The organism is Haloferax marinisediminis (assembly GCF_009674585.1).
In the GTDB taxonomy this organism is placed as follows: Archaea; Halobacteriota; Halobacteria; order Halobacteriales; family Haloferacaceae; genus Haloferax; species Haloferax marinisediminis.
Window position 1 is genome coordinate 2,395,977 of record NZ_WKJP01000001.1, and the last position, 223,260, is coordinate 2,619,236.

General features: G+C 62.4%; 233 protein-coding genes, 2 tRNA genes, 1 other RNA gene and 1 pseudogene. 127 read left to right on the forward strand and 110 right to left on the reverse strand.

What is annotated here, in order from left to right:
- Positions 1 to 32: 32 nt before the first annotated feature.
- From GJR98_RS12440 to GJR98_RS12450, 3 genes are all read left to right on the forward strand, one after another.
- Positions 33 to 1,370 carry an adenylosuccinate synthase gene (locus GJR98_RS12440; protein WP_151138942.1) on the forward strand — a complete coding sequence of 446 codons (1,338 nt, stop codon included), beginning with the start codon at positions 33 to 35 and terminating at the stop codon, positions 1,368 to 1,370.
- A gap of 117 nt (positions 1,371 to 1,487) precedes the next feature.
- Positions 1,488 to 1,673 (forward strand): methytransferase partner Trm112, encoded by a 186-nt coding sequence (locus GJR98_RS12445; RefSeq protein WP_151138944.1) that lies wholly within the window; start codon positions 1,488 to 1,490, stop codon positions 1,671 to 1,673.
- A 43-nt stretch (positions 1,674 to 1,716) separates the two neighbouring features.
- Positions 1,717 to 2,298, forward strand: coding sequence for a DUF7524 family protein (locus tag GJR98_RS12450; protein ID WP_151138946.1), 582 nt, complete (start codon positions 1,717 to 1,719; stop codon positions 2,296 to 2,298).
- Between the two features lie 35 nt (positions 2,299 to 2,333).
- On the opposite strand, the gene GJR98_RS12455 is transcribed toward GJR98_RS12450, so the two are convergent.
- Positions 2,334 to 3,422: a DR2241 family protein gene (locus GJR98_RS12455; protein ID WP_151138948.1), complete on the reverse strand. Its 1,089-nt coding sequence runs from the start codon at positions 3,420 to 3,422 to the stop codon at positions 2,334 to 2,336.
- 2 nt (positions 3,423 to 3,424) lie between these two features.
- The gene (locus tag GJR98_RS12460) at positions 3,425 to 4,303 is read right to left on the reverse strand and encodes a CbiX/SirB N-terminal domain-containing protein (protein WP_151138950.1); all 879 of its coding nucleotides are present in this window, start codon (positions 4,301 to 4,303) and stop codon (positions 3,425 to 3,427) included.
- 141 nt (positions 4,304 to 4,444) lie between these two features.
- On the opposite strand from GJR98_RS12460, the gene GJR98_RS12465 reads away from it, so the two are divergent.
- The 3 genes from GJR98_RS12465 to cysS all read left to right on the forward strand — a co-directional run bounded on the left by GJR98_RS12465 (position 4,445) and on the right by cysS (position 7,093).
- On the forward strand, positions 4,445 to 4,939 hold the full coding sequence (locus tag GJR98_RS12465) for a DUF7523 family protein (RefSeq protein ID WP_151138952.1): 495 nt from the start codon (positions 4,445 to 4,447) through the stop codon (positions 4,937 to 4,939).
- Positions 4,940 to 4,988: 49 nt separating this feature from the next.
- Positions 4,989 to 5,531, forward strand: a complete 543-nt coding sequence (locus GJR98_RS12470; protein WP_151138954.1) for a dihydrofolate reductase family protein — start codon at positions 4,989 to 4,991, stop codon at positions 5,529 to 5,531.
- Between the two features lie 74 nt (positions 5,532 to 5,605).
- On the forward strand, positions 5,606 to 7,093 hold the full coding sequence (gene cysS, locus GJR98_RS12475; protein WP_151138956.1) for a cysteine--tRNA ligase: 1,488 nt from the start codon (positions 5,606 to 5,608) through the stop codon (positions 7,091 to 7,093).
- A gap of 95 nt (positions 7,094 to 7,188) precedes the next feature.
- Here the strand turns inward: cysS and GJR98_RS12480 are convergent, their stop codons facing one another.
- Together GJR98_RS12480 and GJR98_RS12485 are read right to left on the reverse strand one after the other, a co-directional pair.
- Complete coding sequence (locus GJR98_RS12480; protein WP_225316400.1) at positions 7,189 to 7,671, reverse strand: hypothetical protein; 483 nt, start codon at positions 7,669 to 7,671, stop codon at positions 7,189 to 7,191.
- A 41-nt stretch (positions 7,672 to 7,712) separates the two neighbouring features.
- A complete protein-coding gene (locus GJR98_RS12485; protein WP_151138958.1) occupies positions 7,713 to 7,997 on the reverse strand; it encodes a DUF357 domain-containing protein in 285 nt (94 codons plus the stop codon).
- A gap of 156 nt (positions 7,998 to 8,153) precedes the next feature.
- Here GJR98_RS12485 and GJR98_RS12490 point away from each other — a divergent pair, with 156 nt between their 5' ends.
- Together GJR98_RS12490 and GJR98_RS12495 are read left to right on the forward strand one after the other, a co-directional pair.
- Complete coding sequence (locus tag GJR98_RS12490) at positions 8,154 to 9,200, forward strand: NAD(P)/FAD-dependent oxidoreductase (RefSeq protein ID WP_151138960.1); 1,047 nt, start codon at positions 8,154 to 8,156, stop codon at positions 9,198 to 9,200.
- Positions 9,201 to 9,538: 338 nt separating this feature from the next.
- Positions 9,539 to 10,789 carry a cation:proton antiporter gene (locus GJR98_RS12495; protein WP_151138962.1) on the forward strand — a complete coding sequence of 417 codons (1,251 nt, stop codon included), beginning with the start codon at positions 9,539 to 9,541 and terminating at the stop codon, positions 10,787 to 10,789.
- Positions 10,790 to 11,051: 262 nt separating this feature from the next.
- Here the strand turns inward: GJR98_RS12495 and GJR98_RS12500 are convergent, their stop codons facing one another.
- Both GJR98_RS12500 and GJR98_RS12505 read right to left on the reverse strand, forming a co-directional pair.
- Positions 11,052 to 12,248, reverse strand: a complete 1,197-nt coding sequence (locus tag GJR98_RS12500; protein ID WP_151138964.1) for a TIGR04347 family pseudo-SAM/SPASM protein — start codon at positions 12,246 to 12,248, stop codon at positions 11,052 to 11,054.
- Positions 12,245 to 12,532: an Htur_1727 family rSAM-partnered candidate RiPP gene (locus GJR98_RS12505; RefSeq protein WP_151138966.1), complete on the reverse strand. Its 288-nt coding sequence runs from the start codon at positions 12,530 to 12,532 to the stop codon at positions 12,245 to 12,247. Before GJR98_RS12505 ends, GJR98_RS12500 begins: the two co-directional genes overlap by 4 nt.
- Before the next feature lie 100 nt (positions 12,533 to 12,632).
- Between GJR98_RS12505 and GJR98_RS12510 the strand changes: the two genes are divergently transcribed.
- Positions 12,633 to 13,136: a halocyanin domain-containing protein gene (locus GJR98_RS12510; RefSeq protein WP_151138968.1), complete on the forward strand. Its 504-nt coding sequence runs from the start codon at positions 12,633 to 12,635 to the stop codon at positions 13,134 to 13,136.
- A 67-nt stretch (positions 13,137 to 13,203) separates the two neighbouring features.
- Here GJR98_RS12510 and GJR98_RS17855 read toward each other — a convergent pair whose 3' ends face one another.
- Together GJR98_RS17855 and GJR98_RS12515 are read right to left on the reverse strand one after the other, a co-directional pair.
- Positions 13,204 to 13,338, reverse strand: a complete 135-nt coding sequence (locus GJR98_RS17855) for a DUF7560 family zinc ribbon protein (RefSeq protein WP_255518437.1) — start codon at positions 13,336 to 13,338, stop codon at positions 13,204 to 13,206.
- A 72-nt stretch (positions 13,339 to 13,410) separates the two neighbouring features.
- Entirely contained in the window at positions 13,411 to 14,052 is a 642-nt protein-coding gene (locus tag GJR98_RS12515) for a helix-turn-helix domain-containing protein (RefSeq protein ID WP_151138970.1), read from the reverse strand.
- A gap of 183 nt (positions 14,053 to 14,235) precedes the next feature.
- On the opposite strand from GJR98_RS12515, the gene GJR98_RS12520 reads away from it, so the two are divergent.
- Together GJR98_RS12520 and GJR98_RS12525 are read left to right on the forward strand one after the other, a co-directional pair.
- Positions 14,236 to 14,583 (forward strand): winged helix-turn-helix domain-containing protein, encoded by a 348-nt coding sequence (locus GJR98_RS12520; RefSeq protein ID WP_151139449.1) that lies wholly within the window; start codon positions 14,236 to 14,238, stop codon positions 14,581 to 14,583.
- The gene (locus GJR98_RS12525) at positions 14,583 to 14,783 is read left to right on the forward strand and encodes a DUF7511 domain-containing protein (RefSeq protein ID WP_151138972.1); all 201 of its coding nucleotides are present in this window, start codon (positions 14,583 to 14,585) and stop codon (positions 14,781 to 14,783) included. Before GJR98_RS12520 ends, GJR98_RS12525 begins: the two co-directional genes overlap by 1 nt.
- Before the next feature lie 47 nt (positions 14,784 to 14,830).
- Here the strand turns inward: GJR98_RS12525 and GJR98_RS12530 are convergent, their stop codons facing one another.
- From GJR98_RS12530 to btuC, 4 genes are all read right to left on the reverse strand, one after another.
- The gene (locus tag GJR98_RS12530; protein ID WP_151138974.1) at positions 14,831 to 15,508 is read right to left on the reverse strand and encodes an RNA ligase partner protein; all 678 of its coding nucleotides are present in this window, start codon (positions 15,506 to 15,508) and stop codon (positions 14,831 to 14,833) included.
- A 93-nt stretch (positions 15,509 to 15,601) separates the two neighbouring features.
- Positions 15,602 to 16,771: a tubulin/FtsZ family protein gene (locus tag GJR98_RS12535; protein WP_151138976.1), complete on the reverse strand. Its 1,170-nt coding sequence runs from the start codon at positions 16,769 to 16,771 to the stop codon at positions 15,602 to 15,604.
- A 153-nt stretch (positions 16,772 to 16,924) separates the two neighbouring features.
- Entirely contained in the window at positions 16,925 to 18,232 is a 1,308-nt protein-coding gene (locus tag GJR98_RS12540; protein ID WP_151138978.1) for a heme ABC transporter ATP-binding protein, read from the reverse strand.
- A complete protein-coding gene (gene btuC, locus GJR98_RS12545) occupies positions 18,229 to 19,323 on the reverse strand; it encodes a vitamin B12 ABC transporter permease BtuC (RefSeq protein WP_151138980.1) in 1,095 nt (364 codons plus the stop codon). The genes GJR98_RS12540 and btuC overlap by 4 nt, the downstream gene beginning before the upstream one ends.
- Positions 19,324 to 19,383: 60 nt before the next feature.
- Here btuC and GJR98_RS12550 point away from each other — a divergent pair, with 60 nt between their 5' ends.
- The 4 genes from GJR98_RS12550 (at position 19,384) to GJR98_RS12565 (ending at position 22,208) form a co-directional block, all read left to right on the forward strand.
- On the forward strand, positions 19,384 to 20,484 hold the full coding sequence (locus GJR98_RS12550; RefSeq protein WP_151138982.1) for a PGF-CTERM-anchored ABC transporter substrate-binding protein: 1,101 nt from the start codon (positions 19,384 to 19,386) through the stop codon (positions 20,482 to 20,484).
- Between the two features lie 149 nt (positions 20,485 to 20,633).
- Positions 20,634 to 20,912, forward strand: coding sequence for a signal recognition particle subunit SRP19 (gene srp19, locus GJR98_RS12555; protein ID WP_151138984.1), 279 nt, complete (start codon positions 20,634 to 20,636; stop codon positions 20,910 to 20,912).
- Complete coding sequence (locus GJR98_RS12560; protein ID WP_151138986.1) at positions 20,912 to 21,139, forward strand: Gar1/Naf1 family protein; 228 nt, start codon at positions 20,912 to 20,914, stop codon at positions 21,137 to 21,139. Before srp19 ends, GJR98_RS12560 begins: the two co-directional genes overlap by 1 nt.
- A gap of 49 nt (positions 21,140 to 21,188) precedes the next feature.
- Entirely contained in the window at positions 21,189 to 22,208 is a 1,020-nt protein-coding gene (locus GJR98_RS12565) for a presenilin family intramembrane aspartyl protease PSH (RefSeq protein WP_151138988.1), read from the forward strand.
- 32 nt (positions 22,209 to 22,240) lie between these two features.
- Here the strand turns inward: GJR98_RS12565 and GJR98_RS12570 are convergent, their stop codons facing one another.
- Positions 22,241 to 22,723 carry a PUA domain-containing protein gene (locus GJR98_RS12570; protein WP_151138990.1) on the reverse strand — a complete coding sequence of 161 codons (483 nt, stop codon included), beginning with the start codon at positions 22,721 to 22,723 and terminating at the stop codon, positions 22,241 to 22,243.
- A 119-nt stretch (positions 22,724 to 22,842) separates the two neighbouring features.
- Here GJR98_RS12570 and GJR98_RS17525 point away from each other — a divergent pair, with 119 nt between their 5' ends.
- Together GJR98_RS17525 and GJR98_RS12575 are read left to right on the forward strand one after the other, a co-directional pair.
- On the forward strand, positions 22,843 to 23,010 hold the full coding sequence (locus GJR98_RS17525) for a hypothetical protein (RefSeq protein ID WP_191965463.1): 168 nt from the start codon (positions 22,843 to 22,845) through the stop codon (positions 23,008 to 23,010).
- A gap of 51 nt (positions 23,011 to 23,061) precedes the next feature.
- On the forward strand, positions 23,062 to 23,964 hold the full coding sequence (locus GJR98_RS12575) for a DUF7847 domain-containing protein (RefSeq protein WP_151138993.1): 903 nt from the start codon (positions 23,062 to 23,064) through the stop codon (positions 23,962 to 23,964).
- On the opposite strand, the gene GJR98_RS12580 is transcribed toward GJR98_RS12575, so the two are convergent.
- A complete protein-coding gene (locus GJR98_RS12580; protein ID WP_151138995.1) occupies positions 23,965 to 24,462 on the reverse strand; it encodes a LabA-like NYN domain-containing protein in 498 nt (165 codons plus the stop codon).
- Positions 24,463 to 24,811: 349 nt separating this feature from the next.
- On the opposite strand from GJR98_RS12580, the gene dapA reads away from it, so the two are divergent.
- The 11 genes from dapA to psmA all read left to right on the forward strand — a co-directional run bounded on the left by dapA (position 24,812) and on the right by psmA (position 33,861).
- Positions 24,812 to 25,729: a 4-hydroxy-tetrahydrodipicolinate synthase gene (gene dapA / locus GJR98_RS12585; RefSeq protein ID WP_151138996.1), complete on the forward strand. Its 918-nt coding sequence runs from the start codon at positions 24,812 to 24,814 to the stop codon at positions 25,727 to 25,729.
- Positions 25,726 to 26,487: a 4-hydroxy-tetrahydrodipicolinate reductase gene (gene dapB, locus GJR98_RS12590; protein WP_151138997.1), complete on the forward strand. Its 762-nt coding sequence runs from the start codon at positions 25,726 to 25,728 to the stop codon at positions 26,485 to 26,487. The genes dapA and dapB overlap by 4 nt, the downstream gene beginning before the upstream one ends.
- Positions 26,484 to 27,326 carry a 2,3,4,5-tetrahydropyridine-2,6-dicarboxylate N-succinyltransferase gene (locus tag GJR98_RS12595; protein ID WP_151138998.1) on the forward strand — a complete coding sequence of 281 codons (843 nt, stop codon included), beginning with the start codon at positions 26,484 to 26,486 and terminating at the stop codon, positions 27,324 to 27,326. The genes dapB and GJR98_RS12595 overlap by 4 nt, the downstream gene beginning before the upstream one ends.
- On the forward strand, positions 27,323 to 28,570 hold the full coding sequence (gene lysA / locus GJR98_RS12600; RefSeq protein ID WP_151138999.1) for a diaminopimelate decarboxylase: 1,248 nt from the start codon (positions 27,323 to 27,325) through the stop codon (positions 28,568 to 28,570). Before GJR98_RS12595 ends, lysA begins: the two co-directional genes overlap by 4 nt.
- A gap of 21 nt (positions 28,571 to 28,591) precedes the next feature.
- Positions 28,592 to 29,458 carry a diaminopimelate epimerase gene (gene dapF, locus GJR98_RS12605; protein ID WP_151139000.1) on the forward strand — a complete coding sequence of 289 codons (867 nt, stop codon included), beginning with the start codon at positions 28,592 to 28,594 and terminating at the stop codon, positions 29,456 to 29,458.
- Entirely contained in the window at positions 29,455 to 30,546 is a 1,092-nt protein-coding gene (locus GJR98_RS12610; RefSeq protein WP_151139001.1) for a M20 family metallopeptidase, read from the forward strand. Before dapF ends, GJR98_RS12610 begins: the two co-directional genes overlap by 4 nt.
- A gap of 50 nt (positions 30,547 to 30,596) precedes the next feature.
- Positions 30,597 to 31,157, forward strand: coding sequence for a BGTF surface domain-containing protein (locus tag GJR98_RS12615; protein WP_151139002.1), 561 nt, complete (start codon positions 30,597 to 30,599; stop codon positions 31,155 to 31,157).
- Between the two features lie 148 nt (positions 31,158 to 31,305).
- Complete coding sequence (locus GJR98_RS12620) at positions 31,306 to 32,001, forward strand: RNase P subunit p30 family protein (protein WP_151139003.1); 696 nt, start codon at positions 31,306 to 31,308, stop codon at positions 31,999 to 32,001.
- Positions 31,985 to 32,620, forward strand: a complete 636-nt coding sequence (locus GJR98_RS12625) for a class I SAM-dependent methyltransferase (protein WP_151139004.1) — start codon at positions 31,985 to 31,987, stop codon at positions 32,618 to 32,620. The genes GJR98_RS12620 and GJR98_RS12625 overlap by 17 nt, the downstream gene beginning before the upstream one ends.
- Positions 32,617 to 33,096, forward strand: coding sequence for an Rpp14/Pop5 family protein (locus tag GJR98_RS12630; protein WP_151139005.1), 480 nt, complete (start codon positions 32,617 to 32,619; stop codon positions 33,094 to 33,096). Before GJR98_RS12625 ends, GJR98_RS12630 begins: the two co-directional genes overlap by 4 nt.
- 6 nt (positions 33,097 to 33,102) lie before the next feature.
- Entirely contained in the window at positions 33,103 to 33,861 is a 759-nt protein-coding gene (gene psmA, locus GJR98_RS12635) for an archaeal proteasome endopeptidase complex subunit alpha (RefSeq protein WP_151139006.1), read from the forward strand.
- Positions 33,862 to 34,003: 142 nt separating this feature from the next.
- Here the strand turns inward: psmA and GJR98_RS12640 are convergent, their stop codons facing one another.
- From GJR98_RS12640 to purH, 6 genes are all read right to left on the reverse strand, one after another.
- Complete coding sequence (locus tag GJR98_RS12640) at positions 34,004 to 34,357, reverse strand: helix-turn-helix transcriptional regulator (RefSeq protein ID WP_151139007.1); 354 nt, start codon at positions 34,355 to 34,357, stop codon at positions 34,004 to 34,006.
- 25 nt (positions 34,358 to 34,382) lie between these two features.
- Positions 34,383 to 35,135, reverse strand: coding sequence for an NRDE family protein (locus tag GJR98_RS12645; protein WP_151139008.1), 753 nt, complete (start codon positions 35,133 to 35,135; stop codon positions 34,383 to 34,385).
- Positions 35,136 to 35,198: 63 nt separating this feature from the next.
- The gene (locus tag GJR98_RS12650) at positions 35,199 to 35,696 is read right to left on the reverse strand and encodes a hypothetical protein (RefSeq protein ID WP_151139009.1); all 498 of its coding nucleotides are present in this window, start codon (positions 35,694 to 35,696) and stop codon (positions 35,199 to 35,201) included.
- A 42-nt stretch (positions 35,697 to 35,738) separates the two neighbouring features.
- A complete protein-coding gene (folP, locus tag GJR98_RS12655; RefSeq protein ID WP_151139010.1) occupies positions 35,739 to 38,186 on the reverse strand; it encodes a dihydropteroate synthase in 2,448 nt (815 codons plus the stop codon).
- A gap of 62 nt (positions 38,187 to 38,248) precedes the next feature.
- Entirely contained in the window at positions 38,249 to 38,677 is a 429-nt protein-coding gene (locus GJR98_RS12660) for a universal stress protein (RefSeq protein ID WP_151139011.1), read from the reverse strand.
- Between the two features lie 222 nt (positions 38,678 to 38,899).
- Positions 38,900 to 40,477, reverse strand: coding sequence for a bifunctional phosphoribosylaminoimidazolecarboxamide formyltransferase/IMP cyclohydrolase (gene purH, locus GJR98_RS12665; protein WP_151139012.1), 1,578 nt, complete (start codon positions 40,475 to 40,477; stop codon positions 38,900 to 38,902).
- A gap of 190 nt (positions 40,478 to 40,667) precedes the next feature.
- Here purH and purB point away from each other — a divergent pair, with 190 nt between their 5' ends.
- From purB to GJR98_RS12710, 9 genes are all read left to right on the forward strand, one after another.
- Positions 40,668 to 42,056, forward strand: a complete 1,389-nt coding sequence (gene purB, locus GJR98_RS12670) for an adenylosuccinate lyase (RefSeq protein WP_151139013.1) — start codon at positions 40,668 to 40,670, stop codon at positions 42,054 to 42,056.
- Positions 42,057 to 42,377: 321 nt separating this feature from the next.
- The gene (locus GJR98_RS12675; protein WP_151139014.1) at positions 42,378 to 43,451 is read left to right on the forward strand and encodes a glucose 1-dehydrogenase; all 1,074 of its coding nucleotides are present in this window, start codon (positions 42,378 to 42,380) and stop codon (positions 43,449 to 43,451) included.
- Positions 43,448 to 44,080, forward strand: a complete 633-nt coding sequence (gene gfcR / locus GJR98_RS12680; RefSeq protein ID WP_151139015.1) for a transcriptional regulator GfcR — start codon at positions 43,448 to 43,450, stop codon at positions 44,078 to 44,080. The genes GJR98_RS12675 and gfcR overlap by 4 nt, the downstream gene beginning before the upstream one ends.
- Before the next feature lie 96 nt (positions 44,081 to 44,176).
- Positions 44,177 to 44,521, forward strand: a complete 345-nt coding sequence (locus tag GJR98_RS12685) for a glutaredoxin family protein (RefSeq protein ID WP_151139016.1) — start codon at positions 44,177 to 44,179, stop codon at positions 44,519 to 44,521.
- A 145-nt stretch (positions 44,522 to 44,666) separates the two neighbouring features.
- The gene (locus GJR98_RS12690) at positions 44,667 to 45,233 is read left to right on the forward strand and encodes a DUF7110 family protein (RefSeq protein WP_151139017.1); all 567 of its coding nucleotides are present in this window, start codon (positions 44,667 to 44,669) and stop codon (positions 45,231 to 45,233) included.
- A 135-nt stretch (positions 45,234 to 45,368) separates the two neighbouring features.
- Positions 45,369 to 46,340 (forward strand): phosphoadenosine phosphosulfate reductase family protein, encoded by a 972-nt coding sequence (locus tag GJR98_RS12695; RefSeq protein WP_151139018.1) that lies wholly within the window; start codon positions 45,369 to 45,371, stop codon positions 46,338 to 46,340.
- 120 nt (positions 46,341 to 46,460) lie between these two features.
- Positions 46,461 to 47,414, forward strand: a complete 954-nt coding sequence (locus tag GJR98_RS12700; protein ID WP_151139019.1) for a phosphoadenosine phosphosulfate reductase family protein — start codon at positions 46,461 to 46,463, stop codon at positions 47,412 to 47,414.
- Positions 47,415 to 47,576: 162 nt separating this feature from the next.
- Positions 47,577 to 48,941, forward strand: a complete 1,365-nt coding sequence (locus tag GJR98_RS12705; protein WP_151139020.1) for an acyl-CoA thioester hydrolase/BAAT C-terminal domain-containing protein — start codon at positions 47,577 to 47,579, stop codon at positions 48,939 to 48,941.
- A gap of 114 nt (positions 48,942 to 49,055) precedes the next feature.
- The gene (locus GJR98_RS12710) at positions 49,056 to 49,766 is read left to right on the forward strand and encodes a diphthine--ammonia ligase (RefSeq protein ID WP_151139021.1); all 711 of its coding nucleotides are present in this window, start codon (positions 49,056 to 49,058) and stop codon (positions 49,764 to 49,766) included.
- 79 nt (positions 49,767 to 49,845) lie between these two features.
- Here the strand turns inward: GJR98_RS12710 and GJR98_RS12715 are convergent, their stop codons facing one another.
- A complete protein-coding gene (locus GJR98_RS12715; RefSeq protein WP_151139022.1) occupies positions 49,846 to 50,808 on the reverse strand; it encodes a sugar phosphate nucleotidyltransferase in 963 nt (320 codons plus the stop codon).
- A gap of 115 nt (positions 50,809 to 50,923) precedes the next feature.
- On the opposite strand from GJR98_RS12715, the gene GJR98_RS12720 reads away from it, so the two are divergent.
- Positions 50,924 to 51,223 (forward strand): transcriptional regulator, encoded by a 300-nt coding sequence (locus GJR98_RS12720; protein WP_151139023.1) that lies wholly within the window; start codon positions 50,924 to 50,926, stop codon positions 51,221 to 51,223.
- Between the two features lie 29 nt (positions 51,224 to 51,252).
- On the opposite strand, the gene GJR98_RS12725 is transcribed toward GJR98_RS12720, so the two are convergent.
- The 9 genes from GJR98_RS12725 to GJR98_RS12765 all read right to left on the reverse strand — a co-directional run bounded on the left by GJR98_RS12725 (position 51,253) and on the right by GJR98_RS12765 (position 60,430).
- Entirely contained in the window at positions 51,253 to 51,936 is a 684-nt protein-coding gene (locus tag GJR98_RS12725; protein ID WP_151139024.1) for a type 1 glutamine amidotransferase domain-containing protein, read from the reverse strand.
- Between the two features lie 136 nt (positions 51,937 to 52,072).
- Positions 52,073 to 53,377, reverse strand: coding sequence for an ABC transporter ATP-binding protein (locus GJR98_RS12730; RefSeq protein WP_151139025.1), 1,305 nt, complete (start codon positions 53,375 to 53,377; stop codon positions 52,073 to 52,075).
- Positions 53,374 to 54,456 (reverse strand): ABC transporter ATP-binding protein, encoded by a 1,083-nt coding sequence (locus GJR98_RS12735; protein ID WP_151139026.1) that lies wholly within the window; start codon positions 54,454 to 54,456, stop codon positions 53,374 to 53,376. The genes GJR98_RS12730 and GJR98_RS12735 overlap by 4 nt, the downstream gene beginning before the upstream one ends.
- Positions 54,453 to 55,610: an ABC transporter permease gene (locus GJR98_RS12740; protein WP_151139027.1), complete on the reverse strand. Its 1,158-nt coding sequence runs from the start codon at positions 55,608 to 55,610 to the stop codon at positions 54,453 to 54,455. The genes GJR98_RS12735 and GJR98_RS12740 overlap by 4 nt, the downstream gene beginning before the upstream one ends.
- Positions 55,610 to 56,584 carry an ABC transporter permease gene (locus GJR98_RS12745; protein WP_151139028.1) on the reverse strand — a complete coding sequence of 325 codons (975 nt, stop codon included), beginning with the start codon at positions 56,582 to 56,584 and terminating at the stop codon, positions 55,610 to 55,612. The genes GJR98_RS12740 and GJR98_RS12745 overlap by 1 nt, the downstream gene beginning before the upstream one ends.
- A gap of 15 nt (positions 56,585 to 56,599) precedes the next feature.
- Complete coding sequence (locus GJR98_RS12750; RefSeq protein WP_151139029.1) at positions 56,600 to 58,471, reverse strand: ABC transporter substrate-binding protein; 1,872 nt, start codon at positions 58,469 to 58,471, stop codon at positions 56,600 to 56,602.
- Positions 58,472 to 58,628: 157 nt separating this feature from the next.
- Entirely contained in the window at positions 58,629 to 59,195 is a 567-nt protein-coding gene (gene hpt / locus GJR98_RS12755; RefSeq protein ID WP_151139030.1) for a hypoxanthine/guanine phosphoribosyltransferase, read from the reverse strand.
- 180 nt (positions 59,196 to 59,375) lie between these two features.
- Positions 59,376 to 59,777 (reverse strand): hypothetical protein, encoded by a 402-nt coding sequence (locus GJR98_RS12760; protein ID WP_151139450.1) that lies wholly within the window; start codon positions 59,775 to 59,777, stop codon positions 59,376 to 59,378.
- 287 nt (positions 59,778 to 60,064) lie between these two features.
- On the reverse strand, positions 60,065 to 60,430 hold the full coding sequence (locus tag GJR98_RS12765; protein ID WP_151139031.1) for a winged helix-turn-helix domain-containing protein: 366 nt from the start codon (positions 60,428 to 60,430) through the stop codon (positions 60,065 to 60,067).
- Between the two features lie 597 nt (positions 60,431 to 61,027).
- Between GJR98_RS12765 and mbhE the strand changes: the two genes are divergently transcribed.
- The 7 genes from mbhE to mnhG are packed head-to-tail and all read left to right on the forward strand — an operon-like array spanning position 61,028 to position 67,209.
- Positions 61,028 to 63,433 (forward strand): hydrogen gas-evolving membrane-bound hydrogenase subunit E, encoded by a 2,406-nt coding sequence (gene mbhE, locus GJR98_RS12770; RefSeq protein ID WP_151139032.1) that lies wholly within the window; start codon positions 61,028 to 61,030, stop codon positions 63,431 to 63,433.
- A complete protein-coding gene (locus GJR98_RS12775) occupies positions 63,430 to 63,903 on the forward strand; it encodes an MnhB domain-containing protein (RefSeq protein WP_151139033.1) in 474 nt (157 codons plus the stop codon). Before mbhE ends, GJR98_RS12775 begins: the two co-directional genes overlap by 4 nt.
- Entirely contained in the window at positions 63,900 to 64,241 is a 342-nt protein-coding gene (locus GJR98_RS12780) for a sodium:proton antiporter (protein ID WP_151139034.1), read from the forward strand. Before GJR98_RS12775 ends, GJR98_RS12780 begins: the two co-directional genes overlap by 4 nt.
- Positions 64,238 to 65,941, forward strand: a complete 1,704-nt coding sequence (locus GJR98_RS12785) for a complex I subunit 5 family protein (RefSeq protein ID WP_151139035.1) — start codon at positions 64,238 to 64,240, stop codon at positions 65,939 to 65,941. The genes GJR98_RS12780 and GJR98_RS12785 overlap by 4 nt, the downstream gene beginning before the upstream one ends.
- Positions 65,938 to 66,534 carry a Na+/H+ antiporter subunit E gene (locus GJR98_RS12790; RefSeq protein WP_151139036.1) on the forward strand — a complete coding sequence of 199 codons (597 nt, stop codon included), beginning with the start codon at positions 65,938 to 65,940 and terminating at the stop codon, positions 66,532 to 66,534. The genes GJR98_RS12785 and GJR98_RS12790 overlap by 4 nt, the downstream gene beginning before the upstream one ends.
- A complete protein-coding gene (locus tag GJR98_RS12795) occupies positions 66,527 to 66,820 on the forward strand; it encodes a monovalent cation/H+ antiporter complex subunit F (protein WP_151139037.1) in 294 nt (97 codons plus the stop codon). Before GJR98_RS12790 ends, GJR98_RS12795 begins: the two co-directional genes overlap by 8 nt.
- Positions 66,817 to 67,209 carry a monovalent cation/H(+) antiporter subunit G gene (mnhG, locus tag GJR98_RS12800; RefSeq protein WP_151139038.1) on the forward strand — a complete coding sequence of 131 codons (393 nt, stop codon included), beginning with the start codon at positions 66,817 to 66,819 and terminating at the stop codon, positions 67,207 to 67,209. Before GJR98_RS12795 ends, mnhG begins: the two co-directional genes overlap by 4 nt.
- A gap of 15 nt (positions 67,210 to 67,224) precedes the next feature.
- Here mnhG and coaBC read toward each other — a convergent pair whose 3' ends face one another.
- From coaBC to GJR98_RS12815, 3 genes are all read right to left on the reverse strand, one after another.
- The gene (gene coaBC, locus GJR98_RS12805) at positions 67,225 to 68,376 is read right to left on the reverse strand and encodes a bifunctional phosphopantothenoylcysteine decarboxylase/phosphopantothenate--cysteine ligase CoaBC (RefSeq protein ID WP_151139039.1); all 1,152 of its coding nucleotides are present in this window, start codon (positions 68,374 to 68,376) and stop codon (positions 67,225 to 67,227) included.
- Positions 68,377 to 68,437: 61 nt separating this feature from the next.
- The gene (locus GJR98_RS12810; RefSeq protein WP_151139040.1) at positions 68,438 to 69,217 is read right to left on the reverse strand and encodes an FAD-dependent oxidoreductase; all 780 of its coding nucleotides are present in this window, start codon (positions 69,215 to 69,217) and stop codon (positions 68,438 to 68,440) included.
- A 140-nt stretch (positions 69,218 to 69,357) separates the two neighbouring features.
- A complete protein-coding gene (locus GJR98_RS12815) occupies positions 69,358 to 70,275 on the reverse strand; it encodes a DUF7551 domain-containing protein (RefSeq protein ID WP_151139041.1) in 918 nt (305 codons plus the stop codon).
- Between the two features lie 115 nt (positions 70,276 to 70,390).
- Between GJR98_RS12815 and GJR98_RS12820 the strand changes: the two genes are divergently transcribed.
- The 4 genes from GJR98_RS12820 to GJR98_RS12835 all read left to right on the forward strand — a co-directional run bounded on the left by GJR98_RS12820 (position 70,391) and on the right by GJR98_RS12835 (position 74,850).
- A complete protein-coding gene (locus GJR98_RS12820; protein WP_151139042.1) occupies positions 70,391 to 70,927 on the forward strand; it encodes an SRPBCC family protein in 537 nt (178 codons plus the stop codon).
- Between the two features lie 106 nt (positions 70,928 to 71,033).
- Positions 71,034 to 72,371: a Trk system potassium transporter TrkA gene (gene trkA, locus GJR98_RS12825; protein WP_151139043.1), complete on the forward strand. Its 1,338-nt coding sequence runs from the start codon at positions 71,034 to 71,036 to the stop codon at positions 72,369 to 72,371.
- A gap of 122 nt (positions 72,372 to 72,493) precedes the next feature.
- A complete protein-coding gene (locus GJR98_RS12830) occupies positions 72,494 to 74,098 on the forward strand; it encodes a TrkH family potassium uptake protein (protein WP_151139044.1) in 1,605 nt (534 codons plus the stop codon).
- Positions 74,099 to 74,346: 248 nt separating this feature from the next.
- On the forward strand, positions 74,347 to 74,850 hold the full coding sequence (locus GJR98_RS12835) for a hypothetical protein (protein WP_151139045.1): 504 nt from the start codon (positions 74,347 to 74,349) through the stop codon (positions 74,848 to 74,850).
- A 208-nt stretch (positions 74,851 to 75,058) separates the two neighbouring features.
- Here the strand turns inward: GJR98_RS12835 and GJR98_RS12840 are convergent, their stop codons facing one another.
- Positions 75,059 to 75,196: a hypothetical protein gene (locus tag GJR98_RS12840; protein ID WP_191965465.1), complete on the reverse strand. Its 138-nt coding sequence runs from the start codon at positions 75,194 to 75,196 to the stop codon at positions 75,059 to 75,061.
- Positions 75,197 to 75,318: 122 nt separating this feature from the next.
- Between GJR98_RS12840 and trkA (GJR98_RS12845) the strand changes: the two genes are divergently transcribed.
- Positions 75,319 to 76,656, forward strand: a complete 1,338-nt coding sequence (trkA, locus tag GJR98_RS12845; RefSeq protein ID WP_151139046.1) for a Trk system potassium transporter TrkA — start codon at positions 75,319 to 75,321, stop codon at positions 76,654 to 76,656.
- 36 nt (positions 76,657 to 76,692) lie between these two features.
- Here trkA (GJR98_RS12845) and GJR98_RS12850 read toward each other — a convergent pair whose 3' ends face one another.
- A complete protein-coding gene (locus GJR98_RS12850) occupies positions 76,693 to 78,234 on the reverse strand; it encodes a TrkH family potassium uptake protein (RefSeq protein ID WP_151139047.1) in 1,542 nt (513 codons plus the stop codon).
- 225 nt (positions 78,235 to 78,459) lie between these two features.
- On the opposite strand from GJR98_RS12850, the gene GJR98_RS12855 reads away from it, so the two are divergent.
- The 3 genes from GJR98_RS12855 (at position 78,460) to GJR98_RS12865 (ending at position 81,508) form a co-directional block, all read left to right on the forward strand.
- Positions 78,460 to 79,815 carry an APC family permease gene (locus tag GJR98_RS12855; protein ID WP_225316402.1) on the forward strand — a complete coding sequence of 452 codons (1,356 nt, stop codon included), beginning with the start codon at positions 78,460 to 78,462 and terminating at the stop codon, positions 79,813 to 79,815.
- 93 nt (positions 79,816 to 79,908) lie between these two features.
- A complete protein-coding gene (locus tag GJR98_RS12860; RefSeq protein WP_151139049.1) occupies positions 79,909 to 80,571 on the forward strand; it encodes a potassium channel family protein in 663 nt (220 codons plus the stop codon).
- 64 nt (positions 80,572 to 80,635) lie between these two features.
- Positions 80,636 to 81,508, forward strand: coding sequence for a hypothetical protein (locus GJR98_RS12865; RefSeq protein WP_151139050.1), 873 nt, complete (start codon positions 80,636 to 80,638; stop codon positions 81,506 to 81,508).
- Positions 81,509 to 81,531: 23 nt separating this feature from the next.
- Here the strand turns inward: GJR98_RS12865 and gatA are convergent, their stop codons facing one another.
- The gene (gene gatA, locus GJR98_RS12870) at positions 81,532 to 82,803 is read right to left on the reverse strand and encodes an Asp-tRNA(Asn)/Glu-tRNA(Gln) amidotransferase subunit GatA (RefSeq protein WP_151139051.1); all 1,272 of its coding nucleotides are present in this window, start codon (positions 82,801 to 82,803) and stop codon (positions 81,532 to 81,534) included.
- Positions 82,803 to 83,081 (reverse strand): Asp-tRNA(Asn)/Glu-tRNA(Gln) amidotransferase subunit GatC, encoded by a 279-nt coding sequence (gene gatC / locus GJR98_RS12875; protein WP_151139052.1) that lies wholly within the window; start codon positions 83,079 to 83,081, stop codon positions 82,803 to 82,805. Before gatC ends, gatA begins: the two co-directional genes overlap by 1 nt.
- 209 nt (positions 83,082 to 83,290) lie before the next feature.
- Between gatC and GJR98_RS12880 the strand changes: the two genes are divergently transcribed.
- A complete protein-coding gene (locus tag GJR98_RS12880; protein ID WP_151139053.1) occupies positions 83,291 to 84,280 on the forward strand; it encodes a transcription initiation factor IIB in 990 nt (329 codons plus the stop codon).
- 72 nt (positions 84,281 to 84,352) lie between these two features.
- Positions 84,353 to 84,826, forward strand: a complete 474-nt coding sequence (locus tag GJR98_RS12885; protein WP_151139054.1) for an NUDIX hydrolase — start codon at positions 84,353 to 84,355, stop codon at positions 84,824 to 84,826.
- 22 nt (positions 84,827 to 84,848) lie between these two features.
- Here the strand turns inward: GJR98_RS12885 and GJR98_RS12890 are convergent, their stop codons facing one another.
- Both GJR98_RS12890 and GJR98_RS12895 read right to left on the reverse strand, forming a co-directional pair.
- Positions 84,849 to 85,958 (reverse strand): asparagine synthase-related protein, encoded by a 1,110-nt coding sequence (locus tag GJR98_RS12890; RefSeq protein ID WP_154269741.1) that lies wholly within the window; start codon positions 85,956 to 85,958, stop codon positions 84,849 to 84,851.
- On the reverse strand, positions 85,958 to 86,641 hold the full coding sequence (locus GJR98_RS12895) for a PHP domain-containing protein (RefSeq protein WP_151139055.1): 684 nt from the start codon (positions 86,639 to 86,641) through the stop codon (positions 85,958 to 85,960). Before GJR98_RS12895 ends, GJR98_RS12890 begins: the two co-directional genes overlap by 1 nt.
- 237 nt (positions 86,642 to 86,878) lie before the next feature.
- On the opposite strand from GJR98_RS12895, the gene GJR98_RS12900 reads away from it, so the two are divergent.
- Both GJR98_RS12900 and purL read left to right on the forward strand, forming a co-directional pair.
- Complete coding sequence (locus tag GJR98_RS12900) at positions 86,879 to 87,313, forward strand: CBS domain-containing protein (protein WP_151139056.1); 435 nt, start codon at positions 86,879 to 86,881, stop codon at positions 87,311 to 87,313.
- Positions 87,314 to 87,411: 98 nt separating this feature from the next.
- Complete coding sequence (gene purL, locus GJR98_RS12905; protein ID WP_151139057.1) at positions 87,412 to 89,520, forward strand: phosphoribosylformylglycinamidine synthase subunit PurL; 2,109 nt, start codon at positions 87,412 to 87,414, stop codon at positions 89,518 to 89,520.
- A gap of 27 nt (positions 89,521 to 89,547) precedes the next feature.
- On the opposite strand, the gene GJR98_RS12910 is transcribed toward purL, so the two are convergent.
- Both GJR98_RS12910 and GJR98_RS17530 read right to left on the reverse strand, forming a co-directional pair.
- Positions 89,548 to 90,519: a quinone oxidoreductase family protein gene (locus GJR98_RS12910; RefSeq protein ID WP_151139058.1), complete on the reverse strand. Its 972-nt coding sequence runs from the start codon at positions 90,517 to 90,519 to the stop codon at positions 89,548 to 89,550.
- Between the two features lie 66 nt (positions 90,520 to 90,585).
- Positions 90,586 to 90,753, reverse strand: coding sequence for a DUF7550 family protein (locus tag GJR98_RS17530; protein ID WP_191965466.1), 168 nt, complete (start codon positions 90,751 to 90,753; stop codon positions 90,586 to 90,588).
- Positions 90,754 to 90,863: 110 nt separating this feature from the next.
- Here GJR98_RS17530 and GJR98_RS12915 point away from each other — a divergent pair, with 110 nt between their 5' ends.
- Together GJR98_RS12915 and GJR98_RS12920 are read left to right on the forward strand one after the other, a co-directional pair.
- The gene (locus GJR98_RS12915) at positions 90,864 to 92,630 is read left to right on the forward strand and encodes a glycoside hydrolase family 13 protein (RefSeq protein WP_151139059.1); all 1,767 of its coding nucleotides are present in this window, start codon (positions 90,864 to 90,866) and stop codon (positions 92,628 to 92,630) included.
- Between the two features lie 93 nt (positions 92,631 to 92,723).
- Positions 92,724 to 94,472: an alpha-glucosidase gene (locus GJR98_RS12920; RefSeq protein ID WP_151139060.1), complete on the forward strand. Its 1,749-nt coding sequence runs from the start codon at positions 92,724 to 92,726 to the stop codon at positions 94,470 to 94,472.
- A gap of 47 nt (positions 94,473 to 94,519) precedes the next feature.
- On the opposite strand, the gene GJR98_RS12925 is transcribed toward GJR98_RS12920, so the two are convergent.
- Entirely contained in the window at positions 94,520 to 95,131 is a 612-nt protein-coding gene (locus GJR98_RS12925; RefSeq protein WP_151139061.1) for a hypothetical protein, read from the reverse strand.
- A gap of 127 nt (positions 95,132 to 95,258) precedes the next feature.
- On the opposite strand from GJR98_RS12925, the gene hisF reads away from it, so the two are divergent.
- Positions 95,259 to 96,071, forward strand: a complete 813-nt coding sequence (gene hisF / locus GJR98_RS12930) for an imidazole glycerol phosphate synthase subunit HisF (RefSeq protein WP_151139062.1) — start codon at positions 95,259 to 95,261, stop codon at positions 96,069 to 96,071.
- 86 nt (positions 96,072 to 96,157) lie between these two features.
- Positions 96,158 to 96,751 carry a DUF1684 domain-containing protein gene (locus GJR98_RS12935; RefSeq protein WP_151139063.1) on the forward strand — a complete coding sequence of 198 codons (594 nt, stop codon included), beginning with the start codon at positions 96,158 to 96,160 and terminating at the stop codon, positions 96,749 to 96,751.
- A gap of 78 nt (positions 96,752 to 96,829) precedes the next feature.
- Here GJR98_RS12935 and GJR98_RS12940 read toward each other — a convergent pair whose 3' ends face one another.
- Positions 96,830 to 97,120: a DNA-directed RNA polymerase subunit L gene (locus GJR98_RS12940; protein WP_151139064.1), complete on the reverse strand. Its 291-nt coding sequence runs from the start codon at positions 97,118 to 97,120 to the stop codon at positions 96,830 to 96,832.
- 26 nt (positions 97,121 to 97,146) lie between these two features.
- Entirely contained in the window at positions 97,147 to 98,133 is a 987-nt protein-coding gene (locus GJR98_RS12945; protein ID WP_151139065.1) for an MBL fold metallo-hydrolase, read from the reverse strand.
- A 117-nt stretch (positions 98,134 to 98,250) separates the two neighbouring features.
- Here GJR98_RS12945 and GJR98_RS17985 point away from each other — a divergent pair.
- Positions 98,251 to 98,385, forward strand: a pseudogene (locus tag GJR98_RS17985) (DnaJ domain-containing protein); the annotation flags it as partial.
- Positions 98,386 to 98,462: 77 nt separating this feature from the next.
- Here GJR98_RS17985 and GJR98_RS17990 read toward each other — a convergent pair.
- Positions 98,463 to 99,089 (reverse strand): hypothetical protein, encoded by a 627-nt coding sequence (locus GJR98_RS17990; RefSeq protein WP_323849384.1) that lies wholly within the window; start codon positions 99,087 to 99,089, stop codon positions 98,463 to 98,465.
- On the opposite strand from GJR98_RS17990, the gene GJR98_RS17995 reads away from it, so the two are divergent.
- From GJR98_RS17995 to GJR98_RS12960, 3 genes are all read left to right on the forward strand, one after another.
- Positions 99,064 to 99,450, forward strand: coding sequence for a molecular chaperone DnaJ (locus GJR98_RS17995; protein WP_323849385.1), 387 nt, complete (start codon positions 99,064 to 99,066; stop codon positions 99,448 to 99,450). The genes GJR98_RS17990 and GJR98_RS17995 overlap by 26 nt on opposite strands.
- Before the next feature lie 68 nt (positions 99,451 to 99,518).
- Entirely contained in the window at positions 99,519 to 100,193 is a 675-nt protein-coding gene (locus GJR98_RS12955; protein WP_151139066.1) for an MBL fold metallo-hydrolase, read from the forward strand.
- A gap of 48 nt (positions 100,194 to 100,241) precedes the next feature.
- Positions 100,242 to 101,054 carry a DUF4097 family beta strand repeat-containing protein gene (locus GJR98_RS12960; protein WP_151139067.1) on the forward strand — a complete coding sequence of 271 codons (813 nt, stop codon included), beginning with the start codon at positions 100,242 to 100,244 and terminating at the stop codon, positions 101,052 to 101,054.
- A gap of 332 nt (positions 101,055 to 101,386) precedes the next feature.
- Here GJR98_RS12960 and GJR98_RS12965 read toward each other — a convergent pair whose 3' ends face one another.
- Both GJR98_RS12965 and GJR98_RS12970 read right to left on the reverse strand, forming a co-directional pair.
- On the reverse strand, positions 101,387 to 102,013 hold the full coding sequence (locus tag GJR98_RS12965; protein ID WP_191965467.1) for a uracil-DNA glycosylase family protein: 627 nt from the start codon (positions 102,011 to 102,013) through the stop codon (positions 101,387 to 101,389).
- A gap of 88 nt (positions 102,014 to 102,101) precedes the next feature.
- Positions 102,102 to 102,575 carry a DUF5793 family protein gene (locus GJR98_RS12970; RefSeq protein WP_151139068.1) on the reverse strand — a complete coding sequence of 158 codons (474 nt, stop codon included), beginning with the start codon at positions 102,573 to 102,575 and terminating at the stop codon, positions 102,102 to 102,104.
- A gap of 140 nt (positions 102,576 to 102,715) precedes the next feature.
- Here GJR98_RS12970 and GJR98_RS12975 point away from each other — a divergent pair, with 140 nt between their 5' ends.
- The 11 genes from GJR98_RS12975 (at position 102,716) to GJR98_RS13020 (ending at position 114,050) form a co-directional block, all read left to right on the forward strand.
- Complete coding sequence (locus GJR98_RS12975; RefSeq protein WP_151139069.1) at positions 102,716 to 103,213, forward strand: DUF7549 family protein; 498 nt, start codon at positions 102,716 to 102,718, stop codon at positions 103,211 to 103,213.
- A gap of 65 nt (positions 103,214 to 103,278) precedes the next feature.
- Positions 103,279 to 104,973, forward strand: a complete 1,695-nt coding sequence (locus tag GJR98_RS12980; RefSeq protein WP_151139070.1) for a type II/IV secretion system ATPase subunit — start codon at positions 103,279 to 103,281, stop codon at positions 104,971 to 104,973.
- 1 nt (position 104,974) lies between these two features.
- Entirely contained in the window at positions 104,975 to 107,161 is a 2,187-nt protein-coding gene (locus tag GJR98_RS12985) for a type II secretion system F family protein (RefSeq protein ID WP_151139071.1), read from the forward strand.
- Positions 107,162 to 107,242: 81 nt separating this feature from the next.
- A complete protein-coding gene (locus tag GJR98_RS12990; RefSeq protein WP_151139072.1) occupies positions 107,243 to 107,890 on the forward strand; it encodes a class I SAM-dependent methyltransferase in 648 nt (215 codons plus the stop codon).
- A gap of 80 nt (positions 107,891 to 107,970) precedes the next feature.
- Positions 107,971 to 108,999, forward strand: coding sequence for an NAD(P)/FAD-dependent oxidoreductase (locus tag GJR98_RS12995; RefSeq protein WP_151139073.1), 1,029 nt, complete (start codon positions 107,971 to 107,973; stop codon positions 108,997 to 108,999).
- A gap of 84 nt (positions 109,000 to 109,083) precedes the next feature.
- Positions 109,084 to 110,391 (forward strand): DUF4382 domain-containing protein, encoded by a 1,308-nt coding sequence (locus tag GJR98_RS13000; protein WP_225316403.1) that lies wholly within the window; start codon positions 109,084 to 109,086, stop codon positions 110,389 to 110,391.
- A gap of 124 nt (positions 110,392 to 110,515) precedes the next feature.
- Positions 110,516 to 110,586, forward strand: a tRNA-Gly gene (locus GJR98_RS13005).
- Positions 110,587 to 110,792: 206 nt separating this feature from the next.
- Positions 110,793 to 112,316, forward strand: a complete 1,524-nt coding sequence (locus GJR98_RS13010) for a GMC family oxidoreductase (RefSeq protein WP_154269743.1) — start codon at positions 110,793 to 110,795, stop codon at positions 112,314 to 112,316.
- Between the two features lie 97 nt (positions 112,317 to 112,413).
- Positions 112,414 to 112,569 carry a hypothetical protein gene (locus tag GJR98_RS17535; RefSeq protein WP_191965468.1) on the forward strand — a complete coding sequence of 52 codons (156 nt, stop codon included), beginning with the start codon at positions 112,414 to 112,416 and terminating at the stop codon, positions 112,567 to 112,569.
- A gap of 111 nt (positions 112,570 to 112,680) precedes the next feature.
- The gene (locus GJR98_RS13015; protein WP_151139074.1) at positions 112,681 to 113,448 is read left to right on the forward strand and encodes an SDR family oxidoreductase; all 768 of its coding nucleotides are present in this window, start codon (positions 112,681 to 112,683) and stop codon (positions 113,446 to 113,448) included.
- A 317-nt stretch (positions 113,449 to 113,765) separates the two neighbouring features.
- A complete protein-coding gene (locus GJR98_RS13020; protein WP_151139075.1) occupies positions 113,766 to 114,050 on the forward strand; it encodes a Sec-independent protein translocase subunit TatA/TatB in 285 nt (94 codons plus the stop codon).
- A gap of 184 nt (positions 114,051 to 114,234) precedes the next feature.
- Here GJR98_RS13020 and ffs read toward each other — a convergent pair.
- Together ffs and GJR98_RS13030 are read right to left on the reverse strand one after the other, a co-directional pair.
- Positions 114,235 to 114,546, reverse strand: an RNA gene (gene ffs, locus GJR98_RS13025) — signal recognition particle sRNA.
- 112 nt (positions 114,547 to 114,658) lie between these two features.
- The gene (locus GJR98_RS13030; protein ID WP_151139076.1) at positions 114,659 to 115,072 is read right to left on the reverse strand and encodes a DUF7548 family protein; all 414 of its coding nucleotides are present in this window, start codon (positions 115,070 to 115,072) and stop codon (positions 114,659 to 114,661) included.
- A gap of 93 nt (positions 115,073 to 115,165) precedes the next feature.
- On the opposite strand from GJR98_RS13030, the gene GJR98_RS13035 reads away from it, so the two are divergent.
- The 3 genes from GJR98_RS13035 to GJR98_RS13045 all read left to right on the forward strand — a co-directional run bounded on the left by GJR98_RS13035 (position 115,166) and on the right by GJR98_RS13045 (position 117,252).
- A complete protein-coding gene (locus GJR98_RS13035; protein ID WP_151139077.1) occupies positions 115,166 to 116,317 on the forward strand; it encodes a thiolase family protein in 1,152 nt (383 codons plus the stop codon).
- Entirely contained in the window at positions 116,317 to 116,694 is a 378-nt protein-coding gene (locus tag GJR98_RS13040; protein ID WP_151139078.1) for a Zn-ribbon domain-containing OB-fold protein, read from the forward strand. Before GJR98_RS13035 ends, GJR98_RS13040 begins: the two co-directional genes overlap by 1 nt.
- 90 nt (positions 116,695 to 116,784) lie before the next feature.
- On the forward strand, positions 116,785 to 117,252 hold the full coding sequence (locus tag GJR98_RS13045; RefSeq protein WP_151139079.1) for a hypothetical protein: 468 nt from the start codon (positions 116,785 to 116,787) through the stop codon (positions 117,250 to 117,252).
- Between the two features lie 5 nt (positions 117,253 to 117,257).
- On the opposite strand, the gene GJR98_RS13050 is transcribed toward GJR98_RS13045, so the two are convergent.
- The 3 genes from GJR98_RS13050 to GJR98_RS13060 form a co-directional block, all read right to left on the reverse strand.
- On the reverse strand, positions 117,258 to 117,983 hold the full coding sequence (locus GJR98_RS13050) for a DUF7547 family protein (RefSeq protein WP_151139080.1): 726 nt from the start codon (positions 117,981 to 117,983) through the stop codon (positions 117,258 to 117,260).
- Between the two features lie 51 nt (positions 117,984 to 118,034).
- Complete coding sequence (locus GJR98_RS13055; RefSeq protein ID WP_151139081.1) at positions 118,035 to 119,123, reverse strand: NADH:flavin oxidoreductase/NADH oxidase; 1,089 nt, start codon at positions 119,121 to 119,123, stop codon at positions 118,035 to 118,037.
- Between the two features lie 64 nt (positions 119,124 to 119,187).
- Positions 119,188 to 119,949 (reverse strand): carbon-nitrogen hydrolase family protein, encoded by a 762-nt coding sequence (locus tag GJR98_RS13060; protein WP_151139082.1) that lies wholly within the window; start codon positions 119,947 to 119,949, stop codon positions 119,188 to 119,190.
- Positions 119,950 to 120,075: 126 nt separating this feature from the next.
- On the opposite strand from GJR98_RS13060, the gene GJR98_RS13065 reads away from it, so the two are divergent.
- The 4 genes from GJR98_RS13065 to GJR98_RS13080 all read left to right on the forward strand — a co-directional run bounded on the left by GJR98_RS13065 (position 120,076) and on the right by GJR98_RS13080 (position 126,235).
- Positions 120,076 to 121,335, forward strand: a complete 1,260-nt coding sequence (locus tag GJR98_RS13065; protein WP_151139083.1) for a HEAT repeat domain-containing protein — start codon at positions 120,076 to 120,078, stop codon at positions 121,333 to 121,335.
- A 286-nt stretch (positions 121,336 to 121,621) separates the two neighbouring features.
- The gene (locus tag GJR98_RS13070; protein ID WP_151139084.1) at positions 121,622 to 123,082 is read left to right on the forward strand and encodes an SMP-30/gluconolactonase/LRE family protein; all 1,461 of its coding nucleotides are present in this window, start codon (positions 121,622 to 121,624) and stop codon (positions 123,080 to 123,082) included.
- Between the two features lie 263 nt (positions 123,083 to 123,345).
- On the forward strand, positions 123,346 to 124,578 hold the full coding sequence (locus tag GJR98_RS13075) for an SMP-30/gluconolactonase/LRE family protein (protein WP_151139085.1): 1,233 nt from the start codon (positions 123,346 to 123,348) through the stop codon (positions 124,576 to 124,578).
- A 73-nt stretch (positions 124,579 to 124,651) separates the two neighbouring features.
- Positions 124,652 to 126,235, forward strand: a complete 1,584-nt coding sequence (locus tag GJR98_RS13080; protein ID WP_151139086.1) for a phospholipase D-like domain-containing protein — start codon at positions 124,652 to 124,654, stop codon at positions 126,233 to 126,235.
- Positions 126,236 to 126,271: 36 nt separating this feature from the next.
- On the opposite strand, the gene GJR98_RS13085 is transcribed toward GJR98_RS13080, so the two are convergent.
- Together GJR98_RS13085 and GJR98_RS13090 are read right to left on the reverse strand one after the other, a co-directional pair.
- Positions 126,272 to 128,173, reverse strand: coding sequence for a DHH family phosphoesterase (locus tag GJR98_RS13085; protein WP_151139087.1), 1,902 nt, complete (start codon positions 128,171 to 128,173; stop codon positions 126,272 to 126,274).
- 81 nt (positions 128,174 to 128,254) lie between these two features.
- Positions 128,255 to 129,109, reverse strand: a complete 855-nt coding sequence (locus GJR98_RS13090; protein WP_151139088.1) for a fructosamine kinase family protein — start codon at positions 129,107 to 129,109, stop codon at positions 128,255 to 128,257.
- A gap of 104 nt (positions 129,110 to 129,213) precedes the next feature.
- Here GJR98_RS13090 and GJR98_RS13095 point away from each other — a divergent pair, with 104 nt between their 5' ends.
- Together GJR98_RS13095 and GJR98_RS13100 are read left to right on the forward strand one after the other, a co-directional pair.
- A complete protein-coding gene (locus GJR98_RS13095; protein ID WP_151139089.1) occupies positions 129,214 to 129,699 on the forward strand; it encodes a Mov34/MPN/PAD-1 family protein in 486 nt (161 codons plus the stop codon).
- Positions 129,696 to 130,124, forward strand: coding sequence for an adenylyltransferase/cytidyltransferase family protein (locus GJR98_RS13100; protein WP_151139090.1), 429 nt, complete (start codon positions 129,696 to 129,698; stop codon positions 130,122 to 130,124). The genes GJR98_RS13095 and GJR98_RS13100 overlap by 4 nt, the downstream gene beginning before the upstream one ends.
- 116 nt (positions 130,125 to 130,240) lie before the next feature.
- Here the strand turns inward: GJR98_RS13100 and coxB are convergent, their stop codons facing one another.
- Positions 130,241 to 130,951, reverse strand: coding sequence for a cytochrome c oxidase subunit II (gene coxB / locus GJR98_RS13105; protein WP_151139091.1), 711 nt, complete (start codon positions 130,949 to 130,951; stop codon positions 130,241 to 130,243).
- 163 nt (positions 130,952 to 131,114) lie between these two features.
- Between coxB and cyoE the strand changes: the two genes are divergently transcribed.
- From cyoE to GJR98_RS13125, 4 genes are all read left to right on the forward strand, one after another.
- A complete protein-coding gene (gene cyoE / locus GJR98_RS13110) occupies positions 131,115 to 132,521 on the forward strand; it encodes a heme o synthase (protein ID WP_151139092.1) in 1,407 nt (468 codons plus the stop codon).
- 2 nt (positions 132,522 to 132,523) lie between these two features.
- On the forward strand, positions 132,524 to 133,180 hold the full coding sequence (locus GJR98_RS13115) for a DUF7546 family protein (RefSeq protein WP_151139093.1): 657 nt from the start codon (positions 132,524 to 132,526) through the stop codon (positions 133,178 to 133,180).
- Positions 133,181 to 133,246: 66 nt separating this feature from the next.
- Positions 133,247 to 133,483, forward strand: a complete 237-nt coding sequence (locus GJR98_RS13120; protein ID WP_151139094.1) for a SelT/SelW/SelH family protein — start codon at positions 133,247 to 133,249, stop codon at positions 133,481 to 133,483.
- Positions 133,484 to 133,496: 13 nt separating this feature from the next.
- Complete coding sequence (locus tag GJR98_RS13125) at positions 133,497 to 133,901, forward strand: hypothetical protein (protein WP_151139095.1); 405 nt, start codon at positions 133,497 to 133,499, stop codon at positions 133,899 to 133,901.
- A 24-nt stretch (positions 133,902 to 133,925) separates the two neighbouring features.
- Here the strand turns inward: GJR98_RS13125 and GJR98_RS13130 are convergent, their stop codons facing one another.
- Positions 133,926 to 134,948, reverse strand: a complete 1,023-nt coding sequence (locus GJR98_RS13130; protein ID WP_151139096.1) for an aldo/keto reductase — start codon at positions 134,946 to 134,948, stop codon at positions 133,926 to 133,928.
- Positions 134,949 to 135,097: 149 nt separating this feature from the next.
- On the opposite strand from GJR98_RS13130, the gene GJR98_RS13135 reads away from it, so the two are divergent.
- A complete protein-coding gene (locus GJR98_RS13135) occupies positions 135,098 to 136,096 on the forward strand; it encodes a Gfo/Idh/MocA family protein (protein WP_151139097.1) in 999 nt (332 codons plus the stop codon).
- Between the two features lie 18 nt (positions 136,097 to 136,114).
- Here the strand turns inward: GJR98_RS13135 and GJR98_RS13140 are convergent, their stop codons facing one another.
- Positions 136,115 to 137,512 carry a PQQ-dependent sugar dehydrogenase gene (locus tag GJR98_RS13140; protein ID WP_151139098.1) on the reverse strand — a complete coding sequence of 466 codons (1,398 nt, stop codon included), beginning with the start codon at positions 137,510 to 137,512 and terminating at the stop codon, positions 136,115 to 136,117.
- A gap of 119 nt (positions 137,513 to 137,631) precedes the next feature.
- Here GJR98_RS13140 and GJR98_RS13145 point away from each other — a divergent pair, with 119 nt between their 5' ends.
- The 3 genes from GJR98_RS13145 to GJR98_RS13155 all read left to right on the forward strand — a co-directional run bounded on the left by GJR98_RS13145 (position 137,632) and on the right by GJR98_RS13155 (position 139,713).
- Complete coding sequence (locus GJR98_RS13145) at positions 137,632 to 138,573, forward strand: ABC transporter ATP-binding protein (RefSeq protein ID WP_151139099.1); 942 nt, start codon at positions 137,632 to 137,634, stop codon at positions 138,571 to 138,573.
- The gene (locus GJR98_RS13150; RefSeq protein ID WP_151139100.1) at positions 138,570 to 139,325 is read left to right on the forward strand and encodes an ABC transporter permease; all 756 of its coding nucleotides are present in this window, start codon (positions 138,570 to 138,572) and stop codon (positions 139,323 to 139,325) included. Before GJR98_RS13145 ends, GJR98_RS13150 begins: the two co-directional genes overlap by 4 nt.
- 103 nt (positions 139,326 to 139,428) lie before the next feature.
- The gene (locus GJR98_RS13155) at positions 139,429 to 139,713 is read left to right on the forward strand and encodes a DUF7545 family protein (RefSeq protein ID WP_151139101.1); all 285 of its coding nucleotides are present in this window, start codon (positions 139,429 to 139,431) and stop codon (positions 139,711 to 139,713) included.
- Between the two features lie 195 nt (positions 139,714 to 139,908).
- Here the strand turns inward: GJR98_RS13155 and GJR98_RS13160 are convergent, their stop codons facing one another.
- The 3 genes from GJR98_RS13160 to GJR98_RS13170 form a co-directional block, all read right to left on the reverse strand.
- Positions 139,909 to 140,706, reverse strand: coding sequence for a ZIP family metal transporter (locus GJR98_RS13160; RefSeq protein WP_151139102.1), 798 nt, complete (start codon positions 140,704 to 140,706; stop codon positions 139,909 to 139,911).
- A 257-nt stretch (positions 140,707 to 140,963) separates the two neighbouring features.
- Positions 140,964 to 141,716, reverse strand: a complete 753-nt coding sequence (locus tag GJR98_RS13165; protein WP_151139103.1) for a mechanosensitive ion channel family protein — start codon at positions 141,714 to 141,716, stop codon at positions 140,964 to 140,966.
- A gap of 246 nt (positions 141,717 to 141,962) precedes the next feature.
- A complete protein-coding gene (locus GJR98_RS13170; RefSeq protein ID WP_151139104.1) occupies positions 141,963 to 142,223 on the reverse strand; it encodes a hypothetical protein in 261 nt (86 codons plus the stop codon).
- A gap of 209 nt (positions 142,224 to 142,432) precedes the next feature.
- Here GJR98_RS13170 and acs point away from each other — a divergent pair, with 209 nt between their 5' ends.
- From acs to GJR98_RS13185, 3 genes are all read left to right on the forward strand, one after another.
- Complete coding sequence (gene acs / locus GJR98_RS13175) at positions 142,433 to 144,526, forward strand: acetate--CoA ligase alpha subunit (RefSeq protein WP_151139105.1); 2,094 nt, start codon at positions 142,433 to 142,435, stop codon at positions 144,524 to 144,526.
- 26 nt (positions 144,527 to 144,552) lie between these two features.
- Positions 144,553 to 145,650 (forward strand): phosphotransacetylase family protein, encoded by a 1,098-nt coding sequence (locus GJR98_RS13180; RefSeq protein WP_151139106.1) that lies wholly within the window; start codon positions 144,553 to 144,555, stop codon positions 145,648 to 145,650.
- Positions 145,651 to 145,785: 135 nt separating this feature from the next.
- On the forward strand, positions 145,786 to 147,483 hold the full coding sequence (locus GJR98_RS13185) for a histidine kinase N-terminal 7TM domain-containing protein (protein WP_151139107.1): 1,698 nt from the start codon (positions 145,786 to 145,788) through the stop codon (positions 147,481 to 147,483).
- 31 nt (positions 147,484 to 147,514) lie between these two features.
- Here the strand turns inward: GJR98_RS13185 and GJR98_RS13190 are convergent, their stop codons facing one another.
- Positions 147,515 to 148,621 carry a M24 family metallopeptidase gene (locus tag GJR98_RS13190; protein ID WP_151139108.1) on the reverse strand — a complete coding sequence of 369 codons (1,107 nt, stop codon included), beginning with the start codon at positions 148,619 to 148,621 and terminating at the stop codon, positions 147,515 to 147,517.
- Between the two features lie 69 nt (positions 148,622 to 148,690).
- Positions 148,691 to 149,779, reverse strand: a complete 1,089-nt coding sequence (locus tag GJR98_RS13195; RefSeq protein ID WP_151139109.1) for a CNNM domain-containing protein — start codon at positions 149,777 to 149,779, stop codon at positions 148,691 to 148,693.
- A 292-nt stretch (positions 149,780 to 150,071) separates the two neighbouring features.
- Here GJR98_RS13195 and GJR98_RS13200 point away from each other — a divergent pair, with 292 nt between their 5' ends.
- Positions 150,072 to 151,124 carry a DUF7544 domain-containing protein gene (locus GJR98_RS13200; protein WP_151139110.1) on the forward strand — a complete coding sequence of 351 codons (1,053 nt, stop codon included), beginning with the start codon at positions 150,072 to 150,074 and terminating at the stop codon, positions 151,122 to 151,124.
- 30 nt (positions 151,125 to 151,154) lie between these two features.
- Here GJR98_RS13200 and GJR98_RS13205 read toward each other — a convergent pair whose 3' ends face one another.
- A complete protein-coding gene (locus tag GJR98_RS13205) occupies positions 151,155 to 152,462 on the reverse strand; it encodes an MFS transporter (protein ID WP_151139111.1) in 1,308 nt (435 codons plus the stop codon).
- Positions 152,463 to 152,596: 134 nt separating this feature from the next.
- Here GJR98_RS13205 and GJR98_RS17540 point away from each other — a divergent pair, with 134 nt between their 5' ends.
- Both GJR98_RS17540 and GJR98_RS13210 read left to right on the forward strand, forming a co-directional pair.
- Positions 152,597 to 152,770 (forward strand): hypothetical protein, encoded by a 174-nt coding sequence (locus GJR98_RS17540; RefSeq protein WP_191965469.1) that lies wholly within the window; start codon positions 152,597 to 152,599, stop codon positions 152,768 to 152,770.
- 27 nt (positions 152,771 to 152,797) lie between these two features.
- Entirely contained in the window at positions 152,798 to 153,028 is a 231-nt protein-coding gene (locus tag GJR98_RS13210; RefSeq protein WP_151139112.1) for a DUF7543 family protein, read from the forward strand.
- A gap of 66 nt (positions 153,029 to 153,094) precedes the next feature.
- Here GJR98_RS13210 and GJR98_RS13215 read toward each other — a convergent pair whose 3' ends face one another.
- The 4 genes from GJR98_RS13215 to GJR98_RS13230 form a co-directional block, all read right to left on the reverse strand.
- On the reverse strand, positions 153,095 to 153,886 hold the full coding sequence (locus GJR98_RS13215) for an ABC transporter permease (RefSeq protein WP_151139113.1): 792 nt from the start codon (positions 153,884 to 153,886) through the stop codon (positions 153,095 to 153,097).
- On the reverse strand, positions 153,883 to 154,920 hold the full coding sequence (locus tag GJR98_RS13220; protein ID WP_151139114.1) for an ABC transporter ATP-binding protein: 1,038 nt from the start codon (positions 154,918 to 154,920) through the stop codon (positions 153,883 to 153,885). The genes GJR98_RS13215 and GJR98_RS13220 overlap by 4 nt, the downstream gene beginning before the upstream one ends.
- Positions 154,917 to 155,699: a CBS domain-containing protein gene (locus GJR98_RS13225; RefSeq protein WP_151139115.1), complete on the reverse strand. Its 783-nt coding sequence runs from the start codon at positions 155,697 to 155,699 to the stop codon at positions 154,917 to 154,919. Before GJR98_RS13225 ends, GJR98_RS13220 begins: the two co-directional genes overlap by 4 nt.
- 90 nt (positions 155,700 to 155,789) lie before the next feature.
- Positions 155,790 to 157,247 (reverse strand): DHH family phosphoesterase, encoded by a 1,458-nt coding sequence (locus GJR98_RS13230; RefSeq protein WP_151139116.1) that lies wholly within the window; start codon positions 157,245 to 157,247, stop codon positions 155,790 to 155,792.
- 90 nt (positions 157,248 to 157,337) lie between these two features.
- On the opposite strand from GJR98_RS13230, the gene GJR98_RS13235 reads away from it, so the two are divergent.
- Entirely contained in the window at positions 157,338 to 157,721 is a 384-nt protein-coding gene (locus tag GJR98_RS13235) for a DUF7522 family protein (protein WP_151139117.1), read from the forward strand.
- A gap of 35 nt (positions 157,722 to 157,756) precedes the next feature.
- On the opposite strand, the gene GJR98_RS13240 is transcribed toward GJR98_RS13235, so the two are convergent.
- From GJR98_RS13240 to GJR98_RS13305, 14 genes are all read right to left on the reverse strand, one after another.
- Positions 157,757 to 159,277, reverse strand: a complete 1,521-nt coding sequence (locus GJR98_RS13240; protein WP_151139118.1) for an NADH-quinone oxidoreductase subunit N — start codon at positions 159,275 to 159,277, stop codon at positions 157,757 to 157,759.
- A complete protein-coding gene (locus GJR98_RS13245; protein ID WP_151139119.1) occupies positions 159,278 to 160,807 on the reverse strand; it encodes a complex I subunit 4 family protein in 1,530 nt (509 codons plus the stop codon).
- Positions 160,804 to 162,825: an NADH-quinone oxidoreductase subunit L gene (nuoL, locus tag GJR98_RS13250; protein WP_151139120.1), complete on the reverse strand. Its 2,022-nt coding sequence runs from the start codon at positions 162,823 to 162,825 to the stop codon at positions 160,804 to 160,806. Before nuoL ends, GJR98_RS13245 begins: the two co-directional genes overlap by 4 nt.
- 4 nt (positions 162,826 to 162,829) lie before the next feature.
- Positions 162,830 to 163,132, reverse strand: a complete 303-nt coding sequence (gene nuoK, locus GJR98_RS13255) for an NADH-quinone oxidoreductase subunit NuoK (protein WP_151139121.1) — start codon at positions 163,130 to 163,132, stop codon at positions 162,830 to 162,832.
- On the reverse strand, positions 163,132 to 163,503 hold the full coding sequence (locus GJR98_RS13260) for an NADH-quinone oxidoreductase subunit J family protein (protein WP_151139122.1): 372 nt from the start codon (positions 163,501 to 163,503) through the stop codon (positions 163,132 to 163,134). The genes nuoK and GJR98_RS13260 overlap by 1 nt, the downstream gene beginning before the upstream one ends.
- Positions 163,500 to 163,760 carry an NADH-quinone oxidoreductase subunit J gene (locus GJR98_RS13265; RefSeq protein WP_151139123.1) on the reverse strand — a complete coding sequence of 87 codons (261 nt, stop codon included), beginning with the start codon at positions 163,758 to 163,760 and terminating at the stop codon, positions 163,500 to 163,502. Before GJR98_RS13265 ends, GJR98_RS13260 begins: the two co-directional genes overlap by 4 nt.
- A 105-nt stretch (positions 163,761 to 163,865) precedes the next feature.
- Positions 163,866 to 164,327 (reverse strand): NuoI/complex I 23 kDa subunit family protein, encoded by a 462-nt coding sequence (locus tag GJR98_RS13270; protein ID WP_151139124.1) that lies wholly within the window; start codon positions 164,325 to 164,327, stop codon positions 163,866 to 163,868.
- Positions 164,324 to 165,382 carry a complex I subunit 1/NuoH family protein gene (locus GJR98_RS13275; RefSeq protein WP_151139125.1) on the reverse strand — a complete coding sequence of 353 codons (1,059 nt, stop codon included), beginning with the start codon at positions 165,380 to 165,382 and terminating at the stop codon, positions 164,324 to 164,326. The genes GJR98_RS13270 and GJR98_RS13275 overlap by 4 nt, the downstream gene beginning before the upstream one ends.
- On the reverse strand, positions 165,382 to 167,049 hold the full coding sequence (locus GJR98_RS13280) for an NADH-quinone oxidoreductase subunit D (protein ID WP_151139126.1): 1,668 nt from the start codon (positions 167,047 to 167,049) through the stop codon (positions 165,382 to 165,384). Before GJR98_RS13280 ends, GJR98_RS13275 begins: the two co-directional genes overlap by 1 nt.
- Positions 167,046 to 167,747 (reverse strand): NADH-quinone oxidoreductase subunit B, encoded by a 702-nt coding sequence (locus GJR98_RS13285; protein ID WP_151139127.1) that lies wholly within the window; start codon positions 167,745 to 167,747, stop codon positions 167,046 to 167,048. The genes GJR98_RS13280 and GJR98_RS13285 overlap by 4 nt, the downstream gene beginning before the upstream one ends.
- Positions 167,744 to 168,160 carry an NADH-quinone oxidoreductase subunit A gene (locus tag GJR98_RS13290; protein ID WP_151139128.1) on the reverse strand — a complete coding sequence of 139 codons (417 nt, stop codon included), beginning with the start codon at positions 168,158 to 168,160 and terminating at the stop codon, positions 167,744 to 167,746. The genes GJR98_RS13285 and GJR98_RS13290 overlap by 4 nt, the downstream gene beginning before the upstream one ends.
- Before the next feature lie 191 nt (positions 168,161 to 168,351).
- Positions 168,352 to 168,966, reverse strand: a complete 615-nt coding sequence (purE, locus tag GJR98_RS13295) for a 5-(carboxyamino)imidazole ribonucleotide mutase (RefSeq protein WP_151139129.1) — start codon at positions 168,964 to 168,966, stop codon at positions 168,352 to 168,354.
- A 90-nt stretch (positions 168,967 to 169,056) separates the two neighbouring features.
- A complete protein-coding gene (locus GJR98_RS13300; protein WP_151139130.1) occupies positions 169,057 to 170,256 on the reverse strand; it encodes a 5-(carboxyamino)imidazole ribonucleotide synthase in 1,200 nt (399 codons plus the stop codon).
- Between the two features lie 138 nt (positions 170,257 to 170,394).
- Positions 170,395 to 172,143 (reverse strand): flippase activity-associated protein Agl23, encoded by a 1,749-nt coding sequence (locus GJR98_RS13305; RefSeq protein WP_151139131.1) that lies wholly within the window; start codon positions 172,141 to 172,143, stop codon positions 170,395 to 170,397.
- A 110-nt stretch (positions 172,144 to 172,253) separates the two neighbouring features.
- On the opposite strand from GJR98_RS13305, the gene ribH reads away from it, so the two are divergent.
- Positions 172,254 to 172,658, forward strand: a complete 405-nt coding sequence (gene ribH / locus GJR98_RS13310) for a 6,7-dimethyl-8-ribityllumazine synthase (protein WP_151139132.1) — start codon at positions 172,254 to 172,256, stop codon at positions 172,656 to 172,658.
- Positions 172,655 to 173,809, forward strand: a complete 1,155-nt coding sequence (locus GJR98_RS13315; protein WP_151139133.1) for a pyridoxal phosphate-dependent aminotransferase — start codon at positions 172,655 to 172,657, stop codon at positions 173,807 to 173,809. Before ribH ends, GJR98_RS13315 begins: the two co-directional genes overlap by 4 nt.
- 63 nt (positions 173,810 to 173,872) lie before the next feature.
- On the opposite strand, the gene GJR98_RS13320 is transcribed toward GJR98_RS13315, so the two are convergent.
- Genes GJR98_RS13320 through GJR98_RS13330 form a run of 3 tightly spaced genes read right to left on the reverse strand, consistent with a single transcriptional unit; the run spans position 173,873 to position 177,126 of the window.
- A complete protein-coding gene (locus tag GJR98_RS13320) occupies positions 173,873 to 175,018 on the reverse strand; it encodes an ABC transporter permease (RefSeq protein ID WP_151139134.1) in 1,146 nt (381 codons plus the stop codon).
- Complete coding sequence (locus GJR98_RS13325; RefSeq protein ID WP_151139135.1) at positions 175,015 to 175,680, reverse strand: ABC transporter ATP-binding protein; 666 nt, start codon at positions 175,678 to 175,680, stop codon at positions 175,015 to 175,017. The genes GJR98_RS13320 and GJR98_RS13325 overlap by 4 nt, the downstream gene beginning before the upstream one ends.
- A gap of 6 nt (positions 175,681 to 175,686) precedes the next feature.
- Complete coding sequence (locus tag GJR98_RS13330; RefSeq protein WP_151139136.1) at positions 175,687 to 177,126, reverse strand: CARDB domain-containing protein; 1,440 nt, start codon at positions 177,124 to 177,126, stop codon at positions 175,687 to 175,689.
- A gap of 159 nt (positions 177,127 to 177,285) precedes the next feature.
- Between GJR98_RS13330 and GJR98_RS13335 the strand changes: the two genes are divergently transcribed.
- The 3 genes from GJR98_RS13335 (at position 177,286) to rbcL (ending at position 181,554) form a co-directional block, all read left to right on the forward strand.
- A complete protein-coding gene (locus tag GJR98_RS13335) occupies positions 177,286 to 179,205 on the forward strand; it encodes a DEAD/DEAH box helicase (RefSeq protein WP_151139137.1) in 1,920 nt (639 codons plus the stop codon).
- A 72-nt stretch (positions 179,206 to 179,277) separates the two neighbouring features.
- Positions 179,278 to 180,195 carry a sodium:calcium antiporter gene (locus GJR98_RS13340; RefSeq protein ID WP_151139138.1) on the forward strand — a complete coding sequence of 306 codons (918 nt, stop codon included), beginning with the start codon at positions 179,278 to 179,280 and terminating at the stop codon, positions 180,193 to 180,195.
- A 114-nt stretch (positions 180,196 to 180,309) separates the two neighbouring features.
- Positions 180,310 to 181,554: a type III ribulose-bisphosphate carboxylase gene (gene rbcL, locus GJR98_RS13345; protein ID WP_151139139.1), complete on the forward strand. Its 1,245-nt coding sequence runs from the start codon at positions 180,310 to 180,312 to the stop codon at positions 181,552 to 181,554.
- A 24-nt stretch (positions 181,555 to 181,578) separates the two neighbouring features.
- Here rbcL and GJR98_RS13350 read toward each other — a convergent pair whose 3' ends face one another.
- On the reverse strand, positions 181,579 to 182,532 hold the full coding sequence (locus GJR98_RS13350; protein WP_151139140.1) for a ribose 1,5-bisphosphate isomerase: 954 nt from the start codon (positions 182,530 to 182,532) through the stop codon (positions 181,579 to 181,581).
- 75 nt (positions 182,533 to 182,607) lie between these two features.
- Positions 182,608 to 184,086, reverse strand: a complete 1,479-nt coding sequence (locus GJR98_RS13355; RefSeq protein ID WP_151139141.1) for an AMP phosphorylase — start codon at positions 184,084 to 184,086, stop codon at positions 182,608 to 182,610.
- A gap of 130 nt (positions 184,087 to 184,216) precedes the next feature.
- Between GJR98_RS13355 and GJR98_RS13360 the strand changes: the two genes are divergently transcribed.
- Positions 184,217 to 184,762, forward strand: a complete 546-nt coding sequence (locus GJR98_RS13360; RefSeq protein WP_394349870.1) for a DoxX family protein — start codon at positions 184,217 to 184,219, stop codon at positions 184,760 to 184,762.
- 215 nt (positions 184,763 to 184,977) lie between these two features.
- Here GJR98_RS13360 and trxA read toward each other — a convergent pair whose 3' ends face one another.
- The 3 genes from trxA to GJR98_RS13375 all read right to left on the reverse strand — a co-directional run bounded on the left by trxA (position 184,978) and on the right by GJR98_RS13375 (position 186,226).
- Positions 184,978 to 185,403: a thioredoxin gene (gene trxA / locus GJR98_RS13365; RefSeq protein ID WP_151139143.1), complete on the reverse strand. Its 426-nt coding sequence runs from the start codon at positions 185,401 to 185,403 to the stop codon at positions 184,978 to 184,980.
- Between the two features lie 153 nt (positions 185,404 to 185,556).
- A complete protein-coding gene (locus GJR98_RS13370; protein WP_151139144.1) occupies positions 185,557 to 185,850 on the reverse strand; it encodes a DUF7521 family protein in 294 nt (97 codons plus the stop codon).
- Between the two features lies 1 nt (position 185,851).
- On the reverse strand, positions 185,852 to 186,226 hold the full coding sequence (locus GJR98_RS13375) for a winged helix-turn-helix domain-containing protein (RefSeq protein ID WP_151139145.1): 375 nt from the start codon (positions 186,224 to 186,226) through the stop codon (positions 185,852 to 185,854).
- 196 nt (positions 186,227 to 186,422) lie between these two features.
- On the opposite strand from GJR98_RS13375, the gene GJR98_RS13380 reads away from it, so the two are divergent.
- On the forward strand, positions 186,423 to 187,451 hold the full coding sequence (locus GJR98_RS13380) for a succinylglutamate desuccinylase/aspartoacylase family protein (protein ID WP_151139146.1): 1,029 nt from the start codon (positions 186,423 to 186,425) through the stop codon (positions 187,449 to 187,451).
- On the opposite strand, the gene GJR98_RS13385 is transcribed toward GJR98_RS13380, so the two are convergent.
- Genes GJR98_RS13385 through GJR98_RS13395 form a run of 3 tightly spaced genes read right to left on the reverse strand, consistent with a single transcriptional unit; the run spans position 187,429 to position 189,052 of the window.
- Positions 187,429 to 187,704, reverse strand: a complete 276-nt coding sequence (locus GJR98_RS13385; RefSeq protein WP_225316421.1) for a hypothetical protein — start codon at positions 187,702 to 187,704, stop codon at positions 187,429 to 187,431. The two genes, GJR98_RS13380 and GJR98_RS13385, sit on opposite strands and share 23 nt — an antisense overlap.
- A complete protein-coding gene (locus tag GJR98_RS13390; protein WP_151139148.1) occupies positions 187,701 to 188,204 on the reverse strand; it encodes a macro domain-containing protein in 504 nt (167 codons plus the stop codon). Before GJR98_RS13390 ends, GJR98_RS13385 begins: the two co-directional genes overlap by 4 nt.
- Before the next feature lie 2 nt (positions 188,205 to 188,206).
- On the reverse strand, positions 188,207 to 189,052 hold the full coding sequence (locus GJR98_RS13395) for an aldo/keto reductase (RefSeq protein WP_151139149.1): 846 nt from the start codon (positions 189,050 to 189,052) through the stop codon (positions 188,207 to 188,209).
- 103 nt (positions 189,053 to 189,155) lie between these two features.
- Between GJR98_RS13395 and GJR98_RS13400 the strand changes: the two genes are divergently transcribed.
- The 4 genes from GJR98_RS13400 to GJR98_RS13415 all read left to right on the forward strand — a co-directional run bounded on the left by GJR98_RS13400 (position 189,156) and on the right by GJR98_RS13415 (position 192,833).
- Entirely contained in the window at positions 189,156 to 189,842 is a 687-nt protein-coding gene (locus GJR98_RS13400; RefSeq protein ID WP_151139150.1) for a YqjF family protein, read from the forward strand.
- A 76-nt stretch (positions 189,843 to 189,918) separates the two neighbouring features.
- Positions 189,919 to 190,365, forward strand: coding sequence for a transporter (locus GJR98_RS13405; protein ID WP_151139151.1), 447 nt, complete (start codon positions 189,919 to 189,921; stop codon positions 190,363 to 190,365).
- 129 nt (positions 190,366 to 190,494) lie between these two features.
- On the forward strand, positions 190,495 to 190,959 hold the full coding sequence (locus GJR98_RS13410; RefSeq protein WP_151139152.1) for a PH domain-containing protein: 465 nt from the start codon (positions 190,495 to 190,497) through the stop codon (positions 190,957 to 190,959).
- Positions 190,956 to 192,833: a PH domain-containing protein gene (locus tag GJR98_RS13415; protein ID WP_151139153.1), complete on the forward strand. Its 1,878-nt coding sequence runs from the start codon at positions 190,956 to 190,958 to the stop codon at positions 192,831 to 192,833. The genes GJR98_RS13410 and GJR98_RS13415 overlap by 4 nt, the downstream gene beginning before the upstream one ends.
- Here GJR98_RS13415 and GJR98_RS13420 read toward each other — a convergent pair.
- Positions 192,830 to 193,165: a VOC family protein gene (locus GJR98_RS13420; protein WP_151139154.1), complete on the reverse strand. Its 336-nt coding sequence runs from the start codon at positions 193,163 to 193,165 to the stop codon at positions 192,830 to 192,832. The genes GJR98_RS13415 and GJR98_RS13420 overlap by 4 nt on opposite strands.
- A 182-nt stretch (positions 193,166 to 193,347) precedes the next feature.
- On the opposite strand from GJR98_RS13420, the gene GJR98_RS13425 reads away from it, so the two are divergent.
- The 4 genes from GJR98_RS13425 to GJR98_RS13440 all read left to right on the forward strand — a co-directional run bounded on the left by GJR98_RS13425 (position 193,348) and on the right by GJR98_RS13440 (position 198,960).
- Positions 193,348 to 193,830, forward strand: coding sequence for an Lrp/AsnC family transcriptional regulator (locus tag GJR98_RS13425; protein WP_151139155.1), 483 nt, complete (start codon positions 193,348 to 193,350; stop codon positions 193,828 to 193,830).
- Between the two features lie 375 nt (positions 193,831 to 194,205).
- Positions 194,206 to 195,693: a proton-conducting transporter transmembrane domain-containing protein gene (locus GJR98_RS13430; protein ID WP_151139156.1), complete on the forward strand. Its 1,488-nt coding sequence runs from the start codon at positions 194,206 to 194,208 to the stop codon at positions 195,691 to 195,693.
- Positions 195,683 to 198,169, forward strand: coding sequence for a DUF2309 domain-containing protein (locus tag GJR98_RS13435; protein ID WP_151139157.1), 2,487 nt, complete (start codon positions 195,683 to 195,685; stop codon positions 198,167 to 198,169). Before GJR98_RS13430 ends, GJR98_RS13435 begins: the two co-directional genes overlap by 11 nt.
- 95 nt (positions 198,170 to 198,264) lie before the next feature.
- The gene (locus tag GJR98_RS13440) at positions 198,265 to 198,960 is read left to right on the forward strand and encodes a carbonic anhydrase (RefSeq protein ID WP_151139158.1); all 696 of its coding nucleotides are present in this window, start codon (positions 198,265 to 198,267) and stop codon (positions 198,958 to 198,960) included.
- A gap of 33 nt (positions 198,961 to 198,993) precedes the next feature.
- On the opposite strand, the gene GJR98_RS13445 is transcribed toward GJR98_RS13440, so the two are convergent.
- Positions 198,994 to 199,653: a bifunctional 4-hydroxy-2-oxoglutarate aldolase/2-dehydro-3-deoxy-phosphogluconate aldolase gene (locus GJR98_RS13445; RefSeq protein ID WP_151139159.1), complete on the reverse strand. Its 660-nt coding sequence runs from the start codon at positions 199,651 to 199,653 to the stop codon at positions 198,994 to 198,996.
- A 168-nt stretch (positions 199,654 to 199,821) separates the two neighbouring features.
- Between GJR98_RS13445 and GJR98_RS13450 the strand changes: the two genes are divergently transcribed.
- On the forward strand, positions 199,822 to 200,847 hold the full coding sequence (locus GJR98_RS13450) for a S1C family serine protease (RefSeq protein WP_151139456.1): 1,026 nt from the start codon (positions 199,822 to 199,824) through the stop codon (positions 200,845 to 200,847).
- Here the strand turns inward: GJR98_RS13450 and GJR98_RS13455 are convergent, their stop codons facing one another.
- The 6 genes from GJR98_RS13455 to GJR98_RS13480 form a co-directional block, all read right to left on the reverse strand.
- On the reverse strand, positions 200,848 to 201,279 hold the full coding sequence (locus GJR98_RS13455) for a universal stress protein (RefSeq protein ID WP_151139160.1): 432 nt from the start codon (positions 201,277 to 201,279) through the stop codon (positions 200,848 to 200,850).
- A gap of 119 nt (positions 201,280 to 201,398) precedes the next feature.
- Positions 201,399 to 201,620, reverse strand: a complete 222-nt coding sequence (locus GJR98_RS13460; RefSeq protein ID WP_151139161.1) for a hypothetical protein — start codon at positions 201,618 to 201,620, stop codon at positions 201,399 to 201,401.
- Between the two features lie 194 nt (positions 201,621 to 201,814).
- Positions 201,815 to 202,009, reverse strand: a complete 195-nt coding sequence (locus tag GJR98_RS13465) for a CbaC protein (protein WP_151139162.1) — start codon at positions 202,007 to 202,009, stop codon at positions 201,815 to 201,817.
- 55 nt (positions 202,010 to 202,064) lie between these two features.
- On the reverse strand, positions 202,065 to 203,837 hold the full coding sequence (locus tag GJR98_RS13470) for a b(o/a)3-type cytochrome-c oxidase subunit 1 (protein WP_151139163.1): 1,773 nt from the start codon (positions 203,835 to 203,837) through the stop codon (positions 202,065 to 202,067).
- Positions 203,837 to 204,370, reverse strand: a complete 534-nt coding sequence (locus GJR98_RS13475; RefSeq protein WP_151139164.1) for a cytochrome c oxidase subunit II — start codon at positions 204,368 to 204,370, stop codon at positions 203,837 to 203,839. Before GJR98_RS13475 ends, GJR98_RS13470 begins: the two co-directional genes overlap by 1 nt.
- Before the next feature lies 1 nt (position 204,371).
- Complete coding sequence (locus GJR98_RS13480; protein WP_151139457.1) at positions 204,372 to 204,593, reverse strand: hypothetical protein; 222 nt, start codon at positions 204,591 to 204,593, stop codon at positions 204,372 to 204,374.
- A gap of 168 nt (positions 204,594 to 204,761) precedes the next feature.
- Between GJR98_RS13480 and GJR98_RS13485 the strand changes: the two genes are divergently transcribed.
- The 6 genes from GJR98_RS13485 (at position 204,762) to mobA (ending at position 209,724) form a co-directional block, all read left to right on the forward strand.
- The gene (locus GJR98_RS13485; protein ID WP_151139165.1) at positions 204,762 to 204,974 is read left to right on the forward strand and encodes a hypothetical protein; all 213 of its coding nucleotides are present in this window, start codon (positions 204,762 to 204,764) and stop codon (positions 204,972 to 204,974) included.
- Position 204,975: 1 nt separating this feature from the next.
- Positions 204,976 to 205,770 (forward strand): sulfite exporter TauE/SafE family protein, encoded by a 795-nt coding sequence (locus GJR98_RS13490; protein ID WP_151139166.1) that lies wholly within the window; start codon positions 204,976 to 204,978, stop codon positions 205,768 to 205,770.
- A gap of 2 nt (positions 205,771 to 205,772) precedes the next feature.
- A complete protein-coding gene (locus GJR98_RS13495) occupies positions 205,773 to 208,163 on the forward strand; it encodes a heavy metal translocating P-type ATPase (protein WP_151139167.1) in 2,391 nt (796 codons plus the stop codon).
- A gap of 99 nt (positions 208,164 to 208,262) precedes the next feature.
- The gene (locus GJR98_RS13500) at positions 208,263 to 208,586 is read left to right on the forward strand and encodes a hypothetical protein (RefSeq protein WP_151139168.1); all 324 of its coding nucleotides are present in this window, start codon (positions 208,263 to 208,265) and stop codon (positions 208,584 to 208,586) included.
- Positions 208,587 to 208,651: 65 nt separating this feature from the next.
- Positions 208,652 to 209,092: a pyridoxamine 5'-phosphate oxidase family protein gene (locus tag GJR98_RS13505; RefSeq protein WP_151139169.1), complete on the forward strand. Its 441-nt coding sequence runs from the start codon at positions 208,652 to 208,654 to the stop codon at positions 209,090 to 209,092.
- Complete coding sequence (mobA, locus tag GJR98_RS13510; protein WP_151139170.1) at positions 209,089 to 209,724, forward strand: molybdenum cofactor guanylyltransferase; 636 nt, start codon at positions 209,089 to 209,091, stop codon at positions 209,722 to 209,724. The genes GJR98_RS13505 and mobA overlap by 4 nt, the downstream gene beginning before the upstream one ends.
- Positions 209,725 to 209,759: 35 nt before the next feature.
- Here the strand turns inward: mobA and yqeC are convergent, their stop codons facing one another.
- The 3 genes from yqeC to GJR98_RS13525 form a co-directional block, all read right to left on the reverse strand.
- Positions 209,760 to 210,503 (reverse strand): selenium cofactor biosynthesis protein YqeC, encoded by a 744-nt coding sequence (gene yqeC, locus GJR98_RS13515; RefSeq protein WP_151139171.1) that lies wholly within the window; start codon positions 210,501 to 210,503, stop codon positions 209,760 to 209,762.
- Positions 210,496 to 212,532 (reverse strand): formate dehydrogenase subunit alpha, encoded by a 2,037-nt coding sequence (fdhF, locus tag GJR98_RS13520; RefSeq protein WP_151139458.1) that lies wholly within the window; start codon positions 212,530 to 212,532, stop codon positions 210,496 to 210,498. The genes yqeC and fdhF overlap by 8 nt, the downstream gene beginning before the upstream one ends.
- A 135-nt stretch (positions 212,533 to 212,667) precedes the next feature.
- A complete protein-coding gene (locus GJR98_RS13525) occupies positions 212,668 to 213,360 on the reverse strand; it encodes a TVP38/TMEM64 family protein (protein WP_151139172.1) in 693 nt (230 codons plus the stop codon).
- A gap of 76 nt (positions 213,361 to 213,436) precedes the next feature.
- Here GJR98_RS13525 and GJR98_RS13530 point away from each other — a divergent pair, with 76 nt between their 5' ends.
- Positions 213,437 to 213,880, forward strand: coding sequence for a universal stress protein (locus GJR98_RS13530; protein ID WP_151139173.1), 444 nt, complete (start codon positions 213,437 to 213,439; stop codon positions 213,878 to 213,880).
- A 51-nt stretch (positions 213,881 to 213,931) separates the two neighbouring features.
- Here the strand turns inward: GJR98_RS13530 and GJR98_RS13535 are convergent, their stop codons facing one another.
- Positions 213,932 to 214,360 carry a universal stress protein gene (locus GJR98_RS13535; RefSeq protein ID WP_151139174.1) on the reverse strand — a complete coding sequence of 143 codons (429 nt, stop codon included), beginning with the start codon at positions 214,358 to 214,360 and terminating at the stop codon, positions 213,932 to 213,934.
- 143 nt (positions 214,361 to 214,503) lie between these two features.
- Between GJR98_RS13535 and GJR98_RS13540 the strand changes: the two genes are divergently transcribed.
- On the forward strand, positions 214,504 to 214,974 hold the full coding sequence (locus tag GJR98_RS13540; RefSeq protein WP_151139175.1) for an HTH domain-containing protein: 471 nt from the start codon (positions 214,504 to 214,506) through the stop codon (positions 214,972 to 214,974).
- 3 nt (positions 214,975 to 214,977) lie between these two features.
- Here GJR98_RS13540 and GJR98_RS13545 read toward each other — a convergent pair whose 3' ends face one another.
- A complete protein-coding gene (locus GJR98_RS13545) occupies positions 214,978 to 215,640 on the reverse strand; it encodes a helix-turn-helix domain-containing protein (protein WP_151139176.1) in 663 nt (220 codons plus the stop codon).
- A gap of 242 nt (positions 215,641 to 215,882) precedes the next feature.
- Here GJR98_RS13545 and GJR98_RS13550 point away from each other — a divergent pair, with 242 nt between their 5' ends.
- A complete protein-coding gene (locus tag GJR98_RS13550) occupies positions 215,883 to 216,869 on the forward strand; it encodes a class I SAM-dependent methyltransferase (RefSeq protein WP_151139177.1) in 987 nt (328 codons plus the stop codon).
- 93 nt (positions 216,870 to 216,962) lie between these two features.
- A tRNA-Thr gene (locus GJR98_RS13555) sits at positions 216,963 to 217,035 on the forward strand.
- A 165-nt stretch (positions 217,036 to 217,200) separates the two neighbouring features.
- Here GJR98_RS13555 and GJR98_RS13560 read toward each other — a convergent pair.
- The 3 genes from GJR98_RS13560 to GJR98_RS13570 all read right to left on the reverse strand — a co-directional run bounded on the left by GJR98_RS13560 (position 217,201) and on the right by GJR98_RS13570 (position 218,504).
- Positions 217,201 to 217,431, reverse strand: a complete 231-nt coding sequence (locus GJR98_RS13560; RefSeq protein WP_151139178.1) for an Lrp/AsnC ligand binding domain-containing protein — start codon at positions 217,429 to 217,431, stop codon at positions 217,201 to 217,203.
- A gap of 102 nt (positions 217,432 to 217,533) precedes the next feature.
- Positions 217,534 to 217,734 (reverse strand): DUF7542 family protein, encoded by a 201-nt coding sequence (locus GJR98_RS13565; RefSeq protein WP_151139179.1) that lies wholly within the window; start codon positions 217,732 to 217,734, stop codon positions 217,534 to 217,536.
- Positions 217,735 to 217,928: 194 nt separating this feature from the next.
- Positions 217,929 to 218,504, reverse strand: coding sequence for a DoxX family protein (locus GJR98_RS13570; protein WP_151139180.1), 576 nt, complete (start codon positions 218,502 to 218,504; stop codon positions 217,929 to 217,931).
- A gap of 107 nt (positions 218,505 to 218,611) precedes the next feature.
- On the opposite strand from GJR98_RS13570, the gene dph5 reads away from it, so the two are divergent.
- Entirely contained in the window at positions 218,612 to 219,424 is an 813-nt protein-coding gene (gene dph5, locus GJR98_RS13575; RefSeq protein ID WP_151139181.1) for a diphthine synthase, read from the forward strand.
- 70 nt (positions 219,425 to 219,494) lie between these two features.
- Here dph5 and artA read toward each other — a convergent pair whose 3' ends face one another.
- Both artA and GJR98_RS13585 read right to left on the reverse strand, forming a co-directional pair.
- Positions 219,495 to 220,427: an archaeosortase A gene (gene artA, locus GJR98_RS13580; protein WP_151139182.1), complete on the reverse strand. Its 933-nt coding sequence runs from the start codon at positions 220,425 to 220,427 to the stop codon at positions 219,495 to 219,497.
- A 178-nt stretch (positions 220,428 to 220,605) separates the two neighbouring features.
- Positions 220,606 to 223,236 (reverse strand): ArtA-dependent S-layer glycoprotein, encoded by a 2,631-nt coding sequence (locus tag GJR98_RS13585; RefSeq protein WP_151139183.1) that lies wholly within the window; start codon positions 223,234 to 223,236, stop codon positions 220,606 to 220,608.
- Between the last annotated feature and the right edge of the window lie 24 nt (positions 223,237 to 223,260).

Here is a 223,260-nt window from a genome sequence, read left to right on the forward strand (position 1 = left end):
CTGTTTAGTGCGTGGCGGGGAACGGCCGACGTATGACTGTTACCATCGTCGGTTCGCAACTCGGCGACGAGGGCAAAGGTGCGCTCGTCGACCTGTGGGGTGGCGACGCTGACATCGTCGTCCGCTATCAAGGCGGCGACAACGCTGGCCACACCGTCGTCGAAGACGGCCAAGAGTACAAGCTATCGCTCGTCCCGAGCGGGGCCGTCCGCGACAAAGTGGGCGTGCTCGGAAACGGGTGTGTCATCAATCCGCGGACGCTCTTCTCCGAGATCGACGACCTGCGCGAGCGCGGACTCGAACCCGACGTGCGTCTGGCGAAGCGCGCGCACGTCATCATGCCGTACCACCGCCGCCTCGACAACATCGAGGAAGAAGCGAAGGCCGACTCCGACGAAGACCTCGTCGTCGGCACGACTGGCCGTGGCATCGGCCCGACCTACGAGGACAAAGCAGGCCGTCGCGGTATCCGCGTTGGCGACCTCCTGGACCCAGACGTGCTTCGCCAGCGCCTCGAATACGTCGTTCCGCAGAAGAAGGCACTCATCGAGGACGTGTACGGTCTCGAAGCAGGTGAGGAGTGCGACGTCGAAGCCCTCGTCGAGGAGTACACCGAGTTCGGCCGTCGACTCCGCAAAGACGACATGGCCGTCAACTGTGGCGACTTCCTCGCAGAACGGCGCGAAGCAGGCGAGAACGTGATGTTCGAGGGCGCACAGGGGACGCTCATCGACATCGACCACGGAAGCTACCCGTACGTGACCTCCTCGAACCCGACTGCTGGCGGCGCTGCCACGGGTTCGGGTGTCGGACCGACCGTCGTCGGACAGGGCGAAGTCGTCGGCATCGTCAAAGCGTACCTCTCGCGTGTCGGTGAGGGACCGATGCCGACCGAACTGAAGAACGACGAGCGTGACGAAGAACTCGCAGACTTCATCCGCGAGAAGGGCGGCGAGTTCGGGACCGTCACCGGTCGCCCACGTCGTATCGGATGGCTCGACATGCCGATGCTCCGCCACGCCGCACGCGTGAGCGGGTTCACCGGCATCGCCGTCAACCACCTCGACGTGCTCGCCGGCCTCGACGAAATCAAGGTCGGACACGCATACGAACTCGAAGGCGAAGAGCGTCTCACCATGCCCGCGACGACCGAGCGCTGGGCAGAGTGCGAACCCGTCCTCAAGGAGTTCGAGACCTGGCCGGAAGTCGACTGGACCGAAGTCGCCGAGGAAGGCGCCGACGCCATCCCGGACGCCGCACAGGACTATCTCGACTACATCTCGGACGAACTCGGTGTCCCGATTTACGCCGTCGGTGTCGGCCCAGACCGCGCCCAGACGGTCCACCTCGCGAACCCGTTCGACCAATAATCCCGTCGAACCTGCGCCCGTCCACCGAGGTCTACAGCGAACGACTCCCAACCTGAGGGAGGTCCGGACGGCGCCGAACCCGTACGCTTTTACTGCACGGAATCCACCGTCACGACAATGAAAGAATCCCTGTTGGACATCCTCTGTGACCCCCTCGACAAGAGTGAACTCGAGCTGGAAGTCGACGAGCGAGACGGCGACGAAATCATCGAAGGTCGACTCATCGGGACGGTCACGGGTGAAGTCTACCCCATCGAGGACGGCATTCCGAACCTCCTGCCGCCGGATATGCGAGACGACTGACCGGACCTGAACGTTTTTCTATTTCCGAATCAACGGTGAAATCGTGTCGAACGCGCCGCTCACCGTCTCGTTGAACGAAGAGCGCCCTCACGACCTCTCAGTTGCACCGTCGTTCACGACGACCGGCACGTTCACGGTCGAACTCGAAAACCTCGGGCAGGCCGTCCACGTCCACCTCAACATCGACGACGAACTCTCGCGAGTGGTGACGCTCACGAATGGAAACCACTTCGTCAACGGCGGTCAGACGAAGACGGTGACGCTGTCTGTCACTCCACCCTCGGAACCGGTGACTGGAAAGCTCAAAATCGTCTCCGGATACGGGTCGCAGACGGCGTACGTGGACGTAACCGTCACCCCCGGAACGGGTGGCAAGCCCCCGGTCGAGATCGACGACACGCTCTCGAAACCCGCGCGGGCCGAACCCGACCAGGGTCTCGTGGGCGTCTTCGAAGACGTGTTTCCGGACGTCGACCCCCGAGCGGCCCCGCTCTTGGTTCTCGCCGGCGTCGCACTGGTCCTCGCATTCGTCGTCGCGTCGGTGTTCGACAGCACCGCCATCACGCTCAGCGCTGTCGTCGTCGTGGGCGGTGTCTTCGCTGCGCTGGTGCTGGCGGTGTGGTGAGGAGACGCCGCAGCTAAAAATCGAGTGTTAGTCGGCTACTCGTCTTCAGTCGGGACGCCGCAGAGGTTTCCGTCCTCGTCGAACAGTTTCGCGCGGAGGAACCGCGTCCGGTAGCGGTTGGAACCTTCGTACACGTCTGCCTCGCGAATCTCGTCGATACGGTCGTCTGCGACGGCCTCGATGATGTCTTCGACCTGCTGTTTCTCCGACGGCGTGAGTTCGAACTCGTACGTCTTCGTCTCTTCACCTTCGAGACGCGTCCACTTGCGGGACGCCGCGATGACGAGCGAGCAGGGTTCGCGGCAGGGGAAGACACCGTCGCCGCCATCGACGTCGAGGTCGGTCTCGTCGTCGTACTCCCACTCGCGGCGCTTGACACACTGCGAGTCGTCACAGCAGGCCTCGGCGACCCAGTTGACGTGTTCGTGGCCGTCACCGCGATTCCACGTGTCGATGACGCTGTACATGCCAGTCTGTCGGCCGATGGTGTCTTCCCAGTGTTCGACGTCGAGCGTTCCTTCGCGCTCGCGGAACCAGTTCGGAACTGACGCAGGGTAGAACGTCTCGACCGTCTCGACGAGGTCGCGGCCGTCGAGGTCGGGGAACACCCATCCACCGGCGAGGTTCGCACCGGTCTTCAGCGGTCGGTAGCGCCCCTTCTCGTCGTACGTCGCCAGTTGTCGCGCTGCGAGTGGTTCGTGGTACGGGTCGAGGTCGTCGACGTCGATGTCGGCGTCGTCGACGTGGCGGAGGTCGTACGACCGCTCGCCGTGGCCGTCGATGGTTGCCGTGATGCGAAGTTGGCCCCACTCGTGGTGAATTCCGTCTCGAAGCGCATCGTAGCGTTCCGGAACCGCGTACTTGCCTGCACCTTCGACCCACCGGAGGAAGGCCCGACGCTGCGGGCTCGACTCACCGACGACGGTGCTCCAGACGTACCAGTTCGTGGCGTAGTCGTCGTAGTCGCCCAGTGCGTCGCGGAGTGCGTCTTCTGAGAGACCGGCGTGGTGTGAGTCTGGTGTCTCCAGCGTGTATCCGTCGTCGCTCTGCGTCACCTCCAGGCCGTCGAGGCGAACGTCGTCATCGGCGGCGGCGGCAACGAGGGCGTCGATGTGGTGTCCCATCGTTAGTCACCCGCCTGTGGCGTTGCCCGCGTCCGTTCACGCACGAGTTCGAGTGCGTCGCCAATCTCTGCTCCGGCGTCGGCGGCGCGTTCGAGCACCACGTCGGCCATCAGTCCCTCGGTTCCGACTGCGCCCGCGTACCAGATACGGTGGCCGTCCACCTCGGTGGGGATATCGTAGCCGTCTCTGTAGTCGTCGGTGAGGCCCATGTCTTCGGGGATGTCTTCCTGCGTGTGGAAGCCGTCCGCGATGAACAGCGGAACGACGACGATGTCTTCGGATTCGAAGTAGTCCGTCACGTCGTCGACTTCCGGGTCTTCGTCCATGTAGAGCGCCTGCACTTCGTCGAACCGGTCCATGTCCCGGATGCGGTTTGCGTGGTACTCGATTGCCTTCGCGGAGTTCTCGTTGCGCTCGGTTCCGTGTCCGACGACGGCGAGGCCGAATCCCTCTCCGACGTTCGGGTCACCGGTGACAGACTCCGCACGGCGGACGATGACGTCGGTCATCGCTTCGTGCGTCCCAACCGGTCCACAGTAGTGAACCGTCTTCTCGGGTACGTCGTCGGCCGTGAGCGTGACGTGCGACGCCGAGAGACCATCGGAGTCCCAGTCGGCCACGTCCCATCCGTCGAGACGGAGTTCGCGTGGGATGACCTGCTCTGTGAAGTAGCCCTCGCTGATGAACAGCGGGACGACGTACACTTCGTCGGCCTCCACGGTTCGGAGGACTTCACGAATCGACGGCTCTTCTTTCCAGAAGCCGGTTCTGACCTCGTCGAACGCGCCAACCTCGCGGATGGTGTCCGCGTGGTCGTACGTTGGCGTGCTCGAATCCGGGTTCAGGTGCGACCCGTGCGCCACGATGACCAGCGCTTGCATGTCCGGGGGTTACGACGGGACTGTCTTATTGACTTCGCATCTCGAAAAGGAATCTTGGCGTTCGGCTAACTCGCGTTCGCCACCCGTTCAGGTACAGGTCGCGGCGGCGGTTTTTTGCGCTCGGCCACCGACCCATCGAGCATGTCTCTCGCCGCCGACGCACGCGATGCCGTTCGCGAACGACCGTTTCTCCTCGCCGCGCTCCGAGCGGGCGTCGTCAACTACGCCGCCGCCGCTTCCTTCCTCGACCTCGGCGACGACGACGCAGTCGCAGCAGCGCTCCGTCGGTTCGCCGAAGACCTCCCCGAACTCGAAACAGAATCCCGCGACGTGACGGTCACGATGCGAAGCGGGGTCGGCCTCGTCGGCACAGATATCGACGAGGCAGACGACGACCCGATTCTCTCCGTCGCCGGTGTCGAACTCGCAGGGGGCGGTCCGCTCACCGCGATAATCGCAGAGGGTGATGTAGACCCGGCGCTCCTCCAGACAGTCATCGCCCGACTGGACGCCGAGTCCGTCGTCGTCGATGCAGCGGGTGTCGCAGGAGACGCCTTGGCCGTCGTCGTCCCGAGACGGCAGGGAGCAGCAACCCTGCGAATCGTCGAAGCGGCTAGCGGTACGATATACACTTGAGTCGCAGCCGTGACGGGTGTTATTAGCTCATCCGAGCGCAAGTAGTGCTATGAGTGCAAGCCAAATCACCCTCTACATCGCAGCGAGTGTCGACGGCTTCATCGCCGACGACGAGGGGGGAGTCGAGTGGCTCGACGAGTTCGAACAAGACGGGGAGAACGACGACATCGTGGCAGATTACGAGGAGTTCTTCGCGGATATCGACTGTCTCGTCATGGGGGCGACGACGTACGAACAGATACTCACGTTCGGCGAGTGGCCGTACGGTGAGACGCCGACGTACGTCCTCACACACAGAGACCTCTCACGGGCCACTGATACGGTCACGTTCGTCGACGGCGCGGTCGATTCCTTGGCCACCGAACTCGAAGGCGAGTACGAGCACATCTGGTTAGTCGGCGGGGCACAACTCGCCCGCGACTTCTTGCAGCAGAATCTCGTCGACGAACTTCGGCTCTCGGTCATTCCTGTCCTTCTCGGGAGCGGAATCTCACTCTTTGGCGCGGACGGTGAGACGCATCGACTACAGCACGTCGAGACGACGACGTACGACGCGGGAATCGTCGAACTCCGCTACGAGGTTGCCACGTGATAGTCGGATTCCGACGCGCGTCGAAGCGACGGGTTCCGACGGGTTGAAAACCGTCCCACGAGTAGCCGAGAGCAATGACGCTGTCCGTGACCAACACCCTGACGGGAGAACGCGAGGACTTCGAGTCGCAAGCCGACGACGACGTGTTGCTCTACGTCTGTGGACTCACGGTCTCGGACGACGCCCACCTCGGTCACGCCCGCCTGTGGATGCACTCGGACATCATGCACCGATGGCTCGAATACGAGGGGTACGACGTCCACCACGTCGAGAACTTCACCGACGTGAACGAGAAAATCGCCGCCCGCATCGGTGAAGACGACCTCGGAGCGGACGAATCGACCGTCGCCGAACACTTCGTCGGCGACGTCATTCGCGACATGCGCGGCCTCAACCTGAAGCGAGCAGAGGTCTACCCGCGCGTCACCGAACACATCCCCGAAATCATCGACCTCATCGAGACGCTCGTCGAACGCGGCCACGCCTACGAGTCGAACGGGTCGGTCTACTTCGACGTCACCACCTTCGACGACTACGGCAAACTGTCGAACCAGAAACTGGACGAACTCCAGTCGCAGGCCGAGGGAGACGAGCAATCCGAGAAGCGAAACGCCGCAGACTTCGCCCTCTGGAAAGCCGGCGCGGTGACGCCCGAAGAGGCGGCCGAACACCGCAACCCTGACCTCGACCCAATCACGGAACCGTGCGGAGAGACGTGGGACTCGCCGTGGGGTGAGGGCCGACCGGGATGGCACATCGAGTGCTCGGCGATGTCGATGACGCATCTCGACGAGACCATCGATATCCACGTCGGTGGCCGTGACCTCGTGTTCCCGCACCACGAGAACGAAATCGCCCAGTCGGAGGCCGCGACCGGCAACCAGTTTGCCCGATACTGGCTTCACGTCGGCCTCTTGCAGACCGATGGCGACAAGATGAGTTCCAGCCTCGGGAACTACTTCTACGTGGCCGATGCCCTCGACGAGTTCGGCGTCGACGTGATTCGCACGTTCTACCTCTCGACGGCCTACGGGTCCGAACAGACGTACTCCGAAGAGACGATTGCAGAGGCAGAAGAACGCTGGGACCGTCTCGAACGCGCCTACGAGGGCGCTGTCGCCGCCTGCGACAGTCCCGACGCGCGGACCAAGGTCGAAGCCACCGACCTCCGTGAGACCGTCGAATCGGTCCGTGAAAACTTCCGTTCGGCCATGAACGACGACTTCAACGTTCGTGAGGCGATGGCCGAACTCCTCGGACTGGCGACCGCCGTCAACCGCCACCTCGACGCTGGCGACACGTACGATTATCGTGCGCTCCGCGAAGCAATCGAGACGTTCGAAGACCTCGGTGGCGAGGTGTTCGGACTCTCGTTCGGCGAGGCAGCGGACGACGGTGACGTCTCCATCGCGGCAGACCTCGTCCAACTCGTCTTGGACGTTCGCGAAGCAGAGCGCGAGGCAGGGAACTACGAGCGTGCCGATGACCTCCGAGACGACCTGACAGCGCTCGGCGTCGACGTCGAAGACGGCGCTGACGGCGCGACGTTCCGCTTCGAGTAATCAGTCAGGGGCCGTCACGTCCACCGCGAGGTGAATGCGCCTCGTCGGCGGCGACTCTCGTCCGTTATCCAATCGTCTACGACGACTCTCGTCCGTTATCCGAGTGAGAACCGAACGACTGCTAGTGCCTTCCGCGCGTCGTCGAGTTCGGCGGCCCGGTTCGACTGGTCGCCCGAGAACCCGAGTCCACGTGCCATTAGTCGATGTGCCGAGACGTAATTGTCGAGCAATCGTGTGGCCGTCTCACCCGTAACCACCTCGCCAATCACCGTTCGGCGGTCACCACGGTACCAGACGTAACACATCATCGGCGTGCGGAAGTTCTTCCACCAGTTGCTGTCGGCTTTCGGTGTGACGACCACGAGGTCCTCGCCCGCCGTGGCGTAGGCGACTGGGAACGTGTACCGTCGACCACTCCGTTTTCCGACGTACGAGACGAGGAGGAACCATCGACTCACGAGGGGATGGAGTGGTGATTGGAGTAGTCGGCGCAAGGCCGGATTTGCGAACCGCTGTTCGAGCGTTCGCTGGAACTCGGTGACTCGTGGTTCTGTCGCGGAAAGCACGGAAGAATTCATGCTGAACGTACGCAGAACGGCGAAATAAATCCGAGTCGTCGTCACATCGTAAACAGATGCGAGTCGTCGGGAATATCGAACAGACCCATTCGAACGCCGGCATCCAGCCACCCGTACCCGTAAGAGAACGAAGCGAGCGCGTTCACCCAGTCGTCACCGTCCTTGAAGTGGCGGCCATCGTCGAGGTACGACTCGGCCATCTCCAGACAGTCCGCCGCGGCGTTCCCGAGGTGTGTCTCTGCTGGAACGGCTTGGACTGCTTCGTCGAGCGCGTCGGCGAGCATCTGCTCGTATCGATTCGTCTTCTCTCGGAGGTCGGCGGACATAGCGCACTCTGTGTCGGCCACCGATACTGGTCTTTCGCTCCGGACCGGGATGAGGGTGGGCTGGTTTCACTCGTGGTATGCAACCACGTAGCGGTGTTGTACTGCTGCTCGCAATACAGCGCAAGCTTAAGGCACCGGTATAGCGAACAACGAGACATGACAGAAGACGCCGATTCCTTCGTCGAACACAGGAAGCTCATCATCGCCGGTTCGGGCATCTCCGGTCTCTCTGCGGCAATCTACGCGGCCCGTTCCAACAACGAACCACTCGTCCTCGAAGGCGACGAGCCGGGTGGGCAACTCACCCTCACCACGGAAGTCGACAACTATCCGGGCTTCCCCGAGGGCATCTCCGGGCCAGAGCTCATCAACAACATGAAACAGCAGGCCGAGCGCTTCGGCACCGAGATTCGCCACGGCATCATCGTGGACGTAGACGCCTCCGAGCGACCCTTCACGGTCACGCTGAAGAACGGCGACGTCTACACCGCCGACGCCATCATCTCCGCCTCCGGTGCCTCTGCTCGCACGCTCGGCATCCCCGGCGAAGAGAACCTCATGGGCTACGGTCTCTCGACGTGTGCGACCTGTGACGGCGCGTTCTTCCGCGACGAGAAGATTATGGTCATCGGTGGCGGTGACGCCGCCGTCGAGGAGGCTAACTTCCTCACGAAGTTCGCGTCGAAGGTCTACCTCGTCCACCGCCGCGAAGAGTTCCGCGCCGAGGACTACTGGATCGACCGCCTGATGGAGAAGGTTGACGAGGACGAAATCGAGCTCATGCTCAACACCGAGGCGACGGAACTCCACGGGTCGCCCGAAGCAGGCGTCGAACACGTCACACTCGTCCGCAACCCCGAGGGCCACCCGACGGACAAACTCGACGACCCCGAAACGGAAGAGTTCGACTTCGACGTTGGCGCGGTGTTCTACGCCATCGGCCACACGCCGAACGCCGACTACCTCGAAGGTACGGCCGTCCAGCGTGACGAAGACGGCTACATCGTCGCGAAGGGTGGGTCCGGCGCCAATCAGACGGCGACTGACGAACCCGGCATCTTCGCCGCGGGCGACGTCGTCGACTACCACTACCAGCAGGCCGCCACCGCCGGCGGCATGGGCGTGAAAGCAGCACTCGACGCCGATGACTACCTCGAAGAACTCGAACGCGAAGAGAAGAAGGCCGCAACGCCGGCAGAGTAAGCGTCTCGGCGCCGTTCGACTGACACTGTTTTTTGACCGCTCTGCCGCAGTTGTGCGCCACCTTCCGACCCCGCCGTCGCAGTCCGCTTCCTGACCGTCGACACGCCGGTCAGTTGTCTACTCGGTGGTCGGACGCTTGGGGACCGAGTCTCTAGTTTGTCGTCGAACGTGATTCAGTAGCCGGGGTCACTGACCAGATGGCTACGTCTCGCTGGTCAGTCGAAGACTGTTCGGGTGTATTTTGATGACTTTTACTGACGATGGGTACGAAGACTTTCGAGTGACGATAGTAATGAAGACGAATCGTACGTTGCAGACCCACGGAGTGTGAATTTACCATGGCCGTCGAGTCGGGTGGGTTACTCACGTTTCTCGCCGGACTGACCCTCGTCTTGGCCGCTGCACATACGCTTGGGACGGTCGCCGACAGACTGGGGTTCGCACCGGTTGTCGGTGAACTCCTCACCGGATTGGTTTTGGGTCCGTCGGTACTCGGGTTCGTCGCCCCGAACGTCACGGCTATCGTCGTCCCGGTCCCCGACCAGTTGGCAGCCCTCGCGTCGCTCGGACTCGTCCTCCTTCTCGTCATGGCTGGAACTGAAGTCGACGTTCAGACGGTCCGTCGCTACATCCAACCGACGATAGCCCTCGCTACCGGGGCCTCGGTCGTGCCGTTTCTTCTGGGGTTCGTCCTGGGATGGTCGCTCCCCGTACGATACCTCGTCACGCCCGAACAGCGACTCCCATTTGCGCTGTTCCTTGCAACAGCCCTGAGCATCTCGGCGGTTCCAGTCGCCGTTCGTGTGCTGGTCGACCTCGACGCGATGGACCGAACGGTGGGACAACTCACTCTCACTGTCGCCGTCGTCATCGATGCGGCGGGGTGGGTCGCGCTCACAGTCGTGTCCGACATCGCAAGAGCGGGCCAGACGAATCCGTTAGCAGTTGGTCGAACGCTCGGTGTCCTCGCCGTGTTCGTTATCGTCGTCGCCGTGCTCGGCCCGCGAATCGTCGAGACACTCTTCGGTATCACCTCCTACGTTCGGTCGCCCGCGTTAACCGGATTTTCAATCGTCGTCGTCGTCGGGCTTGGGACGGCGGTTGCCTCGCTCGCACTCGGACTGGAGGCTGTTCTCGGCGCGTTCCTGGCAGGTGTCTTGGTCAGGAATCCACTCGATAACGAGACAGAACGGGTGTTTCAGATGGTGACCCTCGGGCTGTTCGCGCCCATCTTTTTTGCGACGGCCGGATTACGGGTCGATCTGAGTGGACTGTTCACGCTGGATACGCTGTTGGTGTTCGGGATTACACTCGTCGTTGCCGTGCTTGGGAAGGCCCTCGGGGTGGTGCTCGGCGCGACGTTGACGGACCTCACACGAGAAGAGACCATCTGCCTCGCCATCGGTCTCAACGCTCGCGGGGCGATGGAACTCGTCGTGGCGGCGTTTGGGTTGGCGATAGGGGTTCTCACGCCCACGGTCTATGCCGTCATCGTGCTCGTCGCCATCGTCACCTCTGTAATAACGCCGCCACTGCTCCGTCGTGCCCTCTCACACCTTCCGGACGATAGGGTATCCGGGACGGCGTGACTTCCCGTGGTCGCTTCGGAAGTGACCAATCGATTACTCGAAATTGGTCAGTGACTGACTACGGCGACGCCCAAACCTACGACTTGGCTGCCCCGGAGGCGTCTTCACCTCACACGAGTGGTACGCAGTATCCAGACGCCCACCGATTTTACCCTCTATACGCACAATTCACCAGTCCTCTGTGGAGAACGCTCTGCTGCATGCGTCCTCTGTCTTGACGTTCCGGCATCCAGCAATCGAGTGAAAACGACAGGATGTCGCCTCAGTCCGCTGGTTCTGCCGTCTCACCGCGCTCTTCGGGCGTGAGGTAACACTGCGGGTCTGGACCAAACAGGTCACCAGAGCCAGCGAGGGCGCGAAGCCGCGACGACCCACGACAGACGTCCTGATACTGGCACGTCGCACACTTGCCCGTGAGGTGTTCTTCGCGTTCCCGCAGACGGGCGAGAAGCGGGTTCGACTCGTCGTCCCAGATGTCGCCGAACGGTCGGTCACGGACGTTGCCGAGACTGTAACTCTGCCAGAACTGCGTGAGGTGGACGTCGCCGCGGTAGTCCACGTCGGCGACGCGTTCGCCGGTCGGGTCGCCGCCGTTGACGCGAAGGTACTCGTGAATCTCGTCTGCGTGGTCGCTGCCGAGTTCTTGGTCGGCGTACTCGACCACGTACGCGGAGTCAGCGTAGTTGCCGACGAGGAGCGTCTCTATCTCTTCGCCCTCGGCGTGGTACTCGCGGGTCATGTCGAAGAGGCGGTTGACGGCGCGGCGCTGTGCCTCGTCGTCCAAGTCGGCGTCGGCGATGTCGCCGCCGCGCCCGCCGTAGTCGAGGTGGTAGAAACAGAAGCGGTCGACGCCCACGTCGTACAGCATGTCGACCACGTCTTCCATGTCGGCGGCGTTGTGTTCGGTGATGGTGTACCGGAGGCCGGTCTTGAGTCCGACAGACAGGGAGTTTTTGATGCCCCTGACGGCGGCGTCGAACGCGCCGTCTTTGCCTCTGAATCGGTCGTTACGCTCGCGGAGTCCATCCACGGAGACGCCCGCGTACGAGAGACCAGCGTCTTTGAGCGCCTGTGCTTTCTCCTTGGTGATGAGCGTCCCATTGGTCGAGAGGACCGCCCGAACGCCCTGGTCGGTACAGTAATCGACGAGTTCGACGAGGTCGTCGCGGACGAGCGGTTCGCCGCCCGAGAACAGCAGCACAGGGACGTTGTAGTCGGCTAAATCGTCGATGAGGCCCTTCGCTTCGTCTGTCGAGAGTTCACCCTGTGCGGGGTCGAGGTCGGCGCCCGCATAGCAGTGTTCGCAGTAGAGGTTACACCGGCGAGTCGTGTTCCAGACGACGACGGGGCGCTTCTGTTTTTCTTCGCGAATCTGCTCGATGGAGGCGTCGGGGTCGTCGTATCGGAGGCCGTCGCCCTCGGCGGTCTGCCCACACAACAACTTGCTGATGGAAATCATCCGTGCGTCACCTCGCTATCGGTGTCGTCGGCAGAGTTCGTTCGACCCTTCGCGGCGAGGTCGTTCCCGCCGAGGCGACGGATTTCGTCCGCCGGACAGAGCCACAACGCTGACGCCGCGAAGTCGAAGAGGGTCCGCGCCTGTTCGGTCGCGAGGTCGGGAGATGGTGCGGTCACGCTCCCGACGTGTCGCATCGGGTCGGCGTCGTTCTCACGGAAGAATACCTCCCACTGGCGGCTTCCGTCGATTCGTGGTTTGCTCCGCGGGTCGTCGTCCGTGGGCATGGGAGCGTCTTTGGAACCGATGGATACGCCCGTTTCGCCTGTTTTCATCCACTGGGAATCGAAGCATTAGACTTCTTTGGGAACCCAGTACAGTCGACCAATGACAGAACGGTTCTCCCGGCGGACCTTCCTGCGTGCGACTGCAGGCGCTTCTGGAATCGCGCTCCTTGCTGGCTGTACTGGTGCATCGGCAGGAAGTGACGACGAAACTGGTGGTGACACAGACGGAAGCGAGTCGCCGGCACCCGACCGAGAGATGCCCGACTTCGACGGGTGGTTCGACCGAACCAGAAACTACGATGGCGTCCACGACAAGACGGGCGAGAGCGAGGTAACAGTCGCCGTCGGCGCCGACGGAAACGGCGGTGGGTTCGCGTTCGGCCCCGCCGCTATCAAGGTCTCACCCGGAACGACAGTCGTCTGGGAGTGGACGGGGAACGGAGGGACGCACAACGTCCTCCACCGCGAAGGAGAATTCGAGTCCGAACTCACCGCCTTGGAGGGTACCACGTTCGAACACACGTTCGAGGAGACTGGTGAGTATCGGTACGTGTGCGTTCCACACGAGACACTCGGAATGGTCGGTATCGTCGTCGTCGAATAGTCGGTACGGACAGTCACCTGACTGTCGTCGAATAGCTGTTCTTCCGCAATCGTCGAACGAGTCGTCGTTACGCAGTCATCTGACTGTCGGGTATCGGTGCCGTGCACATGACGCAACCGGTCTCCCGAAGCGTCTGCAACATCGGTTCGTTGACCGTGTACTCCTGCCCGCACTCCGAGCAGGTTACGTCGAATTCGCGCATCGTAGGCTCACCACGTGATGATATGTTTTCAAGACACGAGGGCGTACCCCCTCAATTCGCCGGGGCCTCACGTTAGTCTTGAAGAATGGCACCCATGAGCTTCTTCTGTGCCATCGCGAGGTGTTCGGAGAACGTCGAGGTCGTGATGCCGAGTTCGGTCGCAACCTCGCCTTTGTTCGCACGGCGCGGGTGGTCGAAGTAGCCCATCTCGTGTGCTTTCTCGAGGACCTCGCGCTGCCGGTCGGTGAGTTGGCCGCGTTCGACCAACACGAGGTCACGCGACTCGTCCGACGAGGACTGAAGGAGTCGGCGAACGTCGACAGATCCTGACGACTCCCGAAGCGAGGCGACAACGTCTCGAAGCGTCTCGACATCCGGTGCGTGGAACGTCAAGAACAGTGCGCCATCGCGCGTCTGCACGTCGACGACGGGACAGTCGAACGTCTCGATCTGTTCGCACGGACAGCCGATTCCTCCTTCGCGTGCGAATCGGTAGACGCTCCCATCTCCGTAGTCGAACAGTCGTTCCATCTCCTCGGAGACGCCATCCTCGCTGTCGAAGACGAACTCCTCCGTGACTGCGCCGTCTTGGTTCGGTGCCATGCTTCGCGACAACGCGTATCCGGAGCTCTCGTTTTCGGATACAGATGCGACGGGACAGCCCGATGGCCCTGTCACTTTCAACTCTGCTCTGATGCCCGCTGCGCTCGTCATGTATCTAGCCAGAGGCTCCACCACCTGATATAAACACCCTCGATATCTCGGGCCTTTATATCGTGGGGCACCCCCAGTCCGGGACGACACCCTGTTCGTGCTACTGACTGACATGCAGGATAAAGCCCCCGACATATGCGGGGTACGATTCGACGGGTGAGGGGCCCGAATCGCAAGATGAGCATGCAGACCGGCCTCAGACGCAATCCACTCGGACCGACTCGTACCGAGGCGCACGCCGAACAGGTCCTCGACGCGCTCTCGGACCGGGCCTGCCGTCGGATACTCACCACCGTCCAAGGGAGGAGTGAGCCGATGACTGCGCAAGAACTCTCCGTAGCGTGTGACATCCCCCTGTCGACGACCTACCGGAAACTCGAACGTCTCTCAGACGCTCGACTCCTCGAAGAGACACTCCAGTTACGCATGAACGGAACGCACACCCATCAGTACCGGTCGGATGTGGAGTCGGTCACCGTCTCGTTGGACGAAGAAACGGGCCTCGAAGTCGACATTCCAGGAGGGCACTAATGGGAACCGAATCGGCACACACGCCGGACAAGGATTCCGAGGTTCCGGTCCGTCCGCCGCTCACGTCGCGTATCGTCACCGGAACCGATGGCCGAGAAGAGTGTACGATTCACCCGAAAGACGCGACGCCGGAAGAACTCCTCACGAAGTGGGTGAGTGCGACCGGTGACTCGTTCGTCGACCTCGACGAGATGCGATAACGTCGCATCCGTCGGGTCATCTCGCGTTTTAGTCCGCTCCGTCGAGGCTACCACTCGCCTCTTCGTTGTGGGTGTGGCTCGTCGAGCGCCATGAGGTACTCTTCGAGGAGCGTCGGAAAGGCACGTCCGCGGAGGTTCCGGAGGCCGAAGTCCGCGGCCCAACTGATGATTCCCGTGTCCTCGGTGACGACGCCAGCGTTCAGTTCTCGTGCGAGGATGAGTAAGTCGAAGTCCTCGCGGGAGTCGAGGACGCCCTGTCTGAGTGCCCCTCGGTAATCCTCTCGGAGGTCGGAGATGACTTTGTCCACGTCGGACATCTTCGACGCGCCGTCCGACTTGAGTCTGGTTTCTTCTGCCTTTCGAACCGCTTTTTCGGAGACGCGAAGGCCTCTGTTGACCCGGTCAGACATCTCGTCGATGAATCGATAGACGATTTCGGCGGGGATGTACACCTCGTAGCGGTCGGGGTGTTTCTTGATGACCCACGTGTCGAGTTTGCCGAGGAGTTCCTCTGAGACACCGCGTTCCCGAAGGATGTGCTCCAGTTCCGAAGCGATGGACGGCGGCATGTAACACGAGATGTTCAAATCGAGACGAGCGGCGGCAATCGTGTCGAGCAGTCGCTCGACTGCCTCTTCGAACGTCTCGTCTTCGCCGCGAATCTCCTCCGAGAGAAAAAGGGAGGTATCGAGCACGAACCGTTGTTTCAGCGGGTACTCGGCCATTGGTCGACCCTTCGCACTCACAGACTATGACCCTTCCCCGTGTTTTCACCCCGTTAGCGAGGCGCTACTAGGCAACCTGCTGTCTCGTCTGCCTCAGAACAACGGTTCGAGTCCGTCGTCTCCTGAATCGACGAGTTCTTCGAGCGACGCCGCACTCGATTGCCGCTTGGCGAGCATATCTCGTTGGGTCTCGATAGCGACTGCCTGGAGTTCCTTCACACGCGGGACGTTGTAGACGCCCGAGAGGAGTGTCACTGCGGCCACGAAGTTCGACTCGACAGGGTAGTCTCCACCGCGAATCTCCATCGTGCCCGTCTCTTCTTCGAGCCACGTCCGTGCCCGTTCGATGCCGCGACGCGAGAGCACGTCCGGTGGGCCAGCGACGACGACGAGTCCGCGTTCGGTTCCGGCGATTTCACACGGCAGGGTGAGGCGTCCGAGGGCGGCGCGTCGGACGAGACTCGTGATACGGTTCATCGACTCGCCGTTGTCGGCTTCTCGAGAAGGCCCACCAGCAAGCCGGGAGAAAAGCCCCTGTTTCGGCCTGTCGAGTTCGACCGACGCGTACCCAATCGTGGAGATGCCTCCGGATGCGAGTGTGTTGATTATCTCGGAGGCGTCGACGACCGACTCGGCGACGGCGTTCGAGCCGTCGGTCTCGCCGGCGCTGAAGAGGATTCCCAGTCGTCGGGCGAGTTCGGTGTTAATCTCGCTGTAGCCCGATTCGAGCGACTCACCAGACCGACGCCACGCCTCGTTGTCGAACAAGATGAGGTTGTCGACCTCACCGACGAACGTCTGGAGAGACCGCGCCGCGTTGAGCGTGTAGATTCCGCCTTCGTTTCGCGCCGGGAGGATACCGAGGCCGTACACTGGTTCGGTGTAGATGTGCTTGAGCTCTCGTGCGATGACCGGTGCGCCACCGGACCCGGTTCCACCGCCGAGACCGGCCACGATGAGGAACGCATCTATCTCGTGGACCGGGAGGTCGTCGACTTTCGAGAGAATGTCACCAACGTCCTCTGCGGTGACCTCTGCCCCGAGTTCGTTGTCTGCGCCGACGCCGTGGCCTTTCACCCGTGACGTTCCCACGAGAACCTGGTGTGCCTCGGGGACGAACCGTAACCCCATCAGGTCTGCACGTGCAGTGTTGACCGCAATCGTATCGACGATGTAGTCACTCTTCGTCCGCCGGTCGTAATCGATGAGGGCGTCGACGACCTTTCCACCGGCCTGGCCGACCCCAATGAGTGCGAGTTTCATATCCCTTTCCTCTCAGAAATCGAACTAGTAAACGTGCGCTCACGTCTTGAATATGTGGTGTGTAGCGAGAATCAGTCAGTCACTAATTCGTGCGAATTCGATGCCTTCAGCTGTCGAATCCGGTGTTCTGGGGAATCGTGATACTGTGCCGAGTTAGTCACTGAACGATTCGCACGCCAACTCACCGACGACAGACAGTAACTCGGCGGGTTCGACGACGTGTCCACGTTCGCGGAGGCGTTCGTAGACGGCACACCCGGCGTCACCGGCGAAGTTCCGCTCCGAAAAGGGGCGCTCTTCGACGAGGACCAGATAGTCTGCGGACGCCGCCGCTTCGAGGTTCGCGAGGTTCCCCTCACCGACTTCGACGTCGGCCACGACGGTCACGTCTGCGTCCTCGACACGCGATTCGACGGCCGCCCGTGCAGCGTCGTCGACTGGTGCATACGGTGGTACCGTCACGAGGTCAGCGCCGACTCGCCGTGCGGCTTCGGCGTCAGTGTCGCCCTCGTTGAGCGCACCGGCAGAGAGCGCGTATCCCGCCGCCGAGAGAACGTGAAGTGGTCTCGCGGCGGTCCCACCGCCTCCCACGACGTGGACACGCCCAGTCGCGTCGGCCGAGGTGGACGAAGACGGAAGTGCGGTTACGTAGACAGACCCGGTGACGGGATGCCGCGAGACCACCGCTTCGGCGTCGAAGGCGTCTCTGAGGTTCGATTCGGAGAGAACCGTCGCCGGGTCTCCGGCCGAGAGGATTCGACCGTCTGCCAAGAGAATCAGCACGTCGCAGTAGTGGGCGGCGAGGTTCAGGTCGTGAATCGCGGCGACTGCAGTCGTCCCGTCGCCGACGAGGTCGTCGACGAGTTCGAGCGTCCGGACCTGATGATTGATGTCGAGACTGGCGGTTGGTTCGTCGAGGAGGAGCGTCGGTGTCTCCTGTGCCAGCGCCCGGGCGATGAGGACTCGCTGTCGTTCTCCACCGCTTATCTCCGTGACCGGTCGGTCTGCGAGGGCCGCGACCGACGTTCGGCGCATCGCCGCGTCGACAGCGTCCTCGTCCGCCGCCGACCACCCGTCGAATCGGCCACGGTGTGGCGTCCGTCCCATCTTCACGACTTCACGAACGGGGAAGTCGAAGGTGACGCTCGTCGTCTGCGGCACCGTCGCCACGAGTCGACTCGCTGCTTTCGAAGACAGCGCGTGGATGTTCTCGCCCGCGACGTGTACGGTTCCCGAGTCAGGTGCGAGCGCCCCGTTGAGCGTCCGGAGAAGCGTCGTCTTCCCTGCGCCGTTCGGGCCGATGAGACCGACGAACGTGCCGTCGCCGATGTCTGCCGAAATTCCGTCGAGGATAGTCTGTCCACCGAGGGAGACTGAGACTTCGTCGAGCTTGATCGCCGGTTCAGCGGCGGAGAACGGGTCCGATGGCTCTGCGGACGAATCGGGGTGCTGTTCACTCATGGCGAGCGCACCTCCCGAGTACGGAGGAGGTACAGGAAGAAGGGCGCGCCGAGCGCCGCAGTCACGACACCAACAGGAACCTCTGCCGCGCCAGACCGGGCGATGGTGTCGGTGAGCACGAGGAACGACGCCCCCGCCAGTGCCGACGCCGGCAGGAGGAGTCGGTGGTCCGGCCCCACGACGAGGCGGAGCATGTGGGGGACGACGAGGCCGACGAATCCGATGACGCCGGAGACGGCCACTGCCGCCGCAGTGACGATACTCGCCGTGACGAGGAGGAGTTGTTTCGTTCGCTCGACTTCGATACCGAGCGCGTGGGCGTCTTCTTCGCCGAGGAGGAGGACGTTCAGGTCGCGAGTGTGGGCGAGCAAGACAGCGAACGGAAGCGGGAGGACGAGCGTCAGCAACACCACTTCGTCCCACGTCGCACCCGAGAGGTGACCCATCAACCAGAAGACGACCTGTCTGAGACTCTCGCCGCTCTGGAGGAGGAGAAACGAAATGACCGCACCGAGGAACGTCTGGACCGCGACGCCCGCGAGGAGGAGCGTCGCAACGGGCGTGCGACCGTTTTCGGTCGCGAGCAGGTAGACGACGAACGCAGTGACGATTGCCGACCCGAAGGCGGCCCCTTGGAGACCGAATGGGACCGAAAGCGACAGTGCAATCGTGGCGACGGCACCGACGGCCGCCCCCGACGAGACGCCGATAATCGACGGGTCGGCCATCGGGTTTCGGAAGAACCCCTGCATGACGACGCCCGCAGTGGCGAGTGCGAACCCGACGAGCGCAGCGAGAAGGATACGAGGCAGACGCACGGAGACGACGATAATCTGTGCAGTCCGTGGCACCGCCGTCGAAAACGGCGTGACGAATTCGACAGACGGGAGTGGGACTGACCCGACGAGCGGGAGGATAACCGCACCGCTCAGCGAGACGCCCACCGGGACTGGAATCGCGTCGAGGAGGATGAGCGCGACGGTCCGCGGGGGAATCGTGACGTGGCCGATACCGGCGCTGACGACCACGACGAGCGCCAACAAGGCAGTCAAACCGAGTGCCCACGTGGTCGCTCGTGTTCGAACGTTCATCGAACACAACCGCGCTTTCATTAGGTAAATATTTATTGAACTATCCACGAGGCGACTAGCGTGAACCACCGATTCGCCGCCGCACTACTGGTACTCGTAACCGTGTTCGCCGGGGTACCGGCACCGGTTGCGGCCGCAGACCAGACAGCACAGTGTTCGTTCCCGATGACGGTCACAGACGCCACGGGAACTGAAGTGACCATCTCGGAGGACCCAGAACGCATCGTCACGACCAACCCGAGCGCCGCCCAGACGATGTGGGAGATTGGCGCGAAAGACGAAGTCGTCGGCCTCTCGCAGTACGCCGCGTACCTCGACGGTGCGAGTGAGAAGACGAACGTCTCGGGTGCGGAGGGTCTCAACGTCGAGGTCGTCATCGGCCTCGAACCCGACGTCGTCCTCGTCCCGAACACGACGTACACGTCCGAACCCGACCGGGTGAACCAACTTCGGTCGGCCGGTCTCACCGTCGTCGTCTTCGAGAGTGGCGACTCACTCGGCGCTGTCGCAGACAAAGTCGAACGAGTCGGCCGCATCACCGGCAACTGTGAGGCAGGTGCCGAACGCGCTGACGAGATGCGAACCTCCGTCGAGAACATGGAACGCGCACTCGAAGACGTCGACCAACCGGTCGGGCTCAACGCCTTCTTCGGCTACACCTCGGGGAGCGGGACGTTCATCTCCGAGATTATGACCTCCGCAGGCCTCCGCAACGGGGCCGCCGAGGCCAACATCACAGGCTGGGGTCAAGTCAACGAGGAACTCGTCGTGGAGATGAACCCCGAGTACATCGTCATTCCCTCACATGCGCCCGTTCCGAGTGGTCCAGCCTACAACAGCACGACTGCCATCCAAGAGGGTAACGTCGTCGTCGTGGACGCGAACAACCTCCAGCAACCTGCACCGCGCGCCATCGACGCAAGTGAGACGATTATGAAGGCAGTCCACCCCGAGGCCTTCGAGCGGTATCAGGAACTGCAGAACCAGTCGGAGACGACGCAGACTGAGACGACCAACACGCCCGAATCCACGTCCGGTGAACAGGACGCGACTGCCACTGCTGACGAACCACAGTCCACCGAAACCAGCGCACCCGGCTTTTCGGCAGTCGCGGCAGTCGTCGCGCTCGTCTTGACGACGCTCGTCGGTCGGCGTCGATAACTGACGACGCGCTCCGACGCACCCGTACGTTTTCATACGATACCGGGACCACTCCGGCCTACACTCCCACGGCCACAGCGTACAGCAGTGTCGCGGGATTCGCTCCGAGAGACCACAACCGTATTACCGTCGGGTGGCCGAAACAGAGTATGGTCGAGAACGTCATCTACCCCGCCTACCTCGACGCCTCTCTCTCGCGGAGTGAGGGTCGGCGGGTCGCCGAGTCGGCCGCGGTCGAAGAACCGACCGTGGACGAGATTGCGAAAGCGGTTCAGCAAGTCGGCTACGACGCCGTCATCGAACGAGGCAAACGCTATCCGCGAGAGTTCGAGACGCGCGGCCGCGTCCTCGTGAACAACGCCGACGACGCGACGAAAAACGACATCGTCCAGGCTGTCGCCGCCTACGTCGGCATCCTCCGCGACTGATGCGGCGAATCGGCACCGTCTCTCGAACGGCGCAGGGACTCGCAATCGTCCGCCTCGACGACGACGACGACCAACCCGACATCGGCACGATGGTCCTCGACGAGTCGCTCTCGACAGTCGGGCGCATCGTCGACGTGTTCGGCCCGGTCGACCGACCGTACGTGGCAATCACGGCTGACGACGACAATCCCGCACGGCTCGTCGGGAGCAAACTCTACGCGCGATAAGCGCGGACAGAGCGCAACCCCCAAACCCTTCGGGTGGGAACGCCCGGTCATGCCACGCCGCGCCTATCGAGGTGTCGCCCTCGCCGCCCTCATCTTCCTCGTCGTGCAGGTGGGTGCGCTCGCACTCGTCCCGACGTTCTTCGAACAGGGCTATCAGACAGTCGAAGACCCGTCAGACCCGACGAACAGTCTCCTCTACGTCGGCGCCATCATCGGGATGACGGCGTTCATGCTCGTCGCGTTCAAGTACGACCTCGACCAGCTGATTCGGGGCATCATCGTGTTCACGAGCGGACTGCTGTCGTGGTACGTCTTCGCTGCCATCCTCCCCAGTAGCCTCCTCGCAATCGGTCTCTCCGGCGCCGTCGCTATCGCACTCCTCGTCTACCCCGAGTGGTACGTCATCGACACCGCCGGCGCACTCATGGGCGCCGGTGCCGCCGGCCTGTTCGGCATCAGTTTCGGCCTCTTGCCGGCGCTTGTTCTTCTATCCGTTCTCGCCGTCTACGACGCCATCAGCGTCTACAAGACCAAACACATGCTCGACCTCGCTGAGGGTGTGATGGACCTCCGCATTCCGGTCGTCCTCGTCATTCCGACGACGTGGTCGTACTCGCTTCTCGACGAAGACTTCGCGCGCGACGCGAACGACGTGGGTGAGAATGCAGCGGAGAACACAGGCGCGGACAGCAACGACACTGACGATGACAGCGCCGCCACCGACGATGGCAGCGACGTCGACGACGGCCGCGACCCCGCCGACCGTGACGCGTTCTTCATCGGCCTCGGTGACGCCGTCATGCCAACGGTGATGGTCGCGTCGGCCGCGTTCTTCTCTGAGGCACCGTCGCTCGGAATCGCGACGCTCCCGGCGCTCAATCTCCCGGCGCTCCTCGCGATGGTCGGGACGTTCGTCGGCTTTGCCGGCCTCATGTGGGCCGTGATGAAAGGGCGTGCCCACGCGGGCCTGCCACTCCTGAACGGCGGTGCGATTGGCGGCTATCTGCTCGGGTCGGTCGCCGCAGGTGTCCCACTCGTCTCCGCACTCGGTCTCGCGCCGTATCTGTAGAAGTCGTCCGTCGGTCGAACTGCGTTCGCTGGTTACTCTTCGCTTCCGGTGCCCTCGCGGACACGGACAGCCATTCCCGTCTCGAAGTCGAGCATCGCGTCGGCAGAGAGTTCTGCACGACCGACGCCGAGCAGTTCACCGTCGGGACCGACGACACACACTTCGTCACCCGAACGGACTGCAGGGTCCACGTCAGTCACGAACTTCGCGAAGGCGTTCTTGCCGTCGCGGACGAACGGAATCGACTCGTCGCCAACGCTGACAGTGTATGCCGATTCACCGAGTGCCGAGCGAAGTCGTCGACCACCGGCCACACCGAGGGTGAACCGGCCGTCTGTTCCGTACGAGGTGACTCGGTCTCCCTCGACGTACACCTGTCGGGGGCGACCGCTTCGAGAACGGGACAGTTCGATGGCCTCGTCGGCGGGGAACAGCGCGTCGCCCGCGCCGGCCCCGAACTGGTAGTCAGCGACGACTCGGAGGTCTGCCAAGTCGGTCGCGTCGTCTTCGGTCATACCCAGTCGTTCACCCCGCCGGCTAAAGTGGGTCGCGGTCCCGACTGGGCGTGTGTCAAATTGCAACACAGCCGAGATAGACAAAAAGTCCTAAGTACTGGAACGACTGCCGTCGGAGTATGTCAGTGGATATTCGACTCGCTGGGGTAGGGACCGTGTTACTCCTCGCGAGTAGCGCCCTCCTCATGCAGACGTCCATCGATGGCCGTCTGTCTGCCCTTCTCGCCGCCACCGCCACCGTCGGCGCTTTTGCAACCGTTCTGCGCGCGTCGTCGCCGACGGCGTAGTCCGGTTTCGACCCGCTACTTTACGTATTAGCGCTTCGACACGTCGGACGTATGGCAGCTATCAGTTCTCTCAAGACTGCCCTCCAGAGTATCGGAAAGAATCCGGTGTTGTTTCTCGGGGGACTCGCACTCGGTCTCGTTACGCTCCCACAACTCGCCACGCAGTTGGCACAGATTCCCTTCGTCCCAACCATCCTGCAGGTCGTAACGTTCTTCGTCACGCCGTTCATCGCCGCTGGAATCTACGGCATGGCGGACGAAGCAGTCGAACACGCCGAGGGGCGAACGTCGCTGTCGACCCTGACCACCGTCGGCCGTGAGAAGTACGTCCCGTTGTTGCTGGCCAACATCGTCGAACTCGGCATCGTCATCGCGTTCGGTATCGTGTTCGCCATCATCGCGGCGATTATCGCCATCAGTCTGGGCGTTGGGTCGCTCGCCGGTGGCGGCGACCTCGCAATCGGTGGTGGGTTCCTCGTCGGTGTCGTCGTACTCGGACTCCTCTTCGTGGTGTTCCTCGTCGTCAACTTCCTCATCCAGTTCTTCCCGGTCGCCGTCGTCGTCAGCGACACGGGCGCAATCGAGTCGTTCGGTGAGAGCTATCGACTCGTCCGGGCGAACATCGTCTCGACACTCGGCTACTCGGTCATCCAGCTCGTCGTCGGTCTCCTCGTCTCGATTCCCGTCTCTGGATTCATCTTCTTCCGGACGTTCCAGAACTTCCAGGCCATCCAGAGCGCGGGCGGTGCGACGCCGGGCGCAGTCCCCGCAGGACTCGGCTTTTCGACGACAGAAATCGTCGCGATTGCAGCGATATCGCTGGCGATGCAGATGCTCTTGACGACGTTCCAGTACACGTACGCCGTCGCGTTCTTCGAAGCACACGAGTCGGAGAAACCCGGTCCAACTGGACCCGACATCGACGGCGACTCGGTGATTCCGAACTTCGAGTGATTACAGCAGGAACGTCTCTTGCCGCTCTGAGAGGTCGATGAAGGTGTCTGCGGCGTCGATGAGTTCGTCTGCGGTCGACTCTTTGAACGACATCACTTCGACGCGGACGCCCTCGTGTCGGAGGTGCGAACAGAGGCGTTCGAAGTCGCCGTCGCCAGAACAGAGGACGATGGTGTCGACGTGGTTGGCGAGGCTGACGGCGTCGAGAGCCATCCCGAGGTCCCAGTCGGCCTTCTTCGACCCGTCGCCGAACGTCTTGATGTCCTTGATTTTCGTCTCAAAACCGATGTCGATGAGTGCATCAAAAAACCGTTCTTCGTCCGGCGAATCCGCGCGGATAACGTAGGCAATCGCACGAGTGAGCGCGCGGTCTGCGGTCGCTTTGTCTAAGAGCGACGAATAATCGATATTTCGTGAGTACAGACTCTGTGCCGTATGGTACAGATTCTGCGCGTCGGCTAAGATAGCGACGCGTTGGTCTGGGTGAATCTCTGTCATTCGTCAGTGGGTTGCACTCCCCGGGCTAATAACCGTCCGGGAGTGTCCCCGAAAAGAGAGAACCGTCCGGGAACCCGGAGAGTAGGCCGATGGCAGGTCATGCACAGTGCGCAAATTATAATAGCCCTCCAGTTCCTCCATCCGATGTGAACCACTCCACGCGACCTTCCACGACCGCCACACGGTCGACAGCGTCGCGTGCAGATTTCTTTTCGAAAAAACGCGCGTACTGAATCGCTCGTTGCGGGAGTAGCGACCCCGTCTCGGGCGAACCCCTGACGACGCGCACTCGGTTTCACGACCGTTTCCCACACATCACCACATCCGTCCAAACACCACACACTGACACATGACAACACTTGACCTTCGCGGCGTCTACCCCGCGATGACCACCCCGTTCAACGAAGACGGGAGTATCGACTTCGAACAACTGCAGTCCGACACCCGTCGCCTCGAAGACGCAGGCGTCGATGGCCTCGTCCCGGTCGGGTCGACCGGTGAGTCGGCGACGCTGACCCACGACGAACACGTCGAAGTGGTCGAAGCAGTCGTCGAGGCAGTCGAGGACGTGCCCGTCATCGCCGGGTCAGGGTCCAACTCGACCCGAGAGGCACTCGAACTCTCTCGACGCTCTGCCGAGGCCGGTGCCGACGCACTCCTCCTCATCTCGCCGTACTACAACAAGCCCGAACAGTCCGGACTCGTCGAACACTACCAAACTCTCGCCGACGAGGTGGACCTCCCGCAAATCGTCTACAACGTCCCCGGACGCACGGGAAGCAACATCCTGCCCGAGACGGCCGCGACACTCGCCGAACACCCGAACATCGTCGGCTACAAGGCTGCCAGCGGTGACCTCGGCCAGATTTCGCAGGTCGTCGAGTACACCCAAGACGAGGACTTCGCGGTCCTCTCTGGCGACGACGGCCTGACGCTCCCGGTTCTCTCGGTCGGGGGCGTCGGTACCATCTCCGTCGTGGCGAACATCGAACCGGCGCGAACCGGCGCACTGGTCCACTCGGCACTGCAGGGCGATTACGAACGAGCGCGTGAGATTCACCACGAACTCGGCCCACTCTGCCGCCACCTGTTCGTCGAGACGAACCCCATTCCGGTCAAGGAAGCGATGGAGATTCGCGGCTACGGTCCGGCGCGCCTGCGCCCACCGCTGACTCGCCTCACCGAACCAAACGTCGAAGAGATGCGTCGCATCCTCGACGACCTCGCCGCCGAGCAGGCGGTCTCTGACGGGGGGAGCGCCGAGTGACGGTACGCGTCGCCGTCACCGGTGCGACTGGCCGAATGGGTGCGGAAGTCCTCGCCGCCGCAGCAGACCGTGAGGACCTCGAGGTCGCCTTCGCGGTCAGTCGCTCCGCGGGTGGTGAAGTCGAAGGTGTCGCCGTCGAAGACGCCGCTGACCTCCCCGAACTGCTCGCCGCACACGACCCGGACGTCCTCGTCGACTTCACCGGACCGGACTCCTGCGTCGAGTACGCGGCCGCCTGCGCCGAAGCAGGTGTCGCCGTCGTCTCGGGAACGACCGGTCTGAGCGAGGGTGGATTCGACGCCCTCCGCGAGACGGCCGAAACGGTTCCGGTACTCTACGCGTCGAACTTCTCGCGTGGTATCGCGGCACTCCGCCGGGCGGTCCGCGAGGCCATCCCTGCACTGGATGGCTACGACATCGAACTCACCGAGACGCACCACAACGCCAAGCGCGACGCCCCGAGCGGAACGGCGCTGACGATTTTAGACGATATCGACGACGTCAGAGGCGACTCCCCCCGCGTACACGGCCGCGAGGGCGAAGCACCCCGAACTGAGGGTGAAATCGGTGTCCACGCTCGCCGGGCGGGGGATATTGCCGGTGAGCACGAAGTATTACTGGCTGGAAATCACGAGTCACTCTCACTCACACACCGCGCGGGGTCGCGTGGAGTCTTCGCCGCTGGCGCACTCGACGCCGCGGTGTGGCTCTCGGGCCGCGACGCCGGGTGGTACGACTTCACCGAGGTACTCGAATGAGCCTAGAATCCGACGTACGAAACCTGTGGCAGCGATATAACGACGGCGACGTAGACGCCTCCTCGGCGACCGTCGACGAACTCGACACACTCGATGCGTTCCTCGCCGCCCTCGAAGCGGGCGAGGTGCGCGCAGCAGAGAAGACGGGGTCCCACGTGACCTCGTGGGAAGCAAACGAGTGGGTCAAGCGAGGAATCCTCCTCAACTTCGGCCTGCGCGAGACGCTCACCCGCGAGTACGGCGACGTTCGCTACCACGACGTGCTGCCGCTGCGCGACACCGAAGACCTCAACGACCGAGGCACGCGAAACACGCCGGACGGAACCGTCATTCGCCGCGGTGCGTACCTCGGCTCCGACTGTATCATGATGAGCCCTTCGTTCGTGAACATCGGCGCGTACGTGGACGACGGAACGCTCGTCGACTCGTGTGACACCGTCGGCTCGTGCGCCCAGATTGGCGCGAACGTCAAGCTCGGTGCGAACACCCTCATCGGTGGCGTCCTCGAACCCGTCGAAGACGCGCCGGTCGTCGTCGAAGACGGTGCCGCGCTCGGTGCTGGCTGTCGCGTCACCTCCGGCTTCGTCGTCGGCGAGAACTCCATCGTCGGCGAGAACACGCTTCTCACGCCGCGTATCCCCGTCTACGACCTCGTGGACGAGGAGATTCACTACGGCCACCTGCCGGCGAACCGCCGGGCGTTCACCCGATTCGTCGAGTCCTCGCTCGGCGACCACGACCTGTTCGCCGGCGGCGCCTACAAACCGGCCGTCGTCGCGCTGGACATCGAAGACGACACCCTCGACGCGACCCGTCGAGAGGAGGCACTCCGCGAATGAGCGAGGGAGGTCCGGCCGTCCGGCGACTGTCCGACTGGGACCGCGAGCAACTCCTGTCGCTCGCCGACGAGTTCGGGTCGCCGCTGTACGTGACCGACCTCCAGCGCGTCCGCGAGAACTGCGTCCGCCTCAGCGAGGCGTTCCCCGAGGCACACATCAGCTACGCAGTCAAGGCCCACACGGGGCAGGCAGTTCTCGAAACCGTCCGCGACGCAGGGCTCGACGCCGAGTGTGCCTCCGCAGGCGAAGTCGAACGCGCCCTCGAAGCGGGATTCCCCGGCGAACACATCCGATACACGGCGGTCAACCCGCCGGCCGCCGACCTCGACCACGTCGTCGACCGCTGGGAGGCGAACCCCGAGATGACCATCACGGTCGGCGCCGAGGACACCATCGACCGCCTCGCCGACCGGGGATTCGACGGGCGTCTCTGTCTCCGGGCGAACCCCGGTGTCGGCGCGGGCCACCACGAGAAGGTCACCACCGGTGGCCACGCGAAGTTCGGCATCCCAATCGACCGCGTGCCGAAACTCGCTGAGAACGTCCGTGACGACTTCGACCTCGTCGGCGTCCATGCCCACGCAGGCAGTGGCATTTCCGGCGACGACCTCTCGGCGCACCGGGAACTCGTCCGCCGGATGGGCGACCTCGCGCGCTCCATCGACGGCCTCGAATTCGTCGACATCGGCGGCGGATTCGGTGTCCCGTACCGCGACGACGAACCCCCACTCGACCTCGCTGCAGTCGCCGACGCGACCCGCGAGGCACTCGGCGACACCGACGCCCAACTCGCTATCGAACCCGGGCGGTACGTCGTCGCCGACGCTGGCGTCCTCCTCTCAGCGGTGAACACCATCAAGGAGGTCCCAGAAACGACCGTCGTCGGCATCGACGCTGGTATGACGACGTTGCTCCGACCGGCGATGTACGACGCGTACCACGAAATTTCGAACCTCTCTCGCCCGGACGCCGAACCGGTCTCGACCATCGTCGCGGGACCGGTCTGTGAGACGAGCGACGTCTTCGCAGAAGACCGACCGCTCGCCCGCCCAGAGCGCGGCGACGTCATCGCAATCGGCAACGCGGGGGCATACGGCTACGAGATGGCAAGCACCTACAACTCGCGGCCGCGACCCCCAGAAGTCGTCCTCGACGCCAACGGACCCCGTGTGGCCCGTCGTCGTGAGACGCTCGACGACATCACCACCCTCGAACGAACCGTATCCGAGCAACTCCCCAACTGACCAAGCACACCACCCAGAATCATGAGCGTACTAAACACCGTACCATTCGAAAAGTTCCACGGCACCGGAAACGACTTCTTCGTCGTCGATGCCGAAGACCCAGTCCCAGACCGACCCGCGTTCGCACGAACGCACTGCGACAGACAGGGCGGCATCGCCCTCGCAGACAGCGACCGACGTGGCGCAGATGGCGTCCTGTTTCTCGCACTCGAGTCTCGATACGACCCACCCCGCGTCGTCATGACTCTCGTCCAACCAGACGGCTCTGTCGCCGCGATGTGCGGCAACGGTGCCCGCGTGGCCGCCGCGTGGGCGGCCGAACGAACCGGGTCGGACCAGATTATGATCGACACGCCAGCTGGCACCCGACGAGCAACGCTCGACGGTGGCAACGTGACCGTCGAGATGGGTGTCCCCTCGTTCGACCCGCGAGACGTTCCACTCGCCAGTGACGAGGAACTCGTCGAAGCAGACGTCGAGGGCCTCACCGTCACGGCAGTCGACACGGGCGTCCCCCACGCCGTCGCGTTCGTCGACGACATCGACGACATCGACCTCGAAGCGATCGCCCCGTCGATTCGACACGCACCGCTGTTCCCCGACGGAACGAACGTCACGCTCGCCTCACCGGGCGGAGAAGGTGGCTTCCGCCAACGAACCTTCGAACGCGGCGTCGAGGGCGAAACGCAGTCCTGCGGAACCGGCGCAGTCGCCGTTGTCGCCGTCGCAAAGCGACTCGGACTCGTCTCCGGTGACGACCCTGTCAGCGTCTCTCCACCGGGTGGGACGCTTTCGGTGACGGTCCCCGACGAGGGGCCTGCACTCCTCGGTGGCCCGGCCGTTCACGAAGGTGACGGCGAAGCCGATATCGTCTTCCGCGAACGATGACCGGCGGCGGGTTCGACCCCGTCGCGTTCCTCGAACAGGCGGTTCCTGTCGCCTCGAACGAGGACGTTGACGAGATGCGAGACCTGCTCGTCGCCACACTCGACGAATACGGCGCTGACCCCGTCGTAGACGACGCCGGTAATACGATTGCCGCCAAGGGTGCGTCCGACCCCGAAACGCACGTCGTCCTCAACACCCACATCGACACCGTCTCACCCCACGTTCCGTACGACCGCGAAGACGGCATCATCCACGGGCGAGGGTCGTGTGACGCAAAAGGGCCGCTCGCGGCGCTCCTCTCCGCGTTCTTCGCTGTCGACCCTGCACCGGATGCCCGGGTGACGCTGGCTATCACTCCAGACGAGGAACTCCTCTCGACGGGTGCGGCCGCACTCGACCTCGATGGCGACATGTACATCGTCGGCGAACCGACGGGACTCGACGTGTGTACGGCGGCCAAGGGCCGGTTCGAAGGGACGGTCTCACTCAGCGGTGTGGCCGCACACGCAGCGGAACCTGACTCCGGTTCGAACGCCATCGACGCGCTCGCGTCCGTCCTCGACGCACTTCGGGCGTTCGACGCCGAGAGGGAGACACACCCCGACCTCGGTGAAGCGACGTTGACGCCGACGATGGTCGACGGTGGTGAGAACTCGAATCAAGTGCCGGCCGACTGCCGACTCGTGGTCGACCGACGGAGCGTTCCGCCAGAGACCGCAGATGGGTTCCGCTCGGAACTCACGTCGACACTCCAGTCGGTCGTTCCCGAGGGAGTCGGTGTCGACTTCCAACTCACCGAGCGCCCGACACCGTTCCTCGAAGCGTTCGCGACCGACCCCGACCACGAACTCGTGACGACACTCGCGAGTGCCTCACGGGACGCAGGCGGACGAGGCGACGTTCGGCCGTTTACCGCTGCCACCGAGGCGTCGTACTTTTCACCTGCCCCGGTGGTCGTCTTCGGACCCGGTGTGCTCGCAGACGACGAGGGTGCAGTGGCCCACGCCGAACGTGAGTACGTGACGACCGCCGACGTACGAACTGCTGCTGCGGCGCTCGAAGACGCACTGGCGACACTCGTGGATTAGCTGTCAACCAATCACAACGTTCTTATTCGACCGCGGGGTCGTTTGAAACGATGCGCCCTCCACATACGCGCATCGTCTTTTTCGGTGTCCTCCTACTGGTGGCACCCGCGAGCATCGTCGCTAGCGATGGCGGGACCGCCATCGACCACCAAGGTGACGAAATCATCATCGGCGCCGCCACCGACCAACGTATCGAAGGGACGACGCCGTTCGAGTCGGGGACTATCATCGGTGTCCGTGTCAAGTCAGTCGGAGAGACACATCCGTTCCTCGTGTCGAAGGCCGTCAAGGTCGGAGAGAACGGGTCGTTCGACGTCGTCTTCGACCTGTCCGAGTTAGCGCCGTTACAGGGTGGCCCGATTCACGTCGAAGTCCGCCACAACGAGTCCACGATTCACGAACTCGACGGCGTCCTCGTGACGAAGAACATGCCTGCGGAGTCGACACTCACCTACGCGCCACCGACTGACGGGACCACGTCGCCACCGTCGACGACGACGGCGACCACCACTACACCCGACGATTCTTCCTCGGGAATCGACGTGCCAGGGTTCGGTATCGTCGCTGGTCTCGTCGCACTCGGCAGTGTGATACTCCTCACACGTCGGTGACCACGAGAGACGACCACTCGCGAACTCGATTCGACCGACTACGCCAGAACTAGCACGGCCGACCATTCACAGAATCCAGACGACCGACCACGCCCGCGCTCCGCGACGGAACGCAACGCCCTTTTTCCACCCCGCCTATCGTCGGCGTATGTACGAGGCGGTCTACGCACATCCGGACGGCGAGAGCACGGCAAGTCGCGTCGCACTCGCCGCCGCGAGGTACGGGTACGACGGTGTCGTCGTTCGCGGCATCGACGCGAACCCAGACTACGACCGCCTCCGTGAGGAACTCGACGTCGACCTCGTCGAAGCGGTCGAAATCGACGCTCCCGGCCCGGAACACGCGAGCGGTGCAGTCGGCAACTACCGACCACAGTGCGAACTCGTCATCATCCGTGGAGGGACGAACGCGCTCAATCGGTTCGCCGTCGAACAAGACCGAGTGGACGTGCTCGCGCGCCCGATGGACGGCCGAGGCAACTTCAACCACGTGTTGGCGAAAGCGGCCCGGGACAACGGCGTTCGCGTCGAATTCGACTTCGGCCCGGTCCTCCGAACCGACGGGGGAACGCGCGTGCAGGCGCTCTCTGACCTCCGAAAACTCCGCGAACTCGTCGAGTATTACGACGTTCCGTACGTCGTCTCTGGCGGCCCACACTCACACCTCGAACTCCGTGCGCCGCGCGAGTTAGCCGGACTCGGCGAAGTCATCGGGTTCGACCGCGAACAGGTTCTGGATGGCCTCCGCGAGTGGGGCCGTCTCGCCGAGCGAAACCGCGAGCGGATGTCCGAGTCGTTCATTGCCCCGGGCGTCAAACGAGGCCGATATGAAGAAGACGATTGAGGAGCACGCCGCCCGGTTTTCTGAAGTCGCCCCCGAGTACGACGAAAGCCAGGATAGCGAAGAGTACCGTGCGTGTGTCTCACTCGTCGTCCACTACGCTGACCCGTCGCCGGACGACGTCGTCCTCGATTTGGGCACGGGAACCGGCGCAATCGCCCTCGCCCTCGCACCGGACGCGAAGCACGTCGTCGGGCGTGATATCAGCGAGGGAATGCTCGAACAGGCACGGACCAAAGCCGCAGAAGTCGGCATCGAGAACGTCGATTTCGACATCGGACGGTTTCGTGAGCCAAACGTGCCAGCAGACCGTGAGATAGACGTGGTCGTCTCCAACTTCGCCATGCACCACCTCTCGGACGACGAAAAACGCGAGGCAATCCAGGTCATCGCCGACCTCGAACCCCGACGGTTCGTCCTCGGTGACGTGATGTTCTTCGGCGAACCCGACCCAGACGAACCCTTCTACACACCCGAAGTCGACGACCCGTCGACCGTCGGCTTCCTCGCCGACGCACTCACTGACGCTGGATTCGTCCTGACCGCCGTCGAATCGGTACACGAACAGGTCGGCGTGCTCGTTGCCGAGCGCGCCCCACTCGGGGGCGAGGAGACGCAATGAAACACCTCCCGAAACACCTCCGACCGCGGTGGCGATATCTCGCCGTCGAGATAGAGACGTGGCCCGACGCGAACCTCAGTCGCGGCACGTTCCAGCGCGAACTGTGGTACGCCGCACAGAACCTCTTCGGCGACGCTGGGAGCGCGGACGCCGACTTGACCGTCCTCGGATTCGACTTCGCCGACAGCATCGCCGAGACGATAATTCGGGTCCGACGAGGGTACGTCGACGACGGACGTGCTGCACTCGCCTGTATCGACACGATTGGAGACGACCCTGTCGGGGTGAGAGTGCGAGGCGTCTCCGGGACGGTACGTGCCTGTTCGGAAAGGTATTTACACGGCCGGGCCGGAATTTCTGAGGAGAGAGACGTCGTGTTCGAGAACGAATCCCGGACTGCCGTCGTCCGCAACTCCCTCTTGGACGTTCGCGGTCCGGACGGGTTCACGGGCGCGACGCAACTCGATTTCGAGTGATACTCTATGCAGGGACAAGCGCAACAACAGGCGTACGACCGCGGGATTACTATCTTCTCGCCGGATGGTCGACTCTATCAGGTCGAATACGCTCGTGAGGCCGTCAAGCGCGGCACCGCGAGCATCGGTGTGCGAACGTCCGAGGGCGTCGTCCTCGCGGCGGACAAGCGTTCTCGCTCGCCACTGATGGAACCGACGAGCGTCGAGAAGATTCACAAGGCGGACGACCACATCGGTATCGCGAGCGCCGGCCACGTCGCCGACGCCCGCCAACTCATCGACTTCGCCCGCCGCCAGTCGCAGGTCAACCGCCTCCGCTACGGCGAACCGATCGGTATCGAGACGCTGACCAAGGAAGTCACCGACCACATCCAGCAGTACACGCAGGTCGGCGGTGCCCGTCCGTTCGGTGTGGCCCTCCTCATCGGCGGCGTCGAAAACGGCACCCCGCGCCTCTACGAGACGGACCCCTCGGGGACGCCCTACGAGTGGAAGGCCGTCGCAATCGGTGCCGACCGCGGCGACCACCAAGAACATCTCGAAGAGAACTACCGCGACGACCTGACCCTCGAAGAGGGAATCGCGCTGGCGCTCGAAGCCATCGCCTCCACCAACGAGGAAGGAACCTCGCCCGACGGCGTCGACGTGGCGACCATCTCGGCTGAGACCGAACGCTTCGTCGAGCTGTCGAACGAGGAGATCGAAGAACACCTCGCCGCCAACGACCTGCTGGCGTCCGAGGACGACGAAACGTCCGAAGAGTAGACCGCATCCCGCGGTTTCGCGTATTCTTCTTCGAACCGACACCACCGTCGTCACTGGCGAGTCTACACAGAGATACGTCGGCAAAAGTCCCGAATCCGACAGTTGGTCGGGTCAGCGGTCGAATCTCGGTCGGGCTGGGTGGTTAGTATTCCTCGTAGGCGAGGTTCATCAGCCACTGCGAGAAGGCGTTACTGTTCGCGTTTATCTCTTCTTCGCCGATGAACGGCGAGAGCATGTCGCCGGCCATGAGCATCGAGAACTGCAGGTCGCGGGCGGCGGGTTCGAGATAGTAGGTGGTGTGACCGTTGTAGACGGCCTGACTCCGCTTGATGAGTTCGAGAGACTCCAGAACTTCCGCGATACGGCTTCCCTTGCGGGAGGAGATGTCGAGTTCTTTCCAGAAGTCACTCTGATGGATGCCGCCCGACTCGCGGATGAGTTCGAGTCCCGCGCGCTCATCGGAAGAAAGGTCGGCTTCGGCTTCGCTCGCGCTCATACAACCTACACGTCGGGCGAGTGGTTTAACGGTGACGTTCGACCCGTTCGAAGCCAGTCTGACACGGCGAACCCTCAGCAAATTCGTACGAAGTCTCTTCGGTTCCAACGGTGATGAGCGACGACGAACGGGTGCCGAACCGACCCTCTGGGTCGTGGACACAGACGCCGAAGTCGTGGTCGCCGAGGGCGTCGGCCGCCCGTTTTCTCCACGCTACCATCGACTCGCTCGGCTCAGGTTGGAGTGCTTCCCAGAGACGGCGGGCGTTGTCGGCCTGCTGTTCGCCTCGCTCGGGACGCATCGCCGGGACGAACCACGAGTCGTGCGTGCCGACGTTCACGACGACGTGGACGCCGGGGTCGAAGTTCCGAACCGAGAGGCTCCCGTCCCACTCGAAGTACAGCGCCGCGTTCTCGTCGGCGATGACGAGGTTGAACCCGTCGTAGGTGTGGTCGTCCACCGAGTGTTCGACGAACCGAGCGGCGTCTTCGGCCGTCTCGTGGCGCAAGGCATCGCGGACGAGGTGACCGCGCGAGCGCTCGCCGCCGCCATCGACCTCGACCCACCGATTGGTGATGCCGACGAAGACGCCAGCGTCGTTGTAGCCGACCCACGTGCCACCCGCCTCAGAGTCGCGCGGGGCGACTATCGCCGGGCCGTCGCCGTTCTCCCATCGCTGTGGGGGTTCGGCAGGCCTGTCGAGGAGTTCGTCGCGGTTGGCGGCGACGACGACGGGTGCAGCTTCGAACACCTGCCACGCGAGGATGAGTGTGCACACGAGTGTGGATAGGAATCCCCTGGGCAAAAATGCGTGTCTCGGTAGTGGTGTGCTGCGCGCAGTTCAGACCTCGGTTTCGTCGAATTCGATTGCATCGTCCGAGATGATGATGGTGAGTCCGTTACTGTCCGGTTGCGGTCCGAACGACTGCGATGCCGATGGCCCATCCACGACACACACCGACACGCGGTGTTCCAAGTCCATCGTCGGAACATCTTCGAACACTGCTCCCGACTCGGGGTTCTCCGGTGAGTACGGTTTCACACGCGGCCCGAGTTCGAGTCGTCTCCCGAACACAGGAGTTTGCTCGTCCGATGGCGTCACGACCACGTCTACTATGATTGCCTCTTCGCGGTGATTGAGGACAGTCAGGTCGTTCGCGACCCACAGGCCCAACTCCGGAGCCTCTGTGGATTCCGCAGTCGTCTTCTCTTCGCTGGTGGGTGACGCTGTCGTCGGGGACACATTGGTCTGGGACCGCTGTTCCGCACACCCTGCGATGGTGCCAACTGAGAGGGCACCTGCTCGTTTGATGAACCATCGACGAGGGTGACGTGGCATATGCGCGATGACTCGCTATCGTGTCAAAAGAATAGCTGCTGACTACTCGTCGTCTTCGAACCGACCCGGGTCGCGCGACGCCAGCGCGACGTTCACGGCGGCGACGTTCTCCGGCACGTCGTGGACGCGGACGATATCTGCGCCGCGGTCCGCAGCGATAGTCGTCCCGGCGATGGTCGCCGCGAGGTTGTCACCGGTCTGCTCGCCGACGAGCGAGAACATCGACTTGTGCGAGTGCCCGACGAGGATGGGACAGCCAAGCGCGCTGAGCTCGTCGATGCGACCGAGGAGTTCGAAGTTCTCCGCTTTCGACTTGCCGAAGCCGAGGCCGGGGTCGACGATGATGTTGTGTCGCGGGATACCCGCTTTCTCTGCGAGGAGCACGCGTTCTGTGAGTTCTCCGATGACGTCTTCGACCACGTCGTCGTAGTCGATGTTCTTGTCTGGAATCACCGGCGCGTCGATGCTGTGCATCACGATGACTGGGACGTCGCGTTCGGCCGCGAGGAAGCGCATCTCGGGGTCTTCGAGGCCGGTCACGTCGTTGAGGATGTCCGCGCCCGCGTCGAGGGCCGCCTCGGCGACGGCGGCTTTCCGGGTGTCGACCGAGACGAGCGCGTCGAGGTCCGAAATCGCCTCGATGACCGGCGTGACGCGACGAATCTCCTCGTCGATGGGGACTTCCTCGGCACCCGGTCGGGTGCTCTCGCCGCCGACGTCGATGATGTCGACGCCTGCATCGACCATCGCCTGCGCCTGCGAGACGGCGTCGTCGATGTCGTAGAACTGCCCGCCGTCGTGGAAACTGTCCGGGGTGACGTTCAGGATTCCCATGACGGCGGTGCCGTCTTCCCACGGATAGCCGTGGTGCTCGGCGTCGCCGTCGAGTCCGACACTCGTTCGAATCTCGTCGGCGAGTTCCAAGAGAGCGTACGGCCGGTCCCGAAGGTTCGTGGTGAGGCGCTCGAACTGGTTCAGCGTCGCCATCATGACAACGTCGACGAGTTCGCCACCCGACTCGTGTCCGGAGACGGCGCACGTGCCACCGATGGCGAGCAGTTCTTCGCGAAGAACCTCCGCTTGGCGACCCTGGACGCGTGTCCGAACAGTCCGGAAGACGCCTCGGTCGGCGCCGCCTGCGCTGGTCGTCGAAACGTGTGCTCGGGCGAGCGTCTCGCGAGCGTCGTCGAGTGTTCGATTGGTCTTCGGCACCATCGCGCGCGTCCACGTCGTCCGTGCTTCAGCGACGACGAACAGCGACCCGACGACGAGGACGCAGTCGTCCACGTGGGCGTGTCTCAGAGCCTTCGTCAGTGCAGATGGCACTGCACTCCCCGTGTGGACGTCGTCGATTCCAGACCGCTCGAAGACGGCAGCGAGAATCTCGGGGTCTTCGGCCCGGGAGATATCCGCCTGACACGTGACGACCGAGGTGACTTCGGGGAGTGCATCGACCATCTCGCGGTGGTCTTTGTCGTGCATCGCGCCGTAGACGAGGTGCAAATCGTCGTAGTCGAACTCGTCGAGAACCGTCGCGAGTTGTGCACACGCGTCCGGGTTGTGGGCACCGTCGAGGACGACCATCGGGTCGGTCGACATGACTTCGAACCGTCCCGGCCAGTGGGCATTTCGCAGGCCGCGGTGAATCGCGTCGGTGGCGATGTCTGGGTTGACCTGTCGGGCCAACGCGACGGCGATACCGGCGTTACGTGCCTGATAGGCGCCCAGAAGTGGGATTCGGAGGTCGAGGTGCTCGTCGTCGGTTTCGACGGTGACGGCCGCTTCTTGATGGTTCACACGGCCGCCGTAGGCAGTACGAACGTCGGCGTCCGAACCGATTTCGTCGACGGTCAGCACGTCACCGACTTCGTCACGGATGACGTCCAGTGCCTCGCCAGTCGCGCCGGTCACGAGCGGCGCGTCTGCGGGGGCGACTGCTGCTTTCGTCCGAGCAATCTCTTCGATGGTGTCGCCGAGAACTGCCGTGTGTTCGAGCGAGACGTTGGTGACTGCGCTGGCGATGGGGTCGACGGCGCTCGTCGCGTCGAGTTCGCCGCCCATCCCGACTTCGAGGACTGCAACGTCGACGTCGGCCTGTTCGAAGTACCAGATACCGAGTGCCGTCATCGTCTCGAAGAAGGTGAGTGGTTCGCCATCGGCGGCGCGGTCGACGAGGTACGGTTTGGCTTCGGCGACGAACGCCGACAGCGCGGACTCGGGTATCTTCCGGCCATCGACGCGGATACGCTCGCGGATATCGTCGAAGTGTGGTGACGTGTAGAGACCGACGCTCTGCCCTGCTTCGCGGAGCATCGATTCGAGCATCCGGGCGGTGCTTCCCTTTCCGTTCGACCCTGCAACCTGCACGAACGAGACGCCCTCGTGGGGGTCGCCGAGGTGAGAGAGTAACCGCTGAATCGACTCGGTCCCCGGCTTGACTTGGAAGCGCCGGAGGTCGAAAAGGAAGTTCACCGCCTCGTGGTACTCCATACGCAAAAAACCCGCACGGTGGGCTTAGGCCTAACGCTCCGTGCCCACCGGTCCGTCCCGCGTTACTCGTCGATGTGGACGACGAGAACCGGGCGCTTCGCGTTCTCGACGACGCGCTCTGTGACACTGCCGAGCGAGGTGAGTTTGTCGCGGCCGGTCCGACCGTGGGTCCCCATCACGACGACGTCGATGTCGTGTTCCTCGGCGTACTCGAGGATGATTCGGTGCGGGACACCCTCTCGGACCGCCGTGGTCGTCTCACACTTGCCCCTGCACTCGTCAGCACACTGCTCGACGGCCTCGATGGCCTCGTCGCGGAGGGACTGAATGACCGCATCCTGCTGGTCGCCACCGGCGGCGAGATAGACCCGCTGGTCGACGACCGAGAGGATGTGAACCGTCGAGGTGGACTTGGCGAGTTCGAGCGCGTGCTCGATTGCTTGCATCGTTCCCGGGCTACCGTCGGTTGGTACCAGAATATCCTCGTACATGCCCATGTGTTCGCCTCGCCGACACTTGAAGCATCCCGTTGGTTTTAGAAATTGGGAACGGTCGGATGGGTGGTGTGGTTGCGGATGGACGGAGGCTGGCTTTAGAAGAGGGTGGGTGTGTGGACTGGCTTTAGGAACTCGCTCGCACTGCTCGCTCGTTCCTAAAGTCGCGTGAGACTCGCTTCGCTCGTCTCACTGACTTCCGTCACTCCTTCGCTCCGCTCAGTCGTGCCTGAAACACCTCTGCCCCGTAAACACCATCGCAATCCCGCGCTCGTTACACGCGTCGATGACTTTCTCGTCGTTGACCGACCCACCGGGCTGGATGACTGCCTCGATACCCGCGTCGGCCGCCTTCTCGACGCCGTCCGGGAACGGGAAGAACGCGTCCGAGGCCATGACGGCACCCTGCGCGTCCTTGCCTTCGGCGTGTTCTTCGGCCTTCATGGCGGCGAGTTCGACGGCGTCCACACGGGAGACCTGTCCCATGCCGACACCGACGGTCTCGGTTCCCTTCGCGAAGAGAATCCCGTTGGACTTCACGTGCTTGAGGACCTTCCACGCGAAGAGCATCGTCTCCAACTGCTCGTCGCTTGGTTCGGTCTCGGTGACGACTTCGAGGTCGTCGAGGGTCGGCGTCCAGAGGTCGCGTTCTTGGACGAGGCGGCCGCCGACGAGGGCTTTCTCGGTGTAGGTCTCGGTTCGCTCACCGAGTTCGCCGACATCGAGGACGCGGAGGTTCTTCTTCTCGGTCAGCACGTCGAGTGCGTCGGCGGTGTAGCCGGGGGCGACGACGACTTCCTTGAACGAGTCGATGATGAGTTCGGCAGTCTCGGCGTCACACTCGCGGTTGAGGGCGACGATACCACCGAAGGCGCTCATCGGGTCCGTCGAGAGGGCGTCTGCGTAGGCCTCGGCGAGGGTGTCGGCCGTTGCACAGCCAGCAGGGTTCGTGTGCTTGATGACTGCGGCAGCGGGTTCGTCGAACTCCTTGATGATGTTCAGCGCACCGTCGGCGTCGTTGTAGTTGTTGTACGACAGGCCCTTCGCCCCCTCGTTGAGCTGGGGTGCGCCGACGACCGACGCTTCGTCGCACGTCTCGTCCACGTAGACGGCGGCGTCTTGGTGCGGGTTCTCACCGTAGCGAAGCGTGTCGTAGCGGTCTTCGGAGATGACGCGGCGCTCTGGCAGGCCGGCGTCGACGTCACCTTCGACGGTCACGGTGTCGCCTTCGACCGTCACGCGGTCTTCAGCGAACCAGCGAACGGCGCGTGGGTACGCCTTGAACTCCGCGTCGTAGAGGACGCGTGCCTTCAGGTCGTCTTCGTCGTCGTCCGTGTAGACGGGGACGGCTTCCTGCGTGACGATTGGGCCGGCGTCGACTTCCTCGTTGACGACGTGGACCGTACAGCCGGTCGTCTTGACGCCTGCGTCGAGAACCTGTTCGTGGGCGTTCATGCCCGGGAAGGAAGGCAGGAGCGACGGGTGAACGTTGAGTGTGGTGGGCGCGTTGTCGAGGAACGTCGACGTGAGTACGCGCATGTAGCCATCGAGACAGACGAGGTCGAACTCGTAGTCGGAGAGTGCGTCGAGAACGCGCTCTTCGTGAGACTCCCGGGACTCGTCGTCACCGCGCTCGACGACTTCTGTGGGGATGCCGTTCTCTGCGGCCCACTCGAGGATGGGTGCATCTGCGTGATTCGAGACGACGACGCCGAGTTCCGCCCCGCCGGGGGCGCGGTCGGCGATGTTACGAAGGTTTCGTCCACGGTTGCTCGCGAGACCGGCGATGGTGACCATGTTGAGAGGGCGTGTCGCGGCCCTCAAAGTGGTTGCGGTCCTCACTCCCAGAAATATACTCGTTCGTGTATAGGTGACACCACAGAACGCGATACAGTGGTCAGAGATGTTCACACACTTGCCTACATTCGTAATTTCGGACGGACGCGAACCCCCGCCGTTTAACCTATCCCCCCGAGACGGACCAACCATGACCGACGCCGACCGGAACGACCCGCTCTATGCGGTGTCACCGCTCGACGGGCGCTACGCCTCTCGAACCGCACCGCTCGCCCCACACGTGAGCGAGGCCGCACTCATGCGTGCCCGCGTGCAGGTAGAAGTGGAGTATCTCATCGCACTCGCTGACCTCGATGTGACACCACTGGAACTCCCTGAACCCGAGCGTGCCGACCTGCGCGCACTTTACGAGGAGTTCGACGCCGAGGATGCCGCGCTCGTCAAACAGTTAGAAGTCGAAGGCGCAGCAGGCTACACTGCGACCAACCACGACGTAAAAGCCGTCGAGTACTTCATCCGAACCGAGACACCCGAATCTGTCCACCCGTGGATTCACTTCGGGCTGACATCGGAGGACGTGAACAATCTCTCTCACCGCCTGATGGTCACCGGCGCCGTCGAGGCGGTTCTCGTCCCCGAGATTCGCGAGATTCGTGACGAACTCGTCGCGCTCGCACAGGAGTACCGCGACGTGCCGATGCTCGCTCGCACGCACGGGCAACCCGCTACGCCGACGACGTTCGGGAAAGAGATGGCAGTCTATGCCTCGCGTCTGGGTCGTGCACTGGCCCGCGTCGAGGCCGCCAACGAGGCACTCGCTGGAAAACTCGCCGGCGCGTCGGGAACCTACGCGGCCCACGTCGCTGCCTACCCCGACGTCGACTGGCAGGCGTTCTCCCGCGAGTTCGTCACGTCACTCGGCCTCGAACACACGCAGCTTTCGACGCAAGTCAACCCCTGTGACGACCTCGCGGCGCTGTTCGACGCGTTCCGCGGCGTCAACAACATCGTCGTCGACCTCGACCTCGACGCGTGGCTCTACATCTCGGACCGATACCTCGGTCAGGAGACTGTCGAGGGAGAGACGGGGTCGTCGACCATGCCGCACAAGGTCAACCCCATCGACTTCGAGAACTCCGAAGGAAACCTGTCGAAGGCGAACTCGGACCTGACGTTCCTCGCGGATTACGTCACTACCTCGCGCTTGCAGCGTGACCTCTCGGACTCGACAGTCAAGCGCAACATCGGCGCGGCGTTCGCACACTGTCTCATCGGGTACAAGAAGACGCAGACCGGTCTCGGAAAAATCGTCCCGAACGAGCAGGTCATGCGCGAGGAGCTGGACAACATGCCGGCGATTATCGGCGAGGCAGTCCAGACCATCCTCCGGCGCGAAGGCGACACGCAGGCGTACGAGCGTGTGAAAGAACTCACTCGCGGTCGTGAAGTGACGCTCTCTGACTTCCACGACCTCTTTGCGGACCTCGACGTGAGCGAGTCGACACGAGACGAACTGCTCGCGTTGACGCCAGCGACGTACGTCGGTCTGGCAGACGAGCTCGTCGACAACCTCGACTAACTTCGTTCGTCGGGGCGCCAGCTGAGGTCTAGCGACCTTTCAACTGTGCGCTCGCTGGTGGCGATTCGTTTTCTAGACGCGACGCTTCAGAGCGACGCGAATGTCAGGAGAAATACCGCCATCAGGGGCCGATGGGCACGGAATCAGCCCCTAAGCGGTAGGGCACGGGTTTGGTGAACGCCGACACGGATGGGCTGGATAGGCTGGTCCGTACGCGACAGTTCGTCATGGGCTGGTAAGACGACGCAGGGCGCTCACCGTGGTTAATTATTTACTCAGCATAGAATAAGTCTTTTGGTGGGGTGGTGCATTGGTTGGGACATGAAAGCAATCGTCGTCAAGCGCGGGGGGGACAAACCGGTCGTCATCGACAAGCCACGGCCGGAGCCTGAACCCGGTGAGGCACTCGTCCGGACACTTCGTGTCGGTGTCGACGGAACCGACCACGAGGTCATCTCCGGTGGGCACGGCGGGTTCCCCGAAGGAGAAGACCACCTCGTTCTCGGGCACGAGGCGGTCGGTATCGTCGTCGACCCCAACGACACCGAGTTAGAAGAAGGAGATATCGTCGTTCCGACGGTCCGACGACCCCCACAGTCGGGCACGAACGAATACTTCGAACACCACCAACCCGATATGGCACCCGACGGGATGTACGCCGAACGCGGCATCGTCGGCGAACACGGGTTCATGTCTGACTTCTTCACCAGTCCCGAAGAGTACCTCGTCCGCATCCCTCGCTCTCACGCCGAACTCGGCTTTCTCATCGAGCCGATTTCGATCACCGAGAAAGCCCTCGAACTCGCCTACGCGAGTCGGTCGTCGTTCGAGTGGGACCCGTCGTCTGCGCTCGTCCTCGGGAACGGGAGTCTCGGACTGCTGACGATGGCCATGCTGAAGAGCGACGACAAGGCCTACGAACGGCTCTACTGTCTCGGCCGGCGTGACCGACCCGACCCGACGATCGACATCATCGAGAAGTTGGGTGGCACCTACATCGACTCTCGGCAGACGCCCGTCGAGGACATCCCAGACGAACACGAACAGATGGACTTCATCTACGAGGCGACAGGGTTCCCGAAACACGCCATCCAATCGGTCCAAGCCCTCGCTCCGAACGGCGTCGGCGCACTGCTCGGTGTGCCGAGTGACTGGGAGTTCGAAGTCGATGCGGGCGCGTTCCACCGCGAGATGGTGCTGCACAACAAAGCACTCGTCGGGAGCGTCAACTCACACGTCAAACACTTCGAGTCAGCGACCGTGACGTTCACCAAGCTTCCCCGGTGGTTCCTCCGTGACCTCGTCACGGGTGTCTACCCACTGTCGGATTTCGAAGCGGCATTCGACGACGACGACACCACTATAAAAACCGCCATCGAATTCAGTAGCGTATGAAGAACGTCGACGACCTCATCGCCAGCGCGGCGGAGCTCGCGGACCGTGGCCTCTCGAAAGGCGAGATTGCCGACGAGTTGAACGTCTCCCGAGAAACCGCCAGTTGGTTGGTCGACCGGAGCGGTGCAGCAGCAAAGCCCAAACCGACCGAAAAACCGGAGGGCCCCGACGACATCCACGTCGATTGGAACGCCATCGGAAGCGGTGGCAAACGCCTCACGTACATCGGTCGTGCCCTCGCGGACCTCCTGACCGAGACGCACGAAGACGCAGACGTGACCATCGGTATCGAGAAAGCGGGCGTTCCGCTCGCGACGAGCGTCTCGCGCGAACTCGAAACCTCGCTCGGTGCGTACGCACCGGCGAAACACCAGTGGGAAGAAGGCGACATCGAAGACCTCGGCGGCGGGTTCTCCCGTAACTTCGCGCCCGTCGAGGGCCGCAAGTGTTTCATCGTCGACGACACGGTGACGAGCGGAACGACGCTACGCGAGACCATCGAGTCGATTCGCGCCGAAGGCGGCGAACCGCTCGCGTGCGTCGTCATCGTCGACAAACAAGGTGTCGAAGAGATAGACGGTGTCCCCGTCCACTCGCTCATCAACGTCGTCCGCGTTGGCGAGCAGTAACGCCACCTTAACGACTCACCGGCCGGACGACCCCCGTTCGTCTCTGCCAGTCCCCACGACGCAACTCCTTTGTCTGCCGGGCGGTAAAGTGGGGGTATGACTTTCCAACCCGAGAGTATGGACCCCGAAGAAGTCCAGACCCGCGTCACCGAAGCAATCGAGAACAACGACGTCGTCCTGTTCATGAAGGGCAACCGCCTGATGCCGCAGTGCGGCTACTCTGCGAAGGCCCTCGAACTCATCTCGCAGTACGTCGACGAGTTCGAGACGGTCGACGTGCTGCCTGCACTCCCGCACTACCGCGCGGCGCTCGACGACAAGAGTGGCTGGGAGACGATTCCGCAGACGTTCGTCGACGGTGAGTTCATCGGTGGAAGCGACATCCTCGAAGAACTCGACAACCGTGGCGAACTCGAAGCGACGCTGACGGGCGAGAACTAATCGGACGACTGCGTCGAGATTAGGCAGTTCTTTCTATGGCCAAACCGGAAGGGGAGGCCATATAAGTCTCCGACTCGTACAGGCACACAGGTATCGCCAACCGCGTGCGCCCGCACCGTGGCTCTCGTCGATACCGAAGCCAACAATGTCAGGCCGCGTATATCGACTTCATTCGACGTTGGAACTGCCACTCGAAGACGTAATGGACTACTTCGAGAACGACCCCACTCTCCCACCGGAGGTTGAGGATGTGGACATCACGCGCCGCAACAACACCCTCATCATCAAAGCCGTCTCTGCTGACGACAGTCTCAGCAAGTACACGCCGACGGCCCAGCTGAAAGCGAGCGTGACCGAGAACCGCGTTTACGAAGAAGAGCCCCCCCGAGCAGGTGCACCAAGCTGGGGACAAGAAGAAGAAGAGGAGATTCCCTCGGAACTCGTCGAGTTCGCCTGCTTCAAGGGCGACCTCGAGACAGTTCTGCAGAACACGGCGCTTCAGTACCCGATGTTCCTCGTCCTCCGAGAGATTGCGATGCTCTCGGAGAAGGGCACGCTGACCGCCATCACCGAAGAGAGCGACGAACTCCAGGCGACGCGCATCGTCGAAGGAGAAGTGCGCGCTGCATCCGTCGAAGTCGTGGAGAACCCACAACAGAACAGCTCGGCTGACAGCGGTGTCAACTGGCGCGACAACAAGTTCATCTCCTGAACTCGCCGTATCCTCTATCGATATCCGTCGCTCGACGTGAGTGTGCGGCCCTCTTCGTGTGTGACGGTACCATTCATCACTGAATGTCTCGGTCAAAAAGCATTTACACGACCTAATTAGATGTAATTACGAACCATGTCGGAAGCCTTCCCAGACTACCTCGACGTCGACTACGCTGACGGCGAGGGAGAGACGCCGGAAGATTACCCAAGCATCGAGGACAAAATCGAGAAGGCCATCGAGGTCACGAAGCAGGGCCTCGAACAGTACGAGAACCCAGCCGTCATGTGGACTGGCGGAAAGGACTCGACGCTGACGCTCTACTTCATCAAGGAAGTCGCCGAGCGCTACGACCTCGAAGTCCCGCCGGCGGTCTTCATCGACCACTACCAGCACTTCGACGAAATCATGGACTTCGTCAAGCACTGGGCCGACGAGTGGGACCTCGACGTCATCTGGGCGCGTAACGAGGACGTCGGCAACTACGTCGACGAACACGGCCTCGAACCCGGTGACGACATCGAAGTCTCGGGACTCTCCGAACACAACCAGCACCACATCCGCAACATCCTCGAGTACGAAGAGGACACGTTCCCCTTCCTCCTCGACACCTACGTGGGTAACCACCTGCTGAAGACCGTCGCACTCAACGACACCCTCGAAGAGTACGACATCGACGGCGTCATCTCGGGCGTCCGCTGGGACGAACAGGAAGCCCGCGCCGACGAGACGTTCTTCAGCCCCCGCCACAACCCGGACATCTACCCGCCGCACGACCGCGTCCAACCCATCCTCCAGTTCGAAGAGAGCGCCGTCTGGGACGCCTTCTGGTACTTCGCCGTCCCCGACACGGTCGAGAACTACCCAGAAGACGGCTACGTTCCGACGAGCGACGAGGACCTCCCCGAGGGTGTCGCGCAGACTGACATCCCCGTCTCGCCGAAGTACTTCGCTGGCTTCCGCAGTCTCGGCAGCGAAGTCTCGACGGACAAATCCGCCGAAGAACCAGCGTGGCTCCAGGACATGGAGAACACGACCGAGCGCGCAGGCCGCGCCCAGGACAAAGAAGACCTGATGGAGCGCCTGCGCGACCTCGGCTACATGTAAATTGCGGTAATCGACTCACGCGTTTTCCACCCGTTTTTTACCGCTTAACAGCCGGTAGTCCACACCTAACGTTCTGTTAGTCCGAAAACATAGATAACGTCTCCCGGCGATGCGTTTACTATGGCTCTTAGGTTCCCGGAGTATCTCAGCCTCGATTACGCCGACGGACGAGACGAAACTGCAGCAGCGTACCCGACGCTCGAAGACAAACTCGAGAAAGCGGCGATGGTCACGCGAACCGCGCTCGAACAGTACGAGCGCCCCGCAATCATGTGGACCGGCGGGAAGGACTCGACGGTCGTCCTCTACGTCGTCCGCGAAGTCGCCGCCGACCTCGGTGTCGACGTCCCCCCGGTCGTCTTCATCGACCACTTCGAACACTTCGACGAGACCGAGGCGTTCGTCCACGAGTGGACCGACCGCTGGGACCTCGACCTCGTCGTCGCCCGCAACGAAGACTTCGCCCGCCTCGGTGTCTCACCCGGTGACGAAGTCGCCGTCTCCGACCTGAGCGACGAGACTCGACGCGAACTCGCCCGCCTCGGCTACGAGGACGAGACGATTGTCCTCGACGCCGACACCTTCGAAGGAAACCACCTGCTGAAGACCGTCGCACTCAACGACGTCATCACCGAATACGGCTTCGACGGCATCTTCTCTGGCGTCCGCTGGGACGAACAGGACGCCCGCGCCGATGAGACGTTCTTCAGCCCCCGCCACGAGTCCGAGAAGTACCCGCCGCACGACCGCGTGCACTCGATTCTCCAGTTCACCGAGGCGGACATCTGGGGGACGTTCTGGAACTACATCGTCCCCGACGCCGTCGAGGGCTACCCGGTGGGCTTCGTTCCACAGTCGACTGACGACCTCCCAGAGGGCGTCCGCCCCGTCGACCTCCCCGTCTCGCCGAAGTACTTCGAAGGCTACCGCTCGCTCGGGACTGAATCCGGGTCGGCGAAGGACGACGACCGCCCCGCGTGGGTGCAGGACCTCGAAGCGAGCAAGGAACGCGCCGGTCGCGCACAGGACAAAGAAGACCTGATGGGTCGACTCCGCGACCTCGGCTACATGTAGAACGACGTTTTTTCACGTTCGGATTGCGCTTCGCGCAACCCCTCACCGAAAAAACCTCGACTAAAAAACTGCCGAGCGACTCGCTTCGCTCGCACTCGGGACAATCTCTCGTTGGACCGCGCGAATAGTTTTATTCGAGCGGCAGCAACAAATGACAATACAATGCCAAGAACGCACCGGCGAGGGTATCTCAAAGCGGTAGTTGGTGGGGGCATCAGTTCGCTTGCGGGATGTGTCGATTCCGTGGGGGAGTCGAGCGGAAACACAGCGACAATTCACGTTCCACAGCGGACGTTAGTCGATACCCGACTCGACATCAGCGTGACTGACGTCCCTTCCGAGACAGCAGTTTGGGTCGAGGCACACACCGAAGATGGTGCTGGGAAGCGATGGTTCAGTCGCAGTCTATTCGAACCCACCAACGGCAGAATCGACTTGCAGAGTGCCGACCCAATTCAGGGAACGTACAGAGAATCAGACGGAATGGGTCTCTTTTGGTCGTTACAACCGGACGACCTCAAAACACGTTCGTACGATACGAATCAACAAACGCAATCGGTACAGCTCCGAGTCCGTCCGGAGACCCCTGATGCCACTCCACTCGCCGAAACGACGGTCACCCGCCCGCTCGTACATCCGAGCAGCAAAGAAACGGACATCGAGAAGCCGATAGTTGGGACACTCGTCGAAGCACCGAACGACGGTCCTGCCCCGGGAGTCATCCTGTTTCATGGGTCCGCCGGCAACCGACCTATCGCACCCGCTCGTGCCCTCGCCAGTCATGGATTCACCGTCCTCGCACTGCAGTACGTTTCGAGTGAGCACGACAGCCTTCCAGACAATTTAGTCGAAGTCCCGATCGAATACGCAGACCAAGCCGTCCGTTGGTTGGCCGAGCAAGCTGTGACGACCGACGACCCGATTTGTCTCGGGGGGTTCTCTCGCGGTGGTGAGCTTGCGCTCTTGATGGGCAGTCGCCACGAGAACATCGGAGCAGTTGTCAACTGGGTCGGGTCGGGGCTCTTGTTCAACGCGGTCGTGCTGACAGACGATTCGACTGTCTCTCCGGACACCCCAGACACCTCTGCGTGGTCTCTCGACGGGGAACCACTCGCTCACCCCTCGGGTGAGGACTTCGAACCACGAGCAGACGTACTCGACGCCTACCAAACCTGGCTGGAAGAAGAGACGACAGACGAGACACTCGAGCGTGCAGAGATTCCGCTCTCTGAAATCGAGGCACCGATTTTGCTACTCTCAGCCGGGAGTGACGGTGTTTGGCCATCCAGATATCTCTTGACTCGAACGGAGCGACGTCTCGAAGCACTAGACTACGGCTATCGGTTTGAACATCATTCGTACGATGGGGCTGGCCACGGAATCAGTGTGCCATACCTCCCCTCCTGGAAAAACCGACCAGGAGGCCCGTTTGGCGGAACGATAGCCGGGACTGCAGCAGCCGAAGCAGACTCGTGGCCTCGTGTAATCGAGTTCTTCAACGTGGGGAGTAACAAGCGCAATCAGTAAGCCACGGTCGCGGTCTGGAGGTCTGTGACTGTAACTCACTGGAAAGAGAGGACCTGAAGATATCCACAGAAGCCACACCGTAGCGCCTATCTCCCTCAACCCGCTATCGCCCCCATGGCATCTGAGTGGGTCAGTCTCTTCTCCGGCGGCAAGGACTCCTCGTGGGCGCTCTATCAGGCGCTCGAAGAGGGATTGAACGTCACCCGCCTGCTGACCGTCCACCCGAGCGACGACTCGTACATGTACCACGTTCCCGCGACCGACCTCGCCGCACTCGCTGCCGAGAGTCTCGGTATCGAACTCGTCGAGGTCCATCCCGGCGACCTCGAAGCGACCGACGCGAGCGACTCCGGCGAGCAAGGCGATGCGGAACTCGAACCCCTCGAAGCGGCAGTCGAAGACCTCCAGTCAGAGATTGACCTCGCAGGCGTCACGGCGGGCGCAATCGAGAGTGAGTTCCAGACGAACCGAATTCAGGGGATGTGCGACCGCCTCGGCATCGACCTCTTTGCCCCCCTGTGGCAAGAGAACCCGCGCGAACTCGGTGAGGCGATGCTCGACGCTGGCTTCGAAATCACGCTGATTCAGGTTGCGGCCCACGGCCTCGACGAGTCGTGGCTCGGGCGAACCCTCGACGAAGACGCGCTCGACGAACTCGAAGAACTCAACGAGAAGTACGGCGTCCACATCCTCGGTGAAGGCGGCGAGTTCGAGACGCTCGTCACCGACGGCCCACACATGGACCGCCCGATAGAACTCGAATACGAGACTGAGTGGGAAGGAACCCACGGACGACTCCGCATTACAGACGCGTACCTCGGCTAAGCAGACGCTTCGAGGAGTTCGTATTCGAAAAAGTGCAAGTCCTATTCTGAGAATCGGCGACGACTGACGGACGTTCGTATTAGTCCGTCAGCCGCGAGTGAGCGCCGATGAGCGCGTTCGAGAGGTCGAGGTTCTCGATGTGCGTCTCCTCGTCGACGATGGACCCCTTCAGGTCGGCATTTTTGATGATTGCGCCCGGGAAGACGACCGAATCGTCGAGACTGGAGTCTTCGACGGTGGCGTCTGCCATGATGTGGACGTTCTTTCCGAGTTCAGTGTTGGAGACCGTCGCCGTCTCGTGGATGTAGTTCTCGCCTTCGAGATACCACGCGACTGCGTCGAGATAGCTCTGTGGCGTCCCGATGTCGAACCACGCACCGTCGAAGGTGTACGCGAACACGTCACCGTTCTGCTGGAGCCACTGCATGAACCAGCCCGGTTCGTCGGGGTTGTTGTCGCCCGAGAGGTACTCGTCGAACTTCGGCAGGTCGTCCGCAGGGATGGCGTAACACGCGATCGAGACGAGTGTGCTCTTCGGGTTCTCGGGCTTCTCCTGGAAGCTGATGACGCGATCACCGTCGAGTTCGACGAGTCCGTACGACTTCGCGCGGTCGAGGTCTTTCACGTCGTAGGCGGCCAGAGTCGGTGCTTCCTTCTCGTAGAAGAAGTCGACGAAGTCGGCGACGTCGAAACTGATGAGGTTGTCTCCGGCGATGACGACGAGGTCCTCGTCTACCTCTTCGCGGTCGATGAGTTGGGCGAGCGCACCGACCACACCGAACTTCTCGTCTTCGGCACTGGTGTCTTCGACCGACAGCGTCGGCTTTTCGTACGGCGATTCGTCGATGTACGTCTCGAACGACTCCGCGAATCGCTCGTTCGTACTGACGAATACTTCGGAGACCCGGTCGTCGGCTTCGAGGTCTTCGAAAATCGTGTCGATGACCGTCTGGTCACCGACCGGTAAGAACATCTTCGGTCGGTGTTTGGTAATCGGCCACAAGCGCGTTGCATACCCACCGGCAAGGACGACTGCCTTCATACACCTCAAATTCCGCCACTGAGTCAAGGTCTTTTTGCATCCTCTCTATTTTGCTGACAAATTCAGACTGTGACACGGCGGAAGGAATTTTCCCCCCTACTTCCTAGGGCGAACCATGTCAGACCGGGAGTCCACCGCGACGACCCGCCAGCGTATCGCCGACGCCCTCCGTGCCGACCCAGCAACTGCGTCAGAACTATCGACGAGTCTCGGTGTCCCGGCATCGTCCGTCTATGGCCACCTCCAACACGTCGCTCGTTCGGTCCACAGTGAAGGCGACGAGCAGTTTCTCGTCGCACCACCAGAGTGTCGAAGCTGTGGCTTCAGCGCCTTCGACGACCCGGTGAACTACCCGTCGCGGTGTCCCGAGTGCCGGAATGAGGGTATCGAAGAAGCCGTGTTCAAAATCGAGTGACGTAGCCGGAGTTTTTCGGTCGCGTCTGTTTACAGCGCGTCCAGTTCGTCGAGCAGCGTCTGTGCGCCTTCAGCAGACGACCCCGGCCCACGGGCCGTGATGAGGTCGCCATCGACCGTCACACTGGTGTCGGCGTCGAGTTCGGCGTCCCAGACGCCACCGGCGGCCTTCACTTCGTCTTCGACCCAGTAGGGGAGCTTCCGACCGTCGGGCATCAGGTCGTCGTCGTCGACGATTCCTTCTTCCCACTCGTTCGGGAACCCGGTGACGTTTCGACCGTCGACGAGGAACGACCCGTCCGCTTCACGGGTGAACCCGAGGATACCGACGGCGTGGCAGACGACGAGCGCCTTGCCCTCTCCACCGGCGACGGCCTGCAGGAGCGCCTGCCGAGCGTGTCGGTCCTGATTGATGTCCCACTCGGTTCCGTGACCGCCGGGGAAGACGACAGCGTCGTACTCGCGGGCGTCGACCTGGCCGAGTTTCTCGGGGTTCTGGAGACGCTCGTCGTTCTCGTGAACGTCCATCACGTGTTCGGCGAGTTCTTCGCCGACGTTCTCTGGGTCGACAGAGCGTTCGTCGACGACCGGCACGCCACCGGTTGGTGTGGCGACGGTGATGTCGACACCAGCGTCGGTCAGAGAGGTGAGTGGTTCGATACACTCCTCGCCCCAGTAGCCATGCTCGCTTACGATAAAGAGTGCTGACGTCATCGGACCACTGTACGGACTGCACGTAAATATGCCCCGGGGAGGCGGAAACCCGATGTGGGTTCTCAGACGCGGAGGTCCTCGGTGGGCAGCGGTTCGTGGCGGTCTGCCGTTCGCAGCAGTCTGTCGTTCGACGCGATTAGTCGTGGTTCGCGGGCGAATCGATTGTGACACCTTCGTCGACGAGGTGGCACGCCGCAGTCGACCCACGGGACGTTGCTTCGAGTTCGGGGTGGTCGCGTTCGCAGACGGTCGTGAACGCCTCGGCGAGTGTCCGCCGGGCCTGTTCGTCGTCCCCGTCGACCAGTGCCGAGAGTCCCTGCGAGAGGACTGTTTCGGCCTTCGGGTCCGAGAGCGTCTCGGGGACGTCGAACTCGCGTCGAAGTTCGGCCTCGACGGCGTCGTCCGAGACGGCCTCGGGAGCGTCTGCCTCGCCTTCGGCCACGAGGAACGTCCGAACGTCCTCCACGTCGACTCCCTTGTCGATGCGGAGCCGTAAGTCGAGGACACGACGCCACTCGGTCTGGTCGAGTGAAACCTGGTCGGGGGGAATGACCTCCGGACACCGAGTGTGGAATCTGCATCCCGAAGGCGGGTTCGACGGACTCGGGACGTCTCCTCTCAGTTCGACGCGCTCACCACGACGGGACGGGTCTGGCGTCGGAATCGACGAGATGAGTGCCCGCGTGTAAGGGTGCTGTGGCTCCTCGAACAACGTCTCCGTGTCGGCAATCTCGACGATTTCGCCGAGGTACATCACGGCCACACGGTCGCAGACCTCTCGGACGACACCGAGGTCGTGACTGATGAACACGATTGCGAGGCCGAACTCGGCCTGTAACTCGCGCATGAGCGAGATAATCTCGGCTTGGATGGAGACGTCCAGCGCCGAGACGGGTTCGTCGGCGACGACGAGGTCCGGGTTGAGGACGAGTGCCCGTGCGAGCGCGATGCGTTGTTTTTGCCCGCCGGAGAACTCGTGGGGATACCGGTCGAAGTCCGACGCCGACAGGCCAACGCGCTCTAACAGGTTCTCGACGATTCTGCGGCGGCGGTTCCGGTCGCGCATCCCGTGGATAGCGAGTGGTTCGGCGACTGACTCGCCGACGCTCATCCGGGGGTCGAAACTCGACGACGGGTCCTGAAACATCATCTGAGCCCGTCGGCGGAATCGCTTCAGCGTGGTGTCGTCGTACTCGGTGATGTCGTCGCCGTCGAAGACGATTGCGCCGTCTGTCGGTTCTTCTAACCGCAGAAGCGACGTGGCGGCCGTGGACTTCCCACAGCCAGATTCACCGACGATACCGAGCGTCTCTCCCGGAGCGACGTCGAACGAGATGCCGTCGACGGCTTTCACCCGGCCGACTTCCTTCTTGAGGACACCCTGCGTAATCGGGTAGTGTTTCTTCAGTCCACGAACCGACAGCAGTGAGTCGGAACTCATCGGGAGTCACCTCCTGAGGATTCGTCTTCGGAATCGGTGTCGGCCACGACAGCACCGCCGTCTGTCGCTCGTGACTCCGAGACCGCGTCACCTCGAATGACCGCGGAGTCGTACCCGGGACCGTAGTACACACACGCGACCTCGTGGCCTTCATCGACGGTGAGCAGTTCAGGATGGTCGCCCGCTCGGCAATCAGCCGTCGCGTGTGGACATCGCGGGTGGAACCGACACCCTGCTGGCGGTTGTTTCAGGTCGGGAAGCGTGCCGCCAATCGGCCGCATCGACTGCCCTTGACCGGGGAGGCAGTCGAGAAGCGCCTTGGTGTACGGATGCGACGGTCGGTCGAACACGTCGTGGACCGACCCTGTCTCCATCACCTTTCCTGCGTACATGACTACGACGCGGTCGGCGATTTCGGCGACGACGCCGAGGTCGTGTGTGACGAAGACGATGCTCATGTCGAACTCTGCTTGCAGGTCGCGGAGGAGTCTGAGAATCTGCGCTTGAATGGTCACGTCGAGCGCTGTCGTCGGTTCGTCGGCGACGAGGAGGTCTGGGTCTGCCGCCAACGCCATCGCGATGACCACGCGCTGTTTCATCCCGCCGGAGAACTCGTGTGGGTAGTCGTCGATACGAGCAGTGGCCTCCGGAATTCCGACGCGGTCGAGGAGGTCGATTGCGCGGTCACGGGCGGCCTGTTTCGAGACGTCTCGGTGGAGGCGAATCGCTTCGACGATTTGCGCACCGACGGGATACACTGGATTGAGCGCGCTCTGTGGGTTCTGGAAGACGTGGGCGATTCGTCCGCCGCGGATAGACTGGAGGCGCTTTTCGGAGACCGCTGTGAGGTCTTCGCCGTCGAACAGAACCTGCCCGCGTGCAATCTCTCCCGGCGGCATCGGGATGAGTCTCGTGACGGACTCACAGGCGACGGTCTTTCCAGACCCGGACTCGCCGACGACACAGACCGTCTCACCGCGGGCGACGTCGAACGAGACGCCATCGACGGCGCGAACGACACCGTCGTCGGTGTTGAACTGGACGTGCAGGTCACGGACAGAGAGAAGCGGGTCAGTCATGCCTCACCCTCCGAGCGCGGGTCGAGCGCATCGCGTAACGCGTCGCCGACGAAGTTGAAGGCCAAGACGGTGAAGAACAGGAACACACCGGGGATGGTCGCAATCCACCACGCGCCGTCGAGGTCTCCACGACCGGAGGCGATGACCTGTCCCCACGAGGGTGTCGCCGGGTCGGTCAACCCGAGGAACGCGAACGTGGCTTCGAACAGGATGAACGAGGGGATGAGGAGCGTCGCAGCCGTGATGACTGTGCTCGACACGTTCGGTATCAGGTGTCGGCGGATTATCCACCCGTCCGAGGCACCGGCGTTCTCAGCGGCTTGGATGTACGACTCCTCTCGCCGCTGGAGCGCTTCGGAGCGGACCAGTCGGGCGATGCCGCCCCAGCCGAGGAACCCGAATATCGTGATGAGCAAGAACAGACTCGGCTTGAACAGGTAGGTCACGATGAGGAACAAGAAGAACGTCGGGAACGTCTGCTGGATGTCGACGTAGCGCATCAACACCTCGTCCACGAGGCCGGAGAAGTACGCCGCCGACGTCCCGACCGCCGTCCCGATACTGACGACGATGAGCATCGTCACCAACCCGACCTGCATGCTCACGCGCATCCCGAAGACGACCAGTTTGGCGATGCCTTTCCCATCGCTCGTCGTCCCGAGTGGGTACTGCCACGTTCCCTGACATAGGCCATCGACGGTCTGTCCGACACAGGTCGTGGGGACGGTGGAGTCGACGCTGAGATACACCGGTGGTTGATACGCTGCGAGAACGTTCAACTCGGGTTTCGCCAGCAGCAACGGACCGACCGTCCCGACGACGAACACCACGACGAGATAGGCAGCACTCACGACTGCGGCGCGGTTCTTCTTGAACCGTCGCCAGTAGTACGCCGTCAACCGTCGGTTTTCGACCAGCGGCCACGCGACGAAGAACGCGCCCACGAGCAGCGTGAGGAGGAACAGCCAGTTCGTCCCAGAGAGGACGACGTCGTCCGTCACGAACACGTCGAAAGCGACTGCGCCGACGTAGGCGACTGTGGCCACAACGAGGAGTTGTGTCCGCCGTGGGAGGCCGAGTCCGCCGAGTTCGTCCCACTCGACGTCTTCGAATCGCTCGGTGGCGCCCGACTCGGGTTGCGTATCGGCCGCCATCAGCGGTCACCGTAGTCGATTCGTGGGTCCAACACCGTGTAGGCGATGTCCTGAACGAGGTTGCCGACGATGGCGATGAACACCGGGACGAGCGTCGTCGCCATGACGAGCGCCGTGTCCTGTTGGATGATGGCTCTGTAACTCAACAACCCGAGACCCGGAATCTGGAAGACCACCTCCGTGATGTACGCCCCGGCGAAGAGGAGGCCGAGGATGTCGGCGACGAGGATGGTCATGAGCGGGACGAGCGCCGGTCTGAAGATGTGCCTGACGAGGACGCGCCAGTCGTCCGCGCCTTTCGCTCGCGCCGTCTTCACGAAGTCGGCGTGGACGTACTCCAGTGCCTCGGCGCGGGAGTATCGCATGTTGCCGGCGATGGCACCCGTCGAAAGGACGATGATGGGCAACACCAGTTGTTTGGCGTTCGCCAGCGTCCAGATGCCTCTCCCCGTCTGGTAGTAACTGGGCAACCACCCCAGGTCGACGGCGAACACCAAGATGAGCATGATACCGAACCAGAAGTTCGGGATGCTGATGCCGAAGAACGCCGTGAACGTCCCGAGATAGTCGGTTAGTGTGTACTGGTGTGTGGCCGAGTACAGGCCGATACCGTACCCGAAGACGATGGAGATGAGCGTCGCTGGCACGGCGTACATCAGTGAGTAAGGATACGCCGACGCCAGCGCGTCCATCACGGTCTGATTACGCGTGAACGACCACCCCCAGTTGAACGTCGCCATGTTCACCATGTAGTTCGTGTATCGCGTCAGCAGCGGTTCGTCGCGGCCGGTTATCTCGTCGAACGTCTCTCGGGCCTCGTCGACGTCTCCACCCTCGGACGCAGCCTCGAACGCGAAGGCTGTCTGTCCGTCGCCCGGTGCGACGGCGAGGAGGCCGAACGTAATCGTCAAGATGAGATACGTCGCGACCACCGCCCACGCGACGCGGCGAGCGACGTACCAGTGCATGCTCATCGGGGACCTCCAGCCTCACTCGAAGGCGTAGTCGCCTGAGAGGTTGTCGGCGAGCAGTTGCTTGGCTTTCGCCGCCCCGTAGTTCTCTCCGACGCCGGTATTTTCGACTTTCGAGTCGTCGAACCACTCGGAGAACTCGGGTTGGTGCGTGTGAGCGACTTCGGCGTATCCACGGTCGATGTTCTCGACGATGGTCTGTTTGTTCACGCCCACAGAGAGCGCGTACCGAACCTCTCGTGTGCGCAGTTGGTCCCACCCGTTGGCACGCTGGTTGTACGCGAGAATCGAACAGAACGCGTTCGGCGTCTGGATGACTTTCGTCGACTCGAGGTCCTCGAACTTCGTTGCCTTCGACGAGGGGATGCCCGTCGCGCTGACCTCACCCGTCTCGAACGCCGACAGTCGCGTCGACTCTTCGCCGAACACCTGGTACTTGTACTCCTCGAAGTATGGGGTTCCGTCGTACCCCTCCACGTCGCGGCGGTAGTAGTCCTCGTTTCGGGAGGCGACGAACACCGATTCGCGGTCCCAGCGCTCGAACGTGTACGGGCCGAGGTTTCCGGAGTAGGTTATCTCCTGAATCTCCGTCGACTGGTTGAGCTTTTCACCGCCGTCTTCCACATCGCGGTACTGTTCGACGAGACCCTTCGGCAGACAGTTCGCACCCCACATGATGGGTTTCATCACGAACGCCGGGTCGACTTCGGGGAGTTGTACTTCGAAACTCAGTTCTCCAGTCTTCTCGACCGGGATGGGGTCTTCGCCGCTGAACCAGTCGGACTGGTTCACGTCACCCGCCCAGTTGTCTTCGGCTTGGTGGACTTCCCGGATGTAGTACACCCAGTCGTCGGCGGTCATCTGCCCGTAGCCTGCGCCCCACTGGAGGTTGTCGCGGAGCGTGAACTCGTAGTTCTGCTTGTCGTCGGTGTCGATAGATTCGACCCACAACGGGACGACGTTGTTGTCGTTGTCGAGCGAGTACGCGCCGTCCAGAGCCAGACCGAGACGACTTGCAGAGGAGGTGTCGTTGATGCGGATTGGGTTGAGTGTCTTCGCGTCCGTGCCGGCACCGACGTTGTACGCGCCCGTAATCGACGGCGACGCACCAGACTCGCCACGGAAGTACTGCTGGTAGTTGTAGCCGATGCTTGGACCGGGGTCGATTCCCTGGATGTCGCTCTGGAATCCGTTGAGGTCCACAGAGAACTCGTAGAAGTTGACCGGTTGGTCGTGGCTGAGCACGCCGAAGACGTTCGCGAGAATGGACTGCCGCCTCGCGTCGTCGGTCTCTTTCGAGGCCTGGTCCAGCATCCCGGCGATATCTTCGCTCGGACGGTAGCCGTAGAAGTTGACCGTCGACTGCTGTCGCTTCTCCTCGCTCGTCCAGAACGGACGAATCGCGGTGGGAGTCCGCGGATACGAGTTGAACCCGATGCCGAGCATGAGGTCCCACTGTTCTTGACTCGTGGCCTCGTCTCGCGGCCCGGCGTTGAACGACGTGCGTTCTTCACCGTCGTCTGGTGTGTAGGTGTTCTGGGCGTACTTCGACAGCATCGTGTTGAACGGAACACCCGTCAACTCGACGTCGATACCCATCTTCCCGTACTCCTGTTGCATGAACTGGGCGATGGTCTTCGTCGTCTCACTGCCCGTGCTGTACACCATGCTGAGCGAGACTTGCTCACCGTCGGGACCGACCAACGTATCGCCGAGGTCGGAAGACGGCGTGTCCGTCGAATCAGACCCACCACCACCGTCGCCACCGTCTGTCGACGGCGTCCCATCGTCCGACCCTTGGGTACACCCTGCGACACCTGCGAGACCACCCGCTCCGAGGGCACGCAACAGCGACCGCCTATCGAATTGGACCTTGTTACCGGATGCCATACGAGAAGTGACAGCCAACAATGCAAATACTCTTCGTTTGTTTGGTTGTTGACACTATCGCGCGGCGACTGCGCTGACCGATGTCGTGACTAGAAGCTGCGACAGCGGTAGAGAACTCGCGGTTCGTGACCGCGAGGGGGTAGACGGGCGGCCGTCGTTAGTCGTCGCCGTGTTCGTCGACGATGACGACTTCACCATCTTCGACGGTCACGTTGATGAGCGTCTTGACGTGGTGGTCCGTGTCGTCGAGTTCGTTCGGACCCGCCTTCTTGATGATGGCGACGGTGTCGACGACGTCGGCGCCGATGTGGTCGAGCGCGTCGAGGACTGCCTTCATCGTGCCGCCGGTCGAGAGCACGTCGTCGAGAACGAGCACGCGGTCGCCCTCGTTCACGTCGTTGATGAACATGTCGCCCTCGGAGTAGCCGGTCTGCTGGTGGAGGGAGACCTCACCGTCGAGGCCGTACTCGCGCTTTCGGATGACGACGAGTGGGATGTCCGTCATGAGCGAGACTGCAGTGGAGATGTGGATGCCCATGGCGGCCGGTGTGACGATTTTGTCGACGTCTTCGAGGTCGGCCTTTCGGATGATTTTGATGACGATTTCGCGCAGAAGCCCGGGCTTCAGCATCGGCACTCCGTCGCTGATTGGGTGGACGAAGTACTCGTAATCGCCTTTTTCGATGATCGGCGCGTCGAGAAGGGACTGACGCAACTGGTCCATGTCGCCCGTTCCCCCGGTTAGGCATAAAATGTGGCGGTTCGCGGTCCGTCGGGTACGCGAACACACGATGGACGATACCGACCCACACGCGATGGCTGTCGTGTCACCGACCGCCAGCCGACGTGTCCGGTGTCGTCACTCGTCACGTCAAAAACTCCTCGGGGGCGTCCCCGAGTGTGGTTACATTCCGCCGAGGATGTGTGACGCCGTTCGAACGAGCGGTTCGACCGGTTCGTCGGTGTCGACGAAGAGTAACATTCCACGCCCACCGCAGTACACCTGCAGTACGCCTCGGCCGTCCTGTCGTTCGAACTGATACTCAACGCTGTTTTGGACTGGACTGAGTCCAGAGAACAGGCCGCGTTCCATGAACTCCCGTCGTGTCTCTTTGGCGAGGTCGCCCAGATGTGCGACGAGTTCGTCACGACTCCCGAACGACTCCCGAACGGGCTCTCCAACGTGGAAGAGGTCGAACGCTGTCGCACCGTAGACGGCGACGAGTGAGACGGCCCCCTCTGCCGTCTCCCGAATCGCGTCCAATGCGACATCACTCTTAGGCCCGGGTCCGTTCACGGCTGCCATCCGTGCCGGGTCAATTATCACGATTCCCCCCTCTGCCCTGACGCTGCGCGTCTCCCTGCCCGGAGCGCGCGTCTGGAACAGTCATGAATTCCAGATTGTCTGTTGTTGTTATAAATGTGGAGGGGGAATTTCTGTCGCTGAAATTCGACCGTCCGCTGCAGGTGAAGTAGAAGCACGAACGGGAGACCGCACTGCGGAGTGCGTCGCTCGCGGTTCACGACAGAACGACAGAGACTGGGTTCGCTATCGGACCAACCTGTCGTCGACGAGAGAGTCCTACTCGTCTGTCACTCGTCGGCAGGAGGGCTACGGCCAATCGTTGTTTCTCTCGCTTGCTCGCCACCGGGTCGGACCTCGTCTACCGAGAGATCGACGCAAAATCCATCGGCAGACAGCGAGACTGTGGTCTGGTCGAACGTACACTCGTACTGGCGGTAGTGAGTTCCATCAGACCGGACCTCTGTCGTCGACGCGACGAGGCCGTGTTCACCTAATCTGTCGAGTCGCCGGTAGACCGTTGGAAGCGACAGGTTGACCGTCTCGCCGAGTTCCTTCGCAGACTGCGATTCTCGGCGGAGGGCGACAAGCAACGCCCTCGACTCGGTATCCCCGAGGACATCGAGCAGTTCGGTACTCGCAACGCTTCCATCCATCACTGGTTGAACCAGTCCGAATGTGTGTATAAATGAGTTACGTCCACCGACTGACATACCAGAACACGTGGTGAACCACGTGTTTCGGAGGGCCGAGTACGGGGACAGCAGGTGATGACTGCAACGACACCACACCGCAGTTGACTACAGTACCACACCGAGGGAACGCCTCCGTACTGGAGGGGAGACAGTTCACCCGACGGGTGTGAGCGACGCATCTCGTCGAGGGGACGAGCGTTATTTCGCGACGAACTTGGAAGATACAGCCACCAGACCACCACGTCGGTGACGCATCGGTCGAACACGTCAACGACCACCAGTCGGACGTGCTTCGTTCGCGTGGAAACGAGATTCGTTACTCACAGAGCACGAACTCTCTCGGGAAGTCTGCAGATGACACGCTTGTTCAACAAGACATCCGAGGCGCGTAACGCGCTCTAGTACGTAGTATCGTCGACCAAGGATATAAATTTCACCACTAGTAGACTATCATGAAGCCAAGAACTACCTCGAAGAAGTCGGCAAAACGGGTGAGTTGGTGCCGTGAGGCCGTCGAGTTTGACAACACCTAAGTCTGCGGTACCCACAATTTCCGGCGTGCAACCCACACCGGAAGTCGTCCTCGCAGTCGTCTTCCTGCCGTTTCTCGCCGCGGCGTTCACCCCGGCCGTGTATCGGTTGCTGGGTGAACGCACGGCGTACTTCGCGGCCGCCGTCGCGCTGGTCACACTCGGCCTCGTGACGGACCAGTATCTCGCGGGGGCGCATGGAACCGTGTCGTTCGACTGGATTCCCTCGCTCGGCATCTCGCTGGCGTTCTACGTAGATGGGTTGGCCTTACTCATCTCCTTCCTCGCCAGCGGTGTCGGCGTGCTTATCCTCACCTACTCTGGGGGCTACATGCACGGCGAACCGGGCCAGGCGAAATACTACGCGACGCTGTTGGCATTTATGGGTTCGATGCTCGGAGTGGCCCTCGCGGGCGACCTCGTCGCCCTGTTCGTCTTCTGGGAACTGACGAGCCTCTCGTCGTTCATCCTCATCGGTCACTACACCGACGAGGAAGCCTCCCAGTACGCCGCTCGGAAGTCGATGCTCATCACCGTCTCCGGTGGCCTGTTCATGCTGGTCGGATTCGTCCTCCTCGTGTGGGCGTCCGGCCAGACCATGGCTATCGAGGGGACGACCTACAGCATCCCGCTCCTCATCGAGAACGCTGGTGCAATCAGAGAGGTTCTGACCGCATCTGGGCTGTTCGTCCCCGTCCTCGTCCTCATCGGACTCGGGGCGGCGACGAAGTCCGCACAGGTCCCGTTCCACGTGTGGCTTCCGAACGCGATGGAGGCACCGACGCCGGTCTCGGCGTTCCTCCACTCCGCGACGATGGTCAAAGCGGGCGTCTACCTCGTCGGTCGAGTCCGCCCGCTGTTCCTCGCTGAGAACGCAGCTGTTCTCGGCGACTGGACGCTCATCTTCGCGGTTCTCGGACTGCTCACGATGACTGTCGCGGCCATCCTCGCGGTGAGCGCGACGGACATCAAGGAACTGCTCGCGTACTCGACAGCGTCACACCTCGGACTCATCATCGGCGCCTTCGGGTTCGCCAACAGTTACGGTGCCGAGGCAGGTGCGTTCCACATCCTGAACCACGCGAGTTTCAAAGCCGCACTGTTCCTCGTGGCCGGTATCATCGCCCACGAGGCCGGAACCCGGCAAATCGACAAGCTCGGAGGGCTCCGCAAACACCTCCCGATTACGGCAGTCATCGCCGTCGTCGCGTCGCTCTCGATGGCGGGTCTGCCACCGTTCAACGGCTTCTACTCGAAGGAGTTGCTGTTCGAGGCGACCTACTACGCCGCCAAAGACGCAGGCGGTATCGCGTGGCTCTTCCCGGCTGTCGCGGTGTTCGGGAGCATCTTCACGTTCCTCTACTCCATCAAGTTCGCCTCGCTGTTCTTCGGTGACGAACCCGATGGATTAGGACACGTCCACCGCCCACCGCTGGCGATGCTCGTTCCACCAGCCATCCTCGGTGCCCTCGTGCTCGCCATCTCGGCCGCGCCGAACTTCTTCATCGACGCGCTCATCGGCTCGGTGTTCGGCGATGTCAGCCCCGGTGAAGCGCACTCGTTCTCGGTGCACTTCCCCACGGAACTGACGCCGTACGTTATCATGAGTATCATCACCATCGTCGCCGGTGCGATTTCGTTCCCGTTCTACGACCGCATCCACGACGCGATTAACGCGATTCTGCGCGGCCCCGTTCGCGCGAACTGGTGGTACGACAACTTCGTCGAAGGGCTGACCTCGACCAGTATCGCAGTCACGCCGAAGATTCAGACCGGCCTCCTGCGCACCTACGCGACGTGGGGCTTCTTCGCATTCGTCGCACTCGCGCTGGGTGGATACGCCGCAGCAGGCGTGTCGCTCCCTGCGTTTAGTGGCTTCAGCGTCACGCTCCCTATCGTGCTCGTCCTCTTGGTCGCGCTCGTCGGAGCGTTCGCAGTCGACATCGCACCGTCGCACGTCGCTGGTGTGCTGACGCTCTCGATCGTCGGCTTCATGGTCGCAATCTTCTACATCCTCGCCGACGCGCCCGACCTCGCGCTGACGCAACTCGTCGTCGAGACACTCGTGTTGGTCATCTTCCTGCTCGTCTTGGACCGCTTACCAGCGTTCTACGGCGACGCACCCGACCGATTCGTCTCTCTGCGCGACGGTGTCCTGTCGGTCGCCGTCGGTGCGACGGTGTTCATCACCGTTCTGCTCTCGACGAACGCATCGCCCGACCCACTCCTGAAAGAGTTCCTCGCCGCTCGTGCGGGCGTTCCCGCCGAACACGGACCGTTCTTCGCCGACTTCGGTGGCGGGTCGAACATCGTCAACGTCATCCTCGTCGACTTCCGCGGTATCGATACCATGGGCGAGATTTCGGTCGTCGTGATGGCGTCGCTCGCCATCTTGACGTTGATTCGTATGCGTGGCCGGGGTGAGACCCAATGAGCCGGTCGTCCGGTCAAACGACGGTCATCTCTCAGACCGTCGCGCGCATCGTCGTCCCCATCATTCTGGTGACGGCTATCGCGCTCCTCTTCCGCGGGCACAACCTGCCCGGTGGGGGATTCATCGGCGCCGTCCTCGCAGTCGCCGCGTTCGCGCTGGTGTACGTCATCTTCGGACTCGACTATCTCCAGCGTGAAATCCTCGGCATCTCACCAGACGGGTCTGGCAGTCACCGACTCGTCGAGAGCTATCGCTGGATGGCGTCGATCGGCCTCGCAATCGCCGTCCTGTCGAGTCTCGCACCGCTCGCGTACGGGTTGCCGTTCCTGACGCAGGGAGTGCTCTTCTTGGAGCACCTCCCGCTCTACGGTGAACTCGAAGTCGCGAGCGCGTTCGCGTTCGACCTCGGCGTCTTCTTCGCAGTCGTCGGTGGACTTCTCACCATCGTCGGGGAGGTGGGCAACGAATGACCGAAGTCTTCCTCGCGGGCGTCCTCGGCGTCCTCTTCAGCATCGGCACGTACCTCGTCCTTCGGCGCGACGTCGTTCGTGTCGTCTGGGGTATCAGCATCATCAGCCAATCGGCGAACGTCTACCTCGTCACCATGGGTGGGTTCGACGGACTCGGGCCCATCCTCTCCGGACACGGCGGCGGTGGAGCAGCACCGACCGACCCGCTCGTGCAGGCGCTGGTGCTCACCGCCATCGTCATCGGGTTCGGGACGACGGCACTCGCCCTCGTCTTGACCTACCGGGTGTACGAGGAACACGGAACTATCGACATGTACGAACTCGGAGGGAGCCAATGAGCACGCTCGTCATCGCACCGCTCCTCGTGGCCCTCGTGACAGCGATTCTGACGCTGCTCGTGCGCCCGAGCGACATCCTACAACGAACGGTCAGTCTCCTCGGGAGTGTGGCCTACCTCGTCGCCACGGCCCTCCTGTTCGACGCCGTCGTGCTCCCACTCGGGAGCGAGTCGGACATCCTCGTCTATCAGGTGTCCAACTGGGCTGCCCCGTTCGGCATCACGCTCGTCGCAGACGGACTGTCGGCGTTCATGCTGGTGCTGTCCGGACTGGTCTCACTCCTCGCACTCGTCTACTCGATTGCGTTCATCAGTGGATACGGCCAACGGCTCAGCTACCACCCGCTGTACCACTTCATGGTGGTCGGCGTGACGGGGTCGTTCCTCACGGGCGACATCTTCAACCTCTTCGTCTGGTTCGAAGTGATGCTCATGTCGAGCTACATCCTCGTCCTGTTCTACTCCGGGCGCGAGCACACCCGTGCGGCGCTCAACTACGTCGTGCTCAACCTCATCGGCAGTGCGGTGATGCTCGTCGCAATCGGTGGGCTCTACAGCACGACAGGAACGCTCAACATGGCCGACATCGCTCGACGTCTCGCCGAACCGGCGGCGTACGACATCGCACTCCTGCCGGTCCTCGGCCTCTCTGCGGTGTTGTTCTCCGTCTTCGCGCTCAAAGCCGGGATGGTCCCCTTCCAGTTCTGGGTGCCGGCGGCCTACCGCGCCGCACCGGCCCCGGTCACCGCGATGCTCGCCGGCGTCGTCAAGAAGGTCGGTGTCTACGCCATCATCCGGCTCTACTTCACCATCTTCGCTGCCGCGTCGGTCGACCTCTCGTTCCTCGGCATCAGCGGTGACTCCTTCCTCGGCTTCTTCGGCCCGGTCATGTTCGTCATGGCCACCGCGAGCATCCTCTTCGGCGGCTTCGGTGCCGTCGGTCGCAGCGACCTCGACGGCATCCTCGCGTACTCCTCTATCAGTCAGGTCGGATTCATCATCCTCCCACTGGCAGTGGCCGCGACGGCGCCGTCCGAGGCCATCGCCGTCCTCGGCGTGACCGCGAGTATCGTCTACGCGTTCAACCACGGGATCGCCAAGAGCCTGCTCTTCCTCGCTAGCGGCACCATCCAAGACGTGGTCGGGAGCGACCAGCTCTCGGACCTCGGTGGACTCGCCAACCGAGCGCCAGTCCTCGCGGCCGGGTTCTTCCTCGGCGCGCTGACGCTCATCGGCGTCCCGCCGCTGTCGGGCTTCTTCGGGAAATTCCTCGTCTTCCAAGCCGCCGCCGAGGCACTCGCCGCTGGCGCTGCGGGCTCTGCGCTCGCACTCGCCGTCGCACTCGCCGGTGCGATTCTCACCATCGCGTACTACACCCGTGCGTGGAATCAGGTGTTCTGGGGCACCACGACCGACCTCGTCGACGCCGCGCTTCCCGCACGCTGGTCGCTCGGAACGCGCGGCGCGGCGATGACCGACGGCGGCCAGCGTGAACTCGAACGGCTCGAACTCACCACGCAGGTCACCGTCGTGGTCGTCCTCGCCGTCGCGGCGATTGGCTTCGGTATCGGATTCGAAGCCGTGTTCTCCGCGGCTGAGGCGGCCGCACGTGCCGCACTCGACACCAACGGCTACGTCGACGCCGTGTTGCACGGACCCGGCGTTGGTGCCGAAGCAGGTGCTGGAGGTGGGCACGCATGAGTCGCCGCTGGCCCTACAATGGCCTCCTGTTGGCCATCCTCTGGCTGTTCGTTCGCGGCGTCGACCTGACGCCGATTCGACTCCTCGAAGAGTTCATCATCGGACTCGGCGTCGGAATGAGCATCGCGTTCTTCTTCCGGCGCTTCTTCAGCGACCACAGCGCGTTCACGGGGACCGTACAGGTCGTCCCGTACGCGACGCTGTACGTGCTGACGTTCCTGTGGGAACTTCTCACGGCGAACATCGACGTCGCGCGCCGAACACTCGCGCCGTCGATGCCTATCGACCCGGCCGTGGTGGAAGTCCCACTCCGCGTGCGCACACCGCTCGCTATCACGACCATCGCGAACAGTATCACCCTCACTCCGGGGACGTTGACAATGGACTACGACGACGACACCAACACGCTGTACGTACACAGCATCGACGGGAGCGACCTGGACGGCATCACCGACCCGATTCGCCGCTGGGAAGACTACGCGCTCGTCATCTTCGACGAAGAACTGAAACCCGGCGACCCGGCACCACAGGCCCGGATTACCGCTGAGACTGAGCCTGCCGCCGCCGTCAACGGAGGTGAACTCCATGGCTGAGCCAGCGTATCTCGCGGTCGTCGAGACGGTGCTGTACGGTGCCCTCGTACTCGCGGCCGGCTTGACGCTGCTCGTGAGTTATCGCGTCATCCGCGGCCCGACGGTTCCTGACCGTGTCGTCGCACTCGACACGATTGCGACGAACGTCGTCGCCATCGCTGCCTTGTACGCCATCTGGACCCAGCAAGGCTACTTCATCGGGGTGAGCCTCGTCCTCGCCATCATCGGCTTCATCAGCACGATTACCGTGGCTCGCTACGTCACGGAGGGGGACATCATCGAATGACCGCAGAGAGCGCGGCCGCTGTGACGGTCGGTCCCGTCCGTGCGGCCCTCGTCATCCTGTTGGTCCTCGTGGGGAGTTTCTTCCTCCTCGTCGGGACGATTGGACTGCTCCGGTTCCCCAACGTCTACAACCGGATGCACGCGACCACGAAGGCGACCACCCTCGGTGCGGCGTCTATCGCCCTCGCCGGGTCGGTGTACTACCTGCCACAAGGCGACGGTCTGATGTCACTCGTGACGGTGGTGTTCTTGTTCGTCACGGCACCAACCGGCGCGCACATGATATCGCAGGCCGCCCAGCGGATGGGCGTCCCGTTCGTCGATGGCGTCCAGTGGCCAGCCAGTGGGAACGACCTCATGACCGAAGGCGACGCCGAGAGCGACGACTGACCGGCGACGTCCCCGTTACAGTTCTTTTGCGAGTTCGTCCGCGACGCGAGCGCCGAGTCCGACTTTCGAGCCGACGAACTCGCTCGTGTCACCGTTGCGGACGACGAGTGCGCGGGTCGTTTCGTCACCCATGACCGACGCGTCGTTGGCGACGACGAACGCGAGGCCGACGCGGTCCATGATGCGGCGCGCCTCGGTGACCATCGAGTCGTCGTCACCGCTCGTCTCGGCTTTGAACCCGACGATGGTGAGGTCCGGATGCGAGTCGCGGACGGTGTCGATGAGTTTCGGTGCGGGTTGCAAGTCCAGCGTGAGCGCCTCGCCGGAGCGAATCTTCTGGTCGGCAGCCTCGACGGTGAAGTCGGAGATTGCTGCCGCGGAGATGAGCGCGTCCGCATCTTCGGCGACCTCTTCGACGGCAGCGAGCATCTCCGCCGCGGACTCGACCTGCCGAACGTCGGCGTAGTGGACGTCGTCGCCGTCGTGGACGAGCGTCACGTCCGCCCCACGGATTGCGAGGGCGCGAGCGACGGCACGGCCTGTCCGCCCCGACGCGCGATTCGAGAGGGTTCGGATAGGGTCGATAGACTCCGTCGTCGACCCTGAGGTGACGACGACAGACTTGCCGGCGAGCGTCTGCTCGGTGACTGCCTTCGCCACACCCGTGACGATGGCGTCCTCGGTGGCAATCTTGGCTTTCCCCTCTTCGATTCGCGGGTCGACGAACTCGACACCCCACGATTCGACCCGTTCGATTGCCTCCAAGACGCCCGGATGGTCGTACATTGGTTCGTGCATCGCGGGGGCGACGACGATGGGCACGTCGGCACCGAGTGCAGTCGTCGCACAGGTCGTGACGGGCGAGTCGTCGATGGCGGCCGCCATCTTCCCGACCGTGTTGGCCGTCGTCGGCGCGACGAGGAACACGTCGGCCCAGCCATCGCGGCCACAGAGTTCGACGTGTTCGACGCGGCCGGTTATCTCGGTGACCACGTCGTTCTCGGTGGCGAACTCGACGGCCCACGGGTGGATGATACCCGTTGCGGCACCGGTCATCACTGCGCGGACGGACGCGCCCTGACGACGGAGTTCGTGCGCCAACTCGACGACCTTCACGGCCGCGATACTCCCTGTCACCCCGAGTGCGACGTTGACACCTTCCAGCATTCACTCCTCACTGCGCCCGCTATCGGTTAAAAGGATTCGCGTCTGCGGAGGTGGTCCGGAGCTAGTCGTCGAGTCTGCCCAGTTCGTCGTCGACGAGACTCGGGTGGGTCCGCTGTGGCTCGGGGTGGGGTTCACCGAAGAACTCCTGCATGACCTCCCGAGACTCCGCTTGGCGGCGATTCCACTCGTCTGCGTCGATTTCTTCACACGCCGGTGGAACCTCGCGGCCGCGGTCGGTGAAGTAGCCTTCTGGTGTGACCCAGTCGTTGTAGAAGGGCGTCCCCGAGTCGTGAATCAGCGTGATTGCCGTCTCGGCGGCGTCGCCCGCGGCGACGACCGTCTGGTGGTAGATTTCGGTGAGCCGACCGGCGGCGTAGATTCCCGAGACGGCCGTCCGTCCGAGGTCGTCGACGTCGACGTAGGTTTTCGACCCAGCCGCACGAAGTTCGACACCCGTGTCTTCGAGATACGAGGCGTCAGACCACGAGGCGGCGACGACACGCGTCGCCACGAGTTCGTCCGTCCCGTCGCTGGTTTCGACCGTCACCCGGAACGACGGGTCGTCGGCAGACCCGAGCACGTCGAGGTCGACGACGCGGCCGGTCAGTGTCTCCGCACCGGCGCGGGCGGCCTGCTCGCCGAGCAAATCGGTGAAGAGGCGACTGTTGACTCCGGCGGGGAACCCCGGGACGTTCTCTAAGTGTGCGTTCCGTCGAACGATAGACTCGCTGTCGTTCACGACGAGCGTGTCGAGGCCGGCGCGAGCGAGGAACGTCGCGGCGGTGAGTCCTGCGACACCGCCACCGACGACGAGCACGTCTCGCGAATTCGTCTCGTCCATACGGCCTCTTGGCAAAGTGGCGAATAAAGATGCGCGGTTGACGCCGCAGGTCTGCGAATCGCTCTGGCCGGTGTTGTTCTGGCCGGTGTCGTTCGTGCCGGACGAGTACGGTTCGCGCCGGCAGCAGCCGGTCGTCTGGATTAGTCCTGCTGCTGTGGTGAGACGCCCGAGTCGTTGAGCCACCGGTTCTCCGCCACGTCGACGCTGACGAGTCCGTCTGCGTCGCCCTCCGAAGAAATCTGGAGACGAAGTCGCCACCGTGAATCGGACAACGCCTCGCCGTCGATGAACTGAACCGACCGAGACGGTGTCCGCCTGAGCAGGTCGACTGCGAGTGGCAGCGTCGGGATGCGGCCAGTTCGTTCTGCGAGGGCGTAGTCACCGAACGTAACCACCCAGCGCCGAACCTCACTGTCCGGGTCGTCAGGGTCGGTGTCGTCGACAGCGAGCGGTCGAACCGAGTAGCCGTCGATGAAGCTGACCGATTCGAGGGTTCGAAGCGTCGCACCGACCGGGTTCGGTGTTCGTTCCATCGAACACATCGCTGCGGCCCGCTCGACGACGGCAGTCTGCTCTTTCGCCGACAGTCGAACGTCCATCTCGCTCATGAGACTCCACACCATCGTGAGACAGAAGTCGTCGTGGTCGTCGACGATTTCGGCCAGCGTGAGGTACGTCTCCATCGCCGCGGATTCGACCTCTCTGTGCCCCAGCTCCGAGAGCGACTCGAACATCAACCCGGCGATGTCGTGACAGAACGAACTGTAGCGCGTCTGTCGCTCTCCGGGCTCCACTGCGAGTGGTTTCATCGGCTTTTCCGACACTTCGTGGACCAGTGGGTCCATGTACGGGGCAGAGGGGTCGTATCGACGAAGCACGGACCGATACTCTGTCGCGAGTTCTGCGGCCTCTCCGGCAGCGTGTCGGTTGGGGAACGTCAAACCTGACACTGCCGACGGCGCAGTCCCACTGCGGCCACACACGACTTCGAAGTCGCCGTCGGGACACGACAGAGACCGAATCTCTGCTCTGATGTCCCGCAACGTCCCCCCCACCATCTCGTCTCTAGGTGTTTACACCGGTAGATTATAGGTTCCGATGACGCGCGAACGGACCGAACGGTGCGAGCGACAGGCCCACAAGGCTTAGTTCTCCCCCGGAGAATGCCTGTGCGTGGACGAGATAGCCGTCAGTACCGTCGTCTACCTGCCTCCTGAGGAGGTCTACGAGTTCCTCGTCGACTTCCCACAGTACGCGAACTACTCGAAGCACTTGCGAGAGGTACGGCAGTCCGGCGACGGGACTCCAGGAACCCGATACGCGCTGATGTTCTCGTGGTGGAAACTCCACTACACCGCCGAATCGAAGGTGACGGAGGTTACGCCACCGAACCGCATCGACTGGGTCATCACGAAGGATATCCACGCAGTGGGCTGTTGGCGTGTCGAGGAACTAGACGAACTTCCGGAGGACGCCCCCTCGGACGCTGAGACGGCCTCTCGTGTGTACTTCGAAGTAGAGTACGACCCAGACACCGTCTCGGCCGGTGACATCGACCTCCCGCGCTTCGTCTCACTCGGATGGGTCATCGACAGAGTGAAACCCGTCCTCCAGACGGAAGCAGAACGAATCGTCGAACGAATCGTCGCCGACATCGAGGGTCGCCCGCGACGCGTAGATATCACGATACACACCAACACTCGCCGATGAGCGTGCAGCCCAGCGGTGCGGTATCGTTCACCGTGGACGCTACCGAAGGGAAATGCACATACGCACCCGCGGCCCAACCCAGAGATATGATAGGGGCTGGTCCAGCGTGCGCGTAATCATCGTCGGTGCCGGACAAGTTGGGTCGTCGATTGCCGCCGACTTGGACAGCACTCACGAAGTCGTCATCGTCGACTGTGACCCCGAACGAGTCGACGAACTGAACTACTCGCTCGACGTGCTCGCGATTCACGGCGACGGGACCTCCGTCGATACGCTCCAGGAAGCAGGAATCGAGCGCGCAGACATGGTCATCGCCTCGACCGACGACGACGAGACGAACATCGTCGTGTGCGCGACGGCCAAGGCCGTCTCCTCGGCGTTCACCATCGCTCGCGTCAAGAACACGGAGTACCTCCGAACGTGGCAACACTCCGAGAAGGCGTTCGGCATCGACTTCATGGTCTGTACGAATCTGCTCGCCGCAGAGTCTATCGTTCGAGTCGTCGGCCTTCCCGCAGCCCGCGACGTCGACCCATTCGCCGGCGGGCAGGTGCAGATGGCCGAGTTCGAAGTCGAAGACGAGAGCCCCGTCGCCAACCAGACGGTCAGCGAGGCAGACCGCTTCGACTCGCTGACGTTCGCCGCGATTCTTCGCGAAGGCGCCGTGACGATTCCCCGCGGTGACACCGTCATCCGCCCGGGTGACCGCGTCGTCGTCATCGGAAGTCCCCAGAGCGTCCAAGGGTTCGCGACGACGCTCTCACCGGACGAGTCTGCAGGAACGGCCGAGGAAGTCGTCATCGTCGGCGGCAGCGAAATCGGCTACCACGTTGCTCGACTGCTGGAAGAACGCGGGTTCAAACCACGCCTCCTCGAACAGGACCCCGACCGCGCCCGCGAACTCGCCGAGCAACTGCCCGGGACAATCGTCATGGAGAGCGACGCGACCGACATCGACTTCCTCGAACGGGAGTACATCGGCGATGCCGACATGCTCGTCTCCGCGCTCGACTCTGACGAGAAGAACCTCCTCGTCTCCCTTCTCGCGGCACGGCTCGGAGTCGAACGGACCGTCGCCGTCATCGACACCACCCCGTACGTCGACCTGTTCGAAGCCGTCGGCGTCGACGTGGGCGTGAGCCCGCGCGAGGTCGTCGCCGAAGAGATTACGCGCTTTACCCGCGAGGGTGGTGCGGAGAACGTCGCACTCATCGAGTCCGACAAGGCAGAAGTCCTCGAAATCGAAGTCGACGAGAACAGCACCCTCGCCGGGAAACCGATTCGGGAGTCGGTTGCCGCGCTCCCAGAGGGCGTCGTCATCGGCGCGATTACACGCCGACGTGAGTTCATCACGCCGCGTGGGAACACGGTCATCGAACCGGGCGACCACGTCGTCGTCTTCGTGGATGGGTCTGTCGTCGGCGACGTGGCCCCCAAACTGTAACGTCTGAGGTGTTGTTTCTGGACGCGACTTCGCCACACGCACAGTCACCACGTCACATGGTCTCGTAGTCGGGTGCGAACCCGAACAGGGAAGAACCCTCCGTCCAGTACGTTCGTCCACGAATGAAACTGCGCGTCGATTACAAAGCCAGCCTTCGTCTCGTGGGGACGGTCCTGAAGTATCTCGCAGTCCCGCTTTGTTTCCCCCTCGTCGTCGCGCTGTACTACGGTGAGTCGGTGCTTCCGTTCGTTCTCACGATGGCCGTCACCGTCCTCGTGGGAATGGGGCTCGAACGCCTCGCGGAAGAACCCGACATCGGCGCGCGAGAAGGCTTCTTGATGGTCGCGACGACGTGGTTCGCGGTGACGCTCGTCGGTGCGATCCCGTTCCTCATCGAGGCACACGGCGTTCCCTTCGTGGCACCGGCCGTCCACCCCGAATCGACGCTCGGTAACCCAGCGAACGCGCTGTTCGAGACGATGAGTGGGTTTACGACGACGGGAGCGACGGTTCTCGGCGACATCTCGTTCGAGACACACACTCGCAGCATCATGATGTGGCGGCAACTGACCCAGTGGCTCGGTGGGATGGGTATCGTCGTCCTCGCGGTTGCGATTCTCCCGGAACTGTCGGTCGGTGGCGCCCAACTGATGGACGCCGAGGCACCGGGCCCCGGCATCGAGAAACTCACCCCGCGCATCGCCGAGACGGCGCGCGCACTGTGGGGTGCGTACCTCGGCCTCACCGTCCTCGAAATCGTCCTGCTCTACGGACTCCACGTCACCGGTAACGCGCCGAACATGGACGTGTACAACGCCATCGCACACGGGCTGACCACGATGCCGACCGGCGGGTTCTCGCCCGAGGCACGAAGTATCGAAGCGTTCTCTGCGGCCGCACAGTGGGTCATCATCCCGTTCATGATTGCCGCCGGGACCAACTTCGCCCTCTTCTGGCACGTGTTGACGGGAGAGCCGAAGCGCCTCTTCCGCGACACAGAGTTCAAATCGTACCTCGGCATCATCGGCGTCATCTCGGCGATTCTCGCGGCGGTGCTCTTCGTCGGCGACGGTCTCGTGTCCGTCGCGCCGGTTGGAGAGACGTACGACCAGTTCTACCTCGAAACCGTGCGGACGGCCATCATCGGAAACGTCGAGCCATCGCTTCGCCAGTCGCTCTTCCAGGTGGTCTCTATCATCACCACCACCGGGTATGCGAGTACGGACTTCAATGCGTGGAGTTCGACGGCCCAGTACGTGCTCCTGTTTGCGATGTTCATCGGGGGCTCGGCCGGGTCGACCGGTGGGGCCATCAAAATCGTCCGGTGGTACGTCATCCTGAAATCACTCCGCCGGGAGTTGTTCACCACGGCGCACCCAGAAGCGATTCGTCCGGTCAGACTCGCCGGCCGCGCCGTCGACGAACGCGCCATCCGCGGTATCTACGCGTTCACGCTCCTGTACCTCGTGATGTTCTTCATCTCGACTGGCCTGCTCCACCTCGATGCGGCCCGCATCGACCTCAATCTGAGCGTGCTGGAGTCGATGAGCGCCGTCGCCGCGACGCTCGGGAACGTCGGACCGGGGTTCGGCGTCGTCGGCCCGATGGGAAGCTATCTCGACTTCTCGAACAGTTCGAAGCTGTACATGGTCCTCCTGATGTGGATGGGCCGGTTGGAGATTCTCCCCGTGTTCGTCCTGTTCACGCCGGAGTACTGGCGGCGATAGGCGACACGAACGGTTCGGTGGCGAAACTCTCGTTCTGTCACGGGGTGTCGAAGGCGTGCTGAATACAGGGCGCGTATTTAGCATGAGGATGCGCTTTTAGCTGTACTCTCTCTCACAGGTGTGCGAGTGTCGAAACTGCCAACGAGCTCTGCCTGCCCACCATACTGTGACATACATTGACAATCTTATTCATTGTCAATTATAATGATTTTTAAGCCGGTTTGAGTCGTAGAGTAACTGTGGGTACCATGAGTACAGATACACAAGCTCAGCCGGCTCCATCCGTGGAGAGTGAATGGCTCAAGGTGGGCGTGGTTGCGGGGGCAATCTTCGGAATCGTATCCGGCGCCCTATTCTGGGCGAGCGGTGATATGCCGGAGATAGGGGCACTCATCGGGATGCCGACGGTACTCGGTGGGTGGCTCTTTCACCTGGTCATGGTCTTCGTCATCATGATCGTCTTCGCGGCGGCGCTCTCGACTCCGTCCCTTAGTCAGTACGCCAGTGAATTGCGGATGCTAATCCTGATAGGCCTCGCCTACGGGGTGCTCATCTGGATTGCGTTGGACGCGTTCGTCCTCTCGTACCTAGCAGTTTCAGTCGGTATTCCGGGGGCCATATTCCCCGGTTTCGCCCTCGAAACGTTGGTCGAGGACCTCGTGATTGGCTTCCTCGTCGCGCTCTTCTATTACGGCACCCGTCGGTGGGTCGTTACGACCCAATTGGTAGGACAGAAGAGCACGTCTCCATGAGACGTACTGTTCGACGGGGCGCGAACAGATGAACCGCCCAACTAGGCCTTCGACCTTCCTCGAAGGCCACACCAACGCCTCGACCACAGAAGAACGTCGAGCGCTTCCAGACCGACGGTGCTGAATACACCCTCTCTATTTCGGTCTGAATGTCCAGTTCAACAGTACCACCGAATCCACCCGTCAAGACGGAACATGAGGTCTGACTTCACGGGTTCATTCCGTAGAGAATCGACCGGAAGAACACCAGCAGCGGGATGATTTCGAGACGGCCGACGCTGCCCTGTGCGCTCGCCACTTCGAACAGCGCGTCCGCATAGGTGAATTCGGGACCGGCGAGGTTCACGAGAGGCGCCGACCGTTCGACGGCAACTCCCGTCGACGGAGCACAAATGTTGATGGGAGTGCTACGTCACGTCAGAGTATGGAACGGACGTGCGGTATGGAACGGACACGAGGGAGTCACCGGTGCGCGTAGTTATCATCGGTGCGGGAGAAGTCGGTTCGAACATCGCGTCGAGCCTCGCAGATTCACACGACGTGGTCGTCGTCGATGTCGATTCCGACCGCGTCGAGGAGTTGAACTACTCACTCGACGTGCTCGCGATAACGGGTGATGGCGCGTCTATCGAGACGTTAGAAGAGGCGGGCGTGGGAGAGGCGGACCTCCTCATCGCAAGCACCGACCACGACGAGACGAATCTCGCAACCTGTGGAACGTCGAAGGTTCTCGGAGACGCCTTCACCATCGCACGAGTCAAGCAGGTCGGATTTCTCCGGACGTGGGAGCGGAAGTCCAGTGCGTTCGGCGTCGACTTCATGGTCTGCTCGAATCTGCTCACTGCCGAAGACATCGTCCAGATTATCGGCCTCCCCGCGGCGGTCGATGCCGAGTGGTTCGCAAACGGACTCGTCCAGATGGCCGAGTTCGAAATCGCCCCGGAAAGCCCGCTCGTCGGGAAGACGATTCGCGATGCCGACCAGTTCGAACTACTCACGTTCGCCGCGATTCTCCGAGACGACGGCGTCGAGTTCCCTCGCGGCGACAGCAGGCTCGCCGCAGACGACCGCATCGTGGTCATCGGCCCACGTGAGCGCGTCCACGAGTTCGCACTCACCGCGTCACCGTCTGCCGCGTCGGTCGGTACCGAGAGCGTCTTCGTCATCGGTGGCGGTGAAATCGGTTACCAGACTGCCCGATTGCTACAAGAGCGGGGAATCAAACTCCGCCTCATCGAAGAAGACCCAGAGCGCGCCCGCGAACTCGCCGAGAAGCTCCCGGAGACGCTCGTCTTGCAGTTCGACGCGACCGACACCGACGCGCTGGAACGAGAGAACTTCGGGAGCGCAGACGCCGTCGTCGCGGCGCTCGAAAGCGACCAGGAGAACCTGCTCGTCTCTCTGCTCGCAAAAAGACTCGGTGTCAACCAGACGATTGCAGTCGTCGAGACGGGTGAGTACCGCGACGTATTCGAGGCAGTGGGCGTCGACGTTGCAGTCAACCCGCGAACCGTGACCGCCGAAGAGATAACGCGAATCACGCGAGAGGAGACGACTGAGAAACTGACGTTCATCGAAGACGACCGGGCCGAAGTTATCGAGGTCGAAATCGGCGAAGACAACTCACTCGTGGGAGTGCCGATTCGTGAGTCGATACCCGCACTCCCGGACGGTGTCGTCGTCGGAGCAATCGCCAGAGAGAGAACACTCGTCTCACCGCGGGGCGATACCGTCATCGAGGCCGGTGACCACGTCGTCCTTCTCGTCGATTCGGACGTCGCTGAAGAGGTAATCGCTGCAATCTGACGAACTGCGCAGGGGTGAGGCGGGTGAGGGTCGGTGTTACGCCCGCCAGTACGATGGCGTGAAGATGATAAGCACCGAGAGAATCTCCAGTCGGCCAATCCACATCAAGAAGACCATGTAGAGCTTTGCCGCATCAGAGAACGGCAGAAAGTTGTTCATCGGTCCGGCGATGCCGACACCCGGCCCGATGTTGCCGAGTGTCGCAATGGCGATGCCGACTGCTTCGATACCGGAGAGTTCGAGGCCGATTCGCAGGCTATCCAGATAGAGGAGAACCGTCGAGACGGCGAAGATGGCGAGGAACGCCATCGTGAAGACGAACAACCCGCGAATCGTCGATTCGTCGATGATTTCGTCGGCGAGTCGGACCGGTCGCACCGCGTCGGGATGAACCGAGGTGAACAGTTCGCGAACGGTCGCTTTCTCGATGAGGTACCACCGGATTATCTTGACCGACCCTGCAGCAGACCCGGCAGAGCCACCGAGGAACATCGCCAAGAGGAGTACGACCTGCGCCGACTGGTCCCACGTGTTGAAGTCCATACTGGCGTACCCAGTGGTCGTCACGATTGCCACCGTCTGAAAGACGGCCTGCCGGACCGAGTGCTCGGCGTTCCCCGGAATCGGGTCGATGTTCGGGACCGCGTCGAGTCCGAGACCAGTGAACAACAACGCAGCGAGAATCACACTCACCGCACCCATCAACAAGAGATACGTCCGGAACTCCGCGTTTTTCGTCAACTGTTCGGGTTCGCCCGCGAGGACGTACCAAAAGAGTGCGAAGTTCGTCCCTGCGACGATCATGAAGAAGGTAATCGCCCACTGTATCGCCGGTGAGAAGGCTTCGACACTCCGTGCTTCCGGCGAGAACCCGCCAGTCGGAAGCGTCGTCAGCGCGTGCGCGACGGCGTTGTAGAAGTCCATGTTCGGTGCCACGCCGGCGAGGTGCAGACCGTAGTACACGAGGACAGCAGCGACGGTGAATCCAGCGTAAATCTGCCAGAGCGCACGCGCCGTATCCCGAATCCGGGGTGTCAGTTTCTCTATCGACAGCCCCGGTGCTTCCTGGTCGATGACCTGCGCACCACCGACCGAGAGTTCGGGGAGAATCGCCACCATGAGGACGATGATACCCATGCCGCCGAGCCACTGGGTGACCTGCCGCCACATCATAATCGACCGGGTGTGCGTGTCGAACGAGATGTCTCCGAGGACTGTCGCTCCCGTCGTCGTAAATCCGCTCATGCTCTCGAACAGTGCGTTGACCGGGTGCGCGACAGTCCCCTGGCCGGCGACGAGATACGGAATCATCCCGACGAGCGGGATGGCGAGCCACGTCAGACTCACCAACAAGAACGCCTCGCGGTGCCCGAGGTTAGGGTCTGTTCGGAGTCGTTCGAGGCCGACCCCGACGACTAACATCACGGCCATGGCGACGAGAAACGGGACTGGACTCTCACCGTAGTAGAGGGCGACAGCGATGGGCAACAGCGGCGGGAGTGCCATGTACTTGAGTACAGAGCCGAGAAACCCCAGACTCGTCCGGTAGTCGACGACCGTTTTGAAGTTCGCGTTCATCCTCGTGTTCACCTCTCACAAAAAGTAGCAACCATATGATTCCTTAGGTAGGTGATGGCCCACTCCGTGTTCACTCGCCCTGACGGTCCGTCAGTTGTCGAGATTCTGCCCCGGCATTTATCAGGGACGCTATTGTTCTCTCAGTTACATTCCCATGGTAACTCGACAACTGATTGGTGTCGAGAGAGGTGCGGCGTGAGTCATCCCGGTGGGCGTGAACCCTCGGTGAGCCTGAGTCTGCTGGACGCCACGATGGTCGGCATCGGCGCGATGATTGGTGCTGGTATCTTCGTGCTGACCGGCCTCGCTGTCGATATCTCTGGACCAGCAGCGCTCTTGGCGTTCGCTCTCAACGGCGGCGTCACGACGTTCACAGCGCTGTCGTACGCCGAGTTAGCGTCCGCGATTCCGCGAAACGGCGGTGGGTACGCCTACGTCCGCGAGGTGTTCTCCGCACCGGTCGCGTTCGTCATGGGATGGACGCGCTGGTTCACGTACATGATTGCCGGGTCGCTGTACGCACTCGGATTCGCCTCGAACTTCCTCGAGTTCGGCCACATCTACGGTGTCACACTCCCCGGCCAACCAGTGTTGTACGCACTTGGGGCCGTCGTGACGCTCGTCGCGCTCAACGCCCTCTCGACGGAGGCGTCGGGACGTGGTGAGACGGCTATCACGCTCGTCAAAATCGCCATCCTCGGCGTGTTCGTCGCGTTCGGACTCACCGCTGCAGACGTCGGCGAGTTCGACCCGTTTTTCACCGAGGGACCACTGTCACTGCTCCCCGCGATGGGCCTGACGTTCATCGCGTTCCAGGGGTACGACCTCATCGCGACGGTCACCGAAGAGGTCGAAAACCCGCAGGTGAACATCCCGCGGGCCATCCTCTTGTCGGTGCTCGTCACCGTCGTCGTCTACCTCCTCGTCGTCTTCGTCGCCATCGGGACGCTCGGTGCCGACGCACTCGCTGGGGCGGGCGAGACGGCCATCGCACAGGCAGCAGAGGGCTTCATGCCGGCGTTCCCCATCATCGGAAGCGGGGCGGCACTCATCGCCTTCGGTGCCGTGTTCTCGACCATCTCGGCACTCAACGCCGTCGTCATCGGTTCCTCACGCGTGGCGTTCGCGATGGGCCGTGAGCGTCAGTTGCCCGCTCGACTCGGTCGGTTCCACTACCGATACGGGACGCCGCTGGCCGCAATCTTGGTCTCCGCAGTCGTGATGCTCATCGCCGTCGTCGTCGTGCCGATCCGCATCGTCGGGAATCTGGCGAGTCTGTTCTCGCTGCTCGGGTTCATCATCGTCAACTACGCGTTGATTCGACTCCGGCGGCGACAACCCGACCTCCAGCGACCCTTCGAGGTTCCGTTCTATCCGCTCACGCCGATTCTCGGCATCGCCTGTAACGTGCTTCTCGGGTTGTTCATCGACCCGTTCACGTGGATACTGGCCATCGGCTGGTTGTTGTTCGGCGGCGGTGTCTACCTCCTCTTGTCGAGACGGGGAGACATCGGCCCGTCTGGGCCGCCGGAGATTCAAGAGCCAGAGCCGATTCAGACCGCCGAACAGACCGACGACTGAGCCACGTATGGACGCGACTAGAGACAGATACTGCACTGAACGACCGAACACCTCACCGAGACGACTACTACACAGCCATCCCAATACACACCAATGAGTGAATCAGTGACACACGATTTACGCGTCATCGTCGCCGGCGGCGGGGAGATGGGCGTTCGGACGGCCGAACTCCTCGACGACCGCGGCCACGACGTCGTCATCGTCGAATCCGACCCCGACCGCTGTGACGAACTAGCCGACCGCTACATCGCCACGATAATCGAAGGCGATGCCTCACGGCCAGCGACGCTCAGACAGGCCCAGCCCGAACGGAGCGACGTCATCGCGGCACTGACGGACGACGAGACGACCAACTTCGCCATCTGCATGGCGGCACAGCGGATGTCCGATATCCGAACCGTGATGCGCATCAGTGAGACGGCCGACGAACTGTACGAAGAGTTCGTCGATGGCCTCGTCTTCCCCGAGCGACTGGGCGCACGGGCCGCGACGAACGAAATCGCAAACGGCGGCGTCCGAACCATCGAAGACATCGGCGGCAACGTCGAAGTCGTCGAAGTCGAAGTCGCCGACGACGCACCAGTCGCCGGCAAGCGACTCGACGAAGTCCGGCTTCCGCGTGGGAGTCTCATCATCGTCGACTACCGAGGCGACAGACTCGGCGGTCCCGACACAGTACTCGAACCGGGCCACCGCTACGTCCTCGCCGTCGAGTCGAACGTGGCGGACGAAGTGATGAATCTGTTCAGAGGGTAGCCCTCCCTTCTCCGACTGTCACTGTCCTGAAAGCTTATCACGGGCCGCGGATGGTGTGTGAACGATGTCGCCCTCCACTCGCACACGCCGAGAGATTCTCGGCCTCGGTGGGAGCACGCTTGCCCTCCTTTCTGGGTGTCTCTCTGACCCGCCCTCGACCAGCGACGACGCCGACACGACCGACCCGCCGACGCAGACGACTCGTCCGACCACGACCGAACCCGCCGACGTGACCGTCTCGAACGTTCAGGTCACCCCGGAACTCGTCGGCCTCAATTCTCCGGATTCGATTGGGACCGTTGGCGACAGAGACGAGCAGTTCGTCCTCGTCACCATCCTCGTCGATGGCGAGTCGAGTCCGCCAGTCGAGGAGTTCACGCTGGCTACCGACGACCAGGACTTCTCGGCGATTCCGCCCGACGACTTGCCGGCGTACGGTCGCCTGTGGAGTCGTGGATACGCCTACGGGTCTCGTGGACACGAAGACAGTACAGCCTCGTCTGGCTACCTCGCCTTTCGCGTTCCAAAGCCACTCGAAACATCTGAGGTGGTGTTCCGTGGCCCCGGTGGACAGTTCACATTCGGTGCGAACGTTGGCGAGAAACTCTCTCGCCCACCGACAGACTTCGCCGTCAGCGACGTGACCGCTCCGGAGACAGTCGAGAGTCTGTCTGAGATGTCGATTTCGGCGACAATCGAGAACGTCGGGTCGGCAGACGGAACGTTCGTCGGCGCGCTCAATCGAACCGGGCCGCTCGTCGCCTATACGCCAGTCGAACGTGTCGAACTCGAACTCGCGCCGGGCGAGTCAACGACGTGGGAACAGTCGTACACCCTGTCGCTGGACGGTGGCACCGAACCAAGACCAGTACAGTTTCACCTAGTCTGGCGCGACGGGAGAGTATCGACCGAGACGACGGTCGAAGCAGCGAACTGAGGGGGCAACCCCGCTTCTGAGAATTAGTTCTCGACGGCCGATGCCGCGCGGATGATGGTCTCTTCGTCGAACTTCGGACCGATGAGTTGGAGACCGACCGGGAGGCCATCCGTCTCGCCCGCCGGTACGGAGATTGCGGGGAGGTTCGCGAGGTTCACCGGGACGGTGTTCGCGTCGGCGAGGTACATCTGGAGCGGGTCGTCGAGGCTCTCACCGAGTTTGAACGGCGGGACAGGCATCGTCGGCGAGGCGAGAACGTCGACGTCCTCGAACGCGGCATCGAAGTCCTGTTTGACCCACGCGCGGGCGTCCTGCGCTTTCGCGTAGTACTTGTCGTGGTAGCCAGCCGAGAGGGCGTACGTTCCGAGGAGGATACGACGCTTGACTTCTGGGCCGAAGCCTTCCTCACGAGCGCGGGCGAAGGCGTCGTTCCAGTTGCCCTCGTAGCCACCGGACTTGCCGTAGCGGACGCCGTCGAAGCGCGCGAGGTTCGAGGAAGCTTCGGACATCGCGATGACGTAGTACGCGGCGACAGCCTTCTCGACCGAGGGCATGCTCACTTCGTGGTACTCTGCACCCTGTGCTTCGAGTTCGTCGAGGGCGGCCCAGAAGGCCTCTTTGACGCCCTCGTCAGCACCCTCGACGAGTTCGGTCGGGACACCGATCGTGAGTCCGTCCACGTCACCGGTTGCGGCCGAGGCGTAGTCGGAGTCGGCACCTTCGTCGTGGGTCGTGCCGTCGCGCTCGTCGGGACCGGCGATGACGTCGAGTAGACCTGCTGCTTCTTCGACAGTTGGCGCGATTGGGCCGATTTGTTCCAGCGAGTTCGCGTAGGCGACGAGGCCGTAGCGCGAGACGAGGCCGTAGGTCGGCTTGATACCGACGACGCCACAGAACGCGGCGGGACAGCGAATCGAGCCACCAGTGTCGGACCCGAGTGCGAGGTCGGCCTCACCGGCGGCGACGGCGGCGGCAGAGCCACCGGAGGAGCCACCGGGGACACGCGATTCGTCCACGGGGTTCTTCGTCGGGCCGAACGCCGACGTTTCGGTGGTCGTCCCCATCCCGAACTCGTCCATGTTGGCCTTGCCGACGATGGTCGCTCCGGCGTCTTTCAGTAGTTCGACGACAGTCGCGTCGTACGGCGGGACGTAGTCTTCGAGCATCGCAGAGCCACACGTCGTCCGGAGGCCCTTCGTCGAGATGTTGTCCTTGACGGCGATGGTCTTTCCACTGAGTGGGCCGTCTTCGTCGCTCTCGACCGTCTCTTTCGTGATGAAGGCGTTCAGCGACATTAGGACACCCGTGGACCTTTGAAGTAGCCGTCTTCGGTCTCTGCGGCGTTCGAGAGCGCTTCCTCTTGGGTGAGGCCCTCACGGACCTCGTCGGGGCGCATCACGTTCACCAGTTCGTCTTCGCGGTCGACTTCGGGGACCTCGTCGAGGGCGTCGAAGTACTCGAGGATGTCCGCGAACTGCGTCGCAAACTCCTCGACTTCGTCCTCGTCGAGGTCGACCCGTGCCAACTCGGCGACGTGTCGAACCTCGTCGGCGTCGACGGGCGTATCGCTCATATATCGGAGGTAACGGAGGCCGGGAGTAAGGGTTTCGGTGTGCGCCCTCTCGAATCGCCGTCGACCGGTCTCGATGTCGCGCTCGTCCTGTTCGGGATTCCGGCGTGAACCTGCTGTATTCCGTCGTCTGACCGCCGTCAGATATAAGTAACCGGCCTCAATACGAATAAACGGAGAACGACCGTTCCCAGTTGCTTCTCTCGCACACAATGACAGGAAGTGTCAGACGATTCACGACCGATAACGCGCGCGTGCGCAAGCAGGATGAAACTCAAACCGAACGCGAGCAAGACGAGATGCTCGCGTGTCCCGAATGCGGTTCGGAGACGCTCGTCTCCGACACGGAACACGGCGAGACGGTTTGTGACGACTGCGGTCTCGTCGTCGAAGAAGACGAGATAGACCGCGGTCCAGAGTGGCGGGCGTTCAACTCTTCGGAGAAAGACCAGAAGTCCCGCGTCGGCGCTCCCACCACCAACATGATGCACGACAAGGGGCTGTCGACGAACATCGGGTGGCAGAACAAAGACGCCTACGGACGCTCGCTGTCGTCACGACAACGAGAGAAGATGCAGCGTCTTCGCACGTGGAACGAGCGATTCCGCACCCGCGACTCGAAAGAGCGCAACCTCAAACAGGCACTCGGCGAAATCGACCGGATGGCGTCGGCCCTCGGTCTCCCGGACAACGTCCGTGAGACTGCATCGGTCATCTATCGCCGTGCCCTCAACGACGACCTGCTCCCCGGACGGTCCATCGAGGGTGTCGCCACGTCGTCGCTCTACGCCGCGGCCCGAATGGCCGGCACACCCCGCTCGCTCGACGAGATTACGAACGTCTCGCGCGTCGAGAAAGACGAAATCGCGCGAACGTATCGCTACGTCGTCCGCGAACTCAAACTCGAGATTCAGCCGGCGGACCCCGAGCAGTACGTTCCCCGGTTCGCGAGCGACCTCGACCTCTCGGACGAGTCTGAACGACGCGCACGGCAGCTCTTGAAGACCGCCAAAAAGCAGGGCGTCCACTCAGGCAAGTCGCCGGTCGGCCTCGCTGCCGCCGCCGTCTACGCCGCCTCGCTGCTCACCAACGACAAGGTGACGCAAAACGAGGTCTCCGACGTAGCGAACATCTCCGAAGTCACGATTCGGAACCGCTACCACGAACTGCTCGAAGCAGAAGAGCAGATTCAGATGCCCTGACGGGGTCGGTCTTTTCGCACCACGAGACGTCTCTTTCGCAACACCGATACTCCCTCCCCCAGAGCGTTGGCTATGGAGACGACGCGACACTTCACGGCGACAGTCTACATCGTCAACGACGGTGCTGTGGCTCTCCACCGACACGAACGCCTCGGCATCCGTATCCCGCCGGGTGGCCACGTCGACCGCGACGAACTCCCGCACGAAGCGGGCCTCCGCGAAGTTCGTGAGGAGACAGGACTCGACCCGGAACTCGTCGACGACACCGACTCCGTTCCCGCACCAGCCGGCGAGGTGCTTCCCCAGCCCCGCCAGCAGATGCTCTACGACATCAACGTCCACGACGACGGCACGGTCGGCCACCAGCACATCGACCACATTTACTACGCACGCGTGGACTCCCGCGACATCGACCCGGCACCGGGCGAGGCCGACCCCGAAGTGTGGGAGTGGTACGACCCAGCCGACCTGCGAGAGAGCGATATCGACCCCGATACGGTGCAGTTCTCACTGGAGGCTATCGAAGTCGTGAGCGACAGTAACTGACACGAGAACGGCGTAGCAGACCTTACTCAAGCAACGACTCCACGTACTGCTGAACGTGGTTCTCCATCCGCCGTTTGAAGCCCGCTTGCCGGGCGAGGCGGTCGAGTTCTCGGGACGCGTAGGTGCCGTACTGCACCGCTTTCTTGTCCGCCTCGGCGACGGACTCAGGAAGCACTTCTTTCGCGGCCGCTCGAAGCGCCACCTTCCGGCGGCCGTCGTCGACGAGTAACTCACCCGGAAGCGGGAGCGCCGCTTCGACCACCCGGTCGTGGAGAAGCGGTGCGACAGGTTCGACACCCGCCGCGCGGAGCGTGAGAACGTCCCGTTCGAGTTGGTCGGGAAGGGTACGCACCATCTCGCGGGCGGCCCCGCGAACCGTCTCGGCTTCCACCCGAGGGTCGTCGGGTGCTTTGGCGACTTTGGCGTACCCGCCGAACAGTTCGTCTGCGCCTTGTCCGACCGCGAGTCGGTCGTAACCGTCTTCGACCACCTGTTCGGCCAACAGGTAGAGTGGAAGGACGATTTGCACGTCCATCGGGTTCGTGCGACCGAGTGCGTCGACGATTTCGGGGACGGCGCGCTCGATGGCCTCGTGAGTCAGTTCGACCACGCGGAGGTCACGGCCCATCGCGTCGGCGGCGTCTCGTGCGGCGGCGATGTCGTGTGAGCCGTCGAATCCGGCGACGTAACACGGTGCATTCGGGACGCCGGATGCGACGACTGCGGAGTCCACACCACCGGAGAACGCGACGGCGAGGCCGTCGGATTCGACCGACCGAACCGATTCGAAGACGGCGTCACGGACTCGCTCGAGTGCCTCGTCGGTGTCGGTCGTGGCGTCTGGGTCGGGGAGCGTCCAGACCTGCTCGTCGTCGGAGGGAGAACCGTTCGTCCGACGGGCGTGGCCCGGCGGGACAGCGACAGGGTCTGTCAGGTCGCGGTGGTCGAACGACCACGAAGAGGCGTCGTCGCGCTCCGAGAACAGTGGGTAGCGACCGAGCACGTCACGAACGAGATAGCCATCGACCTCGCCGGCGAATCCTGCAGTTCCGGGAAGTGGGTCACGGTCGGTGAGCGCGCGTCGGACGACTGATTCGGCCGCACCGTTAATCGGCGCGTCTCCACCGGTCATCAGAGAAAGTCGGTCAGCGCGTGTTTCACGCGGCGCTTCGCACCGCCGGCGGCCTGCTGGAACGAGATGCGCCACGGGGTCTTGCTCCCGACGACACTAGTTCGGCCCTCAGTGATGGCTTCGAGGATGGCGTCGGGAGTCCGGATATCGGTGCCGACTTCGGTGACCGCTTGTCCAACCATCTCGCTGATGTGCGCGTCGCTCCCGGCGGTCATCGGGAGTTCTCGACGTTTGGCAAACCGCTCGGCGCGTTGGTTGGCGATACCCGTCAGGAGGCGCGAATTGTAGACTTCGATGGCGTCCGCGGCGGCGAGTTGGGCACGCGAAATGTGCGGCGCAACGCCGTGGCGGGACTTCTGGAACGGGTGGGGGACGACTGCGATACCCCCGGCGTCGTGGATGCGGTCGAGCGTCTCGTCGTACGAGAGACCGGCGGGGATGAGTTCTCGAACACCGAGTGCGAGAACGTGTCCTGCTGCGCAGGTGACTTCCATCCCGGGGATGCCGACGAGTCCGTAGTCAGGTGCGATGTCTGCTGCTTCGAGACTGGCGTCGATCTCGTCGTGGTCGGTCACCGCAAGCGCGTCTAAGCCGACGGCGGCCGCCTGTTCGAGGAGGTATTCGACCGGGTCTCGCCCGTCGTACGAGAGCGACGAGTGGGAGTGCAACTCGACCGATAACACGAGATACACTAACAAATCAGGCTAAAAAAGCGCCCCGGTCCCGCTTCGATGCGTGTGTCTGTGTCGCACACGACTGCCGGGAGCGACGAGTGTCCCCGTGCCGAGACACTCCCTCAGCGGCGACATATCGACCGAATTGGACAAAGTGTTAGAATACAGATATAATATCTCAGTCGACAATTACTCTATACGGTGGGGGACGCCTGATGAGTGGTGGTTCCACCGGGGAGAAGAACGATGACTGTAGGAGACATTGCGAGACCGAAAGACGACTTGGTAACTGCAACGGTAGACACACCAGTCAGTGAGCTGGCGAAGATGATGGACGACAGAAAGGTCGGTTCTGTGGTCGTCGCCGACGGCGACTCCATCGAGGGCATCGTCACAGACCGCGACATCGCGCTCAAATGCGTCGCGTCGGGTGGCGACCTGAAAGAGATGACCGCGAAGGACGTCATGACGGAGAAACCGTTCACCGTCGACGCGGACACCGGTGTGTACGACCTGTTCCGCCAGATGCGTGAACACGGCGTTCGCCGGGCACCTATCGTGGACGGTGGGAAACTCAGCGGCATCGTCACTATCGACGACCTGCTCGTGTTACTCGAAGACGAGATGCACGAACTGAGCGAAATCATCCGTGCCGAATCGCCGCCGTACACGCCCGCCTGACGTGGCGAACGAACCGTACCGACGACCGACACCGATTTTTTGAGCACGTTTGTGCACATAGAAAGGGTTTACAATGTGCGTTCTGACCATACCAATGAATGACGCTTCCCGACGCGGACCGCGACCTCGTCGTCGCCGAACTCGGCCGAGACCCGACGCCGGCCGAGGAGATACTCTTCGAGAACCTGTGGAGTGAGCACTGCGCCTACCGGTCGTCTCGCCCTCTCCTGTCGGCGTTCGACTCGGACGGAGACCAGGTCGTCATCGGCCCCGGTGACGACGCCGCCGTCGTCTCACTGGACGACGACACGTACATCACCCTCGGCATCGAGAGCCACAACCACCCCTCGTACGTCGACCCCTACGACGGTGCGGCGACGGGTGTTGGCGGCATCGTCCGCGACACGCTCTCGATGGGTGCGTACCCAATCGCACTCGCCGACTGTCTCTACTTCGGCGACTTCGACCGCGAACACTCGCGGTACCTCCTCGACGGTGTCGTCGAGGGAATCGCCGACTACGGCAACGCTATCGGCGTTCCGACGGTCGCAGGTGCAACGTCCTTCCACGAGAAGTACGAAGGCAACCCCCTCGTCAACGTCGCCTGTGTCGGTCTGCTCTCGGCCGACCGGCTCGTGACGGCTGTCGCCCAGAAGGCAGGCAACAAACTCGTTCTCGTCGGCAGTTCGACCGGTCGCGACGGCCTCGGTGGTGCATCCTTCGCGAGTGAGGACCTCGCCGAAGACGCCGAAACCGAAGACCGGCCGGCCGTGCAGGTCGGTGACCCGTACACGGAGAAACTGCTCATCGAGTGCAACGAGGCCCTCATCGACGAGGACCTCGTCGAATCTGCGCGTGACCTCGGTGCCGCCGGTCTCGGCGGTGCGTCGTCCGAACTCGTGGCCAAGGGTGGCTTCGGTGCCGAAATCGACCTCAACGCCGTCCACCAGCGCGAACCCAACATGAACGCCTTCGAGATTCTCCTCTCGGAGTCCCAAGAGCGCATGTGCTACGAGGTGGCGCCGGAGAACGTCGAACGCGTCCAAGAACTCGCCGAGCGCTTCGACCTCGGAAGCGCCGTCATCGGCGACGTCGCCGAAGGCAACTACGTCTGTACGTTCGACGGCGAGACAGTGGTCGACGTGCCGCCGGAGTTCCTCGCCGAAGGTGCCCCGATGAACGACCTCGAGGCCGTCGAACCGGAAGTCGCCGAGCGAGACCTCCCCGAAGTCGCGCTCGCTGAAGCTCTCGAAGCAGTCTTGTCGGACCCCAACACCGCGTCCAAGGAATGGGTCTACCGCCAGTACGACCACGAAGTCGGCCTCCGGACTGCCCGTCGTCCCGGCGACGACGCCGCACTCCTCGACATCCCGGAAGCCGAGACGAAACTCGCCTTCACGGCAGGCGCAGACCCCAACTGGACCGACGCTGCCCCGTACGACGGTGCGCGCGCCGTCGCTTTCGAGAACGCGACCAACCTCGCCGCCAAGGGTGCGAAACCACTCGCAGCAGTGGACTGCCTGAACGGTGGTAACCCCGAGAAGCCAGACGTCTACGGCGGATTCAAGGGTATCGTCGACGGCCTCGCCGATATGTGCAGTGCCCTCTCGGTCCCTGTCGTCGGTGGGAACGTCTCACTCTACAACGACTCCGTCTCGGGCCCGATTCCACCGACGCCGACACTCGCGATGGTCGGCACCGCAGACAGGTCTTCGCCCGGCATGTCGCTTTCGGGAGAGGGTGACCTGTTCATCGTCGGCTATCCCGGCGACGCGCTCGGCGGTTCGGCCCTGCTGCAGCACGAAGGTGGGTCCGACGCCTTCCCGGCGCTCCCCGACGACGAAACCGCGGCCGCCGCACTCGAAGCGATTCGCGCCATCGCATCCGACAATTCGACGCTCGCCGTCCACGACGTGAGCCACGGCGGTCTCGCAGTCACGCTCGCCGAGATGGTCACAGAAGACGTCGGCGCAGACATCGCCGTCGAGAACTTCGTCCAGCTCTTCGACGAGACGCCGGGTCGCGTCGTCGTCGAAAGCACGGACGTGGATGCACTCGTCTCCCTCGCCGGTGACGTGCCAATCTACGAACTCGGCACGACCACCGACGACGACTATCTGGGTGTGACTGTCGACGGTGACTACGTTGCCTTCGACGCCGCGAAAATCGCCGACCTGCGCGGCGTGCTCACCCACGAACTGGACTAAGCCAAAAACGGAAGCGACACCCGTCGGTTACGGTTCGAGGACGACTTTTCCGCTGGACTTTCTGTCTTCGATGTACTGATGCGCGGCAGCGGCGTCTTCGAGCGGGAACGTCTCGCCGACGACGACGTCGAGGTCACCCGAGGCGAGGAGTTTCGACAGTTCGGGAACCGCACCGAGGACCGACGCAGGTCGCTTCTGCATCGCGTTTCCGAGGTGGAAGCCGATGACAGATTTGTTCTCGAAGAGGAGACGAGTCGTGTCGGCTTTCGCAATCTCGCCCGAGGCGGCGCCATACGTGACAACACGACCGAAGTCGGAGAGCGCGTCGAGACTGCGCTGGAACGTCTCGCCACCGACGCCGTCTAAGACGAGGTCGACGCCTTCGCCGTCGGTTTCGTCGGCGACGACGTACCGGAAGTCTTCTTCGGTGTACTGGATGGGGTGGTCGAGGCCGAGGTCTGTCGCAAGGTCGAGTTTCGCTTCGGTGCTGGCGGTACCGAACGTCTCGGCACCGGCGAGAGAAGCCAGTTGAACTGCAGCAGTGCCGACGCCACCGGCGGCCGCGTGAATCAGCACTCGCTCGCCTTCTTCGAGGCCACCCCACTCGTGGAGACAGTTGTAGGCGGTGAGGAACTGGATGGGGAATCCTGCGGCCTCTGCGAAGGACATCGACTCGGGGACGTCGAACAGTCCGTCTGCGCGGGCCGTGACGTACTCGGCGTACGCCTTTCCACCGGTCATGGCGACGACGCGTTCGCCAACGTCGCGGTCGACACCATCGCCGACGGCGTCGATGGTCCCGGCCGCTTCCATTCCCGGCGTGTACGGCGGTTTCGGTCCGTTACGATAGTGTCCGCGTCGCTGCATGATGTCGGCGAAGTTGATACCGACTGCTTCGACAGCGAGCCGAACCTCACCGGGACCGGGCTCGGGCATCTCGGTCTCGGTCACGTCGAGTGTGTCGCTACTCCCGTACTCAGAGACGACGATAGATTTCACGTCTCCACGTGGTCGCCGGAGGGGGAAAAACGGAGAGGAATCGGAAGTTCGTACAACTTGCCGGTTCTACCCGAGAAGCAGGGGGAGACCGAACGTGACCGCGAGGCCGACCGCGAGGACGAGAACGCCGGTCGTAACCTGTCCCATCGTGAACTCTTGCATCGGAGAGGTGACACGCCCTTCTTGTTCGCCTTCGTGGTGGTCGTGGTCACCTGCGTGGTGGTCGTCGCTCATAGGCGACGCGACGGGTTCGCGGTACAAAAACGCACCTAACCGTCGCTCCGTGATTCGAGAAACGACCAGTCGCCCGACAACCTAAGTTCCACGCGTGGGACATCCCGAGTATGACTTCGGTTCCCGTTGACGAAGAACGACGCTGGTGGAAGGAAGCGGTCGTCTACCAGATTTACCCCCGGAGCTTCAACGACACCGACGGCGACGGAGTCGGCGACATTCTGGGCATCATCGAGAAGGTAGACTACCTCGACGACCTCGGCGTCGACTGTATCTGGCTCAACCCAGTGTACGAGTCGCCGAACGCAGACAACGGCTACGACATCTCCGACTACCGGGCCATCATGGACGAGTTCGGCACGATGAGTGAGTGGGAGGAACTCCGTGACGCCCTCCACGAGCGCGGAATCCGCCTCATCATGGACCTCGTGGTCAATCACACCTCCGACGAACACGCCTGGTTCGTCAACTCGCGAGCGTCCACAGACGCCGACAAACGAGACTACTACTGGTGGCGTGAAGGCCGCGACCCCGAGAAGACCGACCTCGACGCCGACGACTACGACACGCCCGACAACGTCGAGGAAGTTCCACCGAACAACTGGGAATCCTTCTTCGGTGGGCCTGCGTGGACCTACGACGACCAGACCGGTGAGTGGTACCTTCACCTCTTCGACCGCAAGCAACCGGACCTGAACTGGGAGAACGAAGCCGTTCGAAACGACGTGTTCGAGATGATGGAGTGGTGGCTCGACCACGGCATCGACGGCTTCCGGATGGACGTCATCAACCTCATCTCCAAACCTGACGGTCTCCCGGATGCAGACCCAGAGAACGATATCAAGACGATCGACCGAGCCGTGAACGGCCCGCAAATTCACGACTATCTCGGTGAGATGCGCGACCGAGTCCTCGACGCCGACCTGCTCACAGTCGGCGAGATGGTCGGTGACGAGATGCCGATGGAGACCGCGCGACAGTACGTGACGCCCGGCCCCGACGGCGATGGGCTCTCGATGATTTTCCACTTCGAACACATGCTCCTCGACCAGGGTGACGAAGTCTGGGAACTCGTGGAGTGGGAACTTCCCGACCTCAAAGCAGTGATGGACCGATGGCAGGTCGGCCTCGGCGACGAAGGCTGGAACTCGCTATACCTCAACAACCACGACCAGCCCCGACAGGTCTCGCGGTTCGGAAACGACGACGAGTACCGCCGTGAGTCGGCGAAACTCCTCGCGACGCTCCTCCACACACTTCGTGGGACGCCCTACATCTACCAAGGTGAGGAGTTGGGGATGACCAACTACCCCTTCGACTCCCTCGACGAGGTGCGCGACGTGGCGACCCGCAACCCGATTCGGAACGCCATCGGTGCGGGGATTATCGACGGATTCGACGATGTGAAAGACATCGTGCGGGCGAAGAGTCGCGACAACGCTCGAACACCGATGCAGTGGGACGACTCCGAACACGCCGGGTTCACCGACGGCAACCCGTGGATTGGCGTGAATCCCAACAACGACCGCATCAACGTCGAGGCCGAACGTGCCGACTCCGAGTCAGTCTGGCACTACTACCGCGACCTCACCTCACTCAGGAAGGACCGCGACGTAGTCGTCTACGGCGACTACGAACCACTCACGCCAGACCACGAGTCGCTGTGGGTCTACACGCGAACCCTCGAAGCCGAGGACGAACACGACACACTGCTCGTCGTACTCAATTTCGACAGCGACGAGACGACGTTCGAACCACCTGCTGACATCGCTGGCGATTCTGCCGAGATACTCATCTCCAACTACGACGTCGAGGTCGATACCGTGGAATCCACCACACTCCAACCGTGGGAGGCCCGCGTCTACGACCTCACCTGAACCGGGCGTAGTCGCCCGACAACACGTTGGTTCACTGCTCGTGGCGGGGCGAACCGACGGAGTAAAAACACGGAACCGAGTGAATCTCCAGTAATGACCGACATCGACCGCGCGTGGTGGAAAGAAGCGGTCGTCTACCAGATTTACCCCCGGAGTTTCAACGACTCAGACGGCGATGGACTGGGCGATATCCCCGGTATCATCGAGAAGGTAGACTACCTCGCAGACCTCGGCGTCGACTGTATCTGGCTCAACCCGGTGTACGAATCACCCGGTGTCGACAACGGCTACGACATCTCTGACTACCGTGCCATCATGGACGAGTTCGGGTCGATGGCCGACTGGGAAGAACTCCGCGACGCCCTCCACGAGCGCGGAATCCGTCTCATCATGGACCTCGTCGTCAACCACACCTCCGACGAGCACGCGTGGTTCGTCAACTCCCAGTCCGGGAAAGACGCCGAGTACCGCGACTACTACTGGTGGCGCGAGGGACGCGACCCCGAGAAGACAGACCTCGACCCCGAGGACTACGACACGCCCGACGACGTCGAGGAGGTTCCACCGAACAACTGGGAATCCTTCTTCGGTGGGCCTGCGTGGGCCTACGACGACCAGACCGGTGAGTGGTACCTCCACCTCTTCGACGAGCGGATGCCCGACGTGAACTGGGAGACGCCGGCCCTCCGCGAAGAGTTGTTCGAGATGATGGAGTGGTGGCTCGACCACGGCATCGACGGCTTCCGGATGGACGTCATCAACCTCATCTCCAAACCCGACGGCCTCCCGGATGGTGAAGACCCGACGGTAATCGTCGAGGGTGTGGACAAGTTCGTCAACGGCCCGCGCGTCCACGAGTATCTCGGGGAACTCCACGACCGGGTGCTCGACGGCACGGACTCGATGACCGTCGGAGAGATGGCCGACCTCTCCATCGAGGAGGCGAAACGCTACGTCGGCGAGGACGGCGACGGCATGAGCATGGTGTTCACGTTCGACCACATGCGCCTCGACATGACGGACGCTGGTCGCTGGTCGCACCGAGAATCGTCGCCCCGTGAACTCAAAGAGTCGATGACCCACTGGCAGGAGGGTCTCGCCGACGAAGGCTGGAACTCGCTGTTCCTCAACAACCACGACGAACCTCGGCAAGTCTCACGGTTCGGTGACGACGACGAGTACCGCCGTGAGTCCGCGAAGTTGCTCGCAACCTTACTCCACACACTGCGTGGCACGCCCTACATCTACCAAGGCGAGGAGTTGGGGATGACCAACTACCCCTTCGACTCCCTCGACGAGGTGCGGGACGTGGACACGATAAAGAACGTCCGCGCCGCCCAGAAGTCGGGGCGACTCGACGAATCAGACGTGATGGACCTCGTCCGCTACCGCACCCGCGACAACGCCCGAACACCGATGCAGTGGGACGACTCCGAACACGCCGGGTTCACCGACGACGAGCCGTGGATGCCGGTCAACTCGAACAACGACCACATCAACGCCGAAGACGCCCGCGACGACCCAGATTCGATTTGGCACTACTACCGCGACCTCATCTCGCTCAGGGAAGACCGCGACGTGGTCGTCTACGGTGACTACGACCTCCGACTCCCCGACCACGAGTCGCTGTGGGTCTACACGCGAACCCTCGAAGCCGAGGGCGAAGACGACACTCTCCTCGTCGCGCTCAACTTCGGTGGAGACGAGACGACGTTCGAACCTCCTGCTGACCTCGCTGGCGACTCCGCCGAGATACTCATCTCCAACTACGACGTCAACGTCGATGCCGTCGAATCCACCACACTCCAACCGTGGGAAGCCCGCGTCTACGACCTCGCCTGAACTCGAAAGAAGAGACGGCCAGCAATCGACACGTCCTCACCCTGTCTTCACGGACTCAACGAGTCCATTACGAATCGAGGGTTTTCGACACGCTCGCCATCGAGCAGTGCTTCCCTCACTGCGGGTGTCGGGCCTCGAACCGGTGTGATACGAAGGTTAGCAACGTTACCGAGGACCGCTCGGAGGCCACGGTCGATTTGCTCGCGCGCTTCGACCGGAACGGCGAGTGTGACATCCGTGAACTGGCAGTCGGTCGCTGGGCCGAGTTCGGCAATCACGTCGCTCTCGGCGGCCTGCAGTTCGACACGGAACCCCCACGGAGTGACGAGAAACGTCCGGCGGTCGTTTTCCGTCACCGTCCACTCGCGTTCTCTCGCCCGTTCGACGACGGTTGATACGTTTTCGACGACGACGCCGAAGTGGTCGAAGTCGAGTCTGGGAGCCGGTGTGAGCGTCACGTCTGCCATCCCGCCACGATTCGTCTGGAGCCTGCGTGAGAACTCGGGTGGGGCCGTCTCGTCGGGAGCGAATGACACCGATTCGCCGTCGAGCGAGCCAAACCGTCTCGACGGCACGATTCCGTGAGCGACGAGGACCGACGCCGCGTAGTCGACGTCGGGGACGTGGTAGTGGAGATGAAAGACGGAGGGTCGTTCCATGTATCAGGTGATTCCACACGCTGCTATCAACGTAGCGACACCCGCGTGTCCGAACACACCCCATTGTGTCGTCCCCTGCCGTAGTCGAAACGGTGAAACGGCTCATTCGCCAACGAATCAGTAGCGAATGCTCACGAAGCGCATCATCCCCTGTATCGACGTCGACCTCGACGAAGACGGGAACCCCGCCGTCTACACCGGTGTCAACTTCGAGGACCTGAAGTACACGGGCGACCCCGTCGAGATGGCCAAACTGTACAACGAGGCCGGCGCCGACGAGTTCGTCTTCCTCGACATCACTGCCTCGGCCGACGGCCGCGAGACGATGCTCGACACCGTCTCGAAGGTCGCCGACGAGGTGTTTATCCCGCTGACAGTCGGTGGCGGCATCCGAACCCGCGACGACATCAAAGAGACGCTCCGTGCCGGCGCGGACAAGGTCTCTATCAACACCGCAGCGCTCCAGAACCCGACACTCATCGAAGACGGCGCACGCTCGTTCGGGAGTCAGTGTATCGTCATTTCAGTCGACGCTCGCCGCCGCTACGACGAAGAAGGCGAGTACTACGCCGAAGTCGATGGCGAGTCCTGCTGGTTCGAGTGTACCGTCAAAGGCGGTCGCGAAGGCACCGGCGTGGACGTCGTCGAGTGGTCCCGCGAAGCTGAGTCCCGTGGCGCCGGCGAACTGTTCATCAACTCCATCGACACCGACGGCACGAAAGACGGCTACGACATTCCACTGACGAAGGCCGTCTGCGACAACGTCTCGACGCCCGTCATCGCCTCCTCGGGATGCGGCGGTCCCGAAGACATGTACGAAGTGTTCACCGAAGCGGGCGCTGACGCCGGTCTCGCAGCCTCTATCTTCCACTTCGACGAGTACTCCATCCGCGACGTGAAGGAGTACCTCGACGAACACGGCGTTCCGGTCCGTCTGTAAGCCCCCACAGACCCGTTTCTCGGTCGTGCACCGCCAGCGCAGTCGGAACCAATCTTCACCATCCCTGCGGACGTATCTCTCGCCTGATGACCGACGACTCCTGGCGCACAGAACTCCTCCAGCACCGCGAACAGAAAGATCGCTATTTCGCTCGGGACAGGCACTCGCCGATTCCACCCGACCAGCGCGGGTTGTTCGACGGCCTGTCGTACTTCGACCCGGACCCAGAGCTCCAGTTCGAACTCGAACTACAGGAGTACGACGACCCCGAGACGATTACCATCGGAACCTCGACAGACGGCGAACGCGACTATCTCGTCTGGGGGCACTTCGACTTCGAACTCGACGGGAAGACGTACTCGCTCGACGCCTACCGGACGACTCCCGGCGAAGACCGACTCTGGGTTCCGTTCCGTGACGAGACGAACACGAAGGAGACGTACGGTGCCGGCAGATACCTCGACCTCGACGCGGGCGACCGAACCGACGACGGTCGGTGGAGTGTCGACTTCAACTACGCGTACAGTCCGTCCTGTGCGTACTCACCGCAGTTCGAATGTCCACTCGTCCCGATGGAGAACTGGCTGCAAGTCCGCATCGAGGCCGGTGAGAAAGACTACGACGGTCCCGCAGAGTCAGACAGTGGCCACGGCGCGCACGGGCACGGACACGCCGACTGAGGGACCGGGTCGGGGTCTCACAGCCGGACAGCCAGCAGGCTCACAGCGCGCGAAAGCGAAGAAGAGAGAAACGCTAGATTACGCGTCGATTCCGGCTTCGTAGGCTGCCGTGAAGTTGTCGGCAGTGTCCTGAACGCCGCGAGCGGCCTCGGCGAGTGCGTCGAGTGGGTCGACGCCCGCTTTGGTCTTGATAGAGAGCACGGGGTCCGTCTGGCCACCGGACTGCTCGGGGTTCACGTCGTACGTCGCCGCAGTGATGCTCTCGGTCTGGAGGAGTTCACCCTTCAACACGTTCATGAAGGTGTGGTCCTCGCCGCCGATTTCGATGCGGAGTTCCTCGTCGGTCTTGTCGATGACCCGCAGTTCCATGGCTCTTCGTTCCGTCCAGCGGCGTTTTAACGTTTCGTCTCGGGTACAGGGACGAGTTCGTCCACGTCGACATCGCCACCAGTCGTGGCGTACAGGTTCCCGTCCTGCTCGACGACGCCTTCGGCGACGAGGTGGTCGAGGTGCGCGAACGCCTCGCCGGGGCCGTGGAGGATGTGGATGGCAGAGAGGTCACCGAACAGGTGTGCACTCACCGTCCACGCGTCGGCCGGTCCGTGCTCGTCGAGAACCGAGAGGACGCGTTCGGTCCGTTCGCGGTGGTGCTCGGCGATGACGCGCGCACGACCTGCAGGGTCGTCGATTGGGTCGCGGTGGCCCGGCCACACGCGAGCGAAGTCGAGGTCGGCGACTCGGGCGAGACTGTCGAGGTAGGTTTCGAGCGGGCGGTCGACACGGAGGTCCGCGCCGCCGACGTTCGGCGTGTACTTCGGCAGAATCACGTCGCCGACGAACGCTTCGCGGCCCTCGTCGCCGTCGAAGGCGAACGCACTCAAGCCGGCGGCGTGGCCGGGGAGGTGGACGACTTCGAGTTCGCCGTCACCGGCGGCGATTCGGTCACCATCGTGAACGCGCGTCACGTCGACGTCCTCTCCCTGGAGGTCGACGTGGCGGTCGAGGAAGGAGGTCACTTCTTCGAGCGGTTCGTCCGGAATTCCCCACTCTTCGAACCGTCGTTCGCGGATATCGCGCTCGTCGGCGATGGCCGCGGGGTCGCCTGCGACGATGCCAGCGTCGTCTTCGTGGACGTACACTTCGGCGCCGCTCTCAGACTGGAGTTCACCTGCAAGTCCGGTGTGGTCGGCGTGCCAGTGGGTGAGTACGATGGCTTCGAGGTCGGACACGTCGTACCCGACGGTCGCGAGGCCATCGCTGAGGTCCTGACGGACCGAATCTGTCGCCACACCGACGTCGACGAGCGTCGGTCGGTCACCCGGGATGAGATAGGCGTTGTTCAACCCTTCGAAGACGGTGTTGCCCAGCCGAATTCGTTCCATGTCGCCACCTGGCCGTCGAGGTTCATGATTATTCCGAAGGAACCCGGCGGCGGAGGCGGGGTCGTCCGACTCGCCCGGTACATTCAAAACCCATCCTCACATCGGTTCGCACGTCGAATGCCGGTGGACTTCTACGAACTCCTCGGGGTCGAACGCGACGCCGAGAAGAGCGAGATCAAGCAGGCCTTCCGTCAGATGGCGCGGGAGTATCACCCCGACGTCAACGACGACGAACGAGCCACAGCACAGTTCACCGTCGTCAGGAAGGCCTACGAAGTTCTCACTGACAGCGCCGAGCGAGCAGACTACGACCGCTTGGGGCACCGGACCTACGTCGAAAAGCGCCTCGATGGCCTGAACAAGTTCAAGTTCCCCGGACAGGCCGGCAACGGGGGGACGTCGACAGAGTCCACGTCGTCGTCCTCGTCGTCTCGTTCTTCGACGGCTTCGTCGTCGCGCTCGACTCGCACGTCATCCTCCCGAACATCGTCCTCCCGAACGTCGTCCACTGGGTCTACGTCGTCGTCCACTCGGTCGTCGGGTGGCTCATCTTCGCGGCGAACCACGTCATCGCGGTCTACGTCCTCGAATCGCTCGTCTTCCGGTTCCTCTACGCGCACGTCGAGTCGGACGAGTAGCTCCACACGGTCACGGTCGTCCGGGAGTTCCAGTCGGTCGAACACCACGACGAGTGGGTCGTCCCGTTCGTCGTCTCGAACGTCTCGGAACCGGACGTCGACTGGCCCGTCACGAACCGGCGGGTCGGGAACGACGAGTCGGTTCCAGCGGGAACAACGACAGTCCGATACGACGACCCAAGAAGAGAGCGGACCACAGCCACTGTGGTACGGCTGGGGCGTCTCGCTCGTCGCCTTAGTCGCGTACTTCGGCGGCCTCGGGTGGTACCTTGCCACCGATGGATACGCCTTCGTGACAGCACTCGTCTCGATAGACACCGCTGCGCCCGTCCCGGCGCTCCTCGCGGCATCGCCCCTGTCGCTGCCGAGTCTGGCCGCACTGCAAGCAGCAGCCTCGTCGTCTGTATCCACCTTGCTCTTGCCGAGCGCCGGCCTCCTTCCGGGGGCCGCACTTCTCCTCGCGGTCACATTACTCGTCGTCGTCGCCCGATTCGGCCACTCGTGGACGACGTGGCTCTACGCGCTCGCGGCCACCGTTCCAGTGGTGATTCTCGCTGCAGGTGCAGTCGGTGTCCCCCGTCCGCTCGTGGTCGACCTCGTCGGCCTCGTCGCCGTCCCGCTCCTCGGTGCCGGTGGCTTCATCGTCGACGCCGGTCGGTACCTCTTCGCGACTCGGTGAGTTCGTCCGGGTCTCAGGTCGCTCGTCGAACTACCACGGTTTTTGTCGTCTGAGTGCGAGGTTCAGCTATGAGTTCGCTCGGCGACAGCGTCAGGCGATTTCGTCTCCGTGGAGCAAACGCATATCTCGTCGTCGACGGGGACAGCACTGTACTCGTCGACGCCGGTACTCCGTGGGACCGCGGTAGACTCTTGGCTGGCCTCGCAGACTCGGGCCTCGACGCGGGTGATGTAGACCGCGTCCTCTTGACGCACTACGACCTCGACCACGTCGGGACACTCGCGACACTCGGCCTTCGAGAAGACGTGCCGATTCACGTCGCAGCGCCTGATGCGTCGTATCTGACCGGTCAGTCGAAGCCACCACTCCGGTCACACAAAGGCGCACTCCAGCGCCTCAGTGCACCACTCCTCGACCGGCCGACGAACCCAGTCGAGGTCGTCTCTGACGGCGACGAAATCGGTGGGTTCACCGCGTACAGAACACCCGGGCATACGCCCGGTCACACCGCGTTCGTCCACAGACGACACGGTGTGGCCTTCGTCGGCGACATGATGCGCGAGCGTGACGGTAAACTCGCCCCGATGCCGTGGGTGGTTGCCGCCGATGCGGCGGAGAACCGACGAAGTATCCGCGAGTTCGTCGCTCGCTGCCCTCCAGTCGACGTGGTGGCGATGGGACACGGCGACCCGATACGTGAGTACGGGTACGGGTCGCTGAAGCGACTCGCCGACCGTGTTTGAAATCTCACTCAGCTAATACTTTTCTCCGCTGGTGGCGTCGATTCTAGTATGAAGGACTCCTCCAGGCGGGCGTTTCTCAAAGGGGGCAGCGCTCTCGGTGTCGCAGTGCTTGCAGGGTGTGCTGCGCCCACGATAGAGGCGCGAGAAGAAGAGACACGAGTCGTCTCACCGGCCGGATTCGACGCGTTGGAGATTCGCAACATCAACGGAAGCGTTACTGTCGAACCGTGGGCCGGAGACGATGTCGAGGTTCGTATCATCAAACAGGGGTTCTTCACCGAAGACCTCGACTCGGCAGAGGTCGACATCGGTGGGAGTGACACGCTCACCATCGCCCGAATCGTCCGCGACGAAGAACCGGGCCTCGTCGTCGTCTCATTCGACGTCCGTGTCCCTGCTGCGTTTCCAGTTACCCACGCCTCTACGTCGAATGGGTTCGTCGACATCAGAGGCACGGTCGGTGACCTCGAAGTTCGAGCGACGAACGGAAAAATCGACGTTCGGGACATCGACGGGTTCGTCTCGCTGGCGACCAGCAACGGGAAGGTCACAGCGTTCGACATCGGTGGCATGGATGGTGCGCGCACGACGAATGGGGGTATTGAGGTAGACGTGCCCGCGATTCGCGGCGACACAGCGATCGAATCATCGAACGGGGAGATTACCACCGCACTTGCAGGCGATTTGAATGCCGAACTCGTCGCACAGACATCGACTGGGTCGGTCGACGTGAGTCGTCTCTCACTTTCTGAAAGTACCGTCTCACGCACGCGGGTCACGGGGACACTCGGTACAGGAGGGCCGACGCTCACCGTGTCGACGACTAACGGAAATATCGAGCTATCGCTCTTGTCGGAGTAAAGAGCGGGGACCGCGGCCGAGCGCGAATCCCCGGACTGACCAAGCCACTGCGAGGAGCACCAATCTCACAGTTGCCTGACGCGCCCGGCGGAAATGAATCGAACCACGCGCGTCAACACCACGTATGGTGCTTGTTGTAAAAAGTCCTTGGTTATCGCCAATTAGAACCACGCCCTCCAGAACGACTGGATAAATATGCTCTTATGTGAGTCATTTCACCAATAGAAGTGAACGTTTCAAAACCTTCATGGTTGTTACTGGACGAACGAACGGCAGAATCGTGAAGAATTCAGAGAATCGAACGACGGAAGTCGAGAGTATAAAATTCCAGACTACCTGACGAGATACGGGTCGTCGCCAGGAATGAACCGACCGAGGTCGGATTCGCGGCGGAAGTCTGTCGACTGGAGGGTCATGAGGCCGGCAACGAGTTCGTCGTGGTCGTCGTCGTCCCACTCGAGTGGGTCTTTGATGGGGACTACGAGAAATCCACTGCCACGAATCTCTTGTCCGTGGAGCGATTCCATGTCGATATCTGTCTTCCACCCGACTGAGGTGTAGTTGTTCAAGACGTGTTCTGTCGCAACTGCGCCGACGGGGAGGAGAACGTGGGCGGCAATTGCTCGGAGTTCGGCGTCGAAGAACCGCTCCATGTCAGTGTAGTCGTGCGCGGTCGGCGCCCCATCTGGGACACACATGTGCAGATACGACATGAACGTCTTGTCCACTACTGGTTCGTCGCCCGTCGTCTCCAAGAGCCCCGAATCTTCGAGCGCTGCTTGGAGTTGCTTGCCTGCGTCGTTCGTAAACGGCGTCCCGGCGTCGACGCCACCGTGGACGCCGGGGTGGTCACCGATGACGTGAAAGTCAGCGTTGGCGTCGCCGTAGCCGGGGACGAACCGGTCACACGACGGGCGCATGTCGAACGGATTGCTCGTGCGGTCGGTTACGTTCCTCACGATAGGTTCTGAGGCGTCGGTCGATAAAGAAGACGTGGTTCGCTCCGAAATTGGACACGAACGAGCGTGAGCAACCCGCTCGCGTCCGTCAGAGTTCGACGCCAGAGGGGATGAGACTCCGGCCACGAAGCAGTCCGCCGTCTGCATCGTAGACGAGGAACATCGACTTCTCGAACGTCGCGAAGTGCTCGCCTTCGATGGCCACGTCGACGCGGTAGTGTCCGTCCTCGTCGTCTGAGTGTCGGCCGTACTCGCGGGCTGCGCCGATGAACGTCAGTACGTCGACCGCGTCGGCGTTGAGTTCGAGGACGTAGTCACCGGTCAATCGGTCTGTTACACTCACGACGCCTCGTGTTTCGGGGTCGTTGATTGGCCCTTGGAGACGCAAAGCTACGTCTAAGTCCTCGGCAGCGAGGACGTCGCCACCAGGAGCGGAGAATCGTTCTCGGAGGTCCTCGGGTGGGCCATAAAAGTCGATAGAAACCGTCGGTTGGCGAGGAGGCTCGTCCTCCTCGTACCAATCGACGTCGCGAACGTCGAGTTCAAAGTAGTCACGCCGCATTCCGTACGCGTACTACTATTGCGCGGCCTATTAACGTGACGCCCACACACAGACACGTGTCAGACACAGTGACCTCGGCCGCGGTGTCCAGTGGCTAGCAGGTCGGTAGTTTTTACCTGTCGCACTGTGCCGGTTGTCGCATGGTCTGGGTCCGGTCTGAGCACGCAGGTGCATTGGCAGTCGTCTCGACGTGGCTCTGCGCACTTCTCCCGTGGAACATCACCTACTCGTCGAGTATCGCTGGCATCAGTCTCTTGTTCGTCAGGTTTCCGTTCGTCGAGATTCAGTACGCGTGGGGGCTCTCTCAACGTGTCGCCGTCCGCGACCCACTGTCGGCGATGACGCTTCAGGCTGGACAGTCCGTCGCAGTCGCCTATCAGACGTGGCTTCTCGGTGCGGCCGCGATGGCGCTCGCACTCCTGTTTTCGTTCGGCTACTACCTTCGCGAGGATAGTCTCGAAGCGGGACCAGTCGACCCAGTTCGACTCCTCGGGGGACTCCTCGGCGTCGTCGGCGTCGTTCTCGCTGCGTCTTCGTATCTACTGGCGACGCGAGGGATTCCGGGCCTCCCGCTTCCCGTCGGCGTCGTTATCGCGTTCGTCTTTGCCGGTATCCTGCTGACGGTCGAACGTTCCTGACTGGAACGCGCGGACCATTTAAGTAGTGACCTCTCATACCACCCGACCAACCGATTCGGGTGACGATGCCACGAGATACCACGAGAGACACGAAACCGACTAGCGATACTGCGGCCGACCGTGGGGTGTTCCGACTCCTCCAAGATGGCGACTTCGACGTCGCCGCCGCCGAGACCAGACGAATCCTCCGGCGGACCGCAGAGATGCTCCGTGGGTCGAACCTGAACGTCCGCCCGCTCACACCGGGCGACACCCCGTTGGGAACGTTCGACGTTCCACCGGGGCACGAAGAGAGAGAACGCTACTGGGTGAACGCGCCGTTCGCGTACGTCGTCGTCACGTTCGATACGAACGCGACTGCGCATCACTACCACGTCGTCGAACCGGACCTCGACGAGTTCGAAGCGTCGTTACTCGAACGTGTCCGCACGGACATCCGTGACCCGCTGTTGTACAAACGGGACGTCGACCCGACGAGCGAGGAAACGCTCACGAACGAACTCGCGTCACTCCTCGAACAGTACGGCCTCGACTTCGGGATGAACTCGTTTCACACCCTGTTGTACTATCTCAGGCGGGATTTCCACGGGTACGGCCCCCTCGACCCGTTGATGCACGACCCGAACATCGAGGACATCTCCTGTGATGGCTACAACCTCCCGCTGTTCGTCTATCACGACGACTACACCGACATCGTGACGAACGTCTCCTTCGAGAGCGAGGAACTCGACAACTTCGTCATCCGCCTCGCACAGCGGTCTGGCCAGCACATCAGCGTCGGCGACCCGGTGCTCGGGACGACGCTCCCCAACGGCGCCCGTGCGGAACTCGCACTGGGTGAAGAGGTGACGCCGCGCGGGTCGGCGTTCACCGTCCGAATGTACGCAGAAGAGCCGTTCACACCCATCGACCTCGTCGAGTACGGAACGTTCTCTATCGAACAGATGGCGTATCTGTGGCTCTGTATCGAACACAACAAGAGCCTCATCTTCGCGGGCGGGACTGCGTCGGGGAAGACCACCTCGATGAACGCCGTCTCGATGTTCGTTCCGCCCCGGTCGAAGGTGCTGTCTATCGAGGACACTCGCGAACTCGCGTTGTACCACGACAACTGGCTGTCGTCGGTCACCCGGGAGCGCATCCACGAGGGGACGGATATCACGATGTACGACCTCTTGCGGTCTGCACTCCGCCACCGACCGGAGTACATCATCGTCGGCGAAGTCCGCGGTGAGGAAGCAGTGACGCTCTTCCAGGCGATGAACACGGGTCACACGACGTTCTCGACGATGCACGCCGACAGCATCGAGACGGTCATCAACAGACTGGAGAACGAACCCATCAACGTCCCTCGGGCGATGGTCCAGTCGCTCGACCTCCTGTGTGTGCAGACACTCACGCGCCACGACGGCGAACGCGTCCGCCGGTCACAGACGATTGGCGAGATTGGGGATATCGACCAGCGAACCGGCGAACTCGACTACTCCGCCGCGTTCTCGTGGGACCCGATGGACGACACGTTCACCCAGAGCGACAGTTCGTTGCTCGACGAGATTCAGCGTGAAAACGGATGGTCCCGGACAGAGGTTCGCCGTGAACTCCGCCAGCGTGAACAGTTCCTCCGCTACCTCCTCGACAAAGGTGTCTCCGACTTCCGGCGGTTCACTGCACTCATCAACGAGTACTACGCCGACGCCGACGACGTAATGGCTCGCGTCGAGGCCGACGAGAACCTCGCCGACGTTGGTGTGGGTAACTAACATGGAGTTCGGCCTGTATCTGTTGCCACTCCTCGCCGCGATTGCACTCGTGCTTCCTGTGGTGCTGTCCCCAGTGAGCAAGCGCGCCGACTTGATCGTCTCGCAGGTCGCACTCCCCATCTTTGGCTTCTACGTCGCCAACGAGAACCCACGGCGCCGCGAGCAGCGACAGCGACTCCGCGCGGCACACATCGGCGTCACACACCGCGTGTACGCCTCACGGACCCTGCTCATGGCGGGTGTCTTCGGTGTCGCAGGGAGTATCGTCGGCGTCTACATCGCCGCCGGTGTGCTGGAGTCGCTCGCCGTCTCGTCCGAGTCGGTTCAGTCGACGCTTCCCGTCGCACTCCAGTTCCTCGGCGGGCTCACGAGCATTTCTCAACTCTCACTGAGTGAACTCTTCGTCATCCTGTTGTTCTTCAGCGCGACCATCGGAACGACGCTCGCCGGTGGCATCTATTGGATTCGCTGGTACTACCTCGTCGAACGGGCAGAGACTCGGGCGACGGAGATAGAAGCGACGCTCCCGCGGACGGTCGCGTTCACGTTCGCACTCTCTCGGTCGGGGATGTCGTTTCCGAAGGTCCTCGAAACGCTCGCTCGAAACGAAGCGGTCTACGGTGAAGCGGCCCGCGAAGTGAGTATCGCTGTCCGCGACATGGACGCGTTCGGGACGGACGTGCTCACCGCACTCCAATCGATGGCCTTGCGGACCCCGAGTCCGAACCTCGAAGAGTTCGCCGCGAACCTCGCGAGCGTCCTCAGCAGTGGGCGAAACCTCTCGTCGTTCCTCCGCGAGCAGTACGAGCGGTTTCAGGCAGAGGCGGAGGCCCAACAACAACAGTATCTCGAACTCCTCGCGACGCTCGCCGAGGTGTACGTCACCGTCCTCGTCGCGGGACCGTTGTTCTTCATCACCGTCCTCGTCGTCATCGGTCTCGTCCTCGCCGACACGCTGACCATCATCAGATTCATCGGCTACGTCGCGATTCCGTTGGCCAGTTTCGCGTTCATCAACTACATCGACGGGATTACGCGGTCGCTCCGAGGCGCCGTCGTCGTCGACGACGACATCGAGACGGCGAGCGACTCGATTCGGTCTATCGAGAATCGGAACACCGTGGGTTCACGGCCCGCCACGGACGGTGGTGAGACTGTCGACCGATGGCGAGTGAACCGTGAACGACTCGCTGCGTACGACCGGTTCAGTTGGCTTCGAAAGTGGGTCAACCGCCCGCTCGACAGCCTCAGTAACCATCCGTTTGCGACGCTCGGCATCACCATCCCACTCGGGGTTCTCTGGGTCGCAGTTCAGTCGTCGCTGCCGTCCGTTCCGTCGATTGGACTCCCATCGTCGCTGCCGACCACCCCGGCCGTTGCACTCTCGCCGACGTCGACCACGACCCAAGCGATTTTCGAGGCGGTCGACGCTGTCGACCAGCACGTCGTCGAGGCACTCATCGTCGCACTGGTCGCCATCGCGCTCGTCCACGAGGTTCGGAAGCGACGGGTCCGTGCCATCGAACAGAGCATGCCCGACTTCCTCGACCGACTCGCGAGCGTCAACGAGGCCGGCCTCACTGTCGTCCAGAGTCTTCGGCGTGTGTCGTCGTCAGACCTCGGCCCGCTCGGTGAGGAGGTCGAACGCACCTGCCGCGACATCGACTGGGGAGCGGACGCACAGACCGCACTTCGTCGCATGGACCGTCGGACGGCGAGTCCCATGGTCTCGCGGTCGGTCACGCTCATCACCAACGCGATGAGTGCCAGTGGTGACCTCGCACCGGTCCTCAGAATCGCCGCCAACGAGGCACAGGACAGTCGGCGACTGGCCCGCGAACGGACCCAGGAGATGCTGACCTACCTCATCGTTATCTACATCTCGTTTTTCGTCTTCCTCGGCATCGTCGTGGCCCTGACCGTCTCGTTCATCCCCGCGGTCGAACAGGCGACTGCGCAGGCGACGGTTGGGGCCGGCGGGATTGGCGGTGTCACCTCGGGCGCGTTCTCCGGTCTGCGTGACGTCGACACCAGAGCCTATTCGGTGCTGTTCTACCACCTCTCGGTGATACAGGGCGTCTGTTCGGGCCTCATCGCTGGACAGTTGGGCGAGGGCGAAATTGCCGACGGCATCAAGCACGCCGCCGTGCTCTTGACCATCACGTACGCACTGTTCCTGTTCATCTGAGGCGAGGGAAGGGGTCGACCGCCGACCCGTCTTACCGCCGCGACCCGTGTACTCTTTGTCGCAGCACCGCCACCGGCCGGCATGGACGAACCTCGAACGGCGGTCCGCGAGACGTACGACCGCATCGCGTCGCACTTCGCGTCCACACGCGAGTATCCGTGGCCAGAAGTCGAATCGTTCGTCACGGACGCGACGGCCGGCGGACCGGCCACGCGCGCACTCGACCTCGGGTGCGGGAACGGCCGCCACGTCGAACTGCTCTCTGGGCACGCCGACGACGTGGTCGGACTAGACGTGAGTCGCGGCCTCTTGGACGAGGCGACGACGAGAGCAACAGCGCGCGGGTTCGACGCCGGACTCGTTCAGGGAGATGCGTCGAGACTCCCGTTCGTCGACGACACGTTCGACCTCGCCGTCTACGTCGCGACGCTTCACCACCTCGCTCCCCGCGAGGCCCGAGTCGAGAGTCTGAACGAACTCGCTCGCGTCCTCACCTCGGATGGTCGCGCCCTCGTCAGTGCGTGGAGTACGGCACACGACACGTTCGACCGGGACGAGGGGTTCGATACGACGGTCGATTGGACGCTCCCCGGTGGCGAGACAGTTCCCCGGTACTACCACATCTATTCGCCCGACGAGTTCGACGCCGACCTCGACGCGAGTTCGCTCACGGTCGTCGAATCGGAGATTTCGAGCGGGAACTGTTACGCTGTCGTCACCGGCGTGTGAGACACTGTCACATTTCGCGGCTGGATAGCATCCTCGCACAGGTGATGTGGGCTTAAGGCCGACCGGACGAATCGACGTATATGACCAAGACCGACGAACGGCAGGAGTACGAGGTGGTCGTCGTAGGTGGCGGCCCAGCAGGGTTGCAGACCGCACTCTACACGACACGACTGGGGCACGATACCGCCCTCGTCGACCGTGGTGGTGGCCGCGCAGCGATGATGCTCGACACGCACAACGTCATCGGCGTCACCGAAGACCAGTCAGGGAACGAGTTCCTCGGCACCGCTCGGAAGCAACTCGAAAACTACGGCACCGACATCTACCGTGACCTCGTGACCGACGTCGAACAACTCGACGACGGTCGGTTCCGTCTCGTCGCCAACGACGGCGAGTTCATCGCCGAGCGCGTCGTCCTCGGCGTCGGGTTCAACGACAAACGTCCAGAGCCACCGCTTCCCCGTACCGGGAAAGGACTCCATTACTGCCTCCACTGTGACGCCTACATGTTCGTCGACGAGTCAGTCTACGTCATGGGCCACTCCGATTCTGCGGCGTACGTCGCGATGATTATGCTCAACTTCACCGACGACGTCGACATCCTCCTCCGTGGTGCGGAACCCTCGTGGTCCGACGAGACGGACGAACTCGTCCGTGCGCACCCGGTCGATATCGTCGAAGAAGAGATTTCGGGGATGAACAAGCGCGACGACGGCTGGTTAGAGAGCTTCGAGTTCCAGGACGGGACCGTCCGTGAGTACAAAGGTGGCTTCGCGATGTACGGCTCTGAGTACAACACGACGCTCTTCGAAGGCCTCGGTGTCGAACTCAACGACGACGGAACCGTCCCGGTCGACGACCACGGCCGGACGAACGTCGAGGGCGTCTTCGCAGTCGGAGACATCACCCCCGGCCACAACCAGATTCCCGTCGCCATGGGGAAAGGCGCGAAAGCCGGCATCGCCATCCACATGGAACTCCGAGAGTTCCCGAAGAGCCTCGAACAGATTCGCGCCGAGGGCGCAGTCGAACCCGACGAAGTCCCCGGTATCTCACCCACCCTCCTCGACAAGGCCAAGCAGTTCAACGAGTCCCACGCGGACGACTGACCGCGAAATTCGGGGAAAATCGGAGTAAATCGGGGGTGAGTAAACACCCACCTCAAGTTCTTCCGGACAGTATAGTCTCCAACGATGAAACGTACTGGAATCACGACTGTCATGGTTGCGCTCCTCGTCGTCCTCGCGGGGTGCGCTGGCGGTGCAGGAACACTCACTGAAAGTCCGCAGTCCACGAGCGAAGCGACCGCAGAGACGACTGATGCATCCTCGACCGGCGGTTCCGACGCCGGTGAGTCTGGCACGGTGAACTTCTACGTCAGTGACGAAGAGAACGCCATCGGCGACTTCGAACACCTCAACGTCACCATCGAACGCGTGACGTTCGTGCGCGCGGATGGCGGTGCTGACGACAGTTCGGACGTCGACGCCGAATCCAGCGAGGAGTCGACCGAAAACGAGTCAGACGACGAGACGGCGACCGCTGAGCCGACGGTGAACGAGTCGAACACCACGGTCGAATCCAACGCGACGGCCGAGGTTAATGCAACGGCAAACGCGACGGTCGAGGCCGACGCTGAAAACGAGTCCGAGGTCGAAGCGGAAAGTGAGGCCGAAGTCGAGGCTGAAGCTGAAGCCGAGTCCGACGACGGCGGGAAAGTGACCTACGAAGTGGAGAACGTCACCGTCGACCTGACGGAGCTGAAGGGCGACAACGCGACGCTCGTCGGCGCGTACGACCTCGAAAAGGGGAACTACAACGCAGTACACGTCCACGTGACCGACGTCAACGGGACGCTCAAGACGGGCGAGAAAGTGAACATCAAACTCCCGAGTAACAAACTCAAACTCAACTCCGACTTCGTCGTCGAACAAGGTGGGTCCGTGGACTTCGTCTTCGACATCACCGCGTTCGAGGCCGGAGGAAGTGGAAAGTACATCCTCAAGCCCGTCATCAGCGAGTCCGGCACTGACGTTCCGATAACGAACGTCGACGAGGACGAAGCCGACGAGGCTGAAGAGGACGTCGAGGACGAAGACGAGAACGAAGCGACGGAAGCGAAGGGAGAATCCAAAGAGAAACGTGACAAAGACGAATCAGCAGCCGAAGGCGACGCAGAAGCCGAGGCAGACGCCGAACTGAACGTCACGTTCGATGGGAACGTGACGGCCGGTGAGAACGCGACGCTCGTCGTCACCCAGAACGGGACGGTAGTCGAGAACGCCTCGGTCATGGTGAACGACGAAGTCGCCGGGTCGACTGACGCCAACGGAACACTCGTCGTCGAGATCCCCGCGACGAGTGAAGTGACGGTGAAAGTCACACACGACGACGCCGAGGCTGAAGTCGAGTTCGAGTTCGAGGATGTGACGGGCGAAATCACCGAAGACGACTCGCAGAAGGCCGACAACCCCGGAAAATCGGACAACAGTAACGCCTGACCGAAAAGGTAACATCCTTATTGTGGCGTCGAGAATGAGCAGATAGACGCTGGCTACGAGCGCACCGGTGTCTCGGCCAAACGAAGTGAGGCCGAGGCTCGGTGCGAACGAGTGCAGCGAGTTCGCACCGGTGGTCTAATGGTAAGACATTGGCCTTCCAAGCCAATTATCTGGGTTCGATTCCCAGCCGGTGCATCTTCTGAACTGACCGACACGACGAGTCGCCAGTCTCTCGTGTATTCAGTGAACTTCAGCAGGAATATTCCACTCTGACGAAGGTTCGGCTCTCTCGTCGCGGGTGTGTTCTCGACGGAGAGCAGCTGAGACGTACGGAGTGAAAACTATAATTAACTTTCGTGTGTCATTTTATGTGCCTGCCAGTGGTACAACAGCCCGTACAAATGTCAAAGTTTGACTACATCGTGGTGGGTGCTGGGTCAGCAGGCTGCGCAGTTGCAAACAGGCTATCGGAAGATTCGGAAACCGAGGTCCTCCTGCTCGAAGCGGGCTCTCCCGACGAAGACCACCGAGAGTCGATATACACTCCGGTGATGTTCCCGACGCTGTTCAAATCTGAAGCCGACTGGGAGTACTACACGGAGCCACAGGCAGAAATGAACGACCGGAGACTCTACCACCCACGAGGCAAGACCCTCGGTGGCACGAGTTCGATGAACGCCCAGATATACAACCGGGGGAACCCGTGGGATTACGAAAACTGGGCTGACCTCGGAAACGAAGGCTGGTCGTTCGACGAGATGCTCGACGTGTTCAAACGAGCCGAGCAGTTCGAAGGAACCGGTCAAGACGAGTTCCACGGGACGGACGGTCTGCTCAGCGTCGCCGACCTCGTAGACCCACATCCATCTTCTGAGCTGTTCATCGAAGCGGCAGAAGAGTGTGGACTCGAACACAACCCCGACTTCAACGGCGAGACACAGGTTGGCGCCGGACTGTACCACGTTACGCAACGTGATGGTGAACGCTGCAGTAGTGCGGCGGCGTACATCAAACCGGTTCTCGGGCGCGAAAACCTCACTGTCGAAACCAACGCACTGGTGACGAAGATTCACTTCGACGGCACTCGCGCTGTTGGCGTCAGCTACACACGAGACGGAGACGAACACACTGCAGACGCGACCGAAGAAATCGTCATCTCTGGTGGTGCGTACAACTCCCCACAGCTACTGATGCTCTCCGGTATTGGTCCTGCAGAACACCTCGAAGAACACGGTATCGACGTCGTTGTCGACCTCCCTGGTGTCGGGCAGAATCTCCAAGACCACCTGTTCACCTTCGTCGTCTACGACCGAACCGACGACCAACCACCGGCCCCGACGTCGAACATCGGCGAGGCGGGCGGCTATCTCTACGTCGACGACGACGAACCGGCCCCGGACCTCCAGTTCCACTACTGCCCAGTGTACTACATGAACCACGGATTTTCGAATCCAGAGGGGTTGGGCTACTCGATTGGGTCGACACAGGTTAGACCGGAAAGCGTTGGTTTCGTCGAACTCGCGTCTGCCGACCCGACTGACCCACCGGTCATCGACCCACAGTACCTCACTGCAGAACCAGACCTCGCTGTTCTCAGGGAAGGAATAAAGCGTGCTCGTGAAATCGCACAGGCAGACGCGTTCGCAGATATTCGGGGCGACGAACAATGGCCTGGCGAAGACGTCCAAACCGATGCGGAGATCGAGGAACACATTCGGGAGACAGCTCACACCATCTATCACCCCGCAGGAACGTGCAAGATGGGAACTGACGAAATGGCTGTCGTCGACCCACAACTCCGAGTTCGAGGCGTCGATGGACTGCGCGTCGCGGACGCCTCGATTATGCCGAAGATTACGAGCGGGAACACCAACGCACCGTCGATTGCAATCGGCGAGAAGGCCGCAGAACTGATTCGAGGGTAACAGACGGACGGAAACGGTACTCCACATCAGGACACCTTCCGGAAATTTCTCACCTATCGGAGTAACGACTATGTAGAATCGTGACACATACAACACCATGGCAAGCAGTTCATCGCAACCGACCTCACGGTGTCTGCGCTGTGGGTTCACAGCCGTATCGGGTGGTGACGAGTGGACGACGGTGGAAGCGTCGCTCGGGACGATGACACAGTGTCCCGAGTGTGGGAGCACGAACGTGATGACTGGTCGCTGACCGCAGCGCTGCTGTCGTCCGTACTGACGCTGTTTTCTCGGTATCGTGGGTGTTCGACGGCCAACTACAGTTAACCTGATTGACACCAATTAACACTGTGGTGAAATACAGATGACACTACTCGAAGGCCGTGTCGCGGTCGTCACTGGTGGAAGTTCGGGAATCGGACGCGGCATCTCGCTCGCGTTCGCAGAACAGGGCGCAGACGTGGTGGTCTGCGACGTCCGCGAAGACCCGAAAGAGGGTGGGCTGCCGACCCACGAGAAGATCGAATCGGACACAGACGCGTCGGCGACGTACGTCGAACTCGACGTGACAGACCCCAGCGCGTTCGAGAACGCCATGGACGCGGCGGAGGCGTTCGGCGGCGTCGACATCATGGTCAACAACGCAGGCGTCTGGTGGCCGGAAGACTTCCTCACCGTCACCGAAGACGAGTTCCAGCGAATGATGGACATCAACGTGAAGGGTGTCTACTTCGGTGCACAAGCAGCCGCGGGGCGAATGTCCCAGGGCGGCGGGGGGAGCATCATCAACATCTCCAGCGTCAATGGAATCTACGGAAACGGTGGCTACCCGACCTACACGGCGACGAAGGGTGCTGTGCGGACGCTCACGTACTCACTGGCACACGGCCTCGGTGAGCGGGACATCCGCGTCAACGCCATCCATCCCGGTGCCATCAACACGAAGATTGGGCCGGAAGACATGGAGACGAGCGAAGAGCAGATGGCACAGCTAGAGGCGATGATTCCACTCGGCCGGCGGGGCGAACCAGACGACGTTGCTGGCGTCGCCGTCTTCCTCGCCAGTGACCTCGCGAAGTACGTCACCGGTGAGTCCATCGTCGTCGACGGTGGGTGGACGAGTTGGCGCTGAAGGCAGTTACCACCGCGGATGTCGCACTCGAGAGGTTCTATCCGGGGTTCGTACCTGTTCTTACTCAGTGTGTCGACGGTATCCGACCTGTTCATTCAGCGTGAGCTTCGCTGCAGCGTGACCACAGAAGTCGCGCGTACACTTTCACAGTGATTTGGTGGCACGAGAGTCGTCCCGAATCACCAACTGAACACACACCCGTCTACTGGTCGCCAAACCACCCTTTCCTCGACATAAATGTTTCTCTCGATGAACGTTTCACTCAATCGAAACTCGGACCGTCTCTCTTATCTTCCCCCCGAACGTAAGCGAACGTAATGCTAAACTCTATTCCACTGTTCCCCGGTCTCCCGGGGGGCCCAGAACTGCTCATCGTCCTGCTCATCGTCGTCCTCCTGTTCGGGGCGAACAAACTTCCCCAGCTCGCTCGCTCGTCCGGGCAAGCGATGGGTGAGTTCCGACGCGGACGCCAAGAGATCGAAGAGGAACTGAAGAAGGGCGTCGAAGACACCGACGAAGACGAGGCGGCGGCAGACGAAGAGGAAGCAGAGACGGAGTCTGTCGAGACGGAAGCAGAGACGGAAGCAGAGAAAGAAAACTAACGACGATTGGGGCAGTCCCCGCCCCGACTGATTCTCACACGCTGAGTGGCAACTGTCGCAGTTCGTCGTCGGCCGAACGCTATCGGAGCGTGACGAGATTGTTGTGGGGAGAGACGTCTGCACGGGCCTCTCTCAGTATGTGAACCCGAGAAGCATCGCTCGACGCGTTGAATGAAGTATGAATGGGTGGACAGCGAGGTTGCCCGGCGTTCCGACGAGGGGAATCTCGGTTGCCTCCTCCACCCCGCGATCCCTCGAGCGACGCACGTCCGATGGTCCGCTGCTCGCTCCCGCGCCTGGCGGGGTACCACCGATGAACCGCGCGAACCCTTCCCTGCGGAAGGGGTACACGGAACCGCTGTCCCCGAGGGACGAGGTTTCTACGTTGGCTTCCGAGGCCCGCGCCGGTCTGACCGGACGCGCCCGTTTTTGGTCCCCGCTAAAGACCTATTTCGCGGGTAGAGAGCAGGGCCTAACTGCCCGACCTAGTCCACTCATTCATAATCCACGGACTGTTAAGGGCCTTTCGACTCGCGAAGCGAGAAATCGGCGGACACCGTCGGGGTGATTCGAGCAGTCGTTCAGCGTCGTGTACGTCTCGGTTCGGGTTATACGACGTTTCGGGCGTACATTGCTGCGCCCGCGAACGTGACTAGGGAAGCGCCCACGACCGCCCAGCGGTGATTACTCAGCCACGCGTACTGCTCGGGGAAACTGAACAAGACGGTCGGGTCGATAGTGAGCGACCAGAGGACCGAGAGGCCAACCATCGCGACCGACATGACGAGCGCGAGCCCGGCGGCGACCGCAGGGTCTGTACGCTCTTGCCGTCCGGAGAGAAAGACGATGACGACGAGGAGTGCGAGCATCCCGACGATGGCGATTCCGAACGGTCCAGAGGCGTAGTACGTCGCCATCTCACCAGCACCGGGTTCGACGGCGACGGCAGGAACCGCGATGACGATAGCGAGGAGAAGTGCACCGACGAGACCGACCGTCGAAGCGAGGCGTTCGGTGTCCATGGACGGTGGTTCGGGTGTCCGATTGATAAACGGTTTGAGACGTGGCCACGAAGGAGTGCCCGGTTTTAAATCGCGTTGCAACCACGTTCACGTATGGACCGCGTAGCGATCATCGGTGCATCGATGACCCAGTTCGGGAAGCGCGATGCGTGGATTCGCGAGTTGCTCGCCGAAGCAGGGCAGAGCGCACTCGCGGATGCCGGCGTCTCGCCCGACGAAATCGAGCACCTCTACGTCTCGAATATGGCGAGTGGCGAGTTCGAGGGACAGACAGGTGTCCCGAACGCCCTCGCACACGACCTCGCGGCGATGCCTGCATACACCGCCCGTATCGACCAAACGTCCTCGTCCGGTGGCGCCGGCGTCTACGCAGCGTGGCAGTCGGTTGCCTCCGGTGCGTCCGACATGACCATGCTCGTCGGCGGCGAGAAGATGACCCATCGGTCGACCGCGGAAGCGACCGACGTCATCGCCTCGCTGACCCACCCGGTCGAGTACAAACACGGCGTGACACTCCCGTCGTTTGCGGGACTCACTGCTCGACTCTACCTCGACACGTACGACGCCCCGCGCGAGTCGCTCGGGAAGGTCGCCGTCAAGAACCACAAAAACGGTCTCGACAACCCACACGCCCAGTTCCGCAAAGAAGTCGACCTCGAAACGGTTCTGGACTCGCCAATCGTCGCCGACCCGCTTCGCCTCTACGACTTCTGCCCCATCACCGATGGCTCTGCAGCGCTCGTCTTCTGTCCCGAATCGGTCGCCCGCGAGTACACCGACGACTACGCCGTCATCTCCGGTATCGGCGGCGCGACGGACACCCACGTCGTCCACGAGCGTGCCGACCCGACCACGATGGGCGGCGTCGTCAACTCATCGGAGATTGCGTACGAGATGGCCGACCTCGAACCCGAAGACATCGACGTGGCGGAACTCCACGACATGTTCACCATTCTCGAATTCCTGCAGTCCGAGGACCTCGGGTTCTTCGAGAAGGGAGAAGGCTGGAAGGCAGTCGAAGAGGGCGTCACGGACCGCGACGGCGAACTGCCCATCAACACCTCCGGCGGCCTGAAGTCCAAGGGTCACCCCCTCGGCGCGTCCGGCGTCGCACAGGTGTACGAGATTTACAAGCAACTCATCGGTGACGCAGGCAAGCGACAGGTCGACGCCGACATCGGTCTCGCGTGCAACGTCGGCGGCTTCGGCAACTGCGTCATCACGACCATCATGGAGTCCCGATAATGTCCGACGACAACCCCCCGATGGAAGCGTACCGCTACCCCGATGGGAGCATCACCTACCCCGGTCACCCCGTCGGCCCCGACGGCGAGGAACCGGTCGGCACCGTCGACCTGAGCGAATACACGGCGACGGTCCTGACGTGGACCACGTCGACGGCGACGCCGCCCGGCGTCCGCGCACCCAACACGCTCGCAATCGTCGAGTTCGACGTAGAGGGCGAACCTGTGCGCGCCATCGGACAGGTCACCGACGAGGACGACGTCGAAATCGGCGATGAAGTCGAACCCGTCTACTGCGAGGAACTCCGCGAACCCGGTGCTGGCATCCGCGAACCGGCGAGTCAGGACTGGGACGGGTATCAGTTTAGACCGGTCTGACCGGTTACCGACAGCACTCTTCGGCAGTTCTCTTCTCGACATTCTCCACATGGGGAGAATGTTGATATATCTACACGTTCTACGTCTCGTATGAGTCGAGCCCCGCGCGTCACCTTCGTTCGTGACGCTGTCGTCGCCATACTGGTACTCGTTGGTCTGTACGCCCTCTCCTTCGGCGTTCAGTTTCCACCCGTCCAGATACCGGGGTATCTGCTCATCGTCGGGTTCGACCTGTTAGAAGTCGCGTTTGGCTCCGCAGGGGTCAATTTCAACCTCCTGTTCGCCGCGTACATCGTGGGCCTCGGACTCGTCGGCGCGGCGGTTGCACACTTCCTCCGTCTGGGTGGGCGTGCGACCGACCTCCCGCAGTGGCGACTCGGCGTTGCTGGGGCACTGGCTATCGTCGGAACCATCTCACTCCTCTTCGGACTCAGAGTGTTTCTCGTGAGCACCGAGCGGACGCCCGTGTTGGTGACTGGTGCCGCAGGAATCGTGCTGTTAGCGCTCGCAGGGTGGTTCTCTGGTCTCTATAGAATCGAGTTCGGACCGACCCAGTAGTCGTTCTACTCGTCCTCGTCGTCTTCGTCGTCCCCTCTGACCTCTCGTTTTATCGACTCTAACTCGGCGTCGACGTCCACCTGTGGACTGTCGTCGCTCGCGTCGTCGTCACCGGCGTGGTCGATTCCTTCTTCTGTTACGTCGATTCTGACGGGGCCAGAATTACGACTCCGAGACTGCTCGTTCCGTCTGCGCCAACTCGACTCGAAACTGCGTTCCTCGTCGCGCCAGCGACGGTCACGCGAGGTTCGTTCTCGCTCTGCGGCCGTGATTCGCTCGTCGAGTTCGTCCGCGAGTGAGCGGGCGTGTTCCATGATATCTCGCGCGTCGGAGTTCGACGGAAGGTCGGCTTCCGAGAGCGCCTTCCGGAGTTCGTCGAGGGCGCGCTCGACGCCGTACACGGCAGTACGGGGCACCTCGCGCAACCGCTCGTCTATCTCCGTTTCGGCTCTCCGGTCTTCCATCACACGCCCGGGGTCTGAAAGTCGAATGAGGCGGCGGAGGAGTTCGAGCGAGGCGATGGTCGCTTCGAGGACGGCGATGATGGTCGGGAGGGTGTACGACTCGGTAAAGCGCATGACTTCACCGAACGTCGGTGGACGGGGGTTCCGGAACCGGTCGCGCACCTCGCGGTCACGCTCTTCGCGGAGTTCCGAACCGAGTTCGTCCAGTGTGTCCCCGAGTTCGTCGAGGACGTCGAGAATGTCGTCGTCCCGTCGTCGGTCGCTCATACGACACAATTGGGCCGCATCGGGCATAAGCCTTCGAGGGGGGCGGGTATCCTACCGACGCGGCACGGCGCGCTGGTACTGTGGGGGCCACGCTGCGTCGACTCCGAGGTCTCCCGCGGCGTGGAGGGCGAAGTAGGGGTCACGAAGGTGTTCACGGCCCACGATGGCGAGGTCTGCGCGTCCGTTGCGAACGATTTCGTCGGCGTGGCGGGCCGTCCGGATGCCACCGACAGCGCCGACACGAACGCCAGTCTCTTCGCGGATGAGTTCGGCGTAGGGAACCTGATAGCCGGGGCCAGTGCTCGGAATCTCCTGGTCGGGGTGGAGACCGCCCGCGCTCACGTCGACGAGGTCGACGCCGAGGTCGGCGAGGTCAGCGGAGAGTTGGACAGACTGTTCGAGGTCCCACGAGTCGCGGTCGTCCAGCCAATCAGTCGCCGAAATGCGGACGAACACGGGCTTGTCGTCGGGCCACACCTCGCGGACCGCCTCGGTGACCTCGCGGACGATTCGCGTCCGGTTTTCGAACGACCCTCCGTACTCGTCGTCACGGTGGTTCGTCACGGGAGAGAGGAACTCGTGGAGGAGATAGCCGTGGGCGGCGTGGACCTCTGCGATTTCGAAGCCAGCGTCGAGTGCGCGCTCGGCGGCGGCGCGGAAGTCGTCGACGACGTCACCGACTTCCTCGGTCGTCAGTTCGTGGAGTTCGGGCGCATCGCTCTCGTAGGGCCACGGCACGTCGCTCGGTGCGATAGGGTTCCACCCACCGTCTTCGGGGAACACGGGGTCGCTCCCGTCCCATGGGCGCGACTTGCTTCCCTTCCGCCCCGCGTGTGCGAGTTGAATCGCAGGAATGCTGTCCATCGACTTCACGAACGACGTGATGCGTTCGAGCGCGTCGGCGTGTTCGTCGCTCCAGATACCGAGGTCGTTCGGAGAGATGCGTCCTTCTGGCGAGACGGCCGTCGCCTCGGTCATCACGATTCCAGCACCGCCGACCGCCCGACTCCCGAGGTGGACGAGATGCCAGTCGTTGGCGAAGCCATCGGTCGAAGAGTACTGGCACATCGGCGAGACCATGATGCGGTTCGAGACTTCCGTCTCTCGAAGCGAGAGCGGACTAAAGAGCGAGTCAGTCATTACCCCTGGTTCGTCACCGTCGGCAAAACCCCACTCGATTCCGGTGATGCAGACCGGTTTTCGGTCAGTCGACCGAACCGACGAACGCTCGTTGCTCGTCGAGGACGTCTCGGTCGAGCGACCACACGAGGTCACGTTCGTCGCGGTTCAACGACGCTGCAACGACCCCATCGGGCCTGACGACGAGCGAGCGTCCGGCGAATTCGGTCTCTGCACCGGGAGTCGTACCGCGTCCGGTTCGTCCCGCACCGACGAGCCATCGAACACCGTCGAGCGCGCGGGCGCGACAGAGCAACCGCCAGTTCTCCGACTGCGCGGCGGGCCACGCACCGAGGACGAAGAGGGCATCGACGCGTTCGTCGGTCAGTGCCGCGCTGTCGTCGACGAAGTTCAGGTCGTAACAGGTCAGGAGGCCGGTCTTTCCTGCAGGCGTGTCGACGACGACGAGTTCGTCACCGGGCGTGACGACCGACGCCTCGTCGCCCCAGAGGTGTCGCTTTCGGTAGACTGCCGCCGTTCCGTCGGGGCGAACGTACGCCGCCGCGTTGTACAGCGTGTCGCCATCTCGTTCGAGGAACCCTGCCAAGACGTCGAACTCGTGTTCTGCGGCGACGGACGTGAGAAACTCTGTCGCGTACTCGCGCGTAACCGCACCACTGAACGCGCGGCTGTCGGCGACGAACCCCGTTAGTGCGTACTCGGGGAACAACGCGATATCGACGTTTTCAGGTAGTTCAGCCGCTCGCGTTCGGATTGCGGCTTCGTTTTCGTCACTATCGAGGTCGGAGAGAGACAGTTGCGGGATGGCGACGATAGGACCAGTCACGACCCAAGAGAGGATGCCGTAGTGAAAAAATACCTCGGCATCGAGGCAATCTTGTGTGTCGCACCCCCCACCGCCGGGCGAAGCGAAGGGAAACGCTCTTTTTACAGACGAACGGACTTCCGGCATATGAGTGACGGGGACGACGATACGACGGAACTCTCGCCCGAGAGCCTCGACGAACGCCTGAACGAGGCACAAGAGGCCCTCGAAGCGGCTGAAACCGAAGCCGACCTCGACGACGTCGAGGCGACGCTCGACGAGATAGAAGCGGATATCGAGGCCGCGGACCTGCCGGAGGCCGACGACGAAGACGAAGACGACCCTGCCGAGGAACTCACTTCGCAGCTGTCCGACCTCCGCGACGACCTCGAATCCCAGCGTGGCCCCTACGCCGACGACGCAATCGAGACGCTCGAAGAAGCGAAGTCGACCATCACGGACACGCGCTGGACCGAACAGGGCGAAGGCGAAGTCGTCGCTGCGGTCGAAGCGTTCGCAGACGACTTCGGCGGCGTGCTCGACGCCAGCGTCTCGGTCGACGGCGACGACGAGTCCGCGCTCACGGCCGCCATCGACGACGCAATCTCGGCTATCGACGCCGCCGGTCTCGACGCCGACGACGACGCAGAGACCATCGCCGACCTCATCGAGGTTGCCGACGGCCTGACCGACGGCCTCGACGACGCCCAGGAGTGGGACGACCTCGAAACGCGCGAGAAGCTGCAGGCACAGGGCTTCTACGACGTGCTCGGCCACTACAAGGACTACCCGCCGGAGCTTTCGGCGCTCAAGGAACACGAGAAGCGCGGCAACATCGACATGATCGCGCTCGCGTTCGAGAGCTTCCAGTCCGGCTTCATGGAAGAGTACTGTATCGAGGCGTTCACGCGCATGAACGACCCCGCTGCGTACGACGCGGTCGAACCACAGGCCAAGCGCCGGAACAAGGGCGCTATCAAGGCCATCGGCAAGATGGGTGCCGAAGAGGGTGTCGAGATGCTCATCGACTACTCCGACACCGACAGCGACCCGGCGCTCCAGAAGGTCGTGTTCAAGGCACTCGGCGAAATCGGCTCGGAAGAGGCGACCCAACCGCTCGCGAACAAACTCGTGACCGAAAACGAGAACGTTCGCTCCGCCGCCGCACGCGCACTCGGTATCCTCGGCGACACGCGCGCAATCGAGCCGCTCGCCGACGTCATCGCGGACGACGACGTGGACTCCGTGCGCGCCAGCGCGGCGTGGGCGCTCCGCCAGATAGGGACCAAGACGGCCCTCGAAGCGGCAGCAGAGTACGCTGACGACCGTTCGTACCTCGTCCAGCGTGAGGCCGAACTCGCCGCCGAGTTCCTCGGCGACGACGTCGAGCCTGAAGCGACAGTCTGAACGCGGAGTCGTCACTCCCGCGCACTGCTGTTCGACTGTATCGACTACCGACATTTCTCCCGGCCGGATGTGCGATTAATACCGGCATAACACCCATACGGGCTGTCTCTGTGTTCTTCTGTTGACAGTAAGGATTAACATATTGCTAAGAAAAATATCAACATGTTGACTTTAACACCGGACCAGTGGGTCTGTCTTATCACAGATATAACAAATCGGCGAGGAACTGTAGGGCTCCTTAACACCCCTCGGAGCGTGACGTAGCGATTCCGAGAGTGGTGGACACATGATGGTGTTAACAGACATGGAAACCCAGATTTCGCGGAGAGCGGCACTGAAGGCGCTCGGCGTGAGCGGAGTGGTACTCGCTGGTGGAGCGACAGCGATATCGGCACAGTCGGACGACGCGTCGAGCGACGTCGGCGAACTGGAACTCATCTACGAGTTCGAACCGCCGGAAGGCTCACCGCAGGAACCTCCGTTCGGCCAACTCCCGGAGAACGTCGCAACCGACCCGTATGGAAACAAGTTCGTGAGCGTCCCATCGCAGTCACAAATCTGGAAGTTCGGAGCGGACGACGAACCGGTCGACCCCCCGTTCCTCCAGTTCGAATCGACAGAAGAGTTCCTCGTCGGGCCGACTGGCGTCGAATACGACCCGAATGGAAGGCTCTACTCGGCGTTCGTGAGTGACCTGTCGAGCTCGGAAGACGCCGAAACGAACGGTGTGTACGAAATCGACGACGACGGGACGTACGAACTCTACGCAGAGATTTCGAACGACATCGAAGACTTCCCGTCGTTCCCCAACGACATCACGCTGCTCGAAAACTCATTGCTCGTCACCGACAGCTTCAGCGGCGTTATCTGGGAAGTCAAACGGGGTCGGACGGAAGTGTGGGCCGGTGAGTTGTGGGACGGTGAGGACGACTTCCCGACCGGTCCGCTCGCCCCACCGGCACCGGTCGACGGGGCACCCCAATTCGGCCCGAACGGTCTCCAGTTCACGGAGGACAGAGACGCCCTCTACGTGGCGAACACTGGGAAAGGGACGATCGTCAAGATTCCACTCGATTCGTTCGGGAACCCAGACGACCCCGAAGTGTTCGTCGAGGGGCTCGTCGCCCCGGACGGCCTCGCGATGGACGTCGACGAGAACCTCTACGTCGCCGACAATGGCGCGAATCAAATCCTTCGCATCACGCCCGACGGAGACGTCGAAGTACTCGCCGAGAACGAGGTGATGGCCGAGACGGACAGTGAAACGGAGACGACCACGGCTGACGCGGAGACAACGACAGAGGAAGGGACGACCACACCTGAAGCAGAGACGACTACAGCAGACGGAGCGGAGACGACGACTTCCGAAGAAGAGACCACCACCGAGGAGGAAACGACGACCGAGGCGGCGACTGACACAACAGACGAGGAAACGACCACAGCAGGTGGAGAAGAGACGACGGACACTGACACTCCCACACCTGAAGCGGAGACAACCACGTCGGAAGAAGAGACGACGACTTCCGAAGAGGAGACCACCACCGACACGGAAACGACCACGGACGAACCCGAGACCGACAGCGTCCCCGTTCTCGACCAGCCAGCGGACGTGACGTTCGGAGCCACAGAGGACCAACGCGAGACGCTGTTCATCGTCAATCTTGCACTGACGTCCCAGTTCGAAGCGCCCAAACCGAGCTTCATGAAGCTCGACGTCGGTATCGAGGGGCTTCCAATCGAACGCTGAGCGCCCGTACCCAGTTGAGAGTCTCAGTACGAACGGCGGCATTTTTTCGGGGACGGTCGGATACGAATCGCTGATCCGTGAGTCTGCAGAACATGACATTTAAACAGCTTATTGGTTCGTATAACGTCACTCCACAACTGTATGACATATTTTGCAGAAATATAACAATCAGCCAACAAACTCTACTTTCTACTGAACGCCCGACTGACCCTCGGTGACAGTGAGACTTCTGTAATCGGGCGGCACATGGTGGTGAGCAAACGATGACACTATTCACATCACGGAGAACGATGTTGAAGGCACTCGGGGTAGGCGGGATGACGCTTGCCGCCGGCTGTCTGGCTGCGAGCGAACCGACGACTGCGGCGACGCAGGTGCAATCGGATGATACTGCTGTAGGACAGCTAGAACTCCTGTACGAGTTCGCTCGTCCGACCCCACAGATGACGTTCCCCGGTGAACTTCCGGAGAACGTCGCAATCGACGCGAGCGGAAACAAGTACGTGAGCATCGCGTCGCTCGGGCACGTCTGGAAGTTCGGCCCCGACAACGAGCTCGAACAACCGAACGCCGCCGAGGGTGTTCCACCCTTCGCGGTGTTCCCCGTCAGTGGAACCTTCCTCGTCGGGACCATCGGGCTCGAAGTCGACGCCGACGGGACTGTGTACGTCTGTTTCGCGAGCGACTTCGACAAACTCGAAGAAGACCCAGGCGAATCTGCGACGAACGGTATCTGGACGGTGAAGGAAGGAGAAGCGCCCGAACTGTTCGCAGAGATTACGCCGCTCGCAGCGGGTGCGCTCACGTTCCCCAACGACCTCGTACTCTTCGACGATTCCCTCCTCGTCACGGATAGCCTCAGCGGCGTGGTCTGGCAGGTTCGAAAAGACGAGGCAACAGTGTGGTCCGACAGCCCACTTCTCGCCGGGGGCGAAGACTTTGGTGCCGACGGGATTCAGGTCTCGAGAGACGGAGCGACCGTCTACGTGACCAACATCGCTCGCGGCTCTATCGTCGCGATTCCAGTCAACGAAGATGGGACCGCAGGAGAAGCGTCTGTGTTCGTCGATGGACTGGCGGGTCCAGACGGTCTGGCGATGGACGTCGACGGAAACCTCTACGTCGCTGACAACAGAGGCAACCAAATCGTCCGTGTCTCGCCTGACGCAAACGTCGAGGTACTCGCGCAGAACGACGGACAGGACGACGAAGATACTGACGACGACGGAGAGCAAGAGCAGAACGGAGACCAAGACCAGGATAGAGACCGGGACGGAGACCAAGACGGTGAGCAGGACCAAGACAGAGACAGAGACCAAGACTGCGTGACTGAAGACGGGGCCCCCGTTCTCGACAGCCCTGCAGACGTGACGTTTGGAACTACCGAGGGTGAAGAGACGTCCGTCTTCATCGTCAACCTCGCGTTCTCGGCCGACCCGAAACCGAGTCTGATGAAACTCGACGTCGGAATCCAAGGATTCCCTGCCACCGAATAACCCAGCGAGCAGCGTCGGGAGAACACCGCTCCGCGACGAACCTTTTTGAACCATTACGGCCCCACCGCGGGGTGTGTTCCACCGGGTCGCCCTCGTCGTCATCGTACTCGCCGCCGTCGCCCCCACACCGATTGCGGCCACCACCGGTCCACCCAGTACACCCACGACCGACCCACCTGAGGCCCACATCGTCGCCGCGCTCCCCGACCCGGCAACTCCCGACGACCGTGGGGAGTTCGTCGTCGTCACCGCGCCTGAGGGGGCCAACCTCACCCTCGACGACGGCGAACAGCGAACGTCCTTCGTCGCCCCCGGTGGAGCAGTCGCCGTCACAACGGACTCCAGAGCAACGGCGGACCTCACGAACCACCCCGTCGTCTCTCCCGGTCTCGACCTCGCGAACAGCGGCGAAACGGTCACGCTCAGCGTGGACGGCCACGTCGTCGACCGACTCGTCTACGACAGGAGCCGAGAGGGGGCACTGCTCGAACGCCGCGATGGAGTGTGGCAGTGGTGGCCGCGAACGCTTCCGAGGCGACCCGTCTCGACACACGGTTCGGCCGAGGCGACACTCTTCGTCCTCCCTGACTCGCCCACGGTTCCACTGACGACGCTCCGAACTGCCGACGAACGTATCCTCCTCGCCGGCTACGTGGTCTCGTCGCCACGCGTTGCTGACGCACTCGTGGCCGCCCACGAGCGAGGAGTTCACGTCGAAGTGCTCGTAGATGACGCCCCCGTTGGCGGGTTCCCCGAAGCGTCGGCCCGCGTCCTCGACAGACTCGCCGCGTCGGGAGTCACGGTGCGCGTCGTCGGTGACCCGCACTCGTTTCACCACGCGAAGTACGCCGTCGTCGACGACGAGGCACTCATCACCACGGAGAACTGGAAACCCGCCGGGACGGGCGGGTCGAAGAGTCGTGGATGGGGTGTCGTCGTCGATTCACCGAGCGTCGCAACCGACCTCGCATCGACGTTCGCGGACGATGCCGCTCTGCCCGCGACTCGCCGCTGGGAACTGTTTCGAACAGGCCGCCAGTTCGTCGTCACCGACGTGGCGAACGGGTCGTTCCCCGCTCGCGTGGCCCCGAAAACAGTTCGGGTCGACAGTATCGCCGTCATCCTCGCGCCGGACAACGCCGAACAGGCGGTCGTCGACCGACTGGACGGCGCAGACCGCCGAATCGACGTGATACAACCAAGTGTCGAAGGTGACGGTCCGTTCGTCGTCGCGTTGAAGCGAGCGGCGAAACGAGGCGTCCGCGTCCGGTTGTTGCTCGGAAGTGCGTGGTACGTCGACGACGACAACCGCGAACTCGCCGACCGGTTGAACCGATGGGCCGACCGAACTGGGAATCCACTCTCGGTTCGCCTCGCTCGCCCTGCGGGGCGCTACGGCGCGGTCCACGCAAAAGGCGTCGTCGCCGACGATACCGTCGTCGTCGGCAGTCTCAACTGGAATCGGCATTCTGCCCGCAAGAACCGGGAGGTAGCTGTTGCTCTCGTGGACCCCGCAGCGGCGACGTATTATCGTGAGGTGTTCGACGCCGACTGGAACGCGAGCGAGCGAGGAGGACGACCATCACTCGTCGTCGCGGCCGTTGCGGCCGTCCTCGTCGGACTGGCGGCGCTCAGGAGGGTCGAGTTCGAAGGATGAGGGTCGTCTGTGCGTGTGTCGAACGCGGACGTCGGCTTACGCCGTCGTCGAGAGTTCTTCGTCGATATCTGCTTCGGCCATCTTCTCGACGAGTGTGTCGATAACTTCCTCGCGCATGCCGCTGACGAACTTAATCGAACCGACGACGAGGTGGCCGCCACCGGAGACGCCGCCGCCGACGACTTCCTCGTTCAGTTCGGCGACCATCCGCGGGATGTCGAGGCGGACGCCGTCGGACCGGAGGACGGCGAAGTCGGGGCCGTAGCCGATAGTGATGACCGGCTCGCCCGTCTCGCGAACCTTCTGGTCGTGGAGTTTGCCCGTGGTCTTCCCCGGTGCAGGGTAGGTAAACCGGTGGGCCCACTTGTCGAGGTCGATGCGGTAGAGGTTCGCACCACTGTCGAGCCGTTCGTGTTCGAGGTGGGGTTCGGCCGCTTCGAGCTGCCGTTCGACGTCGCGCTCGGCGCGAGACGAGAGGAACTCGACGAGTTCGCGGTGGCGCGTCTCGTCGTCGCACCCGACGTTGAGCACGTCGTTGACGATGGATGCGCCGTCGTTGTAGCGAAGCCAGTGTGCGGCGTAGTCGAGTGCCTCACCCACGTCGAGGAGTTCTTCACGGTCGTAGCCTTCCGCTTCGGCCAGCGCGATGTAGTCGTCCATGACCTCGGCCTTCGAGCGGTCCGAGAGACCGGCGACAGCGGGCACGTGACGCAGTTCGTCGGTCACGTCGGAGTGAATCATCCGCGCGAGTTCGACGCACATCATGCCCGTCGTGATGCGGTAGTCCTCGTCGTGGAGGTACGGATTGACGTGGGCGTCGAGGAGCGGGTTGACCGCGTCGGGGTCGGGGTGGTGGTGGTCGACGACGGCGATGGGAACGTCGTAGTGGGCGAGGTTCTCGTAGGCGGGGACGTCCTCTTCGGTCGACCCGTTGTCGAGCATGAGGAGGAACGGAAGTCGCTGGCCGTGGCGGGCGCGGCCTTCCAGCGCGAAGTTCAGGTCGCGCGTGACGTCTTCCATCTCGTAGAATGGTGCCTTACTGGGCAAGCGCTTGAACAGGTGCCGCGAGGCGTCTGGGTCGTCGTGGACCTCGGTGATGAGTCGTTCGAGGGCCAGTTGAACCGGAACAGACGCACACATGCCGTCACCGTCGGCGTGGTGACGGACGCGGATTGGGCGCCCTTCGAGGACCGTCCGGCGCAGGAGTCGGGCGACATCTTCGAGGTCGTCACGGAGTTTTTCGAACGCTGGCCACTCCACGAGGGGTTCGACGGCCTCGGGTTCGGCGCGCTCGTCGAGTGCAGCGTCGATTCGCTCGCGTGCTTCCTCGCCCGCCTCGTCTTCGAGGACAGACAGGTTGTCGACTTCGAGTTGTCGCGTTCCTTCGTGGTCTTCGACGGTCCCGCTCATGCGGATGACGTCGTCTAAGTCGACCTGTGGGAACGCACGGACGCCGGCCTCTTCGAAGGCGGCGGCAGCGACGATACCCGAGTCGTCGGCGATGCGGAACACAGTCGGGCCGCCAGTCTGCTTGATTTGGGCGACGATACCCTCGATGGTGACCGTCTCACCGACCGCGAGGTCGGAGATGGGCGTGATGGTCGGTTCGTGTTCGACAATCAGCGTCCGGTAGTTGTCGGGCGTCTCCTCGGCGAACGCGATGTCGCCGTTCTCTCGGACTTCTTCCAGACGGACGACGAGGCGGTCGCCAACCTCGTAGTCTGTCGAGAGGTTCGACTCGTGGATGAGTCCAGAGACCGAATCAGAGATGTCGACGAAGATGCCGTACTCGACGACGCCGTTAACCACGGCGTGGTAGTACGCGTCGATTTCGGTGTCTTCTACGGTACAGTTCGGTGCAAGATCGTAGACGATAGGTCGTGAGTCCGAATTCGGACCCGAGTCGGCGCCGGAATCCCCGGCGTGCTCGTCGCTCATAGTCTGGCTAGGTTCGGGGGTGGTGTTAAGCTTTACAAAAGCATCTCGTGAGCGATATCGCCCAGACGAGGAGTACACGGCTCAGTAGCCAAGTTCGTCCAGCACGTCTCGAACTGCCGGGACGTACTCCGACCCGAACACGCGGACGTGTTCGAGAAGCGGGAAGAGTGCGTAGACGGGGGCGCGCTCCTCGAAGAACCCGGGGTCGAGAGGTCGCCGTTCGTCGTAGGCGTCGAAGAAGGCGTCACCGGCCCCATCGACCCAGTCGATGTACGCGAGTTCGACTTCTGGATGTGCGTAGTAACACGCTGGGTCGAGAAACGCGACGACTCGGCCGTCTCGGACGCGAAGGTTGGCTGGCCACACGTCGCCGTGGACGAGTCGCGGTGCCGATGGCTCCGTAAGGAGGAAATCGAGGTCCGAGGCGACGGCGTCGATTCGGTCGGCAGTCGACGTCGGAAGCCCTGCTGACATCGCTGCTTCGCACCACGGGAGGAGTCGCTGGTCACGGAAGAACTCGACCCACGAGTCGGTCCACGGGTTCGGTTGTCGATACGGCCCAGAGAGCGTGTCGAACGGAAATCCGAACGCCGGAGCGGTCGTTTCGTGAAGTGCGGCGAGCTGAGCGGCGAGGTCACGTTGGGCCCGTTCGTCGAGTGTCGACGTTCCCTCAACGTACTCGAGGACGAGGAAGTCGGAGTCGGCCACGTACACCTGTGGAACCGGGAGGCCGGCCCGAGAGAGGGAATCGAGCATCGCGGCTTCGACATCGAGTGGTGTCTCTCCGACTTTGACGACGACCGGGTTCCGCTCCGCGAAGTCGAGTCGGTAGACTCGTCCGACGTGGCCCCCGTCGAGTTCTGTCGTCGACACGGCAGTCGCGTCGCGTCCGAGCGCACGCGTCACGCGGTCGATGATGTCCCGTGAGAGCGTCACAAGGGGAGACTGTACGGCCCGTCGACCTCAGTATGACGGTTTGCCCACCCTCGGCCACCGACTGTTCCGGAACCCTTAGATGGAGCGCCCGCGGACGAATCGGTATGCGACTCTTCCGGTCGCGAGAGGTCATCGGAATCGCCGCCGAGACCCTCGACTTCGCGCTCGAGGCCGCTGCGGAGACACATCCGAACGAGTACATGGGACTCCTCCGTGGCGAGGATGCGACCCGACTCGGCCTCGACCGCGACGGCCTCGTCGTGACAGACGTACTGGTCATTCCGGGGACCGTCTCGGACCCCTACAGTGCGACCGTCAGGAACGACCTCGTCCCGAACGACTTCCGGGCCGTCGGGTCGATTCACTCGCACCCGAACGGTGTCCTCCGCCCGAGCGACGCGGACCTCGACACCTTCGGAAGCGGGACCGCGCACATCATCATGGGTCACCCGTACGGACCGAACGACTGGGAGACGTTCGACCAGTCTGGCGACCCACGTGACCTCCCGGTCATCGACGTCGACCTCCCGGACCCAGAATCGTTCTTCGACTTCACACAGGAAGATATCGACGCTGAGTTAGACCGATGAGACGAGTTATCGCACAGGGAACGTTCGACATCCTCCACCCGGGCCACGTCCACTACCTGTCGGACGCGAAAGCGATGGGCGACGAACTGCACGTCATCATCGCGCGCAGAGAGAACGTGACACACAAGCCGAAACCGATACTCGACGACCGACAGCGACGCGACATGGTCGCTGCCCTCGACGTCGTCGACGAAGCACACCTCGGCCATCCCGAGGATATCTTCGTCCCTATCGAGGAGATTGACCCCAGCGTCATCGTCCTCGGCTACGACCAACACCACGACGAGGCGGCACTCAAGGACGCACTCACCGAGCGTGGCATCGACTGCGAAGTCGCTCGGGCGACTCCACGCGACAAGACCTACGACGACGAACTCCTCTCGACAGGGCGCATCATCGACCGTATCATCGACCGTCGGTGCTGACACGAGTGGCAGTTCGACGCCCACCGTCGATTCTCACGTACCATCGAACTGAAGACAATCGTTTCGAGTGACGGCGTCGTCACTCAGTAGGGAGAGAAAGTGGAAAAGCCAGACGCTTACTCGCTGGACTGCTGCTCGTCGAGCCAGTTCTGGTACTCTTCTTCGGAGACGACTTCGACGGTGAAGTACATCTGCGAGTGTGCGACACCACAGTACTCAGTACAGTAGCCCTGGTAGGTGCCTTCTTCAGTGGCGACAGTCCGGATGGTGTTCATCTTGCCGGGCATCGCGTCCTGCTTGAGGCCGAGTTCAGGGACGGCGAACCCGTGTATCACGTCTTGTGAGGTCACCTGGAAGTACACCGGACGGTCTTTCGGGATGACGATTTCGGAGCCCGAGGTGAAGTTACCCTCTTCGGGGTAGTACATGTTCCAACCCCACTGGTACGCCTCTGCCGTGACGACGACCGGGTCGTTGTCCGCATCGATGTCGTTACCCTGGTAGGTGACGTCCTCGTTGGCCAGCACGCCGTAGGAGGCGACGCCGACGAACAGCAGGATGATGGCGGTGGCGATGGTCCACGTGATTTCGAGTCGGCGGTTCTCCCTGGTCGGCAGTGCGCGCTCGCTGTTGCGGAATTTGATTACCGTGTAGAGGAGGATGGCCTCGACCATCACGGTAATCGGGATAGCGACGTACAGAAGCTTCCCGTTCAACTGGTTGATAAGCTCAACCGTAGTGGACGCCTGCGCGGCGGCGGGGGTGGCGACGAGTGCCATCACGACCGCTGCAAACAGGGACGCGAGCGCGAAGCGCGTCTTTCTCATGCTGAACGGGAGTTAGGAACAACCGCATAAATGCGTACCGACTCTCACGCCGTCATTTATCAACGACTCCCCCGCATATGATGGGGGGCTACGGCACGTGTTCTGGCACAAAAAGCGGGGCTCCTAAATACAGGCTAGCCTAAACCCTCCGTAGGTGAATATAGTGGCCACGACGCGCGCTTCCAACACGTTCCATGGCCTACTCGCTGCGACGGCGATGGGAGTCTACGTCTTACTCCTCGTCGGCGCGACGACGGCGCTCACCGATGCGACTGCTGCGTGTGCCGCGTGGCCCGCGTGCGGCGACGGATTCACACTCCCGTCGACGCTCGACGGCTGGGTCGCGTTCGGTCACCGCATCGCCGCCGTTCTCGTCGGTCTCTTGGCACTCGTGACGCTCGTCTCCGTCTGGCGCTCGGATGCGTCCCGGCGAGTCAAAGCCACAGTGACCGTCTCGGCGGCGCTCTACCCGGCGCAGGCCGGACTGGGCGCAGTCGTCGCAACCGTTGGCGCCAGTGCACTGCTCTCGACACTCCACCTCGTGGTGGGGATGGCAATCTTCGGCGGCCTCCTCGTCGCGCTCGCGTGGACACTCGAAGAAGTAACCGGAGACCCCTCCGACAAACCCGTCGGGTCGCCCTCGATGGCGCCGCCGACGGACGACGGAGAACGCCCACCGATACCCACAGACCCAGTCGCACGAGCGAAGGCGACGGCGTGGGCGTACTTCCGCCTGATGAAACCGCGGTTGATGTGGCTCCTGTGTCTCGTCGCGTCGGCGGCGATGACGCTCGCGGGCACGGTCTCGCCCGGGCTCACGCCACAGGTCATCGCGGCGACGCTCGGCGGTGGCGTCCTCTCTATCGGCGCGTCGGGGACGTTCAACCACGTCCTCGAACGTGACATCGACCGCCGGATGCAACGGACGAGCGACCGACCACTGGCAGTGGACCTCGTCCCCGTCCGCAACGCGGTCGCGTTCGGCGTGCTGTTGGCAGTGGCGTCGGTGGCGCTCTTTGCGTCCGTCAACTGGCTCGCGGCCGTCCTCGGACTCGTCGCAATCGCGTTCTACAGCGTCGTCTACACGCTCATCTTGAAGCCAAACACCGTGCAGAACACGGTCATCGGCGGCGCGGCGGGCGCGCTTCCGGCACTCATCGGATGGGTCGCGGTCACCGGGGAGATCGGCCTCGGCGGCCTCGTCCTCGCTACCGTCATCTTCCTGTGGACGCCGGCGCACTTCTACAACCTCGCGCTGGCGTACAAGGACGACTACGCTCGCGGTGGCTTCCCGATGATGCCCGTCGTTCGCGGTGAGACCGAGACACGAAAGCACATCGTCTGGTGGCTCGGCGCAACCCTCATCGCCGCCGCCGGGCTCGCCGTCATGGACGCACTCGGTGTCGTCTACTTCCTGACGAGCGTCATCTTCGGCGGCGCGTTCCTCTACTTCGTGGTGCGTCTGCACTACGAACGCGACGACACCGCAGCGTTCCGCGCATTCCACGCCTCGAACGCGTACCTCGGGATGTTGCTCCTCGCCATCGTCGTCGACACCCTCGCCCTCTGAATATGGCAACTGCAACCGCACTCCCCCGCCCGTCGCGGTCCAGCCTCCTCCGTGCAGCGTTCGCCGTGAACACGACGCTCATTCTAGCGTTCGTCTACCTGCTGTTCACAGACGCGAGCGTCGGCGCGCCCCGATACGCCATCTACGGCGTCACGTGGGTCGTCGTCGGCCTCTGGGTCCTGTTCGACACGCGAGTGCCGACCGCGTCGACCGAAACGAAACGACGTGCGGCCGCGATTGCACTCGGATACTTCGCACTCTTGGCGGTCGCCGGCGGTCTCGTCACCGCACCGGTTCCGGGTGGTACAGAGGGCCTCCGCGTCGCGTTCCTCCCGCCGGGATGGGGACCAGCACTCGTCTACGGTGGTGACCTGTTCAACCTCATCCTCATGCCGGCGCGCGTCATCGGCTACGCCGCCCTCGCCTTCCTCGTCTACGACACCGTCGTCGAAGCGGCGGGCGCGGCAGTCTCGGGTCTCGTCGGCCTCTTCTCGTGCGTCTCGTGTTCGTGGCCGATTCTCACGTCGCTCGCGACGAGCGTCTTCGGTAGTGGGACGGCGCTGGCGCTGACGGTGACGACGTTCTCGTACGACCTCTCGACGCTCGTCTTCCTCGTCACCGTTGTCTTGCTCCGGTGGCGACCCGGATTTGGCAAGTAGAGATTCAGCGGATTCCTTTCGTTCTGCGCCGCCTCGTTTTTACTCGTCCGTCGTGTAGCACGGGGTATGACCGACGTCGAAATCGAGTACTGCGTCCCCTGTGGCTTCCTCGGCCGCGCCGAAGAGATACAACATCACCTCCTCCAGCAGTTCGGCCAACGACTGGACCGCGTCGCACTCGTGACGGGCGACCACGGCGTCCTCACCGTCTCCGTCGACGGCGAACGCATCTGGGACAAATCCGAAGACGAGTACGACCCAGACCTGATTCTCCGGCGGGTTCGTCCGCACGTCGGCACGTGAGCCCGCTCGAATCGTGAAGTCACTCGAACACGCGGCCGTCGGACTCGTCGTCGGGACAGTCGCAGCGCTGGCGTTGGGGCCACCCGGAGGGCTGCCGCTCCTCGTCACTCTCTCCGTGTTGGTGAGCGTCTTCATCGACCTCGACCACTTCGTCATCGCCCGCGTCGAGCGCGGAGACTGGCAGAACCTCAGACTCGCCGTGACGAACCCGCGAGTCGGCATCGTCGAACAGGAGAAGATATTCGTCGGCATGGAGGGCGACTTCAACCGCAAGCGACTCCTGAGCCACCATCTCATCGGAGGCGTCGTCGTGGGTGGACTCGCGCTGTCGGGTGCCACGTTACTCGCCGCGTTCGTCGCTGTCGTCCTCTACGCACACGTCGTCTGCGACTTCCTCAGAGACCTCGGAATCGCGTGAAAATCGCGGTTGGAAGGTGGCCGCTCAGTGACCCCAGCGCCGACCTTCCTCGTCGTAGCGGGCGTTCATGATGCGCTCCCACTGGTCCGTCGAGAGGTCGACGTCGGCCGCACCGACGTTCTCACGAAGTTGCTCGGTCGTCCGTGCGCCGACGATTGGCACGACAGTCGCCTCTGGGTAGTCCATGAGCCATCGGAGCGCGACCTGTGCAGGACTGGCGTCGACTTCGTCCGCGACGGCGCGAACTTCGTCGAGGACGTGCCACCCGCGCTCGGAGAGGTAGAACTTCTCGAATCGCTCGTCGAACGAACCACGTGAGCCGTCGGGAGCGACGTACGCGGAGGGGTCGTCCGGGTCGGCGCGTTCGTACTTTCCGGTGAGGAACCCACCCGCGAGCGGCGAGTACGGACAGACGGCAATCTCTTGGTCGCCACAGACGTCGAGGTAGTCTTTGACGTCCTCGTAGTAGCCGGCGTGGAACAGCGGTTGGGTCACGTCGAAGCGGGCGTAGTCGTTCACGTCGGACTTCCAGAGCGCCTTCGTGAGTTGCCACGCCGCCATCGTGGAAGCACCGAGGTAGTTCACCTTGCCCTCTTCGACGAGTGCGTTCAGCGTCTGGAGCGTCTCTTCGATGGGCGTCTCGTCGTCCCAGCGGTGGATGTAGTAGAGGTCGAGGTAGTCAGTTCCGAGGCGGTCGAGCGTCCCCTCGATTTGGTTGCGGATGTGGGTTCGGGAGAGACCGCGACTGTTCGGGTTGTCCTCGTCGAAGGGGAAGTACACCTTCGAGGCGACGACGTAGTCCTCGCGGTCACGCTCGGCGAGCCAGTTCCCGATGTACTCCTCTGACGTGCCGTTGGGGTCGCCGTAGACGTTGGCGGTATCGATGAAGTTGCCACCGAGTTCCTCGTAGGTGTCGAGGAGTTCGTGCGCGTCCTCCTCGTCCGTCTCTAAGACGCCGCCAGTTCGTCGACCGAAGCGCCACGTCCCGAAACACAGTTCGGAGACGCGGGTTCCTGTCGAACCGAGTCGTCGATAGTCGAGGCTCATACTCGATGACAGGACTGCCGGCGACTAAAGAGTGAGAGTTGCGGCGAGACGTTCACCCTCGGTCTTCGAAGTCGCGGCGTTCGGAGAGGTGTGGTTCGAGACGGTCGTACGCCCGCACGCTTTTGCCGCCCGCCCACGACATGTAATCTATGTTTAGAGTCGCCGGAGTTGGTCTTGGAAACCTCGGTGTGATGGAGTGCCGCCTCTTCGATGAGATGGACGGCGTGAGTATCGTCGCCGGCGTCGACCCCGTCGAGGACGCCCGGGAACGCTTCGCCGACGAGTTCGGCGTTCCGACGTACGAGTCAGTAGACGAACTCCTCGAAGGCGAGTTCCTCGACGCCGTGACCATCGCGTCGCCGCACACGAAACACTTCGACCAGGCACTCGCCGCACTCGACGCAGGACTCCACGTCCACCTCGAAAAGCCGATGGTGACCGACCTCGGCGGCGCACGAGTGCTCATCGACCGCGCAGACGAACTCGGACTCACGCTCGCCGTCGGCTATCAACGACACTTCGACCCGCGATTTCACGAACTGCGCCGCATCGTCGATTCGGGACGCATCGGCGACCCGCACATGGTGGTCTGCCACCTCGAACAGGAGTGGATAAAGTGGACGAAAGACGAGTGGCGCGGCGACCCGGCGCTCTCCGGCGGCGGCCAACTGTACGACTCGGGGTCGCACCTCCTCGACGCGATGCTCTGGGTCACGCGCTCGAAACCCGTCACCGTCGCCGCGGCCGTCGACCACCGGGGCTACGACGTGGACGTGAACTCTGCACTGGCCGTCGTCCTCGACAGAGACGGTGAGCGACTCACGGCCAGCGTCGCCGTCTCGGGTGACGGGCCGAGCATCCCTGACCCGGGTGAGTCCCTGCGTATCATCGGCACCGAAGGGATGCTCTATTTCGATGGGGAGAGCATCGAGGTGACCGAAGCGGGGACGACGTACCGCGCGACTCCCAGCGAACCCGACTTCGAGACGCTGACCGAGAAGAAACTCCGAAACTTCGTCGACGCCGCCCGCGACGAAGCCGACCTCGCAATCCCCGCTGAAGACGCACTTCGGGTCACGGCACTCACCGAGGCCGCGTACGAGTCGGCGACGACTGGCCGACGAGTCAACGTCGGCGGCGACGACTGACTCGACAACCCGGTTTGCTCAGGCGACTCGCAGGCGATTCAGCGTCCCGGTCGTTCTGCTGGCTCGCGTGCTGTCGTTCGTACAGACGTAGAGTTCGCCAGCCGGGTCGCGGCCGAACGCGAGGACGTTCTCACCGCCGCCGTCACGGTCGGTGATGGGAATCTCGACGATATCCCACGGCCGCGACTCCTGCGGGCGGGCGGCGAACAGACGACCACCTGACCGCCAGTCGGCGAAGACGTACACGCCCGAGAGCGCCGGAATCTCCTCGCCACGGTAGACGTAGCCACCGATGACGGCGATACCAGAGGGGCCGCTTCCAGAGTGCGGGTACTCCAACACGGGGTCGATGAGCGGGTCACCGTCCGGTGTCTCAGTCGGACAGTCGCCTGCACGGAAGCAGTGTGCGCCTTCGCGGACGTTCCATCCGTAGTTGCCGCCGTTCTCGACCAGATTCACTTCTTCCCACATCCCCTGTCCCACGTCGGCGACGTAGAAGTCCTCGCCGTCGAAGGAGAGTCGCCACGGATTCCGAAGTCCCCACGCGTACTGTTCGTCGAATCCGTCGCGGCCGACGAGTGGGTTGTCCTCCGGGATTCCGTAGGGTTTGTCGTCGTCGCCAGAGACACCACCGTCCGTATCCACGTCGATTCGGAGGATGCTGCCGAGGAGGTTCTGCGTCACGTCCTGCCCGTTTCCGCCGCTCACTGCGCTGTACCAGTCGTCGACGTGGCCGCGTCCCTCGTCGTTGCCTGCGCCGCCATCGCCGACGGCGACGTACAGGTAGCCGTCGGGGCCGAACGCGAGTGCACCCGCGTTGTGGTTGGCCTGCGGTTGCGGGATTTCGAGGAGCGTTCGCTCGGAGTCGGCCGAGATAGTCGTCGCCTCGGGGTCTACGGTCAGTTCGCTGAGGACGAACGTGTGACTGTAGTTCGACGGCGTACCACCCCGTCGCGGGGCGCTGTAGCGGAGAAAGAGCCGGCCGTTGTCGGCGAAGTTCGGATGGAACGCGAGGCCGAGGAATCCGCGTTCGTCGTAGCCCGCGAGGTCGACGACGCGGTCCGTAATGTCGAGGTATGGCTCCGACTGGAGTCCAGCGTCGTCGTGAAGCCACAACAGGCCCGGTTGGTCGACGACGAAGCGCCGCGTACCGTCGAACGCGTCGGGGATGGCGACATCGACGGGGGACGTGAATCCGCTGGCGAGCGTCTCGTATCTGAGTTCGAGGGAAGAGAGGTCTCCAGTCTCACCACCGTTCCCGCTTCCTCCGCCACCGGCGTCGGTCGTCGCTCCGTCGGGTGATTGGGCTGTCGTTCCGCCGGTTTGACCACTGGTCGGGGCGCCCGTACACCCTGCGAGACCGCCGAGGAGGACCGTTCCAGTCGCCGTGAGGAACTCGCGCCGAGAACCGTTCATGTCACCGTGAAGGGGCGCACCGAGAGTAAGACTTCCTCCGGGGAACCTGTACCCGACGACCGTCGAACCCAACGCCGATTCCGAATCCCTTACCACCCGACCGGTCCGTCGGGTACGACATGGACGAGGTACTCGTCGCCGACGACCTCACGAAGTCCTACGGCGACGTGGAGGCGCTGTCTGGTGTCTCCGTGTCGGTCGCCGAGGGAGAGGTCTTCGGCCTCATCGGTCCGAACGGCGCGGGGAAGACGACGTTGATTCGCGCCCTGACGGGCACGACCACGCCGGACGGAGGTGTTGTGTCCGTTCTCGGCGACCACCCCACAGCGGTCGACCGCCAGCGACTCGCCCTCTTGCCGCAGGACTTCCGACCGGCAGGACGGTTGACCGCCCGCGAACTCGTCGCGTACTACGCCGGCCTCTACGACGGTGCCCGCGACCCGGACGTCGTCCTCGACGAAGTCGGACTCGCCGACGCGGGTGATACGTGGTACGAGAACCTCTCGGGCGGCCAACAGCGGCGTGCCTGTATCGCACTGACGCTCGTGAACGACCCAGACGTCCTCTTTCTGGACGAACCCACGACCGGTATCGACCCGGCGGGTCGCCGGGCGCTCTGGACACTCATCGACCGTCTCGCCGAGCGTGGGACGACGGTGTTCCTCACCAGTCACTCGATGGAAGAGGTCGAACGTCTCGCCGACCGCGTCGGGTTGCTCAACGACGGGAAACTCGTCACCGTCGGACGACCGGACCAACTCGTCGCCGAATACGGCGGTGAGAGCAGACTCGTCGTCAGAACTGCTGGCGACGCCGACCTCGATTCGGTTTCGCTGCCCGACTCACTCACAGGCGACGTGACCGACGACGGACTCACCGTCTACGGCGTCGGCCCGCGCCAGATAAGCGACGCAGTCGATGCCCTCGACGATGCCGGTATCGTCTACGAGTCACTCGTGTGGAAACAGCCCGGACTCGAAGAGGTCTATCTCTCGCTCACGGGCGAGCAGTTCGAAGCGGCACGACCTGCTGCCGCCGCCGCAATCGGAGGTGACCGATGAGCGGTCTCGAACGCGTCCAGTCGGAGTTCGTCGCCTCGTGGCACTCGTTCCTCCGCCGACGGACGGCAGTCTTCTTCACGTTCTTCTTCCCGGCCATCATCGTCGTCATCTTCGGTGCGCTCGTACAGACCCAACCCACCGGCGGCGGCCTGTTCGCCGAACCAAAGGAGTACTACATCGCCGGCTATCTCGCCGTCGTCGTGCTCTTTACGCCGCTGTCTCGGGTCGGGAGCACCATCGCACGGCACCGCGAGGGAAACCGGTTCGAGAAGTTGGCGACGACACCGCTGACGCGTAGGGAGTGGCTTCTCGCGCACGCGCTCGTCAACGTCGTCGTCATCGGCCTCGCAGCACTGTTGCTCCTCGTGCTCTCGCTTCTCGTGACCGGCGCGTCGATTCCACTATCGGCGGCGACGCTCGCGCTCGTCCCGTTCATCGCACTCGGTGTGACGCTCTTCTGCGGCCTCGGGGCCATCATCGGGAGCGTCGCCGACTCACAAGACGGTGTCATCGCAGCCAGCAACGCTATCGCACTCCCGCTGTTGTTCCTCTCGGAGACGTTCGTGACGCCCGACTTACTCCCGGCGTGGTTCCAACCAGCGTTGAACGTCTCGCCGTTGACGTACTTCGCTCGCGGTGTCCGGGCGCTCACCTACACGGGTGGCGATTGGGTGGGTAACCTCGCCATCCTCGCCGTCCTCGCCGTCGCGTTCTTCGTCGTGGGGACGATGGCGATTCCACAGACTGACTGAGTGCCACCGAGGTCGCGCCGACCGCCCCAAACACCCCACCGGAATGGCGTCCTCGACGCCCGTAAACTCAAGCCTTAACCCGCGCCCGGTCTCACGTGAGTGCATGGTCGAAACTGAGACGTACACCATCGAAGGACCGAACGGTGACTCCGAAGATATCGAACTCCCTGCAGGCCTCGTCGATATCTTCGCAGAGCAGGGCGAAGAACCGACGAGCGTCGTCGGCGACGTCGTCGTCCAGGCGTTCGCACAGCAGGCACACGTCGTCGCACACCACAGCGAGGGTGGCGCACCGGCTGACATCGCCGAAATCAACGAGAAGATGGAAGACCTGTTCGAAGACCGCTTCGGCGTCGCACTCTCCGACGCACTCGGTCACTCGCACTAAGCGAACGTCGACACCGAACGGCAACCGATCTTTTTCGCACAGTGGGTATCGTGCTGGGAGCAACAGCACTGGGACGGGGATAGAGACGCGCAGGGACAGGGATAAAGACAGGAATCGGAGCCGGAGGCAGAGATAGAGTCGGAGTCGGAGACAGAGACAGAAGAGAGAGCAGTCGAAGACGAACGCGAGCGAGAGTTAGATGAACGCCAGCGGAATCATGATGGCGAATCCGGCGGAGAGTCCGGCGAGTAACTCTACTTTGCCACCGCGTGGGAGACGCTTACCGAGTTCGAGTGCTTCGGGAATGAACTCCGTCACGACGAGGAACACCATCGCACCCGCTGCGAACCCGAACCCGAACGGGAGGAACTCGCGGGCGATGCGTACGAAGTAGAACGCGATGACGGCCCCAATCGGTTGGGGCAGGCTCGAGAAGATGGCCCACCAGACGAGTTTCCAGTTGGAGACGTTCATCGTGCGAAGTGGGATAGAGATTGCGAGTCCTTCGGGGATGTTGTGAATCGAGATCGCGATGGTCATGAACACGGCGAGCAGTGGAACGGCGAATCCGAACAGTTCCACGCCGCCACCGAGTCCAAGGTCGGCGAAGGAGACGCCGACGGCGACACCCTCAGGAAAACTGTGGACGGTGAGGATACCGAGAATCAACAGCAGTTTCCGGAAGTCTGCCTCCTCGTACTTTTTCGGGTTGACCTCGGCACCCTCGATGATGTAGTGTGCGACGACGACGAGGGCGACACCAGCCAAAAGGCCGACACCCAGTTGCAACGGCGTCCCGTTGGCGAGGCCTTCGAGAACGAGGCCAAACAGCGACGCGGAGACCATGATACCCGAGGCGATGCCCCAGAGCGCCACGTTCCAGCGGTCGCTCACGTCGGAGACGAAGAAGAACGGAAGCGCGCCGATACCGGTCGCGATTGCCGTGATAAGCCCCGCGATAAAGACGAATGCGAGGGCAGCGAATTGGTCCATACGAGGAGTAGCTGTTCGAAGCCGATAAGTATTATCATATTTTAGATAGAATTCGGCCCACCTAAATTCGGATGGCCTAAAATTTGGGCACGAGAGGTTTCGTCGAACCAAAAACTAGAATCAGCTATTATTTATAGAAATTGGTAAATCTGACTTTCCCAACGACGAGAGAGGCAAGTTGACTGGTGGGACTGCGGCTACTCGAACGCAATTGCGCCCACCAAAGAAACGAGAGAAAGGGAACGTGTTCGAAGTGGTCAGTCGTCGGCGGGCGACGCACCCTCGGACATGTCCGAATCGCTTCCCATCGGGGAGACGGGGGACGCCGCGACAGAGCGGGCCGAGCCCATCCAGCGTTCGACGTTGGCGGAGACGTAGTCGCGAGCACCGAAGGCGACTGCGCCACCGACGCCGATTGCGATGGCGGCTGCCAGACCCCACGCGAACGCCTGTGCGATGGTGAAGAGGATAGCCACGTCGATACCCATCGTGCTCAGACCGATGACGACTGCGGTGAAGTACAGGAAGACGCGAGTCCCGACGGCGAAGAGGTTCGTGTACGACGTCTCGGTGGCCGCGCGAGTGCCCTTGATGGCGTCACCGATGAAGTCGGCGACGACGAACCCGAGGACGATGACGAGTAGACCGGCAACGAACGCCGGAGCGTACGAGACGGCCGTCGACACCCACTCGGAGAACAGTGGTACCGAGAGGACGTCGGCGGCTGCGACGATGGTGACTGCGTAGACGAACCATCTCGTGAGCGTCCCGAACGCACCGGATACTGCTGCTTCTGTTCCGCCAAGGATGTCTCCAATCGGCGTCGTGAGTACTGCCTTGTCGAGTTCGACTCGGTCTGCGAGGCCGGCGACGATTCGACCGACGAATCGTCCAACGAGCCAACCGATGACAAGGACGACGATGGCACCGACGAGGTTCGGAAGGAACGCGATTACTTCGCTCGTCAACTGTGCGAGTGAGTCTGTTAGTGTGACTTGTAACGGGTACATTACGTAGATAACATAGCACTCTCCATAGTTAGTTAAGGAGCACTGAAGCGTGTACAAAACCCTCAGATAATCGATACGCTCCGTTTTCCTCGACAATCGGCGAAAACGGACGAATCGGCCGGGACAGCGGTGAGCATGCGTCTCTGCGAAGATTTCCACCCTGAGCAGACAGTCTATGGTTCAGAACGGACGGAGTCGGATTAATCTGGCCCTCACCAATGCGAGAGTTCACTCGTCAGGAGCGTTCTATTCCCTGTTTTTGGCAGAATTTCGGTCTTCAGATTCGGCGTCGGCGAGTCGGCCGAGGTGTCTCGCAATCTGCTCCATGGCGACGACGAGACGGGCAGCGAACCACAGTGAGACTGCGCCCACGACGAGGAACACCCACAGGAGAATTTGCTGGGCGATGAGAAGGGAGTACGCGAGTGTCACGAGGAGAACGACCACCACCGCAATTCGAACACCGGTCGTCTCGTGGAGGGGCGTCTTGTCAGCAGGGTACGACATAGCCCGTGGTTTTCTGGGTGTTCCTATAGGTGTTTGGGGAGCGAATACGGGCCCTCGTTCAGAGCTCGCACGACAGCTATTTGAGTCGAGATTTCGGTGAATAAATCACGAACCATCCTAATTAATTGCGCTACTGTAGCGTGCCACCAAAGGCCGTGAGAGCGGTCACACCCCCGAATTTATCAGTCGTCTCTGGGTATCACCAGATGATGGGAGAGTTATCCGAGTTGTTCGCGCCGAACCGAATCGCAGTGGTCGGCGCGACCGAGCGCGAAGGGGCCATTGGCCGGGCCATCATGGACAACCTCATCGAGGAGTTCGACGGTGAGGTCGTCCCGGTCAACCCCAAGTACGACGAACTGTTCGGCCTGCAGTGCTACAGTGACGTTGGGGAGACGGGCGCTGACCTCGCGGTCATCGTCGTCCCTCCGAAGGTGGTGCTTCCTGCGATGAAGTCCGCCGGTGAGGCAGGCATCGAGAACGCGGTGGTCATCACGGCCGGCTTCGGCGAGACGGGCAGTGAAGGTGCAGCCCGCGAGCAGGAGCTTCGTGAGATTGCCGAGAGCTACGACATGAACGTCGTCGGCCCGAACAGTCTGGGCATCATGAACACGGACGTCGGCATGAACGCGACGTTCGGCCCCGACATGGCCCTCGACGGCAACATGTCCTTCATGAGCCAGTCGGGTGCGTTCATCACGGCAGTCATCGACTGGGCCAACGACGAAGACATCGGCTTCAAGGACATCGTCTCGCTGGGTAACAAGGCGGTCCTCGACGAAGCCGACTTCATCGAGGCGTGGAACGACGACCCCGACACCGAGGTCATCATCGGCTACCTCGAAGGCATCAGCGCGGGTCGCGAGTTCATCGACTCCGCCCGCGACGTGACGAAGGACACGCCAATCGTCCTCGTGAAGTCCGGAAAGACCGACGCCGGTGCGCAGGCCGCATCGTCGCACACCGGAACGATTGCTGGCTCGGACGCCGCCTACGAGGCGGGTCTCGAACAGGCCGGCGTCATCCGCGCCGACTCCGTCCAGCACCTCTTCGACACTGCGCGCGTGCTGGGTGACCAGCCACTGCCCGAAAACAAAGACGTCGCCGTCATCACGAACGCCGGTGGTCCCGGTGTGATGACGACCGACGCCATCGGTGAATCCGACCTCGAGATGGCGAGTTTCACCGACGAGACGCTGTCGAACTTCTCCGAGACGCTTCCGCCGGAAGGGAACATCTACAACCCGGTCGACATCGTCGGCGACGCCGACAACGAGCGCTTCAAGAACGCCCTCGACGTGGCTCTCGCCGACGAGAACGTCGGCAGCGCCATCGTCCTCACGGCACCCACGGCCGTTCTCGACTACAACCAACTCGCCGAGGACACGGTCGAACTCCAGCAGAAACACGACAAGCCGATTGCGGCCTGTTTCATGGGTGGCGAACGCGTCAACGCCGCGTCCGACCTGATGAAAGACGCCGGCATCCCGAACTACTTCGACCCTTCGCGTGCCGTCGACGGCCTCGAAGCCCTCGCGAAGTACGCCGACATCCGCCAGCGCGAGTACGACGCACCCACCGAGTTCGACGTGGACCGCGAGCGTGCCCGTGAGATTCTCGAAACCGTCAAAGCACGCGACGAGACGCGCCTCGGTGTCGAGGCCATGGAACTGCTCGACGCCTACGGTATCGAGACGCCGAAAGGCGACATCGTCGACGACCCGGCCGACGCCCTCGACGTCGCCGAGCAAATCGACGGCAATGTCGTCATGAAGATCGTCAGTCCGGACATCCTCCACAAGTCCGACATCGGCGGCGTCAAAGTCGGTGTCGAGAACGAGGACGTCTACGACGCCTACGAGGACCTCATCACCCGCGCGAAGAACTACCAGCCAGACGCCAACATCCTCGGCGTGCAGGTTCAAGAGATGGTCAACCTCGACGACGGCGTCGAGACCATCGTCGGTATGAACCGTGACCCGCAGTTCGGTCCGCTCATGATGTTCGGCCTCGGTGGCATCTTCGTCGAGATTCTCGAAGACACGACGTTCCGCGTCGCACCCGTCGCCGAGTCAGAAGCAGAAGAGATGACCAAGGAAATCGACGCAGCACCGATGCTCCGCGGTGCCCGTGGGAACGACCCCGTCGATATCGGTGGCATCACCGAGACCATCCAGCGTCTCTCACAACTCGTCACGGACTTCCCGGCTATCCTCGAACTCGACATCAACCCGCTCGTCGCACTCCCCGACGGCGTCAAGGCAGTCGACGTTCGCCTGACCGTGGACCCGGACGAACTTTAAACACCTCAACAACCAATCATTCAACAATGAACACGGTACTCGTCACCTCGACCGGAGAAAGCACCGGGAAGACCGCCATCACACTCGCACTCGGCCTCCTCGCCAAAGAACGCGGACTGGACGTCGGCTACATGAAGCCGAAGGGGACGCGCCTGCAGTCCAGCGTCGGCAAGACGCTCGACGAAGACCCGATGCTCGCTCGGGAACTCCTCGACATCGACGCCGAGATGCACCAGCTCGAACCCGTCGTCTACTCGCCCACCTTCATCCAGGGTGCGATTCGCGGAAAGGAAAACAACGAAGAACTCTCCGAAGTCATCTCGCACCACTTCGAGGACATCTCGGCCGGTAAAGACCTGATGTTCATCGAAGGCGGTGGGTCCTACCGGACCGGCGGCATCGTCGACCTCACGGACGCCGACATCGCCGAACTCCTCGACGCAGAAGTCGTCCTCGTCGCCGACTACAAACAGCCGAGCGACCTCGACGACGTGGTCGCGGCCATCGAAGACATCGGGAGCGACCGACTCACCGGCGTCGTCTTCAACCGCGTGAGCGACGCCGTCTACGACGAACTGGAGACGGAAGTCGCGCCGTTCCTCGAAGCACGCGGTGTCCCCGTCCTCGGCGTCGTCCCGACCGAGAAGGACCTCGCCGGCGTCACGGTGCAGGAACTCGCAGACGAACTCGGTGCAGAGTTCGCCACCGACGCCCCGACCGACGCGTTCGTCGAACGCTTCCTCGTCGGCGCGATGGGCGGCGACGCGGCACTTCGCTACTTCCGCCGCACCAAGAACGCCGCCGTCATCACCGGTGGTGACCGCGCGAACATCCAGCGTGCCGCCCTCGAAGCACCGGGCGTCAAGTGTATCATCCTCACTGGCGGCCACCGACCCGTCGGTGCCGTCATCGGCAAGGCCGAACAGAAGGGCGTCCCTGTCATGCTGGTCAACGGCGACACGCTCTCTGTGACCGACCGCGCCGAAGATATCGTCAGCACGGGGCGCACCCGCGACGAGCGCACCGTCGAGCGCATGCGCACCCTGCTCTACGAACACGCTGACACCGACGCAATCATCGGCGGCATCGCGCCCTCGGGCGACGCCGACGAAGACGACGAATAAGCACCGCCTACGCGGTTTGCAGACGAATCCCTCCTTTTGTCTGAGTTTTGTCAGAACGTCCAATTATCCGCGTCTATTTTTCTGATTTGATAATCTACCGAAGCAGTAATGCACTCATAGTCAAAGATTCAACCGATGAACGGTGGGCTTTCCGCACCCATAGTGCTTCTCGTCGGCGTCTCTCTGGCCGCGTTTGTCGTCGCCACCACGTTCGTTCGGCGCCGGCGTGACAGACCGGGAGCGAAAGAACTCGGAGGCCTACTCGTCGCCGTCGGCACGTGGTGTGGACTTTACGCTGCCCAACTCACCGTCAGTTCGAAGGCGGATATGGTATTTATATACCAGCTGATATATTTCTGCATTGTTCCGATTCCAGTGCTGTGGTTCACGTTCGTCACGTCGTACACAGGGAGTCGACCGATGCCATTAGGTGTGTGGGCGGTGGGACTCATCGTCTCGACAGGCTACGTTATGGGTGCGCTGTTGTGGCCCGAGACGACACTGGTCTGGACGGACGTCACCGTCGTCCCACTCGGCGAAATGGAGACGTTATCTCTCGAAAAGGGACCGGTGTTTTACATATTCTTCGCGTATAGCTACCTCCTCTTCGTCTGGGGGCTCGTCAGACTCAGTCGAAGCGGCATCACGAATCGGGGGACGCTCCGTAACCAACACCGTGCCATTGGACTCGCACTCTTCGTCGTTCTGGTCCCGAACGTGGCGTACAACGTCGGACTCGCGCCCTTCGAGTTCGACCCGACCCCGTTCGCGTTCACGGTTGCAATGCTCCTGTTCGTCGTTGCAGACTCGCAGTACGGGTTGTTCAGGGCCCATCCTCTGGCCCGTGATATCGCCCGTGAACACGTTATCGAGGAGATGGTTGACGGCGTCTTCGTCATCGACAGGTCGAACGTCGTCACCGACATCAACCCCGCGGCAGCAGAGGCGCTCGGGGTGTCTTCACAGCAGATCGTGGGCCGCCAACTCGACGACGTGCTGCCCGACCTCGCTGTCCCAACCGGGGCGACACAGATGGAACAACCGACCAGCTACCGCGCACCAGACGACCAGAGATACGACGTGAGGGTGTCGCCGCTTTCAGACTCCAGAAACGGGATTCAAGGGTCAATCGTCACGCTCCACAACGTCACCGACGCGCGGCAACGAGAGGAACGCCTCGCCGTACTCAACCGAATCCTCCGACACGACATCCGAAATGGCCTCAACGTCGTTGGAGGATACGCAGAACTCATGACCGAACCGGACGCCGACGAAGAGACGAAGGAGATGGCGGGAACTCGTGTCAAGAACCGCACCAACGAACTACTGGAACTGGCCGAGAAGATTCGCGCAATCGAGAAGGGACTCGACCGACACGCAGAGCGGCAGACCGTCGAGTTGATGCATATCTTGCGAACAGTCGTCGACAGGGTCGCCCGTGACTGGCCCGACGCCTCGCTCTCGCTGTCCGGTCCCGACGAAGTTGCTGTCGTCGCCACGCCCATCGTGGAAGTGCTCTTCGACAACCTCGTCGAAAACGCGGCAGAACATTGTGGGGCGGCACCGAACATCGACGTGCAGGTGACGGCCGCCGACGAGTGGGTCATCATTGATATCGCCGACGATGGCCCCGGTGTCCCCCCCGAAGAGCTATCAGTCATCGAAGCGGGCGAGACACAACTCCACCACACAAGCGGAATCGGACTGTGGTTGGTTACGTGGCTCGTCAGGCAGTCGAACGGGTCTATCGACTTCGACGTGACCGACGCCGGAACGACCGTCAATGTTCGTCTGAAGCCTGCTAGTGAAGACGCTGTGGTGGTTCCCGCGTAGCGCTGGCGGAGGACCGACCACCAGCGGCCGTTCAAATCTGCCAGTGCCGGTCGGTGTCGTTCAACAGCTCCGCGCCGTCTTCGGTGACCACCACGAGGTCCTCGATTCGAACACCAAACTCGTCGGGAAGGTAGACACCGGGCTCGATGCTGAAGACGTTTCCAACGTCGAGTTCACGGTCGCTTCCGGCGACGATGTACGGTTCTTCGTGGACATCGAGGCCGACCCCGTGGCCGGTTCGGTGGATGAATCGGTCGCCGTAGCCGGCGTCTTCGATGACCTCGCGGGCCGCCCAGTCGATTTCGCCCGCGGTGACACCAGGTTCGACGGCCTCGAACGCGGCCGTTCGGGCCGCTTGGACGACTTCGTGAACGCGCTCGAACTCGACGGGTGGGTCGCCGCCGAAGACGACTGTTCTCGTCTGGTCGCTCGGATAGTGGTCTACTCGGGTCCCGAAGTCGAGGACGACAGGGTCACCGGATTCGATGATTCGGTCGCCGTAGGTGTGGTGCGGCATCGCCCCGTTCGGTCCCGACCCGACGATTGGGCCAAAGGCGACACCCTCGCCGCCCTCTTCGGCGAGCAGTTGCTCGATTTCGCCGGCGAGTTCCGTCTCCGTCATCCCGACACACTGGTCGCCCATGTCGCGGAGACGGTCGACGACGCGGTCTGCGACTGCCCCCGCACGGCGGAGCGCATCGAGTTCGGCATCGTCTTTTTTCGCACGAAGCGGAGCGATGACCTCGCTCGCGAGCCCGAATTCGACGTCGGGGAGGACAGACTGGAGGTCCTGCGTGAACTGCGCCCACATCGTGTCGTCGACGAGGATGCGGCCGTCACCGAGGTCGAGGTCCGAGACGACTTCTCTGACGGCGGCGACTGGGTCTTCGTCGTCACTCCACGTCTCGACGTTCGCGACCCACGACTCGGCGCGGACCTGCGTTTCGTAGAGGTCCGGGACGAGAAACACTGGCGTCCCTTCTCGTGGGACGAACAAGAAGAGGTGGCGCTCGGCCGGTTCCTCCTCGAATCCAGCGAGGTAGAGGAGGTTCCGACTCGGGAACAAGACGGCGGCCGACGCATCGACCGTAGCCAATCGCTCTTGGCACGCGTGGGTACGTCGTTCGAAGGGAGTCATGACCGTCGGTACGCAGGGCGACAGAAAAGTGTGGGCGGTCGCCAGTGCGTTCGTCGTCCCGTCCCGAAGTTAGGCACCGAGGTCGAGCGGGTCGTACAACTGACCCGTAATCGACTCGAACGCGTCGGAGGCGGTGACGAGACCCACCACCTCGTCGGTGTCGGGGTCTCGAACCATCGCCAGTTCCTGATTTTCTTCCTGCAGGCGGTCGATGAGGTCGCTGACCGGTAGGTCCGCCGAGACAGAGAGTGGCGGGGCAGCGATGTCTTCGAGCGTTCGGTCGCCCGACTGGAGCCGGTCGATAGACGCGAGGACGGTCGGCGCGTAGACGACGCCACGAACGTCGTCTAACGACTCACCGACGAGTGGGAACCGCGAGTGCTGTGGGTTCGTCCGAATTCGGTCGAGGTTCTCGTCGGTCGTCGCTGCCGTGGTGAGTGCGACGACGTCGTCTTCTGGGACCATCACTCGTCGAACGGACAACTGGCCGATTCGGAGGGCGTTGAGAACCTCTTCACGGCGGTCCTCGGGAAGCGATCCACGGGAGAGGATATCGCCCATCTGGCTCCGGACCTCTCCGCGACTGAGGCGCCCACCCTCGCCGTCTTCGTCTTCGTGGTCGAGTTCTGCTTCTTGCCACGACCGGGTTATCTCCACACCGCCGAGCGACAACAACCGCTTTGCGAACCAGTCGGCGACGACGATGACTGGGTACATGAGTTTCGTCCACGCGTACAACACGGGAGCAGTGTACTTCGCCACGAACCGAGACCGCTCGACGCCGAGGTACGTGGGAACCTGCTCACCGAGGACGACGTGGGCGAGGTTGATGACCGACAGTGACAGAATGACCGACAGCGACGTGTGCGCGCCCGCACCACCGCCGAGGAGTGCGCCGAAGACGGCGGCGACGGCCGGTTCGGCGACGACGCCGAGGCCGACACTGGAGATGGTAATACCGACCTGACACCCCGAGAGATAGACCTCTAACCGTTCGGTCATCTTCCACGCGCGTTCGAGTCCACGCGACCCTTCGAACGCCGACCGCTCGAACTGTGGGACGCGAGTCATCGCGAACTCAGAGACGACGAAGAATGCGTTCGCGAACAACAGTACGAGACCACCGAAGAGACGGACCGCAGTCTCGACACCGACCATACAGCGTCGCGTTTGAACTGGACTCCCCTGATATTTGTGGCTTAGAAGCGGGGAGAGAGTTGGTCACATGTCTGTTTGGTTGCCTGTTTCAGAGCGACGCTGTTTGGACTCACGAACCGAGGGTAGCCATCGAAGGGGTCGGACGCGACGCCACACCGGTCACGACAGATGTCGGTGTCCCGCTCGACTGTATTCGAAACCGCACGCCGAGACTGCCGTTCACCGAACCTGACCTGTGCTATCACTTAAACTCTCGGACACCTTTATCGCCTGAGGCATCCAATCTCCAGCCATGAGTTGGAAAGCAATCGACGCCCTCGACGACGCTCGTGACGCCACGGGGTCGCTCCTCCTCCCCTTCGACGCAGGTCGGTGGGCACGCCTCGCGCTCATCGCCCTCTTCGTCGGTGGTATCGGCAGCGGTGGTGGTACGGCTGGCAACGCAGGGAACACCGGGTTCACCTTCCCCGCAGATGGCGGGGTCCCGCCGACTGACATCCCGATCGACACCTTCCCGGGATTCGTCACGCCGGGTCGTATCCTCGCGCTCATCATCGCGCTGGCAGCAATCGCCATCCTCCTCGGCATCATCTGGTCGATTATCGGGTCCGTGATGCAGTTCGTCTTCGTCGATGCCGTCATCTCGAAAGACGTACGCATCAGAACGCCATTCCGCGAACGGCTCGGCCTCGGCCTCAGACTGTTCGTCTTCCAGGTTGGCCTCGTCGTCGCGGTCATGCTGTTGCTCGGTCTCCCCCTCGCAGCAGTCGTCCTCGGCGGCATCAACCTCGATGGGTCGGTGTTCCTCCTCGCGATACCGCTGGTGTTCATCGCCATATTGGTGTTCTTAGTGCTCGCCATCGCCCTCCAGTTGACCACCGACTTCGTCGTCCCGACGATGATTGCCGAAGACCGGCGCGTCATCGACTCGTGGCGTCGTGTCGCCCCTGTGTTCCGCGCCGAGTTCTCGGAGTTCGGTCTCTACGTCCTCATCAGGTTCGTCCTCGGCATCCTCGCGGGCATCGCCATCGGCGTCGCCACCGCGTTGGTCCTGCTCGTAGTCGCGATTCCGTTTGCGATCGTCGGCGGCGGAATCCTCCTGGTTCTCACCGGAGCGCAAGTCAGCGCGTTCTCCACCGCTGGGCTGGTGCTGTTCGGTGGCCTCGGGCTTCTGTTCGTCTTCACTGCAATCGCCGTGGGCGCACTCGTTCAGATGCCCGTCGTGACGTTCTTCCGGTACTACTCGCTGTTCCTCCTCGGAAGCACGGACGAGTCACTCGACCTCGTCTCTGGATTCCGTACCGAAGACGACACGCCGGCACCGGAAGGCCCGACGCCCGCCTGAGCACCGCCCAACGACGTTCGAACTCGATTTTTACGCCGTCACCGACGCGATGACCTCACGGTCCAGTCGGCCCAGAAGGAAGAGAATGGGAATCATCAGCAACCCGCCCGCGACGAACGGTGCCCAGAACGCGATGCCGGTGTAGAGTCCGCCTGCGAGTGCTGGTCCGAAGGTACGGGCGAGACTCCCGGCACTCTGGGTGAGGCCGAACGCACCGCCCTGCTCGTCGTCGCCGGCAGAGCGAGAGACGAGCGTGTTCAACGAGACGTTCGTCAGGGCGTTTCCGACCGAAAGCGGAGTCATCACGGCGAGCAGTGCGAGCACACCCGGCGGAAGCGTGGGTCCGATGGGAACCAGCGCACCGACGGTGGGAATGTACGTGCCGAACACCGGCGAGAACGGCACCGCAGCGAGCATGACGACCTGAATGGCCGCACCAGCGACGGCCAATCGGTACTCTCCGAATCGGTCGGTCAAGGGGCCGACGAGGCCACCTTGAACGACGGCGAGAACGAGGCCGACGTACGTGAGGATAATCGCGTTCTCGGTCGCGCCGTACCCGTACTGGTCGTTCGTGAGGAAGATGAACTGGCTCTCCAGCGCGGAAAAGGCGAAGGAGACGAGGAAGAACGACGCGACGAGGGCACCGAGGCCGTGCGTTCTGAGTGCCGTCAGGAGTTGGTCGATGCGTGACTCGCGTTCGGTGGCCTCCGAACCGCGTTCTTCCGGCGGGCGCGACTCGGGGAGGACGAAGAACGCCACGACGAGATTCGTGCCGGTGATGACGGCGGCGGCGAAACTGGGAAGCGAGAACTCCGAGACTGGAACGATTGCTGGAAAGATGTCGCGGGCGGCGGCCACGACGGGATCGCTGGCGAAGAACCCACCGAGCGCCGGGCCGAAGACGAACCCGAGACCGAACGCGGCGCCGAGGAGTCCGAGTCCTTTCGCGCGGTCTTCGGGCGGCGTGATGTCGGCGATGTACGCCTGCGCGGTGGCGATGTTGCCACCCATCGCCCCCGCGAGCATGCGCGCGGCGAACAGAACTGCGAGCGACCCCGCGATACCGAACAGCATCCACGCGATGACACTGCCGGTGAGCGAGAGCAAGAGAACCGGACGCCGACCTCGAGCGTCGGAGAGACGGCCCAGAAGTGGTGCGGCGAGGAACTGCATCGCAGAGTACGATGCGATGAGGAGACTCCCAACGAACTCTGTCGCCCCGAACGACAGCGCGTACAACGGAATCACGGGAATGAGGATTCCGAACCCGAGGAGGTCAACGAAGACGATGAAGAAGACCACCCCGAGGGCGCGACGTGGGTTTTCGACAGTCATCGTCTGCCCCTTGGCTGGTTGGCAGAAAACCACGTCGATACCGGTTTCTGACCAGTCGTTATCCACGACAATATTTGGTTCTGACCTGTAGTAATCGGTGATTAATTAATACTCTGACACTCGTTGGACCCAGTATGGCCTTCGAATGGGTGTCGTATTTTACGTGCAACAACTGCGGGCTCGAAAAGCCATCTCCTGAGGTCCCGTACGACTGGCTTGGCTACGCAGTGTGCCCTGCCTGTGGCGTCGAGACGAGGCCTGCCTGTGTCGAACCAGCGAAAGTTCCGACACTTGCAGATGGGTACTGACTTCGACTCGGAGCACGTTTCCCCGGTATGAGTTGGACGGAAGTCCGCCGTGACGAGCGTATCGTCGAGTGGGAACGAAGCGACGGGCACGCGACGCTTCGACTTCGGCACGGGCCGAACGCGTGGCACGTCAGATTCGACCGCCTCCACCAGTCGCCGGAGGGTCGTGGCTACGAAAGTCGCCGTTTCGACGACGAAGCCGCTGCGCGTGAGACGCTCGACGAGTGGAAAGCAGCGTACGACGTCGACGAGTCCTGACTGCACGCGAACGACGTTCTGCACACGACGTTGGAAGGCCCGCGAAGGGCACTGTTTGTACTACCGTCAGTAGTGTCCGAGGACACCCCGTTGCCGAGCGCGACGCGTGAGGACGCTGAACACGAGATATCCGACGACAGCGTATCCGACCCCGACGGCGACCAGAACGGCGATGTCGGACATCGGGAACTCCCAGAGCCTGACGCCACCAGTCATCGCTCGTTGTAACATGAAACTCCCCTGTGCGAGTGGCAACAGCTTGAGCAACGGCGCTTGTTCGACGGGTGCGGCGGCGAGGCCGATGAAGCCGAACTGCAGTAACCCGAAGATACTGTTGACACGCTTGTAGAGAAGCGCGAGACCGGCCATCACGAATCCGACGCCGACGACTGACGCGAGCGCGAAGACGCCGATTGGGACGACCGTCAGGAGGTCGACAGTGAGCGAGCGGCCGGTCGTCACGAGCATCAACACGAGTGTCGCGCCGCCCCAGAGGAAGCTAAACGCGACGTTTACGACCGTCTTCGCCGCCATGACGCGGCCGAATCCGAGCGGTGCCATGTAGAGTTGTTCGAGGGTGCCCCACTGTGCTTCGGTCATGACGTTCCCTGCGAGGTCCTGATACGCCGAGAACGCCATCGTCACGAGGAAGTAGCCGACGATGAGCGAATCGAGCGAATCGTCGAACGCGGGGCCAGCGACGGCACGTCCGCCGAAGAAGATAAGCGCGAAGAACACGTAGATGGCGAGCAGTCCACCGACGGTGTTCACGGGATACCGCCGAAGCAAGATGTACTGTTTTCGCGCCACTGCACCGAGGAGCGTCAGCAGTTCGCGTGTCGACGTCGTCGTACTCATCGTTCCTCACCACCGGTCAACTGCAAGAACGCCTCCGTCAGGTCGGGTTCGACGGTGTTCACCGACACGAGTCGCCCACCGTCTTCGACGAACCGCGCCGACAACGCGGGGAGGTCGTTCGCGTCTTCGAGGGCGACGAGGACGCGCGTCCGGTCGCCGTCGGTCTCCCACGACTCGACGGTGTACGCCGCACGAATCGACCGTTCCGTCTCGACCGACAGCGGTCCATCGACGACGAGACGAACCGCGCTCGTTCGGAACAGTTCGACGAGTGAAGTCACGCCGTCGTCGGCGACGAGGTGGCCGTGGTTCACGACGAGGACGCGGTCACACAGGTCTTCGACGACGCTCATGTCGTGACTCGTGAGGACGACAGTGAGTCCGCGTTCGTCGGCCAGTCGGCGGAGTTCTCGCCGCAGGTCGACCGAACTCTCCACGTCGAGTCCGAGCGTCGGTTCGTCGAGAAAGGCGACTTCGACGTCGCGGGCGAGGGCACACGCGAGGGCGACTTTCTGTTTCATCCCCCGAGAGAGTTCGTTCACCACGTCGTCGGCCCTGTCGAGGAGGCCCAGTTGGTCCAAAAGTGAGTCGTGACGCTCTCTGACCGCCGGGTCCCGGGCAGACTCACCAGCGAGTCCAGCGAAGAACGCGAGGTTCTCGCGGACCGTCAGTCGCCAGTAGATGTTTCGTGCGCCCTCTAACGTGGCGCCGACCCGTCGGTACGCACGCGCCGGTTCGTCGTGAACGTCGATTCCGCAGACTCGGACCGTGCCGTCGGATGGGACCAGTAGGCCGAGCATCGCTTTCAGCATCGTCGTCTTGCCCGCGCCGTTCGGGCCGAGGACACCGAGGATAGTGCCTTGTTCGACCGAAAAGGAGACGTCGTCGACGGCAGCAACCTCGCCGTACCGTTTGGTCAGATTCGAGACTTCGATGACCGGTGGGTCTGTGTGTTCGGCGCGACGAGGACTTCGGTCGGTGTGGGTCGTTCGCGCCTGTTCGCGTGCCGTCGCCGAGACGGCAGCGGACCTCATTGCAGTCGCCGCGTGCTCTCGACGAGCGGATGCCGGGCGTAGTCGACGATGTCGATGTCGTCGATAGAGCGGAGTCCTTCCTTCTCGGCGGTGCGTTGCATCCCGAGTTCGACGGGGTCGTCGATGACGATGACGTACGCGTCCATCTCGTCCATGTCGATGCTGTCGGCAGCCAGTGCACGGTGGTGACCGTCGGCCAACAGCATCGTGCCGTTGTTGTCGATGACGACGAGTGGTTCTGCGAGACCGCGTACGAGTTCGTACTTCCGCCCTTCCAACTCGTCGGCGTACACTCGCGCTTGCGTCGGAATGAGGCCAGAGATGGTAATCTTCCGTCGTTCTTGATGGACGGTGATGCCGTGAATCTGTTCGAGCGTCCGCATGAGTTTCCCGACCTTCTCGGGCGTCGCGCGCTCGATTTGACTTCGAATGACGTCGGTGTTCGAGATGATACCGACGAGATTGCCGGCGTCGTCGACGACCGGCAGTTTCTGGATGCCCGAGCGGAGGATGACCCGGGCGGCGTCGTTGATGTCCATCTCGGGGTGTGCGACGACGAGGTCTGTCGCCATCACGGTCTCGATTGGTTCGTCGTCGTCCGCGAGGAGGATATCGCGAGCAGTGACGAAGCCTTCGACTTTGCGGCCTTCACAGACAGGAAACCCGTTGTGGCCGTCGCTTTCGGCGATGCGGCGGGCCACGTCTGCGACCGTGTTGCTCGGAGAGACGGTCTGAACCTCGCGAGTCATGTACTCTTTGACGGTCGCTTTTGTACTCATCCCTCCGACGTAGGGCGACCGGCGGCAAAAGCGTGGTGGGGGATAGTGGGTGATTCGCCGTCAGACACACGGACACTCGGGGAGCGTCGACTACTCGTCCAATGGGTACTCGAACGTGACGTCCACGTCCAGACGCGGGGTAGAGGGTGGGTGTTCGAGTGTCTCGTAGATGCGTCCAGCGACGATTTCCGTGACGATCGTTGCGAGCGACTCCCGAGAGTCGTCGCCGACGTCGGCTAAGATGCCGAGTGGAATCTGCGCGCCCGCCATATCTGCGTGCCCACCGGCGCTTCCGATGGGGCCGAGTGCGTCACGGAACATCTCGCCGAGGTCGACACGGCCACCCTGTGCGCGCCCGGAGACGTACACCGTCCCATCCATCACACCGTAGACGATGGTGACGTCGATGCCGTCCATCCCAAGCAGGTGGTCGGCGGCCTGTGCGAGCGCATCTCGCTCCCGGATGTCGCCCACGTTCGACGTGAGTATCTCGCCACGAACGTCTCGGTTCGAGATGCTGCGCGCGAGCGTCATCATCGTGTCGGAGGTCATACTCGGCGTCTCGACCCGTTCTAAGAGGTCGGTGTCGACCTGTGGGAAGAGGTACGCGGCGGCCTCGAAGTCGGCGGTCGAGACCTCTCGTGTGAAGTCGTCGGTGTCGACGCGAATCCCGAACAGGAGTGCTGTCGCGACCTGTCTGTCAGGGACGATGCCGAGTCGCTCGAGATACTCCGTGAGGAGTGTACTCGTCGCGCCGGCACCGCTTCTGAGGTCGACGTAGGTGGCTTCGACCGGTGCCCGTGGTGGGTGGTGGTCGACGACGATGTCTATCGTCGTCTCCGTCGGCAGGCGGTCGTTGACACCGGGGCGCGAGTGGTCGACGAGGGCGTACCCTGCGTACCGCCCCGGTGGTGGTGCCTCGTCGAGGACGCGAAGGTTGATGTCGAGGAGATTCACCAACGCTCGGTTCTCCTGGTGAGAGATATCCCCGAAGTAACAGATGTCGGCTTCGACGTTCGCGCGTTCCGCAATCGACTGTAACGCTAACCCGGAGGCGATTGCGTCGGGGTCAGGGTTGTCGTGCATCACGATTGCGAGTGGGCCGTCGAGACCCCGGAGAACCCGCATCAAACGAGCGAGTCGTTCGCTGTGGGCCGTCCCGGCGGCGTCGTAGATGCGGTCTGCGACGGTTCGGGTTGGGTCGATGAGTTCGTCGGCGACGCGTTCGATAGCCGCACGGGCCGCCTCGCTCGGGTCGTTCCCGAGGGAGACGACGAGTGACGCGTCGGGGAAGTGCTCACGTGCCACCGTCGCAATCTCTCGGTTCTCGTCTGCAGAGTCTGCAGCGACGACAACTACGTCGGCGTACTCCGGATAGTTCGTCGGGTCTTTCGGGTCGCCTGCTGTCGCCGCAATGCCGTCGGCACGGAAATCGTCGGCCAGCCCTTTCCGGTCGGTGACGACGATAACTGAACCGGACTTGTCGGCGAGTTTCTCGACGAGGGTTCCACCGACAGACCCACAGCCGAGAACCAGGCGACGTACCATACTAGCACGGTGGCCGTCCGCCCGCAAAACCCTACCGTCATCCGATTCGGCGATGATATTATGTTATGTCGTACCATGGCGCACAATACGATGGAACTCGAATCACAACTCGTCCCCGAATCTCGCGCTGAAGCCATCGTCCGGACCTGCCGAACCGTCGTCGGTGACGACCTCCGAAGTGTCACCTACTTCACGCACGACCGTTGTGAGCAGATTTACCTCCGGTCGGACCTCGAAGCAGATGCAGACTTGACCGGGTTCGTCGAACACGAGACCGACGGGTTCCAAGCACGGACCGCCTACCGAGGGTCTGAACTCGGCAACTACCGCTACACGGTTCGTGCGTTCGAACACGGGTACTTGACGCGTGTCACGGTAGCCAACAAGGGCGTGTTCGTCACCACCGATGGACTCACGCTCCGACGCTCGGAAGAACTCGCGTCGGCACTCTCAGAGCTGTTGCGTCCGAAATAAGAGAATAAAATCGGGTTTTCAGGCCGTCAGTGCGCTCAGAAGAGCGCCGCAGCGACGGTCTGTGCCGTCTCGATGACGGGCTGGAAGCCGGGCAGCAGGAGGACCGTACCGACCGCGGCGAAGATGACCGCGACGTACAGACCGACTGGCTGGCTTCCGATTTCGAGCGGCTTCGACGGCTCTTCGATCCACATCGCCTTGACGACGCGACTGTAGTAGAACAGCGACAGTGCGCTGTTCACGGCGCCGACGGCGGCGAGCCACCAGAAGCCGGACTCGATGGCCGAGTAGAACAGGGCGTACTTCGAGACGAAGCCACCGAACGGTGGGAGCCCTGCCAGCGAGAACATGAAGATGGTCATCGCCGTCGCGGCGATTGGCACCTTCGTCGCGAGACCGTTGTAGTCCTCGAAGGTTCGGCCGATGCCCCACTTCTCGACCATGGCGATGAACAGGAACGCACCCGTGTTCATGAAGCCGTAGACGAGCAGGTGGGCCATACTCGCGCCGAGAACGTCGCCGTTTGCGACACCACCGTCGACGGTGATGGCCGCGAGGCCGATGAGCGCGTAGCCAGCGTGTCCAATCGAGGAGTACGCGAGCATGCGCTTGACGTTCTCTTGGGTCGCGGCCGCGAAGTTACCGAGCGTCATCGTGACGACGGCGAGGATCGCGAACAGAATCGACCAATCGACGCCACCGCCACCGAGCGAGGCGACGATGTCGAGGGGGAACGCGACGGTGAAGACGCGGAAGGCGACGGCGAAACCGGCAGCCTTCGACGCCGACGAGAGGAACGCACTGACGGGTGCGGGCGCGCCCTCGTAGGCCTCCGGCGCCCAGAAGTGGAACGGCACGGAGGCGGTCTTGAAGGCGAATCCACCAGCGATCATCAGCACGCCGAGTCCGAGCACACCGACGAGTTGGTCGGCGTCAGACAGACCGGCCGCGACGTCCGGGAGGACGAGCGAGCCGGTGACGGCGAACACGAGGCTGATACCGAACGCGAACACCGCGGACGACACAGCACCGATGAGGAAGTACTTCAGACCCGCTTCGATGCTGCCGCGGTCCTTCTTGAGGAACGCGACGAGTGCGTACGACGGCAGCGAGGCGAGTTCGAGGCTGACGAAGACCGTCGCCAGCGAGTTCGACATCGCCATGAGCGTCATCCCGGTCGCAGCGAACATCACGAGCGAGTAGAACTCGCCCTGATAGCGCTGGTCCGAGAGGTAGTCGTACGAGGCGACAGAGACCATCGCGGCGACACTCGTGAAGATGAGCGTGAAGAACAGGCTCATCCCGTCGACGACGAGTGCATCGCCGTACAGCGAGATGGCGCCACCGGTCTCTTCCATGCCGGTTCCTGCGAGGAGGAACCAGGCAGCGATGCCGCCAGCGGCGAGCGAACCGAGCGTCGCCGTGCCGGCGAGCAGACTGTTGTTCGACGTGTCCGGGTCGATGGTGTCGATGAGCAGCAAGAGGAGACCCGTCAGCGCGAGCACGATGGCGGGTGCCGTCGCCGCCCAGTCAGGGAGCGTCTGCAGTGGCGTCATTTAGAACGCACCTCCCAGTTCGAGAATCGGATTAACCGCCTCCTGAATCATGGTGAAGAAGATGTCGGGCTGGACACCGAGCACGATGGTCAGAAGCAGCAGCACCGCGAGCGGTGCCACGTCGTGGAACGGCGCTTCGGTGATTTCGTAGTCACCATCGAACTCGAAGGGTCCGAAGAGAGTCCGCTGCATCGCGAACAGCAGGTAGCCCGCGACGATGACGATACCAAACATCGCCGCACCGGTGAACAGCGGCATCGCCGCCATCACCGTGGACTCGAACGCGCCCTTGAAGATGAAGAACTCGGCGGCGAATCCGGCCATGAGCGGGAGGCCCATGTAACCGAACGCACCGGCGACGAAGATCCCCGCCGTGACGGGCATCTTGTCCGCCATCCCGGACATGTCCGTGACCATCCGCGTGTGCGTCGTGTTGTAGATGACACCGACGGCCATGAACATCAGGCCGGAGATGAGGCCGTGGGCGACCATCTGGAAGGTCGCACCGCCGACACCGTAGGTGGTGTAGGCGATGAGACCGAGGATGACGTACCCCATCGACGACACGGAGGAGTACGCGACGATGCGCTTGAGGTCCTGTTGTGCCAGCGCGAGGAGTGCGCCGTAGATGACGCTTGCGACGGCAACCAGAGCGATAGGCAGCGCGAAGCTACGCGCCGTCTCCGGCAGCATCGTGAAGTTGAACCGAAGCAGGGCGTACGTACCCATCTTCAGGAGCACACCAGCCAGCATGACCGACGCCGGCGTGGGTGCTTCGACGTGAGCGTCCGGCAGCCACGTGTGGAACGGGACGACCGGGACCTTGACCGCGAATCCGAGGAACATCGCGATGAACGCGACCGACGCCAGCGCGCTCGCCGAGAGACCGGCGAAACCGCTGAGTTGGCCGGCCTGCAGTGCCTGGGCAATCTCGGGGAGGCGGAGCGAGGAGATGGAGTCTCCCAGACCGAACACCAGCGAGATGAACCCGATGAACATCACGAGCGACGCGATGTTGGTGTAGACGAAGAACTTGATTGCCGCGTACTTGCGGCGGGGGCCGCCCCAGACACCGATGAGGAAGTACATCGGGACGAGGACAGCCTCCCAGAAGACGAACCAGACGAAGAAGTCGAGCGCCGTGAAGACGCCGAGGAGGTTCGCCTCCATCAGGAGCATGAGTCCGTAGAACTGCGACTCACGCTCCGAAATGGGGGTCCACGAGCTCAGGATAGCGAGCGTGGTCAGGATGGTCGTGAGCACGACGAGCGGAAGGCTAATTCCGTCGACGCCGACCATCCAGTGGAGGTCGTACTGACCGAGTTGCAGCCAGACGACGTCTGTCTCGAACGCGATGTTCCCGCCAAGTAAGGCGTTCCCGCTCGCGTCGTACTGTTGCCACATCAGAAGGCTCCCGAGGACGGGAACCAGACTCAGCGCGAAGGCCGCCTTGCCGGCATAACGGTCCGGCAGGACGAATGTGACCAGCGCGGCGAGGAACGTGACTGCGATGAGCGCTTCGATTATCATGCGAACCAACCTCCAATGAGGCCAAGACCAAGCAGCAGGGCCGTCAGACCGAGCGTCAGGAGTGCCGCGTAGTTGCTCACCACACCGGTCTGGATGCGCTTCATACGCGAACCGATGAACAGGCTGACGCTGGAGACGCCGTTAACGACGCCGTCGATGACGCCCTGGTCGAACTTGTCGAGGACGCGCGAGATGGGCTGGACGACGCCAGTGGCGATCCAGACCTGGTACTCGTCTTGGTAGTAGTTGTTGTACAGTACGGTCTTGATGCTCCCGAGCTTCTCCGTGTGTTCGACGGGTTCGGGGACGTTGTACAGCACGTACGCGAGCGCGGCACCGCCGAGTGCGAGGCCGAGCGAGACAGCGGCACCGATGGCCACCGTCGTCGCCTCACCACCGATGTAGCTCGAACTGTACGGGAGGAGTTCGGCGTAGTGGTGCGCGTTCAGCGAGTCGAAGCTTCCGTCGAGGAACTGGTGCAGGAAGTCGATTCCCTTGATGCCGAGGAGCTTCTCGACGGGAACCATGTTGACCAGCCCGGCCGTCGTGGCGAGCACGCCGAGGACGACGAGCGGGGCTTTGACGTTCCAGTGAACACCGTGTGGGTCCCGTGCCGTCTCGGACCGGGGCTCACCGTGGAAGGTGAGGAACACCATCCGGAAGGTGTAGAAGCCGGTGAAGAAGACGGCGAGCAGGCCCATCGCGTAGGCGGCCAGCAGAATCGGACTGCCGCCGAGCCCGTGGATGAGCGTCTCGTACAGCACCTCGTCCTTCGACCAGAAGCCGGCGAACGGGACGATACCCGCGAGCGCGAGCGACCCGGCGAGGAACGTGTAGTAGGTCACGGGCATCTTCTTCTTCAGACCGCCCATGTCCCACATGTTCTCGTTGTGGTGCATCGCGATGATGACCGACCCTGCGCCAAGGAACAGGAGCGCCTTGAAGAAGGCGTGGGTCATGAGGTGGAACGTCGCGGCGACGTAGCCACCGGCACCGAGGCCGAGCATCATGTAGCCGTACTGGCTGATGGTCGAGTACGCGAGCACCTGCTTGATTTCTTTCTTGACGACACCCATCGTCGCCGCGAAGAGGGCGGTGAAGCCCCCGATGAGGGCGATGATGGCGAGCGTCGTCGGGGTCAGCGCGTAGAACCCGTACATCCGGGCGACGAGGTAGACACCGGCCGCAACCATCGTCGCTGCGTGGATGAGTGCGGAGACCGGGGTCGGACCTTCCATCGCGTCCGGAAGCCACGTGTGCAGGGGGAACTGCGCGGACTTGCCGACGACGCCTCCGAGAACGAGGAGGCCGACGACGGTGAACCACGCCTGTTCGCCCATGCCGAGGAACGTGTTGACCGAGTGTTCGCCAGCGAGCGCTTCCTCGGCGAGTACCGGGAACGCTTCGGGGCCGGCGAAGGCCGCAGAGCCGAACGTCGCGAAGACCGCGACGACACCGATGAGGAAGAAGTAGTCACCAAAGCGGGTGACGAGGAACGCCTTCTTCGCTGCACTCGGTGGGCCGTCCTGGCGGAACCAGAAGCCGATGAGCAGGTAGGAACACAGTCCCACGAGCTCGAAGAACATGAACGCCATGAGCAGGTTGTCTGCGACGACGAACCCGAGCATGGAGGCGGTGAACAGGCCGAGACCGGCGTAGTAGCGCGGGAGGCCCGTCTCGCCTTCGTCGTTCATGTAGCCGAGACTGAAGACGTGGACGAGGAACGCGATGAGCGTCACGATGACCAGCATCATCGACGACAGCGGGTCGATGAGGAGGCCGAACGTGAGGTTGACCGCGTCTAACCCCTCGGCCCACGTGTAGATTGTCTGATTGTACGTCTGTCCTCCACTGACGGCGAAGAACGTCGCGACTGCGAGCAGGAACGACCCTGCCGTCGCGCCGATACCCGCCAGTGCGCCTCCCTTCGGCATGTACCGCCCCGCTCCGAGTGCGATCAGGAACGAGAGGAACGGGAGGAGGACGATGGCCGGAGCGAATTCGAGTATGCCTGCCATAGATTTACCACCTCATCGTCGTTGCTTCGGTGACGTCGACGCCGTCGAAGTTGCGGTACAGCACGAGGATGATGCCGATACCGACTGCGACTTCAGCGGCGGCGAGCGCCATCGTGAAGAGGCCGAACGTCTGGCCCGTCACGTTGCCCCAGTAGTAGGAGAACGCGACGAGGTTGATGTTGGCTGCGTTCAGCATCAGTTCGACCGACATCAGGAACAACAGCGCGTTGCGCCGGGTGAGCAGGCCGAAGAGGCCGATGCAGAACACCGCGGCCGACAGAACGAGGTAGTACTGTCCGGGTACCATTACTGGTCACCCTCCTCGTCGTTGTCGAACAGCGTGCACTTCAGTTCTTGACCACCGTCGGCCAGAATCGTCCGCATCTCGCCGCTCTCTCCCTCGCGACGTGCGAGGAGGACAGCGCCAACGAGTGCGGCGACGAGCACGAGGTCGATAATCTCGAACGCGACGAGCATGCTCTCGCCCTCGACGCTGCCGAAGCCGAGGTTGAACATCGTGTAGCCGATGCTCGCGGTCAGATTAGCGCCCTCTGCGAATCCCTGTGGGTTCGGGAACGACGCACCGAGGAACACGACTGCCATCACGACGAACAGTGCGACGGCAGCGAGTCCAGGTACGAGGTGCGAACCGAGCTTCAACTGCGGTTTCGTGGTCATGTGCGACTCACCTCCGGATTGATACGCGTCAGCATCACGGCGAACGTGATGAGAATCAGCACCCCGCCGACGTAGACGAGGATCTGCATGGCGGCGAGGAACTCCGCCTGCAGCATCACGTAATGCACCGCGACGCTCAAGAGCGCGCCCCCGAGCAGGAGTGCGGAATGCCAGATGTCCCGCACGAGGACGACGCCCAGGCTGCAGCCCACGGTGATGAGGGCGAACAGCGCGAACGCGATGGTTTCATAAACCATTGTGTGTGTCTCCTTGAGATATCCCTTTGAACATTTCGAGAACGTCCTCAGCGCCCCGTAGCGGACGCAGGCTGACGGTACTCGAACGATTCTCTCGCGGTCATGTTACTGATAGTCGACCTCTCCTTCGCCCTCGCCAATCCACGCGTTGCGGTCGGGGTTGCGAGAGTTGAGCGGGTCGATATCCTTGTACCACGGGACGTTCTTGAGCTGTTCTTTGTTGTAGACGAAGTCGTTCTTCGTGTCTGCAGTGAACTCGAAGTTCTGCGTGAGCAGAATCGCGTCGACGGGGCAGACCTCCTCACACAGTCGGCAGTAGATACACTGGCCGATGTGCAGGTTGTACTGCTCGCCGTTGCGCTTGTCGTCCTGAACGATCTGAATCGTGTCGTTCGGACAGACGTTCTCACACTGACGACACCAGATACAGCGCTCTTGGCTGAACTTGTGGACACCGCGGAAGCGCGGACTGACTTCGGGCGCTTCTTCGGGGTACTCGACCGTGAACGTCTGGCCGTCGAGTGCGTGCTTCAGCGTCACTGCCATGCCCTTCAGAATTCCAATCATGCAATCACCCCCACGATAATGGCCGTGAGAACCAGGTTGGCGAAGGACAGGACGAGCATGCCTTTCCAACCAATTTCGAGGAACTGGTCGACGCGGAGACGCGGCACTGCGGAGCGCGCCCACTGGGTGAACAGGAAGAACGCCCAGATTTTGATGGTGAACCAGATGAACCCGGGCAGGACCGGACCTGCTGGGCCACCGAGGAACAACGTTGCCGCGATAGCGCCACCGAGGAAGATGTGGATGAACTCACCGAGGTAGATGAGGACGAAGTAGATAGAGGAGTACTCCGTCTGGTACCCGGCGACAATCTCGGTCGGCGCTTCGGGGATGTCGAACGGGTTGCGGCCAATCTCCGCGAGGTTCGCGATGATGAACAGCGCGAACGCGAACGGGTTGACGAACGCGAACCACGTCGGAATCGACACACCGGCGACGGTGAGCAGTGGTTCTGCCTGCACGGCGACGATTTCGCTCATGCGGAGCGACCCGGCGAAGATGACGACCGAGGCCGCGGTGATGACGAGCGGAATCTCGTACGCGATGTTCGCCGCGACGGCGCGAAGTGCGCCGATGAGCGAGAACTTGTTGTTCGACGCGTAGCCAGACATGACGAGACCGAGCGAGGCAATCGACGCCGCCGCGAAGGCGAACGCGAGGCCAGTCTCGGGGTCTGCGAGCTGGATACCGCTACCCATCGGGATGACGGCGAACCCAAGCAGCGCAGAAAACGGAATGATCATCGGTGCGAGGTCCCACGCGGGACGGTCGACACCTTCGGGAACGATGAGTTCCTTAGACATCAGACGGACAGCGTCCGGGATGATGACGAGCAACCCGAACGGCCCGATACGGTTGACCGCGATGCGGTCACCGAACGCGGCCGTAATCTTCCGTTTTGCCCATGGGCCGGCGATTGCCGTCGTGATGAGCATGATGTTGGCGATGATGAACGCGCCGATGAGTCCACCGACGACGTCACCGAGGACGCCTTCGAGGCCGAGAAGGCCACTGATGGTGTCCGGAAGGGTCGTTGCTTGCAGCGTTGTCGTCATTACCGGTCCACCTCACCGAGAACGATGTCGAGGCTACCGAGCGATGCGATCATGTCCGGGATGTACTCGCCTTCAGACATCTCGGGGAGCGTCTGGAGGTTCGAGAAACACGGACTGCGAATCTTGAAGCGTGCCGGTTTGTCGGTGCCGTCGGCGCGGATGTAGATACCGAGTTCGCCTTTCGCACCTTCGACAGCGCGGTAGATTTCCGTGTCTTCGTCCGGTTTGAGGGTGCGCGGAACGTTCGCCTGGATGTTCCGCTCGTCTTCTGGCCAGTCTTCCAGCAGGTCGACACACTGCTGGATAATCTTGGCCGACTCCTCCACTTCGCGCATGCGCACGAGCAGGCGCGAGAAGTTGTCGCACCCGTCTTCGACGACGACGTCCCAGTCGAGTTTGTCGTAGTAGCCGTAGGGGTCGTCGCGGCGGAGGTCGTAGTCGATGCCAGAGCCACGGGCGACCGGTCCGGTCGCACCGTAGGACTTGGCGACTTCCGGCGGCAGGACGCCAGTTCCGACCGTACGCGCCTGGAGAATCTCGTTCGAGGTGATCATGTCGTGGTACTCCTCGAGCGCCTCCGGCAGGTCGTCGATGAAGTCACGAATCTTCTCGAAGAACTCCTCGCGTGGTTCGGGGAGGTCCCAGACGACGCCACCGAGACGGAAGTAGTTGAACATCATCCGCTGCCCGGTGAGGTCTTCGAGGATGTTCTGGACGATTTCACGGTCCCGCATGGCGTACATGAAGATCGCCGTGAAGTCGCCGTAGACGTCGAGCGCGAACGTGCCGAGCGCAATCATGTGCGACGCGATGCGGCACAGTTCGGCACCCATCGTCCGGATAATCTGTGCGTACTCCGGCACCTCGATGTCCGCGAGGTCCTCCGCGGTGCGGGCGTAAGCCCACTCGTTCAGGAGGCCCGCCGAGATGTAGTCCCAGCGGTCGGGGTACGGCATAATCTGGTGACGGTAGGTCCCCTGCTGACAGATCTGCTCTTCGCAGCGGTGCAGGTAGCCGATGTCGGGTTCGAGGTCGACGACCTGCTCACCGTCGACGACCGTCTCGACGTGAAGCACGCCGTGGGTCGCCGGGTGGTGCGGTCCGATGTTGATGTACATCGTGTTGCCCTCGTCGCCGCGACTGTCCTGTTCGAGCGGGTTCGCGTGCTCGGTGAGGGTCGCAATCTGTGGGCGGTCCTGGTCGTAGTCGAGGCCCAGCGGGTGTCCCTGCCACGTCTCGGGGAGGAGGATGCGGCGGAGGTCCGGGTGGTCTTCGTACTGGATACCGACGAGGTCGTACGCCTCACGCTCGTGCCAGTCGGCCGTGCGGAACACGGGTTCTGCGGACTGGCTGACCGGGTTGTCTTTCGACGTCGGAACGACGATGCTCACTTCGTCAGTGCGCTCGTCGTACTTCGTCAGGTGGTAGATGGACTCGTAGCGGTCCTCGTACTCCTGTGCGGTCACACACGAGAGGTGATCGAATCCAGCCTCGTCGCGGAGTTTGAACAGGGTCTCTTGGACCTGGTCGGGGCGGATGACGAAGCCCGGTGCGTTGAGGTGCTCTTCGCGGCTCAAGACGAGGTCGCCGAGCAGGTCGGCGAGTTCGTCACCGCGGGAGCGCTCCTGAATGGCGTCTTCCGAGGGTTCCTGTTCTTCCAAGCTCATGGTGAATCAGCCCAGTTATACCGCATGACGAGGTCGTCCTCGTCGATCTGTTCGGCGAGTTTGTCGACGATTTCGTCGCGCGGAAGGTCACCGAACTGCTCCAGCTCGTACGGCTTGACCGTGACGGGGCTCGACTCACCGTTCGCGATGCGCTCTTGGAGCTTCGCGATACCGTAGATGAGCGCCTCCGGGCGCGGCGGGCAACCGGGGATGTGGATGTCCACCGGGATGACCTCTTCTGCGCCCTTGATGACGTTGTAGCCCTCGTGGAACGGGCCGCCCGAGATGGTACACGACCCCATGCCGACGACGAACTTCGGTTCGGGCATCTGGTCGTACACACGCTTCATACGCGGGGCGAACTTCGAGACGATCGTCCCGGGCACGATAATGACGTCCGCTTGTCGCGGGGACGCACGCGGCACACCGGCCGCGAAGCGGTCCAGGTCGTGCTTGATGGCGTACGTGTGCATCATCTCGATACTGCAGCATGCGATACCGAACTGCAGCATGAACATCGAGGACCCACGGACCCAGTTCATGAACTTGTCGAACTTCGTGAGGATGAACGGCGACGAGCCGAACGCCTCCCGAAGCTTCGAGTTGAACCGGTCGTCCGCACCCGACATGCGGGCGTCGCGGGTCTCGGTCTGTACCTGTGTATCGTCCGTGACGAATGGTTTTTGTTCGCTACTCATGCGTCTTGTCTCTCTGTCTTACGACGGTTCGCCTGCGGGCTTTTGACCCACTTGACGGCGCCGTTGCGCCACGCCCAGACGAGTCCGACGACGAGCACACCGATGAAAACGAGCATCGGCGTCAGAATCGTCCCCAGAGACGCGCCCTGTTCGAGAGCGGAGCGGTAGATGACTGTCCACGGGAAAATCAGGACAGTCTCGATGTCGAACACGACGAACAGCAACGCGACCATGTAGTACTGTATGTTAAACTGGACGCGTGCCGTGCCGGTCGGCACCTCACCACTCTCGTACGTGGCACTCTTTCCTTGTTCCGGTACGCTTGGGCGCAGCATCGCCGACATTGCCATCATGACTAATGGTAAGCCGACAGCGACGACACCCATCGCACCGATTGCAATCCAATCACTCATGCGGTGTCTCCCTGACGTGCGGCGGTTAGAAGCGCTCCCCTATAAACATTGATTTGTGTGTTTCGGGCGCGAGAGCGCTTCTATTCGTAAAATACGCGAGAGACGCCCGGAACCGCGCTCCGGGGGCGTTTTGGCCGAGTCAGCGGTCCGAGACCACGGAAAAAAACCCCTACGAATCGAGGAGGGTCAGATTACTGTGACGATTCGCGGAACCCGGCGACACCGAGGTCGTGGAGCGCGGCCGACGTTTCGGCCACGTCGGCGACGAGGTCCTCGTGGTAGTCGACGAGTCGGTCTTCGAGTTCGGGGGAGCCACGCGCGAGCATCTGGACGGCCGACAGCGCCGCGTTGAACGACTTTCCAGCGTCGACGGCGACGATGGGCGCACCCGTGGGCATGCCGATGACGGAGTCGACGGACTTCTCTTGGACGGGGACGCCGACGACGGGGAGTGGATACGCGATGGACGCGGTCATGTTCGGAAGGTCCGCGGACTTGCCGCCCGCGCCCGCGATGATAACTTCGATGCCGCGCGCTTTGGCCGTCTCACCGTAGGCGTACATCAGGTCCGGCGTCCGGTGCGCGGAGACGACGTACGTCTCGTAGGTGAAGCGCTCGTCGGGCGCGTCGTGGAAGTCGGTCTGTTCGCCGAACCCGAGCGTGTCCAGCGCCTCGTGCGCGCCGGACATCACGTCGAGGTCAGAGTCCGACCCCATGATGATGCCAACGTCGGGCGTCGTCTCGGGGTCGATGTCTGCGTCGGCCTGTGCGTGGAGTTCGTCGATGAGGTCCTGTTCGGTCGTCATAGTCTGTGAAGTCGTGTGTGGAAGGGGTGGTTCAGTTCGGTTCTGTGGTGCCTGAAGGATGGTTAGTCCGGGGACCGTTCGTCCGAGTGGTCAGTCGAAGGAGAGACCGTCTCGAAGGGCTCGCGCGCGTTCGAGAAGCTCTTCGACGGTCGCACCGTCGTCACCAGAACGTTCTGCGTTCTGGTTAGCTGCCGGACTGTGTCCGGCAACCTCGCCGACGGCCGTGAGATGTCCCATCTTGCGGAGTGGGCGCACCTCGTCTTTGCCGTACCAGTGGAGCGAGACGCCCGGCTCGGACAGTGGTGCTTCGACGCCCGACAGTCGAGCAGGTTGCGACTCCTCGACGGTTCCGAGGATGTTCGCGCTCACCGTCGGAGCGCGCCGAGTGGTCGCACCGAGTGGCCATCCGAGGACAGCGCGGACGTGCTGTTCGAACTGCGAACAGAGCGCCCCTTCGATGGTCCAGTGGCCCGAGTTGTGTGGGCGTGGTGCGACTTCGTTCACGAGCACCTCGCCGTCGCTCGTCTCGAAGAGTTCGATGCCGAAGACGCCGCGACCGGGCAGGTGCGAGAGAACCTCGCGGGCCACGCGGTTAGCCTCCTCGCGGACCTCGTCTGTCGTCCGGGCCGGGACGATGGTCTCGCGTAGAATCTCGTCCTCGTGGACGTTCTCGCCGACGGGGAAGGTACGAATCTCACCCTCGCCGCGGACGCCGATGACGGAGAGTTCGCGTTCGAAGTCGACGAACGCTTCGGCCATCGCCGGGCCGCCGACCGCTTCGATTGCCGCTTCGGCCTCGGCGGGGTCGGTCACGGGGACGTTCCCGCGGCCGTCGTAGCCACCGGTTCGGGCCTTGAGCATGACTGAACCGAACTCGTCGAGGGCGGCACGCAGGTCGTCTGCGTCGTCCACGCGGTGGAACGGTGGAATCGGGATGTCCGCGTCACCGAAGGTCCGCTTCTGGACGAGTTTATCTTCGATGGTGCGGAGCGCGTCGGGCGACGGGTGGACCGCGATTCCCTCCTTGTCGGCGAGTTCGTCGAGGAGGTCCGGGTCTGCGAGTTCGATTTCGAACGTCAGCGCGTCGGCCCGAGCGGCGAGTTCCGCCATCGCGTCGGGGTCGTCGAAGTCCCCGACTATCTGGTCGGCAACCGCTGCAGCGGGACAGTCGGGAGTCGGGTCGAGAACGACGATGTCGACGCCGAGCGGCGAGGCGGCCTCGGCGAGCATACGCCCGAGTTGGCCCCCGCCGACGACGCCGAGCGTGGGTCCGGGTACGGTGACGGTCACAGTCGCCGGTTCAGTATGTCGGTGCATAAATGTTGCCACCTCGGGCGGTGAAATATGCACATCCGTGAGTAAAACAGTGGTCGTCCGCGTGCCCTCTCCTGCAACCGAACTGACCGCTTCGGCGACGGAGTTCCGCGTTCAGACAGCCGTCTGGTTCGCTCTGTCGAGCGCGTCTTCGTCGATGAAGACGACGATGTCCTCGTTCCAGAGTTTGAACGCGTGCTGTCGGACGACGTAGCCGTCGAGTTCAGACTCGAGTTCGTCACGGTCCCACTCGTAGGCGACGACGACCGGCGGGGCGTCCGCCGTCACGTTTTCGACGCCGGCGTTGGGTGGGCTACTCGTTCGGACCACGTCTGCGCCTTCGAAGTACCACGGGAGCGGGAGGCGACTGTGCCACGACGGCCCGCCGAGCGGATTCGACTCGTTTGTCACGTAGAAGTGCGTCTCGTCGCTGTTCGGTGGGTGGGTCCCGTAGAGCAGCACGTCGGTGCCGTCGTTGGTCGCGGCGACTCGCTCGACGTCGCCGAGCGTGCCTTTGAGGTCGTTTTCGGGTTGTGCCCACTGGAGGACGACTTTATCTTCGTCGGTCGATGCGTTCCAGTAGTCGACGTTGGCGGCGACGACGCCGCCGACAGACGCGAAGAGGATGAGTGCAGCGAGGCCGACCCCGACCGTATCACGGGTTTCGAACGCCTGATACCCGGCGCGGAAGACGAACGCAGCACCGACTGCGGCGGGAATCGCAAGCGGGACGACTGCGTGGACGACGACCCACGGCGCTTGGATGTCCGTCGCCAGCGGGTAGCCGAAGATGCTCACCACGCCCCAGTACGTCGCGAAGGCGACGAGCCATCGCATTCGCCCAGCGACGACCCCGTAGCGGTCGACGACGATGCCGACGAGTGCGAAGACGATGAGCACCGGCGCGCCGTAGACGAAGGTTTCGAGGAAGTCCTTGAGATAAGGCAGATACTCGTGTGATTGGTGGCCCCCGCCAATCCAACTGTCCACCATCTCGGTGACAGCGCCAACCGTGCCGGCTTGGACGACACCGGGGAACGCCGACGGGTTCCCAAAGGCGTTCCAGAGGTCTGGACGTGGCGCGTAGAAGAACAGGAAAACGGCGAGGAACGCGACGAGTCCGGCGAGGACGCCGACGCCGTAGCGGACTGCACCAGAACCGAGGCTTCCGGCACCGCGCGTGCGGAGTCGGTCGGCGATGCTCTCGGGTACCTCCGCGAAGAGAATCGCACGCGACGAGTCTCCAGTCGACGTGCGCGCGAGGAGTCGGTGGTCGAAGACGAGGAACGCAGCGCCGAGGAAACAGAGCAGGTAGACGACGTAGTTCTCCTTCGCGGCCGCACCGGTTGCGAACGACGCACCGGCGGGAATCAGGTACGCGAGCCGGCCAGTGTCGTACGCGCGGACCACGAATCCGAGCGCGATGAACGAGAACGCCGCGACGAGCACGTCGTTGCGCATGAACCGCGAGTAGTAGACGAGAAGCGGGTTCACTGCGAGGAAGAGGGCGAGTGCTACCGTCTCGTCGCGCCGGAGGTGTTCGCGGAAGAGCCACGCCGAAAGCGGGAGGAGTGCGCCGACGACGGCGACGGGGAGGCGAGCGGTGAAGTCCGACGCGGGGAGAATCGCGAAGAGGTAGTCGTTGACGATTGGTAAGAACGGTCCGTGGATGATGGGCCGATAGCTGAACTCGCCCGTCTCGTGGTAGCGAAGAATCCAGTACCCGACGCGGCCTTCGTCCCAGTGGAAGATGCGTCCACCGAGGTCCACGAGGCGGACGACGAGGGCGACGACGGCGACGCCGATAATCGCGAGGAGGGCACGAGACCGAGAGAGTAGTTCGGTCTCACTGTCTGCGCTCATACGAACTCATCCTTACGCCGACAATACAACTGTTATGTTTACGAGTCGCGCGCACGGCCAAATTCGGTGGGTGTCGGTAGTTCTTTTATCTGCCACGGGAAGGGTCGGCTATGGTCTCTCTCGGACTCGTAGTGGCCCGATTCAACTCGTCGGTCACCGAACAGATGGAGGATGCGGCACACGACGCCGCCGCCGAGCGCGACGCGGAGATCGCCGAGACGATTCAGGTCCCCGGCGCGTACGACTCGCCCCTCGCGGCCGACCGCCTCGCCCGCCGCGACGACATCGACGCCGTCGCCGTCATCGGTGCAATCGTCACCGGCGACACCGACCACGACCGAGTCATCGCCGACGCGACGGCACAGTCGCTGACCGACGTGTCGCTCGACCGTGACAAACCCGTCACGTTCGGCGTCTCCGGTCCCGGAATGAGCGGTGCCGAAGCGCGAGAGCGTATCAGCAAAGGTGCGGAAGCGGTTTACGCTGCGACCGATATGGTGGAGGCGTTGGCATGAACTTCGACTTCAGCGAGCGCGTGGGACGCGTGGAACCGAGCGCCACCCTCGCCATCTCGAACCTCGCGAGCGAACTGGAAGCACAGGGCGAAGACGTGGTCGACCTCTCGGTCGGCGCACCGGACTTCCCCACGCCGGAAAACATCGTCCAGGCTGCCAAGGACGCGATGGACGCCGGTCACACCGGCTACACCTCGTCGAACGGCATCCCGGAACTCAAGGAAGCCATCGCGGCGAAACTCCGCGGCAACGGCGTCGACGCCGAGGCCGACGAAATCATCGTCACGCCCGGCGGCAAGCAGGCGCTCTACGAGACGTTCCAGACGCTCATCGACGACGGCGACGAAGTCGTCTTGCTCGACCCCGCGTGGGTGTCCTACGAAGCGATGGTCAAACTCGCAAACGGGTCGCTGAAGCGCGTCGACCTCGCACAGCACGACTTCCGTCTCGAACCCGCCCTCGACGAACTCGCAGCCACCGTCTCCGACGACACCGAACTCCTCGTCGTCAACACGCCGTCGAACCCGACGGGTGGCGTCTTCTCCGACGCGGCACTCGAAGGCGTCCGTGACCTCGCCGTCGAACACGACTTCGCGGTCATCTCCGACGAAATCTACGAGCGCATCACGTACGACGGCTTCGAGCACACCTCGCTCGGCTCGCTCGACGGCATGGAAGACCGTACCATCACCATCAACGGCTTCTCGAAGGCATTCTCGATGACCGGCTGGCGGCTTGGCTACCTCCACGCCCCCTCGGACTTCATCGGACAGGCTGGCAAGCTTCACTCGCACTCAGTCTCGTGTGCCGTCAACTTCGTCCAGCACGCCGGCGTCGAGGCGCTCTCTGAGCGCACCGACGACACCGTCGAAGAGATGCGCGAAGCGTTCGAAGGTCGCCGCGACATGCTCGTCGACCTCCTCGCCGAACACGACGTGGACGTCGCCGTCCCGAAGGGTGCGTTCTACATGATGCTCCCCGTCGACGACGACGACCAGGCGTGGTGTGAAGGTGCAATTCAGGACGCGAAGGTCGCAACCGTCCCCGGAAGCGCCTTCAACGCGCCGGGCTACGCCCGCATCTCCTACGCTGCAAGTGAAGAGCGACTCCGCGAGGCCGTCGAGCGTCTCGCCGAACACGACTACATCTAAGCCTTCGACTCTCGTTTTCTTTCAGCGACCCGCGAGCCAAAAGCGGACGCGCCGGATTCGTTCTTATTTTCGTAACGCCTCGACCGGACGCTCGTTTGCTGCTTTCCACGCCGGGTAGAGCCCCGAGAGGATGCTCGTTCCGATACCGAATCCGACGGCGAGCGCGATGTAGAGGAAGTTTATCAGTTGGAACGTCGCCAGCGGGTCGTTCAGGACGAACGAGTTGAGCGCGATGCCGGCGACGACTGCGAGGACCGCGCCGATAAGCCCACCCGTGACACCGAGCAATCCTGCCTCGGCGAGAATCATCCTGACGACGTCACCACGCTGGACGCCGACAGCACGAAGCACGCCAATCTCCTGCCGCCGTTCGATGGTGCTCATGAGCATGACGTTCAGAATGCTCACGCCGGCGACGACGAGCGAGATGGAGCCAATGCCGATGAGAAACGCGTTGAGGATGCCGAAGAACTGGTTGATTCCTTCGGTGATGGCCTGCAGTTCGAACACGTTCACTCGCTCTTCTCGTTCGTTCAGTGACTCGCGAATTGCGACGGCCGACTCGTTCGCCGCCTGCCCGGACTCCGAACTCACGATGACCTGCGAGTAGCCAGTTCCGTTGACGTCTTCGACTGGGACGATGACCGCACTGTTCGGGTTGACGAGCGAGATACCCTGTTCTTCGGCGAGGACTGCAGAGACGCGGTAGGTCTGTCCTTCGATAGAGATGGTGTTGCCAGGTTCGACTTCGAGAATCTCGGCCGTGCCCGACCCGACGAGCGCACCCTGTCGGAGGCGGTCGGGGATGCGGCCTTCCTCCGCTTCGTACAGCGCAGCGGGATTTTCCATCCCGTATATCGTCACGACTGTCTGTTGTTGCCCCCGAGACACCACCCCCGTCTCAGAGCGAATCGGGACGACGTCACCGTCGCTGACCGCCCGCCGTATCTCGTCGACGTCGCGTTCGCTCAACTCCTCGATGCCCTCCTGAAAGTTCGGTGTGATGGTTATCTCGTTCCCAATCTCGCCGAGTTGCTGACTGGCGCCGGTGCGAAGCGTCGTCCCGAACATCCCGAGCGACGCGATTGCGAGGACTCCGATGATGATGCCGAGGACGGCGAGCCCCGACCGAATTCGGTTTCGTGAGAGGTTTCGACGTGCCATCAACAGCGCGGGGACACGCCGGAAGATGTCGTCGAACATACTCACTGAATCCTCCCGTCGACGAGTTGCACCGTCCGGTCTGCGTACTCACCGAGTTGCGGGTCGTGGGTGACTGCGATGACGGCGACGTCGTCTTCGCGACGAATCTCGTCGAAGAGGTCGAGGACGCTCCGCCCGGTCTTTCGGTCGAGGTTCCCCGTCGGTTCGTCGGCGAGGAGGATTCGCGGTTCGTTGACGAGTGCGCGGGCTACGGCGACACGCTGTTTCTGCCCGCCGGACAGTTGGTCAGGCCGGTAGTGGAGACGGTCTCCGAGTCCCACGCGTTCGAGAAGGTCGGTTGCTCGCTCCCGCGCCGTCGGGTCCTCGCCGAAGAGGGTCGGCACTTCGACGTTCTCCAGCGCCGAGAGGGTCGGAATCAGGTGGAAGCTCTGGAAGATGAACCCGATGAACTGCTTGCGCTGGGTGGTCATCTCCTGGTCCGTGAGGTCGGTCACGTCCTTTCCATCGAGGAGGACGGTCCCCTCAGTGGGCGTGTCCAGTAACCCGAGGACGTTGAGCATCGTGGACTTCCCACTCCCAGACGGCCCCATGACGGAGACGAACTCGCCGGGGTCTGCGTAGAAGTCGACGTCTTTCAACGCCTCGACGACCTCGCCACCCGTGTCGTATCGTTTCCAGACGTGTTGGAGTTCGATGATGTGTGTCATCTCGAATCAGCGCCGCCGATACGCGTAGATGCCGACGCCGACCACGACGAGGAGTGCGACGACTCCACCGGCGATGAGCAGCGTGGAGTCGAGACCGAACCCGCCGTTCTGTTCAGTCGGGTCCGAGACGCCGGTGACGTCGACCTCGGTCTGGACCGTTTGCTCGCGGCCGTCAGCGAGGTACGAGACTTCTACGGGGACGGTGGTCACCCCCTCGTCGACAGTGGCGTAGAGGTCGAACGACGCGAAGTCGCTCGCGGGGACGCTCCCGACGAAGTACTCCTTGTACGGTCGCGCTGGAACCACGCCATCGCTCGGGACGACACGGACGACGACGCTCTGTGCGTCGCTGAGGCCGACGTTGCTCGCACTCCCCGAGATGTGGACGTTTCCGTCTTCGAGTTCGACGTCGATGCCGGTGAGTTCTATCTCGCCGGGGGACGCGACGTAGTCGATAGTGGTCGAAACGGTTCCGTCCCGTCCGCCAGTCTCGTACGCGGCGACGACGTCGAGGGTCGCACGGTCGACCGACGTGAGGTTCAGTTGAATCGTCTGTTCGGACTCTGCAGCGACCGAGTCGACCGGTTTTCTGAGGACGACGGAGTCACCGTCACGAACCGTGAGAACGAGGTCTTCGAGTGGTGCGTTTCCGAGGTTCGTCACGTCGACTACGATTGGTGGACGGGCACCATCGCCGAGTGAGGCGTCGAGACGAACCTCTTCACGGAGTTCGTCTGCGGCGAGTAGTGCGGATGCCGTCGTCGTCCTCGCGTTCCCGTCGCTCGTCGTATACTGCACACTCGCGACCAGTTCGGACGTCTCTGTCGACGGGGTCACGCTGAACTGGAATGTTCTGGTTTCGCCCGACTCCAGTCTCGGAACGACACGCGTGTCGTTGGTAATCGTCGCGCTGTCTGCCGAGAGCGAGAGTTTGACGTTTCGAGCGACGTCGTCTTCACCGTTCGAGACGGTCACGTTGACCGGTGTCTCGGTGCCGATGACGGCGTCACCGACTTCGACGGAGACCTGCGGGCCGCCCTCGCGGACGCGAACGACGACAGGGTACTGAAGTCGCTGGGTCTGGCCGTCACTTCGACCGACGACGTTCACGCGGAGGTCGTAGGTTCCTTCGTCTCGGAGGCGGACGGAAAGTGGGATACGGAGGTCACTTCCGGGGGGGATGGTCCCGAGCTCTTCGACGCGGGCGAGGTCGGTCGTTCCGCCGGCAGTCCGGACGTACACGTCGGTTATCTCGAGATTCGTGGGGCTGTTCTGTGCGTTCTGAACGACGGTCGTCATCGTGAATCGCTCACCGGGTGTCGGCTGGGCGGGGGAGACGACGACGTCGTCGATGTAGGCGGTCGCCTCTTGGCCGAGTGCCGGAGATGGGAGTCCGGCCAACACGACGATGAGGAGGAGTGCGACCGGGAGGGCGCGTCGGCTCATGTTACTCAACTCACCTATCGCACAGGCGACGGAAATATCTGCCGAGCAATACAGTCACACGAGAGCGACTTCACTGGTTTAAGACTCGAACTACCACCGAACAGATGTGTTCTCGTTCGGCGAAGATATTTAAGTGAGTCCGGGACCAGTGTGTGACAGATGCGCGTGCGTGACCTCCCGCTGTCGGCGACCCTGGTCTCCCACTACGAGTCGAACGGTATCGAGGAGTTGTATCCGCCGCAGGTCGCCGCGGTGGAGGCCGGCATCGCCGACGGTGGACGCGTCGTCGCCGCGATTCCGACTGCCAGTGGCAAGACGTTCATCGCCGAGTTGGCGATGCTCACTGCCGACGGACCGGGACTCTACATCGTCCCGCTTCGCGCGCTCGCCCGCGAGAAGTACGAGACGTTTTCGCAACTTCCCGGCGTCAGCGTCGGTATCTCGACCGGCGACTTCGACGCCGCCGAAGAGGACCTCGGCGACTACGACATCGTCGTCGCGACCAGCGAGAAGGTCGACTCCGCGATACGAAACGGGGCGTCGTGGGTCGAACAACTCGCGTGTGTCGTCGTCGACGAGGTCCACCTGCTGGGCGCACCGGGTCGGGGGCCGACGCTCGAAATTACATTGGCGACGCTCCAGCGACGCGTTCCGGACCTGCAGCTCGTCGCGCTCTCGGCGACAGTCGACAACCCGGAGACCATCGCCCACTGGTTGAACGCCGAACTGGTCGAGAGCACGTGGCGACCTGTCTCGCTTCGAACCGGCGTGTACGCCGACGGCACTGTCGAGTTCGACGACGAGTCGACACTCACGGTCGACGTGCCACCGATTGGGCCGAACGAAGACGGCGCGACTGAAGCGACCGTCTCACTCGTCGCCGACGCCATCGAGAACGGTGGACAGTGCCTCGCATTCGTCCGTTCTCGCCGCGAAGCCGAGTCACTCGCCGACCGACTGGCCGACGAAGACCTCTCTCCCGCCCCTGACCTCGGTGACGAACTCGCCGAACTGGGTGGAACGACGACAGGGCAGCGACTGGCCGAGTGCGCACGAACTGGCGTCGGATTCCACCACGCAGGGTTACGAAGCACACATCGGGTGGCCGTCGAGAACGCGTTCCGCGACCGACGACTCGCCGTCATCTGCGCGACGCCAACGCTCGCGGCAGGGGTGAACGTCCCGGCGCGACGAGTCGTCATCCGTGACCAGAAACGCTACACTGGCGACTCGATGGCGTGGATTCCCGTCCTCGACGTTCACCAGATGTGTGGGAGAGCGGGCCGCCCACATCTCGACCCCTACGGCGAGGCAGTGCTCGTCGGTGACGAGTCGGTCACAGACGAACTCGTCGAGCGATACGTGACGGCAGACGCCGAAGCAGTCGACTCACAGTTCGCCGACAAAGAAGCGCTTCGAACGCACGTCCTCTCGGTCGTCGCGTCTGGCTTCGCCAACTCACTCGATGGCATCGCCGACGTGTTCTCCGCGACGTACTACGCACACCAGCATCCGAACGTCGACCTCACAGAACTCGTCAGCGACGTGGTCTCCGACCTCGAAGCGATGGAGATGCTCACCGTCGATGGCGAGTCGCTGTCGGCGACGACACTCGGCGCACAGACCTCCAGACAGTACGTCTCGCCGGCCACCGGAGCGCGAATCGTCTCGGGCGTCCGAACCATCTCCACGATGGCCGACGAGAACGTGACCGCACGGACCGCCCTCGAAGTCGTCTGCGATACGCCAGACATGCTCGACACGTACCTCGGAAACCGTGAGCGGGCCATGATATACCAGTACGCCCGGACGCACGCCGCCGAGTTCACCACCGCGATGCACGACGCAGACCCCTTCGAAGACTGGTTGACCGCGGTCAAGACCGCCCGAATCCTCCACGAATGGTCCGAGGGAGCGGACATCGAGGACCTCGTCGACCGCTACCGAATCGGACCGGGTGACCTCGAATCGCGCGTCGAACGCGCCGAGTGGCTCTTGGGGGCCGCGGACGCCCTCTGTGCCGCCCTCGACACCGACGTTCCAGAGTTCCGTGAGGTTCGGGCACTGCTGACTCCCTGAACGGTCGGCCCAACTCCCACCCGGTTCGACCCGACAGTTTACGTCGTCTCACTGAGACGTTCGTGCAACGAGATGATAGTCGAGGCCACACTGTTCATCACTGGTCTCGCCGCTCTCGTCTTCGGAGCCAACCGAGCAGTGACCGCCGCGGCCGAAGTCGCACGGTTCTACGGCGTCTCGCAGTTCTTCATCGGCGTGACGCTCATCTCCATCGGCACGTCGATTCCGGAGATGACGACTTCCATCTACGCGGCGTACTACGGCGCTGGTGACATCGTCGTCGGGAACATCGTCGGGTCCGAAACCTCACAGATTACCCTCGCAATCGGCATCGTCGCACTCATCGCCCCTATCGTGGCGAAGCGACGCGAGGTGATGGTCTACGGCGGGGCGATGACGCTCGCGATGATTATCATGCTCTTGACGCTCGAAGACGGAATCATACAGCGTTCGGAGGGGTTTCTGATGATGCTCGCGTACGTGAACTTCATCTACATCCTCTACACGAACGAGGGAGGCGCCGAAATCGCCAAAGAGGTCGTCGAAGAACGACCACCAGAGCGAAGCGTCCCACGGGTCGCACTCGGCCTCCTCTTGGTCGTCATCGGTGGACAGGTGATGGTGACGAACGGCATCGCCCTCGCTCGACTGGTCGGCGTCTCCGAGTACGTCGTCGGGTTGTTCACCGGTCTCGGGACGACTGCCCCGGAGATCGTCGTCGCCGGCATCGCCGCCAAGGAGGGTCACGGCGGTATCTCGGTCGGGTCGATTCTCGGCAGTAACATCACCGACCCCGTCTTCTCGCTCGGCATCGGTGCGTTAGTGGCCGACGTCGTCGTCTCCGACCTCGCGTCGGTGACGCTGTCGGGAGTCTACATGCTCGTCGTCTCGTTGCTCGTGTTAGCGCTGCTCTACTGGCGTGAAGGAATCGATCGCCCGTCGGCGCTCGTCTGTATCGGTCTGTACCTCCCGACGTTCGTCGTGCTGTGACGTCGCATCCTGTCACCGAGTCGTAGCCACCTGCAAAGCCATACTGATACGTCCCCGCCCCTGAAAGTCCCATCGGGATGACGTTTTAAGCTTCGCGGGGCCGTAGACGAAGCTATGGGCATCACATACGAGGACTTCCTCGCTCTCGACTACGAACCGTCCGACGAGGAACTCGTCTGCACCTTCCGAATCGACCCCGCGACCGGAATGTCGCCCGAGGCGGCCGCGAGTCGTGTGGCCTCCGAGTCCTCCAACGGAACGTGGGCCGCGCTCCAGACCGGTGAAGACTTCACCGACATGGGCGCGACGGCGTTCTCCATCGACGGCGATATCATTAAAGTCGCGTACCCCGCCGGTCTGTTCGAACCCGGCAACATGCCACAGGTCCTCTCCTGCATCGCCGGCAACATCATGGGGATGAAAGCGGTCGACACGATTCGACTCGTGGACTGCGAGTGGCCCGAGTCCGTCGTCTCGTCGTACCCCGGCCCCCTCTACGGGTCGTCCGTCAGAGAAGAGATATTCGGCGTCAGCGACCGCCCCATCACGGCGACGGTCCCCAAGCCGAAAGTCGGGCTCTCGACGGCGGCCCACGCGCAAGTCGGCTACGACGCGTGGGTCGGCGGCGTCGACCTCCTGAAGGACGACGAGAACCTCACCGACCAGGCGTTCAACCCCTTCTCCGACCGCCTCACCGAGTCGCTGTCGCTCCGTGACGACGCACAGGACGAGACGGGCGAGACGAAGTCGTACCTCATCAACGTGACCGCCGACACCCAGACGATGCTGGACCGTGTGGACGAGGTGGCCGCACAGGGTGGCGAGTACGTCATGGTCGACATCATCACCGCTGGGTGGGCAGGCCTCCAGACCGTCCGTGAGCGGACCGAAAAACACGGTATCGCGATTCACGCCCACCGCGCCATGCACGCCGCATTCGACCGGCTGCCGAGTCACGGTGTCTCCATGCGCGTCCTCGCACAGGTGTCCCGCCTCTGCGGTGTCGACCAGCTCCACACCGGGACTGCAGGTCTCGGTAAACTCGCCAACGAGGACACTGTCGGTATCAACGAGTGGATGCGCAGCGACCTCTACGGGATGAACGACGTGCTTCCGGTCGCATCTGGCGGCCTCCACCCCGGTCTGCTTCCAGACCTCCTCGACGCGACGGGAACGAACGTCTGTGTCCAACTCGGTGGCGGTATCCACGGCCACCCTGACGGCACCCGCGCCGGTGCAGTCGCGCTTCGAGCGGCCATCGACGCCTACGTCGACGGGCGACCGATTTCAGAAGCTGCAGAAGAGACGCCCGAACTCGCCGTCGCCCTCGACAAGTGGGGCACCGAGACGCCGCGATAAGTTAGATAGAATTCAGCTCAGTTCTCAGGGTTCGACCCACGGTTCGGTCGTCCCTTCGCCGAACAGTTCACGCATCAAGATGACGATGCTCTCGGGCGGGAACTGCCCCCGTTCCGTGACGATTGCGTCGACGTAGCGAGGCGGCGTCACGTCGAACGCCGGATTCTTCACCGTCGGATTGCCGAGTTCTGCGAGCGTCTCGTCGTCGATTATCTCCTCAGTGTCGCGCATCTCGATATCGACGGTGTGGCCCGTCATCGTCCCCGGGTGGAGTTTGAGCGTCTGCGCAGCGACCATGATTGGCGTGCCTCTGTCGCGGGCGTTGACCGCGAGACCACTCGTGCCAATCTTGTTGATGACGCTCCCGTCGGCCGCGACGGCGTCCGCACCGACCAACACGTGGTCGACGTCGTTGAGGTACCGTCGGGCCGCCGAATCGACGATGAGCGTGACGGGGACGCCCATCTCGTGAAGTTCTCGCGCAGTGATGTGGCCCTGATTCCGCGGGCGCGTCTCTTTGACGATGGCCTCGATGTGTTTTCCCTGTTCGACCGCCGCTTCGACACACGCGAGCGCGTCCGTCGAGTGGCAGTGTGTCATGATGACGTCGCCGTCGCGGAGGCGATTCGCACCGACCTGCCCGAGGTCTGACTGTGCGCGTTCGAGGCGAGCGCAGAACTCGTCCGCCGAATCGACGACGTTCTGCCGGAGTCCCTCGACGGTCGTACTCGACATCCCACGGAGCACGTACCGAAGTGCGTTGGGGAGGCTCACAGCGGTCGGTCGGGTCTCGTAGAGCGTCCGGGCCGCGGCCCGAAGTTCACCCCGAAACGTCTCCGGGTCAGTGGCATCGCTCTCTTGGGCCTGTGTCCGGAGGGCACGGGCGACTGCGTCCGCGATGGTCGCCGCCCCGCGGATCTCCATCGTGTCGATTTCGTCCGCGATGCGCCGCACCTCGGGGTGTACGCGCTCGTCCATACCCTCAATTAGGTTGTTCGAATGAAAAAAGGTCGCTGCAGTGGGGTGGTGTCGAAACGCGTCGGTCGGTCCGTCTCACATCCGGTCGACGATGGCCTCGTCTGGGTGACGGACACGAACCATCTCGACGCGACCCACGAGGTCGACGGCGTCGGCCAGTTTGTCCGGTGATTCCGCGTGAATCGTGTAGAGTGATTCACCGGTAGCCGCCACGTCGCCGACGCGGTGATGGAGTTCGATTCCTGCGGCGGGGTCTCTCGGTGCGCCTGCGCGTCTCGCAATCTCGTTCACGAGGCGGTTGTTGATGTGTGTGACCACGCCGTCTCGGTCGGCGCGGACAGTGTGGGTGTGACGCCCGGGAACGAGGTCCGCAGCCTCGACGTCCGGGTCGCCGTTCTGTGCCACGATAATCTCTCGGAACGTCTCGCGGGCGGCCCCAGAGTCGAGTATCTCGGCGGCGTCGGCGTCGACACCGGCAGACTCGAAGAGGAGGTCTGCGAGACGAATCGCCTTCACTCGAAGGTCGTTCGGTCCCCCACCAGCGAGCGTCGCGAGGACCTCACGGGCCTCCAAAATCGGGCCAACGCCCCTGCCGACCGGTGCGCCCCCGTTGGTGATTGCACACTCGAGAGACATCCCGAGGTGGGACCCGACTCTCCCGAAATCCTCGGCGAGTTCGCGTGCCTCTGGGAGGCTTTCTACTTTCGCTCCCTCGCCGTACGGGATGTCGACGACGACGTGTGTCGACCCGGCGCTCTTCTTCTTCGAGAGGACCGAGGCGATGAGTTGCCCGCGTGGGTCGATAGAAAGCGGCGTCTCGGCCCGGATGATTCGGTCGTCGACCGGCGATAAGTTCACTGCGCCACCCCAGACGAGACACCCGCCAGTCTCGCCGACGATGTCACGAATCTCTTCGACAGAGAACTCCACGTCGCAGAGGACTTCCATCGTGTCTGCAGTGCCTGCGGCGGAGGTGACCGCTCGTGAGGACGTCTTTGGAATCTTCAGTCCCGCGGCGGCGACGATGGGGACGAGAATCGGCGTGACACGGTTGCCGGCGACACCGCCGATAGAGTGCTTGTCGGCGATTATCGGCTCGTCCCACGTGATCGACTCACCGACGTCGGCCATACACTCCGTGAGGTGCAGCGTCTCTTCCATCGAGAGGCCGTTCGTGTACGTCGCAGAGACGTACGCACCGAGTTCGATGTCGGCCAGTCGCTCTTCGTAGATGTCGTGGACGATACGGGCGAGTTCGTGGCGCTCGAGTTCGATGTCGTTGAGTTTCTTGCGGATGTAGTAGACGGATTTCGGCTGTGGCGCGACCGACACGTCGATGCTGCCTTCGATGTGGCCGAGTCGGCGCGTCACGCCGAGTGTCCCCTCCGAGACGAGTTCGTCGGTCAGCTCCACGATGCCAATCGTCGTTCGATTGTCGTGGCGAAGTTGGACGCGTTCGAGCGCGTGGACGCCGAGTTCGGCCGCATCTGCTTCGTTGAGAATGACGGTCGGCGACCGAGTCCCGATATCGATGGGTTCGGCGACGAGTTGCATAGGAGAACTTCGACGGAGAGTGACATAAACCGACCTCGCCGACACGCAACTGATATATCATGATTCCACAGTTCCGGGAACTACGTCTCTGGTATATCGGATTTCCGAGCGTCTACTCGACTAGAGGTGCATGAGTATGGCTACGAACGATTTCGAGAGCACCGTCGCGGGGGTGACGGTTCACGCGGAAGCACACCCGCTCAGTGTGTGGTTCGTCTTCGCGCTCAGAGTCATTATGGGAATCACATTCGCCATCGCAGGCGTCGAGAACATCGCTACTGGCTTCGACGCGCGGGCGTATCTCTTGTACTCCGCTCTGTTACACGGGAGTCCCGCCGCCGACCTGTTCACTGCACTGGGGGGAAACGACCTGTTCGTCCAGTTCGTCAACGTCGCCGTCCCGTGGGGTGAGTTGTTCATCGGTCTCGGACTCGTCTTCGGCGTGTTGACCCGGCTGGCGGCGTTCTGGGGCGCGGCGATGATGTTCCTGTTCTACCTCGGGAACTGGAACGTCGAAAACGGCGCTGTCAACCTCACCTACATGGTTGTCCTCCTCACGATTGCTGCGTTCGGCGCAGGTCGTGTTCTTGGCCTCGACCCGTTCATCGAACGGTTCCGGGTCGGAGGCGTTCCGCTCGTCGAGCGCTATCCTGTACTCGAATACGTACTCGGATGAGAGCGGACACGACCGGGTGTGGTCGTGTGAGTGGTGGGAGAGGAGGCGGCGTGGTTCGCCGCCCGCATGGTGATGGAAAAATCGAGGAGGTGGCGACCTGCATGGGAGGTGGTCGCCAAACCGTTGCTGACGTGGCCGCTCGTCGACCGGGTGTGGTGATGGTGGGGTGCCTGTCGTCGGTCGGGCGTCGGCCTGTCAGGGGAGTGGTGGACTGCTTAGGCGAGGTGTGCGTCGATGAGGCCCTCGAGGTCGTCGTAGCCACGGACACCGACGATTTGCTCTGCGGGTTCGCCGTCCGCGAAGAGAATCATCGTCGGAACGCCGCGAACCTGATACTGGGCGGCGAGTTGCTGATTCTTGTCCACGTCGACTTTCACCATCGCCGCGTCGGTGTTCTCGGCGAGTTTCTCGACGGTTGGTTCGAGCATCTTGCACGGACCACACCAATCTGCATAGAAGTCGACGAGGACGACGTCGTACTTCGAGACGGTGTCGTTCAGCTCCGAAGCGCCGTTCACGTAGATTGGCTCTGCCGGCGTGGCTGCTACTTCTTCGGCAGTTCCACTTCCGTCGCCGCGAATCTTGGATTCGAGCTGGTCACGCTTTTTCTGGCGGATTTCGTTCAGTTCGTCGTCGGACATACCTACTCATATCGTCCGAGACCTAATAACGGTTTTGCACAATTTAGACAATATAAACTGTGGTACCACGCCACACTATTGGGTCGAGGAAAGTAGAGAACATCGAGAAACGCAGAGAACAGAAACGCTCGGCGTGTGGACGTGCGGCGACTGCTACTCGACGTAGAGTGAGTAGGTGATGACCGCGAATCCGACGAGCGTCAGTATCGCATCGATGAGAACGCCCGTCGCGAGGTCGACTTCGAGCAGGACGTCGAACGCGCCGGCGAGGAGTGCACCCGAGGTGACGATCCCAAAGCCGATTGCCAACGCTCGGAGTGCCTGTGACCGAGTTCGTCTGTACGCCTTGTAGCTGAAGTAGGTGATGAGGCCGCCGAGGACGAGAATGCCCGTCTTGACGACGATGATGAACGTCGTAATCGTCGGCGACGCGGTGAGGTGTCCCATGTTACGTTTCCCTCCGGACCTGCGTCCAGATATCTGCAATCCGTTCTTCGGGCGTCCGTTCGGGCCGACCGACGGACACGTCGAAATATCGTTCCTCGTCGAGCGCAATTCTCACTTCGTCGAATGCCACCTCGTAGGTGGTCGCGTGATGACCGTCGGCCCGAATCTGCGTCCCTTCCGCGAGGAGCGCTGCCTCGGTGAGTAAGTCCAACTTCCGGTACGTGGTCGAAAGCGGGATGTCACACGTCTCAGATATTTCACTTGCCGTCATAGGTTCTTCGAGTCCTCTGATGATGGCTCGTGCGTCCGCGTCGTCGAGCGCGTCAAGCACCGCCGTTAGTTCGGCTGACTCCATCGCGGACCGGTCGCGCGCCATTAACGTGACACTTCGCCGAGAGCCTTATTAACCCACCGGGTCATCGACGTCTCCTGTTCGGATTTTGGGGGCGCTGTCGTGTATTCCCTCCATTTTGTGGGTTCAACTGCCATCTTTTGAGGCACCAACTGTCAGCGGTGGACACGCACTCGCTCGCCAGTCAACCTTCTTACCTGTCCCTGCCGATAGCCCGTCCATGGAGCCCAAACCGTTTCGCTACGATTCGGAGGTCCCGCCGGGCGAAGTTCGGCACCTCCGATACGAGATTAGCGAGACCTATCTCGGCGACCCAGTCGAAATTCCCGTCACGATTATCAACGGGGAACACGCCGGCCCGTCGGTGTTCATGAACGCGGCACTCCACGGTGACGAACTCAACGGCGTGAAAGTGATGCAAGAGGTCGCAGGTCGGTACGACCCCTCAGAGATTCACGGCACGCTCGTCTGTGTCCACGTAGCGAACGTCCCCGGCTATCTCGCCCAACAACGCTACATTCCCATCTACGACCTCGACCTCAATCGGTCGTTCCCGGGGCGCGACGGCGCCAACACCGCAGAGCGCATGGCGAACCAGATATACCGGCGGTTCGTCGAACCGTGCGACATCGGCATCGACTTCCACACGTCGACGCGCAACCGAACGACGATGTATCACGTCCGCGCGGACATGTCCCGACCCGAAGTCGCGCGCCTCGCTCGTGCGTTCGGTGCCAATCTCATCCTCTCGGGAGAGGCCGAATCCAGTTCGCTCCGGACCGTCGCCACGAACGACGGCATTCCGACGATTACCGTCGAGATGGGTCGCGCGCACCGATTCCAACCAGCACTGGTCGACCGTGCCCTCGACGGCGTCGAGAGCGTACTCGCAGAGTACGGCGTTCTGCCAGACGTGCCAGTGAGTTGGCCGGGATGGACCCGCATCATCGACTCGGCAACGGACAAGACGTGGCTTCGGGCAGACGTCGGTGGCCTCGTCGAGATGCAGTACGGTGAGGTCCCACTCGTCCACGAAGGCGACACCATCTGCACTATCTCTGACCACTTCAAGACGCGCGAGAAACGTGTCGCGGCACCCTTCACGGGCCTCGTCGTCGGCGTCCTCCAGAATCCGGTCGCGGCACCGGGACACCCACTGTGTCATCTAGTGAGTGTCGACGACGCGACGCTCCGCGAAATCGAACGTGAAATCGAGGCCGGGGAGTTCACCGAGCGTCCGTGGAGTTAGGAGGAGAGACAGGCCGCGTTGACTCGTCAGCACCGACCTGCTCGTGCGTGTGGTGGAAGAACCGAACGTGTGGCCGACCGTCACGTTCGACCGGTTCGAAGCAGACGCGTCGGTAGCGGGCGTTGTCGAGCAAGTTGACGAGGAGGCCCCGGTCGTGAACCGACACGGAATCGTACGGGGTCGAACAGACGGGGCACCTCGCGGGTGTCTCTGAGTCGGTGTCGAACTGTCTCACAGCGACCCGTCCGTCTATTCGTCCTCGCTCGCGACACGAGAGAGGACGGCGAACTCGTCGTCGCTGTAGGCGATGAACCGAACGTCGTGGAGTGCGACAGGGTCGAACTCGCGAATCTCCTCGGCGATGAGTCGAGCGCCGTCTTCGAGGGCGAAGCCAGCGACACCACACCCCAGTGCAGGAAGGACAAGCGACTCGCAACCGAGGTCGTCAGCAGCCTGAAGTGCATTTTGCGTCGCGTCACGGATGCTCGCGTCGGTCGCTCTGCCATCGCCGTAGTGTGGCATCGCGGCGGCGTGAATCACGTAGTCGGCGTCGAGGGCGAACGCGTCGGTGACGGCGACGTCACCGAGGTCGATTGGACCCTTCGCTATCGCGGCCTCGTTCAACTCGGGCCCACCGCGGCGACGAAGTGCGCCAGCGACGCCGGACCCCATGCGGAGACTCGTTCCTGCGGCGTTCACCAGTGCGTCTGCCGATTGGGTGGCGATGTCACCCTGTACGACGGTGAACTCCATGGTCACTCGTCGAGGCGGGTCATGTCTTCGTCGTCGAGGCCGATGTGCGATGCGGCGATGTTGTCCCGAAGGTGCGTCACGCTCGACGTTCCGGGGATGGGCAACATCACGTCAGACCGGTGGAGCAACCACGCGAGAGCGATTTGCTGGGGCGTACTGTCGTGTTTCGCCGCCACCGCAGAGACGGCGTCCGCCTTGTCGCCGAGGTCACCAGCACCGAGTGGGAACCACGGGATGTAGCCGATTCCGTAGCCTTCGCAGGCGGCGAGCACGCCCTCGTCCTCGCGGTGTGCGATGTTGTATCGATTCTGCACCGTGGCGATGTCGACGATATCGCGCGCCTCGTCGAGTTTCTCGACCGAGACGTTCGACAGACCCACCTGTCGAATCAGCCCTTCGTCTTTCATCTCTGCGAGTGCGTGAACGGAGTCCTCGAAGGGAACGTGGGGGTCCGGTCGGTGGAGTTGGTAGAGGTCGATGCTGTCGACGCGGAGACGGTCGAGACTCCCGAGAACTGCGTTCCGGAGATAATCTGGGTCGCCGTTCGGTTTCCAGTCGCCGTCGGTGTTTCGAAGGAGGCCACCTTTCGTCGCGACGACGAGATTGTCTGGGTACGGCGCGAGCGCCTCACCGATGAGGCGCTCAGAGACCGCCGGGCCGTACGAGTCTGCCGTGTCGATGAAGTCGACACCGTGTGCGATGGACTCGTGGAGGACCTTCTTCGCGTTGTCGACGTCGTCGGGTTCTCCGATGATGTTCTCGCCGGTGAGACGCATCGCTCCGAATCCGAGTCGGTGGACAGTCACCTCGCCGCCGATGTCGAATGTACCGCTGGCATTTTCGACCATGTGTACCTGATAGACGGCCAACAAAGTGGTCGTTTCGGCGGGTACGGTCGAAACTCGGCACGACCGCCGAAATCGACTCACGTCGCCAGTTCCTACCTGTACTATGGACCTCCTGTCGATGCGGTGGCGAGAGACGGTGTTCGCCCACTGGCCGGTGGACCCTGCTGTCGTCCGCCCCCACCTTCCAGACCGACTCTCCGTAGCCACTTACGACGGAACGGCGTGGCTCGGTGTCGTCGCGTTCGACATGGTGGACATCCGTCCACGAGGGGCACCGCTCGGTCTGTCGTTTCCCGAAGTGAACCTCCGAACCTACGTGGAACCTTCTGACGGCGGCGAGAGAGGTGTCTACTTCTTCACCCTCGAAGCGGCCGATACACTCGGCGTGTTGGCCGCCCGCATGGGCTATCGACTGCCCTACCATCACGCGACGATGGCCGTTCACTCCCGAGACGATGCGATCGAGTTCCAGAGTTACCGTCCAGCGTCCAGAGACGCACCTGCGGCGCACTTCGATGCGACCTATCGCCCCCTCGGAGAACCCAGCTCGCCCGAGTCGGGGTCACTCACCGAGTTCCTCGTCGAGAACTACCGCTTCTACACCGACGAGTGGCCAATCGTCGTCGGTGTCATCGACCACGACCCGTGGCCGATTCAGGACGTCGACGTGGAGATTCGGGCCAACACACTGTTCGACGCGTGTGGGTTCGACCACCCCGACGGCGAACCACTCGTCCACTACGCGAAGGAGATAGACGTGACTGCGGAACCGCCGACGATACTTCGGTGAGGGTCGTCGATGCGTCGAGGACTGTTTCTCGGCCGAAGGTGAAACCTTCAAGCATCGATGAACGAACGCCACTGACATGGCACTCATCGACACTGTGATGGCAACGGTCCACCTGGTCGTCGGCGGACTCTGGACGGGGAGCGTCCTATTCTTCGGACTCGCCGTCCTGCCGACCGCTCGCGCAGGAAACATCCGCGCCACCGCGTTCGAATCTATCATCTCCCGCCTCACGATGGGGTCGCGCATCGCTGCGCTCCTCATGTTCGTCACCGGTGGTCACCTCGCTGGCACGCGCTACACGGTCGGGAGCCTCTTCGGGTCGGGTCGTGGCCACCTCGTGCTCGCGATGCTCGTACTCTGGTTGGTCCTGACGGCGCTCGTCGAAATCGGACGGAGCAGGGCGAAGGACGGACTCGTCGAAAAGAAGGTCCGGACGCCAGCAGAGAACGCCGCGCCGTTCTACCTCGGCGCCGCGCTCGTCGCCGTCTTGCTGCTCCTCGACGCCGGTCTCCTCCTCAACTGAGAAAGAGCGGGCGACCCGAGCGTAATCGACGCCTCACTTCGACACGGGAGGCTGTTTCTGGCCACAGATATTTATCTCCTCACGGCCACCCCTGAACTATAGAATGCTTACGCCCGCGGAGGGGTTCCCATGAATCGCCTCCACCCTCGTATTCGTCTTCTCTGGGTCGCTCGAGCAGTCATCTTCGCACTCGTCGCCGGGGGTGTGGCAGCCGCGGCGATGTTGTACACCTCACTCCCGATTCCGGTGTACCTCCCGGTGGCGATTAGCTTCGTGTTACTCGTCGTCGGCGTCGGCTACGCACTACTCCGCTACCAAGCGTGGGGATACGAGATTCGTGACGACTCGTTGTACCTCCAGCGCGGCGTCCTCACCAAAGTGTACACCGTCGTCCCGTACGTTCGCGTTCAACACGTCGACTCGGCGCGTGGCCCGCTCGAACGACTCATTGGACTGGCGTCCACCATCGTGTACACTGCTGGCTCGCGCGGTGCCGACGTGTCGATACCCGGGCTGACCCCCGACGGCGCAGAAGACCTCCAAGACCGGTTGAAACGACTCGCAATCCGCGCCGAAGGCGACGACGCGGTATGACACATCTCTCGCCCCTCTCGGTCCCGTACCGGGCGGCCCAGCGAAGCGTCAGCATCGTCTTCGCGCTCGTGTTCATCGCGTTCACGGGTGGCACCGCGTTCGGTGGATTCCTCGGTGGCCTCGGGGCAGTTGCACTCGTCGGATTCGCGGTGCTCGCCATCGCAGGATACGAATTCGCCTACTTCCAGCGGTTCGAGTACGAACTCACCACGGATACCCTCGACATTCGGTCGGGCGTCTTCTCGCGTCGCAACCGCGAGATTCCGTACCGACGCATCCAGAACGTCGATATCTCCCGAAACGTCGCCCAGCGACTCGTCGGGCTCGCGGCCGTCGACCTCGAAACCGCCGGTGGCGGTGGAACCGAAGGGAGTCTCCGTTTCGTCACCTACGAAGAGGCACTCCGCATCCAGAAGGAAGTCGCTCGACTGAAGCGCGGCGACACGGCACCGGACGCCCCCGAGCCGGACCGCGAAGTCCTGTTCGAGTTGACTCCTCGCGAACTCAGTATCGTCGGTGTACTCTCGTTCGACCTCCGCTTGCCCGGCATCATCTTCCTGTTCGGAACGAGTATCTTCCCTGTCGTCGCCTCCTTCGTCGACGTTCCCGTCCCCACACGGGGAATCGCTGCAGGCGTCGTCGGTCTCGTGATGCTCGCCCTCCTCGTCGCCGTCATCTCGTGGGTCGCTGGCTTCGCCTCGGCGGTGGTGAACTACTACGGCTTCCGGTTGACTCGCGTCGGCGACGAGCTCCAGTACGAGCGTGGTCTCATCCAGCACTACACCGGGTCGATACCGATCGACAAACTCCAGACGCTCACCATCGAGGACAATCCTCTGAAGCGCCGATTCGGCTACGCGACGCTCCTCGTCGAGACGGCGGGCTACACACCCGGTGCAGAGAATGGGGGCGGAGGGAACCGAGCACGTCGCGGGTCGGAGGCCGCGATTCCACTCGCGAAGCGTGACCGCGTTCGCGCCCTCGTCGAAGAGATAGAAGGCGTCGCCGAACCGGCGTTCGAACGCCCGCCGCGACGGATTCGTCGACGGTACGTCATCCGATATCTGCTGGCAACCGGTGCGCTCGTCGGTGCGCTGTACGGTGTGAACGTCGTCTTCGGTGGAATTCCGTGGTACAGCCCGCTGGTGCTCGTCCCCGTCGCCGCCGTGGCTGGCGTCTACCAGTGGCGTCATCGCGGGTACGCGCTCACGGAGAACCACTTCGTGACGCGAAACGGCTTCTGGAAGCGTGAGATGCGATTCGTCCCGTATTACCGCATCCAGACGGCTATCGAGACGCGGACCATCTTCCAGCGTCGCTGGCGGGTCTCGACCGTCACGGCTGACACCGCTGGAAGTCTCTCCATCGTCGGCGGCGACGCAGCAGCAGTCGACATCGAAGATGGCGACGCCGCGACCCTCCGGACCGAACTCAGTGACCGCCTCCGGGATGCGCTCGCCGACCGGCGCGAAGAGCGACGACGTGCCCGGCAAGCGGCACTCGGCATCGATGTCGCAGAACCGGATGCCGAGAGAGGAGTCGCAGACGCCGTCGTAACTGCGGAAGACGGTCACAGCGCATCTGAATCGCTCGAGGAAGTAGGACCCAGAGCGGAGGCTCCATCGGGTCGGGAAGCCGAAACAGCGCCTGACGAGGCCGAGACCAGTAGTGAATCGTCATCCAACGACGTGCCCGACGAACCAACCGCTGAGGAGGAAGAGTCCTCCTGGGACGACACGTCTCCCGGCGGCGACGAGTCTGACGAGGAGCAGGACGACGAACGTAACGGCTTCATTTGGGGTGACCCAACCTCGACAGCAGCCGACGAGGATGATGCCGATACTGACGAGGGCGAATCTGCGGACGAGCGTTAGTCGAGGAACATCTGAAACTCGGCGGCGCGGCCGTCGGGGTCGTCGGCGAAGAACTGGTAGATGTGGTAGGTGTCGTTCTCGTGCGGTTCGTCGCGTGCGACATCGTTCAGTGCATCGTGCATCTCGTCGACGGCCGTTCGCGACTCGTAGACGAACGTGAGGATGCCGCAGTCGTCCGTGTAGTCTCTGTCACAGAAGCCGAACCGAAAGCCGTCGAAGTCGAGGATGGTACACCCGGGTTGTTCGAGCCACACGTCCGCGCCGACACGGTTCGTGTAGAACTCGACGACAGCGTCGTGCTGTTGGGTGGCGAAGAAGACGATTCCAGACATACGGTTGCTGCGACGCTCGCGGCCAAAGTCGTTCTGGGCGCAGAGTGTCCAACGACCACTTCGAAGGTGTCCGCGAGTCGCAGTCACCCTCGCGGTCTCGGTCAGTTGCTCCGATGCTCGGACCCCCGTTGAGTAACTCAGAGGAACACAATATCTTTCTCACATCCTCGAGACGTACAAACATGGCTGACCACGGCATCGACGACGTGGACCGCGCGATTCTCCACGCCCTGCAGGAAGACGCGCGAAATCTGTCGTCGAGTGACATCGCAGAACGGTCTGGAACGTCCGACAGCACCGTTCGAAAGCGCATCAAGCGCCTCGAAGAGAAGGAAGTTATCAAAGGCTACCACGCCGCGATCGACTACCAGAACTCGGGGTTTCCGTTCAAGATGCTCCTGTTTTGCACCGCACCGATTCCCAAGCGCGGGAAGATGATACAGGACATCTTGTCTATCAACGGTGTCGTCTCCGTCCAGGAACTGGTCACCGGCGAGAAGAACCTCCTCGTCACAGTCGTCGGAAAAAACGACGACGACGTCACGCCGGTCGCACAGGAACTACTCGACCTCGGACTGACCGTCGCCGACGAGGTGCTCGTTCGAACCCACAAGACGACGCCGTTCGGTGGATTCACGAGCGGCCAGTCCGAAGAACCCGAGTAACTGGCCTCTCGACACCGTAGCGAACACCGGTGTCTTTTCTCACGCACCTGTGTCCGAAACAGAACGGTTCGTTCGGAAATACCCGCTACTCGAACAGAGCGTGCGACGAGACAGGGAGATAGCTCTCGGAGACGAACTGCGGTGGAAACGGCGCTTACCCGGTTCAGAAGGGTGTTTTGTACGGGAGCGCCAGATAGTCTGCCATTCGGTAACATATACTATAATGTTCTTTCATGCCCTTCTTTGAGAACAGTTTGTTCGAATAGGAGATTTTAATAATGAATACGTTCGTACTATGGTCGTGAAGAGGACAGTCCGTGGGTGAGCCGCTCACGTCGAGCGGTGGACTGACGGACTGCCAATCGCTCACAAACGATGACAGACGAGACGAGATTACCCCGGGTCGGACCGCTTCCGAAGACGGCAACAGCGTCGCCATGGCTCCCGCTCGCCCTCACGCGAGTCGTGTGGTCCCTCTGGGTCGTGAGTCTCGTCGTGGCCATGCTCCGGCTCTCGAGTTCCGAGAGCTGGTCGCTGCTCGGACTGTTCTCAGTCGACGGTCTGACTGTCGTGATGTGGGTCGTCGTGACGTTCTTCAGCGGAATCGTCCACAGTTTTTCGCGGCGCTACATGGCCGGAGATAGCGGGCTCACCAGATTCTTCGGCAACGTGTTCACGTTCACGCTCGCCGTGATGACGCTCGTCGCGGCAGATTCACTCGTCGTGTTCGTGGCACTATGGCTGACGATGGGTCTGGTGATGGCCAACCTCATCGGTCACGTCGACTCGTGGCAACACGCGCGCACGGCTGCCACACACGCTCGTCGCTCCTTCGCGGCAAGCAGTGCCTTGCTGGCTGTCTCCTTCGCGGTGTTGTGGTGGCAGACCGGCGCGACGACGGTTTCTGGTGTCGCCTCAGCGAATATCACACCCACTGGGACCATTCTGTTCGCGGCCGCGATGCTCCTGCTGGCGGCGATGATTCAGTCCGCACTGCTCCCGTTCCACACGTGGTTACTCTCGTCGATGACCGCGCCGACGCCCGCGTCGGCACTGATGCACGCCGGGTTCGTCAACGCAGGCGGAATTCTGTTACTCCGGTTCGCACCGGTCGTCACCGTCGACGGTGGCTTCATGCTGGCAATCGTGGTCGTGGGCGCGACGAGTGCCCTCCTCGGGAAGTTGCTGAAGACCGTCCAGACAGACGTCAAGAGTCAACTCGGCTGTTCGACCGTCGGACAGATGGGGTTCATGTTCATGCAAGCTGGACTCGGGTTCTTCGGTGCCGCGATTACACACCTCATCTTGCACGGATTCTACAAAGCGTACCAGTTCCTCTCCTCGGGGAGCAGTGTCGAACAGACGGCACCCGGGAAAAAGCGTGACCTGACTCGGTCCTCGGGGCTTGCTGGTGTCGCCGTGACCGTGGCGACAGCACTCGCAGGTGGCGTCGTGTTCGCCGTCATCACCGGGAAGGGACTGGCGTTCGACACCGGACTGCTACTCGCAGGACTCGTCGTGCTGACCACGATGCACGCCGCCCGTGAGACAGTTCGGCACACAGAACTGCCATCGTTCCTTCGGTACGGTGCGGTTCCGCTGGTGTTCTTGCCAGCAATTGCCGTGTACGCGTCGGTGTACACGTTCATCGAGCACGCGTTGGTCGGGGTTCCGCTCGTCACGGTCCCCACCGAACTGACACCCGTTCACCTCGCCGTCGCCGCGGCGTTCCTCCTCGCGTACGTCGTCATCGAGAGTGGAGTCTACCTCCGCAGCACTCACCTGTACGTGACACTCGTGAACGCGACGCGCCCTGCGTCCGGAACCATCGTGACAACCAGAGAGGAGTACAATGAGCACTAACGAAACCATTCGCAACACCATCGAACAGGCTGCAACGAGCGTCGGGTCGGTCTGGCCGCTTCACTCCTTCGTGACGGCGAATCCACTCAGTGGCTTCGAAGACCGCCCGTTCAACGAGGCCGTCCAACAGGCCGAACGACTGTTCGGTGGTCGCGGCTACCCGAGCGCGGACGTGTTCCGCGCAGCGCTCGACACGGGCCAAATCGACCCGGAGACGCTTCGGACCGAACTGCGTGCACACGGATACGAGGCAGAGCCATCGGCCCTCTTGGAACACATGGAAGCCGAGGAGGTACAGGCCCCCGAGGACGACGAATCGAGTCCATACGACGCCGTCGACGCGGTTCTGACGAAGTGGCTCGCTGCCTTCCTCGACGAAGGCCACGCGACGTGGTCGATGCCGAACCGTGAACGTGGGTTCTACGCCGCGTTTCGTTCTGTGGCGCGCCACGACCAGTCGCTCCCGGACCGGAACGCAGTTGCGGACCTTCCAGACGACCCGACCGAGGCTATCGAACAGGTCGTGTCGACGTATCCACAGGAGCAGTTGACCGACCTCTTCGAGTTCCACCTCAGCAGACTTCCGGGGTGGACCGGGTTCATCAAACAGCGGGCCGCCAGCGGTGGAGACTGGCAGACGACGTACCCCATCACGCTCACGGAGTATCTGGCCGTTCGGTTGGTTCTCACCGACCTCTTCGATGCACCACTCGGTCCGTCCACGTCCGAAGCGGAACCGACACGTCCCGAAGAGAGTCCACAGTCCGACGACGACGTTCCGCTTCCGGAACTCTGGTTGAACGCGTGGGAAGCTACGTATCGCTCCCAACTCGTCGACGCGATTACCGAACAGCGCCAGTCGACGGCCGCGACCGGAGGTAAGAGAGCAATCGCTCTCGAAGACGGTGGTCGCCCGGACGCACAACTCGTCTTCTGTATCGACACGCGCTCGGAGGTCATCCGCCGGCACATCGAGAAGACAGGTGCGTACGAGACCTTCGGTTACGCGGGCTTCTTCGGCATTCCGATGCGCTACGAGGGGTACGACTCCGGGGTCACAATCGACGCCTGCCCGCCGATTCTCGATGCCCAACACTACGTCGCCGACACCCCGGCCGAAGGATGTGACCACGAACACGAGCGCTACGACACGTGGGCGAACAGCACGAGTGCTGCCACGAACGTCCTCAAATCGCTCAAATCGAACGCTTCGACCGTGTTTAGCTTCGTCGAGAGCGCTGGGAGTGGCTACGGTGTTGCACTCACCGCACGGACCCTCTTCCCGGCACGTGTGAACGACTTCCTGAGCGCCGTTTCCGAGCGGGTTCCATCCCACGCAGAGTTCTGTGACCCAGCGCTCGACTACGACCCGAACGCCGACGGAGACCTGCCACACGGACTGTCCACCGAGGAGAAAGTCGAGTACGCCGCCACCGCGTTCGAACTGATGGGATGGGACGAGTTCGCGCGCGTCGTCGCGTTCGTCGGCCACGCCAGTCAGACCGCGAACAACCCGTTCGAGTCGAGTCTCGACTGTGGTGCCTGTGCCGGCAACGCCGGTGGCCCGAGTGCTCGTGTCCTCGCGGCCATCTGCAACGACGACGAGGTCAGGTCCGCACTCCACGACCGTGGATTCGACATCCCGTCGGACACCGTCTTCGTCGCTGGCGAACACAACACCACGACTGACGAAGTGACGCTCTTCACCGCGCCCGTCCCGGAGAGCCACGAGGACGACATCGAACAGCTTCGTTCGGACCTCGAAACTGCCCGCGCCGGTGCGGCCGCAGAACGGACCGAGTCGATGGACGTCACCGAACCGGGAATTCGTGAGACCGAACGCCGCGCCACAGACTGGGCCGAGACGCGGCCCGAGTGGGGTCTCGCAGGCAACGCAGGCTTCGTCGTCGGCCCCCGTTCGCTCACCGAGGGGCTCGACCTCGACGGCCGCTCGTTCCTCCACTCGTACGATTGGCAGGCCGACGAATCGGGCGAGGCGCTGGCAGCCATCGTGGGCGGACCGATGGTCGTCACCCAGTGGATAAACATGCAGTACTACTTCTCGACCGTGGACAACGCGGTCTTCGGCAGCGGGTCGAAAATCACGCACAACCCGGTCGGAAACGTCGGCGTCTACCAGGGGAACGGCGGCGACCTGATGACAGGACTGCCGCTCCAGTCGGTCATGGTGGCCGACGACGACCCACAACACCAACCACTGCGCCTCTCGGTCGTGATTCACGCACCGGTCGAACGGATGACCACTGTCCTCGCCGAGAACCCTGCGGTCACGGAACTGCTGGACAACGGCTGGCTCTCGCTGACCGTCGTCGACCCGACACAGAACGACACGTCGTTCGAGTACGACGGGAACCTCACGTGGGAGGCCGACGAGACGTATGACCGCCTCGACACGACCGATGAACCGGAACAGACGGAGAAGCCGACGGCGCCACCGATGGCGGCCGACGACTGAGTCGACGGACCGCTTTTCTCGTCGGCAGTCCGTTCCAGTGGTGATTCTTCGTTCCGACCCCGGTATTTACCACTGATGAGCGATAGTTCAGCGCAATGTCGAACTCGGTACTGGAGTCGCTCCTGACTGGAAACGAATACTACGTCGAACACCTCGACGCAGACCACTTCGAGGGGGTTCGAGACGTGCAAAAACCACCGGCCGTCTCCGTCGGGTGCTCGGACTCTCGCGTGCCAGTCGAAGCGCTCTGGAACACCGACGAAGCGGGAAAACTCTTCAAATCGGTCAACATCGCGAATCAGGCGTGGACCGAAATCGACGGCGAACTCGTCGTCAACGACGTCGTCGGCTACGCTGTCACCGAACTCGGCGTCTCGGATGTCATCATCCTCGGACACACGGGGTGCGGCGGAGTCACGTCGGCCTACGAAGCCGTCGTCGGTGACGGAATGAAAGACCTCCCAGTGGCCGTCGAAGCGGCCATCTCACGACTCGTTCCGTTAGTCGAAGAAGCGCGGGAGTTGGGCATCTTCAGCGAGGAGACGCCAGCAGGCGAGGCCGTCAACCGACTGGTCGAGTATGCAGTCGTCCGACAAGTCGAATTCCTCGTCGAGAGCGACGAAGTGCCCGAGACCACCGACTGTTGGGGCTTCGTCTACGACTTCCAGCACACGTATGGAGTCGAAGACGGTGCGGCGTATCTCGTCTCAGCAAACGGCGAATCGAACCCAGACAAGCTCGAAGAGATGGTTCCCGCGCAGTTCCGAGAACGTGTCCGGTCGATTCGGTGAGCGGTCGATTCGGAGGCCGTCTGTTCGTGAGCGTCAGTCCTGTCGTGCGTCGTCGATAATCTGCGAGAACTCGCGGGCCGTCTCGGTGATGACGTCGAAGTCGCCGTTGGCGATTGCTTCGTCGTCCATGAGCGCACCACCAGCGCCGACGACGACAGCGCCTGCTTCGATGTAGTCCGCGGCGTTGTCGAGGCCGACGCCGCCGGTCGGCATCATCGGAATCTGCGGGAGCGGACCCTTCATACTCTTGAGGTGGCCCGGTCCGAGCGACGACGCCGGGAAGACCTTCACGAGGTCGGCACCTGTTTCGAAGGCGTTCACGGCCTCCGTCGGCGTCATGATGCCCGGTGCGACGAGCGTGCCGTAGCGGTTGCACGTCTCAACGACGCCTTCGTCGAAGTTCGGACCGACGACGAACTCTGCACCGGACTGGATGGCCGCGTTGGCAGTCGGTGCGTCGAGAACCGTTCCCGCACCGACGATTGCTTCGCGGTCCGAGAACGATGCCGACACTTCGCTGATGAGGTCCATCGCGTCGGGGTTGTCGGCCGTAATCTCGTAGGCGGTGACGCCCCCCTCGTTCAGCGCGTCGGCGACGTCGATGATGGTGTCGGCGTCCGCCCCACGCATCACCGCGACGACGCCGCTGTCGGCCAGTCGTTGCATGTTCTCGTGTACGTCGAGTGTGACCATTGCTGTCTCGATATTTACTACAGAAGTTATTAAATTGAGGGTCCGATGCCGACCTGTCTACGGGATATCCTCGCGAAGTGTCATCACACGACATGCTCAAATCTGCTGGGCACTAACCCGAGGTAAGCGACGGTGGAGTGGCGTGTGCTGCCCCGCTGGCGCACCATCATGTCCACCCACCTCGATTTCGAAGGACTGTACCGCGATGTCATCCCGTCGGTCGTCTCTGTCTACGTCGGCGGGCAACGTCGACCCGGCGGTGCCGGGAGTGCGTTCGTATACGACGACCAGCATCTCGTGACGAACGAACACGTCTCCAGACTCGCAGACAGCAACGACTCCAGCCGCGTCGAACTCCGTTTCGCAGACGGGTCGTGGCGCGTCGGCAACGTCGTCGGGTCAGACGCGTACACGGACCTCGCTGTCGTCGCCGTCGACGACTTGCCTGCCGACGCCGCGGCACTTCGACTCGCGACGCAAAACCCATCACCGGGCCGTCCAGTCGCTGCACTCGGCAATCCACTCGGTCTCGATGGCTCGATATCCGCAGGTATCGTCTCCGGTGCGAATCGCTCGCTCCCCACCTCGAACGGGTTCGCAATCCCGGACGTCGTCCAGACGGACGCTCCCATCAACCCCGGGAACTCTGGCGGGCCACTCGTCGGACTCACTGCCGACAGCGACGACCCGGCCTACGAAGTCGTCGGCGTCAACCGTGCGAAACAGGGCGACAACATCGGCTTCGCCGTCTCTCCGGTCATCGCGAGTCGCATCCTCCCAGACCTCGTCACCGATGGGCACTACCGGCACTCGTACCTCCGGGCACGCACCCTCGACGTGACGCCATCTATCGCCGAGGCGAACGGCCTCGACGCCCCTCGCGGCGTCCTCATCGTCGGTTCGTCGGCCGGAGACACTGGCGACGAAGTGCTTCGCGGATGCACCGAGAAGACGCAGTTCCGTGGCTGGGAGATTCCAGTCGGTGGCGACGTCATCGTCGCAATCGAAGGCAACCCGGTGCGCACCCACGAGGAGTTGATGCGCTATCTCATCACCGAGACTCGCCCCGGTGAACCAGTCGCAGTCGACGTCCTCCGCGACGGTGGTCCGATGACGCTCGTCGTCGAACTCGACGAGCGACCATCTGCGACCCGTGACAGCCGCGGCGGCGGGAGCCAGATCCCCATCGAATAATCACTCGTGGACAGTCAGTACTGGAACCTCTGAGAGGCGGACGATGCGCTCGGTTGTACTCCCCAAAATCGCGTGTTCGAGGCCAGTTCGGCCGTGTGTCGCCATCACGACGATATCAGCACCGACTTCGTCGGTGTAGTCGAGAATCTCTCGATGCGGGACACCGATTCGAATGGCAGTCTCACAGCGAACATCTGCCGCCGCTGCGAGTGATGTGACTTCGTCGATGGCCGCCTCGGCAGCGTCTCGGAGACTTGCTTCTACCCGCTCGACTGGGATGTCGGCGGCCGTCCACAACCCGAGGTCACTGGCGTCGATGACAGACAGGACGTAAAGCGTCGCGTCGTAGGTGGCGGCGAGGTCGATTGCACGGCGGGCAGCAGCGACGGAGCGGGCACTCCCATCAGTGGGGACGAGGACGGCGTTGTACATGTCACACTATTGGCGTGCTGTCGCTATGGCTCTTCTCGTCGGGTCGTCTGTTAGTACGTCCGCACGGCTACAGCACGTGTGCTATCTGCCAGAGAATGGAGGCAACGGAGGTCGTCGCTTCAGACGCGAGTACGTGGCTTCGGAACGGCCTTGCGGACTGCCGCGGCGGATACGACGAGGAGTCCACCGAACAGGATGGAGACGAACAGTTCGGGCGCAACAGTCAGTCCAGACACCCCACCGACGGTCGCGAAGAGTGCGTACCCAGCGACTACCGTGAGGGTGATGCCGATGACGACTGCGAGGCCGATGCCGGCCTTCATCAGGTCAATCTTGCTCATGGTCAACCACATCTACGCCACAGAATCGCATATAAAGGCAGACTGGTTCCCAATCGCCGGGAACGTTTCGAGGTTCTGCCCCCAATTCTGGGGCGTTCGTTATGGGGTGAATCGGCGATTCAGGGACGTGACGGGTGTCGAAAAATGGTGTCCGCGAGCGATTCGAGACGGGTGTCGAAGCGTCGAGGTCGGACCTACGACGCCGTCTCGGACCCTTCGCCGTACAGCCCGTAGAGGACGAACATCAGACCGAGGAACAGGAACTCGATGACTGCCACTGCGAGCAGCGGGAGTTCGATGTTGAAGAACCCTGCCACGGTCCGGAGTTCGATGGCGACTGGGATACTGAACGCGATGATGACCAGTGCTCGGGCCTTAGTTAGTTTCATGCGACCACCTCCAGAACGCAGTTCTGGCATATTCGCATTCGCCGACGCTGCTGGCTCATGCGACCACCTCCAGCAGAGAGCTAACCGTCCCAGTGACCATCGTCGTCACGAAGTCGAGCCCTGCCGAGATAGTGACCGGAACGGGAAGGCCGCCGCCGAACAGGCCACCACCGTTCTGGATGATGCTCGCCACCGGGAGCGTGTAGGCGAGGATGACGAGGACGACGGCGATACCGGTCCACAGACCGAGGTTGTCGAGGACGCGCGGACTACCCTCGGGGCCCGAGAGCGGTTCGGGAAGGTACTCGTCGACCGGGCGGTCGGACTCCTCTCCAAGCGACGTCAGGAGCATGTTGAACAGGAACAGCACCACCGACAGGAACAGGAGCGTCCCACCGAGGGCAATCTGCACGCGAAGTTCGAAGATACTCCCGATTGGCGTCACGAAGTCGAAGTTCTGGTACTGTGGCTCTGCGGTGCGGCGCGGAATGCCGGCGAGGCCAGCACGGTGCATCGCGTTCGACATGAACACCATGCCGATGAACCACATGATGACCTGCAGGAGGCCAATCGGTCGGCTGTAGAGTTTCGTCCCGGTGAGTTGCGGGACCAACCAGTACGACCCGGCCATCATCGTCAACGCGACGGCAGTCCCGACGGTGAGGTGGAAGTGACCGGGAACCCACAGCGTGTTGTGGATGAGGTAGTTGATGTTCATCCCGGCGTTGATCATGCCGGAGAAGCCACCAGCGGCGAACAGAATCCCAGCGAGCGCCATGCCGGTGAAGGCAGGGTCACGCCACGGGAGTGCGCCGAGCCAGCGGAGATAGCCTTCTCCACCGCGCTGTCGTGCGCCGTGTTCCATACTGGCGACGGCGGTGAACGCCGTGAGCAGCGACGGGAGTAGCAGGAACATCGTGTTCGTCATCGCGATGAACTTGAAGCCCTCTGCGATACCCGGGTCGAGGTACTGGTGGTGAATCCCGACTGGGGTCGAAAGCAGGAGGAACAACAGGAATACGACGCGTGCGAGTGGGTCGCTGAACAGTCGTCCACCCGAGAGTTTCGGGAGGATGGTGTACCACATCATGTACGCCGGCATGAGCCAGAAGTACACGATCGGGTGTCCGAAGTACCAGAACAGCGTCCGCGTGAGAAGCGGGTTGACGCTCGGGATGAGGCCGAGCGACCACGGGATGAGGAAGAACACCACCGAGACGGCGATGCCGATGGTGGAGACGTACCACATAATCATGGTGGTCAGCACCATGAACGTCTGCAGCGGGATGCGCTCGCCCTTGTTGTCTCGCCGCCACTCACGGTACGAGAGGAACCAGTCGGCGCCTGCGAGCCACGTTCCAACGATGAACATCGCCAGACCGATGTAGAATATCGGGTGCGCTTGCAGGGGCGCGTAGAACGTGAACAGGACGTCTGCGCTGATGCCGAGGTTGGGAACGAAGCCACCGAGAATCGCGATGGTGGCGAGAACCGTCCCGGTCGTCATCAGACCGAACCACGCCCACGAGTACAGCGTACTCACGGCTGGTTGCTTCAAACTCCTCGCGGTGGCCCAATGGAAGAAGCCACAGAGGAAGAAGATGGTGAACACGATGGCCAGAAGGACACCGTGTCCCGTCAGCATCGTGTAGTAGTCTGCAGAGTCGATGATGCGCAGGATGTCGGTCCGGTGGAGCGCCTGGACGAGTCCGAAGAACGCCCCGATTCCGAGTGCGACGAACGCGACGAGGAAGTTCGCTTTGACGATGCCCGCCTCGTCGGGATATCTATCGACGAACGTTCGTTTCTGTCCAGAAGCGGTCGCCATCAGTTCTCCCCCTCCTGTTGTTGCTGTTCGTACCAACTGTCGAATTCACTCTGTTCCATGACGACGAGTTTTCCTTCCATCACGTGGTGGCCGGAGCCACAGTATTCGTTACAAAGCAGACCGTACTCACCGGGCTCGTCGAACTCGACGGTGAACTCGGCCACTTGCCCGGGAATCGCCATCGTGTTCGCGTTCGTGCCCACGACCTCGAAGCCGTGAATGACGTCCGATGCAGTCACGTGGAACGTGACAGTACTCCCTTCGGGGACGCGGATGGGTTCGGTCGTCCCGGGTTCGAAGACGAACTGTCGGGCGACGACGTACACGTCGTACTGATTTTCGCCCGTCTTTTCGACGCCGGGGTCACCGAACTTCGGATGTTCGTCGAGCGTTGCCGGGTCGACGGTGCCACCTTTGTCGTCGATCATCTCGATACCCACGCCGGCAGCGCCGTAGGTAATCGTGCCAATGAAGCCGACGATGAGTACGAGTGCGAGTGCGAGCCAGAGTTTTTCGTAGGCGTGTATCTCCATGTTAGCCCACCACCGTCAGTCCCCGCCCGAGGTACTCGATGAAGTACATGAACACCCACATCGAGAGAAGGATGACCATGTAGATGAGAACGAGTATGAGCGTTCCAACTGGGTCGAAATCGTCGTGCCCAATCTGCCGGACGATACCGTCGTCGGCCGTCCCGACGATAGAATCTACAGGTGGGTCCGAAGACCCACCTTGAGTCGCCGCATCTGCTGGCACGTCCGCAGACTCTGCGGTCTGCGAGACAGGGGTCGCGGCGCTCCCCTCTGCTGTCGAATCAACGGCCATACCCGGTCATGAGCAAGAACGTACCTTCAAAACCGAAGGCGATTCTCATCACGTTGGAATAAGCGAAATCCGAAACAATACGACCGCGTATCAACCGATATGGAACTCACTCCGCGTCGTGCCGGAACGGTCGCACTACTGGCACTCCTGCCGGCAATCGTCTTTGGACTGACGAAGAACCCGCTCGCGGGCGTCGTAACGGCGATTAACGTGCTTCTCATCTCCACCATCATCTACCTCCTGATGAGTCCGACCGAAGGTGGACACGATCACGAGTCCGACCACGAAGTAGAGCAAGAACAGGCCGTCTAAGATGGACGGTGGGATGACACCACCCGCCCTTCCCGCAAACTCACCCGAGGCCGCAGCCTTTCTCCTCGTCGGGCTCCTCGGTGGTGCACACTGTCTCGGAATGTGCGGACCGCTCGTGAGCGTCTACGCAGACCGACTGAGCGACCGCGCTGGGACCGAGTCGCTCACGCTGCTTCACGTGCGCCAGCACGCGCTGTTCAACGTCGGGCGGGCGCTGAGTTACGCCGTCATCGGCGCGCTCTTCGCCCTCGTCGGTGGCGTGTTCTTCGGCGCGTTCGACTCACTCGCGACCATCGGAAGTGGTGTCCGCGCGACGACTGGTCTTCTCGTCGGAACCGCAATCATCCTCACCGGCGTCGGCTACCTCGTCGGCCGGTCGGCAGCACTCGACCGACTCACACCTGCACCCGTCACGCGCCTGTTCGGGCGCGTCAGTGGATGGGCGACGGCACGGGTCGACAGACTCGTCGGAGGCCCTCGAATCCTCGGCCTTGGCGCAGTACACGGCCTCCTCCCGTGTCCCATCATCTATCCCGCGTACCTATACGCGTTCGCCACCGGTGACCCGATTCGAGCGGCCGCGTTGCTCGGTTTACTCGGACTCGGGACGATTCCGACGCTCTTCCTCTACGGAACGCTCCTCGGACAGGTGTCTGTGCGTCGGCGTGCAGTCCTTCACCGGGCGCTCGGTGCTGCATTCCTCGTCCTCGGATACATCCCGCTGTCACATGGCTTGATGCTACTCGGTGTCTCTGTCCCACACCTTCACGTCCCCTTCTACCAACCTTTGGGGTGAGCATGGCGACGAAGACGCAGTCCCGCGGCGAGGCTGACGGCGACACCAGTGGGTGTGACCTCTGTGGGTTGCCGACACCGACACCGCCCGTGACGGCCGACGACCCCGTCGGCGAGTTCTGCTGTCGTGGCTGCCTCGAAATCACTCGTACGCTCGGGGACGCGGCCACCGCCGACCCCGAGACAGTCGAGCAGGAACTCGCAGGCGAGGCAGAAGCCGTCCCCGATGGTGCCGAGCGAACCTACATGTCGGTCGAAGGGATGCACTGTGCCACCTGTGAGGCGTTCGTCTCCGGAACGGCGCGGTCCTGTGACGGCGTCTACGCCGCGGATGCGAGTTACGCCAACGATATGGTTCGCGTCACCTACGACCCGGAGACCGCAGACCTCGACGGCCTCTCGGGGACACTCTCGCGGTACGGGTACGGAACTCGTGACCCACACGAACGTGAGGCCGCAGAACGGACGGACAATCAGGTCGCACGGTTCGTCATCGGCGGCGGCGTCTTCGGAATGATGGTGATGCTGTGGTACATTCTGTTTCTGTACCCAACCTACGTCGGGTTCTCGCCAGTGGTCGAACTCGGCGTCTTCGACGGAATCTATATCCTCGGCAACATCTGGCTGATGACCTCCATCGTCCTGTTCTACACCGGATTCCCCATCCTTCGAGGGGCGGTCGTCAGCCTCCGTGCCGGCCAACCGAACATGGACCTTCTCGTCTCGCTCGCGGCGACGAGCGCGTACGTATACTCGACGGCTGCCGTCGTCGTTGGCGAGACACACGTCTACTTCGACGTGACCGTCGCCATCATCCTCGTCGTGACGCTCGGCAACTACTACGAAGACCGAATCAAGCGGAAAGCGGCCGGGATGCTCTCGGACCTCGCCGCCTCGCGCGTCTCGGAGGCCCGCCGCAGGACCGCCGACGGCGTCGAGACTGTCAGTGTCGAGGCCCTCGAAGCCGGCGACATCGTCGAAATCCGGCCGGGAGAACGGGTTCCCGTCGATGGACGAGTCCACGAAGGGACTGCAGCAGTCGACGAAGCACTCGTCACGGGAGAGTCGATGCCGCGGACGAAGCGCCCCGGCGACGACGTCCTCGGCGGCACCGTCGTCACAGACCGCCCCCTCGCCGTGGAAGTCGGTGAGGACGCGACGAGTACGCTCGACCGACTCGTCGAACTCCTGTGGGACATCCAGAGCGCTCGCTCGGGTGTCCAGCGCCTCGCGGACAAACTCGCGACCATCTTCGTCCCCACCGTCCTCGTCCTCGCTGGAATCGCGTTTGGATGGACGCTCCTCCGTGGTGAGTCGGCGACGACGGCGCTCCTCGTCGGCCTCACGGTGCTCATCGTCTCGTGTCCGTGCGCACTCGGTCTCGCCACGCCACTGGCCGTCGCGTCGGGTATCAAAGAGGCAGCGAGTCGCGGCATCGTCGTCGCCTCGGAAGCAGTCTTCGAAGCGGTCCCCGACGTGGACGTGGTCGTCTTCGACAAAACAGGGACACTCACCGACGGCGACATGGCCGTCCTCCGAATCGACGGTGACGAATCCACGCTTCGGTCGGCCGCAGCGCTCGAACGGTTCTCTGCACATCCGCTCGCGTCGGCAACCGTCGCGGCCGCCGAAGACACCGGTGTCGAGATTCCGGAACTCTCGGCAGACGACGCCCTCGTTCACGACCGAGGTGTCTCTGGCACCGTCGACGGCGAACGTGTCGTCGTCGGGCATCCGGCGCTCGTGCGCGACGAGGGGATGGTCGTCGGTGAAGACCTCGAAAACGCCATCGAGAACGCCCGTGACGAGGGTGCAGTCCCAGTTGTCGTTGGGCAGGGCGACCGCGCCCGAGCGGTACTCGTGGTCGGTGACGAACCCCGCGAGGCGTGGGACGACGTTGTCGCCGCAGTCGCCGACGACGGCAGACGAGACGTGGTCGTCCTCACTGGCGACTCGGAACGAGCAGCACGGCGTTTCCGCGACCACCCGGACGTGACGGACGTGTTCGCGGGCGTCCCCCCAGAGGCGAAAGCCGAGACAGTAGAACGCCTGCGGAGTCGTGGGACTGTCGCGATGGTCGGCGACGGGAGCAACGACGCGCCCGCGCTCGCGGCCGCAGACATCGGTATCGCACTCGGTACTGGAACCGACATCGCTGGCGACGCCGCAGACGCAGTTCTGGTCGGCCGCGACATCGACGCGATTCCGGAGGTGTTCTCGCTTTCGGCGGGTGTGAACCGACGCATCCGCGGCAATCTGACGTGGGCGTTCGGCTACAACGCTGTCGCCATCCCACTGGCCGCACTGGGCGTCCTCAACCCCCTCTTCGCCGCGATTGCGATGGGAACGTCGAGCCTCCTCGTGGTCGCCAACTCGGCGCGGTCGGTGGAGTGACCGCCGTGGTTCGACGGCAGCGCGTCCCGGGCTGGTGTGTCGTCCCAGACACTGCCGCGAGCGCACCAATCAAGGTGTTCCGCTTCGTCGTCCAATCCGATGACTGACGACCCCTTCTCGCTCTCGGTTCCAGCAGGGTGGACCCTCGTCATCGACGAGGACACCGACGACGCGAGCGCACAGGTCATCTACGAGTCTCCCGAGAGTAAGTACCGGGTCGTCATCACCGAGTTCGCACGAGGCCTCACGCTCTACTGGTGGGTCGATATCTACGCTCACGCGGGCGGTGAGTGGCATCGTCGTGAAGTCGGCCTCGGCGACTCGTACCGTGACCCAGGTGCCGTCGCCGACGCCGCCCAAGACGCACTCGATGGACTCACAGAGACCGCATCGGAGAGTCTCGAAGCGTTACTCGAGGACTGACCTGTGCCGAATCGCCCGACAGCACCGGGCAGCCATTTCATGTGTCGGCGGTGCGAAGAGACTGTATGAGAGACATCAGGTACGTCTATACGGTGGGGATGGACGCTGCGGCCATCTCGAAGCGACTGGACGAGGCGTCGTCCGGCGTGTTGTCGCTGGCAGACGGGAATCGGTCGTACGCGATTCCCGTTCACGTCCACCTCGACGAACCGGCCGGGCGCCTCCTCTTTCGCTTGACTGACGACGGCCACAGCAAGAAGTTAGACTACATCGAGAAGACCGACGAAGCGACGTTCATCTGTTACGAAGACGCCGGTAAGGACTCGTGGAGCATCATGGCCCGAGGGCCAATTCGTGTGCTTCCGGACGAAGACCTTCCAGACGAAACAACCATCAACAGGCTGTACGGTGGCGTCCGCGTGTTCGACGAAGACGTAGACGACCTCAAACTCCACATCGTCGAACTCGTCTACGACGAGCTGACGGGACGCGAAACGGCACGATGACTCGCGTCGCAGGCGTCATCCTCGCCGGTGGGCGTTCACGACGATTCGGCGAGATGGACAAAGCCCTCGCACGACTCGACGGCGTCCCACTCGTCTGCCGAACTGCTGGGCGAGTGACGAGCGTCACCGACGAACTCGTCTTCAACTGCCGGCGCGACCAAGCCAGCGCACTCGAATCGGCCTGTCCCGACCTCGATGCCACGATTGCTGTCGATACGGACCCAGACACCGGGCCACTCGGTGGTATCCGGACTGGTCTCGACGCGACCGACGCACCGCTCTCGGCCGTCGTCGCGTGCGACATGCCGTTCGTGGACCCGTCGCTCCTCACGTTCCTCGTCGCAGAAGCCACCGAGACGGGCGCTGATGTCGTCGTTCCACAGGTCGAAGACGGCTGGTTCCAGACGACACAGGCAGTCTACCGAACAGAGTCCGTCTCGGCGGCTGCCAACGCGGTTCTCGAACAGGGTGGCGGAAAGATACTCGATGCCTTCGACTCACTCGACGTTCGAACCGTCGGTCCGGAGACGTTGGCGCGGTTCGACCCGCGTACCTTCGAGAACATCAACACACGAGAAGAGTTCGCCGCAGCAGAGAGCGCGATTCGCGCGCGTCGAACGGAAGCAGAGTGAGCGAGTACAGTCAGTAGCGTCCGACCACTGCCACGTCAGTAGACAGCGACGACGGGATCGTCTGCGACGAGACGGGTCGCGACGACGCGGTCCACTCGGGGATGTTCGCGTACCCACCCGGCGATTTCTTCGGCGTTCGCTTCGTGTTTCTCCGTGTCGACCATGTTGAGCACAGGGACGACGCGGGCCGTCTCGGGGACGTCTTTCAGTCCACCGCGGTCGCTCGTCAGTGTCGCGGCCACGTCCCACGCCGAGATGGGGTCACCGAGGTCCGTTCCGGTCACCTCCGAGACGAGTTCTGGTCGGTGGACCCGCTCGTGGGCCAGTGGCTCGCCGACGATACGGACGCTGACGATTGGACAGACGAGGTCTGTGCTGTCGGGCAGTCGTGGTTCGTGGTCCCCAGGTGCTTTCAGCCATCGCGACCGTGCGCCGTCGGCCTTGGTCAACACCACGTCGTCGGTGGTGCGGCCGAGGGCGGCGACAGTTGACGGGTCGTAGCCGCGGTACCGGTCCGGTCGCTCTCGCTCTGGAACGACGCCAAGTGGACGTGTCGAGGTCTCTGCGACGGTCTCGACGGGGTCGTCGGTGACGACCACTTCGGCGACTTCGTCGTCGAAGATGGGAATTCTCACGGTACTCGTGACCACGCCGTCAAGCGAGCGGGCGAGTCGATAGATGAGCGTCTTCTTCCCGCCCGCCCCGACCACGCACGCGAGGTCGTTCGGGCCGATTCCAAGCGCGTCTGCGAGCGTCACGTCGAGGGGTGCGTCAGTCATCGGTGTCAGGTTCGACTGTCACGCGGACAGCGCTGTGTTTGTACTCGGGTATCTTTGCCGTCGGGTCGAGTGCATTACCGGTCAGTTTGTTCACGAGTGGGTCGGCGTAGTGGAACGTCGTGAACACGGTTCCTCGCCTGATTGCGGGTGTGACTTCGGCGGCGACGGTGACGGTTCCGCGCTCGTTTTCGATACGGACCCGGGCTCCGTCTTCGATTCCCCGGGCAGCGGCGTCGTCAGGGTGTATCTGGAGCACGTCCTCGCCGCGCATCCGCATCAACACGCCAGAGCGACGACTGAGCGCGCCGCTGTTGAAGTGCTGGAGGACGCGTCCCGTCGTGAGAACGAGTTCGTCGTCTTCGACGGGGTCCGCCGGGTCGACGTGTTCGATGACTCGGAGCGAAGCGGTCTTCGACCCGTTCTCGAACCGGTCTGCGTGGAGGAATGTGGTTCCCTCGGTTGCGCCCTCGGGGAACGGCCATCGCTGACTGCCGGTTCCGATTCCCTCGTACGACATTCCCGCGTAGATTGGTGCAACCGCGCAGAGTTCGTCGAACACGCCTTCTGGCGTCTCGGGCGATTCGAGACCAGCGACGCGTGCGGCGAATTCACGGAGGATGTCGAGGTCAGTCCGGGCGTTCCCCGGCGGCGCGACGTTCTGTCGCATGCGGATGACCTGTCTGTCGGTGTTGGTTACCGTGCCAGACTTCTCCGCCCAGACGCTTCCCGGGAGAATCACGTCGGCGTAGTTCGACGTCTCCGTCGGGAAGATGTCGTGGACGACGCAGAAGTCGAGTTTCTCGAACTGCGCTCTGACGTAGTTCGTGTTCGGTTCGGTCATGGCGGGGTCCTCCCCGAAGACGTACGCCGCGCGGACTTCGTCGCCAAAGCGGTGGGTCGCTTCGACTTCAGTGAGACCAGGTGTTTCCGGAGGTTCGAACCCCCACACCTCGGCGGCGGCGGCGCGGGCGTCCGCGTCGGTCACGTCACGGTATCCCGGAAGGGCGTTCGGGAGGCCACCCACGTCACCCGTTCCCTGAACGTTGTTCTGGCCACGAAGCGGGTTCACGCCCGTTCCTGCCTTGCCGACGTTGCCGGTGAGGAGTGGCAAGTTGATGAGCGTGTGGACGTTGTCCGTCCCGCAGTGGTGCTGGCTCATTCCCATGCCGGTGAAGATGGCGGCCCGGCCTGCTTCACCGTAGGCACGGGCGGCCGCTCTGAGGTCCTCTGGGTCCACGCCAGCGCGTTCTGCTTCTTCGTCCACGTCGAGTTCGGAGAGGTACGCTCGGAGGCCGTCGAATCCGGTGGTTCGCTCAGCGACGAACGCTTCGTCGACCAATCCTTCCTCGACGATGACGGCCGCCATCGCGTTCAACACCGGGATGTCGAAGCCGGGTTTGACGGGGAGGTGGATGTCCGCCGCCTTCGTGGTCGCGTTCTCTCGGGGGTCGACGTGAATCAGCTTCGCCCCGGATTTGAGCGCCGGGAGCACGTACGACCGGAAGATGACGGGATGCTGTTCGGCCGGGTTCGCACCCGTGACGAGGAACACGTCCGCCTCCATCAGGTCTTCGAGGGAGTTCGTCATCGCACCGGCACCGAACCGGTTGCGCATCGCGGCCACCGTAGACGCGTGACAGAGGCGGGCACAGCTATCGACGTTGTTCGTCCCGAGTTTTCGTGCCGTCTTCTGGAGGAGGTAGTTCTCTTCGTTGGTGCAACTCGCCGACGTGAAGAAGAACACCGAGTCGGGACCGTGGTCGGTGACGATGCGGTCGAACTCGCGTTCGATACGGTCGAACGCTTCTTCCCACGTCGCTTCGACGAGCGTCCCGTTCACGCGGACGAGCGGAGTAGTCAATCGCTCTTCGTGGTCGACGACGTCCCACGCCGCGGCGCCCTTCGGGCAGAGTTCGCCCTTCTGGTTCACCGGTCCTTTCCACCCAACTGCACTCTCACGGTCTGCATCGTATCGGATGCCACATCCCACACCACAGTACGGGCAGACGCTCTCGTTCGGTTCTGCCACTCGATCTTTCATGGTCGAACCCCACACATAGTAGAACATGCAACGCCAGTGATATTCATCGTACCGCTGGCACCGAGCGTGTGAAAATCGTCGGTAGACAACTTCGTATTCGCCGAGTAACCGAACTCCCGCAGTTCACTCGGTGAACACGGCCAGTATCTGTCTACGGTAGAGGAACCCGAGAACCGACGCCGACACGAGGGCGGAGACGAAGATGACGAGGAGAATCGGCTCGCTATTGGCGGCCGCCGAACCCGCGAGGTTCACCAACAAGAACCCCGGCAACCTGCCGACTGCGGCGACGGCGACGATTCGACGGACCGGAATGTCCGTGAGACCTGCCGCAAAGCAGATGGCGTCGTCGGGAAGGCCGGGGACGAGAAAGATGAGAAAGAGGACGGCGAGTCCGTGGGTTGCCACCGTGTCGTCGAAGAGCGCGAGTGCATCGGCCGTGACGACGCGTTCGACGTACGGACGACCGAAGTGACGTGCGAGCACGACGGCGAGCGTCGTCCCGATGACGATGCCGACCATGCTGTAGACCGTCCCCCAGAGTGCACCGAAGAGAAAGCCGCTGGCGAACCCGAGCGCCTGTCCGGGGACTGGCGCGACCAGCACCTGAAGAATCTGCACGGCGATGAACGCCAGTGGCGCCAGAGGACCGACCTGGAGAAGCACCGTCCTGAGCTCCTGTGGGTCCGCGAGAAACGGATACTGGTTCACGACGACCGACCCGACGACGACCATGGCCGCGACGAGAGCGACGAGGAGGAACGTCGCCTGCCACCGGTCGCGGGTCGATTCGAAGAGGGTCGGGACGCGAGTCACAAGGATGGGGTCGTGCGCTGGAAGGAAAAATCCCGCCGCGAGAGCGTTTTTGTGTCGAGAGTGCGTAACGATACACATGCCCGAGATCATCCTCGTTGCAGTCGACGGGTCACCGCTGTCGAAGCGAGCGTTCGAACAGGCGCTCGCGGACGCTGAGTCGACCGTCATCGCCCTGCACGTCATCGACCCCACGGACCCGGGGTACAGCGCTCCTCTCGACGTCGACGTAACCCTCGAACCGCTCCACGGGTCGGCCGAGTGGTACGAGAAAGCGAACGAACTCGCAGACGAGATATTCGAAGAACTCACCGCACTCGCCGACGGGAGCGGTGTCGAAGTCCGGACGAAGACGCTCCGTGGCGACCCCGCCCGGAGCATCGTCGAGTACGCGAGTGACGAAGACGCCGACGCCATCTACGTCGGGGGACACGGCCGCACCGGCGAGACGAACCTCCTTCTCGGCAGCGTCGCAGAACTCGTCGCGAGTCGTGCGAGCGTCAGTGTGACCGTCGTCCGGTAAGTGGTCCGGCCGACCGTTGCACGTCTCTGAACAGCTCCCTCTCCGCAGACCTCACGTGTCGCGCGGAACAGGCGGAACACACATCACTGGAGCGTCCGAGAGTCTCACGACTCGCTCGGCGACGCTTCCGATGAGGTAGCGTTCGAGGCCGCTCGTCCCGTGAGTCCCCATCACGACGAGGTCGGCGTTCCGCTCGTCACTGTAGTCGACGATTGTCTCGGCCGGGAGTCCGACGCGAATCTCTGTCTCGACGGGGACGTCACGCGCTGCAGCGAGTTCAGCGATGACCTCGACTGCCGCCTCACCACGAGTCTCGAGGTCGTCGTCCGTCACCGGTGTGTCGGCGTGCGTCGTCCGCACGTCGACGACGTAGAGGACGTGGAGTGCCGCGCTGTACTTGGCCGCGAGGTCGACCGCGTACTCGGCAGCACGCTCTGCGTGGGTGCTCCCGTCCGTGGGGACGAGAATGTGGTCGAACATGACAGAGAAGACGCGTGCAAGCGCGATAAAACCGGATACCCACGCGACACAGCAGGCCAAATCCGGCAGATTTCTCGGGGGGTGAGAAGTGAGATTCCGCCTTATGCTGTTCGCGTTCGTACTTACTCACTGGAGAGTTACAGATGCAAGCCACGAACGACCGAACTGCAGAACTCTGGATTCGACCGATTCGCGACGGCCTCGGTGAGGAACACCAAACCCTCGTCGTCCGCATGGAGCGCCTCGTCACGGACGGCTTCCTCAACGACATGTGTCTGCGGACCTGGAACCACAACGTCGACGTCGAAACGGATATGGCGCCGACGAAGCGCGACGCGCTCATTCGGGAGCGACTCGCTGCGTGCAGACAGTGGGCGCGACGGGAAGGCGTGAAACTGCCGACTATCGAAGAACACGCGAAAGTCGGGTCGGGTCGGATGGGACCTGCACACGATACAGTCGTCCTCCCACAGACACTCGTCGTGGTGTTCCAGGGTGACGACGTCGAGGCAGTCTACCCGCACGAACGCGACGGGAAGATGAAGTCGGTCGCCGACTGGGTCGAAGACGCAGAGACGCTCCTCGGCATCGACACCGACCACGTCGACGTGTGAAGGCTACCGATTCGAGGGGATATCCGAACTGATGGTGGACGCGACGAGTGTGGCGATGCCACGGCGGAGTCGTTCCGAAGTCGACTGGGGAGAGATATCGAGCTCGGCAGCGAGGTCAGACAGCGACACTTCCCGTGGGACCTCGAAGTAGCCTTCTTCGGCGGCGAGCGTGAGCACCTGTCGCTGCTTCTCACTCAGGCCGTACCCGGTCGTCCCCGTGGTGTCGCCGCTGTAGATTCGCTGGACCGACATCTCGAGACCCATCTCGGTACAGAGGGTCCGGTACTCGACGAGTGCGTCCCGGTCTGGGAATCGCATTCGCGTGTGGAGACCGTCCGTCGTGAACGACACGTCGAGACGTGATGCGCCGACTTCGACGTCGTTCGGGTAGACGACCGCGCCTGCGGCGTCCGATATCTGCACTCGGTAGAGCCTCCGTGTCGGCAGTGACTCCATGAGTTTCGGAGTGCCGACTGTCTCGTCGTTTCTCATCCCTTCTTCGAACGCGTCGAAATCACCACCACAGGCCCACAAGAACAGCACTGGGCGCTCAGGGTCGGCGGCGACGGCCTGCTCTACGTCGAGTCGCATCTCAGGTGCGTACTCGATGGCAGTCGTCAACGGGAGGGCTTGACTGGTAATGGTGAACTCCGCGATGCAACTCATTTTCACCACCATCGGAATGGAGCGTATAAAATGCAGTTACTTTGACTGGTATCTCTCGAAAGGGCCCGGGCAAGGCCCAAAACTGTTGTCAGAGGCACGCCCACTAGCACGACAGTGTCGTAGTACGGTGGGCATATCTACGTATATCGGGTAGTTGGGAATAGATACTCCCTGATTTATCAAGGTATTATATACCGACGCCGAAGCGTCACGCTTACTCGGAGTCGGGCAGTGGTCCAGATATGAACGTCCCTTGTGTCCGTGTTCCCCGTGAATCGGGTGAAGCGACACGCCAACGCCTCGCCGACGCCGACCTGTTGGACCACGAACACCAGATTACTGTCGTGGAGGGGGACCTCTACATCCCCGTGGTCGCTGCCGACTCGGTTCCGACCGAGTTCGAAGTGGTCGATTTCGAACCACCGACGCGAGAGACACAGACGACGCCCGCAGACATCCTCGGGTACGAACCGTCGTACGAACGACTCGGCGACATCGTCATCCTCGACGAAGACGACACAGAACGGGCCCGTGAGATTGCCACGGCCATCGTCGACTCAGACCTCAAAGCAGACACGGTGGTGAACCGCGCCTCGAAAATCAAGGGCGAACTCCGGGTTCGAGACTGGGACGTTCTCGTCGGCGACTCGACGGAGACGGTCCACCGCGAGTACGGCACCGAACTCCACCTCGACATCGACACGGTGTACTTCTCACCGCGCCTCGCGACGGAGCGACACCGCGTCGTCGAACAGATTCGCGAGGGAGAACACGTCTTCGACATGTTCGCCGGCGTCGGCCCGTTTGCCATCCCGGCGGCCGAAGCGGGCGCCGACGTCGTGGCCTGTGACCTGAACGAAGCGGCCGTCGAGTTCCTCAGAGAGAACGCGGAGCGAAACGACGTGTCCGACCGGGTCACAGCCGTCCACGGCGACGTTCGCGAGGTGGCCGACGACTACGAAGGGTGGGCAGAACGCCTCATCATGAACCTACCCCACAGCGCCGACGAGTTCCTCGACACCGCTGTTCGACTCGCCGGCGACGAGTGCATCATCCACCTCTACGACATCCAGCACGAAGACGACCCGTTCGGCCCCGGTCTCGCTGCGGTCCGCGCCGCCGCCGACGAGGAGTACGATGTGGAGGTCATCGAGGAGAAAATCGTCCGGTCGTACGCCCCACACGAGTACAACGTCTGTTTGGACGTTCGCCTGACGAAGCGCCCGTAGCGCAACGTGGTGACGACCGACAGACACAGGGTTGATTCGCAAGTCTTAATTACGTAACCGGGGTACGAAAGAATGCGTTCGAAAGCCCACCGCGCCGGTGTAGCTCAGCTGGCAGAGCGATTCCTTCGTAAGGAATAGGCCGAGGGTTCAAATCCCTCCACCGGCTTACTTTTCCCGCGAAACTCACACGCCGAGCACCTCGTGTGCTCGGTACTCGTGAGCGGGTGAATCAGTGACTCTGGAGGGATTTGAACCAGGGAGCGAAGCGAACGAAGTGAGCAGAGCGACCGAGGTTCACAATCCCGATTGCACGGCGACACACAGACTCTCGTCACTCCAGTACGATACACGTACTCGTCCGGCCGACGCCGTCGATCGTGTGAATCTCGTCGGAGATGAGTTTGAGTAGGTCGCGTTCGACATCCGCTTCGACTTCTGCGATGACATCGACCTCGCCGGCGACGACATTGGCTTTGCGTACCCCGTCGAGTGTGCTGACTTGTTTGGCGACGTCCTGTGCGGTTCCCGCGGCAGTCTGAATCGTGATGTAGGCTTCGACCATTCGTAATTATACTCTGTCAATTGGCATAAGTGCGAGTCAGCGTAGCAGGCACAACAGGTCTGAGAAGCGCCACAATCCGATTGTACAGAATCGACCGCGCGGTCAGCGCTCAGGAATTCCACACACTCCCGCTTCCTCACCCATCTTCTCGACACCGGGTGCGAAGCGGCCTAACTTCCAGTCGGGGTCGTGGCCCGTCTCTTCGCGGTGGTGTTCGATTCGGAGACGGGCGTCGGCGAGTTTCGAGAACCGCTCTTCGAGACCACACGCGGGGCAGATAACCGTCGCTCGGGTGTCCGTCATTGTTCGAACAGAACACAGCAGTCGAAGTAATTCTGTCGGGTGTCGTTTTGTAGTGGGCATACAACACGTCAATTCAGCAGATTATTGTGGGTCGAGGGCACGACACACAAAATCAGACGATGTCGAAAGAAGCCGTGTAGCGCAGGGATTCACAAAAATAAGGGCCGATACGATACCGAGGGAGTGCGGTCGCGTCAACCCATGACGAGGCTCATCCACCTGTTCTTCTTGACGAACTCCAAGTTCTCCAGGTAGGCGTCAACGCCGAGGATTCTCCCGGCACCGAAGGCACCGAGTCCGAACAGCAACACGGCGTAGACGATGTGGTCGTCGACGACCCACCCGTGGGCGAGTGGAAGACCAGCGAGGATGCCGCCTTCGAGTGCCGCTGCCCAGTAGAACAGCATCATGATTGCACCCCAGAACGCGCTAAACCGGACGAACGCACCGAGGATGAGCGCCAATCCAGTGAGCGTGAGCCCCCACATGTTGAGTTGGTCGATGAGCGGATTCCCAGCCATCGACATCCACAAGCCAGCCAGGGGGTTCCCGGGTGGGATGGCGTTCGCGAGGAAGCCAGCAGCAGTCCAATTGTTCGAGGGGTCCGCATCCAGGTACGTGACGAGTTTCGTCACGCCACCCTGGAACAGCGTCCATCCCATCACGATTCGCATGATGAACAGCGAGAGACCGACCCACCGCTCTGAGTATTCGAACGTTACGTCCTGTCCAAACAGCTTCGTCTCTAGTACACGGCTACTCGTTGCCATATAGAGGAGATATTTTCCGTCAACATATTTAGAAGTGTTGCAGATTCTCACTCATTGCCGAACGACCGTGTCACGCCGTTTATCACCGCCCACGACAGAGCAGAGGTATGCTCACCTTCATCGGACTCGGTCTCTTCGACGAGCGCTCTATCAGCGTCGAAGGACGCGAGGCACTCGCCGATGCCGACCGTGCGTTCGCAGAGTTCTACACGAGCCACCTCGTCGGTGCGACCGTCGAAGACCTCGAAACGTACCACGACATCGACATCGAAGTACGCGACCGGGCTGGTGTCGAACAAGACCCAGAAGAGATTCTTGCGGCCGCCGAGGAAGAGCACGTAGCGTTCCTCACTGCCGGCGACACGATGATTTCGACGACACACGTCGATCTCCGCCTCCGGGCCGAAGCGCGAGGAATCGAGACGCACCTCATCCACGGCGTCACCGCCCAGTCTGCAGCGAGTGGGCTCACTGGGCTCCAGAACTACCGTTTCGGGAAGGCAGTCACCCTTCCGTTCCCGTACGTCCACGGTGGCGACCCAGTCCCGAAGAGCGTCGTCGACTCACTCGAAGCGAACCGCGAACGCGGGTTGCACACGCTCGTCTATCTGGATATCAAAGTCGACTGGGAAGGTCGCCGCGGCGTCGAAGTCGAAGGCGACCAGTACATGACCGCAGACTACGCCGCCGAGTTGTTCGCAGAACACTGGGACGGCGACGCACTCGGCGTTGCAGTCTGTCGGGCGGGGAGCCGAGAACCAGTCGTTGCGGCCGACCGACTGAGTGAACTCGCTAAACAGGACTTCGGTGACCCGCTTCACATGCTCATCATCCCCGGAGAGGTACACCACGTCGAAGCGGACGCGCTGATGGGGCTTGGTGGAGCACCAGAAGACCTGTTCGACTACGACGAACGGTAGACAAACTCACCCGCCGGAACCGCAAATAGCCGAACCGAGAGGAAAAACAGCTTTCGGGGTTACTTCTTACTTAGGCTCGTGGGTCGTTTCGACCCTCGAAGCCCAGTTCGGAGTGGAGGTCGTACTCTTCTCCAGTGACCATGTACAACACGTCCTCGATGACGGTGAGGAGTTCTGGGACCTCACGGACGACCAAGTACGTGATGCCGATGAGTGCGACGACCGCGAGCACCTGACTGATGATGCGGTCGGAGATGAAAAACGACACCAGATACGGGTCCGACGAGCCGAACAAGAACAACACTTCGTCGACGAACACGTGGAAGTACTGCTTTCCGACGGAGATAGTGATGAACGTCGTCCGGAGGAGGTTCAGCGCGTAGATAATCGGAACGGCGATAGCCAGGCCACGGAGTTTGCGTCGAATCGGGGCGTCGACGGCCGCGATGAGGCCTGCGAAGATGGCGATACTCCCCAGTCCCGTACACGCGAGTACGACGGAAATCTCGATTCTGTGTGACCCCTGCATCCACAGGAACGTGTTCAGATATCCCTCGTCACCCGGGATCATGTTCGTCGAGTATCCGAGCGACTGGATGAGGAAGTTCGTCTGGGCGGCGACCGTCTCCATCAAGAAGCCGCGGGGTGCTGGAATCGTCGTCCCGAAGAGCGTCAACGCGGGAATCGTCTCGAACGGGAGATACACGATTCCCATCGCAGCGACGGCACGCGAGAGGACGAACAACGTGTCACGACCGCTGTAGAGAAGCCAGCCGGCGTAGAGTGACGCGGGGACCGCAGCGATGGTCAACAACCCCTCGATGTAGCTCTTGTGAACGAGCGTGAAGTGTGGGATGAGTTGGAGCCAGAAGATGGCGAAGAGGACCCACGCAGCAGCCATCACTCGTCGCCCGAGTTCGCGGTCGCGCCCGTTTGCGACCACACCAGCGACGAAGGCGGCGATGGCCACCCAAGCAAGGATATCGGAGAGCAGACCGGGCATACGTGTTGGAACACGTGGACGAAATAAATCCCTTGTCGTTGCGTGCGCCGACGATGCGCGACCGGTCGAACTCTGTGACAGTATCGACGTGTGACTCGTGACGACGCTGTCGCTCACGGGTCGAGGTCAATAAAAAAATTGAGGGAACCGGGAAAACCCGGTGGTTAGTTAGCGAGGTTTAGTCGCGGCGAACTGCGAGGAGAGCCGCAGCGACGAGAGCGACGAGGGAGACGACGACGCCGAAGCCAGGCGTGCTGGATTCAGTGGTCTCTTCTGCCGGCTCTTCAGTCGGCTCTTCCGTTGGTTCTTCCGTGGGTTCCTCGGTTGGCTCTTCCGTCGGCTCTTCCGTCGGAGTTGCCGTTTCTTCGGTTTCCTCAGGCGTTTCGGTTGCCGTCTCAGTCTCTTCGACGAGGCCAACGACGCCCTCTGCGGAGGCGTCTTCAGCGTCGCCAGAGTCGACGGAGACAGTCACTTCGAACTCGTCGCCTTCCTTCTGTTCGGAGAAGTCGAATGCGGACGAGAACGAACCGTCAGCCTGGACGTATGCGGTTGCCGTCTTGAGGAAGCGCGGCTGGGTGTCGCCGGTGGACTTCACGCGGACGGTGAGAGCCGTACCGGGTGCGACAGATGCCGAGCCCGAGAGCGTCTGCTCTGCGGCAGCCGAGACGTTAGCGTCGTCTCCGAGCGAGAGCTCAGGAGCGACGACTTCGAATTCAGCGGATGCGTTTTCGTCTTCGTCGGCGAGGTCACCGTCTTCGAGGACGGTGAACGTCGCGTTGAATGCATCGTCGTCCTCGACAGCGAACTGGTCAGCACCAGTGCTGTAGGAGTCCGTGCGCGAAGCAGAGACGTCGTCGAGGTCGTAGACGATGAAGTACGTGTCGTTCTCGCCGTCAGCGATGACCGTGGCGCTGGAGCTGTTGATGCCCAGGACCTTGGCGTCGCGGTTTGGACCAGGGTTCGTCTGCTCGACGGTGACGTCGAACTGCGTACCCGTGAGGTCGTCGAAGCTCTCAGCGTCGAAGGCGCCTTCGAGACCCGTTGCGACGACCTGGTGGACGACGACGTCGCCGTTGGCGACGGAGTCAGTCTGCGTCAGGTTGCCGTCTTCGATGGCGTCGTAGACGTCCGAAGCCTCAGTGACTTCGGTGCCCGTTGGGGCCGTCCAGACAGCCTGGGAGTCCGTGCTGCGCTCTTCGAGGACGAGGGTGCCGACGTTGTCGGCATCGTCGCCAGTTGCGACTTCGAGACCGTAGTCACCAGCGTCGAGGAGACCCGAGACGCCGGTCGTGATGTTGTCGGAGGTGACGGAGACGCTGTCGTCGCTGTCGTCAACGTCGAACGATGCTGGGTTGCCAGCGTCGTACGTGTTGAACAGGAGGACAACTTCGCCGTCGTCGTTGCCGTCAGTGACGGAGACGTTCGCGGTGTAACCCACGTCGTCGCCGCCAATCATGACGTCTGCTTCATCCGTACCCTCGAGGGTGACGGTGATTTCTGCGATGTCGCCAACCTGTTCGGTGACGACGTTGGAACCGAAGTCGGACGAGGAGTCCTTAGCCTTCGAGACCGAGACAGAGTCGGAGACGACGGTGACTCCAGAGAAGGAGTCCGTCACTTCGACCGTGTAGTTACCGGAGTCGAGCGAACCGAGGTTGAAAGCAGCTTCACCCTGACCGTCGAGTTCGACAGTCTGGGAAGCGACTTCGTCGTCGTCAGAGTCGACTGCGACGACGTCGACGGTGCGGCCGTTGGCGTTTGCCGTGACCGTACCTTCGAGGTCATCCTCGTCCGTGATGTTGAGGTCGTCGACGGAGACGTCGAGACCGAGGTCGCGAACGTCAACGGAGCCTTCAGCGGCGTCGACCGTACCGAAGTCGAACTCGTACGTGTCGAGTGCGCGGTCCTCAGTGTTGAAGACGAAAACCTTGCTGTTCTTGCCGGTGGAACCAGCGAAGACGTAGTCGTTGTCCTCGTCAGAGGCCGTGACTTCGACGTCCGTGTTGGCGCTGCTAGCGACGACTGCAACGTTGGAGCCCTTGTAGGCCGTGTTGTTTGCCGTGCCGGAGTCGCCAACGAAGACGGGTGCGAAGGTGACGTCCTTGGTGCCGGTCATCGTGTTACCGGCATCGTCCGTGATTTCGTACTCGACTTCGAGGTCGCTCGTGTTGATCTCGCTCAGGGAGAACGTGTGGGAGCTCTTCGTACCGGACGTGACTTCAGCGAGGCTGGAGTCACCGTCAGTGACGTTGAGCTTGGTGATGGTCACCGATTCACTGAATGCGACTTCGAGGTTAGCCGTGGATGCGTCCACACCAGTTGGGTACTGGATTGCGGAGAGGACAGACGGGTTCTCAGCGGCAGTAACCGTGAGCTGGTCCGCAACGGTGGTGTTAGCCGTCTCGTCGTAGTCCACTGAATTGTCAGTGTCCTCAGCAGCGGCCACGTCGTAAGTGCCCGCGTCGACAGAACTCAGGTCGAAGCTGCCAAGAGACTGACCGGCGTTTGCTCCGGTACTGGTGGCAGACGCGTTCGGCTCACCTTCGTCAAGGATTCCGTCGCCGTCGACGTCAACCCAAGCGATCAGCGTGTCGGTACTAGTGGTATTGTCATCCACCGATACGGTGGAGATGGAAGCAGAAGGACCTGCTTCCAAACTGACTGCAGTACCTGCTCCACTTCCAAGGTTAATGGAGTCAGGCGCAGGAGCAGCGGCAGCACTACCCGTAAACGCGATGGACCCGGCGAAAACCGAGAAAACCATCAGCGCCGCGAGCAGGACTGCGCGGATCTGTTTGTTGCGTGTCATTGTTAGTTAGATGTGTCTGCAAGC

Bases quoted from the DNA above. Each gene is read 5' to 3' on its own strand.
- GJR98_RS12440 (WP_151138942.1), top strand. From the start codon at position 33: ATGACTGTTACCATCGTCGGTTCGCAACTCGGCGACGAGGGCAAAGGT.
- GJR98_RS12445 (WP_151138944.1), top strand. From the start codon at position 1,488: ATGAAAGAATCCCTGTTGGACATCCTCTGTGACCCCCTCGACAAGAGT.
- GJR98_RS12455 (WP_151138948.1), bottom strand. From the start codon at position 3,422: ATGGGACACCACATCGACGCCCTCGTTGCCGCCGCCGCCGATGACGAC.
- GJR98_RS12460 (WP_151138950.1), bottom strand. From the start codon at position 4,303: ATGCAAGCGCTGGTCATCGTGGCGCACGGGTCGCACCTGAACCCGGAT.
- GJR98_RS12465 (WP_151138952.1), top strand. From the start codon at position 4,445: ATGTCTCTCGCCGCCGACGCACGCGATGCCGTTCGCGAACGACCGTTT.
- GJR98_RS12470 (WP_151138954.1), top strand. From the start codon at position 4,989: ATGAGTGCAAGCCAAATCACCCTCTACATCGCAGCGAGTGTCGACGGC.
- cysS (WP_151138956.1), top strand. From the start codon at position 5,606: ATGACGCTGTCCGTGACCAACACCCTGACGGGAGAACGCGAGGACTTC.
- GJR98_RS12480 (WP_225316400.1), bottom strand. From the start codon at position 7,671: ATGAATTCTTCCGTGCTTTCCGCGACAGAACCACGAGTCACCGAGTTC.
- GJR98_RS12485 (WP_151138958.1), bottom strand. From the start codon at position 7,997: ATGTCCGCCGACCTCCGAGAGAAGACGAATCGATACGAGCAGATGCTC.
- GJR98_RS12490 (WP_151138960.1), top strand. From the start codon at position 8,154: ATGACAGAAGACGCCGATTCCTTCGTCGAACACAGGAAGCTCATCATC.
- GJR98_RS12495 (WP_151138962.1), top strand. From the start codon at position 9,539: ATGGCCGTCGAGTCGGGTGGGTTACTCACGTTTCTCGCCGGACTGACC.
- GJR98_RS12500 (WP_151138964.1), bottom strand. From the start codon at position 12,248: ATGATTTCCATCAGCAAGTTGTTGTGTGGGCAGACCGCCGAGGGCGAC.
- GJR98_RS12505 (WP_151138966.1), bottom strand. From the start codon at position 12,532: ATGCCCACGGACGACGACCCGCGGAGCAAACCACGAATCGACGGAAGC.
- GJR98_RS12510 (WP_151138968.1), top strand. From the start codon at position 12,633: ATGACAGAACGGTTCTCCCGGCGGACCTTCCTGCGTGCGACTGCAGGC.
- GJR98_RS17855 (WP_255518437.1), bottom strand. From the start codon at position 13,338: ATGCGCGAATTCGACGTAACCTGCTCGGAGTGCGGGCAGGAGTACACG.
- GJR98_RS12515 (WP_151138970.1), bottom strand. From the start codon at position 14,052: ATGACGAGCGCAGCGGGCATCAGAGCAGAGTTGAAAGTGACAGGGCCA.
- GJR98_RS12520 (WP_151139449.1), top strand. From the start codon at position 14,236: ATGCAGACCGGCCTCAGACGCAATCCACTCGGACCGACTCGTACCGAG.
- GJR98_RS12525 (WP_151138972.1), top strand. From the start codon at position 14,583: ATGGGAACCGAATCGGCACACACGCCGGACAAGGATTCCGAGGTTCCG.
- GJR98_RS12530 (WP_151138974.1), bottom strand. From the start codon at position 15,508: ATGGCCGAGTACCCGCTGAAACAACGGTTCGTGCTCGATACCTCCCTT.
- GJR98_RS12535 (WP_151138976.1), bottom strand. From the start codon at position 16,771: ATGAAACTCGCACTCATTGGGGTCGGCCAGGCCGGTGGAAAGGTCGTC.
- GJR98_RS12540 (WP_151138978.1), bottom strand. From the start codon at position 18,232: ATGAGTGAACAGCACCCCGATTCGTCCGCAGAGCCATCGGACCCGTTC.
- btuC (WP_151138980.1), bottom strand. From the start codon at position 19,323: ATGAACGTTCGAACACGAGCGACCACGTGGGCACTCGGTTTGACTGCC.
- srp19 (WP_151138984.1), top strand. From the start codon at position 20,634: ATGGTCGAGAACGTCATCTACCCCGCCTACCTCGACGCCTCTCTCTCG.
- GJR98_RS12560 (WP_151138986.1), top strand. From the start codon at position 20,912: ATGCGGCGAATCGGCACCGTCTCTCGAACGGCGCAGGGACTCGCAATC.
- GJR98_RS12565 (WP_151138988.1), top strand. From the start codon at position 21,189: ATGCCACGCCGCGCCTATCGAGGTGTCGCCCTCGCCGCCCTCATCTTC.
- GJR98_RS12570 (WP_151138990.1), bottom strand. From the start codon at position 22,723: ATGACCGAAGACGACGCGACCGACTTGGCAGACCTCCGAGTCGTCGCT.
- GJR98_RS17525 (WP_191965463.1), top strand. From the start codon at position 22,843: ATGTCAGTGGATATTCGACTCGCTGGGGTAGGGACCGTGTTACTCCTC.
- GJR98_RS12575 (WP_151138993.1), top strand. From the start codon at position 23,062: ATGGCAGCTATCAGTTCTCTCAAGACTGCCCTCCAGAGTATCGGAAAG.
- GJR98_RS12580 (WP_151138995.1), bottom strand. From the start codon at position 24,462: ATGACAGAGATTCACCCAGACCAACGCGTCGCTATCTTAGCCGACGCG.
- dapA (WP_151138996.1), top strand. From the start codon at position 24,812: ATGACAACACTTGACCTTCGCGGCGTCTACCCCGCGATGACCACCCCG.
- GJR98_RS12595 (WP_151138998.1), top strand. From the start codon at position 26,484: ATGAGCCTAGAATCCGACGTACGAAACCTGTGGCAGCGATATAACGAC.
- lysA (WP_151138999.1), top strand. From the start codon at position 27,323: ATGAGCGAGGGAGGTCCGGCCGTCCGGCGACTGTCCGACTGGGACCGC.
- dapF (WP_151139000.1), top strand. From the start codon at position 28,592: ATGAGCGTACTAAACACCGTACCATTCGAAAAGTTCCACGGCACCGGA.
- GJR98_RS12610 (WP_151139001.1), top strand. From the start codon at position 29,455: ATGACCGGCGGCGGGTTCGACCCCGTCGCGTTCCTCGAACAGGCGGTT.
- GJR98_RS12615 (WP_151139002.1), top strand. From the start codon at position 30,597: ATGCGCCCTCCACATACGCGCATCGTCTTTTTCGGTGTCCTCCTACTG.
- GJR98_RS12620 (WP_151139003.1), top strand. From the start codon at position 31,306: ATGTACGAGGCGGTCTACGCACATCCGGACGGCGAGAGCACGGCAAGT.
- GJR98_RS12625 (WP_151139004.1), top strand. From the start codon at position 31,985: ATGAAGAAGACGATTGAGGAGCACGCCGCCCGGTTTTCTGAAGTCGCC.
- GJR98_RS12630 (WP_151139005.1), top strand. From the start codon at position 32,617: ATGAAACACCTCCCGAAACACCTCCGACCGCGGTGGCGATATCTCGCC.
- psmA (WP_151139006.1), top strand. From the start codon at position 33,103: ATGCAGGGACAAGCGCAACAACAGGCGTACGACCGCGGGATTACTATC.
- GJR98_RS12640 (WP_151139007.1), bottom strand. From the start codon at position 34,357: ATGAGCGCGAGCGAAGCCGAAGCCGACCTTTCTTCCGATGAGCGCGCG.
- GJR98_RS12650 (WP_151139009.1), bottom strand. From the start codon at position 35,696: ATGCCACGTCACCCTCGTCGATGGTTCATCAAACGAGCAGGTGCCCTC.
- folP (WP_151139010.1), bottom strand. From the start codon at position 38,186: ATGGAGTACCACGAGGCGGTGAACTTCCTTTTCGACCTCCGGCGCTTC.
- GJR98_RS12660 (WP_151139011.1), bottom strand. From the start codon at position 38,677: ATGTACGAGGATATTCTGGTACCAACCGACGGTAGCCCGGGAACGATG.
- purH (WP_151139012.1), bottom strand. From the start codon at position 40,477: ATGGTCACCATCGCCGGTCTCGCGAGCAACCGTGGACGAAACCTTCGT.
- purB (WP_151139013.1), top strand. From the start codon at position 40,668: ATGACCGACGCCGACCGGAACGACCCGCTCTATGCGGTGTCACCGCTC.
- GJR98_RS12675 (WP_151139014.1), top strand. From the start codon at position 42,378: ATGAAAGCAATCGTCGTCAAGCGCGGGGGGGACAAACCGGTCGTCATC.
- gfcR (WP_151139015.1), top strand. From the start codon at position 43,448: ATGAAGAACGTCGACGACCTCATCGCCAGCGCGGCGGAGCTCGCGGAC.
- GJR98_RS12685 (WP_151139016.1), top strand. From the start codon at position 44,177: ATGACTTTCCAACCCGAGAGTATGGACCCCGAAGAAGTCCAGACCCGC.
- GJR98_RS12690 (WP_151139017.1), top strand. From the start codon at position 44,667: ATGTCAGGCCGCGTATATCGACTTCATTCGACGTTGGAACTGCCACTC.
- GJR98_RS12695 (WP_151139018.1), top strand. From the start codon at position 45,369: ATGTCGGAAGCCTTCCCAGACTACCTCGACGTCGACTACGCTGACGGC.
- GJR98_RS12700 (WP_151139019.1), top strand. From the start codon at position 46,461: ATGGCTCTTAGGTTCCCGGAGTATCTCAGCCTCGATTACGCCGACGGA.
- GJR98_RS12705 (WP_151139020.1), top strand. From the start codon at position 47,577: ATGCCAAGAACGCACCGGCGAGGGTATCTCAAAGCGGTAGTTGGTGGG.
- GJR98_RS12710 (WP_151139021.1), top strand. From the start codon at position 49,056: ATGGCATCTGAGTGGGTCAGTCTCTTCTCCGGCGGCAAGGACTCCTCG.
- GJR98_RS12715 (WP_151139022.1), bottom strand. From the start codon at position 50,808: ATGAAGGCAGTCGTCCTTGCCGGTGGGTATGCAACGCGCTTGTGGCCG.
- GJR98_RS12720 (WP_151139023.1), top strand. From the start codon at position 50,924: ATGTCAGACCGGGAGTCCACCGCGACGACCCGCCAGCGTATCGCCGAC.
- GJR98_RS12725 (WP_151139024.1), bottom strand. From the start codon at position 51,936: ATGACGTCAGCACTCTTTATCGTAAGCGAGCATGGCTACTGGGGCGAG.
- GJR98_RS12730 (WP_151139025.1), bottom strand. From the start codon at position 53,377: ATGAGTTCCGACTCACTGCTGTCGGTTCGTGGACTGAAGAAACACTAC.
- GJR98_RS12735 (WP_151139026.1), bottom strand. From the start codon at position 54,456: ATGACTGACCCGCTTCTCTCTGTCCGTGACCTGCACGTCCAGTTCAAC.
- GJR98_RS12740 (WP_151139027.1), bottom strand. From the start codon at position 55,610: ATGGCGGCCGATACGCAACCCGAGTCGGGCGCCACCGAGCGATTCGAA.
- GJR98_RS12745 (WP_151139028.1), bottom strand. From the start codon at position 56,584: ATGAGCATGCACTGGTACGTCGCTCGCCGCGTCGCGTGGGCGGTGGTC.
- GJR98_RS12750 (WP_151139029.1), bottom strand. From the start codon at position 58,471: ATGGCATCCGGTAACAAGGTCCAATTCGATAGGCGGTCGCTGTTGCGT.
- hpt (WP_151139030.1), bottom strand. From the start codon at position 59,195: ATGGACCAGTTGCGTCAGTCCCTTCTCGACGCGCCGATCATCGAAAAA.
- GJR98_RS12760 (WP_151139450.1), bottom strand. From the start codon at position 59,777: ATGGCAGCCGTGAACGGACCCGGGCCTAAGAGTGATGTCGCATTGGAC.
- GJR98_RS12765 (WP_151139031.1), bottom strand. From the start codon at position 60,430: ATGGATGGAAGCGTTGCGAGTACCGAACTGCTCGATGTCCTCGGGGAT.
- GJR98_RS12775 (WP_151139033.1), top strand. From the start codon at position 63,430: ATGAGCCGGTCGTCCGGTCAAACGACGGTCATCTCTCAGACCGTCGCG.
- GJR98_RS12780 (WP_151139034.1), top strand. From the start codon at position 63,900: ATGACCGAAGTCTTCCTCGCGGGCGTCCTCGGCGTCCTCTTCAGCATC.
- GJR98_RS12785 (WP_151139035.1), top strand. From the start codon at position 64,238: ATGAGCACGCTCGTCATCGCACCGCTCCTCGTGGCCCTCGTGACAGCG.
- GJR98_RS12790 (WP_151139036.1), top strand. From the start codon at position 65,938: ATGAGTCGCCGCTGGCCCTACAATGGCCTCCTGTTGGCCATCCTCTGG.
- GJR98_RS12795 (WP_151139037.1), top strand. From the start codon at position 66,527: ATGGCTGAGCCAGCGTATCTCGCGGTCGTCGAGACGGTGCTGTACGGT.
- mnhG (WP_151139038.1), top strand. From the start codon at position 66,817: ATGACCGCAGAGAGCGCGGCCGCTGTGACGGTCGGTCCCGTCCGTGCG.
- coaBC (WP_151139039.1), bottom strand. From the start codon at position 68,376: ATGCTGGAAGGTGTCAACGTCGCACTCGGGGTGACAGGGAGTATCGCG.
- GJR98_RS12810 (WP_151139040.1), bottom strand. From the start codon at position 69,217: ATGGACGAGACGAATTCGCGAGACGTGCTCGTCGTCGGTGGCGGTGTC.
- GJR98_RS12815 (WP_151139041.1), bottom strand. From the start codon at position 70,275: ATGGTGGGGGGGACGTTGCGGGACATCAGAGCAGAGATTCGGTCTCTG.
- GJR98_RS12830 (WP_151139044.1), top strand. From the start codon at position 72,494: ATGAAACTGCGCGTCGATTACAAAGCCAGCCTTCGTCTCGTGGGGACG.
- GJR98_RS12835 (WP_151139045.1), top strand. From the start codon at position 74,347: ATGAGTACAGATACACAAGCTCAGCCGGCTCCATCCGTGGAGAGTGAA.
- GJR98_RS12850 (WP_151139047.1), bottom strand. From the start codon at position 78,234: ATGAACGCGAACTTCAAAACGGTCGTCGACTACCGGACGAGTCTGGGG.
- GJR98_RS12860 (WP_151139049.1), top strand. From the start codon at position 79,909: ATGAGTGAATCAGTGACACACGATTTACGCGTCATCGTCGCCGGCGGC.
- GJR98_RS12865 (WP_151139050.1), top strand. From the start codon at position 80,636: ATGTCGCCCTCCACTCGCACACGCCGAGAGATTCTCGGCCTCGGTGGG.
- gatA (WP_151139051.1), bottom strand. From the start codon at position 82,803: ATGTCGCTGAACGCCTTCATCACGAAAGAGACGGTCGAGAGCGACGAA.
- gatC (WP_151139052.1), bottom strand. From the start codon at position 83,081: ATGAGCGATACGCCCGTCGACGCCGACGAGGTTCGACACGTCGCCGAG.
- GJR98_RS12880 (WP_151139053.1), top strand. From the start codon at position 83,291: ATGACAGGAAGTGTCAGACGATTCACGACCGATAACGCGCGCGTGCGC.
- GJR98_RS12885 (WP_151139054.1), top strand. From the start codon at position 84,353: ATGGAGACGACGCGACACTTCACGGCGACAGTCTACATCGTCAACGAC.
- GJR98_RS12890 (WP_154269741.1), bottom strand. From the start codon at position 85,958: ATGACCGGTGGAGACGCGCCGATTAACGGTGCGGCCGAATCAGTCGTC.
- GJR98_RS12900 (WP_151139056.1), top strand. From the start codon at position 86,879: ATGACTGTAGGAGACATTGCGAGACCGAAAGACGACTTGGTAACTGCA.
- purL (WP_151139057.1), top strand. From the start codon at position 87,412: ATGACGCTTCCCGACGCGGACCGCGACCTCGTCGTCGCCGAACTCGGC.
- GJR98_RS17530 (WP_191965466.1), bottom strand. From the start codon at position 90,753: ATGAGCGACGACCACCACGCAGGTGACCACGACCACCACGAAGGCGAA.
- GJR98_RS12915 (WP_151139059.1), top strand. From the start codon at position 90,864: ATGACTTCGGTTCCCGTTGACGAAGAACGACGCTGGTGGAAGGAAGCG.
- GJR98_RS12920 (WP_151139060.1), top strand. From the start codon at position 92,724: ATGACCGACATCGACCGCGCGTGGTGGAAAGAAGCGGTCGTCTACCAG.
- GJR98_RS12925 (WP_151139061.1), bottom strand. From the start codon at position 95,131: ATGGAACGACCCTCCGTCTTTCATCTCCACTACCACGTCCCCGACGTC.
- hisF (WP_151139062.1), top strand. From the start codon at position 95,259: ATGCTCACGAAGCGCATCATCCCCTGTATCGACGTCGACCTCGACGAA.
- GJR98_RS12935 (WP_151139063.1), top strand. From the start codon at position 96,158: ATGACCGACGACTCCTGGCGCACAGAACTCCTCCAGCACCGCGAACAG.
- GJR98_RS12940 (WP_151139064.1), bottom strand. From the start codon at position 97,120: ATGGAACTGCGGGTCATCGACAAGACCGACGAGGAACTCCGCATCGAA.
- GJR98_RS12945 (WP_151139065.1), bottom strand. From the start codon at position 98,133: ATGGAACGAATTCGGCTGGGCAACACCGTCTTCGAAGGGTTGAACAAC.
- GJR98_RS12955 (WP_151139066.1), top strand. From the start codon at position 99,519: ATGAGTTCGCTCGGCGACAGCGTCAGGCGATTTCGTCTCCGTGGAGCA.
- GJR98_RS12960 (WP_151139067.1), top strand. From the start codon at position 100,242: ATGAAGGACTCCTCCAGGCGGGCGTTTCTCAAAGGGGGCAGCGCTCTC.
- GJR98_RS12970 (WP_151139068.1), bottom strand. From the start codon at position 102,575: ATGCGGCGTGACTACTTTGAACTCGACGTTCGCGACGTCGATTGGTAC.
- GJR98_RS12975 (WP_151139069.1), top strand. From the start codon at position 102,716: ATGGTCTGGGTCCGGTCTGAGCACGCAGGTGCATTGGCAGTCGTCTCG.
- GJR98_RS12980 (WP_151139070.1), top strand. From the start codon at position 103,279: ATGCCACGAGATACCACGAGAGACACGAAACCGACTAGCGATACTGCG.
- GJR98_RS12985 (WP_151139071.1), top strand. From the start codon at position 104,975: ATGGAGTTCGGCCTGTATCTGTTGCCACTCCTCGCCGCGATTGCACTC.
- GJR98_RS12990 (WP_151139072.1), top strand. From the start codon at position 107,243: ATGGACGAACCTCGAACGGCGGTCCGCGAGACGTACGACCGCATCGCG.
- GJR98_RS12995 (WP_151139073.1), top strand. From the start codon at position 107,971: ATGACCAAGACCGACGAACGGCAGGAGTACGAGGTGGTCGTCGTAGGT.
- GJR98_RS13000 (WP_225316403.1), top strand. From the start codon at position 109,084: ATGAAACGTACTGGAATCACGACTGTCATGGTTGCGCTCCTCGTCGTC.
- GJR98_RS13010 (WP_154269743.1), top strand. From the start codon at position 110,793: ATGTCAAAGTTTGACTACATCGTGGTGGGTGCTGGGTCAGCAGGCTGC.
- GJR98_RS17535 (WP_191965468.1), top strand. From the start codon at position 112,414: ATGGCAAGCAGTTCATCGCAACCGACCTCACGGTGTCTGCGCTGTGGG.
- GJR98_RS13015 (WP_151139074.1), top strand. From the start codon at position 112,681: ATGACACTACTCGAAGGCCGTGTCGCGGTCGTCACTGGTGGAAGTTCG.
- GJR98_RS13020 (WP_151139075.1), top strand. From the start codon at position 113,766: ATGCTAAACTCTATTCCACTGTTCCCCGGTCTCCCGGGGGGCCCAGAA.
- GJR98_RS13030 (WP_151139076.1), bottom strand. From the start codon at position 115,072: ATGGACACCGAACGCCTCGCTTCGACGGTCGGTCTCGTCGGTGCACTT.
- GJR98_RS13035 (WP_151139077.1), top strand. From the start codon at position 115,166: ATGGACCGCGTAGCGATCATCGGTGCATCGATGACCCAGTTCGGGAAG.
- GJR98_RS13040 (WP_151139078.1), top strand. From the start codon at position 116,317: ATGTCCGACGACAACCCCCCGATGGAAGCGTACCGCTACCCCGATGGG.
- GJR98_RS13045 (WP_151139079.1), top strand. From the start codon at position 116,785: ATGAGTCGAGCCCCGCGCGTCACCTTCGTTCGTGACGCTGTCGTCGCC.
- GJR98_RS13050 (WP_151139080.1), bottom strand. From the start codon at position 117,983: ATGAGCGACCGACGACGGGACGACGACATTCTCGACGTCCTCGACGAA.
- GJR98_RS13055 (WP_151139081.1), bottom strand. From the start codon at position 119,123: ATGACTGACTCGCTCTTTAGTCCGCTCTCGCTTCGAGAGACGGAAGTC.
- GJR98_RS13065 (WP_151139083.1), top strand. From the start codon at position 120,076: ATGAGTGACGGGGACGACGATACGACGGAACTCTCGCCCGAGAGCCTC.
- GJR98_RS13070 (WP_151139084.1), top strand. From the start codon at position 121,622: ATGATGGTGTTAACAGACATGGAAACCCAGATTTCGCGGAGAGCGGCA.
- GJR98_RS13075 (WP_151139085.1), top strand. From the start codon at position 123,346: ATGACACTATTCACATCACGGAGAACGATGTTGAAGGCACTCGGGGTA.
- GJR98_RS13085 (WP_151139087.1), bottom strand. From the start codon at position 128,173: ATGAGCGACGAGCACGCCGGGGATTCCGGCGCCGACTCGGGTCCGAAT.
- GJR98_RS13095 (WP_151139089.1), top strand. From the start codon at position 129,214: ATGCGACTCTTCCGGTCGCGAGAGGTCATCGGAATCGCCGCCGAGACC.
- GJR98_RS13100 (WP_151139090.1), top strand. From the start codon at position 129,696: ATGAGACGAGTTATCGCACAGGGAACGTTCGACATCCTCCACCCGGGC.
- coxB (WP_151139091.1), bottom strand. From the start codon at position 130,951: ATGAGAAAGACGCGCTTCGCGCTCGCGTCCCTGTTTGCAGCGGTCGTG.
- GJR98_RS13115 (WP_151139093.1), top strand. From the start codon at position 132,524: ATGGCAACTGCAACCGCACTCCCCCGCCCGTCGCGGTCCAGCCTCCTC.
- GJR98_RS13120 (WP_151139094.1), top strand. From the start codon at position 133,247: ATGACCGACGTCGAAATCGAGTACTGCGTCCCCTGTGGCTTCCTCGGC.
- GJR98_RS13130 (WP_151139096.1), bottom strand. From the start codon at position 134,948: ATGAGCCTCGACTATCGACGACTCGGTTCGACAGGAACCCGCGTCTCC.
- GJR98_RS13135 (WP_151139097.1), top strand. From the start codon at position 135,098: ATGTTTAGAGTCGCCGGAGTTGGTCTTGGAAACCTCGGTGTGATGGAG.
- GJR98_RS13140 (WP_151139098.1), bottom strand. From the start codon at position 137,512: ATGAACGGTTCTCGGCGCGAGTTCCTCACGGCGACTGGAACGGTCCTC.
- GJR98_RS13145 (WP_151139099.1), top strand. From the start codon at position 137,632: ATGGACGAGGTACTCGTCGCCGACGACCTCACGAAGTCCTACGGCGAC.
- GJR98_RS13150 (WP_151139100.1), top strand. From the start codon at position 138,570: ATGAGCGGTCTCGAACGCGTCCAGTCGGAGTTCGTCGCCTCGTGGCAC.
- GJR98_RS13155 (WP_151139101.1), top strand. From the start codon at position 139,429: ATGGTCGAAACTGAGACGTACACCATCGAAGGACCGAACGGTGACTCC.
- GJR98_RS13160 (WP_151139102.1), bottom strand. From the start codon at position 140,706: ATGGACCAATTCGCTGCCCTCGCATTCGTCTTTATCGCGGGGCTTATC.
- GJR98_RS13165 (WP_151139103.1), bottom strand. From the start codon at position 141,716: ATGTACCCGTTACAAGTCACACTAACAGACTCACTCGCACAGTTGACG.
- GJR98_RS13170 (WP_151139104.1), bottom strand. From the start codon at position 142,223: ATGTCGTACCCTGCTGACAAGACGCCCCTCCACGAGACGACCGGTGTT.
- acs (WP_151139105.1), top strand. From the start codon at position 142,433: ATGGGAGAGTTATCCGAGTTGTTCGCGCCGAACCGAATCGCAGTGGTC.
- GJR98_RS13180 (WP_151139106.1), top strand. From the start codon at position 144,553: ATGAACACGGTACTCGTCACCTCGACCGGAGAAAGCACCGGGAAGACC.
- GJR98_RS13185 (WP_151139107.1), top strand. From the start codon at position 145,786: ATGAACGGTGGGCTTTCCGCACCCATAGTGCTTCTCGTCGGCGTCTCT.
- GJR98_RS13190 (WP_151139108.1), bottom strand. From the start codon at position 148,621: ATGACTCCCTTCGAACGACGTACCCACGCGTGCCAAGAGCGATTGGCT.
- GJR98_RS13195 (WP_151139109.1), bottom strand. From the start codon at position 149,779: ATGGTCGGTGTCGAGACTGCGGTCCGTCTCTTCGGTGGTCTCGTACTG.
- GJR98_RS13200 (WP_151139110.1), top strand. From the start codon at position 150,072: ATGAGTTGGAAAGCAATCGACGCCCTCGACGACGCTCGTGACGCCACG.
- GJR98_RS13205 (WP_151139111.1), bottom strand. From the start codon at position 152,462: ATGACTGTCGAAAACCCACGTCGCGCCCTCGGGGTGGTCTTCTTCATC.
- GJR98_RS17540 (WP_191965469.1), top strand. From the start codon at position 152,597: ATGGCCTTCGAATGGGTGTCGTATTTTACGTGCAACAACTGCGGGCTC.
- GJR98_RS13210 (WP_151139112.1), top strand. From the start codon at position 152,798: ATGAGTTGGACGGAAGTCCGCCGTGACGAGCGTATCGTCGAGTGGGAA.
- GJR98_RS13215 (WP_151139113.1), bottom strand. From the start codon at position 153,886: ATGAGTACGACGACGTCGACACGCGAACTGCTGACGCTCCTCGGTGCA.
- GJR98_RS13220 (WP_151139114.1), bottom strand. From the start codon at position 154,920: ATGAGGTCCGCTGCCGTCTCGGCGACGGCACGCGAACAGGCGCGAACG.
- GJR98_RS13225 (WP_151139115.1), bottom strand. From the start codon at position 155,699: ATGAGTACAAAAGCGACCGTCAAAGAGTACATGACTCGCGAGGTTCAG.
- GJR98_RS13230 (WP_151139116.1), bottom strand. From the start codon at position 157,247: ATGGTACGTCGCCTGGTTCTCGGCTGTGGGTCTGTCGGTGGAACCCTC.
- GJR98_RS13235 (WP_151139117.1), top strand. From the start codon at position 157,338: ATGGAACTCGAATCACAACTCGTCCCCGAATCTCGCGCTGAAGCCATC.
- GJR98_RS13240 (WP_151139118.1), bottom strand. From the start codon at position 159,277: ATGACGCCACTGCAGACGCTCCCTGACTGGGCGGCGACGGCACCCGCC.
- GJR98_RS13245 (WP_151139119.1), bottom strand. From the start codon at position 160,807: ATGATAATCGAAGCGCTCATCGCAGTCACGTTCCTCGCCGCGCTGGTC.
- nuoL (WP_151139120.1), bottom strand. From the start codon at position 162,825: ATGGCAGGCATACTCGAATTCGCTCCGGCCATCGTCCTCCTCCCGTTC.
- nuoK (WP_151139121.1), bottom strand. From the start codon at position 163,132: ATGGTACCCGGACAGTACTACCTCGTTCTGTCGGCCGCGGTGTTCTGC.
- GJR98_RS13260 (WP_151139122.1), bottom strand. From the start codon at position 163,503: ATGACCACGAAACCGCAGTTGAAGCTCGGTTCGCACCTCGTACCTGGA.
- GJR98_RS13265 (WP_151139123.1), bottom strand. From the start codon at position 163,760: ATGGTTTATGAAACCATCGCGTTCGCGCTGTTCGCCCTCATCACCGTG.
- GJR98_RS13270 (WP_151139124.1), bottom strand. From the start codon at position 164,327: ATGATTGGAATTCTGAAGGGCATGGCAGTGACGCTGAAGCACGCACTC.
- GJR98_RS13275 (WP_151139125.1), bottom strand. From the start codon at position 165,382: ATGACGACAACGCTGCAAGCAACGACCCTTCCGGACACCATCAGTGGC.
- GJR98_RS13280 (WP_151139126.1), bottom strand. From the start codon at position 167,049: ATGAGCTTGGAAGAACAGGAACCCTCGGAAGACGCCATTCAGGAGCGC.
- GJR98_RS13285 (WP_151139127.1), bottom strand. From the start codon at position 167,747: ATGAGTAGCGAACAAAAACCATTCGTCACGGACGATACACAGGTACAG.
- GJR98_RS13290 (WP_151139128.1), bottom strand. From the start codon at position 168,160: ATGAGTGATTGGATTGCAATCGGTGCGATGGGTGTCGTCGCTGTCGGC.
- purE (WP_151139129.1), bottom strand. From the start codon at position 168,966: ATGACGACCGAACAGGACCTCATCGACGAACTCCACGCACAGGCCGAC.
- GJR98_RS13305 (WP_151139131.1), bottom strand. From the start codon at position 172,143: ATGAGCGCAGACAGTGAGACCGAACTACTCTCTCGGTCTCGTGCCCTC.
- ribH (WP_151139132.1), top strand. From the start codon at position 172,254: ATGGTCTCTCTCGGACTCGTAGTGGCCCGATTCAACTCGTCGGTCACC.
- GJR98_RS13315 (WP_151139133.1), top strand. From the start codon at position 172,655: ATGAACTTCGACTTCAGCGAGCGCGTGGGACGCGTGGAACCGAGCGCC.
- GJR98_RS13325 (WP_151139135.1), bottom strand. From the start codon at position 175,680: ATGACACACATCATCGAACTCCAACACGTCTGGAAACGATACGACACG.
- GJR98_RS13330 (WP_151139136.1), bottom strand. From the start codon at position 177,126: ATGAGCCGACGCGCCCTCCCGGTCGCACTCCTCCTCATCGTCGTGTTG.
- GJR98_RS13335 (WP_151139137.1), top strand. From the start codon at position 177,286: ATGCGCGTGCGTGACCTCCCGCTGTCGGCGACCCTGGTCTCCCACTAC.
- GJR98_RS13340 (WP_151139138.1), top strand. From the start codon at position 179,278: ATGATAGTCGAGGCCACACTGTTCATCACTGGTCTCGCCGCTCTCGTC.
- rbcL (WP_151139139.1), top strand. From the start codon at position 180,310: ATGGGCATCACATACGAGGACTTCCTCGCTCTCGACTACGAACCGTCC.
- GJR98_RS13350 (WP_151139140.1), bottom strand. From the start codon at position 182,532: ATGGACGAGCGCGTACACCCCGAGGTGCGGCGCATCGCGGACGAAATC.
- GJR98_RS13355 (WP_151139141.1), bottom strand. From the start codon at position 184,086: ATGCAACTCGTCGCCGAACCCATCGATATCGGGACTCGGTCGCCGACC.
- GJR98_RS13360 (WP_394349870.1), top strand. From the start codon at position 184,217: ATGAGTATGGCTACGAACGATTTCGAGAGCACCGTCGCGGGGGTGACG.
- trxA (WP_151139143.1), bottom strand. From the start codon at position 185,403: ATGTCCGACGACGAACTGAACGAAATCCGCCAGAAAAAGCGTGACCAG.
- GJR98_RS13370 (WP_151139144.1), bottom strand. From the start codon at position 185,850: ATGGGACACCTCACCGCGTCGCCGACGATTACGACGTTCATCATCGTC.
- GJR98_RS13375 (WP_151139145.1), bottom strand. From the start codon at position 186,226: ATGGCGCGCGACCGGTCCGCGATGGAGTCAGCCGAACTAACGGCGGTG.
- GJR98_RS13380 (WP_151139146.1), top strand. From the start codon at position 186,423: ATGGAGCCCAAACCGTTTCGCTACGATTCGGAGGTCCCGCCGGGCGAA.
- GJR98_RS13390 (WP_151139148.1), bottom strand. From the start codon at position 188,204: ATGGAGTTCACCGTCGTACAGGGTGACATCGCCACCCAATCGGCAGAC.
- GJR98_RS13395 (WP_151139149.1), bottom strand. From the start codon at position 189,052: ATGGTCGAAAATGCCAGCGGTACATTCGACATCGGCGGCGAGGTGACT.
- GJR98_RS13400 (WP_151139150.1), top strand. From the start codon at position 189,156: ATGGACCTCCTGTCGATGCGGTGGCGAGAGACGGTGTTCGCCCACTGG.
- GJR98_RS13405 (WP_151139151.1), top strand. From the start codon at position 189,919: ATGGCACTCATCGACACTGTGATGGCAACGGTCCACCTGGTCGTCGGC.
- GJR98_RS13410 (WP_151139152.1), top strand. From the start codon at position 190,495: ATGAATCGCCTCCACCCTCGTATTCGTCTTCTCTGGGTCGCTCGAGCA.
- GJR98_RS13415 (WP_151139153.1), top strand. From the start codon at position 190,956: ATGACACATCTCTCGCCCCTCTCGGTCCCGTACCGGGCGGCCCAGCGA.
- GJR98_RS13420 (WP_151139154.1), bottom strand. From the start codon at position 193,165: ATGTCTGGAATCGTCTTCTTCGCCACCCAACAGCACGACGCTGTCGTC.
- GJR98_RS13425 (WP_151139155.1), top strand. From the start codon at position 193,348: ATGGCTGACCACGGCATCGACGACGTGGACCGCGCGATTCTCCACGCC.
- GJR98_RS13430 (WP_151139156.1), top strand. From the start codon at position 194,206: ATGACAGACGAGACGAGATTACCCCGGGTCGGACCGCTTCCGAAGACG.
- GJR98_RS13435 (WP_151139157.1), top strand. From the start codon at position 195,683: ATGAGCACTAACGAAACCATTCGCAACACCATCGAACAGGCTGCAACG.
- GJR98_RS13440 (WP_151139158.1), top strand. From the start codon at position 198,265: ATGTCGAACTCGGTACTGGAGTCGCTCCTGACTGGAAACGAATACTAC.
- GJR98_RS13445 (WP_151139159.1), bottom strand. From the start codon at position 199,653: ATGGTCACACTCGACGTACACGAGAACATGCAACGACTGGCCGACAGC.
- GJR98_RS13450 (WP_151139456.1), top strand. From the start codon at position 199,822: ATGTCCACCCACCTCGATTTCGAAGGACTGTACCGCGATGTCATCCCG.
- GJR98_RS13455 (WP_151139160.1), bottom strand. From the start codon at position 201,279: ATGTACAACGCCGTCCTCGTCCCCACTGATGGGAGTGCCCGCTCCGTC.
- GJR98_RS13460 (WP_151139161.1), bottom strand. From the start codon at position 201,620: ATGAGCAAGATTGACCTGATGAAGGCCGGCATCGGCCTCGCAGTCGTC.
- GJR98_RS13465 (WP_151139162.1), bottom strand. From the start codon at position 202,009: ATGAAACTAACTAAGGCCCGAGCACTGGTCATCATCGCGTTCAGTATC.
- GJR98_RS13470 (WP_151139163.1), bottom strand. From the start codon at position 203,837: ATGGCGACCGCTTCTGGACAGAAACGAACGTTCGTCGATAGATATCCC.
- GJR98_RS13475 (WP_151139164.1), bottom strand. From the start codon at position 204,370: ATGGAGATACACGCCTACGAAAAACTCTGGCTCGCACTCGCACTCGTA.
- GJR98_RS13485 (WP_151139165.1), top strand. From the start codon at position 204,762: ATGGAACTCACTCCGCGTCGTGCCGGAACGGTCGCACTACTGGCACTC.
- GJR98_RS13490 (WP_151139166.1), top strand. From the start codon at position 204,976: ATGGACGGTGGGATGACACCACCCGCCCTTCCCGCAAACTCACCCGAG.
- GJR98_RS13495 (WP_151139167.1), top strand. From the start codon at position 205,773: ATGGCGACGAAGACGCAGTCCCGCGGCGAGGCTGACGGCGACACCAGT.
- GJR98_RS13500 (WP_151139168.1), top strand. From the start codon at position 208,263: ATGACTGACGACCCCTTCTCGCTCTCGGTTCCAGCAGGGTGGACCCTC.
- GJR98_RS13505 (WP_151139169.1), top strand. From the start codon at position 208,652: ATGAGAGACATCAGGTACGTCTATACGGTGGGGATGGACGCTGCGGCC.
- mobA (WP_151139170.1), top strand. From the start codon at position 209,089: ATGACTCGCGTCGCAGGCGTCATCCTCGCCGGTGGGCGTTCACGACGA.
- yqeC (WP_151139171.1), bottom strand. From the start codon at position 210,503: ATGACTGACGCACCCCTCGACGTGACGCTCGCAGACGCGCTTGGAATC.
- GJR98_RS13530 (WP_151139173.1), top strand. From the start codon at position 213,437: ATGCCCGAGATCATCCTCGTTGCAGTCGACGGGTCACCGCTGTCGAAG.
- GJR98_RS13535 (WP_151139174.1), bottom strand. From the start codon at position 214,360: ATGTTCGACCACATTCTCGTCCCCACGGACGGGAGCACCCACGCAGAG.
- GJR98_RS13540 (WP_151139175.1), top strand. From the start codon at position 214,504: ATGCAAGCCACGAACGACCGAACTGCAGAACTCTGGATTCGACCGATT.
- GJR98_RS13545 (WP_151139176.1), bottom strand. From the start codon at position 215,640: ATGAGTTGCATCGCGGAGTTCACCATTACCAGTCAAGCCCTCCCGTTG.
- GJR98_RS13550 (WP_151139177.1), top strand. From the start codon at position 215,883: ATGAACGTCCCTTGTGTCCGTGTTCCCCGTGAATCGGGTGAAGCGACA.
- GJR98_RS13560 (WP_151139178.1), bottom strand. From the start codon at position 217,431: ATGGTCGAAGCCTACATCACGATTCAGACTGCCGCGGGAACCGCACAG.
- GJR98_RS13565 (WP_151139179.1), bottom strand. From the start codon at position 217,734: ATGACGGACACCCGAGCGACGGTTATCTGCCCCGCGTGTGGTCTCGAA.
- GJR98_RS13570 (WP_151139180.1), bottom strand. From the start codon at position 218,504: ATGGCAACGAGTAGCCGTGTACTAGAGACGAAGCTGTTTGGACAGGAC.
- dph5 (WP_151139181.1), top strand. From the start codon at position 218,612: ATGCTCACCTTCATCGGACTCGGTCTCTTCGACGAGCGCTCTATCAGC.
- artA (WP_151139182.1), bottom strand. From the start codon at position 220,427: ATGCCCGGTCTGCTCTCCGATATCCTTGCTTGGGTGGCCATCGCCGCC.
- GJR98_RS13585 (WP_151139183.1), bottom strand. From the start codon at position 223,236: ATGACACGCAACAAACAGATCCGCGCAGTCCTGCTCGCGGCGCTGATG.